Origin of the sequence: Thalassospira profundimaris (assembly GCF_003326755.1) — a bacterium.
GTDB classification, from domain to species: domain Bacteria; phylum Pseudomonadota; class Alphaproteobacteria; order Rhodospirillales; family Thalassospiraceae; genus Thalassospira; species Thalassospira profundimaris_B.
In genome coordinates, this window is the sequence record NZ_JPWH01000003.1 from 1 (window position 1) to 230,686 (window position 230,686).

The window sequence follows — 230,686 nt, forward strand, 5'->3', positions numbered from 1 at the left end:
GCACGGGAGAGTAGGGCACCGCCGGGCCTTCTAAACACAGTCAAAAACATATTCCCTGATCACATGATACTACAAAACGCCGTACTCACTTGAGTGCGGCGTTTTTGCGTCTGGGCCCCAGATCCGTTTCTCGGCGATCGTCAGCTTGAAGCGCCAAACAGGCGCTGCAAAAATCCTTTTTTACGACGTTTTGTTGGCAATTTTGGGCGCCAGTTACCGTGATGAAATTCGGGTGTTTTGTCCTGGTATGATGTCCAGACATCGGCACCCATTATGCGGGATAGTTCGGCGATGATCGCTTCTGTCCGCTGGCGGACTTCCCGCAATTTAGAGAGGCAATCCTGCTTGGGAACACGAAAACAGATTTCATCTTCCGGATCGATATTTTCGTCAAAAACGTCGTCCGTTTCTCGAAAATAGAAGAATTGATCGTCAGCTGCGATCTGCAAACGCCATCCCTGATCCATATCTTCAAATATCAGCCCGGGTTCCTTGTGAGTTTCAAGGGCATCAAAAAACGGTATCATTTCTCCAAAGCTGTCCCACCAGGGGGCACTTGCCGCTGGTCCCTGATCTGAACGCCAGAGCCAAAGGCGTAGCCAGAAATAGTGGCTAATATCATTAAATGGCAGTCCATGCTCCGAAGCTAAATCAATAATATTGCGGTAATATGCCACCATTTCCGGCTCGTGATTTTGCAATTCCGAACTCAGGATCACCGGGGCGACAAGATGCTCAAACTTCGGTTGTGTTAAAGGTAGACTTAGGGCCGGATTGTCAAATTGTGACGAATCATCAGGATCACCGATATATATGTCGGGATTTAAAACAAAACAGATATCCGGATTAAGTGCCTCTACATCTTCGGCACGTTTCATCCAGGTGAGATGTGTATTTTCCATTAGTATCAATCACCATATAACTGAGAAGCCCAAAGCATGAGAGTGAAAATGCCAAATGCACTTTGGTCTTCAGACGGTTATTTTAAAAGGATGATGCTACTGGAAATAGAGTCTCTCCTCAATAGCCGGAACCGAGGATTCCATGACTTGCGAAAGATGTGTTCGCTTGTCGAGAAGAGACTCTGGCAGGTCAGGACAGTTCCTGGTGGGCGTCATAGGCCGCGAGAACCGTTGCCATTTGTGCGCTATGCCCGGCGATGAAGGCATCGCCATAGACGGTTTCATCGGGATATTCCGTGATCAGTGTGATCGGCACATCGTGGCGGTCATCGATGGAAACCCAGCAGGGGAAACCATTGATCATGCGAAAGCCATGTTCGCCCGCGTGGGTTTCGTACAGTTTGATCTGTTTGGCGTTAAATTCCAGAAGGCCTGGCACATCAGCAAGGCGTTTTGTCACCAGATCAATCAGCATTTCGGCGCGTTCTGTGGCACTCTCGTGATGGCGCAGGATCAGGAAGAAGCCCTTGGGCAGGGTCCACATGGCAAAGCCACGCGGCACATAGCCCGATAGCGGACGTGTCCATTCATGGGCGGGATAACCATGTAAGTTGATATGTAGTTCCGCACCGCTGATTTCCTGAGCACGGACGCGGATTTCCTTTTCCAGAAGGTTCGCGCCCTTGCGGTATTCGAGGTCATCGCCCAGTGCGGTATAACGGGCGGCATGGTGCATATGACGCGGGTTATCCTGGATCAGGCGTTGATGCAGGGCATATCCATCCGGGTTTTCCAGCGGTGAGATGGTGAAATGGCTGTTTTCACGGCTATTTAACGTTTGTGCGGCGCGCAGGGCACCGACCACGCCACTGGTTTCATTGGGATGCTGGCCGCCGCTGATCATAACCGCTTTATCGGACCCGGCATGGTAGCGCGCAAGGATCTGTCGCCCGGCACGGGACTGGGCACTAAATTCCTCGCCACTGATCGTGCCAAGTTCGCCAATGACCTGTTCCGGGTTAATGGCGGATTGGGCCTGATCAAGTTGTTGGTCTGGCGTGCTGATAACCGCGAGGTCAAAATCGCGCAAGGTGACACGTACCGAGGGCGCACCGTCGGCCTTGATGATTTCCGGCACGATCTGCCCTGGCTGCAAACCACGATCGCCCAAGGGACGACCGGATTTCTTCTGGAAAAATTCCAGCAGCGAGAAATAGAAATCCTCGTGCAGGGCTTCGCGCAGGCTAAGAACTTCGTCGCCAATGCCCAGGGGCTGATCGGAAACCGGCAGGGTCACACGGATATTGAGTTCATTGAAATAGGGTTCGCTATCGCCCCAGTCGTGATCGGCAATGGCATCAATGGTGGTGTGAAAGGCGGCCTCGTATTCGGTTTCCAGGCGGCCATCGGCCAGGATATTGCCCTGTGCATCACGCACCCGTAACCAGCCGGTGGGCGAGACCAGGGTTTCACCGATGCAGTCCTGATGGACCCGGTTGGGGGCGAAAATGTCGTGGATTGTTTGTGCGCCTGTACTGTGTGTGACTGTCAGACGGTAGGTGAAATCGGTTTCACTGCCAGGAACAAAGGAGATTTCGGCATCACCGCACAGTGCTGCGACGGGATAGGTTTCCAGGCGAAACCGGTTTTCGGTGCACACTTCATGACGCGGATAGGCGATTTCAACGGCCGTCGCATCGGACAGGTCAATTTCTTCGAGAACCGCATGGACAAGGGGTTTATAGGCGCTGCGCAGATGTGCGGTAATCCCGTGGATTGCCAGAATGCGTTCACCGGCACGGCGTGTTGCCTCGTCCTCAAACAGCCATGCTTCGATCGTCGCACCGCGATGGGCATCGTTGTTATAATGCTCGATCAACTGGTCAAGGCTGCGGGGGAAGCTTTGTTTGAAAATTTCACTCATTGGGAGGTCTTTCCGGTTGGATCAAGGCTGTCGCGCAACCAGTCGCCCAGCAGGTTCAGGCCCAGCACGGTCAGCATGATGGCAAGGCCGGGGAAAACACTGACCCACCAAGCATTTTGCAAATAGGTGCGGCCATCGGCCAGCATGCCGCCCCAGCTTGGGATCAGCGGATTAACCCCAAGGCCAAGGAAGGTCAGGCTGCTTTCGAGCAGGATGTTGGTGGCAACATTCAGGGTCATCAGCACGATGACCGGGCCAATCAGATTGGGCAGCAGATGGGAAAACAGAATGCGAATATCGGCAACGCCAATGGCGCGGGCAGACTGGATAAATTCACGGTCGCGCAGCGACAGAACCAGACCACGCACCAGGCGGGCATATTGCACCCATTGCGAGACAATCAGCAAAATGATGGTGTTGGTAATGCCGCCACCGACAATGGCAATAAAGGTGATGGCAAGCAAAATAAAGGGCAGGGCAAGCTGCACATCGGCAAAGCGCATGACCAGAATATCCCAGAAACCACGGTAATAACCGGCAACCAGGCCCATTACCACACCAATGGCAACCGCACCGGCGACCGAGATAAGGCCAACCTGGAGCGAGATTTTGCCGCCAATAATGACGCGCGCCAACACGTCACGTCCTAACGGATCGGTGCCAAAAATATGGGAAGCCTTGACAAAAGGCGGGGTCAGGCGGGCCATCAGGTCGATTTTTTCACCGCCATCGGGAAACAGGAAGCCGGAAAACAGAACGGCAAGGCACATGCCGCCCGCCAGAAGAATGCCGAGAACAAATTCAAGCTGGCGGAAACGGGCAAATTTTTTGCCGCGACGGGCCGGTTTTGCCGGAATTTCAGATGTTGCCGTGGGTGTTGGGGCGGACATGGCTTACTCCGTGCGGATACGCGGATCGATCAGCCCATAGGCAATATCGACCAGAAGGTTGATGCCGACAATCAGCAACGAAAGAACGGTAATTACGGCCTGCAAAACCGGGTAATCGCGACCGCCTACCGCATCAAAGGCCAGCGTGCCAAGGCCGGGCCAGTTAAACACCCGCTCGATCACCACAATCCCGCCCAGAAGGGCGCCAAATTGCAGGCCGAAATAGGTAATGAGCGGAATGGCACAATTGCGCAGGGCATGTTTGTAAAGAACAACATTTTCGCTAAGTCCCTTGGCACGGGCGACCATAATGTATTGCGATTGCAGCGTTTCGAGCATCGCAGTACGCACCAGGCGCACATTGGTCGCCGTCAGGATAATGCCCATTGTCGCGGCGGGCATGATGAAACTGGCAAAATTATCCATGCCGCTGGGCGGTAGCAGGCGAAAGGTGATGGAAAGCAACAGCACCAGCATGGTGGCGAGCCAGAAATTCGGAAAAGACAGCCCGACAAGCGAGAGGATACGAATAATCTGATCGGCCCATTTCCCCTTGGCGACAGCAGCCTTGATGCCGAGCGGAATGGACAGGATGATCGAGACGATCATGGAGGCAAAAGCAAGCGACAGGGTGGCAGGCAGCGCCTGGGCCAGCAAACCGGAAACCGGGGTTCCGCCCAGGAAACTGCGGCCAAAATCAAGGGTGAACATGCCTTTGATGAATTGGAAATACTGGACAAGAAAAGGCTGATTAAGACCCAGCGCCTCGCGGATGCGTTCAAGGTCGGCTTCGGTCACACTGCCGGCCCCCTGGGTGAGCATCAGGGCAGGGTCGCCGGTCAGGCGAATGGCGAAGGATACGGTAATGGTGACAACAAACACCACAAAGACCGCCTGCAAAAAACGTTTGATCAGAAATCCGGCCAAAATCTTGTCCCTTACTTCAAAAAAGGCTGTGTTGCCCGCCCGAAACCGGATGTGAACAATCGGTGCCGGGCGGGCAAAGGATGGGTTTTTTAGTCGACTGAAACCTCGTTCAGGCGCAGGCGGCTGTCAGGTGCGGGGGTAAAGTTTTTCACCCGCTTGGAAATACCAAAGATGGCATTGAGGTTATAAAGCGGCATTTCCAGTGCGCGGTCAGCTGCATAATTGGCGATATTGCGCAGGATTTCCTCACGCTTGGCGCGATCGGTAATGGCGCGCTGGCTTTCCAGCATTTCATCCATTTTCGGGTCGCTGTCATACGGGTTCCATTTCTCGCCAGTGTGATACATGAAATAGGCCGTATTATCGAAATCAAGCGTCCAGCCGCCCCAGGATTGCTGGAACATCGCCCCGGTTTTGCCCTTCGGGATGATGTCATTGAGCAACACGTTGGTTTCATAGGGTTTGATCGTGGCGTTAATGCCGACAATCTGAAGATAGCTGGCAACCGCCTGCACCACTTCGTTAAAGGTCGCATCATTGCCACGAATGTCGATCTGGACCGGTGCACCCGGCTGGACACCGGCTTCTTTCAGCAGTTCCTTGGCCTTGGCCGGGTCATAGGGCAGGGGCTTCATTGACGGGTCATAGCCAAAGGACAATTTGCCCTGGAAGCTTGCAATCGGGGAGGCTTCGCCGCCAAGGATCGAGTCAATGATGGCTTGACGATCAACACCGTAAATCAGCGCCTTGCGGACTTTTACATCCTTGGTGATGCCGTTTTTGGTATTGAAACGTAGCGCATAGACCGTCGGGCTGGGCGAGGTCACAACATCAAGATTGGGATCGCCTTTGATGGTCGGGATCATGCCAATCGGAATGGTCGGCGGAATGACCAGATCAACACGGCCTGCCTGAAGTTCGGCAACGGCGGTTGAGGGCTCGGAAATAAAACGGTAGTTCAGGTGGTCAAGCTTGGCCTTGTCGCCCCAGAAACCATCGAATTTTTCAAGCTTGATGCCGACCTTGGGTTCGTAGGAAACGAACTTGAACGGACCGGTGCCAACCGGATGGGTATTGAAATAGTCTTCCCCATGTTCCGCAATATATTTGGGCGGCACAATCATGGCACCATAACCGGCCAGCTTGGTCAACAAAACGGGATCAGGCTGCTTGAGGTGAAAATCAACCGTGTTGTCGTCGATCACTTCAACATGGTCGATGGAGGCGTAGTTGGACTTTTGCGGGCCCTTGGAGCCTTCGGGGCCCATCAGGCGGTCAAAGGTGAATTTGACCGCTTCGGCGTTAAACGGTTCGCCATCATGGAATTTGACCCCTTCGCGCAGCTTGAAACGAATGCGTTTGCCATCATCGAGTGTTTCCCACGATGTTGCCAGACCGGGAACCAGTTTGGTGTCCGGTCCGCGATAGGTCAGGCCATCATAAATATTGGTGGCAACCGATGCCCAGTTGACTAGAAAGGTATCAACCGGGTCCCAACTGCCGGGGTCTTGCGGCGAAGAAATTGTCATTGTACCAGCAGCCCAGGCTGGCGAAGCCATAAACGCACCCCCGGCCACGGCCAGCGCCATGATGGCGGTACGCAATCCCTGTTTTTTGATCATTTCTTTTCTCCAATAGTGGTGACAAGGCACCGAAGAAGGCACTTAACGACTTCTTTTACGCGACGTTTTCCATCCCCTCGGCCACGATATGGCCCGGTGCGATTTCCCGATGTGTCAGAATGGCCGGTTCGTCGCCCACACGGCGGATCGGACTGGGAATTTCACCTTCCAGAACAGCCCGTTCACGAATGCGCGTCGGATCGGCAACGGGCACTGCGCTTAGCAGACGTTGGGTATAGGGATGGGTCGGGGTTTCAAGAACCTGGCGACGACTGCCAAGTTCCGCCAATTGCCCCAGATAGAGCACAGCGACACGGTGGCTCATTTTCTCAACCACGGCCATGTCGTGACTGATGAACAGATAGGCCAGCCCCTGTTCTTCCTGCAATTCCATGAACAGATTGATGATCTGTGCCTGAATGGACACATCAAGGGCGGATAATGCCTCGTCGGCGATGATCATTTTCGGGTTGGAGGCAAGGGCGCGCGCAATGCAAATACGCTGGCGCTGCCCGCCGGAAAATTCATGTGGATACCGATCGCGGTGTGCCGATGTCAAACCAACCCGTTCAAGCAACTGATCAACCCGTTTGGTAATGTCCTTCTCGCTGGCAATCAGGCGATGGGTGTGGATCGGTTCGGCAATTGAAAAGCCGATCTTTTTACGTGGATCAAGGGATGCAAACGGATCCTGGAAAATATACTGGATTTCCTGGCGCAGGCGTTGGCGTTCCTGCTTGCTCATCGCGGCAAAGGTTTTGCCATCAAAGGTGATTTCGCCGCTGGTGGCTTCCTGCAATTGCTGAATGGTACGCCCGATGGTCGATTTGCCGGAGCCGGACTCACCCACCAGCGCCAGGGTTTCGCCGCGATAAATATCGAAACTGACCTGTTCGACGGCATGGACGCGATGCGTTACACCGCCCAGCAAGCCTTTTTTGATGTCAAACCGGGTGACAAGGTCGCGGACCGAGAGGATCGGGGCGCTATCGTAACGCGCGGTTTTCTGAATTTGCTCGGTGCCGATCAAACGCGGTGTGCCGTTTTCCATGACGGTGACGGGCATGCGTTTGGGGTAATCCTCGCCCTCCATTTCGCCCAGGCGCGGGACAGCGCCCAAAAGGGTTTGGGTATAGGGATGTTGCGGATGGGCAAAAATTTCTTTAACGGGGCCTTCTTCCACCTTTTTGCCCTGCCACATCACCACAACATCATCGGCAACCTCGGCAACAACGCCCATGTCATGGGTGATGAAAATAACCGCCATGCCCAGTTCTTTTTGCAGGTCGCGAATGATGGTCAGGATTTGCGCCTGAATGGTGACATCAAGGGCCGTGGTCGGTTCATCGGCAATCAACAGCTTGGGTCGGCAGGCCAGTGCCATTGCAATCATCACGCGCTGGCGCATCCCGCCTGAAAGCTGATGGGGATAACGTTTCACCAGTTCTGCGGAATCGGGCAGGCGGACCATATCAAGCAGGCGCTGTGCCTCGGTAAGGGCAGCGGATTTGCTCATGCCTGCATGCAGCATCAGCGATTCTGCAATCTGGTTGCCCACGGTGAAAACCGGGTTCAGCGATGTCATCGGTTCCTGAAAGATCATCGCGATTTCGTTGCCGCGAATGGCGCGCATTTCTTTCTGGCTGGCAGAAAGCAGGTCGATTTGACCATTCTGCCCGTTAAAAAGAACACGCCCACCGCCATAGGTGGCCCCGTTCATTTCAGCCAGACGCATGATCGACATGGATGTTACGGATTTTCCGGAACCGGATTCACCAACAATCGCCAGGGTTCGCCCGGCCTTAACCGTAAAGCTCAGGTCTTCGACCACGCGATTGTCGCCAAATTGGACGGTCAGGTCTTCAACCGACAGCGTTGATGCCAAACGTGTATCCGCCACGCATTTATCCCCACTCAAGACGCGCAGGCCAACAGGCTGTGCGCAATGGTGCCGAATGACTTCATCAGGGAGTATCACGAGGCTATAGAGATTATGATTCGCAATTGGCGCATATCCCGCTTAACCGCGGCACGATGCTGTGATTGTGATTTTATGCACCTTGGATCCCGTCGGTGATGGTCAACGTCCCTGATGATGTTTTCGACAATTTGTATACTTTCTACACACGTCACCATTTATTCGGTAAATTGTCAATAAAATGTTATTTTATGACACATTTTCAATTTTTGTAACAGTGTTTGATATTGCTCATCAATTCAGGGCTGTGGCCGGAAGGTCGCCAAAGCCAAATAAAAATCCGGGATGCCTATTTTCGGAATGGGACTCCGAAATTCTCAGCCAGTTTGTACTGGGCTTGTTGATGCTGGGTCATTTTCTGGCGGGAACGGAAAAAGCAGACCCGATAACGGATCTGCTTTCGCGCGGTATAAGCTTTGCAGTGGAAATATCAGGCGGCCTGATCGGTTTCCGCATCTTCCCGTTTTACCGATTTGTGTGTTTCCTCGTTGATGCCAAGTTTCCAGTAGCTGGAAATGTACATTTCGCGTTTATCGATGGCGCGTTCATTGCGGAAATGGTGGCGGAGTTTCTGCATGGCCGTAAATTCGCATGCCGCCCAGACAGAAGGTTTGCCGTCTGGCCAGTCCAGCGCGGTCACAACATTGGGCAGGGCAGCACTGTTGGTGCCGGGATGCGGATTAACAACCCAGTGAATGGTAACATGTTCGGGCTTGGCAAGATGTTGAATGTCGGCTTCGCTGAGAACTTCAATCACGGCATAGCCCCGCGCATCGGCGGGCAATTGTTCAAGATTGACCGATATGGCGGGCAGGGCCGTCATGTCACCAACGATCAGAACCCAATCGGCAGTGTTATCGACCAGTTTTTTAGGGCCGGGGCCACCAATGGCGATTTTATCACCGGGCTTGCATTCCGTGGCCCAGCGCGAGGCGGGTCCGCCATCTTCGTGCAGGACAAAATCGATATCAATTTCGTCTTCCCGTTGGGCGCGGACGGTATAGGTTCGCAGCATCGGTTTTTCCTGGTCGGGATTGTCAAACATCAGTTTGACATAGGCGCTGGCCTGGTCTTTGGGGAAGGTATTCATGCCGTCACCACCCAGGGTAATGCGCAGCATATTCGGGGTAACATTGGCTTTTCGGATCACTTCAAATTGCCGGGGAGCTGGTTTTGGCATGGTGATCTCCTTTCAGTGCAAATGGGGAATATGGCGCCGGAGCGGTTTATTCCGCGAGATTGGCGCTCATGATATTGGCAAGTCGGTTGAAATCGGTGATTTCATCGGGGGAAAGCCCGGCTGCCATGCGTGAAGCGGCGATTTCTTCGACCTCTTTGATCCGCTTTATCATTTGATATCCTTTCGGCGTCAGACGCAGGATATTGCTGCGTTTGTCGTCGGGGTGCGGATGTTTTTCGATCAGGTTTTCAGCCAGCAAATCCTTGAGAAGACGGGCAAGCTGGCCTTTGTCGTGTTTGGTGCGGGTTGATAATGCCAAAGGCGTGCAGTCAGGAACGGCATTGATGCCCTTAAGCGTTCGGATATGCGAAATGGCAAGGGGGATGTCCGCCTGCTGATAGGCCTGGCGCAATGCCCGTTTATAGGCATGAAGCAGGGTATGCAGGGTTTCGCCAATCGTCATATCGGGCATCGTCAGCTCCGTTTGTCATGTGACGTAATCATCAGCCCAGGTGGCGTCAATGCCCCCGGAATGGATGGAAAGGGGCATCAGGAAATGATGCCGACCTGCCAGGCGCGGTTGCGAATGGCACTGATACAGCCCGAAATCAGGGCAAAGCCCGCTGCGCTATACATCAAAAGGGCAAGGCTGAATTCGGTGCTGTGTGCAATCAGGATGGCGGCGAGTGCCGCGCCGCTTGATTGTCCCAAAAGCCGGGCGGTTGATTGCAGGCCACTGGCCCCGCCACTGCGTTCACGCGGGGCGCTGGTGAGCATGATGCGGTTATTGGGTGTTTGAAACAGGGCAAAACCGGCCCCGGCCAGCATCAGGGCAAGAATGATGGTATAATTGCCCGCCTCGCTGGGCAGCCAAACCGTGGCGGCAAGGCCGGTGGCGAAAATGACCATGCCGATGGTGGTAAGCGGGGCCGCCGAATATTTGTCGGCCAGGCGACCGGCAATTGGCGCGGTCAGGGCTGTCGCCACCGGCCAGGGCGTCATCAGGATACCGGTTTTGACGGCATCATAACCAATGACGTCATGGAAGAAAAATGGCAGCGAGACAAAGGCGATAAACTGAGCGCAAAACCCGCAGATCGAGGCAATGATGGAGCCGGTAAAAACCGGACTGCGCAACAGATCAATCGGCAATAATGGCATGTCGCGGTAAAGTTGACGGCGGACAAGGGCAATTCCGGCAGTCAGGGCAATAATGAACTGACCGATAATCAGTGCCATGTTGTGACTGGTGCCAATGCTGCCCAATGCGGAGATCAAAAAGCCCAGGGCAAGTGCGTTTAATACGGCACTACCGAAATCGAATTTGGCACCGTTGAGTTTGTTGTAGGGCAGAGTGAAATAACCCATGACAAAAGCAAGGATTGAAATCGGCACATTGATTAAAAACAGCCAGTGCCAGCTTGAAACCGCCAGAATGGCCGATGCGATGGAAGGCCCGGCAGCCGCAGAGATCGCGACGACCATTGCCACCATGCTGATACCGCGTCCCAGCAGCCTGACAGGCATAATGTGACGAACCAGGGCACCATTGATGCTCATCATGGCGGCACCGCCCAGTCCCTGAACCAGGCGGGCAAATGTCAGGATTTCGATGGTGGGAGAATAGGCACATAAAATCGACGCCCCGCAAAACAGCACCAGCCCGGCGAGATTGATTTTGCGAAAGCCGATTTTTTCGCCCAGGGCAGCCAGGGGCAGCAGGGCAATTACGACGGCAAGCTGATAGGCCGTCACGACCCAAATGGCGTGCGCGGCACTGACATGCTGGTCGTGCGCGATGGTCGGCAGGGCAACATTGATAATCGAGCCATCCAGCACCGCCATCATAATGGCGAGCGAGACGGTCAGAAAAGCAAGGCCACGTTGGGGCTGAGGTAAGCCATCCTCGTGAATGACCGGTGATTTTGACATGCAGAACTCTTCCTGAAACCGCGCATGGGGAGGGATGCAGCCCATGACGGTCGGGGTGAAAGCAGTAAATTGAAAGATCAGGCCTGTCTTGAAAGGCAGGCAATATGCCAGAATGCGACATTGCGTGCTGGCAGGTTTGAGGGAATATTCATTGATAAAGTCAACTAATAGAAAATATAGTTGATAAAGTCAATGATAATAATTCTTATCTGTGAAAAACTTCAAAATATGATTATTATCAATGCGTTACGGGTTAATTTTAAGCTCTTGAGCCACAAAAAACGACCCCCGCCCTTAAATCAAGGACGGGGGTGAAGATGCTTGGGCCGATTTTGCTAAGGTCTTAGTTCACGAAATCGAACTTATCGACATCAAATAATCCCCGGTCCGTCATCTTGAGATGCGGGATCACCGGCAGGGCCAAAAAGGCCACCTGCAGGAAAGGTTCGGGCAATTTGCAGTCCAGGTCCTTTGCCGCAGCACGCAAATGTTCCAGATCTTCGGAAATGGTCTCGAACGGTTTTTCGCTCATGAGGCCGGCGACGGGCAGGGGCAAATCGGCGGTAATTTTGCCGCCATTGGCAACGGCAAAACCGCCCCCCATTTCGATCAGCCGGTTAACCGCCAGGGCCATGTCGGCATCATTGGCACCCACCACTGTAATGTTATGGCTGTCATGCCCGACCGATGATGCAATGGCCCCCCGCTTAAGGCCAAAACCGGTGACAAAGCTGCGGCCGATATTGCCGTTTTTGCCGTGCCGTTCAATCACGGCCACCTTGATCACGTCGGCCTCAAGGTCGGGCACCAGCCCGTTGGCCGAAACTTCAAGGGTGGCTTCCTCGCGAAAGGTCAGGATCAGGCCGGGTTTAACACCGATCACGGGTGTCTGGTTCTGGCCCGGTTTGGGCGCGCAAACAAAGGCATCGGCCGAAACCGGCTTTGCCTTCATGGATGTTAAACCAACCGCCGGAACCTGTTCACGCGCCTCAAACAGGGCTGGCGTCACAAGTCTGCCCCCGGCGATCACGTCGCTGACCTGGCAGTCTTCCAGATTATCGAGCAAAGCAATATCCGCCCGCCAGCCCGGACCAATCAACCCGCGATCCTTAAGGCCAAAAATACGTGCTGCCGAATGGGATGCCGCCCGGTAAACATGATGCAGCGGCCGTCCCTTGGCAATCAGGCGGCGGATCAACGCATCCAGGTGGCCTTCCTCGCCAATATCCAGCGGGTTACGGTCATCGGTACACAGGGCAACAAAGCTTGAGGTGTTTTCATCCAGAATTTCGGCAAGGGCTTCCAGATCCTTGGAAACAGACCCTTCACGGATCAAAATCGCCATGCCTTTTGCCAGCTTTTCACGGGCTTCTTCGGCCGATGTGGCCTCGTGATCGGTGCGAATACCTGCCGCCATATAGCCATTTAACGGCAAGCCGCGCACCAGCGGCGCATGACCATCCATATGACCATCCTGAAACGCCAGCAGCTTTGCCATAATGCCGGGATCAAGGTTCAGCACGCCGGGATAATTCATCACCTCGGCCAGGCCAACCACCTTGGGGTGATCGCGAAATGGCAGTAAATCATCGATCTCAAGCTGCGCACCTGATGTTTCAAACGGCGTTGCAGGCACGCAGGATGACAGGTTGACGCGAATATCCATAATGGCGCGTTCGGCACTATCCAGGAAATAGCGAATACCGGCAGCCCCCAGTACATTGGCAATTTCATGCGGGTCACACAAAACCGTGGTCACACCATGCGGCAAAACACAGCGGTCAAATTCCAGCGGGGTGACAAGCGAACTTTCGATATGAAGATGCGTATCAATAAAGCCGGGTACGGCAAAGCGACCGGTGCCGTCAATTTCAACATCGCCTTTATAATCGGCATGGGTGCCGACAATGCGATCACCTACAATGGCAATATCGGTTGTGATGATGGCACCGGTAATAACATCGAGCAGGCCAACATTACGAATGACCATATCCGCCGGGACTTTGCCCTGTCCGGCTTGAATACATTTTGAAAGTCGGGAATGGTCCATCGCGTTATCCTTTGTTCCTGTTTGCGGCACATGCTGCATGCTTTCAGGAATAAACGATCTGGTGGCCCCGGGCACTAGTTAATCTGTTTTTCGCATCTCTGCCGTGCAGGGTGGCTGCTATTGGCCATTTCCCGGCATGGCGGATGAGTTCGGGTTAATCCGCCTGCACGCGATAAATATCGTAATATATCAGCTTGCTGTCGCCAAAATCGCTGTGCCGGGGAATATAGGGCGATGGGGGCGAATGATGGACCTGTTCCCACAGCATTTCAGATGTCAGCTTTTGCATCAGGTCGGCAAAGGCCGTGTCATAAAGGTCGGTTCGGTGGGTAAAGGTAATGATGCCGCCCGGTTTGACGAGGCGAACAAGTTCGCGCATCAGACCTTCGATATGTCGAACATAGGTTAGCGCGCCAATACATTGTGCCGCGGCAAAGCTGTTGTCGTCAAAATCCAGTTGCTGGTTCATGTTCTGGATTTTCAGAAGGGTGTAACAGTCCTTGGCTTTGGCCTGTTTCAGGGATTCTGGCGAAATATCAATGCCGGTTATGTGGCGATACCCCTGTTTGGCAAGTTCCAGCCCGGTTAAACCGGTGCCACATCCGGCATCCAGGATCGGGCTGTCTTTGGCAATATTCTGTTGCGCCATGATGGTGGCGGCTTTTGTCGGGGCTTCATAGCCCATATCCAGCAGGTCTTTTTCGTAGGACGTCGCCCATTTGTCATAATAGGCTGCCAGTTCTTCGGGGCTGGCATCGGTCATGCTGGCAAGGTCGGATGCTGTATCGGAAATATCTTTCTGGCTGGTGGCGCCATTACTGGCATCTACCATGTTTTCACCTCTCTGATTTTGCGGCTTTATTTTTCTGAAGTCACGCCAAGTAAGGCACAGACGACGGCCAATTGCAAGTTAGGACCGGGAAGCTCGATGGCACGGGTTGCACCTCTTGTTGAACAGGGTGGTCAAAATTCGCCTGCGTGCTTTGATTGTTATCTGGAATGACACCAAAGTTTTATCAAACCGTCACAGACAAAAATTAGAATGCGGGCATCGCCTGTTTTGCTCTGGGTTTGACAGGCAGCTCTCTCTTACGGGTTTCTTCCCGGATTTCAGATTGTTATTTTGAGGATTAACGACATGACCAGCCCAACCGGCATTTCCCGCCGTTCGCTGCTTGGTATTCTTGCGGGCGCGCCTTTCCTCCCGTTGCTTGAAACATCGGCCCTGTCCATGCTGGGCAGCACCCCGGCCTTTGCCGCAACGGCCAAAAATCGTGTCAAGTCGATTGAATTTGTGGGTATGGCTGCCCCCGCAACCGACGCCGAACGGGCCACCACCACGGTTAATTCCGGCCTTGTCGCAACCTATGAAAATGGTGCAACACAGGCTTTCAAACTGGGGTATAAACCGCTTTTCATTACGGGTGACGAAGTTCCCGATGGCAAGGGCGGCAAGGTTGTTGCCGGTGGCTATCGCGACATCAACAACAACCCGATCATTGATGAATCCTCGCCCGACAAACGCCAGTTCTTCTCGGACTGCCCGGATGGCTACAGCCTGATCAAAGTTGATGGCGCCAAGGTTCCGGGTGTGAAGGGCAACACGGTTTTCGCCGTGGTTCAGTTTGAATATACCTCGCGCGCCTATGATGGCACCGACATGTATGGCAAGCTGCCATCCCCGATTGCCGTTCTGACCTTTGACCAGGACCCGAAAAGCGGCGAGCTGAGCCTGGTTCAGTATCATCCGGTTGATACCAGCAAGGTACATGGCCTCTGGATCACATGTGCCGCCAGCCTGTCCCCCTGGAATACGCATCTGTCATCGGAAGAATACGAACCCGATGCCACCAAGGCAGCCACCTCGGAAGAATTCCAGACCTACAGCAAAACCCTGTATGGCGATCCGAAAAAGGCCAATCCCTATCATTACGGCCACATGCCCGAAGTGATCGTAAATGCCGATGGCACCGGCGAAATCAAAAAGCATTATTGCCTGGGCCGTATTTCGCACGAACTGGTGCAGGTCATGCCGGATCAGCGCACGACCCTCATGGGTGACGATGCCACCAATGGCGGCCTGTTCATGTTCATCGCCGACAAACCGGCGGACCTTTCCTCGGGTAAACTTTATGTTGCCAAGGTCATGCAGCGCGAAGGTGTTGACCTGGACAAGGGCGGTTCGTTTGACCTGAAATGGGTCCTTCTGGGACATGCCACCAGCGACGAAATCAAGGCGCTGGCCGATAAACTGACAGCCGATGACATTATTGATGTTGTCCATGAAGACCCGAAAGATGACAGCTTCACCGCCATTCGTTTCAGCGGCAAGGAACAGTGGGTGCGCGTTAAACCGGGCATGGAAAAGGCCGCAGCCTATCTTGAAACCCACCGTTATGCCCCGCTGGTGGGCGGTACGCTGGCCTTCACCAAAATGGAAGGCACCACGGTCAATGCCAAGGACAAAATCGGTTATTCCGCCATGTCCTATATCTATAAATCCATGAGCGACGGTAAAAACCCGATCAAGGTTGACCAGATCAAGGCCGGTGCCGTTTACGCATGGCCGATGACCGGCGGCCAGACCGATACCGACGGCAATGCGATTGATAGTGACTGGGTCCCGGTCACGATGGCCGCCGTGCCGGAACTGATTGGCCGTGACCTTGAAACCCCGGATGAAATCGGCAACACCGCTGATGTCAACCTGATTGCCAACCCGGATAACATCAAGTTCTCCGAAAAAATGCGGACCCTGTTTGTCGGTGAAGACAGCGGCAACCACGTCAATAACTTCCTGTGGGCCTATAATGTCGATACCAAAAAGCTGGACCGCATCCTTTCCTGCCCGGCTGGTGCCGAATCAACCGGCCTGCATGCTGTCGATGACATGAACGGCTTTGCCTACATCATGAGCAACTTCCAGCATCCGGGCGACTGGGAAAAAGGCCTGCACGACAAGGTCAAAGCCGAACTCGAACCCCTGATTGACGCCAACTACCGCGACCGCTTTGCCGGTGGTGTTGGGTACATCCACGGGATTCCTGTCGAAGGCTGATTAGTCTTTATTGCAGTGCACCTTTCAAAGGGGCAGGCTCTTGGGCTTGCCCTTTTTTTAGAGTGATCATTTCATGTGGCAGGGCAATTTACAGGGTTGTTAAATTCGCAGCGACTTCCTTCGCGCGATCTTTTATTCTTTCCGGATTATGGCATTTACGATCCGACAACTTCAGTATTTCGTTGCGGTGGCCGAGCAGGGGACGGTTTCCGGCGCGGCGCATATTCTGTCGATTTCGCAATCGGCTGTTACCGAAGCGATCAAGGAACTGGAAATTGATCTGGGGGTTTCCCTGTTCGAGCGGCATTCCCGTGGCCTGAATATCACCCATCAGGGGCATCAGTTTTTGCGGCATGCAACGGCCATTCTGGCCGATGTTTCGGATGCCAGGCGCGCGTTTGAGGGCAATCAGAAAACGCTGAAAGGGGAGTTGCATCTGGGTGTGACCTCGCTGGTGGCGGGTTATGTGCTGTCCGATATTCTCGCCCGGTATCGTCGGGCGTATCCGGCCGTGACTGTTTCGGCGATCGAGGATAATGGCGATTACCTGGAACATCTTCTGATCGGCGGCGAGATTGATGTGGCGGTGATGGTGATCTCTAACCTGCGCGATCGCATGGCCCTGCAATCGGAAATTCTTGAAGTGTCGCCCTATCGCCTGTGGTTGCCGATGGGGCATCGGCTGGCGACCGCGCAAAGCATCAGTTTGACCGATGTCACATCCGAGCCATTGATCATGCTGACAGTCGATGAGATTGAAGAGGCGACGGGCAAATTGCTGGGGGCTTTGGGCGCACGGCTGGATGTGGCGTTTCGCACCCGCTCGGTCGAGGCGGTGCGCAGCCTGGTGGCAACCGGGGCCGGGGTGGCGTTGCTGCCCGATCTGGTTTATCGCCCCTGGTCGCTGGAAGGCGACCGGATTGAATCGCGCGATGTATCGGGCACGCTGCCAGTGGTGCAGGTTGGTGTTGTCTGGCGCAAGGGTTTGAAACTCAGCCAGGCGGCGCGCGATTTTATCGGGGTTGCACAGGCCCATCGTGCAATGCGGCAACGGTAAATTTTTGTCATTATTATATTGATAATATTGGATTTTATATAGGTATCGGTAAATCCGATACCGTGTTTCTGATAAATGAAATTGTGAAACCGGGGATAAGGCGTACCCTCCTTGTACGGAAAAAGTGATCAGCAAGATCGCATTCCATTAACAGGGAGACTAATCATGAAATCGCTTTTGCAATGCTGCACAGCGGTAACGCTTGTGCTGTCGATGGCCGGTCAGGCCGGTGCTGCCGAAATGATTGAAAAACTGGGAGAAGGTGAAGGGCAGGTCAATATTGTCGCCTGGCCGGGCTATATCGAACGCGGCGATACCGACAAGGCCTATGACTGGGTGACGGATTTTGAAAAATCCACCGGCTGTAAGGTTAACGTCAAAACCGCAAACACCTCCGATGAGATGGTTGCCCTGATGAATGAGGGCGGGTTTGACCTTGTCACCGCGTCTGGCGATGCGTCTTTGCGCATGATTGCCGGGAAACGGGTGCAACCCATCAATACGGCCCTTATTCCAAGCTGGAGCACGGTGGATAAACGCCTTCAGGATGCTGCCTGGTATACGGTTGACGGTGTGCATTATGGCGTTCCCTACCAGTGGGGGCCAAATGTGCTGCTTTATAACACCAAGGATTTCAAGGAACCGCCCACCAGTTGGGATGTTGTTTTTAATGAAATGACGATGGCCGATGGCAAATCCAACAAGGGCCGTATCCAGGCCTATGACGGTGCCATTCATATTGCCGATGCCGCCAATTACCTGATGGCGCACAAACCTGAACTGGGCATTAAAGACCCCTATGAGCTTAATGAAGAGCAGTATCAGGCGGCACTGGATTTGTTGCGCGGGCAGCGCAAGCTGGTATCGCGCTACTGGCATGATGCAATGGTCCAGATTGATGACTTTAAAAACGAAGGCATGGTCGCATCTGATTCCTGGCCGTTTCAGGTGAACCTGTTAAAGGCCGATGGTGTGCCGGTGGCATCGACAATCCCCAAGGAAGGGGCAACCGGCTGGGCCGATACCACCATGATGCAGGCTGATGCTGCTCACCCGAATTGTGCCTATATGTGGATGGAGCATTCGATCCAGCCCAAAGTGCAGGGCGATGTGGCGGCCTGGTTTGGCTCCAACCCGGCGGTGCCTGCTGCGTGTAAGGGGAATGAACTGCTGGGTGATGAAGGCTGTAAAACCAACGGCTTTGATGATTTTGACCGCATTAAATTCTGGCGCACCCCGGTTTCCAAATGCGCAAGCCAGGATCAGTGCGTGCCCTATTATCGTTGGGTTTCGGATTATATCGCCGTGATTGGCGGGCGTTAAACCCGCCAGCATTTATCAAGACCAAAATTTACCCTCATCAACAGGGTCCTTCCCTGCCTTCGCCCTTGTCCGGGGGCAGGGCGGACCCGGTGACTGGATTTCCCATGCCATCTGCTGTCCTTTTCTCGAAAATCTCGCGTCATTTCGGTGCGGTGCGTGCGATCGATGATCTCGATCTGGAAATTGCACCGGGCGAGTTTTTTGCCATGTTGGGCCCCTCTGGGTCCGGCAAAACCACCTGTTTGCGCCTTATTGCCGGTTTTGAACAGCCGACATCGGGGCATCTTGAAATTTTTGGCGAAACGATGGAAGGCGTTCCGCCCTATCGCCGTAACGTGAATACGGTTTTTCAGGATTACGCCCTGTTTCCCCATATGAATATTGCGGAAAATGTTGCTTATGGCCTGATGATCCGGGGGGTGGGCAAGGCCGAAAGGTTGCGTGCCGCCGGGGAGGCACTGGAAATGGTGCAATTGCCGGGCTATGGCGCACGCCGCCCCGGTCAGCTTTCCGGCGGGCAGCGGCAACGTGTGGCTCTGGCCCGTGCATTGGTCAACAAGCCCAAGGTGTTGTTGCTCGACGAACCCCTGGGGGCGCTGGACCTTAAATTGCGTGAACAGATGCAGGAAGAACTCAAGGTTCTGCAACGCACATTGGACATTACCTTTGTTTTCGTCACACATGACCAGGGTGAGGCCCTGTCGATGGCGGATCGCGTGGCGGTTTTTTCCGACGGTAAAATCATGCAGGTGGGAACGCCCCAGGATATTTATCAAAAACCCCGATCGCGTTTTGTCGCCGATTTTGTCGGATCGTCAAATGTTTTGCCGCCAGACTTTGTTGAAACCCTGACCGGCCTTTCCCTATGGGCCAGTTTGCGGCCCGAGGCCATCACGATCACCGATCAGGGCGGATACGAGGCCCAGGCGATTTCGCAAAGTTACCTTGGCGGATCAACCCGCCTTGGCCTGTCATTAAATGGCTTGCGCCTGAATGCGGTTGTCCCGGCAGGCAAACCTGTGCCCGAAAGTGGGGAAACGGTCCGGATTGACTGGGACCGCAATGCCCTTCATTTGATGGAGGCGTCGTAATGGTGGCCTCTTCATCCTCTGTACCCGATGGTGCCGCGATGTCGGGCGGAAGTCCCGCAGAAAGACCCGCCATTCTGCCGGGACGCGGTGGGTTCTTTGGCGCATTTTCCGACCGGGTTTGGCGCAGCCAGGGGTTTTTGCTGCTTTTGCTTCTGGCACCGCCGGTTTTATGGCTGGGGATCATTTATCTGGGATCGCTTTTTGCCCTGTTATTGCAAAGTTTCTTCTCGATTGACGAGTTCACAGGGCTGATTCAGTACCATTTCACGCTTAGTACCTATGGCGAACTGTTCCGCCCGACCAACCTTGATATTATCGTGCGCACCGTTCTGATGGCATCCAGCGTTACGCTGGCATCCGCCATTCTGGCGTTTCCCGTGGCCTATTTTGCTGCCCGTTATGCACGCGGCAAATGGAAGGCGCTGTTTTATATCGGGGTCATGCTGCCGCTGTGGTCCAGCTATCTGGTCAAGGTTTATGCCTGGAAACTGATTTTGGCCAAGGAAGGCATCCTGACCTGGCTGTTTGCCAAACTGCATCTGACATGGTTGCTGGATGGCTGGTTGTCGCTGCCGATCATTGGGGGCTATTCCCTCTCGGTCAGTTATACCGGCACTTTTCTGGTGTTTTTATATGTCTGGCTGCCTTTCATGATCCTGCCTATTCAGGCCGCGCTTGAACGTGTGCCAGGCAGCTATCTGGAGGCCTCATCCGACTTGGGCGCACAGCCGTGGCAGACGTTCCGTCATATTCTGTTTCCCTTGGCACTGCCCGGTATTGCGGCAGGGTCGATCTTTACCTTTTCGCTCACACTGGGTGACTACATCATTCCGCAAATTGTGGGTTCTTCGCGCCTGTTTATCGGTCAGGCGGTTTATACCCAGCAGGGGACGGCGGGGAACATTCCACTCGCCGCGGCCTTTGCCGTCGTGCCGATTATCATCATGGGCTTTTATCTGTGGATGGCCAAACGCATGGGGGCTTTCAATGCGCTCTGATCGAAACACGCGGGCACCTGTCAGCCTGAAAATTGCGGCAGCCGGTGGTTTGTTGTTCATGCACCTGCCCATCCTGCTGATCTTTGCCTACGCCTTCACGACCGAGGAAAAAAGCTATCAGTGGCCGTTACCGGGATTAACCCTGAAATGGTTCGCTGTCACCTGGAACCGGCCGGATGTCTGGCAGGCATTGGGGCTGTCGGTTCGGGTGGCGATTGTTTCCACCCTGATTGCCGTAGTGCTGGGCACCTTATGTGCCGGTGCCATTTCCCGCTCCAAATTTTTCGGGCGCGAAACAATTTCCCTGCTGGTGATCCTGCCCATTGCCTTGCCCGGCATTATTACCGGTATTGCGCTGCGTTCGGCGTTTAACCTTGCTGATATTCCCTATTCCTTCTGGACCATTGTTTTGGGGCACGCGACCTTTTGTGTGGTGGTGGTTTACAACAATGCGGTCGCCCGGTTTCGGCGTACATCGGGTTCACTGGTCGAGGCCTCGATGGATTTGGGCGCGGATGCGTTTCAGACCTTTCGCCATGTGATCCTGCCCAATATTGCAACCGCGCTTCTGGCGGGCGGCATGCTGGCCTTTGCCCTTTCATTTGACGAGGTGATCGTCACAACCTTCACCGCCGGGCAACAATCAACCTTGCCGATCTGGATGCTGGAAGAACTGGTGCGCCCCCACCAACGCCCCGTGACCAATGTGGTTGCGCTGGTGGTGGTGATGGTCACGGTTCTGCCCATTCTTGGGGCCTATTACCTGACGCGGGATGGCGATCAGATCGCCGGTCATGGCAAATAATTTTAAAAGACGGAGAATAATCATGGATACTCAAATGCTGATCGGTGGCGCGTTTGAAAACGGCACCGAAACCGAGGAAAACGTCATCAACCCCAAAACCGGCGAAACCATCCTGCTGTTGCCCGAGGCATCAATAGACCAGATCGAACGCGCGGTTGCCGCCGCCGAGAAAGCCTTTCAAAGCTGGTCGCGCACAACACCCGGTGAACGATCGGCCTGCCTTCTGAAAATCGCCGACCGGATCGAGGCCGAGGCCGACGAATTTGCCGCCCTGGAGGCGCTGAATTGCGGCAAGCCGATCAATGCCGTGAAAAACGATGAAATTCCGGCAATTGTCGATTGTTACCGGTTTTTCGCCGGGGCGGTTCGCTGCATGCCGGGATCGGCGGCGGGCGAATATATGGCCGGTCATACATCCATGATCCGGCGGGATCCGATCGGGATTGTAGGCTCCATCGCGCCGTGGAATTACCCGCTGATGATGATGGCCTGGAAACTGGCTCCGGCATTGGGTGGCGGCAATACGGTTGTGTTCAAACCATCCGAACAAACGCCGCTAACCGCCCTGAAAATGGCGAAAATTCTGGCTGATGTGCTGCCAGAAGGGGTGGTGAATGTGGTGCTGGGGCGCGGGGCAACCGTTGGCAACAGCCTGATCAATCATCCAAAAATCGACATGGTATCGATCACCGGCGATGTCGCGACCGGCAAGAAGGTTTTGCAGGCGGCGGCAAAGTCCGTCAAGCGCACGCATCTGGAACTTGGCGGCAAGGCCCCGGTGGTTGTGTTTGATGATGCCGATATTGATGCGGTTGTTGAAGGGTTGCGCGCCTTTGGTTTTTATAATGCCGGGCAGGATTGCACGGCAGCCTGCCGCATTTATGCCGGACCCAAAATTTATGACAAGCTGGTGGCGGATCTGGCATCGAGTGTATCGACCATCAAATATGGCCTGGCTGATGACGGGCAAAATGAAATTGGCCCGTTGATTTCCGCCCGCCAGCGCGACCGGGTTTCAAGTTTTGTCGCCCGTGCGGCGGAGCAAAAACACATCGAAATCGCAACCGGCGGCAAGCCCAAGGATGGCAATGGCTTCTTTTATCAGCCCACCGTGATTGCCGGGGCCTTGCAAAGTGACGAAATCGTCCGGCGCGAGGTATTTGGCCCGGTGGTATCGGTCACACGTTTTTCCGATGTGGACGAAGCCGTCACCTGGGCCAATGATTCCGATTATGGGCTGGCATCTTCAATCTGGACCCGCGATATATCACGCGCCATGCAAACGGCGGCACGGTTGCGCTATGGCTGCACATGGATCAATACGCATTTCATGCTGGTTAATGAAATGCCGCATGGCGGCCTCAAACAGTCGGGTTATGGCAAGGACATGTCGCTTTATGCGCTGGAGGATTATACCGCCGTGCGCCATGTCATGATCGCACACGGTTAAATTCGGCGTTGCGCCAACTTATATCGGGTTGCCTTCCGGTTTGTCATCCAGGCCGTTGGCAACCCGATTTATGTCGAAGTTGAAAAGCCCGAGGCCAGACACGCGCTTAACAAATATCCCCCGGTGGGGGCTTCCCAATCCACCATTTCACCAAGGCAATAGGTGTCGGGGCGTTTGAGAAGCTGGAAATTTTCATCAAGCTCGTCCCACGCCACACCGCCAGCGGTGCTAATGGCTTCATCGAGTGGGCGGGGGCGGGTAATGGGAAGGGGCAGGGCCTTGATGCTTTGCGCTAGTTTGGCCGGGTCATTCAGGACCTCGCGCGGGGTGACTTCAAATATCAATGCCGTTTTGGTGGCATCCAGGCCCAGTGTTTTACGCAAATGATTACCCAGCGAATTTTTACCGCGCGGTTTGGCAAGACGGGTGGTGACGTCGCCCAAGTCGCGGTCCGGCGTCAAATCCAGCATGAGTGTCGCGCTGCCGGTTTGTTGCCATTGATCGCGCAGGGTGGCAGAAATGGCGTAAACGGCACTGCCTTCGATCCCGATTTTTGAAATAACAAACTCGCCGCGAATGGTTTGATCGCCTGCCGAAAGTGTCACCGCCTTAACCGGCTGGCCCGCGCATTTATCAATCAAATGCTGGGTCCAGTTTACAACAAAGCCGCAATTGGCCGGTTTGAACGGGTTGCATTTAATACCCGCCGCCTGAAGGATTTGCATCCATTTGCCATCCGACCCCAGGCGCTTCCAGCTTCCCCCGCCAAGGGCCAGAATGGTGATGTCAGCTTTGGCCTGTAGGGTGCCGTTGGGGGTGGTGAACAGGGCATTTCCTGCCTCATCCCACCCGGTCCAATAATGTCGGTAATGGATTTGACATCCCAAATCATCAAGCCGCCTGAGCCAGGCACGCAAAAGCGGGCTGGCCTTCATTACCGTCGGGAAAACCCGGCCCGACGAGCCGATAAAGGTTTCCACTCCCAATTTGGCGCACCATTGGCGAATTTCGTTGGGTCCGAAAGCACGCAGATGTGGTTCCAGCCTTGCGCGTGAAGCACCATAGCGTGACAGGAACGTTTCCAGATCCTCGTTATGGGTAATATTCAGCCCGGATTTCCCCGCCATCAGAAATTTGCGCCCCGCACTGGGCATGGCCTCGTAAATTGTCACGTCATATCCGGCCCCGGCCAGCCTTTCGGCCGCCATCAGCCCGGCGGGGCCTGCACCAATAATCATGGCACTTTGGGCCGGTGTATCCGGTGTATGGGCGTTACCGGAGGCGAGGGGACGGGGCATAAAGATGGCCTTTATCAGTGAGCAGGGAGGAGCTTGCCTTAAAGAGCACCGGTTATGACTGTTTCGCCCCATTTTGGCAATCCAATGCAATGACGTTACCCGCATCATGACGGGAAATGGCTGCCGGGTGATCGCGTCAAGGTGGGTGGAATGCGTTAAATTCTTGCGGAATCGTGCCAAACATTGGCAATTTTGTGCCAAGTCGTATAACAAAATTCCAGTGCCCTTGGGCAAATCGAATTGGGGCGATATTCGGCCCGGGCCGCTTCCGGCGGGGATTGACGGTTATGCAGGCCCATAAATCAAAAGACGTTATGTGGAGGAAAAAGATGTTCTCATCGCAGATCCGGCGTGTTGCCCGTGGGGCAATGGCGATTGCGGCGGTTGCCACCCTGTCAACGGCGGTGGCGGGTGTTGCCAGTGCTGCTGAAAAAATCAACATTGCAACCCTGGCCTTTGTGTCAAGCGCGCCGCTGTTTATTGCCAAGGAAAAGGGCTATTTCGCCGATGAAGGGCTGGATGCGGAACTGACCTTTTTCCGCGCGGCACAGCCGGTATCGGTTGCCATTGCATCGGGCGATGCCGATTTTGGGGTGACGGCCTTTACCGGTGGCTTTTTTAACCTGGCAGCCAAAGGTGCGCTTAAGGTCATTGGCGCGCAACTGCATGAAGAACCGGGATATGACGGGTCGGCCATTCTGGTGTCAAACAAGGCCTATGATGCCGGTTTAACCAAGGTCGAACAATTGGGCGGGCACAGTTTTGCCCTAAGCCAGGTGGGTTCAAGCTTTCATTACATGATTGGCAATGTCGCCGAAAAGGCAGGCTTTGATCTTGCCAGCATGGATTTAAAACCACTGCAGGCGGTGCCCAACATGATTGGCGCGCTTAAAACCGGGCAGGTGGACAGCATGATCATTGTGCCCCACATTGCCAAGCCGCTGGCCAATGCAGGGGCCGCCCATATCATTGGCTGGGTCAAGGATTATGTGCCCTATCAGGTGGGCGGGCTGTTTACCTCCACCCGCAATGTTGAACAACGCCGCGATGTGGTCGAACATTTCGTCAAGGCCTATCAAAAAGGTGTTGCCGATTATCGCGCGGCCCTGCTGGCGACCGATGAAAATGGCAAACTGGTCAAGTCTGATAGCACCGACGAGATCCTGAAAATCGTGCATAAATATGTTTATGCCGACGACCCGGAAGAAAAGGCATTTCCCAAAATTCGCAATGGCGCGATGTTTATTACCAAGGATGCCCGCCTTGATGTGGCCGATGTGAAAAAGCAGGTCAAATGGTATCAGGATCACGGCTATGTCTCCAAAGATGCCGACCCCGATACCTTCATTGATACCAGCTTTATCCCGCCGCTTGATGCAAAATAAGTGCTGCCGATCTTTGTTTGGAACCGGCCTGTGTTTGCGGGCCGGTTCATTTGTTTTTCCATATTCATTTCATTGACAAGAGGGCCGGTTATGCGGCTGGAAATTTCCGGGGTCAGCCATCGTTATGATCAGATGGAGGCCCTGCGCGATATTGATCTGACCATCGAACCGGGCGAGATTGTCGCCCTGATCGGGCCATCGGGCTGTGGTAAATCAACCCTGCTTAGCATTATAGGCGGCATGTTACAGCCTAGCGAAGGGCAGGTAAGTGCCAGTGGTGCCGTTCCCGAAGGATGCCTGAACCCGTTAACATATGTGTTTCAGGATTTCGCGCTGCTGCCCTGGCGCACGGTTGCAGGCAATATCAGCCTGGTTTTGGAAGATCATAAATTAAGCAAGGTAGAACGGGCGGCACGTATTGACGAAGTCCTGGCGCAAACCGGCCTGTCGGATTTTCGCAATGCCTATCCCAAGCAGCTTTCGGGCGGCATGAAACAGCGTGTTGGCATTGCCCGTGCGCTTGCGGTGCGCCCGGCTGTTTTGCTGATGGACGAACCATTGTCCGCCCTGGATGCGCAAACCCGTATTTTGCTGCTGGATGAGTTTTCGGCCCTGTTTGCTCGCACCGGCATGACGGCGGTGTATGTGACGCATAATTTAAACGAGGCCGTTCGTCTGGCGCACCGGGTGGTGGCACTGCGCCGCCGCCCCGGCACGATCAAGGAAATTCACACCATTGATGTGCCGATTGACCAGCGCCATGAAGGTGATCCGCAGATTGCCGCGCACGAGGCCGCGTTGTGGGAACTCATTCGCGATGAAGCCATTGCCGCAGACAAGGAGCTTGAACATGTCGGATGATCGCACAGCTGTAAAAAATCCTGTTCGGTTGCGAGCGATTGGGTTTAACCCGCGTGCCAACCCGTATGCTGCCTGGGGCAGTTTTATTGTATTGGTCATTCTTTGGCAAATCGGCTCCTCAACCGGGTTTATCAGCGAGCTTGCCATGCCAAGCCCTGTTGCGGTGGGCAAGGCCCTTTGGCAATTGATCGTTTCGGGCGAATTGTGGGTGCATCTGGCGGCATCGGCACAGCGTTTGGCGGTTGGCTGGGTGTTGGGGACAGTGGCGGGCCTGACAGTCGGGTTTTTAATTGGCATGTTTTCCTGGGCGCGGTCGCCCGGCGTGGCACTGGTTTCGGCCCTTTTTCCCATTCCCAAAATCGCGCTTTTGCCGCTTTTCATCATCTGGTTTGGCATTGGCGAGCCGTCAAAATTTGCCACCATTGGCTTTGGTGTGTTTTTCCCCACGGTGATCAATACCTTTAGCGGTGTGGACAATGTGGCGCGCAATTTGATCCGGATGGGGCAAAGTTTTGATCTGTCCACCTGGTCGATTGTGCGCAAAATCATCTTGCCTGGTGCCTTGCCCACCATCCTGTCGGGTTTTCGTATTTCATCCTCTATCGCCATTATTTTGCTGGTCGCGGCTGAAATGATCGGCGCGCAATACGGCATCGGCGCTTTGATTCTGTCGGCAGGCAACCTGTATCAAACCGATCAGCTTATTGCCGGGGTGGTTGTTCTTTCGCTTTTGGGGCTGTCGGTTTCGTGGCTTTTGGGGCGGTTGGACAAATGGTTGCTATCCTGGCGGTAATCGCGGGGTTGTTTGAAAATGTTTTAAAAAAGGGGCTAAATGCGGCCCTTTTTTTGTGGGGAAAGAATGGAACATTACCCGTTTTGTGGGCGTTGCCGACCCGTTAGCAATAACAAAAAGGCAGATTATCATGCACAATAATCAATGGATCCTTGTTGCCGATGGCGGGCAGGCAAATGTTCTTGCCGTTACAAAGGATGCCGAAGGCTGTCATCTTGAGATTGTCCATGAAATGTCGGCGGATAATCGCCCCAGCCACGAAATCGCCAGTGACAAACCGGGGCGCGGATTTGCCAATCCTGGCGGGAATCAGCAACGCCACGCCATGCCGCCATCAACCGATCCTCACCGCCATGCCCAGGATGAATTTGTGGCCGATGTGGTGAATTGGCTGACAGATAAACGCAATCATAACCGTTTTGAAAATCTGGTGGTGATTGCGCCACCCCGCATCATGGGTGAAATGCGCAACAAAATGCCCAAGCCCCTGGCCGAGACGGTTGAGGGTGAAATAACCAAGGATCTGACCAATATACCTGTTCAGGAATTGCCCCGGCATTTAAGTGGAACAGCCGGGTGGTTGTGATCGGTATGGCGTTATACGCGATTTGCAAACAGCAAGTTCAAATTGCCTAACGGTACAAGGCACGATAACGGGCGGGGGACATCCCCGCCTTTTTTGCGAAAAAGCGCGAAAAATACCCGGCATCCTGATAACCCAGTTCATCGGCGATTTGCTGAATATTGATGTCGGTATAGATCAGCGTGCGCTTCGCCTCCAGCAACAGGCGATTGTGCAGGACCTCGATGGCAGTTTGTCCGACAATATCCTTGCAAATCCGGTTGAGCTGCGTGGTGGTAACACCGATGTCGCGGGCGTAATGCTCCAGCGATAAATGCTGGCGGTACCGGGTTTCAATCAGGTTCTGAAACTTGCGAAATTTCGCGTTTTTCTGCTCCTGGCGCGACAGGCGGCCGTCGCGATGCAATTCGCCATGTCGCCCGGCTTCGAGCAGCAGTAAACCAATAATATTGCGCAATGCAAATAAACGGCCAACGGAATGACCATAATATTCCTGAACCAGTTGGTGGACCAGAAAATCGGTTGCGCTCTGGTCTGTCAGGTGTTGGGCCATCAGCATGGTTTTGTCATTGGGTGCCCCAGGAGGGGGATTATCCTGTTTTTCGGGCAACAAGCAAAGTGGTGTATCAAGGCAACTGTTTAGCCGTGGCACCATTGCCAGAATCTCGCGCACATGGTCATCGGTCAGGGAAATAACCCAGCCATCAATATCCTCGCTAAAATGAAATCCATGCACCGTTCCCGGCGGCACGGTTAACAATGTTTGCGGGCCGATGGTGAATTGCCGGTCATCAAATTCGATCCCGGCCTGCCCGCGCGTGATGAACAGCAACTGAAACAGATTGGCATGACGGTGCGGCTGGATGTGCATGTCATGCAGGCGCGAGCGGGACGGGATTGATTCCAGATGAAAAAATTCCGGTTCCTGTTCGACATTGCCGTTCATGGCGATGTTTTCGCCATACAGCCGATAAACCGGAATTGTTTCGCGCGTCGCAATCATCATTTTATCTGCTTTGCGTTTTTTACCCGCCTAAAAGGGTGGGGACCAGCAATGTCAGGGCCGGGATAAAGACAATCAGGGCAATGCGCACAATTTCGGCGGTGAAAAATGGCATCACTCCTTTGAAAGTCTGGCTCATGGGCACACCCTCGGCAAGGGCATTGATGATAAATACATTCAGGCCGACAGGTGGGGTGATCAAACCCAGTTCCACAACAATCAGCGACAAAATCCCAAACCAGATTTTAAGATCCTCTGCCCCCATGCCATAGGCGGCGGTGGCGGCAGTTGCAAAATCGCCGCCATTGATATTGACCAGGGCCGGCCAGAAAAACGGGATCACCACGACAATCATGGAAAGGCTTTCCATGAAACAGCCCAGAACAACCAGGGCCAACAACATCAAAACCATCACCAGCCAGGGGTCCAGGCCGCTATTGGCCGCCGCATTTGCCATAAAGGCTGGCAGCCCGGCCCGGCTGAAAAAGCCTTTCAGGACTTCTGCGCCCAGCAGGATGAAAAATATCATCGAACTGGTTACGGATGTATCGCGAAGCGCCTGTTTGATGCCGCGCAGATCAAGCCCTTCTTTCCCGCGCCAGTGCATGACCAGCCCATAGGCCAAAATGGCAAACACACCCACACCTGCCGCCGGGGTCGGCGTAAACAGGCCCGCGCCCAAACCAAGGATAATGGCCCCGAAAATCGCCATGACCGGAATCAGGCGTAGCAGGGCCTGTTTGCGCTCTGCCGGGGCCATTGGTTCGGGCAGGGGGGCCAGGTCGGGTTTCAGGCGCACCTGAATGGCAATCACCAGCATGAAAAAGGCCACTGCGATCAGGCCGGGAATAATAGCTGCCTGAAACATCTGAATGATCGATGCTTCGACCGTGACCGCATAAATTACAAGGGCCACCGATGGCGGGATCAGAATGCCAAGTGTACCACCCGCCGCCAGCGTGCCAGTGGCAAGGCGCGGCGCATAATTCAGGCGGCGCAATTCCGGCAGGGCAACACGCCCCATTGTCGATGCGGTGGCAAGGGAGGAGCCGCAAACCGCCCCAAACCCGGCGCAGGCCCCAATGGCTGCCATGGCAACACCCCCGCGAAAACGGCCCAGAATGGCATTCACTCCCTGAAACAGATCGCGCGACAAATTGGCCTGGCTGGCAAGGTAGCCCATCAGCACAAATAACGGCACCACCGACAATTCATAATTGGAAACAATGCCCCACAGCAGCGATTTGAATTGCTGTAAATAGGGTTCAAAACGCAAAAACGGGAAAAAGATGCTCAGCACAAAATTCCCGCCAATGCCGACGCCGACCATCGCCAGGCCCACCGGAATACGCAGGGCGAGCAGGAAAAACAAAACACCCAGCCCGCCAATACCAATCAATTCGCGCTCAGACATGGGCGTTTCTTTCAAAAATCTGGGTCATGCACACAAGCGCCCACAGGAACATTGCAATAATGCCCGGCACATAAAACGGCCAAAGCTGCCAGCCCAGAATGGCCGACATGGCATTGTCGTCATAAACCTCAAGCAAGCCTCGGATCATCATGTATCCCAGAAACAGGGCAAGTGCGGCCATCAGGGTGGCTGAAACAACATCCACCGCCCGGCCAAACCAGGCGGGAAACAGTTTCATGAATACATCAACGGCAACATGGCCATAACGGGTCTGGCAATAGGGAAACATCATCAAGGCCGCCGAACTGACAACCAGACTGACAAAATCCTCGTATCCCGGAATGGCCGGAAAACTCGTGCCAAACAGACGGGCAATTTTATCAATGGCAAAACCACCAACATTGACAATGGTGACAATGGTAATCAGCAGTGCCAGAATACCGCCCAAGACGGCCAGGATTGATGCAGCTTGAAAAAGCAGGCGTTTCATCGGCAGGGGCAACCTTGCAGAAGGAAAACGGGACCATTTAGGATACTGTTATGAATGGCCCCTTTTGTTTCTTATTCGTCAGTATGTTTCAGAACCGCGGCCTTGGCTTCCTCAACCAGTGTATCGGCATTGTCGATGCCTTCGGCCTTGGCTTCCTGAACCCAACGGTCAATGACACCGGCTGATGCGTCATCAAATGTCTTTTTCTGTTCCGGCGTCAGTTCAATGATCTGGCCCTTGCCATCGCGAATAAGCTGTTTTCCGGCCTCTTCCACCTTATTCCAGACCTCACCGGCATGGGCGTAAAAATCACGACCGGTATTTTCATCAAGGATTTTTTTCAAATCATCGGGCAGGCTTTCATAGCGGTCCCTGTTCATCGCCAGCAGGAAAACGCTGGTGCCAAAACGGGAATTTTTGCCTTCGCCTTCAACGGCATAGGAAACAAGTTCATTGAGTTTCAGGGGGCCGACAACTTCAAACGGCACCATTCCGCCATCGACAACACCCAGCGACATGGCCTGCGTAAGGGCGGGGACAGGCATACCCACAGGTTCAGCCCCCCAGCTTTCAATCACCCAGCTTCCGGTGCGGGTGGGGGTGCGCAGCTTCAGGCCCTTTACATCGGCGACGGTGTGGACTTCTTTTTTTGTTGTAAAAATGGCCTGGCCGGTATGCACATGCACCAGCAGCGGATGAATGTCTTTCAGGTCCGGGGCCAGTTCGTCCATCATGTCATAAATGGCAAGATTGGTTGTCCTTGCATCGCCCAGATGCACGCCTGGCAGCTCGAATACTTCGGTATGCGGGAAAACGCCTGGCGTATAGCCCGGCAGCGTCCATACAATATCGGCAAGGCCATCACGCACCTGGCGATAAAGCTCCGGCGGGTTTCCACCCATCGACATGGAGGGGAAAATTTCAAATTTGATCCGCCCGCCAGATTCCTTTTCGATCTTTTGCGTCCAGGGTTCCAGCAGATCCTTCTGGATCGGGGCCTTGGGGCCCAAAAAATGATGAATGGTTAGCGTGACTTCCTGTGCCTGCGCCCCGAACGAGGCCAGGCTGGCAATGGCAGCCCCCGCAAACAGCTTTGTAAGGTAATTCATGTTTCCTCCTGATGTCTCCACAAGGCCTGTTGTGCCAGGCTCCGGGTGCATGTCCGTTCATGAAAAATGACGAACATTTATTATTGGTGAGTGCCCAGTGACGGTCTTTATATCCCCAGTTTCGCGGATTGTAGTTTGATTGGAACGGTTATGTATAATGATATTGAGGCTGTTATACATAACCAGATGTTTATGCGTTATTGGGTGTTCGTGGCGAGATACCGTGTCGTTTCCTCGCGGATGACATTGATCAGCATTTCCACCGGCGGTGAGGACGGGGCATCAACCCGGGTCGTCAATCCAACTGGACCGAATGTGTCGCTGGTATCAAAGGGCAGTTCGACGAGCACACCCTCCGCCAGATCGGTCGCAATAACCCCGTTTGAAATAATCCAGACTGCATCACTTTCGCGGGTAAAAGCCCGCCCGAAGGTTGTCGAGACGGTTTCAATGCGATCAGGCAGGGCCCCAATGCCATTGGCAATCAGCAAACGGTCCACGGCAGGCCGTATGATGGCTGTGGGGGTTGGCACCAGCACGGTGTAATCGCGAATTTTTGTTAAATCGGGGCTTTTATCATGCAGCAAAGGATGCCCGGGCCGCACAACCAGTGAAATCTGTTCGGAATAAAGATGCAGAAAGGACAGGCCCGACATTTGATCCGGCTCTGCCAGGCGTCCAATCACCAGATCGAGTTCGCCCACCCGCAATTGCCCCAGCAAAATGGTGTTAAGCCCGGTAATTACGCGAATAGTGGTCGTATTGCCGAGCGTTTTGAAGCGTTTCAGGGCTGCGGGCACAATGGTGGCCGCAACGGTGGGCAGCACGCCAATTGTAATGGTCAATCCGCCCTGGGCGCGTACCTGGCTGATACTGTCCACCCCCTGGCGCAACGCCGTCACACTGGCCCCGGCATAGCGCAAAAAAACCTTGCCATAATCCGTTAAGGCAACACCGCGCTTGGAACGGTCAAACAGGCGGGCATCCAAATGTTCTTCGAGTTCACGCAGGGTTTTTGAAACGGCGGGCTGGGTGATGGCCAATGTATCGGCGGCCTTGACCACACTTCGCTGGCGCGCAACCTCCAGAAAGCAGGTCAGGTGACGGAATTTGATGCGATGATCCAGCATGAAGCGCCCCGTTTTTGCTGCTGATGATCGAAACATAATTAAATAGTTATGCAAAAAGCGCAAATACTCATTTTACATAACCAAAACTCTTTGGGCATGATGCTGCTATCATTTCAGGGTGGACACATATGACATTAAAAGTTGCCAAGCTGAACGGAATACACCTGCATTACGCCGATCATGGCAAACAGGACGGGCCGGTTGTGGTTTTTTCAAACTCGCTGGGGACGGACCTGCGCATATGGGACGACGTGGTTGCGCATCTGTCGTCCGATTATCGCCTGATCACCTATGACAAGCGCGGGCATGGTTTGTCCGGGATTGGTGATCAGCCCTACAGTATTGAACTTCATACGCGCGACCTGCTGGCATTGCTGGATCATTTGCAAATTGACCGGGCCGTGATTTGTGGCCTTTCGGTTGGCGGGATGATTGCCCAGCACATTGCCGCGATGGCGCCGGACCGCATATCGGGCCTGGTTTTATGTGATACCGCGCCCAAAATTGGCGACGCGGCGGCCTGGAATAGCCGCATTGATGCCATCGAAAAGGGCGGCATGGAGGCCATTGGCGATGCCGTTATAGCGCGCTGGCTGACCGATGATTACCGCGCCACACAAACGGCCATGACGGCGCTTTATCATACGATGCTGGTGCGCTGCCCGGTTGCGGGCTATGGCGGCACCTGTGCTGCCATTCGCGATGCGGATTTGACGGAAAATACCGCCAAAATCGACCTGCCGGTCATGTGTGTCGCAGGGTCTGTTGATTTATCCACCCCGCCCGAACTGGTTGGCAAAATGGCGGCGCTTGTCCCCAATGCCGGTTTCACCGTGATCGAGAATGTCGGCCATCTTCCGCCGGTCGAAACCCCGGACCAACTGGCCGGGATCATTGATACATTTATCAGGGAGAACGGCCTTGGCTGAAAACCGGTTTGAACAGGGGATGAAAACCCGACGGTCCGTGCTGGGCGACCCCCATGTGGATCGGGCCTCGGCCAACATTACGGAACTTGATGATTTTTTTCAGCAATACATCACCGAAAATGTCTGGGGCGCATTATGGACCAACCCGGCCTTATCACGGCGGGAACGTTCGATCATTACCATCGCGCTGATGGCCGCCCTGGGCCACGAAGAAGAACTGGCAATGCACTTGCGGGCAACCGTCAATACCGGTGCCAGCCGGGATGACATTCGCGAAGCCCTGATGCACGTTGCGATATATGCGGGTATCCCGGCAGGAAATACCGCCTTTCGCATTGCCAAGCAGGTTTTTGCCGAGTTGGATAATCAAAAGCCGGATCAGGGAGAAACACAATCATGAGCGGGTTTAAACCGCGTGACTGGAGCAGCCACGCCCCTTATATCGCACCCGATTACAAATCCACCATCCTGCGCGGGCCAACCAAACCGCTGATGTCCCTTTCAGGCGGCATATCCGAAGCCAGCGGCCCGGTTTTTGCCCGTGCCGCCGTTCGTGATCTGGACTGGGATTTAACCCGCAATGGCCGCGTGAATGGCGAACCGATTGGCGAACGCATTGTTGTGCATGGCAAGGTGATGGACGGGGATGGCCGCCCCGTTCCCCATACCCTGATCGAGGTATGGCAGGCCAATGCCGCCGGGCGGTATGTCCATAAGGTGGACCAGCACGATGCGCCGCTGGATCCGAATTTTCGTGGTTCCGGCCGCTGCATGAGTGACGAGAACGGCAATTATGTTTTCTATACCATCAAACCGGGTGCTTATCCGTGGGGTAACCATTTTAATGCCTGGCGGCCCAACCATATCCATTTGTCCCTGTTCGGGCCGGGTTTTGCCACCCGCCTGGTGACACAAATGTATTTTCCCGGCGATCCGCTGCTGGCGCTCGACCCGATATTTCTGGGCACACCTGACGAAGCCGCGCGCAACCGGCTGATTTCAAAATTCTCGATCGACAAAACCGAGGAAGGCTTTGCCCTTGGTTATCAGTTTGACATCGTCCTGCGCGGACGTCTTGCCACCCCGATGGAGGATTAAGCCATGACATATGGAGAAACCCCGTCGCAAACGGTTGGGCCTTATTTCGCCTATGGCCTGACGCCGGGGCAATATGGCTATGATTTTAGTGATATTGCCAACCACATTGTGGCCGGGCCGGATGCCAAAGGTGAACATATTCGCATTATCGGCCAGGTTCTGGACGGCGAGGGTATGCCGGTTTCCGATGCCATGATCGAAATCTGGCAGGCGGATCATGAAGGTGTCTACCGCACCGAACCGGTCAGCATTGAAAATGCCGGTTTTCGGGGGCTGGGGCGTTGTGGCACCGGAACGGATGCGCAAAATCGCTTTGTTTTTGAAACCATCAAGCCCGGATGTGTTGTTGACGCGACGGCACCTTTCATCAATGTCACGGTGTTTATGCGCGGGATGCTGGTGCATGCCTTTACCCGGCTGTATTTCGACGATGAAGCGGCGGCAAATGCCCGGTGCCCGGTTTTGCAGTCCGTCCCGGCGGATCGCCGCGATACCCTGATTGCCAAACGCGCAGACACGGCAACCGGGCCGGAATATTGCTTTGACATTCATATGCAGGGCAACCGCGAAACCGTGTTTTTCGACGTTTAACGCCTTTTTTGGTTGGGGGTAGTTACGCATCTCAGGATGGCTGCCCCAAGGATTTCTTTTGACCCGGGAGAGTGTTTCTGTGGTTGCTCAATTCATGTCTTTGAAAGACGCTATTGCGACCTGTGTTCAGGATGGGGATACGGTCGCAATGGAAGGTTTCACCCATCTGATCCCCCATGCTGCCGGGCACGAGATCATTCGCCAGAAAAAACGCGATCTAACGCTGATTCGTATGACGCCGGATATGATTTACGACCAGTTGATTGGCGCCGGATGCGCCAAAAAACTGGTGTTTTCATGGGGCGGTAATCCGGGCGTTGGCTCGCTGCATCGCTTGCGTGATGCCATTGAAAATAGCTGGCCCCGCGCGCTGGAAATTGAAGAGCACAGCCATGCGGCAATGGCAAATGCCTATGATGCCGGGGCGGCGGGCCTGCCCTGTGCCGTGTTCAAGGGCTATCGCGGGGCCGAACTGCCGCGCGTCAACCCCAACATCAAATTCATCGAATGCCCCTTTACCGGCGAACGTCTGGCTGCCGTGCCCGCCATTCGCCCTGATGTGGCAGTGGTGCATGCGCAAAAGGCCAACCGTAAGGGCGATATCCTGTTTGAAGGCATTGTTGGCGTACAAAAGGAAGCCGTTTTGGCCGCCCGCAAATCGATCATCACGGTCGAGGAAATTGTCGATGATTTTAACGATGTGCCGTTTAACGCGGTGATGCTGCCCAACTGGGCGGTCACGGCGGTGGTGCATGTGCCAGGTGGGGCGCATCCATCCTATGCCCAAGGCTATTACAAACGCGATAACGCCTTTTACAAGGCCTGGGATAATATCGCCAAAGACCGCGACAGTTTTAACAACTGGCTGGATCAGCATGTGTTTAACGGTGGACCCAAAGATTTTGAAGCCCCCCTGAAGGCACAACACAGCAAGGCGGAGGCATGATCATGACGGATTATAATTCGACAGAAATGATGACGGTCACGGCTGCACGCGCCCTTAAAAATGATGATGTCTGTTTTGTTGGGATCGGCATGCCATCGGCGGCGTGTAACCTGGCGCGCCTGACACACGCGCCAGACATCACCCTGATTTACGAAAGCGGCACCATCGGCACCAAGCCCGATGTGCTGCCCCTGTCGATTGGCGATGGGGAATTATGCGAAACGGCGATGAATACTGTGCCGGTCACGGAAATGTTCCGCTATTGGCTACAGGGGGGCAAAATATCGGTGGGTTTCTTGGGGGCAGCCCAGCTTGATAAATTTGGTAATATCAACACCACCGTGATTGGTGATTACGATAACCCCAAGGTGCGCCTGCCTGGTGGCGGCGGAGCACCGGAAATTGCCACCAGTTGCGGCGAGATTTTTCTGGTCATGAAGCAAAGCAAACGTGGCTTTGTTGAAAAAATCGACTTTGTTACCTCGCTTGGCTATGGCAAGGGCGGCGATGATCGGGCAAGCTATGGTGTCACCACCAAGGGGCCATCGCGCCTGATAACCGATTTGTGCATTATGGAACCGCATCCCGCCGACAGGCATTTCATCGTGACATCCATTCATCCCGGTGTCAGCCGCGACGATATTATCGCCGCGACCGGCTGGCAGGTTGAATTTGCCGACAAGGTTGCTGAAACGCCTGTACCGTCGGCCCATGAATTGCAGGTTCTGCGCGATTTGCATGCCCGCACCAACGCCGCACATGAGGGCCAGTAAAGAATGACCGACGCCTATATCTGCGATTATATCCGCACCCCGATTGGCCGTTTTGGCGGGGTATTATCCTCCGTCCGGGCAGATGATCTGGCCGCTATTCCGTTACGTGCGCTGGTTGATCGCAATCCGAATGTCGATTTTGCCGCGATTAATGACGTGATCATGGGCTGTGCCAACCAGGCGGGCGAGGATAACCGCAATGTGGCCCGCATGGCAGTTTTGCTGGCAGGCCTGCCCGAAAATGTAACCGGTACAACGGTGAACCGCCTGTGCGGGTCGGGCATGGATGCCATTATTATGGCGGCCCGTGCGATTAAGGCGGGTGAGGCCGATTTAATGGTCGCGGGCGGTGTTGAAAGCATGTCGCGCGCCCCCTTTGTCATGCCCAAGGCGACCTCGGCCTTTTCGCGCAATGCCGAAATTTACGATACAACCATTGGCTGGCGTTTTGTAAATCCGGTGATGAAAAAGCAATATGGCATCGATTCAATGCCCGAAACCGGCGAAAACGTGGCCGAGGATTTCAGTATTTCCCGTGCCGACCAGGATGCCTTTGCCGTGCGTTCACAGGACAAGGCCATTGCCGCACAGGAAAATGGCACCTTGGCCGAGGAAATTGTGCCTGTGACCATTCCCCAGCGCAAAGGCGATGATATTATCGTATCGCAGGACGAACATCCGCGCCCCGGGACAACGGAGGAAAAACTTGGCAAATTGCCAACCCCGTTTCGGGAAGGTGGAACGGTTACGGCGGGTAATGCCTCGGGGGTCAATGACGGGGCGGCTGCCCTGATTGTGGCATCGGCGGCGGCGGTTAAAAAATATGGCCTAACGCCGATTGCCCGCATTGTTGGCGGGGCAACGGCAGGGGTGCCGCCGCGTATTATGGGCTTTGGCCCGGCACCGGCAACGCGCAACCTGATGGCGCGGTTTGACCTGTCGCTGGACCAGTTTGATGTCATTGAACTGAACGAGGCATTTGCATCGCAAGGCTTGGCAACATTGCGCGACCTTGGCATTGCCGATGACGATGCCCGTGTGAACCCCAATGGCGGGGCCATTGCCCTGGGGCATCCTTTGGGAATGTCGGGCGCACGCATTACCGGCACCGCCGCACGGCAGTTAAAACGATCCGGCGGCAAATATGCCCTGGCAACCATGTGCATTGGTGTGGGGCAGGGCATCGCCATTGCCCTTGAAGCGGTGTAACGGGATCATTGCCCGCAAAGCCGGGATAAGCGTTATGGTGGCGATTCATAACGGATCGCCATCCTTTTTTCTGAATGGGGATAAGCATGAGCCTGTCACCCTTTGATTCCGCCCTGTATGGCGACCTTTTCGCCGATGCGGAAATTGCGGCCTATTTTAGTGATGATGCCGTGATTGCCTCAATGGTGCTGTTTGAAACGGCACTGGCGGCGGCACAGGCACGGGCGGGCCTTGTTCCACAGGTGGCGGCAGATAAAATTACCGCCGCCTGCCGTGATTTTACCCCGGATCCGGCATCACTGGCAGCGTCCACTGCAAATACGGGGGTGCCGGTGCCGGGCCTGGTCAAGGCGATCAAGGCGCATGTGGGCGGGGATGCCGCGCGTTATGTGCATTTTGGAGCCACCAGCCAGGATGTGGTTGATACGGCCCTGGTTTTGCGTATGCGCGATGTGGTGGCGACCTTGCGCCATCGCATGCGCAAAATTATTAAGTCATTGATGAACCTTGCCGATGATCACCGCGCAACCGTGATGGCGGGGCGAACCCGCAGCCAACAGGCGGTTCCGACAACCTTTGGCCTTAAGGTTGCCGGTTGGCTCATGCCGCTGGTGCGTCTGGATCATCAATTGGCCGTCAGTGCACGGCAATTTTTGCGTCTGTCCTTTGGCGGGGCGGCGGGAACACTGGCATCAATCGGGCCTGCGGGGCAGGAGGTTGAGCAAGCCCTGGCCGACGAATTGGGGCTGGAAATTGCCGAACTGCCCTGGCATAGCCAGCGCGATATGGTCGTTGATCTGGCCTCGAAATTAACGTCGTTAACTTGTGCCTTTGGCAAAATCGGCCAGGATCTGGTTTTGTTATCGCAGTCCGAAATTGCCGAGGTAACATTGGCCAATGGCGGCGGGTCATCGACCATGCCGCACAAGGCAAACCCGGTTGCTGCGGAAATGTTGGTCACACTGGCACGCTTTGGCGCAACGCAAATGTCGCATTTGCATCATGCGCAAATCCACGAACATGAACGCAGTGGCATCGCCTGGTTGCAGGAATGGCTGGCATTGCCCGAAATCGTTATGGCCTGTGGCAAGGCCACGGCGTTGATGCTGTCATTGCTGGGGCATCTGCAGGTCAATACTGCAAAAATGCGCGAAAATATCGACATTTCGCGCGGTGCTATGTTGGCGGAGGCCGCAACATTTGCCCTGGCCGATCATATGGACCGCGATATGGCCGACAAGCTGGTTAAACAGGCGGTTGCGACCTCGTTGGCGCAAGGCACCCATTTGTTTGATGAATTGCCGAAATTGACCGATGCAGGTGTTGATTGGCGAAAGGTGCGCGACCCGGCCAATTATCTTGGCCTGAATGATGTCTATATTGACCGCGTATTGGGGGCGGCACATCGGATCCTGACAGAAGGGTAAACCGATTGCAGGCACCGCCCCTTATTATTATCGTTCGGTTTCGGTATCATTCACCATTTTGGGCGGCGTCAAAAAAATCAACCTCAAGCCGTGTGGCCGCGGCAAAATAGCGCTGGCATTCCGCGCGTGCGGTATCGTCCAGTGTGGGGCCGATATGATCAAGCTGCGCGTTCAGATAGGCCACCACGCTGGCAAAATAATCACCGGTATGAAGGTCAATCCATTCGGAAAACCAGAAATCAAGCGGCGGATTATCGGGTACGGTTTTTGCGACCCGGTCCGCCCAGCCAAGATAACTGCCTTCAGCCACCGCTAGCACCGCAACCATATTGGCATAGCTGTTGCTGGTTAGCGCCTCGCTCATCAGGTTTTTAAATCCTCTGGTTGCATCCCAGTCGGGTGTGCCGAAACGCTGGTTATTGCGCACGCCAAGGGCGGTGAAACACCGTTCAAAATAGGTGTTTTCCTTGCCTGTCACCAGGGCCAGAAACTGGCAACCGGGAATACGGTCCGCCAGGGTCGGCGCATGGGCGACCGCACCGGCCAATAGCGCGACAAAACGGTCCAGAAACCGATGGTCCTGCACCAGATAGCGGCGCAAATTTTCTGTTGGAACGGCACCTTGTCCCCACGCATCGGTAAAGGGATGATGGGTTGCGCGGTGCCAGTCATCGGCAACGCTTGCGATCAGCCATTTTGAAAAACCCTGACCGGGATTTTCCTGTTGCCATTCCGGCCAGTCTTTGGCCGTTCCCATCTTTTTGGAATCAGTCATAAACCCGTCTCCAGCTTCGATATGATAGCAGAGCTAGCATGGAGGTGCTTATACTGCAACAAAGTTGCAATCATTACGGTGTTAACCCTGACTGAGATACGCGCAAGAGTTCATTTAACAGAGAAATATGCGCAAATTACATTTGTAAAACATAATTTAATGATATATGGTTTGTGAAATTCTGTATTGGAGGTCGAAATGACAAATATTGGTCGTCTGGATCGTGCGGCACGGTTCATTGCCGGTCTTGTTTTTCTGGTTCTGCCCTTTGTGCTTGCGGGCGAGGGTGGCGTCATGGCGGCGATGGGGGGCTACGCCTGGCTGTCGTTCCTGGTGGGTGCTGTCATGCTGGCGACAGCCGTTTTCCGGTTTTGCCCGGCATACTGGCTGTTTGGTATTCGTACCTGCCAGATTGGCAATCAGGGCGGGCGTGCCGAGGCAAAGAAATGACGGACCTGCAGGAAATTTTGTCCTTCACGCAGGCGGGGCCAGCCCCCCTTGTGAAGGCGTTTTTTGATCCGGACACATTTACCATCAGTTATGTTGTGCGCGACCCGAATTCCTCTGCCTGTGCCATCCTCGACAGCGTGCTGGATTATGATCCGGCGGCAGGCCGCATTAACTATGCCTCGGCAGATGCCATCATTGCCTATATCCGGGCGGAAGGCCTGAATGTGGAATGGGTACTGGAAACCCATATTCATGCCGATCATCTTTCCGCTGCCCCCTACCTGAAACAGGAACTGGGCGGGACAATGGCGATAGGGGCAAATATCACGATCGTGCAGGACCATTTCGGCAAGGTTTTTAATGCCGGAACCGAATTTTCCCGCACCGGTTGCCAGTTTGACCGGCTGTTTAATGACGGCGATCAATTTGAAATTGGCAGTTTGCATGTGTGTGCCCTGCATACGCCGGGTCATACGCCGGCCTGCATGTCCTATCTGATCGGGGATGCCGTTTTTGTCGGGGATACCCTGTTTATGCCCGATTACGGGTCGGCACGCTGCGATTTCCCCGGCGGGGATGCACATGCGCTTTATCATTCGGTTCGGCGGTTGCTGTCCTTGCCCGGTGAAACCCGCATGTTCATGTGTCACGATTACAAGGCACCTGGGCGTGATGATTATCGCTGGGAAACAACCGTTGCCGAAGAACGGGCACACAACGTGCATCTCAAGGACGGTGTTGGCGAGCATGAATTTGTTACAATGCGCCACGCTCGGGATTCAAAACTGGGTATGCCGCGTCTTATTTTGCCATCAATCCAGGTAAATATGCGCGGCGGGGAGTTGCCACCGGCCGAAGATAATGGCATCCGTTATCTCAAGGTGCCGCTGAACATGTTTTAAACATGTCCGGCCATCGAGATAACAAAACGGAAGTGCCATAATGAAACGTCTTAGCGATGAATTGACCGTCTCCCCCCAGGTTCCGCTGGAGGCCATTCCCGCCATTGCCGATGCCGGTTTTAAAACCATCATTTGCAACCGCCCCGATCAGGAAGACCCGGGCCAGCCGTCCTTTGACGATATTCGTGCCAAAGCTGAAGAACATGGGCTGCAAGCCGTGTTCATGCCTGTCGTTAGCGGCAATGTCCAGGACGCCGATGCTGATGCGTTTGCTGATACCCTTGCCAAGGCGGCCAAGCCTGTTTTTGCCTATTGTCGTACAGGTACGCGCTGCACCATTTTGTGGTCGCTTGCCAATGCCGGTAAATTGCCGACTGACGACATTGTCAATGCAGCCGCCACTGCCGGTTATGACATGTCCGGCCTTGTGCCGCGCATTGAAGCACGCCGTTAAGCTAAAACCGGCTTGCTCGATGTTTCGGCAGGCCGGTTTTCAGTTCGCGGGGGCTTTGGGTCGACAATTTTGTGATCAGGTTGTCGCCCGTCGATGATGGCCGCAGGCGCAAGGGGGATGGGCAGGTCAAAGACCATCATAAAGGAATAACAATTGCGCCCGCTTTCCCGTTTTTTCCCCATTCTGGATTGGGGACGGCGTTATAATCGCCAGCTTGCCGCCAATGATTTTGTCGCCGCCGTGATCGTTTCGATCATGCTTGTCCCGCAAAGTCTGGCTTATGCCATGTTGGCGGGTTTGCCGCCCGAGGTTGGCTTATATGCCAGTATTTTGCCGCTGGTTGCCTATGCTGTTTTTGGCACCTCGGCAACACTGGCGGTGGGGCCGGTTGCCCTGATATCGTTAATGACGGCATCCATTATCGGGGCTGCACATTTGCCTTCCGGCATAAGCCCGGTTTTGGCTGCCATGACTCTGGCCGTTATTTCCGGTATTATTTTGCTGGCGATGGGGCTGTTCCGGCTGGGTTTTATCGCCAATTTTTTAAGTCATCCGGTTATTTCCGGTTTTGTCAGTGCGTCTGGCGTTTTAATTGCGGTTGGTCAGGTGCGGCATTTGCTTGGCGTGCCCAAAACCGAAGGCAATCTGGCGGAAATTCTGGCGGCTTTGCTGTCCCATCTTCCCGATATCAATATTCCCACCGTCATTTTGGGTTTTGGCTGCCTGGGATTCCTGTTTTGGGTGCGTCGGGGGCTGCCAGCCATTCTACATCGTGTGGGGCTGGTTGGCATGTGGGCCACCTTCATTGTCCGGGCCGGGCCGGTTTTGGCGGTGATTATCACAACATTGGCAAGCTGGTATTTTGACCTGGCATCGCACGGGGTTAAAATTGTCGGCACAATCCCGCAGGGGTTTCCGGCCTTTGCCATGCCGTCCTTTAACCTGCAATTATGGCATCAACTGGCATTGCCCGCCTTGCTGATCAGTGTGATCGGTTTTGTCGAAACCGTTTCTGTCGCCCAGACACTGGCGGCAAAACGACGGCAGCGTATTCGCCCCGATCAGGAACTGATTGCGCTCGGCATGGCCAATCTGGGGGCGGGGTTTGCGGGTGGTTTGCCGGTCACGGGTGGTTTTGCCCGTTCGATGGTTAATTTTGATGCCGGGGCGCAAACCCCGGCGGCGGGTTTAATGACCGCAATTGGTATTGCGGCTGCAACCCTGTTTTTAACTCCGGTTTTGTATTATTTGCCCCAGGCGACATTGGCGGCCACCATCATTGTTGCGGTTTTAACCCTGGTGGATGTTACAGCCATCATCCATATTTTTCGCTATTCCCGTGCCGATTTTGCCGCGATGATGGTCACAATCGCTCTGACCCTGTTCTGGGGGATCGAACCGGGCATTGTCAGTGGTGTGGTGGTGTCCCTGATGCTGTATTTGCATCGTACCAGTCGCCCGCATATTGCTGTTGTGGGGCAAGTGCCCGGCACGGAACATTTTCGCAATGTCCTGCGCCATGATGTGGCGACAGGCACATCGGTTCTTACCGTGCGTCCCGATGAAAGCCTGTATTTTGCCAATTGCCGCTATCTGGAGGACCGCATTTATGCCCTGATTGCCGAAAATCCGGCCTTGCAGCATGTTGTGTTAATGTGTTCGGCAATCAATGAAATTGATTCAAGCGGCCTTGAAAGCCTGCATGAAATTAATGCCCGTTTGCGCGATTCCGGGGTGAGCTTTAATCTGTCAGAGGTCAAAGGCCCGGTGATGGATCGCCTTGATCCCAGTGGTTTTGTCACTGAATTGACCGGACGGGTTTTTCTGTCGCAATATGATGCGCTGGCAACCCTTGATCCATCGGCACTTACGCCGTGCCGGATTGCATAAATTGCACTGGGCAATTTGGGGATTTCGGGGAAAATATGCTGTTTCCCGGCCAGCAGAGTAACTCTGGTACCGCCCGCATATCCCGAAGGCTTTATCTATATGATTGACCCTGTCTTGCGTCTGGCAACGGATGCCGATCTTGCTGCTTTGGTACGTATTGAAAAAACCTGTTTTGATCAGGACCGCATGACGCGCCGCACCATGCGGCATTTCATGACCAGTACGACCGCCCGGTTTTGGGTCGCAGTGTGTGACGATGCCGTTATTGGCTATGTGGTGGTCATTCATCGCAGCAACACCGCCTTGGCGCGCCTTTATAGCATGGCGGTGGAACCGGCCTTTCAGCGGGCCGGTATCGGGCAAATGTTGCTGCGCCGGGCCGAGGAAACCACGCTGGACTTTGGTGCCCCCATATTGCGCCTGGAGGTCCATCCGCAAAATGGGGCGGCCATTTCGCTATATCGTAAAAACGGCTATCAGGAATTCGCCCTCTATCCCGATTATTACCCCGATCACAGCCCGGCTTTGCGCATGGAAAAGGTTTTGGTGCCGCAATCCCTCCGTCGTCCGTCACCGTTGCATTTTTATCATCAAACCCTGCCTTTTACCTGTGGTCCGGCATCTCTGATGATGGCGATGAATGCCTTGAACCCCGCCATTGAAATGGACCGCAGCAGCGAAATTGCCCTTTGGCGCGAGGCAACCACCATTTTCATGACATCCGGTCATGGTGGCTGTGGGCCATTGGGACTGGCACTGGCGGCACACAGGCGGGGGTTTAAGGCCGAAGTTCTTGTCTCGCGCGAGGGACCGTTATTTGTCGATACCGTGCGCAAGGACCAAAACCGCAAGGTGGTTGAACTGGTGCATTACGATTTTGCCGATCAGGCAGCCGAAGCAGGCATTCCCGTAACAGCCGGGGCCTTTGGCATTGATGACATCGAACGTCACACGCGCGATGGGCAAATGGCGCTGGTTTTGATCAGCCAGTATCGCATTTATGGCGATAAAATTCCGCATTGGGTGGTGGTTTCGGGCTTTGATGACCGGTTTGTTTACGTGACCGACCCCGATATTGGCGAGGATGACGAGCCCTATAACGGCAGCGATTGTGTTTCCGTGCCCATCCTGCGCCACGAATTTGATTTGATGGCACGTTATGGCCGATCAAAGCTTCAGGCAGCGGTCTTTATCGCCAAAGCATAAATAAAAGCCGGTCTTTCCAATCAAACAGAGCGACCGGCTTTTTTGCGTCAAATTGCCCAGGGTTGTGCGATCTGGCTTAATAAATGGGCGATGATGCGGCGATATAAATCCATGCCGATCACGGCATCTTCCACACCGCCATCAATGCTGGGATTGTCATTTACCTCAATCACCATTGGGCCATAGGGCGTTTCCTTGACATCAACACCATAAAGCCCATTGCCCATCAGGCGCGCAGCAGCAAGAGCGGTTTCAACAATGTTGGCAGGCGCGCTTTCCACCGGCACGGTTTCAAAGCCGCCTTCTTCGTAATTTTTGCCGTCATCTTCATGTTTGACGATCTGCCAGTGCCCCGGTGCCATAAAATAGCGGCTGGCATAAAGCGGTTCACCCCCGAGCACGCCAATCCGCCAGTCAAAGGTGGTTTCGACATATTCCTGGATCACCAGCAATTCCGAATTTTTAAACATCTCGCCGGCCACCTGTTGCAAATGTTCGGGCGACGTAACTTTGCGCACCCCGCGCGAAAAGCATCCATCAGGCACCTTTAATACGCTGGGGAAATTGAACTGTTTGCCAATTTCCTCGATCCGGCGTTTGTCAAAAATCGCGCTGCGCGGCGCCGGGATATGATGGGTGCGCAGCAATTCCGCCAGGTAAACCTTGTTCGTACAGCGCAAAATGGAGTCCGGGTCGTCAATCACCGGGATGCCCTCCTTGCGCGCCCGTTTGGCAAAACGATAGGTGTGATGGTCCAGTGCGGTTGTTTCGCGGATCAGAAGGGCATCAAATTCCGACAGGTGATGAAAATCCTTTGCGGTAATCAGTTCGGCCCGTGCGCCAAGGTCGCTTGCCGCCTGTACAAAACACGCCAGTCCGTCACTGTCGGAAGGCGGCAATGTTTCGTTCGGATCATACAGAATGGCGACAAGCGCGGTGGGCGCCCGCCCGTTTGAAGGTTTGCGCACCCGCCCGCGCAAATAGGCCTTAAGGGCGACTTCAAAGGCGGGCATTTCGCTGGTATCTAAATGTTGCAGCGAGGGTGCCTCGATCTCGCGCAGCAGTTTTTTGTCACCATTGTTTAAATGCAGCCGCAGGATCGGGCAGCGGAACTGGTCAAAGGCGCGCTGGGCCAGGTCGCGAAACCGTTTATCGGTGGTGCGGCCAAAATACACATCAATATGGTCGGGCCGCTCGCCGCCGGGCTTGGCAAGGGCGTCGGCAATCATCGGGCCAATTTGCGCGCGCGCGGTTTTTTGCAGGCGCTTCCAGTTCAGATCCAGCAGCACATCGGCTTCGGGGATCACCCTTTCGCTGCGGGCTGCGGCCAGAAGGCTGCAATAATAGCCGCGCGACAGATATTCATAGGAATGGCACAAATTGATAACGCGGCGATTGCGAATACCGTGGTTAAGGGCCAGGTAATCGCGCACTTTCATCACGCGCGCCCCGGCCACGGTAAAGGGCAGGTCACGCAAATTATCCACCAGAATAAGGGGTGCCCCGGTTGACATGGCCGGAGAAAGCTGGCTTGGCGCGTCAAACAGGTGGCGTTCCATGCGTTTGCCATCGGCACCATCTTCGTAATAGCCGGGCAGGGCGGCAATATCGATATATCCATGCCGCTCGTAAATAACCCGGGCAGACGGGTTGTCATCGCGGACCTCCAGGCGCATTTTGTCGCATCCTGCCTCAATCGCGACGCTTTCCAGCCCCGCCAGCAACTGGGTGCCAAGCCCTTTGCCGCGCCAGTTGTTGTCAATAGCCAGTGAATAAATGCGTGCCGTGCTGCTGCCCGCGCGCAGCAATAGCATGCCATAGCCGACAATGCCCGCTTCGCCCGCATCGGCCACAAGAACCCGTGCGGTGGGCTGGCGTAAAAACCGCAAAAAAGTCTCGCGTTTCATCCGGTCGGATGTAAAAACCGCGGCTTCAATGGCGCAAAGGCCATCAATATCGGCTTTTCGCGCAGTGCGAACAACGATGGGCGTGATTTGGGAATGTGGCATGGACGTAACCTTTGCGGCCGATACAGTAGCGGTTTGTTTTGCGGGGAAAGTCGCAAAATTTTTATTGTTTGATAGTGCCGTTCATTTGCGTGAAGGTCACGTATAATAATGCCAAAATAACGGTCATGTGGTTGCCATTTTTTGATGGCACGCATGGTAAATTGGCATTGAAACGCCGCATTCTAACAATGTCTCGTGAAACATTTGATCGCGGGCTGCGTATAATATTCCGAAAGACAATTTCGGACACAGGCACAAAAGGGACTTGGGTGTTTCCACATAAGGTTTATCCGCCATCCGGGGGATTGAAAAAACGGTTGATGATGTTGTCGGTCTGTCTCGGGGCGTCGATGGTCTCAGCCTGTTCATTTACCGATAAATTGCCCTTCGCCAATGGCGAAAGTTCCGATGCGCCCCAGGATGTTGCCCGGGCCATACCCTATTCGGTGACGTTTCAGGGCCTGGACCCGCAGGAAGAACGCCTTTTGGCCGCTCTTCGCGAAAATAGCACGACCATTCGCCTTAAAGACCGGCCAACGCCAACCAGGGCCGGGTTGGAACGCCGTGCTGATGACGATGTGGAACGGTTTGTCCGGGTTTTGCGGTCTTTTGGCTTTTATGATGCTGTTGTGAATTATGATATTCGCGATGCTGACACACCGCCTGCCAATGGCGAAAGTGAAATTGCGTCTGACGATATTGAAAAAATCGATGACGCAGACGCGCCGGAAAGTGACGGTGATAACGCCGAGCCTGCGGCACAAAAAGAAACAGCAGATTCCAAAGAGGCGGATGCGCCCCGCCCGGTTATTTTGCAGTACCGGATTGATGTCGGAACACCCTATCTTTTATCCGATGCCGAGTTAAAGATCGTTCATCCCGATGGCACATCCGAAACCCGTTCGATGACGGATGCCGAACTGAAAACCGCCAATTTGTCGATCGGGATGCGTGCCGAGGCAGAACCCATCATTCTGGCCGAACAAAGTGTGCTTGATGTGTTTCGCAACGAGGGTTATCCGCTGGCAAAGGCCGGGCAAAAGCGGGTTATGGCCGATACGGCGGAAAAAACCATTCGCGTTACCTATGAAGTCACGCCGGGAAAAAAGGCGACCTTTGGCAAAATCACTGTGGACGGGGCCACAGAAGTCGATGCCGATTTCATTCGCGGCTATCACGTCTGGGATTCAGGCGATGTCTATTCGCCGGAAAAAGTCAGCGAAACGCGGCGCGACCTTGCGCAATCCAATCTTTTTAATTCCGTGATCGTCAAGCCTGTTGGTCCGGTTGGGGAAAATGGTGAAATTCCCATCGAAATACGTGTTCAGGAAAGCGATCATCGCACCATTGGTGGCGGGCTGGATTATTCAACGGCCGATGGACCCGGTGCCAATGCCTTTTGGGAACATCGCAACCTGTTTGGCAAGGGCGAAAAGCTGCGCCTGAAGCTCGAAGGTTCCGGGTTGAAACAGGGCGCATCGGCCAGTTTTCGCAAGCCGCAATTCCTGCGTCGCAAACAGGCCCTGGTTGCCGACGGCGAGGCCACCAGTTACACCACCGATGCCTATGATGGTAATTTGGCAAATGCCTTTACCGGCATTGAACGCCGGTTCTGGAAACACTGGTCGGCGACCTATGGCGTTACAGTTGAATATTCTGATCTGACCGGGCCGGATTCCCCGAACGAGGAGTTTTATCTTGGCGGTTTGCGCGGTATTTTGCGCCACGACAATACCGATAATCCGCTTGACCCGACAGAAGGCGACCGGCTGGAACTCACGGTATCGCCTTATGTCAGTCTTGCCGGGGCGAATACCCAGTTTACCTCGGTCTCGCTTGATGGCTCGCAATATTATGCCTTTGACAAAAAGGGGCACTATATTCTCGCAGGGCGGGGCCGTATTGGCAGTATTTTTGGCGATGAACGTTCTTCACTGCCGTCAAACAAACGGTTTTATTCCGGCGGTGGTGGTTCGGTGCGCGGTTATGAATATCAAACCGTGGGGCCGCTTAATAAAGACGGTGACCCGGTCGGCGGGCGGTCGGTGCTTGAAGCAGGGCTGGAATTTCGCGCGCGTGTTACCGACAGCATTGGCCTGGTGCCCTTTGTCGAGGGGGGCAATGTTTATGAAACCGTCACGCCCAAGGATTTCGACCTGATGTGGGCGACAGGGCTTGGTTTGCGTTATTACACCGCCATTGGCCCGGTCCGGTTTGATTTTGCCGTGCCCTTGGATAAACGCGATAATATTGATGACGACTACCAGATCTATCTTAGCCTGGGTCAGGCATTTTAATGGCTGAAACACACAAGACCGATAAAACAGCCCAACAGGCCAAAACCCCGCGCAAAAGGGGTGTCCTGGGTTGGCTTAAGCGTGCAGTGCTGGGGTTTGTGGCCCTGCTTGTTATGCTGGTGCTGCTGGTTTTCATCGCCGGGACGGGCCCGGTATTGCGCTCTCTAACACCCTGGATCAATCGCACGGTTTCCGATGCGATCAATGGCCAGTTTGCCCTTGGAAGGGTGGAGGGCAGTTTGTGGAACAGCCTGTCGGTGTCATCGCTTAACCTGGATATGCCCGATACCGGGTTGAAGGTTGACGGCGACGATCTGATACTGGCCTGGTCGCCATTGGCGCTGCTGGGGGCAAAAGTCGAAATTGAGCGCGTTGGTGCATCGGCACTGAACATAACCTTGCCGAACGCATCATCCTCCAGCCCGGATGATCAAACCGAGGAGAGTGGCGGTTTTACCCTGCCGGTATCATTCGCGCTTGAAACCCTTGATGTACCCAAAATTCATATTACCCATCCGGCGGATGGGCGGGTTTTTTCCTATCAGCTTTCCGGTTACGCCCGTGCCAGCCAAAACCTTTCGGCGGTTTTGGCGCTGAACCTGCAACCGCTGGATGGCGGGGCGGATTATATTCGCGCTGATCTTGATTTTGATGCCGAAGGCCAGAAGCTTAAGGCTGATATTGAAGGCCACCTGGACCGCAAGGGCCTTGGCATGGCCCTGGCAGGTCTGACCGAAACCGAAGCCCCGGACGTCACCCTGTCGTTAAAGGGCAGTGGCCCTGCCAATGACTGGACAGGCGATTTGCAATTTACCGCAACCAGCCTTGCCTGTGTTAATGGTACCGTCAAGGTGCAAATGGGCGATGAAAAACATATTGGCTTTGGTCTCGATGTGGTGGCGCAAAGCCTGGGCGATTTGGCAAATTCTTTGCCGCCTGCCTTGCGCGGTGATGTCGCCCTTAAAACCGATGGTGTTTTCGATGGCAAAAACAGCCTGCTTGATATTGCATCCCTGAATGTCAGCAAGGACCGGCTTCTAACGGCTAGTGGAACGGCCAAAATCAATTTTGCCGATAACAGCCTTGATGCCAACCTGTCATCGGATATTGACGGGACGGCAAGTGCGCTTCTGGATAACGCCGTGCGGTGGCAGAAACTCAACCTGAATGCCCGTGCAAAGGGCGATTTGGCATTGCCCGCAATTGATGCGGATATTTCCGCATCCGGCATTGAAACACCCGTCTCGACAATTGGTACATTGACTGCAACGGCCAATCTGGTTCCCGATGGCGATGATTTTGCCCTGAAAGCCGATCTTCATACCCTTGGGCATGAATTCAGGGATGCTGCTTTGGGGGAAATGGCCGGGAAGAAACAGGATATTTCGCTAACCGCAGATGCGACCGGTGATTTTAGCGAAATTACGGTCAAAGACCTGAACCTGCAAACCCCTAAAATCAACGCCCGGGCCACAGCCGTGCTTGACGATACGGGGGCCGTGAAGGATGCCAGTCTGACCGCGGATGTTTCTGATCTGTCGGCATTTGCCGCCATTTCCGGCATGGATTTAACCGGCCAGGGACGTGTCGATATTTCCGGTCTTCGCTGGAATATCACCCAGGGCGGGCAGGCCAAAGTCAATATCACCACCCAACAGGCGGGTTTTGGCATTGCCGAACTGGACCATGTGGTGGGCGACAGTCCGGTCATAAAGGCCAATCTGGCCATTAGCCCGGTACTGGATCTCGCGGTGGATGTAAACACGATCCAGGCGGCAAATATTGCGGGGGCGGGTAAGGTTAATATCACCGATGATTTTAATACATTGTTGGTCACGGCAGATCTGGGGCTTAAGGCCGGGATTATCCCGCCCTCAATCCCGGTATCGTTAAAGGGCAAGGATGTAAAGCTGACCGTTGCCCTGAACGGGCCAATGGCGGCGCCTGAAGGCAAAATCACCCTTGCAGCACCTATTGTTGAAACGTCGGATCAGGTGTTTTCGGACGTCAAACTGGCGACCAATATGGTTTGGCAACCCGTCAAGGGCGATGGCGGCAAAATCTTGCAATTGCGCAATCGCGGCGGATTTTCGTGGCAGAATGCGCCTTATAAAATCAATGCCGATCTTGCCTTGCCGTCCGATGGATTGACGGTTTCAAACATTGCCCTGACCGGAGATCATATCGATTTGGCCGGTCATCTTGCCATGCCGGGCTATGCCGTCCCGTTAAAGGGTGACATTGCGTTGAATAAACTTGATGCGGTGATGACACAGGCCTTTGGCGTGCCGCTTGCCAATGGCCGGATCACGGCTGATGTCACTCTGTCGCCCAAAAATGCTGCGCAGCATATTGCGCTTGAGGCGCGGGCAAAAGGCTTGCGTATGGTCGGTCCCGACGGCATTGAAACCGCCCGGCTGGAAGATGTGCGCCTTGAGGGCCGCATTGATAATGCTTTCACCGATCCCGACCTTAATCTGACCCTGGAAGGGCGCGATATTGGCAGCAATGCCGGGCGCGTTGAAACCCTGAAGGCGACATTGGCAGGTGTTTTGAAGAAACTGGATGTCGATGTAAAAGCCCGGGCAATGGTACAAAACCGTATTCCGGTAAAACTCGATACCCGGGCGGAAATTGCCATCGCCAATGATATTGCGCTCACGGCCAGCAAGCTTGATGCCGATGTGGGTACACAGCATATATCCCTGCGTGCGCCGCTGGAATTTCGTCGTAGTGCGAATGGCCGTATGGCGTCCAATGCCGATATTGCAATTGGCAATGGCGCGCTTGGGGCAAAGCTTGATCTGGTGCCGGGGAAACGTTTTGTTGCCACAGTGGATGTTGCAGATATTGCCCTGGGGCCCTGGGGGGCGATGTTTGACATTTCCGGGCTGGATGGCAAGCTGACCTTAAAGGCCACTGCCGAAGAAACCCCCAAAAAACCGGCGACAGCCCGCATCGACGGGACAATCAGCAATATCAGCGTTGCCGCCGCGTCGCAGTTACCGCCGCTGACATTGGAATTAAAGGCCGATTTGCAGGATGGCAATGTGAATGCCGATCTTGAAATGGGTCGTCCTGATTTGAAGGTCCTAACCGCCAGGGGAACAGTGCCGGTTGATGTGTCGTTTCTGAAATCCCGGTTTGCCGCACGCGAGAATGAACCGATTTCAGCACAGGCCAAAATTGATGGCGATATCGGGCAATTTTGGCCTTATGTCCCGTTGCCGGACCATTCGCTCTCGGGCAATTTGAAACTTGATGCCAGTGTGGATGGAACGCTTGCCACGCCGCTTTGGCAGGGGACCGTTGCCTTGCGTGATGGCCGCTATGAACATTTGCAATATGGCACTCTGGTTCAGGACATTGTGCTGGATGGTGACTTTAATAACGATGGTTTTCAGTTAACCCGGCTGACCGCCGATGATGGCGGGCAGGGCTCGCTGACTGGCAAGGCCGATGTCAAACTGGGTGCCGGGGTGGATTACACGGCAAATATTAAAATGCGCAATATGGCCGTCACCCGCATGGATGAATTGCGGGTTTGGACTGATGTCGATGTGGATGTCACCGGTGATGAAAAAAAGGCCGACATTGAAAGCACGGTCACATTACGGCGTGGTGAAGTGGATTTAAGCGTGGCGCTGCCCGCATCGGTCCCCGAACTGAATGTGCAAAATCTGGCAAAAACCCAGGATGGCGAAAAGAAAAAAGACGCCAAAAAGAATTCGGGCGGTTTTGTTGCCACTTTGAATGCCAAGGTGGACGTGCCGGGACGTCTGTTTGTGCGGGGCAAGGGCCTGGATTCCGAATGGGGCGGGCACCTTGATATTACCGGCCGCGCGGATAACCCCAAAATTGTCGGCGAATTGCGGGCCTTGCGCGGGCAACTGGATTTGATTGGCAAAACCTTTGTCATCAAGGATTCCAAAATTACGTTTTCCGGCGCACAACCGCCCGATCCGCTTTTGAATATTGTCGGTGTCTATACAACCGATGATCTGACCGTGACGGCCTCTTTGTCCGGTCCGGCAACCGACCCGAAACTCAGCCTGACTTCCCAGCCAGCCCTGCCACAGGACGAAATTTTGTCGCAGGTCCTGTTTGGTAAATCGCAAGGCAGCCTCAGCGCGGTCGAGGCCGTTCAGCTTGCCAATGCCGCCGCGCAACTCTCGGGCAGTGGGGGCGGTCTTGATGTGATTGGCACCATCCGCAACTTTATCGGCGCGGATGTTCTTAGTGTGGATGGCGGTGAAAACGGGCCGACGGTCAAGGCGGGTAAATATCTGACCGATGATATTTATGTCGGTACCAAACAGGGCACCACACCGGGATCCAGCGGCGTCGAGGTGGAAATAGAACTCACCCCGCATATCAAAATTACCAGTGAAACCAGCGAAATCGACAGCAAGGCGGGTATTCAGTTTAAACTGGATTATTAAGCGGCCGTGCCAGACACAAAAAAGGCCCCGGTACCGATAGCTGGTAACGGGGCCTTTGCTTTTTTCGGGTGGCAGCTTTTACAGGGTAATCCCGTCAATTGGCACCAGGGCACCGCGTGCGCCAATCACGCAGGCGGCAACCTTTTGTGCAATGGCAATAGACCCTTCAATATCAAGGCCCTGCTGGCGGGCGGCAAGGTAGCTGCCGTTAAAGGAATCACCCGCCGATGTGGTGTCGATAACGCGATCAACCTTGGGCGGGTTCACTGTGCCGGTTTCGCCACTTTGCGTCAGATAGGTTGATGGCAGCGCCCCGTTTTTGACAATCACTTCACCCGCACCGGCATCAAGCCAGCGTTTGGCACAGTCGATCGGGCTGGCATCACCAAAAAGGGTGGCTTCATCGTCAAATGTCGGCATCAGAATATCGCTAACGGATGCCATATGGGCATAGGCGGCCTTGGCTGTTTCGCTGTCAGGCCACAGGCGCGGGCGGTGGTTGCTGTCAAAACAGATGCGCGCGCCGTTATTGCGCAGGATTGATAAAACCGCAAACAGCTTTTCCCGGTCTTCCTGGCTTAGAATGGCAAGCGAAATGCCGGAAAGATAAACCATGCTGTAATCCGCAAGGTTGGCCGCCAGTGTTTGATCATAACCGTCTTTTAACAGTTGCCGTGCAGCAGCATTTTGCCGCCAGTAACTAAAGCTGCGTTCGCCGCTGGCATCCGTCTGGATGGCATACAGGCCGGGCAGGGCACCCTCAATTTGTCGCACAAGGCTGGCATCCAGGCCGTCCTGTTTCCAGGCATCCATCATGGCGATGCTATAGGGGTCGTTCCCCAGGGCCGTGACATAGGAAATGGGCGCATTCACCTGGCTGGTGTTAGAGGCCAGCATGGATTTGCCCTGATTTTTAATCAGTCTGGTTGTCCGGGCCATGTAAACGGCAGCATTCAGGGTGTCCCCGGCATAAGACAGTTTCGCCGGGCCAAAAACGGATGCCACCCCATCGCCATCATGGGCAGTTGAGGCCGAAATCTCGATCATACATTCACCAATGAAGGCGGTTCTGGTCATGGCAGCAATCCTGTTTGCGGTTTATGCCCGGTATCAAAGCCGGTTTTCATTTTGTCGGTGCGCAACTTGCCGTGAAGTTCGCAATCCGTCAATCGCCGATCGGCAAAGGTCCGTTTGCGGGCAGAAGTGTGATCAGGGACGAACGGATGCGCCGCAGTTTTTCCTTGCTGCGCGCAGGGTTGCGCCGGGCGACCGCTGTTGCCAGCACATCTATCGTTGCCATAAAGACATGGCGGGTGGCCGTTGGCTTGTAAATATCGGGGCTTTCGGGCAGGGTCAGGCCAATGACAATATCGCTTTCGGCAGCAAGCGGGCTTTCGGGTTTGGTCAGCGAAATGACTTTGGCGCCATATTGCCGGGCAATGGCGGCACTATGTATCAGCTCTGCCGGGCGGCCGCTGGTGGATATGGCAACAATGACATCATTTTCGCCCAGTGTGGAGGCCAGCATACGCTGCAAATAACCGTCATTTTGCGATTGCGCCGGGATACCCAAACGGAAAAAACGGTTGGCCGCATCAAATGCGACCGTGCTGGACCCGCCACCAACCCCAAAAAAGGCAATCTGGTGGGCATTTGCCAGAATATCGGCAGCTTCATCGATTTTGGCATCCGAAAGCTGCTCGCGCAGCAGACGAAGGCTGTCAATAATCGTGCCGATCACATGACTGCCAAGAACATCCGGATCGGTAATATGGTCGTCAATGGGTTCCAGGGTCAGGTATTGCATGCTGACAGCAAGATTTTGCGCCAGCTTCATTTTGAAATCGCGAAATCCCTCGCATCCCAGACTGCGGCAAAACCGGATCACTGTGGGTTCGCTCACCCCGATATTGTTTGCCAGTTCGGATAAGGCGATGGATGTAACTTCTTCCAGATGTTCAACAACATAATCGGCAACCTTTTGTTCGCGCGCGGGCAGGGTTCCCGGCGGGCGGTGAAGCTGGCTGATGATGTCGGTTGCATTTTGCATCTGAAAGGTCCTGTTTCCAAGGTAACAGGGTGCCCGCCAAGGCACCCCGTTGATAGCTATCATTATTCAGGTTTGTAGGCGATAGCTTCGATTTCGATTTTGGCATCCACCATCAGCTTGGCCTGTACGGTTGAACGGGCCGGGCGTTCGCCGGGGAAAAATTCGGCGTAAACCCGGTTAAAGGTCCAGAAATCGCGGGTATCGTCCAGCCATACCGTCATTTTGAACACATCATCAAGCGTGCAACCGGCCAGGGCCAACGCCGTCTTGACATTTTCCATCGTGCGTTTGGTCTGGCTTTCAATGCCGCCATATTCAATTTCGCCATTTTCCTTCATCGCAACCTGGCCGGAAATATAAACAAAGTCACCGGCACGTACCGCAGGTGAAAAGGGCAGTTTCTGACCACCAGCACCGCTGCGTTCATTCCCGAAATGTTTGATCGACATGGAAATCTCCTTGATTTGGCTGAATGTTCTTCACGTAAAAAGTAGCTTAACTACTTATATCGTCGCTTATCTTGGATAATTTTGCGTATTTGAGCCAAAAAAGCCACAAAAATATGTAGACAAGCTACAAAAATGTGATCAATGTGTAGAAAAAATACAAACATTCAATCAGTGGAGAGAATAAATGGGTTTGCAGCGCGTCGAGGCATCGGCCCGCACACTCAGTAACGGTTTGAACTGGCTTGTCGAACGGGTCATCGCCGTTTTGATGCTGGCACTGGTGCTGGATGTCTGGCTGGGGGTGGTGGATCGCTATCTTGTTCACTGGCAATTAAACTGGCCCGCTATTTAATGATCTGGGCGGCATTGCTGGCGGTATCGGCGGGCATTGCAAGGCGCGAACATATCGGCATTGGCCTGGTTGTTCTCAATTTCCCCATGCGTTTGCAGCGATGTGTTCTTTTTTTGGTCGATGTCATTGCGCTGGCCGCCTTCATTTATCTCGCCTTTTACGGGTTTGATTTTGCCCTGGGCGGCATGAAACGCCATGCCATGATTTTTGGCATGACCCTGGCGCTGCCTTATGCCGCCGTGCCGGTTTCGGCCCTGTTGGCGGCCATTCAGCTTTTGCTGGTCGCGCTGCGTGACCAGGGGCGCTACATCCCGGTTGATCTGACGGAGGGCGCGGAATGATCGTCGCCATTATCTTTGTTGTTCTGATGGTTTTGGGCATGCCGATCGGTTTTGCCCTGGGCGTTGCCGGTGTTGTCGGCCTTTATGATATGGGCGGCGGCATGTTTCTGGTGCAGGGGCCCAGCAAGGTTTTTAACGGGCTTAATGTCTTTCCGTTTCTGGCGATGCCGTTTTTCATTCTCGCAGGCGAAATCATGAACCATATCGGCATTACCAGCCGTCTGGTGAAATTTGCCCAATCACTTGTCGGGCATTTCCGCGGCGGGCTTGCACATACCAATATGCTGGCAAGCGTGTTTTTTGCCGGGCTGACCGGGGCGGCCACCGCCGATGCCGCCGCCTTTGGCAAAACGCTGGTTCCGGCGATGGTGGAACGGGGTTATCGCCGTGATTATGCCTGTGCGGTAACAGCGGCGGGGTCCATTATCGGGCCGACCATTCCGCCCTCGGGGCTGATGGTGGTGTATGGGTCGCTGATGGGGGTTTCCATTGGCGGCCTGTTTGCCGCGGGTATTTTGCCAGGCCTTATGATTTGCCTGATCTGTATGACGGTGATTGCCGTTTCCGCCCGTCGCAAAAACCTGCCCAAGGAAGAACGCCGCGCCAGCCTGCTTGAAATCTGGAAAATCTTTAAATCCTCGATCTCTGCCCTGATCATGCCGCTGATCATTCTGGGTGGCATTCTGGGCGGTATTGTCACCCCGACGGAGGCAGCATCGGTTGCCGTGGCCTATGCGCTGTTCATTGGCGTGTTCGTCTACCGGGCGCTGACGGTCAAGGACTTCATTAATATGCTGATCCGTACCGCCCGGGTCACGGGGGTGATTTTCATCATCATCGCCTTTGCCTCCATTCTGGGCTGGTGGCTTAGTTTCAATCGCATTCCGCAGGAAATCGCCAGTGCCGTTCTTGGGGTTTCCAGTAATCCCTACTGGGTGATCCTTATGATCATCGGCCTGTTGATGGCGATTGGTATGGTCATGGATATCAACGCCATTCTGATCATTCTGGCCCCGGTTCTGGTGCCGTTGACCCTGCAAATCGGGATGGATCCGATCCATGCCGGCATCATCTTTGTGCTGGCACTGAACATCTCGCTTATGACGCCACCGGTCGGGGCCTGTCTGTTTGTGCTGGCATCCGTGACGGGGGAAAAACTCGAAAAAATCGCAGTGCAGCTTTGGCCGTTTCTGATCGCTGAAATCGGGGTGCTGCTGCTGTTTGCCTTCTGGTCCGATCTGGCGCTGGTTGTGCCGCATATGCTTGGCTTCCGTTAGGCATCGGTCCTTGCCAGAACGACTTTTTATCCGTCCTTGCCCGGGGCGGATCACCCTGGGGACCGGGTGTTTGGGGCGCAAAATAAACCCAATCAGGAGAGGTATTATGAAAACACTAAAACGTTTCGGGGCCCTGGTGGCCGCGACTGCGATGCTGGCCGGTACGGTTGGCACCGCCCATGCCGAAGCCAAAATTTTGAAATTCGCCCATGACAATAAACTGGACCCGTTTGAAAATCCGGCCCAGGCCTGCACGGCAGTTTTTGCCAATATTGTCGAGGCTGATACCAACGGGGCGATCAAGGTGGAGGTTTACCCGTCCAATCAGCTTGGCTCGGCTGCCGAACATGTGCAAATGGTGCGCGATGGCCTGATTCAGGCAACTTTGACGTCAACCGGGGCCATAGCATCCTATTATCCGCGGATCGATGTTTTGAACCTGCCATTCGCCTTTGACAGCAATGCCGCAACTTACGACGTCTATGATGGTCCGTTTGGTGTTGCCCTGGCAAAGGATATCGAGGCAACGCTGGGGGATGTCGAAGTTCTGGGTTTCCCCGATACCGGCGGGTTCTTTGCCGTGACCAATTCGCAGCATCCGATCAAAAATCTGGCGGATTTCAAAGGCGTGCGTATTCGCACCATGTCGCTGCCCTCGCATCAGAAAATCATGCAGGCATTGGGGGCCGAAGCCTATCCGATGGCCTGGGGCGAAGTTTATGCCGGTTTGCAAACTGGCGTAATTGACGGGCAGATGAACCCGGTTCCGACTGTAACCTTCGCCAAATTCAATGAAGTGCAGAAATATCTGACCCTGACCAATCACCTGTTTTCGCCCTACACCTTCATGCTGTCAAAAGCTTTCTGGGATGATCTGACACCCGATCAACAGCGCATTGTTCGTTATGCCGCCCAGTCCTGCGTTGTTGCCAGCCGGGGTGTGTCCCGCGTGATCGAGGCATCGGATCGTGGCCTCAAAGGTCTGATGGGCAAAATGGAAATCGATGCGCTGACGCCCGAAGAACGCGAACAGTTCAAGGAAGTGACCCAACCGGTCATGGAAAAACACGTTCAGGAAACGCTGGGCGACAAGGGTGTTGAACTGCTGAACCTGTTCAAAGCCGAAGTTCAGAAAGCCAACGAAAAACAGTATCTGACGGAATAAGTTTTCCGTCAGGCAGGGAGGGGGCTGTCTCCCGGCTTCCTCCCGCCACCCCTTATTCTGTTGATAATTTGTCACATTTTTATTGACCAATTTACCCAATACAAAGATCAAGAAGGACACGGGTATGCGGATTTTTTGCGCCTCCATCGCAACCGAAACCAATACATTTTCCCCACTTCGCACCGACATGGCCGATTTTCGTGAAAGTTTTTATGCCGCCCCTGGCGAACATCCTGAAACACCCACCCTGTGCAGTGCCGTTTTCACAATTGCCCGCGCCCGCGCGAAGGCAGAGGGCTGGGAACTGGTTGAGGGAACGGCCACCTGGGCCGAACCGGGCGGGCTTGTAAACCGTGATACCTATGAAACCCTGCGTGACGAAGTGCTGGCGCAATTACGTGCCGCCATGCCTGTCGATGGCGTGGTGCTGGGGTTGCACGGGGCAATGGTGGCGCAGGATTATCCTGATTGCGAAGGTGATTTGCTGCAATCGGTGCGCGATATTGTCGGCCCCGATGTGGTGATCGGCGCCAGTTTTGACCCGCACAGTCATTTAAGTGCCAAGCGGTTTGATGCGGTTGATATTCTGGTCGCCTTCAAGGAATTTCCCCATACCGATTTTGTCACGGCAGGGGCCTCAACCGTTGATCTGGTGTTGCGTACCCTGCGCGGCGAGATTGCGCCGGTCAAGGCGGCCTTTGACTGCAAAATGATCGAGGTCCTGCCGACATCGCGTGAACCGATGCGCTCCTTTGTTGATCGCATCAATGCGATGGAAGGGCGAAACGGTATTTTGTCGATTTCCGTTATTCACGGTTTCATGGCCGGGGACGTGCCGGACCTGGGGGCGAAGGTGATTGTCATTACGGATAATGACAAGGAACTGGCAACGCGCCTGTCGCGTGACCTGGGTATGGAACTTTTTGGTTTTCGCGGCACCACGCGGCCTGATTTTATTACGCCCGAACAGGTGCTTGAAAAACTTTCTTGTTCATCAAGTTTTCCGGTCGTGATCGCCGATGTTTGGGATAATCCGGGTGGCGGGGTTCCGGGTGATTCCACCCTATTGCTGCGCAAGGTGATGGAAGCCGGGCTAAGGGATTATGCCTTTGGCACAATCTGGGACCCGATGGCGGTGCGCATCTGCTTTTCAGCGGGTGAAGGCGGGCAGTTGCCCTTGCGTTTTGGCGGTAAAACATCCTCAACCGGGGGTGCTCCGGTCGATGCGATGGTGACGGTTAAAAAATTGCGCCGCAATTCCTGGCAAAGTTTTGGTGACAGCATCGTGCCGTTGGGGGATTGTGCCTTGATCGAGCTGCCGGATGGCGGCGAGGTCATTTTAAACACCAATCGGGCACAAAGTTTCGATCCGGATCTTTTTGCCAATATGGGCGTTGATCTCACAGCGAAAAAATATCTGTTTATCAAATCCACCAATCACTTTTACGATGCCTTTGCCAAAATCGCTGGCGAGATCATTTACGTCAATGTTCACGGACCTTATCCGTCCGATCCGAAAACCAACGGTTATAAACATCTGACCCGTGACATCTGGCCTATTGTTGATGATCCGTTTACTGCCGCATCATGATGAATCGAGCATAGAATGACCGAATTTGCCGAGCTTGAAACGCCCTGTGCCATCGTTGACCTGGATTGTGTCGAGCGTAATTTGCGCAATTACCAGGAATATTGCGACGAACACGGGATTGCGCTGCGCCCGCACATCAAGACCCACAAAATCCCCGATTTTGCCCTGCAGCAAATTGCCGTGGGGGCCAAGGGGATAACCTGCCAGAAAATCGGCGAGGCAGAGGTGATGGCCGATGCGGGTATCGATGATATCCTGATCACCTATAATATTATGGGCGAACGTAAACTGGAACGGTTGCGGACCCTTGCAAACCGGGTCAATCTGCTGCGTGTTGTGGCCGACAATGAATTTGTGGTGCGCGGCCTTTCGGCGGCCTTTGCGGATAACGCCAAACCGCTGGAAGTTCTGGTTGAATGCGATACCGGGGCCGGGCGCTGTGGGGTGCAAACCCCTGAGGACGCGGTAAAGCTGGCGGCATTGATCCATGATTTGCCCGGCCTGAAATTTATGGGGCTGATGACCTATCCGGTAGCGGGCGGTACCGCACAGGTCGAAGAATTTTTCCGGGAGGCGATGGCGGCCTGTGAAAAGGCGGGGCTGGAATGCCCGGTGCGCAGTTCGGGGGGAACGCCCGATATGTGGCAGGCCCATCTGGCCCCGGTGGTGACCGAATATCGCATTGGCACCTATATTTATAACGATAAATCACTGATGGAACGGGGTGTTTGCCAGGAAGAAGACTGTGCCTTGCATGTTCTAACGCAAGTCGTCTCCCTCCCGGCACCGGGACGGGCCATTATTGATGCGGGATCAAAGGCCCTGACATCGGATTTGCTGGGGCTTGAGGGTTACGGATATGTCGTTGGTCATCCCGAAGTTTCCGTTAAGGGATTAAGCGAAGAACACGGCATTCTCAGCTTTGATGCGGCAACGCAACCCTTTGAAATTGGCCAGCGTATTCGCATCATTCCCAACCATGTCTGTGTGGTGAGCAACATGTTTGATTATGTGCAGCTTTGCCGGAATGATATTTTTGAAAATCCGGCCTTTGTTGCCGCACGCGGCAAGGTTCTGTAACCGGTTTTATCTGTTTATCTGTTAATATGATAAAGGCGGCTTTCGGCTATTCCGGTGCTGCCTTTGTCATTTCCGGTCAGTCATCATTATTGGGTAAATAGCCGATAAAACCGGTAATGCGCCATTTGCCGTCAGCGCCTTTTTGGCAGTAATAATGCGTTTTCCAGAGCAGGCGGTCTTCGCTGCCATCGGTCTTTCTGATGCTGCCGTTAAAATGCTTGCGCGCCAGCGCCCGGTCGCCACTGATTTCGATATGCTCCAGCTTGGTGGCGGCAAAAACCGCGTCAAATACCGGTTCGGCATAGTCGGTGTTCTGGCTGGCGCGTGCCTGTGACAGCCACGTATCGCGATAGGCCGCCAGGTCGGGAAATGCCAGTGTCCAGTCATCCGGGTTAGCCGAAGTATGGGCATCAATGCCGTAAAAGCCATTGGCGGCAAAATCATTTTCCACCAATGACCAGTCCGCCAGGACAAAGGCCGTAATATCGCGCGGGACAAGCATGTCCCAAATCGCATTGCGGTCGGCATCCTTGGTCGGGAAGGGGCAGGTTTGATTGCTGGTCATATTGGGTCCCTGTTTTGACAGTGGCACATTTTTGCAGCGGCCTACTGTGGCATTTTTGGCTGTCAAATGACAGAAATAGTCTCAAAAAATACGTAGTTTTACGTATGCAAGACAAAAATTTTAAGCTTAAAACAAATGGGCTGTTGCAACAGTCCGCAAATTGAGGATCAATAGAAAGGCAACAAAGAACAAATCAAAATAAACCATTTATAGTCAGGCTTCAGGGAGACATTTAAAATGTCACTAAAAGGCAAAAAGGCTGCATTGCTGGGGGCGGCAGCCGTGATGATGGGTAGCTCTATTGCAACATTTGCGGCACAGGCGGCCGAACCGGTCAAGATTGGTATGATCACAACGCTGTCCACCGGGGCGGGGTATTTGGGCGATGACATGCGCAAGGGGTTTGAACTGGCGATTGCCGAACAGGATGGCAAGCTGGGGGGATCGGACATCAATCTGATCGTCGAGGATGACGGTTTGAAACCCGAAAGTGCCCGTCAGATTGCCACCCGCATGATCGAAAGCGAACATGTTGATCTGATGACGGGGATCATTTTCTCGAATGTGGCGATGGCGGTGGTGCCCAAGGTCGTGCGCGATGGCATGATCTACATTTCCACCAATGCCGGCCCCAGCCTGCTGGCCGGGGCGAAATGTGACCCGAACTATTTTAATGCGGCCTATCAGAACGATAATATCCACGAGGCAATGGGCCAGTATGTACAGGACCAGGGCTTTAAAAAGGTTTATCTGCTGGCCCCGAATTACCCGGCTGGCAAGGATGCACTGGCCGGTTTCAAGCGATATTACAAGGGCGATATCGTTGATGAGGTTTATACCAAGCTGGGCCAGACCGACTATGCCGCCGAAATTGCATCCTTGCGCGCGGCAAAGCCCGATGCGGTGTTTTTCTTTTATCCCGGCGGCATGGGGATCAACTTTATCAAGCAATATGCCCAGGCCGGTTTGAAAGACGACATCCCCCTGTTTGGCCCGGCCTTTTCCGCCGATGAACATCTGGTTGATGCGGTAGGCGAGGCTGCGGTGGGAATGAAAAACACCTCGCACTGGTCGCACGATATGAATAACGACGCCTCGAAAAAGTTTGTGGCGGATTATGTTGCCAAATACGGTGCCAAACCCAGCCTGTATTCGGTACAGGGCTATGATGCCGCCAATCTGATTGGCAGTGCCATTGCCGCCGTTGGCGGGGATATGTCCAAAAAGGATGATTTCCGTGCCGCCCTGAAAAAGGCCGATTTTACCTCGGTCCGGGGCAATTTCAAATTTGGCAACAATAACCATCCGATCCAGGATTTTTACGTCCGCGAAGTCGTGGCGGATCCGGATGGCGGCTTTACCAACAAACTGGTTGGCAAGGTCTTCTCCAACCATGTCGATGCCTACGCATCCGAGTGCAAAATGTAATTTTGCCCTGCGCAATATGTTGAATGGCCGGTTTCGTACCGGCCATTCGGTTTTGGCACCGGAAAATGAACATGCTTTTATTCCTCGAGCAGCTTTTGAACGGGCTGCAATTTGGCGTCACCCTGCTTTTGATGGCATCGGGGCTGACCCTTATTTTCGGCATCATGAACCTGATCAATCTCGCGCATGGGTCCTTGTTCATGGTGGGGGCTTATGTTGGGGCAACAGCCATTGCACATGGATCGGGGTTTTTTCTGGGTCTGCTGGCGGGTATTGCGGCGGCGGCCTTAACCGGCATGGCAATGGAATTGCTGATCATGCGTCGCCTGTATCGCCGCGACCACCTGGACCAGGTCTTGGCGACATTCGGGCTGATTTTGTTTTTCAATGAAATGGTCAGCATCATCTGGGGCCGTCAGCCCGTTGCCATGAACACCCCTGACTTCCTGTCTGGCACGGTGGAGTTTATTCCCGGTGCGCCTTATCCGGCCTTTCGCCTTGCCGTCATTGTGACCGGTATTGTTGTCACCGGGCTTTTGTATTTTCTGGTGATGAAAACCCGTATTGGCATGTGGATCCGTGCGGGGGCCTCAAACCGGGAAATGATTGGCGCACTTGGCGTCAATATTTCGCTGCTTTATACGGTGTTGTTTGGTTTTGGCGCGGCCCTTGCCGGTTTGGCCGGGGTGATGGCGGCACCGTTTAGTGCCGTGCAGTCCGGCATGGGTGAAAACATCCTTATTCTGACATTTGTGGTCATTGTTATTGGCGGTATCGGCTCTATTCGCGGTGCGGTGGCCGGGGCATTGTTAATTGGCCTGACCGACACATTGGGCCGGGTTTACATCCCCGATTTGATGCGCCTTTGGTTGCCGCCTTCGGTGGCCGATGGGACCGGGGCGTCGCTGGCATCAATGCTGATTTATATCTTGATGGCCGTTGTTCTGGCCTTCCGGCCGCGGGGGTTGTTCCAGACACATGGTTAAGAATTTTTCACGCAAAAGCTGGGCAACACTGGCGATTTTCGGGCTGCTGGCCCTGGTGCCCCCCATTGCGCATGCCTTTGACAATGCCTTTTTGATCACGATGTTCAATCGCGCCCTGATTTACGCCATCGCAGCCGTTGGGCTGGACCTGATTATCGGGTTTGGTGGCATGGTCAGTTTTGGTCATGCGGCATTTTTTGGCATTGGCGCCTATACAGCGGGTATTTTGGGGACTCATGCCTTTGATGGCAGTGATTTTATGTTCGGCTGGACGGGCAGTAACGCTGCCCTGGTGGTCTGGCCGCTTGCCATGCTGGTGGCGGCCTTTTTCGGGGCGATTATTGGCCTGATCAGCCTGCGTACATCGGGTGTTTATTTCATCATGATCACCCTGGCCTTTGCGCAGTTGTTCTATTTCTTTTTCGTCTCGCTGTCGCAATATGGCGGGGAAGACGGCCTGTCATTGTGGGACCGCAATACGCTTCCTGGTCTTGATCTCTATGATCGCAACACATTCTATTATCTGTGTTTCGCCATTTTGCTGGCGGTGTGGTTTTTCCTGTCCCGTCTGGTGGCGTCGCGCTTTGGGCGTGTCATTATCGGTTGCAAGCAAAATGAACGGCGGATGCGCGCACTGGGCTATGATCCGCTGCTTTACAAGCTGGTGGCATTTTGCATTTCTGCCGCCATTGGCGGCCTCGCGGGTGCGCTGATTGCCAATCATTCCGAATTTGTCAGTCCCGGCCTTTTGCACTGGTCGCGGTCTGGCGAATTGATGGTAATTGTAATCCTGGGCGGTATGGGAACCCTCATCGGACCGGTTTACGGGGCGCTGGCCCTGTTTCTGCTGGAGGAAAGCCTGGTATCCTTTACCGAACACTGGCAGGTGATTTTGGGGCCGATCCTGATTTTGGTTGTTGTTTTTTTCCGGGGCGGCATTGTCGGTTTCCTGACCGGCAATGGCAAGGCATCCGTAAAATCCGGGGACGATCATGGTTGAACAACGCACCATCGGCCCGGTATTTGCGGCCAAAAACCTGTTTAAAAGTTATGGGGGCCTGCGGGCGACCGACAATTTGTCGCTGCAATTGGAAACGGGTAAAATCCATGCCCTGATCGGCCCCAACGGGGCAGGTAAAACCACGGCCCTGTCGCAATTATCGGGCGAATTGCAACCTGATGAAGGCCAGGTCTGGTTTTGCGGGCAGGACATTACCCGTTATTCCATGCCAAAACGGGCGCGGATGGGGGTGGCGCGGTCGTTTCAGATCACCGCGATTTTTGATGACTTTACCGTTGCGGAAAATGTCGCTGTTGCCGTGCAATCCCGTGCCGGGCACCATTTTTCATTTTGGCGGGCGGTTGGCCGGGATAAAGGCATCAATCACCGCACCAATGAATTGTTGGATCTGGTCGGTTTGGCGGCCTTTGCCCGCCGACGTGCGGCCGATTTGGCCCACGGGCAGAAACGCCAGCTTGAAATCGCAATGGCCCTGGCGCTTGAGCCAAAGGTTTTGTTGTTAGACGAGCCAATGGCGGGCATGGGCCCGACCGAAAGCACCCAATTGGCCGAATTGCTGGAACGACTTAAACAGGATTTCGCCATTCTGCTGGTTGAGCACGACATGAATATCGTTTTTCGCCTGGCCGATATTATTTCGGTTTTGGTGAACGGGGCGGTCATTGCCTCGGGCACGGTGGAGGACATCCGTGAAAATGAAGATGTGCAAAAAGCCTATCTGGCGGAGGGATACTGATGCTGGAATTGCAAAATGTCGAAACCAGTTATGGCAGCAGCCAGGTTTTGTTTGGCGTGAATTTGCAAATCAATGAAGGCGAGATCGTAAGCCTTTTGGGTCGGAATGGGATGGGAAAAACCACCACGGTTCGATCCATTATGGGGTTAACCCCGGCAAAGGCGGGCGCCATCCTGTTTAAGGGCAATGATATTTCACGTCAAAAATCCTTTCGCATTGCACGCGCCGGGATTGGCCTTGTGCCCGAAGGACGGCAGATTTTTCCCAACCTGTCGGTCCGTGAAAATCTGGTGGCAACAGCACGTGGAAAGGGTTGGGACCTGGGGCAGATTTACGACCTGTTTCCGCGTCTGGCTGAACGTCAGAACAATATGGGCAATCAGCTTTCGGGGGGTGAACAGCAAATGCTGGCGATTGGTCGGGCGCTGTTGACCAATCCGGACTTGCTTATTTTTGATGAAGCAAGCGAGGGGCTGGCCCCTGTGATCCGGACCGATATTTGGGCCAGCATTCGCAAATTGCGCGATATGCGACAAACCGTTCTGATCATTGACGGCAACCTCGATGCGCTGATGGCGGTGTGTGACCGGCATTATGTGTTGGAAAAGGGACGTATTGTCTGGAATGGTTCTTCGGAAGAATTTGCAAATGCGCCGGAAATAAAGAAAAATCATTTGGGTATTTGACACATTTGATAATGGCCTTAGCAGAACGGGGAAGCGCATATGGGATGGGGTGGTTTTACAGCGGCAGAGGTGGAATGGCAGTATAATCCGCGCGAAACCGTGCCGGATTTTGCCGATCATTTTTCCCGATTTGCGGCAGAATCGGAAAAAACCCGCGCGGATTTGCATCACCTTGCCGATATACGATTTGGCCCCGGTCCCAAAGAAACGATGGATGTTTTTCCTGCGGCTGACCCAAAATCACCGATCCATGTTTTTTTTCATGGGGGTTACTGGCGCAGCCAGGACAAGCGCGATTATGCCTTTATTGCGCGTGACATGGTGGCGGATGGTTTTACGGTTGTTTTGGCCAATTATGATTTGTGCCCCGATGTTAGCGTGGCCGAGATTACGCAACAGGCAATCCGCTGCATTGCCTATATTTACGACCATATCGATGACTTTAATGGCGATCGTAACCGGTTAAGCATTTCCGGCCATTCTGCGGGCGGGCAGATTGTCGCCCGGCTGGCCGCCCATGACTGGCACGGCGAAATTGGTGATGAGAGCCCGTTTAATGCCGTTATTCCGGTTTCTGGCGTGTTTGATCTGGCACCGTTGCGCTTTACCACAATAAATAATGATATTCACCTGACCGAAGAAAGTGCGGCGGATAATTCCCCCATGCTTGATGCCGTGCCGGTGGGGTCAAACATGATGTTGGTGGTTGGCGCGCTCGAAACGCCGGAATTTTTGCGCCAAAGCCAGGCTTATGCTGCCTATTGCAGCAAAAACGGATCGAATGTTCCTGTCCATCAGGCATGGGGAGCGAACCATTTTACCGTTCTGGACGAGCTTTATGTCCATAGTGGTGCGCTTTATGGCAAGCTAAGGCGGATGATCAGTCAAATGGCGTGAAAAACGGCACGATACAGGTGTTGCGAACGGGTAAAACAGTGGTTTGCGACGGTGACGATACCCTGTCAGTGTGATAGGGTTATGGTGCGTTACCAATTGAATAATCACAAATTTTACAGGCAGGCCCCATGCGTTTCGTCACCGCCGAAGATATTGACCGTTCTGTTCCCCCGCGCGACATGGTTGAAGCCCTGCGCACCTGGTTTGCCAAGGGCTGTGAAACGCCGTTGCGCAGTCATTTCAACATGGAACGGACAAATGAGGATGATGCCACCCTGCTGGTAATGCCATCCTGGGAAAAGGATGGTGCGGCGGGGGTAAAGGTGGCTGCCGTTGTGCCGGGGAATGCGCAGCGGAATCTTCCGGCGGTATCGGGGATTTATATTTTGCTTGATGGTGTCACGGGGCAACCCAAGGCCGTGCTGGATGGCACGCGCCTGACAACGCGCCGCACCGCGGCCGCATCGGCCCTGGCGGCGGATTATCTTGCCCGCCGGGATGCAAGCCATCTGGTGATGGTGGGGACGGGCGCAATGGCGCCGAATTTGATTGCTGCCCATGCGGCCGTGCGCCCGATTAAAAAAGTCACCCTCTGGAACCGCCGCCCGGAAAAGGCGGTCACGCTGGCAAATGAAATTGAACTTTTGGGGTTCGAGGCCAGCGGGACGGATGATCTGGAGGCCGCCTGCGGCACTGCCGATATTATTTCCTGTGCCACGCTAAGTACCGAACCGCTGGTGCGCGGCGCCTGGCTGCCCGAGGGCGTGCATGTTGATTTGGTCGGGGCGTTCAAACCCACCATGCGCGAAACCGATGATGCGGTCATGCAAAAATGCCGTCTCTATGTTGACAGCTTTGATGGGGCCTCCGCCGAAGGTGGGGATGTTGTACAGGCAATTGCGTCTGGTGCGATTGGCAAGGACGATATTAATGGCGATCTGTTTGATTTGACACGCGGGAAAGTCAAAGGCCGCCAGTCGGATGATGAATGCACTGTGTTCAAATCTGTCGGTCATGCGCTGGAAGATTTTGCCGCCGCCGTGAGTGTTGTCGAGGCCCTCGATAAATGATCAGTCGCAGTCTTTTCGGTCCGGATATGCTGATCAGCTATCGTGGCGATGTTCAGCCTGAATGGATCGATTTTAACGGCCATGTCAATGTCGGCTATTACATCGTGGCGTTTAATCTGGGGTCGCTTGCATTTCTTGATGCTGTCGGGTTGGGCAGGACATATCCGGCCCGGCGCGGCGGTACGACCTTTGCGCTTGAAATGCACGCAACCTATGACCGGGAGATCCATCTGGGTGACAGGTTTGAATTGCATACGCGGGTGCTTGATTGTGATGCCAAACGCATTCACATGTATCATGAAATGCGCCACGCGGATGAAGGCTGGCTTTCGGCCACCAACGAAATCATCACCATGCACATCAATATGGAAACCCGGCGTTCGGCCCCGTTTCCCGACGATATTTTTCAAACCTTGGACGGCATTCGCAAAGCGCAGGAAAATTTACCCGTGCCATCTGGCGTGGGGCGCACGATTGGCATCCGGCGCGGGTAGAATATGTCTTATGCTGCGGGTTGATGTTCTTCTGCCGGGACATAAAGATTACAGGCTTCGCGATCCTCATCAATATAGACCTGGCGTTCAAAGACCATGCCCAGGCTTTCCAGCAGGCGAATGGAGCGTTCATTCTCTGGCAGGGTAAAGCCGACAACCCGTTTCAGACCCAAATCCTGATAGGCATGGCTCAATGTCGCCCGGGCGGCCTCGCGGGCAAAACCCTTGCCCTGCCATTCGCGCAAAAAGGCAAAACCAATGTCAGGGTCGGGCAGGCTTTGGCGCTGGACAAGGCCGCATAGACCAATTGTTTCGCCAGTTTTGGCAAGGTCGACCATATAAAGGCCAAAGCCGGAGCGTTCATAGGCGCTAATCAGTTTTTCGTTTATGTAGACGGCTGCAGCGGCCAGATCCCCGATGTTACGGTCGCCGATATACTGGATCCAGTCTGGCTGATTAAGCAGTTCCAGAACAAAGGCTGCGTCATCATGTGTTGCTTCTCGCAGGATCAGCCGGGATGTTTTGAGGGGCAGCATGTCAGGCCATTCTTTTTGCGTAAAAAACATATAATAATTACCCGTTAAGCTGGTAACATATTGCCAATTTGTCAAAATGTATTTGACCCATAGCAACGGAGAAAAATATGACAATTCGCGCGATAAAGCTGAGTTTTGAAGGGGCTATGGGGGCATCGCTTTCCGCGCGACTGGACTTGCCGGCCGGGCCTGTTCTGGCCTATGCCCTGTTTGCGCATTGTTTTACCTGCACCAAGGATCTGACGGCGACCCGCAAAATTTCCCAGGCGCTCAATGTGCAGGGTGTTGCTGTTTTACGGTTTGATTTTACCGGGCTTGGCGGTTCGGGTGGTGATTTTGGATCTACCAGCTTTACATCGAACCTGGAGGATTTACGCCGGGCGGCGCAATATCTGCGCGACGAGTTTGAAGCCCCGAAATTGCTGATCGGTCATTCGCTGGGTGGGGCGGCGATGCTTGCCGTTGCCAAAGATATCCCCGAGGCCCAGGCTGTTGCCACCATTGCAGCTCCGGCAGATGTGGCGCATGTAACGGAAAACTTTGCCGCCAAGCTCGACGAAATTCGGATGGCCGGTCAGGCAGAGGTCTCGCTTGATGGTCGCCCTTTTACCATTAAAAAACAGTTTCTTGATGACCTTGCCGCGCATGACATCGAAAAGTCCGTTTCCCGGCTTCACAAGGCGTTGCTGGTGCTGCATGGCCCGTTGGACCAAACCGTCGGGATTGACAATGCAACGCGCATTTTTACCGCCGCCAAACATCCCAAAAGTTTTGTTTCGCTTGATAAAGCGGATCATCTTTTACGTGCCAGAGATGATGCGGCCTATGTTGCGGGTGTGATAGCGGCCTGGGCGCGACCCTATATTGGACATACAGATACGGCAAAATCCTTGGTGCCGGTCGCAGGAGACGGCCCCGACGGTGTGATGGCGCGTGAAACCGGGCTGGGAAAATTTCAGACCATGCTGGTTGCCGGGCGTCATCGCTTTATGGCTGATGAACCAGAGGCCGTGGGCGGACTGGATAGTGGTCCATCCCCCTATGATTTTTTGGCATCCGCCTTGGGGGCCTGCACATCCATGACGATCCGCATGTATGCCGATCGCAAGAAAATTCTGCTTGATGGCATTTCCGTGCAGGTGTCACACCAGAAAATACATGCCGATGATTGCATTGACTGTAGCGAAAACGCGCGGGGAAGTGGGGCCAAAATTGACCGTTTTGAACGTGTCATTACCCTGCATGGAGATTTTGATGATGGCGTGCGACAGCGTTTGATCGAGATTGCCAATAAATGCCCGGTTCATCAGACCCTGGAAGGACATTCCGTGATTGTGACACGGGACGCACGCGATAACCGTAACGGATAAAAAGGCAGAATGCCAGACGGGGAGAATCCTCCTTTTCTGGCATTCCGCGAGGTCAAATCAGTCTTTGGCGGCGGTAACGATGAATTCCACCTTGTAATCGGGGGTTGCCAGCTTGGCTTCGCCACAGGCGCGGGCCGGTGTATGGCCCTGCGGGACCCAGGCATCCCACACGGCATTCATTTCGGCAAAATCATTCATGTCAGCCAGCCAGATAATGGTTTGCAGGATTTTTTCCTTGCTGGACCCGCATTCGGCCAGCAGGGCATCAACCTGTTCAAGGCATTTTTTGGTCTGGTCGGTGACGGATGCACCGGCTTCGCCGACCTGGCCTGCCAGGTAAACCGTGTTGCCATGCACAACGGCCTGGCTCATGCGGTGGCCGGTATGAAAACGTTCAATGCTCATAATATACTCCGTTTATAAGATTATAAGATCATAAGATTTAAGGGGCGGTTCAGGACCGCGACGTTATTGCGCACCAGTCAGTCATAAACAGCGCCAGGACTTCGGTCACTTGCATGAGCGACGAAATCGACACCCGTTCATCAATGCCATGAATGCGTTCTGCCTTTGGCCCGTAACATGTGGCAGGGATATTGCCATAGATCTGGAAAAAACGGGCATCGGTTGTTGCGGTTGAGGCGTAATTTTTTATCGTATTTCCGGTGACTTCCCGGTGCAGGCGGCCAATGGTTTGCATCATGGGGTGGTTTTCATCCATCACGCATCCCTCGGCCTGAAAACCGCGCCAGGTGATGTCAAAGGTGGCACCCTTGCACGCCGGATGATTGTCACGGGCCGATTGCGCAATGTCCTCGATGATTGTGTGAATTTTTGCCAGGTCCATAAAGGGATAAAAGCCAATGCGAATATCGGCCTGGCAAACGGGTGGCACGGTGGATGCCCATTCCCCGCCCGATATTTTGCCCAGATTGAAATTGACCGGATGGTGGTGCGCTCCATAGGCCGCGTGCCGGTGGTCCGGCTGGTTCCAAATCTCTTCAACTTCCTTCAGGGTGTCAAAAAAGCCATAGGCGGCCTCGATCGCATTGCTGCCTGCCGATGTATCGAGCACATGGGCGGGGCTGCCGGTAACGGTTAGCTGAAACCACATCACACCCAATTGCGCGGTCATCAGGGTTTGATTAAACGGTTCGGGGATGATGGCGCAATCGGCACGGTACCCTGCATGCAGGCAGGCCAGGGCACCGTTACCGGTGCATTCTTCCTCGACCACGGATTGGAATATGATTGGTGCGGCAGGCATAAGGTTGGCATCACAGAGGGCCTCGAAGGCATGGCAACTGGCAATAAGCCCTGCTTTCATATCGCCTGCACCCCGGCCATAGAACCAATCGCTGATGACATGCGGGGTAAAAGGTGGTTGTTGCCACAGTTCCGCCGGGCCGGTTGGGACAACATCAATATGCCCGTTCAAAATCAGGCTTTTGCCGGTCTGTTTTTGCGGCTGATACAGGCCAACAATATTTTCGCGGCCATCATAGCTTTCAATCACGGGCGGTGAAAAGCCGGGTTTGTCGCGCAGTTTCTCAACATCAATCGCAACCTTTTCAACGTTTAGCCCCATCGACTGATATTTTTGTGCCATCCATTGCTGCGCACTGTGTTCGCTGCCCAGCAGGCTTGGATGGGCGACCAGTTCGCCAAGGTCGCTCAAAATCTGATCGCGCCGGGCATGGACGGCTTGGCGCAGTTTTGAACGGGTTTTGTCGGTTGCTGTCATGAATCCGGCTCTATCGTTTTTGCGGCAAGGCCGGGCCGAGTGGGGGAGAGGGCTTCTTGTGTGATGCCCAGTTTTTTCATATGCCCGGGTACATCTTCACCGCAAATCATGCAGGCGGCGAATTCGCCCATTGCCGGGGCGGTTTGAATGCCATAACCGCCTTGTCCGGCCAGCCAGTAAAAGCCGGTCTGTGCCGGATCAAAGCCCGATACCGGGTCACCATCGGCAAAGAAACTGCGCAACCCGGCCCAGCTTTCACCGGGTCGGCCGACATTCAGACTGGTCATGGTCACAAGCCGGTCAATGGTAATCGCCACATCGAGTTCTTCGGGCTGGATGTCTTGCGGGGTGGTTGGTGTGGCATCGGCGGGGGAGACCAGCAATCGCCCGGCATCGGGTTTGAAATACAGGCCTTCGTCGATGGTGGCGGTCATGGGCCATTTTTCGGCATTGATGCCAGCGGGAAGGTCCACCATCACTGCCGTGCGGCGTTTGGGGGTAATGCCAAGTGGGGCGACATTTGCCGTGCTGGCAATTTCATCAACCCAGGCGCCGGCAGCATTGATAACGACCGGGGCTGTGAATTGATCGTTGCGGTAAGTGGTGATGACCCAGTTATCGCCGGTTTTTTCCATTTTGTCGACATGGGCGCGGGTGACAATATCGCCATTCATCTTTTTGAACTGGCGGATAAAGCCCCAATGCAGGGCATGAACATCAATATCCATTGCCGCGGGTTCCAGCGCGCCGCCAATAAACTGCCGGGTATCAATAATCGGGATCAACGCGCCGATTTGATCCGGTGTCAGCGCCTGAACATCCGCACCATTGGCGCGACCTTCGGTTAGAAGTTCGTCCAGTTTTGTTTCTTCGCCAGGCATTGCCACAATCAGCATGCCACGCGGGGTGAGAATGGGATGGTCGGTAAAACCGTCAGGCGGGGCCAGGAAAAAGGACCGGCTGGCCGTGGACATTTTACGAATGATTTTCGGGCCGTAAGTTTCGCTATAAAGCGCGGCCGAGCGACCGGTGCTGTGATAGCCCGGCTGGTCCTCGCGTTCCAGCACGATGACTTTTTTGCCCTTCTGCGCCAGAAAATATGCTGCAGACATTCCGGCAATTCCACCGCCGATGATGATGATGTCGGCTGAAGTCATGATCGTGCCTCCGCAAAGCTTCCAAGGAACTGAACAAGGTTGTCACCCAGGGTCGGGCTGACATATCCACCTTCCTGAACTATCACGGTGGGCAGGCCGATCAAGCTGATTTTACGGGCGATTTTGCCAAATCCGGAGGTGGAGACATTCAGCCCGCCAAATGGATCATCGCCAGACGCATCCAGGCCGCAGGCGACCACAAGGGCACCGGGGGCATATGTGCCAATCAGTGTGAGTGCATCATCCAGCGCGGCCAGAAACGCATGATCACCATTGCCAAGGGCCAGGGGGAAATTGCGGTTATATCCTGTGCCGCGGCCCGTTCCGCGTTCATGGGCGTGGCCCCAGTAAAACGGATAAAAACCGGTCGGATCGGCATGGATGGACAGGGTGAATACGTCGTCACGGTCATAAAAAATGTGTTGCGTGCCATTGCCATGATGCAGGTCGATATCCAGGATCGCGACACGGTCAAACCGTTCGCGCAATTGCGTCGCGGCAATGGCCGAATTATTGAGATAACAAAACCCGCCCGCAATATCGCGGCTGGCATGATGGCCGGGCGGACGGCACAGAGCATAAGTAAAATCGGCGTTTCCATCGCGCACATCGCAGGCAGCGGCAACGGCGCAATTGGCGCTGGCCCGGGCGGATTGCCATGTTGCGGCCGATATGGGGCAGGATGTATCGCCGAGGTGAAAGCCCGCTTTGCCTGCCGCCGTGGCGGGATAGGTGCCGGTGCGATCAAACGGGTGAATGTGCGGAATGACCATTTCGGCCCCGCCGCTGGCGCGCCATTCGTCATGAATGGTTTCCAAAAACAGCAAATATTCGGGCGAATGGACCTTTGCCAGCGGGGCAAGGCCAAAATCACCAGGGTTTTGGGGCGTGATTGACAGTTTATCCAGGGCTGACTTCAGGATTTCGGCCCGTTCCGGTACTTCGGGAATCGGTTTGCGCTCACCGCCAACCAGAAAGGTTTGACCGTGATGCAATATTTGATCGGGTGAAAAATAGGCCTGCATCATTTGCCGCTCTTTCCTTGGTCGTTTGGTGGTGGCGCTCGGGGTGGAATAAAACAAGGGAGCCAGGCTAAAACCCGACTTTGTCATATCCCTTGAGGCCCAGCATCTCGCGGGCTTCGTCCGGTGTGGCGATGTCAAGGTTCAGGCCGGTTAAAATGTCGCGAACTTTTTTAACCTGTTGGGCATTGCTGCGCGCCAGTTCGCCCTTGCGGATATAAAGGTTGTCCTCCAAACCAACCCGCACATGCCCGCCCATACCCGCCGACATGGCGGCAAAGGGCATTTGTGCCCGGCCGACACCCAAAACGGAAAAACGGTATTGATCGCCAAAAAGCCGGTCTGCGGTGGCCTTCATGTGCATCAGGTTTTCCGGGTCGGCGCCGATGCCGCCCAAAACACCCAGTACGAATTGTAGAAAGACCGGGCCTTTGACCAGCCCGCGATCAATGAAATGGGCCAGGGTATAAAGATGGCCGACATCATAACATTCAAATTCAAAGCGGGTGCCATTGGCTTCGCCCAGTTGCGACAGGATTGTTTCTATATCTGAAAACGTATTTCTAAATATGAAATCCCGGCTGCTTTCGAGGAAGTCCGGCTCCCAGTCATGCTGCCATTCGGTTTTGCGCTTTAATGCCGGAAACAGGCCAAAATTCATGCTGCCAAGGTTAAGCGACGCCATTTCCGGCGATGTGGTTTGCGCTGCACGGATGCGATCATCGACCGTCATGGTCATGCCGCCGCCGGTCGAAATATTGACCACCGCATCGGTCGCCGCGCGGATTTTGGGTAAAAATTGCCTGAAAAGTTCCGGGTCCGGGGCGGGAAAACCGGTTTTGGGGTCGCGGGCATGAAGGTGCAAAATGGCGGCCCCTTCATGGGCGGCGGCAATGGCCTGTTCGGCAATTTCATCGGGTGTGATGGGCAAATACGGGCTCATGGACGGGGTATGAACCGAACCGGTAATGGCACAGGTGATAATGACTTTATGGGCCATATCAAATTGCTCCCGCCTGTTTGAGTTCACTTTCAAGCTGGGTCAGGGCATTGCGCAACGGATCCAGAATATCGCCAAGCTGATCGGGCGTGATGGTCAGGGGCGGGCAGACCATGATGTGATCGCCACGATAGCCACCGCGTGTACGCCGCCAGTAAATGATCAGCCCCTTGTCATAGGCAATATCGACCAGCCTTGCTGCAGCCATATGTTGGGGCGCAATGGGTTCCATCGTGTTGCGATTGGCGACCAGCTCCAGGGCCAGCAACAGGCCCTTGCCACGCACATCGCCGATGAAGGGGAATGACGCCATCAGTTTGGTCAGTTCTGCCTTCAGGGCCATGCCCGATGACGCGGCATTTTCCAAAAGCCCGTCCTGTTCAATCACGTCAAGCACGGCATTGCCCGCCGCACAGGCAATCGGATTGCCCGCATAGGTGTAGCCATGAATAAAGCCGCCATGATCCAGCACGGGGCTGACGATCCGGTCCGGGGCAATCATGGCACCCAGCGGGGCGTAACCGGCGGCCAGTCCTTTTGATACGGCCAGAATATCGGGCACGATGTTCCAGTGTTCGGCAGCAAAATATGTGCCGGTGCGTCCGGCCCCTGTCATGACCTCGTCATAGATCAACAACACGCCATATTGGTCGCATATGTCGCGAATGCGCTGGTAATAGCTGTCAGGGGCAACAAGGGCGCCGGTGGCAGCCCCACCAACGGGTTCCATGATAAAGGCCAGCACGGTTTCCGGCCCCTGACGCAGGATTTCGGCCTCCAGCATGTTTGCATATTTAAGGCCGCGGTCATGATTGCTCAGGTCATCGCGGTCGAGATAGCAGGTAGGGGCCGGGATTTTGGGTTGATCGACCATCATCGGCGCAAAGGGGGCGTGCATGGGCGTATAGCCGGTGATCGCCAGTGCGCCAAGCGTTGAGCCATGATAGCTGGGAAAGCGTGAAATGACCTTGCTGCGCTGGGCCTGTCCGATGGCAAGTGTATATTGACGTGCCAGTTTCAGACAGCTTTCAACGGCCTCTGACCCGCCGGAAACAAAAAACACGCGTTCCAGATCGCCCGGCGCACGTTCCGCGAGGCGCCAGGCCAAAGTTTCGGCAGCATCATTTTCAAAATGCAGGCGATAGGCAAAGGTCGCCCGTTCCATTTGCGCCTGCATGGCGGCAAGAACACGCGGGTCACTATGGCCGATATTGCTGACCATTGCACCGCTGGACGCATCGATGTAACGCTGGCCGTTCACATCCCACATATACACGCCTTTGGCATGGTCGATCACCGGGCGGCGCGACCGGCTTTGATAGAATAGTCTGGATTCCCGGTTATGCCCGGTTTTTGTGATTTCATGGGTCATTTCGTGGGGCTTTCTAAAACCGGTCAGTCGTGATGACCGGGTAACAACACACAGTTACGTGCAGGAATGTGCATGAAAATATCGGCACCCTCGCCAAAGGGATGCTGGTCAATCGGGTTGATGACCTGCCAGTCCTGGCCTTCGGCAGTGATGAAATAGCGGGCCATTTGCCCCAGGTAATCCACGGTTTTGATGCGACCGGGGATGCTGGTGCTATCGTTTGAGGTTGGGTTTTGATTGGTGGAGACCATAATTTTTTCCGCGCGAATGACAGCACGGATATTTTGCTGGCGGTTGACCCGTTCGATTTGGTGGATGGTGGTCTTAAGGGTGGTGCCGCCCTCAAGTTGTACCGGTGCTGTTTCACCTGAGGGCTCGGCCAATGTCCCGGCAAAGATGTTGGAATGGCCCAGAAAATCGGCAACGAAGGCCGATGACGGGTTGTTGTAAACGTCTTCCGGTTGGCCTTCCTGTTCAACAATGCCGTCTTTCATCACCACCAGTTTGTCTGACATTGCCAGGGCTTCGGACTGGTCATGGGTGACAAAAATGGTGGCAACGCCCAATTCGCGTTGAATGCGTTTCAGCTCGACACGCATTTCTTCGCGCAGGTTCGCATCAAGGGCTGACAGGGGCTCATCAAGCAGCAATACATCGGGTTCGATAACGATTGCGCGGGCCAGGGCAATGCGCTGTTGCTGCCCGCCGGAAAGCTGGTTGGGGTAGCGGTCCGCTACATGGGGCAACTGCACCAGATCAAGGGCGGATTTAACCTTTTGCGCAATGTCGGCCTTGTTGACATTGCGGTATTTCAAACCAAAGGCGATATTGTCAAAAATGGTTTTGTGCGGAAAAAGCGCATAATTTTGAAAAACCAGCCCCAGATTGCGTTTATGGATGGGCAGGTCATTGACCCGCCGGTCCCGGATCACAAGGTCACCTTCGGTAATGTCGGTCAGACCCGCAATCATGCGCAGGGTGGTGGTCTTGCCACATCCCGATGGCCCCAAAAACGTGACAAAGCTGTTTTCAGGAACGGTCAGGTCCATTTTTTTAACGGCGGTAAATTCGCCATATCGTTTTACGACATTGCGCAATTCAACGGCATGCTGGCGTTCGGCCATGTTTTCAAACCTTTGTCATTGGTTTTCAAACAACCCGGCCCACCTTGGGGAGATATTGGCAAAGCCGGGTTGTCTGGCGGGGCGGGTTTAATAACCGCGCTGTACCCGCGAGAATTTTTTGGACCACTCGGCCTCGTTCTTGTTCCAGTAAGCCGGATCAAAGAAGCTAAGCCCATCAAGGGTGCCGCTGGGGTCAAATGCCGGAAGGGTCGGAATGATTTTGCCCAGTTCCACCTTTTTCGGGTCCAGTGCAGGCGGGTAGAACTGCCCTTCGGCCACGGCAATGGCGACTTCGGGTTCGAGCATGAAATTGAGCAGTTCTTCACAGGCCGCCATCGGGCTTCCTTTCAGAACAAAAATACATTCCTGCCAGCCCAGGCCGCCTTTGGGATCATAATAGCCAATGTCATGCCCCTGATCCTGAAGGGCGCGAATACGGCCCGACCAGCCTTCGGTGACGTAAATTTCCTCTTCGGCCAGCAGGCTCATCAGCTCCGCCCCGGAGGTCCAGTATTTCAGGACAAGGTCACGGTTTTTACGGATCATGTCCCATACCGCTTCCATATCGCCAATGTTATTGGGATCCTGGTCTGATTGCAGGGCGCCATACCAGATGCGGGTTTTCCATTCCGCCCAGCCGCCGATTTTGCCTTTATAGGCGTCATCAATCATCAGCTTGGCCCCTTTGGCCCGGGCTTCGTCATCGCTGATATGTTTGCGATTATAGGCAATGCCGGTGGTGCCATAATCGTAGGGCACAGCCGAAAGTTTACCGTCCGAGATTTTGCGAAGCGGTTCGATCAGACTGGTAATCACCGTTTTAAGATTGGGGATATTGGCTTCGTTGAGTTCGGAGCTAAGACCCAAACCATGATAGCGGGCGTAATCGAACACGCCGGAAAGATGGGCGAGGTTAAATTCACCCGGCTGGCTGGATTTAACCCGCGCCAGATATTCGTCGGCCCCGCCAAAGGTGCCCGAAACCACCTTGATGCCGGTTTTTTTGGTATAGGGTTCAAAGGCGTATTTTTCAAAGGCTTCGGAAACCACACCCCCCCAGCCGTCAAAACGGACCTGTTCCGGGGTTGCCGCCTTGGCCGATTTGACCAGCATGCCCATTGGTCCGCCGATGATACCCGCCGCGGCCCCGGCAGCACCGAGAACGGTTAAAAAGGTACGACGGTTAATATCGCCATTTTTATAACGGCTTAGCAGGCGTTCATAACGTTTTGTATCATCCATTGGTTAAGCCTCCTGATAAAGGTTTGATATTTTTGGTTTTGTCTTTTTGTTGTGTTGTGTGACGGGTGTACCCGTTTTGTTATTTTGCTTTGCTGGCCTTGATGCGGGCGGCGGAAACGCGCCGGGCAATGGCGGTGGCAACAAGGGGCATTGCCACGGTAAAAATCACCATGACAGCGCCAAGGGCATTGATTTCCGGGCTGATGGAATTGCGCAGCATGGCGAAAATTTGCGTGGGGACGGTTTCAACACCACCCGGTTTCCAGAAAAGGGTGCCGGTAATGTCGTCAAACGAAATGGTGAAGGAAAACAGCATCCCGGCCATCACCGCAGGCAGCATCAGCGGCAGGGTGATTTCAAAAAAGGTCTGGATTGGCGTGGCCCCCAGGCTCATGGCGGCTTCTTCGACATCGCGGCGAATGGAAACCAGCCGTGCCTGCACCACCAGCAGCACAAAGGGCAGGGTGAAAACCACATGGCCCATTAACAGCAGGCCAAAACTTTTGGGCAGGGCTAAAAATTGCAGGAACAGCAACAGGGCAACAGCCAGAACCACTTCGGGGATCAGAATCGGGGCGATTAACAGGCTGGAAATGGCCTTTTTGCCGGGGAAATCGTAACGCACCATTGCAACGGCGGCCATTGTGCCAATGGTGGTGGAAATCGCACTGGTCAGGATGCCCAGGAGCAATGAGGTTTTAAACGCCCTGACAATGGCATCGTTGTGCAACAGGGAGTCAAACCAGCGCAGGGAGAAGCCCTCGATCGGGAAACTGCCAAACTGGTTGGCATTGAAGGCCAACAAAATAACCACGGCAACGGGGGCAAACAAAAACAGATAAACCAGAATGGTTGCGATGCGGATCAGGGACCAGCCATTTGTCATGATGAATCCCCCTTACCGGAAACTTTTGGCGATTTGATCCACGCCAAGATAGCGGGTGTAAATTACGACCAGTGCCCCCAGCAGAACCAGAAGAACCAGTGACAGGGCGGAGCCCAGCGGCCAGTTCAATTGTGTGATGATGGCTTCAAAGACCAGATTGGCAAACATCGCATCACGCGGGCCGCCGAGGATAAGTGGTGTGATGTAGGTGCCAGATGCCAGCACGAAACACAGAAGCGACCCCGCCGCCAGACCGGGAAAGGAAAGGGGCAATGTAACCTCGCGGAAGGCCTGAAAACCGTTGCACCCCAGGCTTTCGGCGGCCTCGGTCAGGTTTTTGTCAATGCCTTCGAGGCTGACATAGACATTCAAAATCATGAAAGGCAGCAGATAATGCACCAGGCCGAGGATAACCGTTGTCTGGTTATAGAGCATATTCAGCGGGCTATCGATGATGCCAACCCACAGTAAAAGGCCATTTATCGCACCCGATGTACCGAGAATATTGATCCAGGACATGGTGCGGATGATGTAGCTGATCCAGAACGGTAACATCAGCATGATCAGCAGGAATGTTTTTGACCGCATTTTGGTATTGGCGACAAAATAAGCCGGAATATAGCCGACGACGGCACAAATGATGGTGGTGAAAAAGGCGATTTTCAGGGTTTGCAGCAGGATGTCGCGATAAAACCGGTCGGACAGGACTTCCTGCCAGTTATCCAGGTAAAACCCGACCTGGTCGGCGCCGGTTGCCGTGCGCAGCCAGAAGGAATAAACCACGATAAACATCATCGGTATGATCAGCAAAAATCCGATCGTCACCAGTGATGGCGAAAGCAGTATCCACGGGGCGTGTTTTTGCGCCCTTGCGACACCAGCGGCCATGTGGGCCTCCCGTTTATGCGGCATAAAGGAATATTGTTTTGTTGGCTTTTTATGCCGGGCAATCTGTTTTGCCGGTTTCCATACTGACGTTATTCCACCTTAAGCTTGCCTATAGCGCAAATAGATAAGTAGAATATAACTCATAGCGGATAGCTATGAGGGGGCTATGGAAGATATTTCCAAGCGCAGATTTGACTGGAATTTGCTGCATACTTTCACAGTGATTGTCGAGGAACGGTCCATTACCGGGGCGGCAAACAGGTTATTGTTGCGCCAGCCCAGCGTTAGTAATGCCCTGAAACGTCTGGAAGACCAGATTGGCGCGCGCCTGATCGACCGTGAACGCGGCCGGTTTGAGGTGACGGAACAGGGCTTGGCGCTTTATCACGAATGCCGCGAAATTTGTGGGGCGATCGGGCGATTGTCCGATGTCATGCAAGATAGTGGCAGCCAGTTGACGGGGCATTTGCATTTATGGATGGCAAGCCATGTGGTGTTTCCGCCGCTTGATGATGCTTTGTTTGAATTTAACCGCCAGCATCCGCATGTAACCTATGAAATTAACGTGGCGACATCTTCCCATGTTGTAAGCCAGGTTTTGTCACAACAGGCCAGTTTCGGCATTTGCCTGGTGAATGAACAACATCCACGGCTGGACTATCGCAGGCTTTATCGCGAGCATTTCGGGTTTTTCTGCGGGCCGACGCATCATCTTTTTGGTCGCCAGGATGTAACGTTGGCCGATTTGCGCCATGAAGCCTTTGTGTCGTTTTCAACCGACCAGTTGTCGGATGCCCTGGCCCCGGTCGCGGTTTTGCGCGCACGCGAAGGTATGAAGGGAAAGGTGATTGCCACCAGCCCGCATCTGGAGGAAGTCCGTCGGTTGATCAATGCCGGGCTTGGCATTGGGCCGCTGCCCATTCATGTGGTGAAAAGTGCGCTGGATCGGGGAGTATTGTGGCAATTACCGCCTTACGAGGCACCACCTGCCATTGATATTTATCTTGTGACCAATCCGCGCATGTCACTGGGGCGGGCGGAACGCTTTTTTATTGATAATCTGACGTCACGCCTTGCGGCGGCACCGGATGGCTATTTTATTTATTCGTAATCGATTGCGTCTTGTGTGAAACAGGGCATTGCGCGAGCATATTGGTAACACTTAAACCAAGACCGGAATGACGATGAAGTTTGTTTATTTTGCCTGGGTCAAGGACCGTATTGGCAAGGCCGAAGAAACGCTGGAGTTGCCAGCTGATATTCGCACTGTTGCTGACCTGCTGGCATGGATGCCCTCGCAGGGGGAAAACTATGCCGCCGCACTGAATGACCCTGCCTTGGTGCGTGTGGCGCTGGATCAGGAATTTGCCCACCTGGATGACGTGATTGGCGAAGCGCGCGAAATTGCTCTGTTTCCACCTGTTACCGGCGGGTAATTAACGTTTTGCTACAACGCAGGAAAAAGGCGGCCCGGATAAAAAGCAGGCCGCCTTTGTGAAAATTTATATGCCAGCGGGGTTAATCACCACTGGAGGCGGTTTGGGTGAGGCTGGCGAAGAATTCGCGGCGGCCCAATGTACCGGAAATGCGGTTTTCGCGGGTCAGGATCACCGGGTTTTGTGTGATTTCGCGAATTTCGATCAGATGTTTTAGCAGGATGGTATCCTCGGCAACAAAAATAACCGCGTTATTGGCCGGGCCATGCGTATCGGGCAGGGTACCATCATAGGAAACCAGCTTCAGTTGCTGATGGTCCGCGTTATGTGCCGATTGGACCACGCCATTTTCAATAACCAGTCTGATTTCTTCATCGTCGATGGCAAATTCACCGGATCCATTGCGCATGTCGGTTGTGGCGCGCTGCATAATTGCCCGGGCCCGCAAGATATTGACCGGGTTCATATGGGCGACAAAATCGGCAACATAATCATTAGCCGGGCGCAGGGCGATATCTTCTGGTGTGCCATGTTGCACCACATAACCGCCTTCCATGATGGCAATGGAATTGCCCAGTTTCATCGCTTCATCCAGGTCGTGACTGACAAACAGGATGGTTTTGTTCAGCTTTTCCTGCAAATCGAGCAGTTCGTCCTGCAGGCGGTTGCGAATAAGTGGATCAAGGGCTGAAAACGGTTCGTCCATGAGAAGAATGGGGGCGTCGGTGGCAAAGGCACGGGCGAGGCCAACGCGCTGCTGCATACCACCCGAAAGCTCGTGGGCGTATTTTGAGGCCCATTCATCCAGCCCGACCAACGCCAGTTTTTCATGCACGATTTCGTTGCGCTGTTTGGCATTCATCCCGCGCAGCTCCAGTCCGAAGCCGACATTTTCGGCAACGGTGCGCCAGGGCAGCAGGGCGAATTGCTGGAATACCATTGCCACATGTTCCCGGCGCAGGGTGCGCAGGGCCTGGGCGTCGCAACTTGTGACATCCGTCATCTGTTTTCCGTCGCCATGACGGACCCGCAATGAACCGCGCGAGACGGTATTAAGGCCGTTTACACAGCGCAACAGCGATGACTTGCCGGAGCCCGAAAGCCCCATTAGGACGCATATTTCGCCCTGGGCAACGTTAAAGTTAACACCCGCAACACCCAGGATATTGTTGGTGGCCTCCTGGATTTGCGAACGGTTTTTGCCCTGGTCAAGCAGGGTCAGGGCCTCTTGCTGGCGATCGCCAAAAATAACGTCAACATTGTCGAATTCGATGGCATTGGTCATGTTATTGCCCCTTATTGTTGTCGCGGCGGCAAATCCGGTCCAGGACGATGGCCAGAATGACGATGGCAAGCCCGGCTTCAAAGCCCTGGGCGATATTGACGGTGTTAAGGGCGCGTACCACCGGTTTACCCAGGCCATCCGCCCCGACAAGGGCCGAAATCACCACCATCGACAGCGACAGCATGATGCACTGGGTCAAGCCTGCCATGATGGAAGGCATGGCGGAGGGCAGTTCGACCTTGAATAAAAGCTGTCGCGGGGTGCTGCCAAAGCTTTTGCCCGCCTCGATCAGGGCTTTGGGGGTCGAGGCGATGCCAAGCTGGGTGAGGCGAACCGGGGCGGCGATGGAAAAGATGACGGTTGAAATCAGACCTGGCACGACCCCCAGACCAAACAGGATCAGGGTCGGGATCAGATAGACAAATGTCGGGATGGTCTGCATCAGGTCCAGTATCGGGCGCAGGGCATGATACAGCCACGGGCGATGGGCCGATGCGACGCCAAGCGGAACACCGATCAGCATACAGATCAGGGTGGCGTAAAACACCATTGCCAGTGTTTCCATCGTGGCTTCCCAATAGCCAAGATTGACGATCAGCAGCAGCGAAAGAACCGTGAAGGTCGCCAGTTTCCAGGATTTATGCAGCCAGATCGCCAAACCGGCGAAGAATGCAATAATGACGAGCGGATGTAACCACACCAGTGCATCAACGGTATGATCGATGACGAAACCCAGCGCATCCGAGATGGCATAAAAAACAAAGTCGGCATGAGCATTCAGGGCGTCCATCAGGGATGCGATCCAGCTCCCCAGCGGAATCTTGATTTCCGTGAGCCATTCCATGAGATAAATTCCAGCAATATGAATGAATGTGTATGTGTGCGCGTTCTTCCAAGACCTTGAACGGCTGTGTCCAGCTTTTGACCCCGGTGGCGCGTATCGTGCGGATTGCCTTTGTCACGGGCAAAGAAGAATGCGTGAAGTCCGTGTGCCTGGCATAGGCATTGGCATTGTCAGGTTCCGTTGCCTTTGGCACTTTCCCTGCCCACGGAAAACCGGGGCAGGGTGTGTTGTCATCGCATGATAGTGACGCTTAGAAGCCGAACTTTTCTTTGACGGCGGCCTTGGCATCCCCGCCATCAACCGTGGTGACACCATCCAGCCAGGCATAAACCGCATCGGGATTTGCCTTGATCCAGTCGGTGGCGGCTTTTTGTGGCTGTTCGTTTTTATTGAGGATGGAATCCATGATCTGGTTTTCCATATCCAGGGTGAATTTCAGATTGTCGATGAATTTCCCGGCATTCGGACAATCCTGGAGATACCCCTTGCGCACATTGGTATAAACCGTAGCACCGCCGTAATTGGGGCCAAAAACATCGTCACCGCCAGAGAGATATTTCATGTCGTATTTGGCATTCATCGGGTGCGGTTCCCAGCCCAGAAAGACGATGAATTTATCGCGTGAGGTTTTGCGTTTTACCTGGGCCAACATGCCCTGTTCGGAGGATTCGACCAGTTCAAAATCCCCAAGGCCGAACTGGTTTTTGTCGATCATCTCCTGAATCAGGCGGTTGCCATCATTACCCGGTTCAATACCGTAAATTTTGCCATCAAGCTGGTCCTTGAATTTGGCAATGTCCTGAAAGCTTTTAAGGCCCGCATCATAAGCAGCCTTGCTCACGGCGAGGGTGTATTTTGCACCTTCGAGATTGGCCTTGAGTTTTTCAACCGAACCATCATCCAGATAGGGTTTGATGTCGGCGGACATGGTGGGCATCCAGTTGCCAAGAAAGACATCAACATCACCGTTTTTCAGGCTGGTATAGGTGACAGGCACGGAAAGAAGCTCGGTATCTGTTTTATAGCCCAGCGCATCAAGCAGCACCGAGGCAGTGGCGGTGGTGGATGTTATGTCCGTCCAGCCGACATCGGAAAAGGTAACGGTTTTACAGGCGTCGGATACGGCCGCCTGCGCGGCAGTTGACGCCAGCAGTGCGGCACCGGCAAGCATGGTGCTGCACACAAGGCGGGTAATGGATTTACGACAAGTCATGTTTCTGGTTCTCCCTTGTATGGACCTTGCGGATACTGTTGCCACATGCGGCAACAGAGTCTCGGTTCCGGAAGCCAGACGAACATCAACGGTCTGTGCGCCAATACTCGTCCAGAACTGCAATAAATGCGGTATTGCAGGCCGGAATTAATTCAAACAGGCAAGCCAGATAGCCGAAAGCACGCAGAATTCTGCGCTTTGAGAATGGGTAACGGCCTCACCTGTTTTTATTGATTGAATGTTCAATTAAAATACATCATATTCTTTACAGGTCAATTGCCAAGCGGAAAAAACCGTTTTGCTGTTTTTTTATCGCTTCTGATTGCAAGTTTTGGATACCGGAATGCCCAAGGTTGGAATGCAGCCTGTCCGCCGCAGGCAACTTATTGATGCGACGATTGCGACCATTCACCAGTTTGGTTTTGCTGATGCCACCATCAGCCGGATTGCCGGCAAGGCGGGAATGTCGTCTGGCATCATTTCGCACTATTTCGGCGGTAAAAATGCCCTGCTGGAGGCAACGATGTTGTTTCTGATGCAGGAATTGCGCGCGGATTTTCTGGCGCGGGTATCGCAGTGCCAAACGCCGATGGAGCGTTTGGAAGCGATTGTGAATACCAATTTCAACGAGGAACAGTTTACCCCGCAGGTAACGGTGGCGTGGCTGTCCTTTTGGGCGCAAGTGCCGTTTTCGGATGCTTTGCGGCGGTTAAATACCGTTTATTTTCGCAGGCTTGCGTCCAATTTGCGCCATGAATTGCGCGCACTGACCAGCGACCGCAAGGCCGACGAAATTGCCGAGGTTATTGCCGCCATGATTGACGGCATATGGGTGCGTTCAGGGCTTTCTTCCCGGCAGGTCAATGTCGCGGCGGCCCGTAAAATGGTGCTTGATACCATCCGACTTCGCCTTGATGCGGCGGCAGCGTAATTGAATTGACGACATTTTGAGCGCCCCGGTTTGTGCGGCGCCAACAGGAGTTTTGACATGAGCCTTTATCAGATCAGCAATTTTATCGATGGCAAGTTGCAAAAGGGTAGCGGTGCGGAAATGGTAACGCTCAACCCGGCGACCAACAAGGTTTTGGCATCGGGCAACGAAAGCACGGCTTCTGATGTGGATGCGGCGGTCAAGGCAGCGCGCAAGGGCCTTGCACTTTGGAAGGCAACACCCGCGGCGGAGCGGGCGCGCGTGCTGTTTCGCGCCGCGCAGATTTTGCGTGAGCGCAATGACGAACTGGCCCTGCTTGAAACCCGTGATACCGGCCGCGCCATTCAGGAAACTGAAATCGTAGACGTGGTTTCAGCCGTGGAATGCCTGGAATATTTCGCCGGTGTGGCAGGCAACATTTCGGGGGAGCATATCGACCTTGCCGGTAATTTTGCCTATACCCGCCGTGAACCGGTGGGTGTGTGTGCCGCCATTGGTGCCTGGAATTACCCGATCCAGATTGCAAGCTGGAAGGCGGCACCGGCGCTCGCCTGTGGCAATGCGGTTGTTTACAAACCATCCGAAGTGACCCCGCTTTCGGCGATTGCCGTGGCCCAGGCCCTGCAGGAAGCAGGCTTGCCAGATGGTGTTTATAATGTGGTGCAGGGTGCACGCGAATGCGGGGCGTCGCTTGTAGAACATCCGGGGGTGGATAAAGTTTCGCTAACCGGTTCCGCCGAAACGGGGGCAAAGGTGGCATCGGTCGCGGCAGGTGGTATGAAAGCCGTGACAATGGAACTGGGCGGCAAATCGCCAATGATCGTGTTTGAAGATGCCGATCTGGAGAATGCCGTTTCAGGTGCGCAGATGGCGAATTTTTATTCGTCGGGGCAGATTTGCTCTAACGGGACGCGGGTTTTTGTTCATGAATCGGTGAAAGACGCGTTTTTGGCCAAGCTGGTTGAACGTAGCAAAGACCTGGTTTTGGGCGACCCGGAAAAGCCTGAAACCCAGGTTGGCCCGATTGTGACCAAAGCACAGTTTGACAAGGTCATGTCCTATATCGAGCTTGGCAAAAAAGAAGGGGCGACGGTTGTTCTTGGCGGTCATGCTGTAACCGAAGGGATGCCGGAGGGAGGATTGTTTGTTGCACCCACCGTTTTTGCCGATTGCAGCGATGATATGACCATTGTGCGTGAGGAAATTTTTGGCCCGGTGATGTCGGTTCTGACCTTTAAAACCGAAGAAGAGGCCATTCGCCGGGCCAATGCCACGGAATATGGCCTGGCGGCGGGTGTCTTTACCCGTGATCTTTCGCGCGGGCATCGTGTTGTTGCAGAGCTTGAGGCCGGAACCTGCTGGATTAATACCTATAATATCACACCGATCGAAATGCCGTTTGGCGGGGTGAAGAAATCGGGTGTTGGGCGGGAAAACAGCCGGGCCGCCATCGAGCATTATACCCGGGTGAAATCGGTTTATGTCGAAACTGGTGATGTACCCCCGCCATATTGAGCGCAATTTGCACCATTTTCGTCTTTATCAGATAAAAGCTTCTGAGGTTAAAAAATGAAACCATCAGCCAGCGATACCTATGATTACGTGATTGTCGGTTCCGGGTCTGCCGGGGCTGTTCTGGCCAATCGTTTGACAGAAGACCGCAATGTGAGCGTCCTGGTGATTGAGGCCGGGCCGGTGGACCATTTATGGGACTGGCGCATTCATATGCCGACAGCCCTGTCCTATCCCATGCAGTCGGAGCGTTATAACTGGGCCTATTGGACGACACCGCAAAAGAATTTGAATAATCGCCGCATGGAAACCCCGCGTGGGCGGGTGTATGGCGGGTCCAGTTCAATTAACGGCATGGCCTATGTGCGCGGCCATGCACTGGATTATAATCGCTGGGCCAGCGACCCGGGGCTGGCGCATTGGGATTACGCGCATTGTTTGCCTTATTTCCGCCGGGCCAATACCCGGAATGAAGACCGGGCGGGAGATAATTATCACGGTGGAGACGGGCCGTTGCATGTCACCACTGGCGCGTGCAAAAATCCGCTTTATAAAGCCTGGATCAAGGCGGGTGAACAGGCCGGTTATCCGGTAACGCCGGACCAGAATGGCTATTGCCAGGAAGGTGTCGGGACGATGGATATGACGGTTTATAAAGGCCGTCGCTGGTCCACCAGCCGGGCCTATTTGCGCCCTGCCATGAAACGGCCCAACCTGACGGTACATGACAAGGCCCTTGCCCTGCGTATTCTGTTTGATGGCAAACGCGCAATTGGCCTGGAATACCAGCATAAGGGCGGGATCCTGCAGGCAATGGTGGACCGCGAGGTGATTGTCTCGGGCGGGTCGATCAATTCGCCAAAATTGTTGATGCTATCCGGTATTGGTCCGGCAGCCCATTTGCGAGAACACGACATCCCGGTGGTTCAGGACCTGCCCGGGGTGGGCGAGAATTTGCAGGATCATCTTGAACTGTATGTTCAGCAGGAATGCACCCAGCCGGTCAGCCTGCATCGTGTGCTGAACCCGTGGGGCAAATTCAAAGTCGGTTTGGAATGGTATCTGTTTAAAACCGGTCTTGGCGCCACCAACCATTTTGAAGCCGGTGGCTTTATTCGGTCGCGCGCCGGGGTGCAGCATCCTGACATTCAGTATCATTTTCTGCCGGCTGCCATTAACTATAATGGTTCGGGCGCGGCGGAAAATGACGGTTTTCAGGCGCATGTCGGGCCAATGCGTTCCAAATCGCGCGGGACGGTGCGGTTGGCATCGGCCAACCCGGCCGATCGCCCGATTGTAGACCCCAATTATATGAGCCACCCGGAAGACTGGGAAGAAATGCGGGCATCGGTACGCCTGACCCGCGAAATTTTCGCCCAGGATGCGTTTAAGGATTTGCGTGGCGGTGAAATTGCGCCGGGCAAGGATGTGCAAAGCGATGCCGAAATTGATGCCTGGGTCGCCCAACATACCGAAAGTGCCTATCATCCCTCCTGTTCGTGCAAGATGGGAAGTGACGATATGTCGGTTGTGGATGGTGAAACCCGTGTGCATGGTATCGAGGGGTTGCGCGTTGTTGACAGTTCGATCATGCCGACCATTGCGTCGGGCAATTTGAACGCCCCCACCGTTATGATTGGGGAAAAGGCGGCTGATATTATTCGCGGGCAGGCTTTGCCGCCGTCAGATGCGCCGTTCTGGGTCCATCCCGAATGGGAAACGCGCCAGCGATAAGCTGTTTTTACAACGCCTTATAGGGCCGGAAGCCTGAAACGGGCTTTCGGCCTTTTTATTTTGCGTGGATTGCCGGTTTCAAAGGCCACATTGCGTTTTCTGCCATTTGCCGCAATGATGAAGCATATTTTATGCAATTGGAAAGCCGGAGGAGAACCATGCAGGAAATCAGTCTGTTGAATTCGGTTGTCGGTCCGGTGATGCGGGGGCCGTCCAGTTCGCATTGTGCGGCACCTTACATGATGGGCCGTCTTGTGCGGGCCTTATCCACGTCGCAAGGCGAGGTGATTGAACAGGCCGACATCCGGTTTAACCCGCGCGGATCGTTTGCACCGGTTTACAAGGCGCAAAGCACGGATGAAAATTTTGCTGCCGGGCTTGCCGGTTTGGACCTGATCGACCCGGACTTTCGTGCTGTATTGGGCCGCGTTTCTGCCGGGCAGGGTTTTGCCTTTTCCGTTACGGTTACAGAACTTGAGCGTAATAACCACCCCAACCGCGTTGATATGGCCCTGTCGGTACGTGAAAAGGATGGGTGCTTGCGCACGGATATATATCAGGGCGCGTCGATTGGGGGCGGTATGTTTTATATCGACCGCATGAATGGCGAGGATGTGTATCTGACCGGCAAAACGGCAGTCATCTTTGTCTATGCCCGTGATGGGAAAAGTATCGAGGCTGACCTGAGGCGGATTGCGGCGATGGATAACCGTTTGCTGGGATGGGAACGCGCCTGCATTGGTAATGTTGTCGATCAACCATTGAACCGGTTCGAGGTGGCGTTGCAGTCTGTTCCAAGCCCGAACGTTCTTGCGAAAATAGAGGCATTGCCGGGGGTTTCGCGGGTGATGGTTGCCGATGCGGCACAATATCCGGTTTGTGCAACGGAGGACCTGTTTTCAACAACGGAGGGTGTTCTGGACCGGGTACCCGCCCATAACGGATCACTGGCACAAACGGCCCTGAGCCTGGAAGCACACAGATTGGGCCTGTCATGCGAGGCGACACGCCAATTGTTTATCGAACGTGCCGAACTGATGTTGCGGGTTGTTGAAGAGGGGTTCAATGCCCGCGAGGAAGAGAGCGTGATGCGCTTTTTAACCTTGCGGGCCCGAAAAGTACGGGATGCCAACCTGCCTGCTGGAGTGGGCGGGGCGGTGTTGCAGGATGCCATTGCCGGGGCCCTTGCCGCAATGGAGCGGGATTCCAACCGCGGACTGGTGGTGGCCGCGCCGACGGCGGGCAGTGCCGGTGTTGTGCCCGGTACGCTTTATGCGCTGGTGCGACATGGTATTGACCTGCAAGGTGCGGCCGATGCCTTGCAGGTCATGGCCCTGATTGGTGCCGTTTTTGCCGCACGGGGAACATTTGCGGCTGAATGCGGCGGGTGTTCGGTGGAAACCGGTGCATCGGCGGCAATGGCGGCGGCAGGGGTTGTGCAGGCCTTTGGCGGCACTGCGGCGCAGTGTTTTGATGCGGCCAGCATGTGCCTGATGAATACATTGGGGCTGGTTTGTGACCCGGTTGGCGGGGATGTTGAAATTCCCTGTCACGCCCGCAATGTGGCGGGGGTTTCACATGCCTATTCATCGGCAATGGCGGTGATGGCCGGTTTTGATGCGGTTTTGGGCTTTGATGAACTGGTGGATCAAACCGTGAAGATTGGTAATATGATGCACCCGGACTTGCGATGTACCGCGCGCGGCGGTTGCGCTGCGACCAAGACAGCTCACAGATTGGTGGAGCAGGTCACGACGGGTCTTTCCTGAAGCTCAGCCTGTCATCAAAAAAATGATTTGTTTTCTTGGCCTTCAGGCGGAAATCCCGCACACTTGAGGTCGTTCCACAATATCGAGGTTATACGTGTTTACGCCGAATTTTCTGACTGCCAATGACAAGTCGGGTGCGTATCCTGAATCATATTATGCTGCGTCGGCCAATGCTGTTGCGGGTTTTGAAACGCTTGCAGAAAATGCGACCTGCGATGTCGTTGTGATCGGTGGTGGTTTTACCGGCCTGTCTTCGGCATTGCATTTGGCGGAACGCGGTTATGATGTGATCCTGCTGGAAGCACACCGGGTGGGATGGGGCGCATCGGGGCGTAATGGCGGGCAGGTGGGCTCTGGTCAGCGGCGCGAACAGGATGAACTGGAAGAGATGCTTGGCCTGGAAGATGCCCGCAAATTGTGGGACATTGCCGAGCAATCCAAAGATATCGTCAAGTCGCTGATTTCACGACATAATATAGATTGTGACTGGAAGCCGGGCATTTTGCATGCCGATCATCGTCAACGGTTTGTCAAAGGCACGCATGAATATGTCGATAAGCTGCGCGATGAGTATGGCTATGATCAGCTTCGATCTGTCGGGCGCGATGAAATTCGCGACATGGTGGGGTCGGAATTCTATCATGGCGGATCGCTTGATATGGGGGCGGGGCATTTACATCCGCTGAATTTTGCCCTGGGCCTGGCGGATGCGGCGCGCAAGGCCGGTGTGCGCATTTATGAAAATGCCCAAGTTACCCGCTATGAAACGGGTGAAAAGGTTACGGTGTCGGTCAAGGGCGGTAAAACGGTTACTGGTGATATGCTGGTGCTGGGCTGCAATGGCTATCTGGATGCGCTTGACGACCGGGTGGCGCGCCGGGTTATGCCGATCAACAATTTTATTATTGCAACGGAGCCGCTGGGCGATGATCTGGCGCGGGAATTGATCCGCGATGATGTCGCGGTGGCCGATTCAAAGTTCGTAATTAACTATTATCGGCTAAGTGCCGATAAAAGAATGCTTTTTGGCGGTGGCGAGACCTATAGCTATCATTTCCCCAAAGACATCAAAAGTTTCGTTCAGCCTTATATGCTGGAAGTGTATCCGCAATTGCGCGATGTAAAAATAGACTATGGCTGGGGCGGAACACTTGCCATTACCATGAACCGGATGCCGTATTTTCGCCGGGTTGAACCAAAGGTGTTTTCAGCCAGCGGGTATTCCGGTCATGGTGTGGCAATGGCAACGCTGGCCGGGCAGATTATGGCCGATGCGGTATCGGGGACGATGGAACGGTTTGATGTGATGGCGAATATTCCCGTTCCACGTTTTCCGGGCGGGAAAAGCCTGCGTTATCCGCTGCTGGTGCTGGCGATGACCTGGTATTCATTGCGTGATCGTCTTTGATTACCAGCCGGTGAGGCGGTTACGGGGTGTTTTATCCCTGGGCCATTTTTTCAGGTTGCCCGGTCGCGACGTTGCCGGACGTGATATCGCGTGCGCCGCGCGCCAACAGGTGTGATTTTGCCTTGTTCCAGTTGGACGGGTTGATCGCCAGGGTTGCCGCATCACTGAATGCCACGTCATATCCGCGGTTGAGTGCAGCGTTGATTGTACTGTTAACGCAATAATTTCCGTCCAGACCCACAATTGTCAGTTTGCCGACCTTTTGCTGGGCCAGAGCCTTTTCCAGTTCCGGTTCGCGAAAGGCATCGGCACAGGATTTGACAATATCGTGGTCAATGTCGCCATCAAGCCGGGTGTCAATATCCAGCCCTTTGGATTTTGGTCCTCCGCGACCCTCGTTAAACAGCTTTACCAGCAGGTTCATGTACCAGCCTGAAAAAGTCTGTCGCACTGAAATAACCGGGTGGCCATTTTGATTGGCAAGCGTTACCAGATCGTTGATGGCCGAGATGGTCTTTGCAACAAGGTCAGGGTTATAGGCATTTTTACCCGTTGCCCTGGTAAAATCTTCCTGAAGGTCAATAATCAGAAGGGCGCTGTTGGGGCGTTCCTTCAGGTCGATTTTTTGCCCCGTCGTGCTTTCAAGATGGCGGCGATACCCGTAGATGGTGTAGCCGATAGTTCCGACGATCAACAGGATGAAAAGAAGCACGGCTGGCCACATGGTATTTCTCCGCCCTGGTCGGGTTAATTTGAAGGACCGCAGCGTTGAGATTACCGTGCAGCTTGCTTTTCGGCAATTATCATATGTTATTCTTTAGATTGGGTAAAATTTCCTTTTGAAGTTTTTTGGCAGAAATGAAAAGACCAATGCCCCTGCCAAGAAACAGTCCGCTGAATAACCCGGCCAGCACGGCCTGGGCGAGTTCAATACCAGGGTCACTTGCCAATTCGGGTTGTGTGGCATCAATCACGCCAAATATGTACTGGGTCAGGAAAATCATCAGGATCAGGACCAGGCTGGCCCAGCTTCCCGGCATGTGAATACGGGCGGGCGGGCCCGGTTCGACACTGATAGATGTGTGAGAGGCCAGCAGTACACCGCCAAGCCCGCCAACGCCCAGCGCGGTAAGCCATAAAAAATCGATCGTGCCGGGCATCGCAAAATGGGTGCTATGAGACTGCAGCGAGATCGCAAACATGATGACCGGCATGATCAGTGGTCCATAGAGCGAGGTCGTGCGGGGTTGACTGGCCTTTAAGCCACGATACAGCAGAAAGGCGAGCAGGAACCAGACCCAGGTTGGGGTGCCTGCGATGATGGAAAATAGTGTCATCGTGAAATTGCCCTTAACTTGATGTGCAAAGGAAAGAGCGGCTATATTTGCGCCTGCTTTACGATCAACAAGGGATTTTGCGTGAAAAGAGCGGGAGCTTTCGCGAGTGGAACCGAGGTACAGTTCGCGCTTCGTCGATGGCGCGAGCTTGTAAAATCGCCGACTTTTCTGGCAATTGTCGGGGCGGTATCGGTTATTTGGACGGTGAATGACATTTCCATTCACACAGCCCTGTCAGAAATGGTTTTGCTGTTTTTGATGCGGCTGCTGTTTGCCGGTGTCAGTGCAGGTGTCGCTTCCCTTGGTATCCTGGTTTGGGTCAGGATACTGCGCTCGCGATTTTCGACGATAGTGCGTTACGTGCTGGCAGGGGCTTTATCGTCGCCTTTTGTTTTTATATCGCTTGCCGGATTAACGGTACTGATTGATCAAAAATTGCCCGGTGCTGACGCGCTGGTGAGCTTGTTTGTCAGTGTCGTTGTGACGGTTACAGTGATTGCCGCAATTATCGGTATTGTTAATCGCCGGGCACGGGATATGGCGCCGCAGTCAAATCCTGGTAACACTGTTGTTACGGCACCAGAGGCGGATTTGCCTGATCTGGTGCGCCGTTTGCCCGCCGAACTTGGACGGGAGATTATCCGCCTTTCAGCCAGCGATCATTATGTCGAGGTTTATACACGATTGGGACATGCGCTGGTTTTGTTGCGTTTTTCCGATGCGCTGAAGGAACTGGGTGCGGCGGACGGGGTGCAAATTCACCGTTCGCACTGGGTTGCCTGTTCGGCCATTCACCGGCTTGTTTCAAAGGGGCGAAATCTGTTTGTTGAAATGGATGATGGCACAATCCTGCCGGTAAGCCGTTCGCGCTTTGCAACGATCCGCAACGCGGGCTTTTACGAGGAGCGGGTTTCGTAACGGTGTTTTGGGGCAATATCAGTCAGGCTGCCATTTTGATACCGGATCGTATCTTTCGCCCTTTGACAGAATAACGCCGTTATGTGCGGCAATGCCGAGCTCAAGGCTTTGGGCGATGCGCAAGGCCCGTTCCATAAAATGATTTGCGGCCGCCGGTGGGCAAAGTTCCGATAATGTCTCGGCAAACAGGGCCAGCCAGCGATCAAAATGATGCCGGTCAATCGGCAGGGGCATATGTTTTTGCATCGGACGCCCATAATAGGCCCCGCTTGCCAGTGCGACCGATGACCAAAACTGGCACATGTTATTCAGGTGATGATCCCAGTCCTCGATTCTACGCTCGAAAATGGGCCCCAAAACGGCGTCAGTCCGCACTTTGGCATAAAAGCCATGCACGACATCATGGATCATCTGAGGCGTGATGCCGGTTTCGTCCATGATTTTTTGTGTTGCCCGTTCGCGGCGTTCCTGATGCGACAGGCCGTCATCGTCGGTGTGGGTGTTGGTCATTTACGCGCTTCTGTTTTTGACAAGGTCTAAATCTCGGTCCGTTTATAAATCCCAACATGTATTTAAAACATGACATATGTCACTTTTTGTCGCAAAGGCAGGCGGACTTTTTTTACAGAAACGCATCCTGAAACCCATAGGCCGCATAGGCCAGCCAGCGATATTGGCGGCGTAATCCCGGTAACGGGATTTTTTGGGGCGGAATGCTCATGACGGGTCCAATATCGCTTTGGCTGATTTTGCCGGTCATCAGGTCTGCCAGCATTTCGCCGGCATAGCTGGCAAGGGCAACACCGTTGCCGTGATAACCAAGCGATGCCCATAACCTTTGATACCCGTCAACCCGGCCGACAAATGGACGGCGCGATTGAGATAAACAAACAAGGCCATTCCAGTGATGGGTAATGTCCACCTTTTGCCAGGCGGGAAACATGCTGTGGAACTCTTTTACCAGGGCTTTGCGGGCCTTGATTTGACCTTCGGGCGAGGCACTTAACCCGCCACGTCCGCCAAACATGAAACGTCCGTCGGGAAGTTTGCGAAAATAATGCAGCAAAATGCGCGTGTCGTAGGCCATCATATCGCTCTGCCAGCCCTGTTCGGCCAGTTCGCCATCGGTTAACGGGCGTGTTACCAATATGCCGGAAATTACCGGCAATAACCGGCCTGCCAGCCATTGTGGCATGTTTTCAGCACTATATCCGTTTGTTGCGATAATGGCCTGTTGCGCGGTTATTTTGCACTGTGGATGATGTAGGGTAACCCCGGTTGCATCTTCGGTAATGGCGCCGATTTCGGCCTGTTCAAAAATCTGAACACCTGCCGCGAGGCAGGCTTTATGCAGTGCGGCAATATATTTATAGGGATGCAGGCCAAATCCGGCTTTGACATGCAAGCCACCGGCGACGCCGTAGACACGCAGGCCCATGTCAGTTAGCGATTCTTTGTTGTGAAACGTCGTTTCAATGCCTGCAAAATATTTAAGTTCCCGGGCTTCTTCATGCAGGTCTTTTATGCGGGATTCTTTATGGGCCAATACCATTTCGCCCACTGAATGGCGATCAACATCCGCCCCCCATGCGTCAATGCGTTGTGCGGCGAGGTCAATAGCCGCCATTTGGTGGCGGGCAAACTGGCGGCTTGCGTCTTCGCCAAACCGTTTTGCCAGCGCATGAAATGACAGCATTGATCCGCCAAGGCAGCAGAACCCGCCATTGCGCCCCGATGCACCCCATCCCGGGCGTCCGGCATCCAGTACCACAACCGACCGACCGGCCTGGGCCAGTTTGAGGGCGGCTGAAAGGCCGGTATATCCGGCACCGATAACCGCTATTTCCGCTGTGATGTTGCCGCCGTCGGGCAGGGTTTGACAAGCGGGTAGAGGGCCAACACTTTCGGCCCAAAAGCTTTTGGGCAGGGCAGGGGCATGATAAGCGTCGGGTTCGTACAAACGTTTCAGGGAACGGGATGTATGTGTGTGGGGCATGTGCTGGTCTTGGTTGGCGGTGGATGACGTTGCGCATTATGTGGTGGTAACGGTGATAGCGATAGTGCCAAAAGAAACGCCCGGCACAATCTGAACCGTGCCGGGCGTATCGCAAAGCGGAGAATGGGGTGAATGAAACTTACATCATGCCAATTTTTTTGGCAGTGGCATCAAAGGCCGCACGGGCGCGTTTGACAAGTTCGTCCACTTCATCATGCGAAATGACCAAAGGCGGCGACAGAACCATACGGTCCCCGCAGGCGCGCATGATCACACCATTTTCAACACAGAAATCACGGCAAATCGTGCCCACGGTTCCCGGTTTCTCAAAACCCTTGCGGGTCTTTTTATCGGCAACCAGGGGCATGCCGGCGATCAGGCCGACACTTTCAACCGCGCCAACCAGCGGGTGATCTTCCAGTGTTGCCAGCTTTTTGCGGAAATAGGGGCCAATGTCATCGCGGACCCGTTCGATCAGTTTTTCCTCGCGAAGGATGCGGATATTTTCCAGCGCCACAGCTGCCGATGCCGGATGGCCGGAATAGGTAAAGCCGTGGGTGAATTCACCACATTCATTGATCAGAACATCTGCCACACGGTCGCCAACCATGACGGCGGAAATCGGCAGATAACCCGATGACATGCCTTTTGCCATTGGCATCAGGTCCGGTTTGATGTCGAATGTGTCGGAGCCGAACCAGTTGCCAGTGCGGCCAAAACCACAAATGACTTCATCGGCCACCAGCAGAATGTCGTATTCGTTACAAATACGCTGAATTTCCGGCCAGTAGGTTGATGGTGGAATGATCACACCACCGGCCCCCTGGATTGGCTCTCCGATAAAGGCGCCAACTTTGTCCGGGCCAAGTTCCTTTATCTTTTCTTCCAATTGGCGGGCAACAAGCAGGCCGAATTCCTCGGGGCTGTGATCACCGCCTTCGCCATACCAGTAAGGCTGGTCAATATGCACGACATTGGGCAGCATCGGCCCTCCCTGCGCGTGCATCCCGGCCATGCCCCCAAGCGAGGCACCGGCCACGGTTGAGCCGTGATAGGCATTTTTGCGGCTGATGATATAGTTTTTGTCGGCCTTGCCTTTCAGGTTCCAGTATTGGCGCACCATGCGAACAACCGTGTCGTTGGCTTCGGACCCGGAATTGGCATAAAAAACATGGTTCATATGGACTGGCGTAATTTCGGCCAGTACCTTTGAAAGTTCGATAACCGGTTCGTGGGCACACTGGAAAAAGTTGTTGTAGTAGGGCAGTTGCAGCATTTGCTTGTAGGCGACTTCTGCAAGTTCCCGGCGTCCATAGCCGACATTGACACACCACAGCCCGGCCATCCCGTCAAGGTACCTTTTGCCTTCGCTGTCTTCGATGAAGACACCGGACGCCCCGGTGATAACACGGGTGCCGCGTTTGTTCAGGTCTGCGGTATCGGTAAAGGGGTGAATATGATGTTGCTGATCAAGGTTTTGCCAAAAGGTGGTTTTTTCAAGCTGATTCATGACGGCTCCTGACGGTGTAACAGGTCACTGTTGTCCGAAATGTTGAACGTTTGATAAGAGTGTTCGTTTTTTTGAACACCAATGCAAGAAATAATTTTTGCCGGACTTGCAACGTATCGAGGGCCGATTTGGGCCAGTATTTTTTGAATGAATGCGCTGCGGGCTGTTTTGAAAGGGTAAAAGTGATATAAAGTCAAATTATGAATTGAACGATATATTGAACGACATAGTGATCCGGGGCTTGACCGTTTTGATGCGGCGCGGCACGATGAGGGCACTTTGATACAAAATGAACAGCCGTGCAGGGAGTATTTGACGATGAACAAATCGTTCGTCGAAGATGGTAGGGTCGAAGCCCAACGTTTTTTTGAAGCCAATCCCGATATTGAACTGGTTGAGCTATTGCTCCCGGATATCAATGGTGTTTTTCGCGGCAAACGCGTTACGAAAAACAAGTTTCTTAAAAGCTATGCCGAGGGCATTAACATGCCCGGTTCGGTTTGCCTCGTCGATATTACCGGGGACAACCCGGAAGGTACCGGTCTTCTTTGGTCCAGCGGGGACCGGGATAATGTTGCCAAACCCATTCCGGGCACACTCCACCGGGTTCCTTACGGGGAACAGGCGCTCGCCCAGGTGATGGTGTCGCTCTATGATCTTGACGGCAACCCGTTTTTTGCCGATCCGCGCAATGTTTTGCAGGGTGTTGTGGATCGTTTGGCGGCCGATGGCTATTTTCCGACCGTGGCGCTGGAACTGGAATTTTATCTGGCCGATCAGAATGAAACCGGGCGGCCGATTCCTCCTGCTCCGCTTGATGGCAGCTATGCTTCGGATGGTATTCAGGTTTACGGGCTTCAGGAAATCGAGAATTTTGACCGCGTTCTGCATGAAGCGGTCAGTGAATTGAACCGGCAGGGTATTCCAGCCGATACAATTGTGGCCGAAGCCGGACCGGGGCAGTTTGAAATCAATCTGGGGCATGTCAATGATCCGATGCTGGCCGCAGACCATGCCATGCAGTTAAAGCGGGTTGTGAAGGGCATTGCCTGGGACCATAAGGTGACAGCAACCTTTATGGCGAAACCCTATTCGGACCAGGCGGGGAATGGCCTGCATATCCATGTCAGCCTGCGGGATGCGGAGGGCAATAACGTTTTCAGCCCGAAAGAGGATGAAGAGGTTTCCGACCTTCTGAAAAACGCGATTGGCGGTTTGCAGGCATCGATGTTTGAAAGCATGGCGATTTTTGCCCCCAATCCGAATTCCTATCGCCGGTTCCAGAACAAGGCCTATGCGCCGATGTCGCCGAACTGGGGGCTGAATAATCGCACGGTCGCCTTGCGTGTTCCGGCGGGCAATGCCAATGCCGCACGGGTGGAACACCGTGTCTCCGGGGCGGATGCCAACCCTTATCTCGTATTGGCGTGTGTTTTGGCCGGTGTGCATCACGGGCTTAAAAACAGGCTGGACCCCGGCGAACCTGTTGAAGGCAACGGATATGAGCAACATAACGGTCGCATTGTGCCGCGCAGCATGATTTCGGCACTGGATCATTTTACCAATGGAGAAATTGTTCGCAAATATTTGGGCGAACAGTTTGTCGAGGTTTTTGATGTGTGCCGACGCGCCGAATATGACGAGTTTTTTGCCGAGGTGACGCCGCTTGAACATCGCTGGTACCTGGATGCTGTTTGACGCCATCCAGGCCCGGCGCCAGGAAAAATAAAATGAGCCAAAAGGTTGGAGACCGTCTGAAAGCCATTCGGAACATGTATGGTTTGTCACAACGTGAACTTGCCCGGCGGGCCGGGGTGACAAACAGTACCATTTCCACCATCGAGCAAAACCGGGTCAGCCCGTCGGTTGATTCGCTGGCCAAGGTTTTGCAGGGCATTCCGATATCGATGATCGATTTTTTCACCATCGATATCGAGAATGGCGAAGAGATATTTTTTAAAGGCGAGGATCTCGTTGAACTTTCAGACGGCACTATGTCGATGCGGCTGGTGGGGGCAACCCGGAAAGACCGCCAGCTTCGCGTGCTGCATGAAATTTACCCGGTTGGCGGTGACACCGGCAGCAAGTTGATCGTGCAAAAAGGCGAGGAGGCCGGTGTTGTCGTTCGTGGCAAGCTGGAAGTTATTGTCGGTGAGCGCGCGCAGGTTTTAAGTGCCGGTGATGCCTATTATTTCAATGCTGAAATCCCGCATCGTTTTCGCAATGCCGGCGATGTCGAATGTGAAGTGGTAAGCGCGGCAACGCCGCCGTCATACTGAATTCATAATTTTGCGCAAGCAGGATAGGGCACATTGATGACCCGGACCTGCCAAAGGAGTATCCCATGACGACTGCTCTGAATTTTGACGCCCTGAAATCGCAGGCCAGCAGCCTTGATTTTCGCAATAAGGCATTTATCAATGGTGCCTATGTCGATGCGCTTTCAGGCAAAACCTTTGATTGCATCAGCCCGCGCGATGGATCGGTCCTGACCAAAATTGCCGAATGCGACAGTGCGGATGTTGATCGTGCGGTTGTGGCAGCCCGCACCGTTTTTGAAAAGGGAAGCTGGTCGGAAGCATCGCCGGGTACACGCAAGGCGGTGATGATGAAATTCGCCGATCTGATGGAAAAACACGCCGCCGAACTGGCCCTGCTGGAAAGCCTGGATATGGGCAAACCCATCACGCTTGCCGTGCGGGATGACATTCCTTTGTCCTACAAGTGCATTCGCTGGTATGCGGAAGCGATTGACAAGGTTTATGACGAAATCTCGCCGTCTGATCCGCGTTCTATCGGGATGATCACGCGCGAGCCACTAGGTGTTGTTGCCGCCGTGGTGCCCTGGAACTTCCCGTTGATGATGGCGGTCTGGAAGCTGGGACCGGCATTGGCAATGGGCAATTCCATTATTCTGAAACCGGCCGAGCAATCATCCCTGACGGCATTGCGGGTGGCGGAACTGGCTGTTGAGGCAGGCATCCCCGAAGGTGTGTTGAATGTTGTGCCGGGTTTTGGCCCGACGGCGGGCAAAGCGTTGGGTCTGCATGAAGATGTTGATTGTGTAACCTTTACCGGGTCGGGTGAAGTGGGCAAGCTGTTCCTGCAATATTCGGGGCAGTCTAATATGAAGCGCGTCTGGCTGGAATGCGGCGGTAAAAGCCCGAATATTGTGCTGGCGGACTGCCCGGACCTTGACGCGGCAGCCGAAGCCGCCGCCGGGGGTATTTTTTATAACCAGGGCGAGGTTTGCACGGCGGGGTCGCGCCTGATTGTGGAAGAGACGATCAAGGACGAATTCATCGAAAAGGTGATTGCCGCAGGCAAAGCCATGCAGCCGGGCGACCCGCTGGACCCCAAAAGTGAAATGGGTGCCATTGTTGATGAAACCCAGATGAACCGTGTTTTGGGTTACATCGAAAAAGGTCAGTCTGAGGGGGCGGCTGTTTCCCTTGGTGGTAATCGTGTTCGCACCGAAACGGGGGGGTATTATGTTGAGCCGACCGTATTTGATGGTGTGACCAATGCCATGACCATTGCGCGTGAAGAAATTTTTGGCCCGGTCCTGTCGGTGATTTCTGTTGCCGATTGGCAAGAAGCGGTTAAAACCGCGAATGACACGCCCTATGGGTTGGCAGCAGCCGTTTGGACGCGCGATATTAACAAGGCGCATCTGGCGGCCCGTAAATTGCGCGCCGGTCTGGTGTGGGTCAATTGCTGGGATGGCGGGTCGATCACCATGCCATTTGGCGGATATAAACAGTCTGGCACCGGCCGTGACCGGTCGCTGCACGCACTGGATAAATATTGTGAAATCAAGTCGACCTGGATTGCACTGGGCGACGCCTGAGATATGAAAGGGCGGGATTGAAATGAGCAGCAGTACCGGCGTTATTGATACCAAAGGCGGCGATAACGCCTTTACCGCGAAATCCGTGCATCAGAATACCAGTGAACCGATGTATTCCGGTGCGTTGTCCTTTATGCGTCGCCGTTACAGCCGGGATCTGGACGGGATTGATGTGGCGGTTACGGGGGTGCCCTATGACCTTGCAACATCTTCGCGCCCGGGCACGCGCCTGGGCCCGCAGGGGGTGCGTCGTGCCTCGGCCCATCTGGCATGGGCGCCACACTTCCCGTCTGGCCGCGATATTTTTGGTGAATTGGCGGTTATTGACTATGGCGATATGGTGATTGATCCCGGTCATCCGGAAAAACTGCCCGAGATGATCGAAGATCATGCCCGGACGATTGTGCAGTCCGGCGCAAAGATGCTGACGATTGGCGGCGATCATTTCGTCACCTATCCAATTCTGAAGGCGCATGCCGAGAAATATGGCGAAGGCATTTCCCTGATCCAGTTTGATGCCCATTCCGACACCTGGGAAGATGACGGCGAGCGTATCGATCATGGCACCATGTTCTGGCATGCGGCCCAGAAGGGTATCGTGGATCCGTCGAAATCCATTCAGGTGGGTATTAGGACCCATAATGACTCGACGCATGGCTTTAACATTTTGTACGGGCCGGATGTACAATCCATGTCGGTTGCCGAAATTGTCACCCGCATCAAGGAAGTGGTTGGCGACCGCCCGGCTTATATCACCTTCGATATTGATGGGCTTGACCCGTGTTACGCGCCAGGAACCGGCACGCCGGTGCTGGGGGGCTTGACGACGCATCAGGCGGTGTCAATCCTGCGCGGGCTTGAAGGCATCAATCTGATTGGCAGTGATGTGGTCGAGGTCTCTCCGCCCTTTGATGTGTCGGATATTACATCGCTGGCGGGCGCGACAATGGCGTGGGAAATGCTTAATCTTCACGCGGCCAATAAGAAATAATTGTCAAACTTTCGGGCGATGCGTTTCAAAACGACCGGTATCCGGGTAGGATGCCGGTCGTTTTATTTTACGCGAACACAGGATGTTGACATGGAATCTGTATCGATCTCGCTTTTGACGATTTGTGGTATCGAGGAACTGCCCGATCATGCTGAACGCAAAGTGACGCATATCCTGTCTATCCTGGATCCGGAAAGGCCAGACCCCGAAACGTTTGGGGCATATACGCCGCATGAACGGACTGTTTTGCGCTTTCACGACATTATCGAGGATCGTCCGGGGATGGAAATGCCGCGTCGGGACCATGTTGAAAAGGTTCTGGCCTTTGGCGAAGAATTGGCAAAATCCTGTGATTTGCGTGAAGACGGACATTTGCTGGTACATTGTCATATGGGGGTTTCGCGCTCTACTGCGTCGATGGTGATGTTAATGGCGCAGGCCCAGCCGGAAGTTTCCGAAGATGACCTGTTCAAGCGCCTGGCAGTCATTCGCCCGCAAGCCTGGCCGAACTCGGTAATGATTGCCTATGCCGACGAATTGCTGGGCCGTGACGGGCGTTTTACCGAGGCGCTGCGCCGTCATTACGGTCGCCAGATTGAACGTGATCCGTATTTTGTAACCTGGATGACCGAACTGGGGCGGGCGCGCGAAGTGGATATGGCGGTTTCATCGTAAAGGAATGCCGTATTTGCCCTGTTAATACCGCGATTGGCTTTTTGTTTGCGGCAGGGATTGAATCGATTAAAAGAGGGCAGTCCCACACCGGAAACGTACAGGTCGGTAATACCGGCGAAACAAGCGGAGAACGTATATGACGGCAAAAGCAGTTTGCCTTGGCGAGTTGTTGATTGATTTTGTGCCAACGGTGACAGGGACAGGTCTTGCAGATGCGCCGGCCTTTGCCAAGGCCGCCGGAGGTGCGCCGGGCAATGTGGCGGTTGGTTTGCAACGGCTGGGCATTGAAACCGGGTTCATTGGCAAACTGGGCGATGATGCCTTTGGGCACTTTTTGGTGGATACTCTGAAAGCCGATGATGTGGACACGTCGGGCATTGTTTTGACCAAGGAAGCCCTGACAGGCTTGGCGTTTGTGTCCTTGCGCGCAGATGGTGAACGTGAATTTTCATTTTATCGTTCTCCGTCGGCCGACATGCTTTTGTCGGTGCCGGATCTTGATGTGGATATGCTCAAAGGATGCGAGCTGTTTCATTACGGCACTCTTTGCATGATTGACGATGATCCGCGTGAGGCGACTCTACGTGCTATCGAGATCGCGCGCGAGGGTGGGGCGATGATTTCATGCGATCCCAATCTGCGTTTGCCGTTATGGCCCTCGGCCGATCGCGCCCGCGAGATTTTGCGCCTTGCCATTTCAAAGGCTGATATTGTCAAAATCTCTGATGACGAAGTTACCTTTTTGACGGGCGAAGAAGATCATCAAGCGGGTTTGAAACAGCTTTGGTGTGATCACTGGAAGTTGTGTATCGTCACGATGGGGTCAAAAGGCAGCCGTTATTACACCCGCGACTGGAATGGCTTTGCCGAACCGTTTAGTGTGACGTCGGTGGATGCCACCGGTGCCGGTGACGGTTTTACGGCCGGGTTTTTATCCCGCCTGCTCAAAAATGCCGATTTGCTGTCTTCGGCGGAACAGGTGGGGGCTGCCTGTCGTTTTGCAAATGCGGTGGGGGCCCTGACGGCAACCAAACGCGGGGCAATTAACGCCTTGCCAACAGAAACAGAGGTCCTGGTCTTTATGGCTGAGGCCTGATCAGGGCAACCGCAAAAAAGAGACTTGCGGGCGATGATTTCATACGATTGCCCGAAACTTTATACAGACTGTCCCACACAGTTTTCCGCTGGCCGAAAAAAGCCTAATGACCTGTAATCCGAGGATAAAATGGCGACAGAACGTTTGAACGAATGTTGGGAAAACCTGAAGCGGATTGGCGCGGAAGTTTCCAGCGAACTGAAACTGCGGGATGCCTTTGCACAAGATCCGGCGCGGTTTTCGCGGTATCACACTGCTCTGGATGACCTGTTTGTCGATTATTCCAAAAACCTGATTACCGACGATGTTTTAAACGGCCTTCTTGAATTGGCAAAAGAGGCTGGCGTGGCAGACTGGCGTGACCGCATGTTTGCCGGAGAACGCATCAACATTACCGAACATCGTGCCGTTCTTCACATTGCCTTGCGCAATATTGACGGGGATCCGATCAAGGTGGATGGCGAAGATGTGATGCCTGCCGTCAAGGACGTGTTGGCGCGTATGAAGGACTTTGCCGCGCGTGTTCATAGCGGCGAATGGACAGGCCATACCGGCAAGAAAATTACCGATGTCGTCAATATTGGTATTGGTGGCTCCGATCTGGGGCCGGTGATGGTTAATGAGGCCCTGCGTCCGTATCACATTGATGGCATTAAATGCCATTTTGTATCGAACGTGGATGGGGCACATATTGTTGATACCCTCAAGGGCCTGGATGCGGAAACGACGCTGTTTGTCATTGCATCGAAAACCTTTACCACCGACGAAACCCTGACCAACGCCTATTCCGCACGCAGCTGGCTTTTGGATGCGCTGGGTGATGAAGCGGCGGTGGCAAAACATTTTGTCGCTGTGTCAACCGCGCTGGACAAGGTGGCGGAATTTGGTATCGATACCGCCAATGCCTTTGGTTTTTGGGATTGGGTCGGTGGCCGTTACAGCCTGTGGTCGGCTATTGGCCTGCCGATTATTCTTGCGGTGGGCTATGACCGGTTTGAGGAATTGCTGCGCGGTGGTGCGGCAATGGACCGGCATTTCAAAACAGCACCTTTGGCCGAAAATATTCCGGTTATTCTGGGGCTGATCGGGGTTTGGTATCGCAATATTCTGGGTGCTTCCAGCGTTGCTATTTTGCCCTATGACCAGCATTTGTCGCGTTTGCCGGCTTATCTGCAGCAGGCGGATATGGAAAGTAACGGTAAATCGACGACGCGCGATGGCAAGCCGGTACAAACATCAACCGGCCCGGTTATTTGGGGCGAGCCAGGTACGAACGGGCAGCATGCCTTTTACCAGTTGATCCATCAGGGCACGGAACTGATCCCGGTGGATTTCATGGTTGCGGCCAAACCGTTGCATGATTTGCAAAACCATCACGACAAGCTGGTTGCCAACTGTTTTGCCCAGGCCGAAGCCCTGATGGTAGGGAAAACCGAGGCTGAAGTACGCCATGAGCTTGAAGCACAGGGTATGGCGGCAGATGAGATTGATGTTCTGGCACCGCATAAGGTTTTTGCCGGGAATAAACCCAGCACCATGATCCTCTATCGCCAGCTTGATCCGTTCACGCTGGGCCGTTTGATTGCCATGTATGAACATAAAATCTTTGTTCAGGGCGTGATCTGGAACGTTAATTCCTATGACCAGTGGGGGGTGGAACTGGGCAAGCAATTGGCCAAGGAATTGCTGCCGATGGTGCAGGGCAGTGAAAGCGCAGAAAAGCGCGATGCCTCTACCGCTGGTCTGATTGCGGAATTGCGCAGTCTTCAGTCCTGACAGGATCTTTGTGATTTCTGCTGATTTGTGCGGGCAGCGTCATTGGGCGCTGCCCTGTTATTTTTGGATCGACATGGGGTTCAGGCAATTGTGCTGCAATCACGTATCATGCGGCCCTGTGCATGATTGCATCCAAACCCGATTCAGGACATGAATTTCACCAAGTCTCTGCTTGTGATCGGCGGAAGGTTGGGGCAGGTCAATCAGTTTTAGTTTTGATTCCCAATCTCAAGGTTTAGCATATTTAGCCCAAGGGTTGTGAACATTGCGAAGATAATTCGCAAAATCTATTTCCTCTTTGGTATCAAGCGGGCTATCGATATCGCGAGGGAAAACGACCATCATTTCATCATCAATTTTCGAAAAAAAATCATATGCTGGCGGTAAAATATTACTTTCGTACGGATATTCTCCAACCACAGTACCCAAACTTCTAAAAACGTCTTTCGAAAAGCTAATAGCTATAAGCAAAGCATCTCCAACTTCTGCTTGAGCAAGATAATTTCTCATTCTATTCAAATCTTTTAGTAATTCATTTTCTACATACTCAAGAGCACCAATGCAGCTTCGCAAATAGTCACTGGATGCAGGATTTAACAGTACGCGATGAAGGTCTTGCGGCAATGGCTTTCCCGTACGCAAATGATCCGAAATAATATCTTTTACATTCAAAACCTTACTTCTGTATTCCTGAATGAGGAATTCAACCAATTCAAATGCTTCAATTGTCCTTTTCATAGATCACACTCTCCTATTTTCCCGGCATTTCTGATTGACCTTAATGGCTCCACTGGCGTCCGATCATTCCAATAGGTATGATAATATTCCTTTATTTGATCCGGAGAAACAGCGCCCGCCTTTGTGCCAGGCAACCAGACTTGCTCTCCTCCACCAGGTAACACTTCGCCCGGACTGTTTTTACTCGATTGTGGTCCAATTTTCCCCACCAAAGCATGATCAGGAGGTGGCACTTCGGCGACAACATAAGCGCCAGCGGCATTCCAGTCTTGTCGCACAGCGTTCTCCCGACGCCATTCTGCTTCAGAGTTTGACGGTCGGGACCTGCTCCAAAACCCGCCTGTTTGATTCTCCTCTTTGCCTATCACCCGATAAAGCTCGTTAATCTGATCTTCGGAAGGTATATTTTTATCCTTTCCCAATGGTTTAATGACTGGCTTCTCGGCAAAGGAGCTCAGAATATTTTTCTTAAAAAAATCCGGGCTTGTTATGGCTACCTTGCGAATGGAATCCGGTAAGTCGGGATCCGACAGCAATTCGTCATACCACTTTGATATTCTCGCATGACTTGCTTTCCGGAACGCCTGAAACTCGGCGTTATCCGGCACAGTAGAGCCTTTTGGCTCCGGCAAAGACGGGCTCCAGCTTGGTCGGTCCATTGTCTTTTGCCAGTGCCGGTAAGGGCCATAATTGATAACCATGTCAGTTACGCGTCGAATAGTAACTGAGTGCCCCGGCAGGACGGAAAATGCTCTCGTGGCATACCCTGAGGTCGCCTTTAAAATCCGTTTCTTGATCGCCTGCGCGGCTGCTTCAAAGTTATGGCTTGCCATGCCACGGACTTTTTCGATGGTTTCAAGCACGTCTTCGACAAAGCCCGGGGTGAGGTTCTTCAGCAGCGAAACCTTTTGCGCGGTCAGGTTCAGAAACTCGTCAAATTTTTGCGAGACAAACCCAACCTGGTCCACCACGTCGTCGGCGAGCTTGGTGACAAAGCGATAGCCATTGACCCGCATCCCGGTGCGGTGCAGCGCCTTGTTGATATAGACCAGCACCCGCCCGATTTCCGAGACGTTCTTCCAGATGATTTTGATTACGCCTTTCGCCAGCGAGCCCAGCGAGGGGACAAGGCCAATCAGGCAGGCAAAAACGCCAACCCAAACGCCGATTTCATCGTAGCGCTTGTCCCGGATAAGCAGTTTGCTATTGGCGATCAGGTCACGCAGATCCGCCACTTGATCGACCACCGGCACGGCGGTGACGATGGCATTGGTAATGATCTGGCTGGTCGACATGTTTTCATTGAAGTCGCCCTGAAGGGTTCCCCAGGTCCACTCGGCACCCGAGGCGATACTGGAGGCCACACTCTCTGCTGCCCGTTCCAGCCAGTTGCGTTCATCTTCAACCGGGGCGGGTTCTTCAAACGGTACCGGTTCGGTCGGATCATCAAAGAAAAAGACCTCTACCTCGCCGTCATAATCGCCAAGATCGACATGGATATATCGATGTTTGGAGAGTTCGCTGACGGTTAACACACCTTCGGCAATGACCTCGCCCCCCGGCTCCCCGCCATTGGGTTTTTGCACCACATAAAGGGTGTCGGTAACGGCCTGCTCGTCGGGATATTCATAACGCAAATGAATCCAGTTGCCGTCATGGCAATGCCGGCAACCATCCGCTACGTCCCGACCGCCTTCGGAGGAGGCGAGTTCCTGGGCTTTCTGATATTCGCTTGTAATCTGGTTCATGTCATTCGTACCTGTCAGGCTATTTCCAGACGACGTAAAAACTCGGTCTTCAACGACGCAAAAAGCCTGTCAGGCGGTTGTCCGGCAAACAGGTCGGCAAGGACTGACTGCAAGGGATCATCCAGAAAGAAAGGGGTAAATACTAGAGCACAAATCATGTGGGCGGCCTGTTGCGTTTCAGAAACAAGGCCATGTTTTTCCCACGCCTCCCGACATTGCCCGACAAAAGCGTTTGCATTTTCGTCCGGTACAAAGGCAGAGAATTGTTCACGTATCTGATCCGGACCGGGAGGCTTTTCAGCCAAACCTTGCTCCAGCACCGGTAAAAGCTGTTTCAGTGCGGCATTGGTCATCAGAATGCCGGGCAGTTGGCTGACCTGAAAGGTCTCCTCAAACTTCTGTACCCTGAGCACCGGGCTATGTTCGCTCTGATAAAGGCAGGATTCAGCCAAAGGCTGCACCCGGGCATCCTGCAGGAAGCAGGTGCCGAAAAAGGCGGACATGGTGGCGATTTTGGCAATCTCATTGCGATGGACAAAGCCCTTGTCGCGACAGTTTTTTGCCACCGTCTCGATCATCTCAACGACAGGACCAATGCTTGCAATCCCGAGCCGTTTAAAATGCAGTGGTGCAATGCCAAACAGTTTTTCGCCAAACTCGTGGGCGAACCGGTCCTGCTGCTGCCGTCCCAGTCCGGCCCGTTTTTCGGCAGTCAGAATGAAGGGCGCTTTTTCGACGTCACAATCAATCCGGGAGGAAATTTTAAACAGGCTACCACCAACCGGCGCATAAATGGCCCGGATCGGCACCTGATCACGCGGATGCAGCAACCCGGCAACATCTTCGCGTTCATGACGGATCAGCGAAAATAGATTGACGGTCTCGCGCGGTTCCCAAAATCGCAGATAATACCATTGTTCCCGCTCGTCACGGACACGGGTATATTTACGAAAGTGGCAATGAATGTCGTCAAGGGTGGCGCGTGACCGAATATAAATCGCCGGTTCGCGATGCCAGAGATGGCGGGTTGTCGCCTGTTCATGGGCATCGGGATCGTGGGTAAACAGGATCCGGGTAAAGTCGGTATCGGGGGCAAGCTCGATCAGATAGGGGGGCCACATCGGCAAGTTCGATGGCGGCCTTGCCCTTGAACATGCAGCGCCACGGCATGTCGCAGTTTTCTATCTCGCTAAACCCGCCGGTCAGTTTGGCGGCATCCATCACCGCATAGGTTTTAAGCGGCGGGACATTTTCGGCATTTCCATAGAAGGCAATTTCCACATCGTTCGGCGTGATATCGCCAAAGAGCGGTTCAAACAGGGCATCCGGCACAGTTTTGCGAGGATGCACGCCAAATTGAGCATCAAGCGGTGCAATCCCGGTGATCTCTTCGATTTCCAGCCAGTTTTGTGGTTCCGGTTCGGTACTTGCGGCACTGACGAGGGAGCCAAGTTCGACCCGGTGCAGGTCATGAACCTGGCGGGCAAGGTGCAGGGCCTGTTTTTCCCGGGCATGGCGCACCATCCATTCGGTGGCGGGCATCACATCTTCCGCCCATAACAAACGCAGCGGTCTTTCGGCATCCCCGGCATTTGTTTCGGAGACATACGCACGCAATACGGTTTCATAGGCTTCACGATCTTCTGCCCAAACAGCCACCACACCGCTTAAAGTTTCGCGCACAGTTGCCGTCTCTGCCATAAAGCCGACATCGGTTTCATGGTCGTTGCCAAGATCACGCGCAAAGTGACAATGCCCCAGCCAGGGCTCAAACTTTGCTTCCCTCATATCAAATGCACCATCAGGTGATTTCCTTGCACAGCCCTTCGTCAAACGCGATTTTTGGTCGCACGCTAAACCATGCCCAAAAACGTTGAGCAGCGTCTGCCGGAAATTTCACCAAAACGATCATTTTGCCAAAACGAAGTAAGTATTTGTTTTTAAAAAATAATGTTGAGAAATGGCAGTCAGGGGAAAATAGCCTTTCGGGCGGATTTCCGCCCGGCCAGGCGGAAATCCGCCCGAGAGACCAAAATGCCCGGCAGAATCGCGTGCGTGGCGTCGTTGGTTGTGAACCGGACTTTGCGGGCGGAGCGGCCGTTGCTGTTGCTGTGCTTATTTTGGATAATCTGCCCCAGTCATACAGGCCGGACCGGGGAAATATCGGGGCGCGGGTTACTATTGTTGCAGCGCGTCGAGCATTGCATGGGCCGCAGCTTCACCACTTTGAAAGGCGGCTTCGATGCGTGCGCCCAGACACCAGTCACCCGCCGCAATGATACGGCCATCGGCCGAGGCAAGGTGACTTTGCCCAAGCGGACTCGTCGTGCGGGCAAAGCGCCAGCGATGTGCCTGACTGAAAACCGGAACCGGCAGTTTGATACCAGCTTGTGCAAAGACTGTTTTTGTGATTGCCGTTATATATTTGGCGACATTTTCAGGCTTTTCTTCCAAATGGTCGCGGGACCAACAGGGCGATGCGTGAATGGTCCAGCATTCATACGGGGCAGGGGATGATATTGCTTCAGTAACCGGATTGCGACCAATCCAGGAGATGGCAGGGTCGGGTTTGGAAAACACATCAAAGGGGGCGGAACTAGGGCTGTCAAATGCAAGCATAACAGCCCAGCACGGAGCCATTTTAACGTCGTTTATAATGTCAAACCGGGGTGAGAGAGGCATAAGGAGTTCGGCACTTTGAGGTGCCGGGACAGTAACGATCACACCGTCAAACTCACCATGTGATATCCGGTTTTTATGGTCCTGGTCGGATGCGAAGCTGTAAAGCTGGTAACGGTTGTGATCAGTCGGGGTTATTCGGGCAATTCGTATATTGCGCTGAATATCGAAGCCGGAATTTAACGGGCTGACAAGTTTGTTCATCGCCGGATGCCCGCGATACCATGTTTCTGCCGGATCGTTGGCTATGGCCTGTTTGGCGGGTTGGGCGCACCATTGTTGTGCGATCCACTTTTCTGCTGTGCCATAATTAATAGCGTTTTCAAGATATTGAATAAAACCGGGGTGGCGGGCAGTGGCATATTGGGCGCCATGATTGAAAATGCCGAAATCTGTCCTGCGGGCGGCCAGGCGACCGCCAAGGCCACGGCTTTTTTCAAACACCTGCACCTTGTGCCCGGCCTGATGAAGAATGTGGGCGGCATTCAGGCCGGTAATTCCGGCACCGATAATGGCGATATCAAAGCCTGGCATGGCGGGGTTCATCCTGCTGAGTTTACACTGGTTATGGTACGCAAATTGCGACCAGACAGAGCATTTAAGTCAGCCTGATATTTATAAAAGCGTCATTCCATCGTCATAATAGCGTTACGTCATGCCTGCATGTTGTCGCATTTGACATGTGTAACAATGGGGACAAATCAATGCGGCGTTCGATTATGATGGCTGGGGTTGCCATTTCCGGTTTGCTTACGGCCTGTGCAGGCAACGGAACTTCAATGGATAACGGCATCAGCCTGCGAAGTGCAAATCAGGGACCCCATCGTTTGAGCATTGCGCCTCTGGGAGAATATCGCACCCATTTATTTGATGAAGGCGGGGCAGAAATTGTCGCCTATGACGTCGCGAGCAAGCGGGTTTTTGCGGTCAATGGGGGCGATAAGGGAATTGATATTCTTGATATTTCCGATCCGATGAATGTTTCAAAGGTTTCAACCATTGCCCTTTCAAAATGGGGCAAGGCCGCGAACAGTGTTGCCGTTCATAACGGGCTTGTCGCCGCTGCGGTTGAAAATACCGACAAGCAGGCCCCAGGGCAGGCGGTATTTTTTGACATCGATGGTAACTTCAAGGCTGCTGTGAAGGTCGGTGCATTGCCTGATATGATCAAATTCACCCATGATGGCAAACATGTGTTGGTTGCCAATGAAGGTGAGCCGAATGATGCCTTTGACAATGACCCGGAAGGCAGCGTTGAGGTTATTTCCGTCCCGGGTGATGTGACGAAAATAACCCAGGCGGATGTGCGTTTCGCCCGGTTTGATGGCCTGAATAACAAAAAATTGCCTGCGGGAATGCGCACGGCCAACCCGGGAACCTCCAGCGTGGCACAGGATATTGAGCCGGAATATATCGCGATCAGTGCGGATGACCGGAAGGCCTATGTTACCTTGCAGGAAAACAACGCCATTGCGATTGTTGATATTGCATCGGCTAGCGTCAGCGATGTTGTCGGGCTGGGTTTCAAGGATCATATGGTCAATGCCATTGATGCCAGTAACAAAGACGGGGCCATCACTATCAAACCCTGGCCGGTATTTGGCATGTATATGCCCGACACCATCGCCGGGATCGAGATTGAGGGCAAAAATTATTACATTATCGCCAATGAGGGCGATTCCCGCGACTATAAGGGCTATAGCGAAGAGGCCCGTATTGCTGACCTGAAGTTGGATCCGACGGCTTTTCCGAATGCCCGGGAATTGCAAAAGAAGGAAAATCTTGGCCGTTTGAAGGTGACAACAGCACAGGGTGACACCGATGGCGACGGTGATTTTGATCAGTTGTTCAGCTTTGGCGGGCGGTCATTTGCCGTGCTGGATGATCAGGCCGACATGATCTTTGACAGTGGGGATCAATTTGAGCAGTACCTTTCGGCCTATCTGCCGAAGAACTTTAATTCAAACAACGATGAAAATGGCAGTTTTGATGACCGGTCTGATGACAAGGGGCCGGAGCCGGAAGGGGCGGCTGCGGGCTATGTGAACGGGGTGCCATATGCCTTTATCGGGCTGGAACGCCAGGGGGGATTTATGGTCTATGACCTGACTAATCCGGCCAATCCGCAATTTGTGACTTATCATACAGATCGCAATTTTGAGGGTGATCCCAAGCAGGATACGGCAGGCGATTTGGCGCCCGAAGGGATGTTGTTTATTGATGCAAAACATAGTCCGACGGGAAATGCGATGCTTGTGGTCGCATCTGAAGTTTCCGGCAGCACCAGGCTTTATGATTTGAAGTAACAGCGACCATCGTCAATTGGTTTTGGCGATGCTAGTGGCCGGCAAAAAAGACAAGGGGCGGATCAGACGGGGTTTGATCCGCCCCTTGTCGTATCGCGTCATTTCACGTCATTTTCCCGGATGTAACGGTTTTGGTATGTATTGCGTATGCAGAATGCTTCAATTTGTTACAAAAACCGATTACACTCCGCCGCGATTAGTACAAAGCCATTGATTTTGCAGGAGACACAGGCTGAATTCCCGTCGTGAACCCCATATTCTGGTTGTTGATGATGATCAGGAAATCCAGAAACTGCTAAAAAAGTTTCTGATGCAGCATGGCTATCGCATGACAACGGTTTCCGATGGAACCGAAATGCGCAAGGCCCTGCGTGACTGGAATATCGATTTGTTGATCCTTGATATCATGTTGCCTGGCGAGGATGGCTTTGCTTTGTGCCGGGATGTGCGCCGGACATCCAAAATTCCGATCATCATGTTGACTGCTGTAGGCGAGGATACCGATCGTATTTTGGGATTGGAGCTTGGCGCGGATGATTATTTGACCAAGCCGTTTAATCCGCGTGAGTTGCTGGCACGCATCCGTGCGATTTTTCGCCGTGCCGAAACCGGTAGCGGCACTGAATTGACCGAGAATAGTGCTGAAAAGGTCAGGTTTGGAAGCTGGGTGCTTAACCTGGGATCGCGGGAATTGCGTGATGCCGATGATGTGGTCGTACATCTTTCAACCGGCGAGTTCTCGCTGCTGCGCGCGCTGGTAAAGCATAATAAACGGCCTTTATCACGCGATCAGCTTGTTGACATTGTCCGTGGGCAAAGTTCCATTCCGTTTGACCGCAGTATTGATATTCAAATCAGCCGTCTGCGGCGCAAGATCGAAAAAGATGCCAAAAATCCCAAATTGATCAAGACGGTGCGTGGAATAGGATATCAGTTTTGTGCTGATGTCGTGACTGCCTGATTAAAAGCAGGACAGATGCAAGTGGCAACGGTAAAACCCCGCTGGTACAAGCCCCGTACGCTCGGGGGGCGCATATTTGTTATCATGATGATTGGCGGGGTTATTATTGCTGCCCTTGCCAGTATGGCATCACTTTATATTATTGACCGGTCTGAACGGATCAGCCGTGCCTATACGCTGGGATTTACCATTCGTGAACTGGTTCTGATTGCTGAAAACCCCGAACTGCGGGGGAATGCCCGGAATGTCGGGGCGCTTGATGGCCTGCAGGTGGAAATTCTGCCAGCCCAGGAAGTCGAAAGCCTGTTGCTGTTTTCCCGCCCGGCGCAGCATATTGCCATGCCGGTTCGTCTGGGAGATGCCGGATGGCCGACTTCGGTCAAGGTTCATTTTCTGCATGGTCGCCTGAGTGCCGAACAGCGCGATGTGATAGAGCAGGCCAAAAGCCCCAGCCTGTTTTTTGCCCAGCTTTCCCGCGAGATTGCCCGCCTTGGCCTTCGGGCGCAGGTGGAATTGACCCTGCCGTCCGGACGTCGGATGATGTTGTCTCACGCCCGGCTTTGGAGCGATTATGCGTCGCCATCCGTGGTCTTTATCATGTTTGTGGTGGGCGTAGTTGCCGTTTTGGTCGTGTTTGCCGCCTTGGCCGATTTGTTGGCCGGGCCTTTTAAAAATCTGGCAATGGCCATTCGTAAAAATGGTGACGAGGTAGAAGGCGACCCCGTCGTAGAACGCGGACCGGTTGAAGCGCGTTCGATGGCGGAGGCCTATAATGCGCTGCGGTTTCGTATTGCCCGAATGCTTGAAGATCGTACGCGGATGCTGGCGGCGATTTCACATGATTTGCGTACCCCGAGTACCCGATTGCGGTTGCGTGCCGAATTTATCGACAATGACGAATTGCGTGAAACGGTTCTGCGTGATCTTGACGAAATGGATGAATTGTTAAGTGATGCGCTGGATTTTCTCGGGGACTGGATTCACAAGGAAGAGGAACGCACCGTAGACTTTACATCCGTGCTTGAAGCGATTTGTGATGATTACGCCGATCTTGGGCGTCCGGTTATATTCGAGGGGCCAAAGCCGCTTGTTTTCAATGTGGTGAATACGATATTTGGCGGCAAAAACGTAGAGGCTCACGCGTTTCGTGACAAACGCAGCATTCGCTTGACTTGCCGCGCGGGTACTTTGCGGCGTGCCTTTACAAATTTGATCAATAATGCGCTGAAATATGGTCATCGTGCTTATATCAGCCTGGATGCCACTGCAGACGAAGTGATTGTGCAGGTGCGCGATGACGGTCCCGGAATTGCGGAATCCGAACAGGAAAAGGTATTTTTGCCTTTTTATCGTGTTGAAGGTTCACGCGCACGGACTACCGGCGGCAGCGGATTGGGATTATCAATCGTCAAAACAGTCATCGATGCCCATGAGGGAACGATTACGCTGACAAATTTGCCAAAGCAGGGATTGGCTGTTGAAGTGCGCCTGCCACGAAAAGTGTAAAATTTCCAGCTTTGACTGTTCTTTTTTGTTTTCCGGCATTTCCATCTAGGGAAAATACCTGATGCCAATTTTTACGGGTGTGGATTTCTATGCCTTTGTATGATTTTCCCTTTTTTTAATAAATCCAGAAATTTAAGTGCAAAGTCTGCATTCCAGAGTGGCGCTAAACGCTATAGTTGTGTGCGTCAATATGCTATATGGCTCGGCTTTTGGTGACGTTGACAATTTATTACGCTGGATGGGGACTGGCCTGCTTATGCTGTCGAATTTGAAGATCAGGACGCGGCTGATCATAATCGTTTTTGGAGCCGTTTTGGCGTCTTGTATTATTGGTGCATTTGCGTTGGAAAACCTGCGCGAAAATCTTCTCGAAGATCGCAAGACCAATACACGAAACCTCGTAAATAGCAGTATCAGTTTGCTGCAATATTACTATGATTTGGAAAAATCCGGTAAATTCAGCAAGGAGGATGCGCAAAATCTTGCTAAAAAAGCAGTAAGTTCATTGCGCTATGATGGCTCGAATTACTTCTGGGTTTTTACCGCCAAGGAACAAATCATGCTTGTGCATGGTGTTGTACCAAAGCTTGTCGGCCAGAATATGAGCGATTCAAAGGATACGTCAGGCAAGCTTTATTACAGGGATTTCGACAAGGTCATCAACGAGCATGGTGAAGGTTTTGTCGGATATCATTTTTATTTGCCAAATAGCAAAGAAACCGGTCCAAAACTTGCGTTTGTAAAGAATTTTGAACCCTGGGGCTGGGTTGTTGGCACCGGCATTTATATCAATGACATTGACAGCATTTTTTATAGCAGCCTTGTGTTTCAGGGCGGTATCGCACTGGTCGCGATTGGACTGGTTATCCTGTTGTCGATGTTCATTAGCAAGGGCATTACCGGACCTTTGTCGCGTATTATTGAAAACATGAATTCGGTTGCCAAGGGTGATTTTGATATTGAAGTTCAATATACAGATCAGCAAAGTGAAATTGGCGATCTGGCACGGACAATGGAAACATTCAGAGATCGTAGTTTGGAAGTAGCGCATATGCGCGAAAAACAGGTCGAAAACGAGAAACGGGCCGAAGAATCCAAACGTGAAGCTCTTAAACAGATGGCAAATGATTTTGAGCAATCTGTCGGCCAGATTTTGTCAGAGGTACTCGCCCTGTCACGTGAAGTACAGAGCGGTCTTAAAACGATTTCCGAATCTGCCAAAAATGCGGGTAAAGGTCTGAAGGTTGTTTCTTCTGTCTCTCATAACGCCACCCGGAATGTGGATACTGTTGCAGCGGCAGCAGAAGAGTTGACAGCTTCGATTGCCGAGATCAGCAGTCAGGTAACGCAGTCCTCGGGTATTGCGGGGAGTGCGGTTGATGCCTCCGAAAGCACGCATAAGAAAATTGAACTATTGGCCAATGCGGCGTCGGAAATTGGCGAAGTGGTTGCTCTGATTACGGATATTGCCAATCAGACCAATTTGCTGGCTCTTAACGCGACCATCGAGGCTGCACGTGCCGGGGATGCAGGCAAGGGTTTTGCGGTTGTAGCGAACGAAGTTAAAAACCTGGCAACGCAAACTGCCCGCGCGACCGATAATATTCGTCGTCAGGTCGAGGATATCCAGGCCGCTACGAGCAGTTCGGTTGATGCGATTGGTGATATTGCCGGGACAATCCGTGAGCTTGATGCCGCGACGGGCCGTATCGCTGCTGCTGTCGAGGAGCAGGGGGCAGCGACCCAGGAAATCGCCCGTAATGTTGACGAAGCTGCACGCGGTGTTGCCCGTGTGAATGCCGATATTGATGCTGCTGCCGAGGGTGCGTTGATTGATGGTCAGCGTTCTGACAAAGGGAATGAGCTTGCGGCGAGCCTGTCTGCCAAGGCACAGCAACTTAATGTGGCTGTGAGCGAGTTTTTGACCAAGGTGCGATCAAGCTGATCGTGATTTCTGGTGAAAAAGAAAAGCCACCCGCAAGAAATTTCTCTCGGGTGGCTTTTTATTTGAGATCAATGCCATTAAAAAAGTAATGGCGGATGGCCCCCAGAACCATCCGCCATTCAGATCAGATCCGCAGTTCCGATTTGGGATCAAACAGACTGATCTGATTCATATCCGCAGAGAATGTCATCATTTCTCCGGGATTGGTCGCCCGGTCAGGACGGACACGGGCGACGATTTCCTTGCCGCCAAGATTGATGACGGTCATGGTGTCGGCCCCGGTGGGTTCGATCACTTCGACCTTGGCATCAAAATTGACATACTGGCTGTCTGGCTGGTCTGACCCGGTACGCTTGTGGGTCAGGGCTTCGGGACGAATGCCAAACACAACATCCTTGCCAATCCAGGAACGATAGCTTTCCGGGCTATTGTTCTGTAACGGCAACACAACGTTTTGCCCGTTATTCTCGAATGTAACGGCGATGCGGCCATTATCCTCGATCAGGCGGGCATCGATGAAATTCATCGATGGCGAACCAATGAAACCGGCAACAAACATGTTGTTGGGGTTTTCATAAATGCGCTGCGGGGTATCAAACTGCTGCAAAATGCCACCCTTCATCACGGCAATGCGCGAGGCCAGGGTCATGGCTTCGATCTGGTCGTGGGTCACATATACGATTGTGGCCCCCAAACGGTGATGCAGCTTTTTAATTTCGGTCCGCATATCGACGCGCAATTTGGCATCCAGGTTTGACAGCGGTTCGTCAAACAGGAAGATGTCCGGATTCCGCACAAGGGCACGGCCCATTGCCACACGCTGGCGCTGACCACCCGAAAGCTGGGATGGTTTGCGGTCCAGCAGGTTTTCGATTTGCAAAAGGCGGGCAACATCATCGACGGCTTTGTCACGTTCGGATGACGCGACACCACGAATTTCGAGGCCAAAGGTGATGTTTTTGCGCACCGTCATATTGGGATAAAGCGCGTAGGACTGAAACACCATTGCGATGTTGCGGTCCTTGGGGTGCACGTTATTGATAACGCGGTCCCCGATGCGGATTTCACCGTCAGACGAGGTTTCAAGACCCGCGATCAGATTAAGCAGGGTGGATTTGCCGCAACCTGACGGGCCGACCAGCACGAGAAACTCGCCGTCTTCAATCGCCAGATTGATTTCTTTGAGAACCTCGACGGACCCGAACGTCTTGCGGACTTTATCAAGGGTAAGTGATGCCATTTCTTTATCCCTTCACCGAACCGGCAGTCAGGCCACGGACGAAATACTTGCCTGCAAGAATGTAAACGAGCAGGGTCGGAAGCCCGGTAAGCAGGGCTGAGGCCATATCGACGTTGTATTGTTTAACGCCGGTCGTGGTGTTGACGATATTGTTGAGGGCGACAGTCATGGGGGCGCTGTCACCGGAACTAAAGGATGCGCCGAACAGGAAGTCGTTCCAGATCTGGGTGAACTGCCAGATGACGGAAACAACAATGATCGGTCCTGAGATCGGCAGAATGATCCGCCAGAAAATTGTAAAGAACCCGGCGCCATCGATGGTGGCCGCCTTTACCAGTTCGTCCGGGATGGAAACGTAATAGTTCCGGAAAAACAGGGTGGTAAAGCACAGGCCATACACAACGTGAACCAGCACCAGACCGGTGGTCGAGTTGGCGATGCCCAAGCGGCCCAACGTTTGCGACATTGGCAGCAAAACAACCTGAAACGGTACAAAGCAGCCAAACAGCAACATGGCAAAAATGATGTTGGCACCGCGAAAGCGGAACTTGGTCAGGGCGTAACCGTTCAGTGCGCCCAGCATGGTCGAGATCAGAACCGCCGGAATGGCCATTTTGACCGAGTTCCAGAAGAAGGTTTTGATGCCCGAGCATTCAACACCGACACAGGCCTGGTTCCAGGCATAGTCCCACGCATCAAAGGTAACGACACGGGGCAGGGAGATGAGCGAGCCTTCGCGGATTTCGGTCAGGGATTTCAGCGAGGTCGTGATCATCACGAACAGCGGAAACAGGTAATAAACCGAAAACAGGATCAGAACGAGATACAGCAAACCGCGCAGCAGGGTATGCTTCATGCCCGAATTCTGGCCGTAAGTTTGGATATCAGCCATTTTTCTTGCCTCCGCGCAGTTCGGAATACAGATACGGCACAATGATCGCCATAACGGTGGCAAGCATCATCATGGCACTGGCGGCACTGATGCCCAGCTGGTTGCGCTGGAAGGCCATTGTGTACATGAAGGTCGCCGGAAGATCCGATGAATAGCCCGGTCCACCGCCCGTAAGGGCAATGACAAGGTCAAAGCTTTTGACCGCCAGGTGGGCCAAAACGACAATCGCGCTTAGGAAGACTGGCCGGATCGACGGGATGATGATGCCGAAATAGATGCGCGGCAGGCTGGCGCCATCCATATAGGCGGCGCGGATAATATCCTGGTCCACACCACGCAGTGCGGCAAGAAACATCGCCATGACAAAGCCTGATGCCTGCCACACGGCGGCGATCACGACCGTATAAATTGCAAAGTCGGAATTCACCAGCCAGTCAAATTTGAAGCTGGCCCAGCCCAGGTCGTGCATCATTTTTTCAAGACCAAGACCGGGATTGAGAATCCATTTCCAGACGGTGCCCGTTACAATGAAGGACAGCGCCATCGGATAAAGAAATATCGTACGTAAAACGCCCTCCGCCCGGATGCGCTGATCAAGCAAAACTGCCAGCAGACACCCGAGGAATAGACAGATAACGATAAAAAGACCGCCGAAAATCAGCAGGTTTTCGATGGCAACATGCCAGCGTTCCATTTGCCACAGGCGTTCATATTGCCGCAGCCCGGCCCAGTCATAGACCGGCATCATGCGCGATTTGGAAAACGCCATCCAGGCGGTCCAAAGGATGAAGCCGTAGACGAAAAACAGGGACGCAGCAAAGGATGGTGCCACAACGATCTTGGACAGATTGCGTTGCAGGCCAGCCATCAGGTTGCTTTCGGTGCTTGAAGAAGCCCCCATGCCCTTTGCCTCAGAATAATTAAAAGATAAGGGAAGTTGGCCCCGGAACGGGGTTCCGGGGCCAGTGCGATGTTATTGCCCTAAGGGCAATTCTGGATTGACTGACGGATCAGTCTTTTGCCAGTTCAACAGCTTCAACCAGACGGTTGACGGCTTCGTCAGACGACATGTCAGAGTTGAAATGCGCTGTTACGACGTCCACAATCGCACCGGACAGATGACCCGGAAGGGCCATGCCATGTGCCATAGACGGCAGGAAACCACCGGTTTTCTGGTCGGCTTCCATGTCGGCAGCCGACTTTTTTGCACATTCGTCAAAATCATCAAGCGAAACGCCGGTGCGCGCCGGGATGGAACCCTTCAACAGGTTGAAGGTCTTCTGGAACTTTTTGCCCATGATCAGCTCGGCCAGGAGTTTCTGACCTTCGATTTTGTCTTCGCCGCTGACTTTGAACATGGCAAAGCTGTCGGTGTTAAACAGGAAGCCATTGCCGTTATCAGCCGGGGTGGCAGAGCAGAGGAAATCTTTGCCCGGCACTTTACCCGCAGCGAGGAATTCGCCTTTTGCCCAGTCGCCCATGATCTGCATGGCGGCTTTGCCATTCATGACCATTGCGGTTGCCAGGTTCCAGTCACGACCAGGGAAGTCGGGATCAACGTAGCCACGGATGGTGCGCATTTCGTCGAACACTTTTTTCATGGTGTCGGATTTCAGCGCATCTTCGTCAAGGTCAACCAGGGCTTTCTGATAAAATTCCGGTCCGCCCATACCCAGGACAACGGTTTCAAAAATCGTTGCGTCCTGCCACGGCTGACCACCATGTGCCAGCGGCGTAATGCCCGCTGCTTTCAGCTTTTCAGCCAGTTCGTTGAATTCTTTCCAGGTTTTCGGGCCTTCCTTGGCACCGACCTTGGCAAGCAGTTCCGGGTTCGACCAGATCCAGTTCACACGGTGAATATTCACCGGAACAGCGACATAGTCGCCGTCATATTTCATAATGTCCTGGATGCGCTTGGGAATGACGGCATCCCAGTCTTCCTTTTTGGCGACATCGTCTAGGTTGGCCAGTGCACCCTGTTCAGCCCATTCCTGAATGGCCGGGCCTTTGAGCTGAACGGCACTGGGAGCATCGCCCGACAGAACGCGCGAGCGCAGAACGGTCATGGCCGCATCGCCAGCACCACCGGCAACCGGGCTGTCTTCCCATTTGCCACCATGCTCTTCAAAGTCCTTTTTCAGGGCAGCGACGGCTTTTGCCTCGCCGCCTGACGTCCACCAATGCAGGACTTCGGCAGTCGGCTGTGCGTGTGCAAGCGTTGCCGAAGCAAGGGCGGCAATGCCAACACCGGCAGCAAGAATGGATTTGCTAAGTTTCATTTCGGGTTTCCTCCCTGGTTTTAAACCAATTGCAGCGACACCATGCTGCGAGAGGGCCCGTATTGCATCCACAAAACTGTAACAGGTCGTTTCCACACCTAGTGTTTGAAACATATTGTTACAATAAAGGCATTATTGATTCGATTTAACCGCAATTCGAGATTTCTGATTAGAGCCTTTTAGAGCATTGCAGTTTATCCTATGCGGAATAAATCGGAGAAATATGGTTTTCTTCTTTGTCTTGTTGGCAAAAATGTAAAAGAGTTCAAGGTGTTTCGCCCGGACCGTGCCGGATCATCATATTGCAGATGATGATCCGGCACGGCGCGCCAGGCTGATTTATTCTTTTGCCAGATCCAGCGCCTGAACGAGTTTATCAACGGCCTCCTGCGATGACATTTCCGAATTGAAGTGCGATGTGACGGTATCGACAATAGCGCCGGTTAAATTGCCGGGCAGGGCCATATCAACACCGACAGAAGGCAAAAAGCCGTCCGAAGTCTGGGAGGCCTGCATGTCTTTTTCGGATTGCAGGGCGCACATATCGAATTTGTCCATTGGTACCCCCATGCGTGCCGGGATCGATCCTTTGAGCAGGTTAAAGGTTTCCTGGAATTTCTGACCGAGGATCAGGCTGGCGAGGAGGTTTTGCCCCTCGGTTTTGTCGGCACCATCGACCTTGAACATGGCAAAGCTGTCTGTATTAAACAGATAACCATGATTGGACGGGGTCGCATGACACAGAAAGTCTTTTCCCGGTACTTTGCCTGCCGCCAGAAATTCACCTTTTGCCCAGTCGCCCATGATCTGCATGGCGGCCTTGCCATTCATGACCATTGCGGTTGCAAGGTTCCAGTCGCGTCCGGCAAAGTCCTCATCGACAAAACCGCGCAAAATGCGCATTTCATCGAATACCCTTTTCATGGTGTCGGATTTTAACGCATCATTATCAAGGTCGATAAGCGCCTTTTGATAAAAGTCGGTGCCGCCGATGCCCAGCACGACATTTTCAAACAAGATGGTTTCCTGCCAGGGCTGGCCGCCCAGTGCGAGGGGCACAATGCCCTGTGCCTTGAGTTTTTCGGCCAGTTTGTTGAAGTCTTCCCAGGTTGAGGGAACCTGGGAGGCCCCCACCTTTGCCAGCACTTCCGGATTGGCCCAGATCATGTCGGTGCGGTGAATATTGACCGGGACGGCAACATAGTGCCCATTATATTTCATGAGGGTGGCAAGGCGTTTGGGCAGAATATCGTCCCATTTTTCCTTTTTGGCGACGCCGTCAAGATTGGCAAGCGCACCTTGTTCGGCCCATTCCATGATTGCCGGGCTTTTTAATTGCACGGCAGTTGGGGCATCGCCTGCCAATACCCGGGAACGCAGCACCGTCATGGCAGCGGAACCGCCACCGCCTGCAACCGGACTGTCAATCCATTTGCCGCCATGCGCCTCGAAGTCCTTTTTCAGGGCAGCGGCGGCCTTGGCTTCACCACCCGACGTCCAGTAATGCAGAACTTCGACGGTTGGTTCGGCCTGCGCGAGGGCGGGCATAAGGGCCAGCAGGGCAGAAGCAAAAAGGGCAACTCTTTTTGCGTTGAATCGATGGGGTTTTGTTTTAAGCGCGTACATTTTTCCTCCCGGTCTTTATTTGTTAATGGCAGGACCATGCGCCGGGTAGGCGGCTTTTGCATCCGCTATGATGTAACAGATTATTTCCAGTCGCGGTTTTGACATAAACTGTTACAAAAAATGTTAGCGCTAACATCGAATGAAACGATATGCGTCGGCGACATCAGTATTATCAGGCACGGGGCCCGAAATCATGATGGCTTTATGATGCAGGCGTTGCGGAGCGGTGTTCCCGGAGCCGACGGATACGAATATTGTTACGCGACAAGAAAAATAGGGCGTGGACTAGCCAATTTGACGTTTGAACGATATTGTTCCGGTTGCGATGCGGAAACTGTTCAGGGTGGAAATATAGTGATTTTTCTGTTGTTTATGGACTGAAAGGTAAATTTTTACGAAATTGAACCCATTCAATTATGACGATTTGGAACAGATGATATGCAAACTTGGTGGATTGAGAAACTCGATCAGTTTAGGCATATTGCAATGCAGAAGAACGGAGCAGGGCGCATCCGGTAACACGAAGTCACCGTGATTGAGCGCCCATCAGTTTGAAACACAGGAGGTTCAACATGTTCTTGTCCAGTATTATTGTTGCTGTTCGTCGTTGGGCCTATGCACGGTCAGTCGCGAACGAACTTTATGATCTCGACGCCCGTGACTTGGATGATGTCGGGATTTCCCGCTGGCAGATCAAAGATGTTGCACGTAAAGCAGCGCGCGACGCGATCGCCTGATTAAGCGGACAAATATCGACAGCGTCTAAATTGTAGGCTGCTGTATGCAGAAGCCGGGGCATATCGACCCGGCTTTTTGTATGTCTGAAATCCGAACATTCAACACGATACGGACCTGCCGGTTTTCTGACCGTGCAGGTTTTTTGTGCGGATGGTTTTGCGGATCCTGATTGCTCTCTTGATATAATTGTATTTAAATCGGCGTGCCTGTTTGATCCTGGATGGACAAATGAGAACAGCGTGTTGTTCCCTGTTCCGATTCGATATGGTGCACAAAAAGCAGGGCGTCTAAACATAGTTCCAGCATCCGAACGATAATTGTTTGCAATAATTTTATTGAGACTGATTTTTACTTGATCCTTTATTTTGAGATATTTTAAGAAAATTGGCTAAATTATTGATAGTGGTAATCAATAACGCTGTTTTTTCTTGAAAAAGGCCATTGCGATTACCACAATGCCGTCATGCCATCTGGAGGAGACATACCATGAAAGGTGATCGGCAGATCATTGGTTATCTTAATCGCATCCTTACAAATCAGTTGACTGCGATTAATCAGTACTTTTTGCACGCCCGCATGCTCAAGAACTGGGGCGTTGTGGAAATGGGTGAATATGAATACAAACTTTCCATCAAGGAAATGAAACGGGCCGATGATTTGATCGAGCGCATTTTGTTTCTTGATGGTCTGCCCAATCTGCAAAATCTTAACAAACTGCTGATCGGCGAGAATGTCACCGAGATTGTCGATTGTGACATGAAATACGAGCTTGCGGCCCTTCCATTGCTGCGTGAAGCCATTTCGGCGTGCGAGAAGGCGGAAGACTTCGTTACGCGTGATTTGCTTGTTTCTTTCCTGGAAGACCAGGAAGAACATGTAGACTGGCTTGAGACCGAGCAATGGCAGCTCGATAATGTCGGTATTCAGAATTATATCCAGAGCCGTTCCGGCGACGGCGATTAATCAGATAAGGAGCGAGCGCCATGAAAGGCAGCCAGAACGTTATTGATATCCTGAACCGTCAGTTGACCGCAGAACTTTCGGCAGCAGACCAGTACAATACCCATGCCGAAATGTATCTGGATTGGGGATTGCATGCGCTTTATGAGCGTATGCACCATGAAAAAGATGAAGAGCTTGATCACGCCAAGCGTTTGATTGAACGTATTCTGTTCCTGGAAGGCGTGCCTGATACGGCGTCGCGCACCCCGATCAAGGTTGGGCAGACGGTTCCCGAGATGATGAAAAATGATCTGGAACATGAATATATGGTCATTAAATATCTGAAAGAGGCCATCAAGCTTTGTGAATCGGAATCCGATTATCAGACCCGTAACATGTTGACCGATTTGCTCGATGACAGCGAAGAGGACCATGCACACTGGCTGGAACAGCAGATCCGCCTGATCGATATGATGGGCCTGCCGAACTATATTCAGTTCCGCGCAGTTGGTGAACCGAGCCCGCACGGGTAAGGCGTTCGCGTCAGTTGCTGATATAAGCGATTTTCAAAGGGCTGCCGTTTGTTTTCGGTGGCCCTTTTATTTTGTTTGGGGTGTTGTGCTGATCCATAAATTTGGCACTGCGGCGGCATGCGACGCAGTGGGGAGCCTGATAACAGAGCAGCAAAAATGAAGCGCAAGTTTCTCAATTTTCCATTTCTTTGATTGAAGCCTTGACCTTCCAGTTGCTGGAAACTTTATGCTGTCTTAATAATGAGATGTGCGAGGTACGCGCGATGACAGCGATGACAGATTCCGACCGGCAAAAGACTGGCCATGATCGCGATCTTAATTTTGAGGTCGGTGGCATGACATGCGCCTCCTGTGCCGGACGAGTGGAAAAGGCCTTAAAGAAACTTGATGGAATCGAAGAGGTTGACGTTAACCTTGCGATGAATTCGGCCCATGTCCGATTGGCAGAAAATGCCGCCTCGGATGCCGAGGATGTGGCAAGTGCCGTGCGCAAGGCAGGGTACGAGGTGACAGAAGAACAACTGTCTTATGATATTGACGGTATGACCTGTGCCAGTTGTTCGGGCCGGGTAGAAAAAGCCCTGTCAAAGTTGCCCGGTGTTGTTTCTGTAACTGTCAACCTTGCCCTGGAACGCGCCGATTTGTCGGTTTTGCCGGGAACCGTCGCAGACCGGCAGGTGCTTCAGGCGGTTGAAAAGGCGGGCTACCATGCGGTGTCACGCAACAACGGGCAAAGCCGGTCTGATTCAGTTGACAAAAGAGGTAAGGATTACGCGATCTGGTGGCTGGTGGCATCTGCCATTTTGGCCGCCCCTCTGGTCGGGCAAATGATCTGGATGTATCTGGGGGTTGAGTTTCGGCTGCCAGCCTGGGTCGAGCTGGCGTTGGCAACGCCGGTACAATTTATTATTGGCTGGCGGTTTTATCGCGGTGCCTGGGCCGCGTTGCGCAATTACGCCGCCAATATGGATGTGCTGGTGGCTCTGGGTACGTCGGCGGCCTATTTCCTGAGCCTTTATAATATGTTGCAGCCTGGTTCTGCCAGTGAAGGTCATCTTTATTTTGAAGCGTCAGCCGTTATTATCACGCTGATTCTGGGTGGCAAGATCATGGAGGAGCGGGCAAAACGTGGCGCTTCTGCCGCCATTCGTGAATTGATGGCATTGCGCCCGCGCAAAGCCCGCCGTCTGGACCCGCAAAGCGGTGAAGAGACAGAAGTTTCCGTCGATGACTTGCGGGTTGATGATATTGTGCGGGTTCGTCCTGGCGAGAAGCTGCCAATTGATGGTGTTGTGACGTCGGGCGAAAGCGAGATTGATGAATCGCTGATTACCGGGGAAACCCGGCCTGTGTTGCGCAAACCCGATGACGAGGTTGTGGGTGGGGCCGTCAATGGTACCGGGCGGTTGGACATTCGCGCAAATGCCGTTGGTGAAGACACGACATTGTCGCGCATTATTCGCCTGGTAGAACAGGCACAGACCGGCAAAGCCCCGGTCCAGCAGATGGTGGACAAGGTTGCCGCCGTTTTTGTGCCTGTGATTATCGTGATTGCACTGGTGACATTTGCAGGCTGGATGATTGCCGGGTTTGGCCTTGAAACCGCAATTGTTTCGGCCGTTTCCGTCCTGGTGATTGCCTGCCCGTGTGCCTTGGGCCTGGCAACACCGACGGCGCTGGTGGCAGGGACGGGGGCTGCGGCCCGTTCGGGTATTCTTATTCGCAATTTCGAGGCCCTTGAACAGGCGCATAATGTTGATGCCGTAATTTTCGATAAAACCGGTACCCTGACAGAAGGTGTACCAACCGTTACCGATATTGTCGTTTCGGGTGATGATTGCGATGAAAAGGAATTCCTGCGTTTGGTTGCTTCCGTGCAGGCTGCTAGCGAACATCCGTTGGCACAGGCGGTTGTTGCTGCCGCGGCGGAACGTGACCTGAAATTGGCCGATGTTGCCAATTTCAAGGGCACGACCGGTGCCGGTGTGGGCGGCACGGTCGAGGGTCATGCCATTTTGATCGGTACCGAGAGCCTGTTACAGGATCATGATATTGCCTTGCCCGAAAACAGTGTTGCCGAAGGTGTGAAGCAGGTTGAACAAACGGGCAGTACGGTTGTCCTGGTGGCTATTGATGGCCGGTTTGCCGGGTATTTGGCGCTGGAAGACAAAATAAGGCAAAGTGCCATTGCGGCGGTTTCTGATCTGAAATCGCGCGGCATTGACAGCATTATGCTGTCGGGCGATGCCGAAGATGTCGCGGCCCATGTTGCCAAACAGATTGGCATGGAAAGCTGGCGTGGCCGTATTCGCCCGCAAGACAAGGCCCGCGAGGTTGAAAAACTGCGCAAGGAAGGCCGCCATGTGGCAATGGTCGGGGATGGCATCAATGATGCCCCGGCATTGGCGGCGGCAGATGTTGGTATTGCAATGGGGGGTGGCACCGATGTGGCGATGGAAACAGCCGGTATTACCTTGATGCGCTCGGACCCCGCCCTGGTGGCCGGTGCCATTGATATTTCCATCGTCACACGCCGCAAGATTACACAGAACCTGTTCTGGGCGTTTGGTTATAATGTGATTGGGGTGCCATTAGCGGCCTTTGGCATCCTGAGCCCCGCGATTGCCGGTGCGGCAATGGCACTCAGTTCCGTTTCTGTTGTGACAAATTCGCTGACACTGCGGCGCTGGAAAATCCGCAAGGAGGACGCCGAAAAATGAATATATCCGAAGCAGCACAACAATGCGGTTTGCCAGCCAAAACCATTCGATATTACGAGGATATTGGTCTGGTGCTGCCTGGACGACAGGCAAATGGTTATCGCGATTATTCAGATCAGGACCTTCATAAATTGCGGTTTTTGCAGCGTTCGCGCGGGTTGGGTTTTTCGATTGATGATTGCCGGTTGTTGTTATCCCTTTATGAGGATCGCAACCGGGCATCGGCGGATGTGCGGCAAATTGCCAAGGCCCATCTGGAAGATATTGACCGCAAAATTGCGGAGTTGAAAAGCCTTCAGACGACGTTGCGCCAATTGGTCCATCAATGTCATGGCGATGACCGCCCTGATTGCCCGATTATCGAGGATCTGGCCGGGACGGTTGCCTGATCCGGGAAAGTGATGTTTTCCCGAATTCCGGCAACGGCCGGGTTTAGCCAATAGAGAGAGTAAAAATCAGTGAATAACAAACTGTATTTCGGCGTGATCGCGCTGGGTGTGGTGGTGCTTGGCTTTGCCGGATACCAGTATTTCAAGCCTGACGAGATAAACGGCGGTAATGTGCGGATTGACGCAAATGACCTGCATCTGGTGGCTGCGGGCAAGAAAATCTATGATGCCAATTGTGCTTCCTGTCATGGTGCCAGATTGCAAGGCGAAGCAAACTGGCAACAGCGCGATGCGGATGGTTTGTTACCGGCACCGCCCCATGATGCAACCGGCCATACCTGGCACCATCCTGATGAAATGCTGTTTGCCCTGACCAAATATGGACCGGAAAAAATGGTGGGAGATGGCTATAAGAGCGCCATGCCCGCCTTTGACGGTATATTAAGTGATCAGGAAATTGCTGCTTCGCTGTCCTATATCAAAAGTCGTTGGCCAGACGAGGTGCGTGTGCGCAATGACAAAATAAATGAAGCCGCCCGCGCCGACGGTTAGGGCAGCAGAAAGGGTTAATCGTGTGCCTGATATGCGGAAACCCGTGTATCAGGTTGCGTGATTTTGCGGCAGACAGATTTTGACCGATGTTCCCTTGCCAGGGCTGCTTTCGATGATAAATCGGCCACCGTGAAGTTCGGTCAGCATTTTTGCCAAAGGCAGCCCAAGGCCGGTTCCCGCACTTTCCTTTATGCCTTCCGGATGAAGTTGGGAAAAGCGTGTCAGGGCACGGGGGATATCCTGTGGTGCCATACCGACACCATTATCCGTAACGGTAAATATGGCCTCGTCATGCGATAATTGCAGCGCAAGACTGATTGTCCCGCCATCGGGCGTGAATTTTCCCGCATTGGTTAGAATATTGATCAGAATCTGCTTTAGTTTCATTCGGTCACAGAGAATGATGACGTCATGATCCGGTAAATCAACCGCTAGATGATGGGCGCGTCGGTTATAGTCTTCTTTGATGATTTTGACCGCTTCGCAGGCGATGGCGACAATATTGACAGGTGCCGACTTCAGCGTCATGGCGCCGTCAGCCAGTTTGGCGGAATCAAGGACATCATTGACAAGGGATAATAAATGAAGTCCGGCTTCATGAATATCGTGTCCGCATTCCCGATAGGCAGTGTCAATATCGCCCAGAACACCTTCGGCGATCAGTTCGGCATTGCCGATAATTGCATTTAAAGGGGTACGTAATTCGTGGCCCATATTGGCCAGGAAATCTGTTTTGGTGGCGTTGGCATCGTTGCGTTCCTGATTATGACTGATCAGATCCTGCGCGGCGATACGATGCCCGGCATTTTCGATCAAGGTCAGCAAGGCGGCGGGGATGGTTTCGTTATTATCGGCCCATTCCAGTGCCGTTACCGTCATATGACAGGCAACGGGATCGCCAGCGTCATTTAACACTGCGATATCGCCAGACCAGAAACGACCTGTCGTGAATATTTCGTCAAGGTCGCGCAGGATGCCGGGGTGAAGGAACGATGCCTGGCGATGATCAAGGGCATGTCGATCCAGCCTGATCAATCTGGCAAGAGCCGAATTGGCGCGCAGGATTTTGCCATCCCGCGAACAAATCGCGGCACCATAGGGCAGGGCCTCGATCAGTGCGGTAATTGGCGCAGGAATCGGACTCTTATGCGTCATATCAGGCTTGCCGGAATGCACGCCTTAACCCCCAAAACAAAATGGTCGCGGATCAAAACCGGTCCGCTTGAAATCCATCAAGTGAAATGTCCGGGGTTCTCTCCGACATCACATCGGCAATCGCCCTGGCGGAACCGCAACTCATGGTCCAGCCCAGAGTGCCGTGCCCCGTATTAAGGAAAAGATTATCATATCTGCTGGGTCCCAGAACAGGTGCAGAATCGGGTGTTACGGGGCGAAGGCCACTCCAATAATCAATTTGGTTGCGATTTCCACAATACGGAAACAGATCAAAGGCTTTGTCGGCAATTAATTGCTGGCGGCGTGGCGACATGCGCAGGGAGTACCCGTCCAGTTCGGCGGTGCCAGCGGCGCGCAGGCGATTGCCCAGCCGGGAATAGACCATTTTGACACTGTCGTCGATCAGGCTGACGGTTGGTGCGCCATCCTCGAACCCGGTTGTGTCGATGGTAATCGAATATCCCTTGCAGGGATAAATCGGCAGTTTTATGCCAATAGGATTGGTGAGGAACGGGCTGTAACTGCCTAGACATACAAGATATTTATCACCGCGAACCGGGCCGTTACTTGTGCGGACGTGATCGATTTTTGTCCCGGTTCTTTCCAACCCGTCAATAGTTGTCTCATATAAAAATGTTGCCCCCATTTCCCGGCAGCGGTCCGCCAGGGCAAGGGTGAATTTTTGCGCATCTCCGCTTTCATCATCGGGTGAAAAACTGCCGCCAATGATCGGTTTGCGTGAATGTTTCAGGGCAGGTTCAATCGCAAGGCATTCATGTGCATTTACAATCCGTCGATCAAGGCCAAATTCCTGCATGATACTGGCCGTTTTTGCGACCTTTTCCATTTCGGTTTCTTCGTGGCAAATATGCAGGATGCCTTTGCTTAGGCTGTCATATTCAAGGCCAAGCTGTGTGCGAAGTTCCTTGATGCAGGAACGGCTGTAAATTGCCAGTCTAAGCGATTTTTCGATGTTCTGACGGGTGCGGTCCGGGGCGCAATTGCGCAGGAAACGCAGCGCCCAGGCGAAAAGCTTACGATCAAAGCGCAACCGAAATAAAAGCGGGGCATCCTCCTGGCCCAGCCATTTCAGGCTTTGCCACGGGGTTTGCGGGGTCGCCCAGGGCAGGGCATGGCAGGCCGAAATTTGCCCGCCATTGGCAAAACTGGTTTCCTGTGCCGCTTTTGGCTGACGGTCGATCACTGTAACCTGATGACCATTTTGCAAAAGATAATAGGCCGAGGTCGTGCCAACGACACCCGCGCCTAAAACAACAACCTTCATGCCGGAATTGCCTTGTCTGCTTGGATTTGTTTGGCAGAATCATCTGCGCGGGGCACTATACGCATTGCGAAAACAAATAGCTACCGGCGGGAACCCGTAACAGCCCTGCTTTAACAAGCATGCTGTAAGACTGCGGTTTTTGCGGTGCGATCAGGATTTGCGCCAGACGTAAGGGAGGTCCGATGCAAGAGATTTTAACCGTCGCCCAGATGTATGAGGCAGACCGGCGGACAATTGAAAGTGGCGTTAGAGGCGAGATCCTGATGGAAAATGCCGGGCAGGCCGTTAGTGACGAGATTGTCAAAAGATTTTCCCCCCGGGCGGTGTCGGTTTTATGTGGACCGGGAAATAACGGCGGTGATGGTTTTGTGATTGCCCGTCTGTTGCGAGATCAGGGATGGAATGTGCGTGTCGGCCTGTTGGGTGATGTAGAAAAGCTTGCCGGTGATGCCCGAATTCACGCGGAAAAATGGAGTGGTATTGTCGAACGGTTATCACCTGCAATGCTTGTAGGTGCTGATTTGGTGGTTGATTGTATTTTTGGTGCGGGCCTGTCGCGCGATATAGAGGGCGATCTTGCGGTATTGGTCACGGCAATCAATGAATGCCCGGCTGCTGTCGTCGCGGTTGATATGCCCAGCGGGACTGACGGCACGACGGGGCAAATACGTGGTGTTGCTGTCGATGCCGATTTCACCGTCAGTTTCTGTCGGCCCAAACCGGGGCATTATTTGTTGCCGGGCAAGGATTTGTGCGGGCAGTGCATTATCAGGGACATTGGCATTTCGGCAGATATTGTGGGGTCTTTGGCGCCTGATATTTTTATTAATACACCGGAAATTTGGGAATCATACATTCCGTGGCCGGCCAATAGCGGGCATAAATATCAACGCGGCCATGTTTTAGCAGTGGGCGGTACGCATGCCACAGGTGCCGTGCGTCTGGCCGCAAGGGCCGCACGGCGGGCCGGGGCGGGCTTGTTAACCGTTCTGGCAGAACCGGCGGCATTGTCGCTTTACGCCCAGGATGCGCCGGGCGTGATGGTTGCGCCGATGGCAAAGTTTGAAGAATTGATGCAAGACCCGCGGCACAATGCCGTATTGATTGGCCCCGGGGCAGGCGTGGGGGACGAGACCCGCAAGCGCGTGATTCATGCCCTTCATGCCGCACGGGCCTGTGTGTTGGATGCCGACGCCCTGACCAGTTTTGCCGATGATCCCAGTACCCTGTTTTTTGCCGTGCAGGGGGCTACCGTGATGACGCCGCACGAGGGTGAATTTGCCCGCCTGTTTGATAATCTGGCAGGCGATAAACTTTCACGCGCACGGGCGGCTGCGAAACGAAGCGGATCGGTTGTTATATTAAAGGGTACCGATAGCATTGTTGCCGCGCCGGATGGCCGGGCAGTGATAAATGATGTTTTTGCCCCGTGGCTTGCTACGGCCGGAAGTGGCGACGTTCTTGCCGGTCTGGTGACAGGGTTGCTGGCCCAGGGGATGCCCGCCTTTGAGGCGGCGGCAATGGCTGTATGGCTGCATGCGCAGGCCGGACAGGCGTTTGGACCGGGCCTGATTGCCGAGGATATTCCCGATGCGTTGCCAGGATTGTTGGCGCGCCTGTGGCAGCGCAAGGCGCATGGTGTCGTGATGTAGAACACTTACCAACATGATCCAGACCTGCACGGGCTTGGTGCTGCTGGTCAATGTTGTTTTAATGCCTATGTCTATGGTTATGCCCGTGCCAGAAAGAGACCACCTTATTGGCACTTGCTGCCTTTGTGATTTCACCTTTGGTGTCAATGCTTGGCGTTCATTGGATGAAAAAGCATGATGGGATTGTGAATGAGCCAGACATTTATTGACCGTACTTTCGATAACATTCGCCAGTTGTGGCGTGACATCCGCGGTACTTCGGTGGTGCGCAGTCTGGGGTTTGACGATGAGGCGGCGCAAAAGGACCGCTGGCGTCAGCAGATCGCCGATTGCCTGGCACATCGTGGTGGTGCCGTTTCGGCCCGGGGCCGTGCGGCAGAGCTCGGACATGACTTTTTGCGTCTTGATGAGGCGGGCCGGATCGAATTTTTGCATTTGCTGGTCAACGAGTTTGATGTGGACCGGGCCAAACTGGGGGCTGTGATCAGGGATTGGCAACAGGCCGATGATCTGGCGGAGCGCACGATGCTGGAAAGCCGGATGCGGACGGATCTGGTGCCGCCCTACCGGAAATTATTGCAGGAATTCACCGCTCTGCCGCAGGGTGTCAAATTTCTTGTCGATTTACGAGCCGACTTGCTGCGCTGGCGCAAGGATGCGCCGGGGCTCGTCCTGCTGGAGCAGGACTTGAAAACACTTTTGTCGGGCTGGTTTGATATCGGCTTTCTTGAACTCCACCAGATTACCTGGAATTCTCCGGCTGCTCTTTTGGAAAAACTGATCGCTTATGAGGCGGTGCATCAAATTCGCAGTTGGGATGATTTAAAAAGCCGCTTGGCCAATGACCGGCGCTGTTTTGCATTTTTTCATCCCGGTATGCCTGAGGAGCCGCTGATTTTTGTCGAAGTTGCCCTGGTTTCCGGCATTGCCGAAAATGTTGATGTGCTGATTGATCGAGACCTGGATGATCAGATCGCAGATCCAACACGCGCTGATACGGCGATTTTCTATTCGATCTCCAATGCCCAGTCCGGGTTGGCGGGCATCAGTTTTGGCGATTTCCTGATTAAGCGCGTGGTGGCGGAACTCAAACGTGATCTGCCGAACCTGCAGCAATTTGCCACCCTGTCACCGATACCGGGCTTCCGTCGCTGGTTAACCGCTGCCATTGATCAGGTTGATGCGATGACGGCGGCAGATGTGGTCGATCATGAGAATGCGGAAACGCCAGAAGCAGGTGCGATGGGCACTGCTGTTATGGTGAAGACAGAGCCGCAACAGCAACTGCCCCAGCATCTGGTTGAGGATATATCCCTGTGTCGTCCGCTCGTCGCCAGTGAAAAGAGTGATGGTGCCAAGCAGGCCGATAAGGTGCAACAGATTCCGGCAGATAGCCGCCCGGCATTGTTGCGCCTGGTGGCGCATTACCTGTTGAACGAGCGTCGCCCGGGGCGGAACACGGCACTGGACCCGGTTGCGCATTTTCATCTGAGCAATGGTGCCCGCGTCGAACGGCTGAATCTGGATGCCAACAGTTCGTCTGCCGGGCAGGCGCAATCCTTTGGATTAATGGTGAATTATCTTTATCAGTCGGGTGAAATCGAGAAAAACCATGAAAATTATGTCGGGGGTGGCAAAATTGCCGCATCAGGCACAGTTCGTCGACTTGCGGGGTAATTCAAGGTGCTAAGGCCTTTTTATCACCGTAAAATTCAACTATTTTCGTTGCTTTGTGCTTAACTTATCAGGCGACGCTTGCATGAGTGGATTGAAGTTTGTATTAAGGCGCACCCACACCGGTTTTTCCGGTGCGGGAGGTATGCTTTTGTGCGGGCGTGGCGGAATTGGTAGACGCGCTGGATTTAGGTTCCAGTGGAGAGATCCGTGGGGGTTCGAGTCCCTTCGCCCGTACCATTGCAGATCAGAAAACAAAAAAGCTATTCGTTAAGTCATATTGACTTCTGACGTCCGGACGGCGTCGCGTAACGGACATTATTCGAACCTAAGCAAAAGAGTTATCTATGCAGGTTACAGAAACCAAAAATGAAGGCCTGGCGCGCGAATACAAGGTCGTTGTGCCGGCCGCCACGATCGAAGAACAGGTTAACGCCAAGCTCGAAGAAATCAAAGACCAGGTTCGTCTTCCGGGTTTCCGCCCTGGCAAAATCCCGACCAAACTTCTGCGCCAGCGTTATGGCAAGTCTGTTATGGGCGAAGTTCTTGAAGCTGCTGTAAATGACAGCACCAGCAAGATCCTGTCCGATAATGAACTGCGCCCGGCCGTTCAGCCGAAAATCGAAGTCACTGCCTTTGATGAAGGCAAGGATCTGGAATATGATATTTCGGTTGAAATCATTCCGGCGATCGAGCCGATGGATTTTTCGAAGCTGAACCTGACGCGTGAAGTTGTCGAACTTGACGACAGCAAAGTCACCGAAACCCTTGATCGCATTGCCGCTGCACAGGGCACCACCGAGCCCCTGAAGCGCAAGCGCAAGGCGAAATCCGGTGACGTTCTGGTTATCGATTTCCTGGGTAAAGTCGGCGGTGAACCGTTTGAAGGCGGCAAAGCCGAAGATTACGAACTTGAACTGGGTTCGGGAACCTTCATTGCCGGTTTTGAAGACCAGTTGATTGGCGCCAATGCCGGTGACGAAACCGTTGTCAAAGTTACCTTCCCGGAAAATTACGGTTCTGACGAACTGGCAGGAAAAGATGCCGAGTTCGACGTAACGGTTAAGGAAATCAAGGAAAAGAAACCCGCTGAAATTGACGATGAACTCGCCAAGAAGCTGGGTCAGGAAAGCCTTGAATCCCTGAAAGAAGCCATCCGCAAGGATTATGGCCGCGAATACGAATCGGTTGCCCGTCAGAAAATGAAGCGCGATCTGCTTGATCAGCTGGCTGACAATCATGATTTCGATCTTCCGGCTTCCCTGGTTGAAAATGAGCTGACCGGCATTGTCGAGCAGATCAAACAGGCCCGTGAAGCGGGCCAGGAAGATGACGAAACCAAGGGCAAGTCTGAAGAAGAACTGACCGAAGAATTCCGCGAAATTGCGGAACGTCGCGTTCTGCTGGGTCTGTTGCTGGCCGAAGTTGGCCGTAACAACAATATTCAGATCACCCAGGAAGACATCAATAAGGTTCTTGTTGCCGAAGCCCAGAAATATCCGGGCCAGGAGCAGGCTGTTATTGAATTCTATAAAAATAATCCGCAGGCCTTGCAGGCGCTTCAGGGCCCTGTATATGAAGACAAGGTGGTGGATTACATCGTCGAGCTGGCGAAGGTTGAAGAAAAAACCGTTACGGTTGAAGAACTTCTGAAACCTGAGGAAGAAGACGACGCGCCGAAGAAAGAAGCCAAGAAAAAGGCACCGGCCAAAAAAGCCGCGGCTAAAAAGCCGGCTGCCAAGAAAAAGGCTGCTGACGAAAGCGCAGAATAATCCGCCCGATAGCGGACCAAGTTGCAGCAAGGAGATTGCGGTTGATGATTGAAGAGCAGATGAACTCGCTTGTACCGATGGTGGTTGAACAGACCAGCCGCGGGGAACGGGCCTATGACATCTTTTCCCGCCTGCTCAAAGAGCGGATCGTGTTCATCAATGGCCAGGTCCATGACGGCATGTCGTCTTTGATTTGCGCCCAGCTACTGCATCTCGAATCGGAAAATCCGGACAAGGATATTTCGCTCTACATCAACTCGCCGGGCGGGGTGGTCACATCCGGTTTGGCGATTTATGATACCATGCAATACATCCGTTGCGATGTGTCGACCGTATGTATGGGGCAGGCTGCCTCGATGGGCTCTCTGCTTTTGATGGCTGGTGCAAAAGGCAAGCGTTATAGCCTGCCCAATGCGCGGATCATGATCCATCAGCCGTCTGGCGGTTTCCAGGGGCAGGCGTCGGATATCGAAATCCATGCCCGTGAAATTCTGGCTCTGCGCCATCGTCTGAACGAGATTTATGTCCATCATACCGGACGCGATCTGAAAACCATCGAAGATGCGATGGAACGCGATAACTTTTTGACACCGGATCAAGCCAAGGAATTTGGCCTGATTGACGAGGTTGTCAGTTCGCGTCCCAAGCCTGAAGGTGACAAAAAAGACTAACGTCACCTTCACGATGAAACAGAAAACGCCCCGGTTTTATGGCCGGGGCGTTTTTTATGGCTTGCGTGGTTTCGCCCGAAAGTCCTAGACATGTAGATGACAGGACGGTGAAACCCGATTGGAAGGAACATCCGGGGCCGGATGAACGTTTTATGAATGGAGTGGGCTTCACTTTTGGTTCCTCCGTCCTATATCAAAGACAAGGCCGCAAGCCGGAAAGCGGCGATTAATCGTTGAGATCGGTGTGCTTTCCCGGCTAACATGGCGACAACAGATAACGTCAAACATCATTGGGGTTTGTATGAGCAAATCGAATAGCGGAGACTCCAAGAACACTTTGTATTGCTCTTTCTGTGGAAAGAGCCAGCACGAGGTGCGCAAGCTCATCGCCGGGCCGACTGTCTTCATCTGCGATGAGTGTGTCGAACTGTGCATGGACATCATCCGCGAAGAGCACAAAACCCATCTTGTAAAATCCGCTGATGGGGTGCCTTCTCCGCAGGAGATTTGCAAGGTTCTCGATGATTACGTCATCGGTCAGGGCCATGCAAAGAAGGTGCTGTCTGTAGCAGTGCATAACCACTACAAGCGCCTGAATCACGCCAGCAAGAACGAAGACATCGAACTGGCAAAATCGAACATCATGCTGGTCGGCCCGACCGGCTGTGGCAAAACGCTGCTTGCGCAGACGCTTGCCCGTATTCTTGATGTTCCCTTTACAATGGCAGATGCCACCACACTGACCGAAGCCGGTTATGTGGGGGAAGATGTCGAAAACATCATTCTCAAGCTGTTGCAGGCCGCTGACTACAATGTCGAGCGAGCACAGCGTGGTATTGTTTACATCGACGAAGTCGATAAAATTTCGCGTAAATCCGACAATCCGTCGATCACACGTGATGTGTCGGGTGAGGGTGTGCAGCAGGCCTTGCTGAAAATCATGGAAGGCACGGTTGCATCTGTTCCGCCGCAAGGGGGACGTAAACATCCGCAGCAGGAATTCCTGCAAGTCGATACAACCAACATTCTGTTTATTGTTGGTGGTGCATTTGCGGGCCTGGATAAGGTGATTGCCCAGCGTGGCAAAGGGGCTGGTATCGGCTTTGGTGCCGATGTCCGCAGCCCGGATGAACGCCGCACGGGCGAGGTTCTGCGATCTGTGGAACCCGAGGACCTGTTGAAGTTTGGCCTGATTCCGGAATTCATCGGTCGTTTGCCGGTTCTGGCAACGCTTGAAGACCTGGATGAGGACGCTTTGGTCAAGATTTTGACCGAACCGAAAAATGCGCTCAGCAAGCAGTATCAGCGCCTGTTCGATATGGAAGATGTCAAGCTGACCTTCCAGGATGATGCGTTGATTGCGATTGCCCGCAAGGCGATCGAGCGTAAAACCGGTGCCCGTGGCCTGCGGTCAATCATGGAAGGCATTTTGCTTGATACCATGTTTGATCTGCCGTCGATGGACAGTGTTGAAGAAATTGTCATCAACCGCGACGTTGTTGAAGGCAAGGCCAAGCCGCTTCTAATTCATTCGGAACGTCGCAACGACGTTGAAAACAGTGCCTGATTGTAATTGCCGCGCGGGCAGTATTGCAGCGCGGCAATTACAGCTTATCTATTGAGTATGTTCGCGTTGCTTTTGGGGCCTATTGCAGGACCACAGCAACGTTTTGGCTCAGAATAGGGAATAGAACACATGGTCGAATTGGCACATGCTGATATCTACCCGGTCTTGCCGTTACGCGACATTGTCGTGTTTCCGCATATGATCGTTCCGTTGTTTGTCGGCCGTGAAAAATCGGTCCGCGCACTTGAAGATGTGATGCGCGAAGACAAACAGATCCTTCTTGTCACCCAGAAAGATGCCGGTCTGGATGATCCATCGGTAGATGATCTCTATCGTGTCGGGACAGTTGCGTCCGTGCTGCAACTGCTGAAATTGCCCGATGGCACCGTCAAGGTGTTGGTCGAAGGGGGCAAGCGTGCAGAGATTTCCGGGTTTGTTGATAATCCTGAATTTTTCCAGGCTTATGGCACCGTTCACGATGATGATGACGAGGACGAAAGCGAGCTTGAGGCATTATCACGCTCTGTCGTCACCCAGTTTGAACAATATATCAAGCTGAACAAAAAGATTCCGCCCGAGGTTCTGGTTTCGGTCAATCAGATCGAGGAACCGGCCAAGCTGGCTGATACGGTTGCGTCTCACCTTGCGCTCAAGATTTCGGAAAAGCAGGAACTGCTTGAAACCGGGTCTGTTGCGGCGCGTCTGGAACGCATTTTCGGTTTTATGGAATCGGAAATTGGCGTTTTGCAGGTGGAAAAGAAAATCCGCAATCGTGTGAAACGCCAGATGGAGAAAACCCAGCGTGAATATTATCTGAACGAGCAACTCAAGGCCATTCAGAAGGAACTTGGCGAAGGCGAAGACGGCAAGGATGAAGCCTCCGAGCTTGAAGAAAAGCTCAATAAGGCGAAAATGCCGAAGGAAGCCAAGGAAAAGGCCCAGGCCGAGCTCAAGAAGCTGCGCAATATGAGCCCGATGTCCGCCGAGGCAACGGTGGTGCGCAACTATCTTGACTGGATGGTGTCCATTCCCTGGAACAAGCGCAGCAAGATTTCCCATGACCTGAAAAAGGCCAAGAAGGTTCTGGACAAGGAACATTATGGGCTGGAGCAGGTAAAGGAACACATTCTTGAATATCTCGCCGTTCAGGCGCGTATCAAGAAAGTCAAAGGTCCGATCCTGTGTCTTGTTGGTCCGCCGGGCGTTGGTAAAACTTCGCTGGGTAAATCAATGGCCAATGCGACCGGCCGTAACTTCATCCGTATGTCGCTGGGCGGGGTGCGCGATGAATCGGAAATTCGCGGGCACCGTCGGACTTATATCGGTTCAATGCCGGGCAAGATCATTCAGGGGATGAAGAAGGCAAAAACTTCCAATCCGCTGTTCCTGCTTGATGAAATTGAAAAGATGGGGTCCGACTTCCGCGGTGATCCGGCCTCGGCTCTGCTTGAGGTGCTGGACCCGGAGCAGAACTCGACCTTCAATGACCATTATCTTGAAGTCGATTATGATCTGTCGGATGTGATGTTTGTGACGACGGCCAACAGCCTGCGCATGCAGCAGCCGTTGCTTGACCGTATGGAGATTATCCGGATTTCGGGTTACACCGAAGATGAAAAGGTTGAAATCGCAAAGCGCCATCTGATCCCCAAACAGATTGAAGCCAATGGTTTGAAAAAAGCCGAATGGAGCATTTCTGACGATGCTCTTCGCGATCTGATACGTTATTACACGCGCGAAGCGGGTGTGCGTAACCTTGAACGTGAACTTGCCCGTCTGGCGCGTAAGGCGACCAAGCGTATTTTGATCGAAGGGTTGAAAACCGTTCGCGTTACCCCGCGGACGCTGGCGAAATATGCCGGGATTCGCAAATACCGCTTTGGTGAAACCGAAGGCGAAGACCAGGTTGGTGTGGTAACGGGCCTTGCCTATACGGAATTTGGCGGTGATCTGTTGCAGATCGAAGCCGTTACCGTGCCGGGCAAAGGCAATATGAAGACCACTGGTAAACTTGGCGATGTGATGACGGAATCGATCCAGGCGGCAACGTCGTTTGTTCGGTCGCGGGCAGCACTTTTCGGGATTAAACCGAACTTGTTCCAGCAGCGTGACATTCACGTTCACGTTCCGGAAGGGGCAACGCCGAAGGATGGCCCGTCGGCCGGTGTTGGTATGGTGACATCGGTTGTGTCGATTCTGACCAATAACCCGGTGCGTAAAGACGTTGCCATGACCGGTGAAGTTACCTTGCGGGGGCGTGTTCTCGCCATTGGCGGTTTGAAGGAAAAACTGCTTGCCGCAATGCGGGGCGGCGTCAAAACGGTTCTTATTCCCAAGGAGAATGAAAAGGACCTGGAAGACATTCCCGATAACGTCAAACGGAATATGCGAATCATTCCGGTATCGCATGTTGACGAAGTTCTGGAGCACGCTTTGGTCAATCCGCTTGTGCCGATTGAATGGGACGAGGACGCGGAAAATGTTTCGGTGAAGCCGAAAGACGGTGAAGAATCGGAAATCGGTGGTGTGACAACTCACTGATCGAGCGCAGAATCTTGGGCTTTTTGACAGGGGCGGCATGGCTGCCCCTGTTTTTTTGTGGATAACTTTTGCCGGAATCGGTCAAGACCAAAAGGCCAGAGGCTGTAAAGGCGAAAAAACGACAAAAAAACCGCAAAAACGGCGGAAAACTGCGTCTCTCCGATTGACGGCATGTAAGCGACCTGCTTACATTGCGCCTGTAACAGGTTTGGGGCAAACCAAATTTCCTTATAACTCCGAACGTCCAATAAGGGGGCCAGGAAGTGAATAAAAACGATCTCGTTGGAAGTGTCGCCGCGAAAGCTGATCTGTCTAAAGCAGACGCTGCCAAAGCCGTTGATGCTGTATTCGATTCCATTACCGATTCTTTGAAATCCGGCGACGAAGTTCGTCTGGTTGGTTTCGGTACATTTGCCGTTGCTGCGCGTGCAGCTTCCAAAGGTCGCAATCCGCGTACCGGCGAAGAAATCGATATTCCGGCTTCTAAGCAGCCGAAATTCAAGGCTGGTAAAGGCCTTAAGGATGCCGTCAACTAAGGTTGACCATCTTTTTTAAAAAAAATGCCGGTGACAGCGTCACCGGCATTGCATTTTAAAAAAAGCATGCTATGTTCCGCTCGCTTCCGCAAAACGGGGCACACAAAAAGGGTGATTAGCTCAGCTGGTTAGAGCATCTCGTTTACACCGAGAGGGTCGGGAGTTCGAATCTCTCATCACCCACCATGAAAAAGGCGTCCTTACCGGGCGCCTTTTTCTTTTGTGCGAACAACAGGTTATCGCGTGCTCCTCCGTATACTGTCTGCGGAGGTTTTTTCCAATCCGTGTCACAACGCTTTGATGTTTCGGCTGGCGATTGCGGGGCGGGTCTGCAATCATCATAGCCTCTGTATCCACGTTTTGAGGCCGGATCCGGTAATGTTTCGATCTGTTCCAAGAGCAATTTTTTCTGCGATGTGTCGTTTTCGCGGGGGGGCATATTTAAAGCGCCCGTACGCGCGATTAAAGGCTACTGGCGTGCTTCTGGTTTTAACTGTGGCGCTGTCAGGCTGTTACCTTCCAGAAAGCTTCACGGCGGACTTAACGCTGGCGCGAAACGGGGATTATCACTTTATCTATAAAGGGCAGTTGCGGCAGGCAGCTCTGGCCAAAGATCTTCTCGATGGTACGGTGACGCCAGAAGAAGAGAAAAAACGTGCCGTGCAGATTTTGAACGATCTGGAACGCGACCCGGCCTTTGGCCCATCCAGTTATGCCGGGCGTGGGGTTTTTAATGTCAGTTATGATCGCAAAGGCAATATTCTGACCGAGAAAACATTTAACTTTGTGCGACGAAACTCGCGAATCCTGCAAATGCTGTATCACGAGGGCAGTCGAACTGTTGAAATCCGTGGTGCGTCCGTGCCGGTGCAATATATGGATACACTCCAGGCGATGGGATATGTGCCCAACGGGAAAATTACGGTTAAGACCACCGTCCATGTTCGACGCGACAATGCAACCGAACGTAATACGGTTGATGATAAAACGACTCTCGTCTGGAAAATTCAGAAACTGGGTGAACCTGCGTTAATATTGATTCTGGGTTAGAGTCGCAGTTTGCAACCAACGATTCTCGACCGATTAGCCGTCTGTCAAATCTTTGTGAATATGGGGCAGGGTGCCCGATGCTGGGGGATGGCATTGAAAAACCCTGCCGGATGGCTCTGGCAGGGTTTTTCGGATAATCGGCGAAAGTATCAACGGGTCAATAGACCATTTCGTCTTCGCCGCCACCTTCGGAAATAACGATTTGGCCCTGGGCTGCCAGTTCTTTGGCAAGCTGAACGATCATCATCTGGCATTCTTCGACGTCGGCAAGGCGAACAGGGCCAAGGGCATCCATATCTTCGCGCATCATCTTGCCAGCACGTTCCGACATGTTTTTGAAGAAAAGTTCGCGCATCGCATCGGTCGAACCTTTGAGAGCAAGGGCGAGTTTGTCCTTTTCAACCTGGCGCAGCAGCGACTGAACACCGTTATTGTCAAGACGGGCAAGATCCTCGAAGGTGAACATCAAGGCCTTGATCTTTTCGGCAGAGTCGCGGTTGCGTTCTTCAAGGGCTGTCAGGAAACGGTCCTGGCTCTGCCGGTCAAGGCTGTTGAAAATATCGGCCATCAGTTCGTGGTTATCCCCGCGCGACCCGCGCGCAAGGTTTGACATGAACTCGGTGCGTAGTGTTTTTTCGATATTATCCAGGACCTCTTTTTGAACCGCCTCCATGCGCAACATACGCATGATGACTTCCATCGAGAAGTTTTCAGGCAGAAGCGACAGAACTGCCGCAGAGTGCGTTGATTTCAGCTTTGAAAGCACAACGCCAACTGTCTGGGGATATTCATTTTTCAAATAGTTTGCCAGAACAGCTTCGTTCACGTTGTTAAGCTTGTCCCACATGGTACGACCGGCCGGACCACGGATTTCTTCCATGATATTGTTCACGCGGTCTTCGGGCAGTACCTTGGTCAACAGGCGTTCGGTGGTATCGAACGAACCAACAAGCGAACCGGTTGACGAAAGCTGATCGGCAAATTCGACAAAAAGGCGCTCGACGATGTTGGAACTGATGGTTCCAAGACTGGACATCGTCTGCGAGATTTCCTTGATTTCTTCATCATCCATCAATGCAAACATCTTGGAGGCATGCTCTTCCCCAAGTGCCAGCATCAGGATGGCCGCTTTTTCCTGTCCAGAAAGCGACCGGTATTCTTCTTTAACGCGCCCCACGTAAAGCCCACTCCGTCAGCAATTCCAGATCCGTTGCATGATAACGCATTCTCGTGAAGGATGCGTTACGAACAGTCAATAAATCTATAAGGCTTAAGTCCCTACATGAAAAGACCTGTCGCACCATGCCGGGCCAGACAATTTCAAATCAGGGCCAAAACGGCTTGAAAATTGCAGCATGATTTCCGTTTGGGGTGATCTGATTGAGCTCAAATCACGACCCGGTTGAAAACGATGCTATCAGCTTGACTTAGCAAGGGGGCTGGTCTAACAAGAGCACGCCGATGGATGGCTGTTTTGGGGGCGTAGCTCAGTTGGTTAGAGCGCCGGCCTGTCACGCCGGAGGCCGCGGGTTCAAGTCCCGTCGCTCCCGCCATTACAGCCATCGACTGCATTCTTTCTTGGGCGCTGCGTCTTTCCTGCCCGTGCTCCTTTTGCTGCTTTGCAACAATGTGGAACGCGTTCGCGACGTTCGGCCGACCTGAAATTGACCGCAGAAGGCAAAAAAATTAGATAAGTTCCAGGCTCGGTGGGGTGGAAACACGTCTCCGGGGCTGGTACTTGTGTGGTGCATACGTTAAGGTGCGCCCTTATGGGCTAGGTGGGGACCTGGTCGGGTTCTGGTTAGACCTGTTCTTGAGAGGTCAGAGAGATGCAAGAGCTTCTTTCGGAATATCTTCCGATCCTGATTTTCATCGGGATTGCCGTCGGTCTTTCGGCGGTTATCATCATCGCTTCGCTGGTTCTGGCCAAGCAGGCCCCGGATGCTGAAAAGCTGTCTGCATATGAATGCGGTTTTTCGCCATTCGAAGATGCACGCATCAAATTTGATGTTCGCTTCTACCTGGTCGCAATCTTGTTCATCATCTTCGATCTGGAAGTTGCCTTCCTGTTTCCCTGGGCAGTGACCCTTGGTGACATCGGAACGTTCGGTTTCCTGTCGATGGTAATTTTCCTGGCAGTGCTGACAATCGGCTTTGTCTATGAATGGAAGAAGGGAGCTCTGGAATGGGAGTGAGCACCAATACAGGCGCCCCTTTGGCCCCTGGTAAAGACCAGGACCAGTTGCTTAAGGGCGTGTTTGACGAGATGAATGACAAGGGCTTTGTTCTTGCCAGCCTTGACAAACTTGCCACCTGGGCAAATACGGGCTCGATGTGGCCGATGACCTTTGGTCTGGCCTGCTGTGCGGTTGAAATGATGCACGCCGCAGCCGCCCGTTACGACATGGACCGCTATGGCGTTGTTTTCCGTCCCAGCCCGCGTCAGTCGGACGTGATGATTGTTGCCGGGACGCTGACCAACAAGATGGCGCCGGCCCTTCGCAAGGTTTACGACCAGATGGCCGAGCCGCGCTGGGTTATCTCAATGGGCTCGTGTGCCAATGGCGGCGGGTATTATCACTATTCCTATTCGGTGGTGCGCGGTTGTGACCGTGTTGTTCCGGTCGATATTTATGTCCCCGGTTGCCCGCCGACAGCCGAGGCGCTGATTTACGGTATTCTGCAATTGCAGAAAAAAATCCGCCGTACCGGTGTCCTGTCACGCTGATCCGAGAGTAGGGGGCTAGCATGAGCGAATTGCTCAGCGATAATAGCGCAGCACTGCAAGATCTTCGCGATCTTGTTACGGCACATTTTGGTGCCGATGTTATTGAAACGGTTTATCGCTATGGCGAATTGACCGTTGTTGTCAAACGCGAGTCCATTGTCAGCGTTCTGACGTTCCTGCGTGACGATGCAGGATGCCTTTTCAAACAGTTGATCGACATTTGTGGCGTGGATTACCCGGAGCGCGCTGAACGTTTCGAGGTTGTGTATCACCTGCTGTCGCTCAAACATAACCTGCGTATTCGCGTCAAGGTAACAACGGACGAGGAAACACCGGTTCCCACGGCTGTTGGCGTCTATAGTGCCGCAGACTGGTTTGAGCGTGAAACCTGGGACATGTATGGTGTGTTCTTTGCCGATCACCCCGATCCCCGCCGTATTCTGACTGACTATGGTTTTGAAGGCCATCCGTTGCGCAAAGACTTTCCGCTGACGGGATATGTCGAAGTTCGTTATGACGACGAACTCAAGCGCGTGGTTTATGAGCCGGTTAAACTGGTTCAGGATTTCCGTAATTTTGATTTCGAGAGCCCCTGGGAAGGAATGCAGAATATTCTTCCGGGTGACGAAAAGGCGGAGGGCAACGCCTGATGTCCGAACAGAAAATTAAAAATATGACCCTGAACTTCGGCCCGCAGCATCCTGCGGCGCACGGGGTTTTGCGGCTTGTTCTTGAAATGGACGGCGAAGTTGTCGAACGTGCCGATCCGCATATTGGTCTTTTGCATCGCGGGACCGAGAAGCTGATCGAGTATAAAACTTACGTTCAGGCAACCCCGTATTTTGATCGTCTCGACTATGTCGCGCCGATGAATCAGGAGCATGCCTTCTGTCTGGCAATTGAAAAGCTGATGGGGGTCGAAGTCCCCAAACGTGCACAGTACATTCGTGTTCTGTACGCGGAAATTGGGCGTATTCTCAACCACATCCTCAACCTGACGACCTTTGCGCTGGACGTTGGCGCGATGACGCCACTGCTCTGGGGCTTTGAGGAACGCGAAAAGCTCATGGAATTTTATGAGCGCGCCTGTGGTGCCCGTCTTCACGCCAACTATTTCCGCCCCGGCGGGGTTGCTGCCGATTTGCCGGCAGGGTTGCTTGAAGATATTTCGGCCTGGATTGACCAGTTCCCGAACTTCCTGAAGGACTTTGACCGTGTTCTGACCGGCAACCGTATTTTCAAACAGCGTGCTGTGGGAATCGGAACCGTATCGGCAGAAGAGGCTTTCGACTGGGGCTTTACGGGGCCGAATATTCGGGCGTCGGGGATCGCGTGGGATTTGCGCAAGGCGCAGCCTTACGACTCGTACGAAGATTTTGACTTTGATGTTCCCGTTGGCAAATATGGCGATGTGTATGACCGCTATCTGGTTCGTTTTGAAGAAATGAACCAGTCGCTGCGTATCATGCGCCAGGTCATCGATAAAATGCCCGACGGCCCGGTCATTGTGCAGAATAACAAGGTGGCTCCGCCGGCGCGTGCCGATATGAAGCGGTCGATGGAAGCCCTTATTCATCACTTCAAGCTGTTTACCGAAGGTTTCCACGTCCCGGCAGGCGAATGTTATGCCGCTGTGGAAGCCCCCAAGGGTGAGTTTGGTGTTTTCCTGGTGTCGGATGGCTCGAACCGTCCGTATCGCTGCAAGATTCGCGCACCGGGATTTGCTCACCTGCAAGGCATGGATTTCATGTCGAAGGGTCATATGTTGGCAGACGTTGTTGCCAATATCGGTTCGCTTGACATTGTTTTCGGTGAGATTGACCGATGAGCCATTTAAGAAGACCAGCTCCGCGCGAGCTTCAGCCGACCAGTTTTGCTTTTACGCCTGAAAATCTGGAGAAAGCGAAAAAGATTATCGCGAAATATCCGGAAGGCCGCCAGCAAAGTGCAACCATGCCGCTTCTGGATCTGGCGCAGCGCCAGACCGAGGGCAATTGGGTGCCGACCGTCGCCATGGACTATATTGCCGACATGCTCGAAATGCCGGCCATTCGGGTGTATGAAGTTGCGACCTTCTATACCATGTATAATCTGGCACCTGTGGGGCAGAACTTTATTCAGGTTTGCACCACAACCCCGTGCTGGCTGCGTGGTTCGTCGGATATTGTCAAAACCTGCAAGGAAGAACTGGGCATCGGTATTGGTGAAACCACCGAAGATGGCAAGTTCACCCTGATCGAGGTTGAATGCCTTGGAGCGTGTGTCAACGCCCCCATGATGCAGATTAACGACGATTATTACGAAGATCTGACCAGCGACAGCACGAAGAATATTATCGACATGCTCAAGCGTGGTGAAACACCGAAAGCCGGACCGCAGAGCGGTCGGCGCGGGTGCGAGCCAATTGATGGTCCCAAGGTTCTGAAAGCATTCTGTGGCTGTGCTGCCGCCGATCAGCCTGCTGAACCCAAAGACGGGGAGGCCTGATATGCTGCAAGACAAGGATCGTATTTTTACCAACCTTTACGGTTTTCAGGATTTTGGTCTGAAAGCCGCACAGGCGCGTGGTAACTGGGACGGTACCAAGGGACTGATCGAAAAAGGTCAGGACTGGATCATTGAGGAAATGAAGGCATCTGGGATGCGTGGCCGTGGTGGCGCTGGTTTCCCAACCGGCCTGAAATGGTCCTTTATGCCCAAGGAATCGGATGGCCGCCCGCATTATCTCGTGGTGAATGCTGACGAAGGTGAGCCGGGTACCTGCAAGGACCGCGAGATCATGCGTAATGATCCGCATACCCTGATTGAAGGGTGCCTGCTGGCCAGTTTTGCGATGCGTGCGCATGCGGCCTATATTTACATTCGTGGTGAATTCTATCACGAGGCATCGAACCTTCAGCGTGCAATTGACGAAGCTTATGACGCAGGCCTGATTGGCAAAAATGCCTGCGGGTCTGGCTGGGATTTTGATCTTTATCTGCATCTTGGGGCTGGCGCCTATATTTGTGGTGAAGAAACCGCGCTGATTGAAAGCCTTGAAGGCAAAAAAGGCCAGCCGCGCCTGAAACCGCCATTCCCGGCCAATGCCGGTTTGTATGGCTGCCCGACGACCGTGAACAACGTTGAATCGATTGCGGCTGTTCCGGAAATTCTGCGTCGCGGAGGGGCATGGTTTTCAAGCTTTGGCCGGGAAAAAAACCACGGGACCAAGCTGTTTGCCATTTCCGGCCATGTCGAGAAACCCTGCACCGTCGAAGAAGCCATGAGCATTCCGCTGCGTGAGCTGATCGAGCGTCATTGTGGTGGCGTCCGGGGTGGCTGGGATAATCTGCTTGCCGTTATTCCGGGGGGTTCGTCGGTACCGGTGCTGACCAAGGAAGTGTGTGATGATGTCCTGATGGACTTTGATGCGCTTCGCGAGGTCGGATCGGGCCTTGGGACTGCGGCGGTTATCGTGATGGACAAGTCGACCGACATTGTTTACGCGATTGCCCGCCTTTCCGAGTTCTACAAACATGAAAGCTGTGGTCAGTGCACCCCTTGCCGTGAGGGTACGGGCTGGATGATGCGCATGATGCAGCGCATGGTGCGCGGCGAGGCCACACTTGATGAAATCGACCTTTTGTGGGACGTGACCAAACAGGTCGAAGGCCACACCATTTGTGCGCTTGGTGACGCTGCCGCATGGCCGATCCAGGGTTTGATCCGTAATTTCCGTCCCGAAATGGAACGCCGGATCAAGGAATATCGCGCACGGATCGCGGCCTGAGAGAGGCCTGTTGAGAGGGATTGAGACATGCCGAAACTGACAGTTGACGGTATCGAAGTCGAAGTAGAAGCCGGAGCGACAGTTCTTCAGGCCTGTGAGGAAGCGGGTAAGGAAATTCCCCGTTTCTGTTATCACGAGCGTCTGTCGATTGCCGGTAACTGCCGCATGTGCCTGGTGGAGATGGAGCGTGCGCCGAAGCCGGTTGCCTCCTGCGCCATGCCGGCTGCTGATGGAATGGTCATCAAAACGGATTCCGACCTTGTGAAAAAGGCACGCAATGGCGTGATGGAATTCCTGCTGATCAACCATCCGCTGGATTGCCCGATTTGTGACCAGGGCGGTGAATGTGACCTTCAGGACCAGGCAATGGCCTATGGTTTTGACGCGTCGCGTTATGCCGAGAAAAAGCGTGCGGTGAAGGACAAGGAACTGGGCCCGATCGTGAAAACGATCATGACCCGTTGCATCCATTGCACCCGTTGCGTTCGTTTCTCGGAGGAAGTGGCCGGTGTTGGCACGATGGGCGCGGTTTATCGCGGTGAAGACACCGAGGTCGGACCCTATATTGAAGCCAGCATTAATTCCGAAATGTCGGGCAATTTGGTGGATTTGTGCCCGGTGGGCGCACTGACATCCAAGCCCTATGCCTTTACCGCGCGTCCGTGGGAATTGAAGAAAACCGATAGCGTCGATGTGATGGATGCTGTTGGCTCGAATATCCGTGTTGATGCCCGCGGGTCTGAGGTTCTGCGCGTTTTGCCGCGTCTGAACGAAGACATCAATGAAGAATGGATTTCGGACAAAACCCGTTATGCCATTGATGGCCTGAAACGTCAGCGTCTTGATCGTCCGTATGTTCGGGTAAATGGCAAGCTTGCCCCGGCAAGCTGGGACGAAGCCTTTGCCGCGATCAAGGAAAAGGTTTCGGGGCTTGATGGCAAGAAGATTGCCGCGATTGCCGGTGATACCGTTGATTGTGAATCCATGACTGCGCTGAAGGACCTGATGGGCAAGCTTGGATCGGCTAATATTGATTGCCGTCAGGACGGTGCAAAAATCGGTGGACCGCGTTCTTCGTATATTTTCAACACCACCATCGCTGGTATCGAAGAAGCGGATGCCTGCCTGGTTGTTGGGGCAAATGTTCGTGCAGAAGCGCCAATCATTAATTCCCGGTTGCGTAAACGCTGGCGCATGACCGCTGGTGATTTCCGCTTGGGCGTCATCGGTGAAAACTGGGATCCGACCTTCAAGCATGACTATCTTGGTGCCGGTCCGGAAACGCTTTCTGATATTCTGGAAGGCAAAAACGACTTTGCCAAGGTTTTGGAATCCGCTGCCAAACCGATGATCATTGTTGGTATGGGCGCGCTTAACCGCGAAGATGGTGAAGCTGTTCTCGCAACCGCGCGTGAGATTGCCGACAAATATGGTCTGGTTTCGGGCGAGTGGAACGGCTTTAACGTTCTGCATACTGCAGCAGCCCGCGTTGGCGGCCTCGACCTTGGTTTTGTGCCGGGCGAGGGTGGTTTGGCAACCAATGACATTCTTGATGGTGCGGCAAAGGGCGATGTTGAAGTTGTTTATCTGCTCGGTGCAGATGAGCTCGACATGGCCAAGCTGAAAAATGCCTTTGTGATTTATCAGGGCTGCCTTGGTGATGCCGGTGCACAGGTTGCAGATGTGATTCTGCCCGGTGCGGCCTACACCGAAAAGAACGGCACCTATGTTAACACGGAAGGCCGCGTTCAGTATGGCTGGCGCGCTGTATTCCCGGTTGGGGATGCCCGTGAAGACTGGAAGATCATCCGCGCGCTTTCGGCTGGCCTTGGCCTGACCCTGCCTTATGACAACATTGATTCGGTTCGTGCCCGCATGGTTGAAATCAACGATGTGTTTGGCTCCATTAATGTAACGCGTAAAGCGGCATGGGCCGAATTTGGCAAAGCTGGTGTGATGAAGTCGGAAGGTTTTGCTTCGCCGGTTCGCAATTTTTACATGACTGACCCGATCAGCCGGGCATCAGTGACAATGGCAAAATGTACAGAAGCCTTTGTCAAGGATGCGGCTGCCGGAAAGGTTGCCTGAGTTCGGGAAACAGGCGGCGGGGAACCGTCGCCTTCTCTCGCTAGGGGATGTCCTGCTTTGGGACTAAACGCAAAAGATACGGTTTGACCGATGGAACTTCTTTGGGACGGATATATTCAGCCAGGAATTTGGATCGTCGCTAAAATCCTGGCGATCGTGCTTCCCTTGCTGATTGCTGTTGCCTATCTCACCTATGCCGAGCGCAAGGTGATTGGCGCCATGCAAATGCGCAAAGGCCCGAACGTCGTTGGGCCTTTCGGCCTGTTGCAGCCGCTGGCAGACGGCCTGAAGCTGTTTTTGAAGGAAACGGTCATTCCGACCAGCGCCAACAAGGTGGTCTTTCTGATCGCGCCGATGTTGACCTTCATTCTCGCGCTTGTGGCCTGGGCCGTTATCCCGTTTGGCGAAGGACTGGTAATTTCCAACCTTAATGTTGGTATTCTTTATCTGTTCGCCATTTCGTCGCTGGGTGTTTACGGCATTGTGATGGCTGGCTGGTCGTCCAACTCCAAATACGCTTTTCTTGGTGCGTTGCGTTCCGCAGCACAGATGGTGTCTTACGAAATTTCGATCGGCCTGATCATTATTTCGGTTTTGCTGACCACCGGGTCGCTGAACCTTTCAGACATTGTTCTTGCGCAGTCGGGCGGTATCTGGAACTGGAACTTTATTTACCATCTGCCGATGTTCGTGATCTTCATCGTCTCGATCCTCGCAGAAACGAACCGCGCGCCATTTGACCTTCCCGAAGCGGAAGCCGAGCTTGTGTCGGGGTATAACGTCGATTATTCGGCAATGACCTTCGCGCTGTTCTTCCTTGGTGAATATGCCAACATGATTTTGATGAGCGGCCTTTGCGCGACCCTGTTCCTGGGTGGCTGGCAGGCACCGTTGCCGTTCCTGGATTTCATTCCCGGTCCGCTGTGGTTCATCTTCAAGATCTGCATGGTTCTGTTCATTTTCCTCTGGGTACGTGCCACTTTCCCGCGTTACCGCTATGACCAGCTGATGCGTTTGGGCTGGAAGGTTTTCCTTCCGCTGTCATTCGCCTGGGTCATGCTGGTTGCCACGTTCCTGGTTGTTTTTGACAAAGTCCCGGCCTGATCGCCGCGCATCGGAAAGAGAGAGGTAAACGATGTCATTTATAGATCGGACGGCCCGGAGTTTCCTGCTGGTGGAACTGCTTTCCGGTTTGGCGCTGACCTTCAAATACATGTTCAAGCCGAAGGTCACGCTGAATTATCCGTATGAAAAAGGTCCGCTCAGCCCGCGTTTCCGTGGCGAACATGCCTTGCGCCGTTACCCGAACGGGGAAGAGCGTTGCATCGCCTGCAAGTTGTGCGAAGCCATCTGCCCGGCGCAGGCGATTACCATCGAGGTGGAACCGCGTCTTGACGGCTCGCGCCGGACAACGCGTTACGATATTGATATGACGAAGTGCATTTATTGCGGTTTCTGCGAGGAAGCCTGCCCGGTGGATGCCATCGTCGAAGGTCCGAACTTCGAGTTCGCAACCGAAAACCGCGAGGAGCTTCTTTATGATAAAGACAAGCTTCTTGAAAATGGCGAGCGTTGGGAAGCCGAGCTTGCTGCACGATTGGAGGCAGACGCACCTTATCGGTAAGTGTCGCGTCTGATCGTTTGGATAAAGTTCATGGATCGCCTTCCGCCAGTGCGGGGGCGTTTCGCCAAGGGGGTACCTTATGGTCGTACAGGCTTTGGCTTTCTATCTGTTTGCCATTATCGCAGTTATTTCTGCCGCAATGGTGGTAACTGTGCGCAACCCGGTTCATTCGGTGTTGTTTCTTATTTTGACGTTTTTCAACGCCGCAGGGCTTTTTGTCCTGCTTGGTGCTGAATTTCTCGCCATGCTTCTGGTCGTCGTTTATGTCGGCGCGATCGCGGTTTTGTTTATGTTTGTCGTCATGATGCTCGACATCAATTTTGTCGAGATGCGTGAAGGCTTTCTGAGCTATCTGCCGATCGGTGTTCTGGTTGCGGCGGTATTGTTTGTCGAGCTGGCCTTTGTTGGTGGCGGTTGGGTTATGACCGATGCCAAGATGGCGGCAATTGCCCAGCCGGTTCCGGCTGATATGAACAATATCAATGCACTGGGCATGCTTCTTTATACCGACTATGCCTATATCTTCCAGGCAGCCGGTCTGGTGTTGCTGACCGCCATGATTGGTGCAATCGTCCTGACCCTGCGCCATCGTAAAGGTGTACGTCGCCAGAATATTTCCCAGCAGGTCCAGCGCCAGCGCGCCGAGACCCTTGAAATCAAAAAAGTACCGGTCGGTAGGGGGATCTGATGGAAATCGGACTTGCTCATTACCTGACTGTCGCCGCCATCCTGTTTACCCTCGGGATTTTCGGTATCTTCATGAACCGGAAAAACGTCATCATCATCATGATGTCGATCGAACTGATGCTGCTGGCAGTCAACATCAATTTTGTCGCCTTTTCGTCCTTTCTGGGCGATCTGGTTGGCCAGGTTTTCACCATTTTCGTGCTGACTGTCGCGGCTGCTGAGGCGGCGATCGGCCTTGCGATCCTGGTGGTTTATTTCCGTAATCGCGGCACCATCGCGGTTGAAGACATCAACATGATGAAGGGGTAAGGCACAGATATGTATGCTCTGATTGTTTTTCTGCCCCTTATTGCCGCGATTATTGCCGGTCTGATTACCCTGTTTGGGGCGATGAAGACCGCCAATGCACCGGCAGCACATCATCACGATGATCATCATCACGGGGTTTCTGCCAGCGACCGTCTTTCACAGCTTGTTACGGTTGCCGGGGTGGTGGTGGCCGCCGCGATCTCCGTTGCGGCCTTTATCGACGTCGCTCTTAACGGCAACCCGATCACGATTGATCTGTTTACCTGGATCAGCTCGGGCGATTTCACCGCTGACTGGTCGCTGCGTTTTGATACGCTGACCTGCGTGATGCTGATTGTGGTGACGGGCGTTTCGTCGATGGTGCATATCTATTCCATCGGCTATATGTCGCATGATCCCGATAAGCCCCGTTTCATGGCTTATCTGTCGCTGTTTACCTTTGCGATGTTGATGCTTGTTACGGCCGACAACCTGATCCAGCTTTTCTTTGGCTGGGAAGGGGTGGGGCTCGCATCCTATCTTCTGATCGGTTTCTGGTATTCCAAACCGTCGGCATCTTCTGCCGCGATGAAGGCCTTTATTGTCAACCGCGTGGGTGACTTTGGCTTCGCGCTGGGTATCTTTGCGGTTTATGTGCTGTTTGGTACCGTCCAGTTCGATACCATTTTCGCCAATGCCGAAGAAATCTCTGGCTCGACCCTGGTTTTCCTCGGGCATGATTTTTCAGCGTTGAATATCGCAACATTCCTTTTGTTCATCGGTGCGATGGGGAAATCGGCCCAGTTGGGGCTGCATACCTGGCTGCCCGATGCGATGGAAGGCCCGACGCCGGTTTCCGCGCTTATTCACGCGGCAACGATGGTGACGGCGGGTGTGTTCATGGTCGCGCGCCTGTCGCCGATCTTTGAATATGCCGAAACTACGCTGGCGATTGTCACGGTTGTTGGTGCGACCACGGCTTTCTTCGCCGCGACCATCGGTTGTGTGCAGAACGACATCAAGCGCGTTATTGCCTATTCAACCTGTTCGCAGCTTGGTTACATGTTCTTTGCCTGTGGTGTTTCTGCCTATAGTGCGGGCGTGTTCCATCTGATGACACACGGTTTTTTCAAGGCATTGCTGTTCCTGAGTGCCGGTTCCGTGATCCATGCCATGTCCGATGAACAGGATATGCGCAAGATGGGCGGTATCTGGAAAATGGTTCCGCTGACCTTTGGTGTCATGATCATTGGTACGCTTGCCATTACCGGTGTTCCGGGCTTTGCGGGTTACTATTCCAAAGACATGATCATTGAAAGCGCATTTGCAGCACATACCAGTGTTGGCCTTTATGCCTTCTGGATGGGTGTGATCGCAGCCTTTATGACGTCGTTCTATAGCTGGCGTCTGATTTTCATGACCTTCTTTGGCGCACCGCGCGCAGATGAACGCACGATGGCGCATGTTCATGAAAGCCCGGCTGTCATGACGGTTCCGTTGCTGATCCTGGCCGTTGGTGCCGTGTTTGCCGGCTGGTTTGCCGTGAACTGGTTTGGTGGCAATTACGAAGAAATGCTGTCCTTCTGGAATGGCGCGATCTTTGTGGCTGAAAACCACCAGGCGCTTGAACATTCGCACCATGTTCCGGGCTGGGTCAAAATGGCACCGTTTGTTGCCATGATGCTTGGTTTGGCACTGGCCGTGCTGATGTATCGTCTGGTTCCGTCGCTGCCGCGCACACTGGCAAATACCTTCAATGGTATTTACCGCTTCCTGCTCAATAAATGGTATTTCGACGAGCTGTATGACGCGATTTTCGTGAAGCCGGCATTTGCGCTGGGTCGCGGGTTCTGGAAAGCCGGTGATGGCGCGCTGATTGACGGTGTTGGTCCGGATGGTGTGGCTGCGGCTTGCCGTAACATTGCGCGGCGGATCAGCACCCTTCAGAGCGGCTTTGTTTATCACTATGCGTTTGCCATGCTGATCGGCATTGCAGCCTTGGTGTCTTACACAATCTGGAAGATGGGTTAACGGGCGATGAGTGATTGGCCAATTCTTTCGATCATCACTTTTTTACCGCTATTGGGAGCGTTTTTTATCCTCCTTATTCCCGGTGAAGAAGCGAATGTCGCCCGCAATTCGCGCTGGGTCGCGCTGTGGACGTCTGGTTTTACCTTCCTGGCATCACTGATGCTATGGATCAACTTTGACACAACAACTGCCGACTTCCAGTTCGTCGAAAAGACGGAATGGATGCCGGGCCTGAATGTGTCTTACCACATGGGTGTGGATGGCATTTCGATGCTGTTCGTCATTCTTGCGACCTTCCTGACCCCGATCTGCATTCTTTCCGCCTGGGAAGCTGTTCAGAAACGGGTCAAGGAATACATGATCGCCTTCTTGGTGCTTGAAACCATGATGGTTGGCATGTTCAGCTCGCTTGATGCCATGCTGTTTTACATCTTCTTTGAAGGTGTGCTGATCCCGATGTTCATCATCATCGGTGTCTGGGGCGGGCCGCGCCGCGTATATGCAGCTTTCAAGCTGTTCCTCTATACGCTTCTGGGCTCGGTTTTGATGCTGGTCGCGCTGATGGCAATGTATTTCGATGCCGGCACCAGCGATATTCCGACCCTGATGACGCATACCTTCAGCTATCAGGCCCAGCTTTGGATGTGGCTTGCCTTCTTTGCGTCCTTTGCGGTGAAGGTGCCGATGTGGCCCGTCCACACCTGGCTGCCCGATGCCCACGTGGAAGCACCGACGGCTGGTTCGGTTATTCTGGCTGGCGTTTTGCTGAAAATGGGTGGCTATGGTTTCCTGCGGTTTTCACTGCCGATGCTGCCATTGGCATCCGAAACCTTTGCGCCGCTGATCTTTACGCTGTCGATCATTGCGATCATTTATACCTCGCTGGTGGCCTTGGCCCAGGAAGACATGAAAAAGCTGATTGCTTATTCATCTGTCGCTCATATGGGGATCGTGACGGTCGGTGCGTTCACCTTTAACCAGCATGGCCTGGAAGGTTCGATCTTCCAGATGCTGAGCCACGGTGTGGTTTCCGGTGCGTTGTTCCTGTGTGTTGGTGTGGTTTATGACCGTATGCACACCCGTGAGATTGATGCTTATGGTGGACTTGTCCATCGTATGCCGGGTTACGCGGTGACGTTCATGTTCTTTACGATGGCATCTGTCGGCCTGCCGGGCACGGGTGGTTTCGTGGGCGAAATCATGACGTTGCTGGGGGCTTTTGAAGCCAATACCTGGGTCGCGTTCTTTGCATCGACCGGTCTGATCCTGGGCGCGGCCTATGCACTGTATCTCTATCGCCGGATCGTTTTCGGGGCCCTGACCAAGGAAAACCTTAAAAACATCCTCGATATGAGCCCGCGTGAATGGGCATTGTTCCTTCCGCTTGTTGTGGTGGTTCTGTGGATGGGTGTCTATCCGAGTTCCTTCCTCGACATCATGCACGCATCGGTTCTGCATTTGGTCAACCAAGTTGAAACGGCACAGGCCGCTGCGGCAAATGCCGCGCAGCTTGCGGCGAATTAAGGGGAATGAACATGGGAGATTCTATGCTCAACCTCGGGGCGGCATTGCCCGAAATCTTTATGGCGGTAGCTTCGCTTGCGTTGCTGATGCTCGGTGTTTTTACGGGTAAGGACCGTTCGTTCCGGACGGTCTCCTGGGCGGCTGTCGGTGCCATGATCGTTGCTCTGGTCCTTGTGATCACGGGCGAGGGTGGTGCTGCATTTTCCGGGCAGTTCCTGGCGGACCCATTCGCACGTTTCTGCAAGGTTCTGATCCTGATCGGTTCGGCTGTGGGCGTCGTGATGACCATGAAGTTCGCCGAACGTGAACGCATGGCACGTTTCGAGTTCCCGATCCTCCTTATGCTGGCAACGCTTGGCATGATGGCGATGGTTTCGGCATCCGATATGCTTTCGCTTTATGTTGGTCTCGAACTTCAGAGCCTTGCATTATATGTCGTCGCTGCCATCCGTCGTGATACCGTTCGTGCAACGGAATCGGGCCTGAAATATTTCGTTCTGGGCTCGATCGCCTCGGGCATGCTGCTGTATGGCATGTCGATGGTTTACGGCTTTACCGGTTCCACCAGCTTTGCCGTGATTGGCGATGCGGTCAGCAATGGCGAGTTGTCGGTTGGTACCCTGGTGGGTCTGGCATTCATTTTTGCCGGTCTGTGCTTTAAGGTCTCGGCAGCACCGTTCCATATGTGGACACCAGACGTTTACGAAGGTGCGCCGACCCCGGTAACGGCATTTTTTGCCGTTGCGCCGAAAATTGCCGGTCTGGCGCTTTTCGTTCGTGTTGCTCTGGGGCCGTTTGCCGGTGTAGTTGGTGACTGGCAGCAGATCATTGTTCTGATTTCGATCCTGTCGATGGCCTGGGGTTCGTTTGCTGCCCTGCGCCAGAACAATATCAAACGTCTGATGGCCTATTCCTCGATTGGTCACGTTGGTTTTGCCCTGGTCGGCCTTGCTGCCGGTACCGAAGCCGGTGTTCAGGCTATTCTGGTATATCTTGGCATTTACCTCGTTATGAATCTTGGCACCTTTGCCGTGATTCTGTCGATGCGTCGCCATGACCGGATGGTCGAAGAAATTGCCGATCTGTCGGGCCTGTCACGGACCAAACCGTTGATGGCTGCTGTTATGGCGCTGCTGATGTTCTCGATGGCTGGTATTCCGCCACTCGCCGGGTTCTTTGGTAAGTTCTATGTTTTCAAGGCAGCGGTTGATTCCGGTCTGGTGACGCTGGCTGTTATCGGTCTCGTGACCTCGGTTGTCAGTGCCTATTATTATCTGCGCGTTATCAAGGTCATGTATTTTGACGAACCGGTAGAAGGCTTTGATCGCAATGGTACCGAACTGAATGTCATCATGGCGCTTGCCACGATCATTATTCTGGTTTTCGCGTTCTTCCCGAACCCGTTGACCGATACTGCCGCTGCCGCTGCATCGGCGCTGTTTGGAAATTGATATGGCAAAACCTGTCGTGCGTCTTCCCGATGGATATGTTCTGCATTTCCACGAAGTGATCGACAGTACAAATGACGAGGCGAAACGCCTTGGTGATAAGGGCGCCCCTGGTGGCGCCCTTGTTTTGGCTGCACGGCAGAATGCAGGGCGCGGACGTCGCGGGCGTGAATGGCAATCGCCGGTCGGGAATCTTTTTTCGTCTTTATTGCTGCGGCCTGATTGCCCGCTTCAGGAATCAGCACGTTTTACATTTATTGCCGCACTGGCAATGGCAGAAGCGATTGATATTGTCACGGAAGGGCGGGGGAGACCCGCCTGTAAATGGCCCAACGACTTGATGGTGGATGGACGCAAATTGTGCGGCATTTTGCTTGAAAGTGCGTCAAATTACGGTCGCGATACGGATTATCTGGTTATTGGTACCGGCGTGAATGTTGCATTTCATCCCGATGATGCTGAACGCCCGTCTACCTCGCTAGCCGAGTTGGGCGCACCCGTCAGGATCGAAGATCTGGTTGCCGCTTATATCTCACGGTTTGATGTGTTTTATTCCATTTGGTTACAAACGGGTTTTAAAGCTGTGCGGGATGCCTGGCTTGAGCGTGCCTATGGCTTTGGCCAGCCTCTTGTCGCGCGATTGAGCGAGAAAACATTAAGCGGAACTTTTGTCGGGCTTGATGAAGGTGGTTCGCTGATTTTAAAAGATGATACGGGTGCTGATCATATTATCGGTGCCGGAGAAGTATTTTTCAAAAGCTGAGAATTCAGGTCATTGGGTGTTATTTAAAGTATTTGTCTGCTGTTGGATTTCTATTTGTCCCCGCATTGTGACAGATCGCGATGTGATTTGAAGTTTGGTCACGGCGAGGGGGCAAATAATCCAGCCTGACGATTAACGTAAAAGCTTTACCTGATAGGTCGTATGTGTTTTTTCGTTGGTCACGATTAATGGCTTGATCGCAAATGAGAGGTTTCGTGGATTTGTTTTTGCCAAAGGACGAGTTGCTGTTTGTCCCGCTGGGTGGTTCCGGCGAGATCGGGATGAACCTTAATCTTTATGGCTATAATGACCGCTGGCTGATGATCGATATGGGGGTTTCCTTTGGTGAGGAAGGGCTTCCAGGTGTCGATGTTGTCATGCCTGATCCTTCTTTTATCGAGGACCGCAAGGACAAGCTTCTGGGGCTGGTGCTAACCCACGCTCACGAGGATCATTTGGGGGCGATTCCCTATTTGTGGCCGCGACTGAAATGCCCGATTTATGCAACTCCCTTTGCGGCGGAATTTTTGCGCGCCAAATTGACCGAGACCGATTTTGCCGATCAGGTTCCGATTCATGAAATCGAATTGGGGGCACGCTTTAAACTTGGTGATTTTGATATTGAAATGATCACCATGACCCATTCAATCCTGGAACCAAATGCCCTGGCCATCAGAACGCCAAAGGGGCTGGTTGTGCATACCGGGGACTGGAAGTTCGATCATGATCCGCAAATCGGCACCGAACCGGATGTCGCCAAACTCGAAGCCTTGGGTGACGAGGGCGTAAATGCGCTGATTTGTGATTCAACAAATGTTTTTTCACATGGGGAAACCGGATCGGAAGGCGAGGTTGCGCGCAATCTGATTGATTTGTTCGCCAAGATTCCCACGGGCCGGATTGCCGTTGCCTGCTTCGCCACCAATGTTGCGCGTATTCAGTCCATTATTGAAGCGGCACATGAAACGGGTCGCTGTGTCGCCCTGGCTGGGCGGTCGATGCGCCGTGTTACCGAAGCGGCCAAGAAGGTGGGATATCTTACGGGATATCCCAATCTGTTGTCTGATGAAGATGCGATGGAAGTGCCCAAGGATCAGGTGTTGCTGATTTGTACGGGCTCGCAGGGCGAACCGCGGGCGGCGATGGCCCGCATCGCACGGGGTGACCATCCGACCATTGAGCTTGATGCCGGTGATACGGTGGTATTTTCCGCCCGGGAAATTCCGGGCAATGAAAAATCGATCGGTTTTATTCAAAACACGCTGATCAAACGTGGCATCAATGTCATTACGGCGCGTGACGAGCCAATTCACGTGTCCGGCCATCCCGGGCGGGCGGATCTGGCGCGTATGTATCAGCTTACACGGCCGAAAATTCTGGTGCCCGTGCACGGAGAACCACGCCATTTGCGCGAGCAGGCAAGCCTTGGGCGGGAATGCCAGGTGCCGGAAACGGTTATTCCCCATGATGGTACGGTTATTCGTCTGTCGCCGGGTGCTGCCAGTGTGATTGAAGAAGTTGATACCGGTATTTTGTGCCTGGATGGCGGTCGTCTGATCAAGCGGGATTCCAATACCATTCGCAACCGTAACCGGATTATGTGGAATGGCGTCATGTTTGTGACGGTTGTTCTTAACCAGTTTGGTGAAATGGTTGGCGATCCGATGATCACGGCCCCCAGTTTGTTTGACGAAGAAAATGACGATATTCAGCTTGATCGTTTTGCCGCCGAAATTGGCAATCGGATCGATCAGTTGGATGATGACGAGGTTCTGGATGATTCCGCCGTTATTTTGGCCATTCGTCAGGCGGTCCGTCGTCCCATTCGTCAGAAACAGGGTAAGCGCCCGTTGATTGAAGTGCATTTGATGCGGGTGACAGAGGAATAGAGCAGGGATATTCCGCGATATTGTCTGTGGTAAAATTCCCTTCGGGAAATGCGTGAAACAGGAGCATGCCATGATCGGTCGCTTAAACCATGTTGCGATTGCCGTTCCGGATCTGGATGAAGGAATTCGACTGTATCGTGATGTTTTGGGGGCGAGGGTTTCCGAACCGCAGGATGAACCCGATCATGGTGTGCGGGTGGTGTTTGTCGAATTGCCAAACACCAAGATAGAGCTTCTTTACCCGCTTGGTGAAAATTCTCCGATCCGCTCTTTTTTGGAAAAGAACAGTTCAGGGGGGATTCACCATGTCTGCTACGAGGTCGAAGACATTCTTGCCGCGCGTGATCGTCTGACAGGCGAGGGGGCACGTATTTTGGGCGATGGTGAACCTAAAATTGGTGCGCATGGTAAACCCGTACTATTTTTGCATCCGAAGGATTTTACAGGTACGCTGGTCGAGCTTGAGCAGGTTTGAGAAGAAAACCCTTTTGGGGTGGTCTGCGGTATTTTCGGGTTAAGGCCGCCCCCGAACGTATTGGGTTAAGGCAGGAACTGTCATGACGTTGTTTTCGGGTTTTGTAACCTATCTGATCATTTGGTGGCTGGTATTGTTTACCGTGCTTCCGGTGGGCGTAAAGCAGCAGGAAGTGGTTGAAAAAGGCCATGATAGCGGCGCGCCGCAAAATCCGCATATGTGGAAGAAAATCCTGGCAACATCCCTTATTTCAGGAATTTTGTGGGCAATTGCCTATTTCGTGATTACCAGCGGGTTGATTGATATTCGTCCTGCGGCTGACGCGTTCAAATAAGTCTGGCCTGTCATTTGCTGCTATGCAGCATTTTTTGGTGCATACAAACGTAAAAAAAAAGCAAGATCCTAGGATCTTGCTTTAGAGCTATTTTATAGCTGTTTTCCCGTTATCTTTATTGCTTCCTCCTAGACCTGGGCTCATTGGCACAGGTATTTATAATGATGTCGCGCCTGCTTTTTTTTGTGCTTCTTGGCAACAAAGCCTCCCGCATTTTATGAGCGGCAGCGGTCATCATTCCATCACGATCTTGCGTCGTTTCAGGACGCTTAAAAAGCCATATAATTCACGATTATGCAAGATGTTTTGACGAAACTTCACAAATCGATGTAACGTTGTGTAACAAAATTACGTTAACTCAAATGGTTAGAAGGTGTTTTTACCATGCTGCTATTTGCTCCGTGCGTCACGGAAAATTGGCGATTTAAAGTGCTTGTAGCGATTTTTGTCGTAATTACAGTGCTTTCCAAGCCAAGCTTTGCTGCGGATTCCGCAACAAAAGAATCGGATGCTGCAAAGACGGCAACGGTGACGATCTCCCGTTCGGCCTGTGACGCGATTGTGGCCTATCAGCCAGATGCCGGTGTTGATTATCAGCCCGGTGTTGATGTGAATGGCAAACCGGTTACTCCGGCCGAAGGGCCCAATGCGACATCACCGCAAATCAAGGTGCCCGATGTCATCACGTTTCCGGTTACGCTGGATTTCTTTGAATTTGCAGGTATTTCCCAACCGACAGGCATTAGTGGAAAAGGCACGTTAGGCGAGATCACCTATAAAAACGGGCAGGTTTATTTTAATGATCAACTTATCGGGAATGCTGCGCAAAATGCTGACCTGATTGCTGCCTGCAAGAGGGCGGGGTATAAATAGTACTGTTCGTTAAAAGGCGTGCCGTGCCCCTTGCGTATCCCGTGATGTGAGTGGCGGTGTTCGGCGCGGATTTCGTCAGATAACAAGTTCCGGCTTGCCTTTCCGCCTGTGCTGTCGCATGTTCCCGGACTAGATTTTTGGTCGTTGTGACCTTTTCAGACTGCTGTATTACGAGGCATCAATGCGTCTTTCCCAGTTCTTTCTGCCCACCCTTAAAGAAACCCCGTCAGAAGCCCAGATCGTTTCTCATCGGTTGATGCTGCGCGCCGGGATGGTGCGGCAATTGTCGGCCGGCATTTATTCCTGGTTGCCGCTGGGCTATCGCGTTCTGAAAAAGATCGAACAGATCGTGCGTGAAGAACAGGATGCCATCGGCTGCAACGAACTTCTGATGCCGACCATTCAGCCTGCAGAGCTTTGGCAGGAAAGCGGCCGTTATGAAGATTACGGCCTGGAAATGCTGCGTATTACCGACCGGCATGATCGCAACATCCTGTTTGGGCCGACCAATGAAGAAGTCATTACCGACATTTTCCGCAAGGAAGTGAAATCCTACAAGCAGGTTCCGCAACTGCTGTATCATATCCAGTGGAAATTCCGTGATGAAATTCGCCCGCGTTTTGGTGTGATGCGTGGCCGTGAATTCCTGATGAAGGATGCCTATTCCTTCGATATCGATTATGAAAGTTCGCGCCATTCCTATAATAAAATGTTCCTGGCCTATTGCCGGACATTTTCGCGTCTGGGTGTGAAGGCTATTCCGATGGTGGCCGATACCGGCCCGATTGGCGGCGATCTCAGCCACGAATTCATTATTCTGGCGGAAACCGGCGAGAGCGAAGTTTTCTGCGATAAAACATGGCTGGACAAGGATCTGACAGGGAAGGGCGTTGATCTCAACGATCGCACCAATCTGGAAGGCTGGGTTCAGACCACGCTGGCAGATTACGCGGCAACCGATGAAAAACACGAAGCAGAAAACTGCCCGGTTTCCGGTGACGACCTGATCGCGACGCGTGGTATTGAAGTGGGCCATATCTTCCACTTCGGCACCAAATATTCCGAACCGATGGGGGCAACCGTTTTGGGCCCGGATGGCAAGGATGTGCCTGTGATGATGGGGTCCTACGGCATTGGTGTGTCGCGTTTGGTTGGCGCGTTGATCGAGGCGTCGCATGACGAAAACGGTATTGTGTGGCCAGAAGAAGTCGCCCCGTTCCGGGTTGGTTTGATCAATTTGCGCACCGGTGACGATGCCTGTGATGCGGCGTGCGAAGATATTTATGGCAAACTGAAAAATGCCAAAATTGACGTGCTGTATGATGATCGTGACATGCGCGCTGGTGGCAAATTTGCTGACATGGACCTGATTGGTCTGCCCTGGCAGATTGTGGTCGGGCCCAAAGGTTTGGCAAATGGGGTTGTGGAACTGAAGAACCGCAAAACAGGCGAACGTTCGGAAGTAACCCTTGAAGCCGCGTTAAACCAGATTGGCGCATGACAAAAGCTTGGCAGGGCGGTTTTGGCCGCCCTGTTGAATTTGATCTGACCACGGGTTTCATCTGAAGCCCCTCTCCACAAGGATTTGGTGCCTATGTTCAGTCCGTTCGAGCGTATGGTGGCGTTTCGCTATCTGCGCCCCCGTCGGCAGGAAGGCTTTGTTTCGGTCATCGCGATTTTTTCCCTGTTGGGTATCATGCTTGGCGTTGCGACGCTGATCATCGTGATGTCGGTCATGAACGGTTTTCGTGCCGAATTGCTCTCGCGTATTCTTGGACTGAACGGGCATATATCGGTATATGCGCAAGGGCCGGATGGCCTTCCCGATTATGCCGAAATTGAAAAGAAAATCCGGGAAACCGGTAATGTCATGCTGGTTGATCCGATTGTTGAAGGCCAGGTGATGGCCTCAAAAGAGGGCCGTGCCACCGGTGCCATTGTGCGCGGCATGACGCCCGAGGATATTGCCAAGCGCAAGACGCTGGCCGATAACATCGTTTTTGGCAGCCTGAAGGATTTTAAAGGCGACGATTCCATTATCATGGGTGCGCGCCTTGCCATGAAACTTGGCATCGGCGTTGGTGATACGGTTAATCTGATTTCGCCCAAGGGCAAGGTGACAGCCTTTGGCTCTGTCCCGCGCATGCGCTCCTATCATGTTGTCGCACTGTTTGACATTGGCATGTATGAATATGATTCCGGTTTTATTTTTATGCCCTTGGCTGCCGCCCAAACCTATTTTCAGATGCCAGACAAAATCTCGAATTTCGAGGTGGTATTAAAGGATCCGTCGCGCCTGTCTGGTACGATGAATGACCTTTTGCAAAATTTGCAGGGTGAAAGACTGCGCCTTGTGAATTGGCAACAATCGAATGCCAACTTCTTTAATGCCTTGCAGGTTGAACGGAACGTTATGTTCCTGATCCTGACGCTGATTATTCTGGTGGCGGCCTTTAACATCATTTCCGGCATGGTGATGCTGGTTAAGGATAAAGGCCGGGATATCGCGATTTTGCGCACAATGGGCGCGACCCGGGGATCTATCCTGCGGATTTTCTTTTTGGCCGGGGCGTCTATCGGTGTGCTGGGAACCCTGAGTGGACTGGTCCTGGGGGTTGTCTTTTGTGAAAATATCGAAAGCATCCGTCAGTTTATCCAGAGCCTGACCGGTGCGGACCTGTTTAACGCCGAAATATACTTCCTGTCGCAATTGCCTGCTGATCTGGATGTCAATGAAGTGGTCATGGTGTGCGTGATGTCGCTGACTTTGTCCTTCCTGGCGACGATTTACCCTGCCTGGCGGGCGTCACGCCTCGACCCGGTGGAGGCGCTGCGTTATGAGTGATCTTCAGAAAAAATCAGCCGCCCAGCGTCAGGTGAAACCGATGCTGAAACTTGAAAAAGTGGTCCGTTCCTTTGCGCAAGGGGCGGAACGTCTTGATGTTCTGAAATCGGTTGATCTGACCATCAATGAAGGTGAAATCGTTGCGCTGGTCGGGCCGTCGGGGGCTGGTAAATCAACTCTGTTGCAGATTGCCGGTCTATTGGAACGGCCCGATAGCGGGTCTGTGTCGATTGGTGGCAAGCGCAGCACGGATTTGTCGGATCTGGCCCGCACACAAATGCGTCGGGACCATATTGGTTTTGTCTATCAGTACCATCATTTGTTGCCGGAATTTTCCGCGATAGAGAATGTGGTTATTCCGCAAATGATTGCGGGCCTTAATCGTAAAGATGCTGAAACGCGCGCGATGGAATTGCTGCAATGCCTGGGTATTGAAGCCCGCGCACAGCATCGTCCCGCAAGACTTTCGGGCGGGGAGCAACAGCGTGTTGCCATTGCCCGTGCGCTTGCCAATGTGCCTGATGTTTTGTTTGCCGATGAGCCAACCGGCAATCTGGATCCGCAAACGGCGGAAAACGTTTTTACGATGCTTGTATCGCTGGTGCGTCAAACCGGGCTGGCCTCGCTGATTGCTACGCATAACCCTGAACTGGCCCGACAGATGGACCGGATCATTACCCTGCGCGATGGTCATCTTGTCGAGCTGGATCCGGAAACGCTTTCATAATCTGTTTGCGGTTTTTATAATTATCTGGCTGGTGGGCGCCCTTGCGGCGCCCGTGGCTTTTTTGCTTTTGTTTTTGTGTCGAGGTCGCTGGCAATGGAAAACGGTTTTATCCACCTGCGTGTTCATACGAACTATTCACTTGCCGAAGGTGCCATAACGACCAAGGATTTGGTGAAACTGTGTGCGGCGGACCAGCAGCCCGCTGCCGCCATGACCGACACCAACAACATGTTTGGCGCGTTGGACTTTGCCGGTGCGGCCAGTGGTTCCGGGGTGCAACCGATTTTGGGTGTGCAGGTCGGCATCGAACGTTTTGGGACCGAGGTCGTGCTGGGCAAGGCCGGGCGAGAACCAGACCCGGATGAACTGGTTTTACTGGCACAGAGCAAAACCGGTTACTTCAATTTGCTGAAAATTGTCTCGCGCGCTCATATGACAACAGAGGCGGGCAGTACGCCCAAGGCCCTTTTGGAACATTTGGCCGAACATTGTGAAGATGTTATTTGCCTGACGGGCGGGCCATCCGGGCCGCTTGCCCGTCTGTTGCGCGAGGAGCAGAAGGCCAAGGCCGACGACTGCCTGTTGCGCCTGAAAGACATTTTTGGCGATCGGTTATATATCGAACTGCAACGGCACGGATTGCCATCCGAAGAGGCGATAGAACCCGTCCTGATTGATATGGCCTACGAGCATGACGTGCCGCTTGTGGCAACGAATGACTGTTACTTTCCCCACGCCGATATGTACGAAGCCCATGATGTGTTCATTTGCATCGGTCAGGGGGCGGTTGTAGGCCAGGAAGATCGCTGGCGTTTGACGCCGGATCATCGCTTTAAAACGGCTGCAGAGATGCGCGAGCTGTTTGCCGATTTGCCCGAGGCCTGCGACAATACCGTGATTATCGCCCAGCGTTGCGCCTGGCACGTGGAAAAAATTGATCCGATTCTGCCGCCATTTGACTGTGGTGAAGGCCGTACCGAGGTCGACGAATTGCGCCATCGTTCCTTTGATGGTTTGCAGGCCCGGCTTGAAAAATATGTCTATAGCCCGGATATGTCCGAGGAAGACAAAAAGAAAATTGCCGAACCCTATAATGCGCGCCTGGAATATGAACTGGGTATTATCGTGCAGATGGGCTTTCCCGGTTACTTCCTGATCGTTGCCGATTTTATCCAGTGGGCCAAGGAACATGATATTCCGGTGGGGCCGGGCCGTGGGTCCGGGGCCGGGTCGCTTGTCGCTTATGCTCTGCTGATTACGGATCTTGATCCGCTGCGGTTTTCGTTGCTGTTTGAACGTTTCCTTAATCCGGAACGTGTCTCGATGCCCGACTTTGACGTCGATTTCTGTCAGGACCGGCGCGGCGAGGTCATTGAATATGTGCAGCACAAATATGGCTATGACCGCGTTGCCCAGATTATTACTTTCGGTAAATTGCAGGCAAAGGCAGCGGTGCGCGATGTCGGTCGTGTCCTTGGTATTCCTTACGGATATGTCGATAAAATCTGTAAAATGATTCCCGGCGACCCTGCCAAGCCAATCCCGCTAAAAGAAGCTATAGACATGGAACCGGACCTGCGCCGCATTGCGCGCGAGGACCCGGATATTGACCGTTTGCTGACAATTGCCATGCAGATTGAGGGGCTGTATCGCAATTCATCTACCCACGCGGCCGGTGTGGTGATTGGCGACCGTGACCTGGATGAACTGGTTCCGCTGTATCGTGATCCGCGTTCGGATATGCCCGTCACCCAGTTTAACATGAAGTTTGTTGAAAATGCCGGGCTGGTCAAATTTGACTTTTTGGGCCTTAAAACCCTGACCGTAATTATCGAGGCGGTCAATTTGATGCGCCTGCGCGATGATGTGCCAAAGGATTTTGACATTAGCGCCATTCCCCTGGATGACCGGCAGTCTTTCAAGCTGTTATCGGCGGCCGAAACGGTTGGGGTGTTCCAGCTTGAATCCCAGGGTATGCAGGATGTGTTGCGCGGCCTGAAGCCCGATACCCTGGAAGATATTATCGCTGTGGTGGCGCTGTATCGCCCCGGTCCGATGGATAATATTCCCTATTATATTGCGCGTAAGCACGGGCGAGAAGAGCCTGATTACATGCACCCGATGCTCAAGCCGATCCTCGAAGAAACCTATGGCATCATGATCTATCAGGAACAGGTCATGCAGCTTGCCCAGATTATGGCGGGTTATTCGCTTGGCGGCGCAGACCTTTTGCGCCGTGCAATGGGTAAAAAAATTGCCGAGGAAATGGAAAAGCAGCGTTCGCTGTTTGTGGACGGCGCGGAAAAGAACAATGTCGATCGCCAGCAGGCTTCCGACATTTTTGACCAGGTTGCCAAATTTGCCTCTTACGGCTTTAACAAGTCGCATGCGGCAGCCTATGCCCTTGTTGCCTATCAAACGGCTTATCTGAAGGCGAATTACCCGGTCGAATTTATGGCCGCGTTAATGACGCTGGATATGCACAACACCGACAAGCTGGCGATTTTCAAACAGGAAGTCGAACGCCTGAAAATTGAAATTCTGCCGCCCTGCGTTAATAAGTCCGGCGTGGCCTTTACTGTCGAAAATCATGGCGGGGTCCGCAAAATTCGCTATGCACTGGCGGCTGTACGAAATGTGGGTGACGCGGCGATGGAAAGCCTTGTGAATGCCCGCGAACAGCAGGGCGAGTTCAAGGATTTGACGGATTTTGCATCACGTATTGACAGCCGGGCGTTGAATAAACGTCTGTTGGAAAATCTGGTGCGGGCAGGGGCACTTGATTGTCTGCACGATAACCGCCGCGTCATGTTTGAAAATGTCGATAAAATCCTGGCCGTATCCCAGCGTGAAATGCAGGCGCGCAATAATGATCAGATCAGCATGTTTGGCGATGACAGTGGCTTTGGCAAAGATACCATTCGTCTGCCCGATGGCCGCGACTGGGTACCAATGGAAAAACTGACCGAGGAATTTTCGGCGATTGGTTTTTATCTGTCCGCCCATCCCCTGGATACCTTTGGCAAAAGTCTTCAGCGTATTGGCGTTGCCCCTTATGCCGAACTTGAAGCGCGTATGCGGGCGCAGAATAAAGGGTCGATCAAGCTTGCCGGAACACTGATCAATGCCCGCGAGATGATCTCAAAAAAGAATGGCAGCAAATTTGCCTTTGTTATGCTTTCGGATGCCACGGGCAGTTATGAGGTGGCTTTTTGGGCGGAAGCCTGGGCGGCTTATAAGGAAATTATCAATTCGGGGCGTCCGATGCTGTTGCTGGTGTCAGCTGAAATCCGCGATGGTCAGTTGCGCATTCAGGGGCAAAGGGTCGAGGACCTGGAGCAGGCCGTTGCCGGTGCGGCGGAAGGTATTCGCATTCGTCTGACCCGCCCGGAACCGGTTGCCGAAATTCGCGAATTGCTGGAAAAAGCGGGGCGGGGTCGTGGCCTGGTCAATATTTCATCGGTTTGTTCCGATGGGCGCATTGCGGAAGTCGAACTGGCTGACCATTTCAAGGTTGGTCCATCCTTGATCGGTGCTGTTGGTGCGATTCCCGGTGTGGAATTTGCCGAAGAAATCTGATCGGGCCTATATTGCTGTTTTTGTGGCCTCAAACGTGTAGTTAAGGCTTGCAATCTGCGGGGGGCGGCGCTAAAACCCGCCTCGAACATCACACGTGGGAGCGTGGCGATCCCTTTGCGGGCGTCCATCCGGTGTTTTGCCAGGTGGCAAAATTCCTTCCCACGGAGGTATTAACCGGAAAACGGTAGGAAATTTATTATGGCATTGCCAACCTTTACCATGCGTCAGCTGATGGAAGCTGGCGTTCACTTTGGTCACCATACCCGTCGCTGGAACCCGAAGATGAAACCGTTCATCTTTGGTGCGCGTAACGACATTCACATTCTGAATCTGCAGGAAACCGTTCCGATGCTGCATCGCGCGATGCAGGCCGTTCGCGACGTGACCGCTGCTGGTGGCCGTGTTCTTTTTGTTGGTACCAAGCGTCAGGCTTCGCCGGTTATCGCCGAAGCAGCAAAGCGTTGCGGTCAGTATTATGTGAACCATCGTTGGCTCGGCGGCATGCTGACCAACTGGAACACTGTTTCGGGTTCGATCAAACGCCTGAAAGAACAGGACGAAATCCTGAGCTCCGGTGCTGAAGGTCTGACCAAGAAAGAAGTTTTGAACCTGACCCGTTCGCGCGACAAACTGGAACGTGCGCTGGGTGGTATCAAGGACATGGGTGGCCTGCCCGATATCATCATCGTGGTTGACACCAATAAAGAATCTCTCGCGATCCATGAAGCACGCAATCTGAACATTCCGGTTGTTGCTGTTCTGGACTCGAATTCGGACCCGCAGGACGTTCAGTATCCGATTCCGGGTAATGATGATGCGATCCGCGCTATTCAGCTGTATTGCGATCTGTTTGTTGGTGCCGTTCTTGACGGTATCCAGGCCGAAATGACGGCTTCCGGTGCGGATCTCGGTGAATCCGAAGAGCTCCCGGCACAGGAAGCTGCTGCTACCGAAGCTGCCGATCAGGCTGCTTCCGCTTAAATTTCATTTTATACCTCGGGAAGCGGCGGCTATCATGCCGCCGTTTCTTTAGGTGTTATCCACTTGATCGCGTAATAGGGGCTTTAAAAATGGCTATTACCGCTGCTCTCGTGAAAGAGCTTCGCGAAACCACCGGCGCTGGCATGATGGACTGCAAAAAGGCGCTTTCCGAAACTGATGGCAACCTTGAAGCAGCTGTTGACTGGCTGCGTACCAAGGGCCTTGCTGCTGCTGCCAAGAAAGCGGGTCGCGTTGCTGCTGAAGGTCTGGTTGGTGTTTCTGTCAATGGTACTGCTGGTGCCGTTATCGAGCTGAACGCCGAAACCGACTTCGTTTCGCGTAACGAAGATTTCCAGAAATTCGTATCCCAGGTTGCTGCGCTGGGTATCGTTGCCAATGGCGACATCGAAGCCCTGAAGGCAACAGCATTCCCGGGTACTTCGCGTAACGTCGAAGAGCAGGTTACCCACATGATCGCCACCATTGGCGAAAACATGAACCTGCGCCGCGTTGCGTCGATTTCGGTCGAAAAAGGCGTTGTTGCTTCCTACGTTCACGCTTCCATCGCACCGGACCTTGGTAAGATCGGTGTTCTGGTAGCGCTCGAATCCGAAGCTGACACCGCTGTTCTTGAAGGCCTTGGCAAGCAGATTGCCATGCACATTGCTGCAACCAACCCGGCATCGGCCACTATCGATGATCTGGATCCGGAACTGGTTGAACGTGAAAAAGCTGTTCTGACCGACCAGGCCAAAGAATCCGGCCGTCCGGACGAAATCATCGCCAAAATGATCGAAGGTCGTATCCGTAAATATTACGAACAGGTCGTTCTGCTTGAGCAGACCTTCGTGATCGACGGTGAAAACCAGGTCAAGAAAGTGATCGAAAATGCAGCTAAAGAAGCTGGTAAGCCGATTGCCCTTAAGGGTTTCATCCGCTTTGAGCTCGGCGACGGGATCGAAAAGGAAGAAAAAGACTTTGCTGCTGAAGTTGCCGAGCAACTGAAGAAGTAAGATATCTGATCGAGTTGATGCGTCAGGTGTCAATTCGTGTATGATCCAGACCGGCGGGGTCCTCAGAGTGATAACACCCTGTTGCTCGCCGGTCTTTTTATATCTGAAATATGCTACCTGCTTGATTGGTGGCCCAAATTCGCATTGAGAGGCATCCGGATATGGCAGAAAACGGCCCGTTGAAGTTTCGTCGTGTGCTGTTGAAATTGTCTGGCGAGGGACTGCTGGGCAAACAGCAATATGGTCTTGACCCGGATACGGTTGATCGTATCGCCAGCGAGATCAAGGCGGTTCATGACATGGGCGCGGAAGTTTGCATGGTCATTGGCGGCGGTAATATTTTCCGTGGCGTCAAGGGGGCTTCGCAGGGGATGGAGCGCGCAACAGCCGATTATATGGGAATGCTTGCGACTATCATGAATGCCCTGGCTGTGCAGAATGCCCTGGAACGTCATGGCGTACAGACCCGGGTGCAGTCGGCAATTCCAATGTCCTCGGTTTGTGAGCCATATATCCGCCGACGTGCCGTCCGGCATATGGAAAAGGGGCGTGTTGTTATTTTTGCCGCCGGTACGGGCAACCCGTTTTTTACCACCGATACTGCTGCTGCCTTGCGTGCGGTTGAAATGGGATGTGATGCCCTGTTAAAGGGAACGCAGGTTGATGGTGTTTATACGGCTGATCCCAAGACAGACCCCAATGCGGTTCGTTACGATGAACTGACATATATGGATGTACTTGCGAAAGATTTGCGTGTTATGGATGCTTCCGCTATTTCTTTGGCGCGCGAAAATGATATTCCGGTAATTGTGTTTTCTTTGCATAATCCGGGTGCTTTTGCCGACGTTGTTTGTGCAAAGGGTACGTTTACGATTATTTCGAATGGAGACTGAAGGTGTCTGACGTTGCTGGCCTAAAAAAGGACCTCACCCGCCGTATGGAAGGGGCGCTTGAAGTATTGCACAAGGAATTCACCGGTTTGCGGACCGGGCGTGCCAGTGCAAGCCTTCTTGATCCTGTTATGGTTGAAGCCTATGGCGCAATGACACCGCTGAATCAGGTTGGTTCGGTCAGTGTTCCTGAATCCCGTATGCTTTCGGTCCAGGTTTGGGATAAATCGATGGTCAAAGCCGTTGAAAAGGCCATTCGCAATGCGGGTCTGGGGCTTAATCCGGCGGCTGATGGCACGCTTATTCGTGTGCCGATTCCGGCCCTGAACGAAGAACGCCGTACTGAACTGGGCAAGGTTGCAGGCAAATATGCCGAGCAGGCCCGTATTTCAGTGCGTAACGTCCGTCGCGATGGCATGGACCAGCTCAAGAAATGGGAAAAAGACAGCGAAATTTCTGAAGACATTCTTCGTTCAGAAGAAAAGGAAATTCAGAAGCTGACAGATAAGGTCATCGGCGAGATTGACGAAGCTCTCGCCCATAAAGAACAGGAAATCATGCAAGTCTGACCATGACTGTTCTGGCATCTAATCTTAAGCCTTCGGGCAGCCAACTTTTGCCGCGTCACGTTGCCATCATTATGGATGGCAACGGGCGTTGGGCGACTGCGCGTGGCAAACCCCGCACTTTCGGCCACCGTGCCGGGGTGGAGGCGGTGCGTCGCACGGTGGAGGCGGCTGCCGATATCGGAATCGAATTTCTCACTCTTTACGGATTTTCTACCGAAAACTGGAAACGGCCAGAGGGAGAAGTCAGCGATTTGATGGGCTTGCTTCGGCTGTTTATCAAACGCGAACTTTCCGTGCTTGATAAAAACGGGGTGTGTATCCGGGTGATCGGAGATCGTTCGCGTTTTGCCGATGACATCCAGGCATTGCTGAAAAATGCCGAAAAGCGGACGGCAAATAACCGCCGGCTGAAGCTGACCATTGCACTGAGTTACGGTTCGCGTGCTGAAATTGCCGATGCCATGCGTTCTATTGCGTCGCGTATTGAACAGGGTGAACTTTCTGCATCCGACGTGACCGAAGACCTGATCGAAGAAAGCCTTTCAACGGTTGGGATGCCGGATCCGGACCTGCTTATTCGCACCAGCGGCGAACAGCGCATCAGCAATTTCCTGTTATGGCAATGTGCCTATACCGAATTCGTCTTTGACGAGGTGTTATGGCCTGATTTTGATCGGAAACATCTGGAACAGGCAATTGAGAATTTTGCCGGACGGGAGCGGCGGTTTGGCGCAGTCCTCTGATGTTACCAATGCGGTTAAATCCGGCCTTGGTCTGCGTATTTTATCCGCCCTGGTGATGGCGCCGGTAGCGATCGCTGCTGTCTGGTTTGGTTCGCCGTGGTTTGGTCTTCTCATCTTTGTTTTCAGCATTGCGATGCTGTGGGAATGGATGCGGATGTGTGCGCCGGTTCGTGCCATTCCGTTAACAGCTATTTCCGGCTCGGCTCTTGCGCTATCGATGTATCTTCAATCGGTATCACCGACGGTGACGGGCTTATTGCCGGTCCTTGTTGCCGCAGCGATCACGACACTTGCAAGCGGGCGTGAACGTGTGTTGGTGTTGACCGGGACTATTTTTGTTCCTGCTGCCGCCCTGGCCGTACAGTGGATGCGGGCTTGGCACCCGGATGGTCTGTTGCTGATTATGTGGCTGTTTTTGACGGTTTGGGCCACGGACACTGGGGCATATGCCTTTGGGCGTGCGATTGGCGGACCAAAGCTTGCGCCGCGTTTCAGCCCCAAGAAAACCTGGGCCGGGCTGGTTGGCGGCATGATTTGTGCAGGACTGATTGGAGGATTGATTGTCTCTTTTAGTGGTGGCACTGCCATCGTGGCAATTACGCTGACCAGTGCCGCACTGGCGATTGTCGCGCAAATGGGGGATCTTGCAGAATCTGCCCTTAAACGTCGTTTTGGTGTAAAAGACAGCAGCAACCTGATTCCCGGGCATGGTGGCTTTCTGGACCGGGCCGATGGCATGTTATCGGTTTTACCTGTTGCGTTTGTGATTGTTTATTTTTTTGGTTTAACCCTGCACTGATATATGCAGGCGTTTTGCCGGTTTTAAAGATTGGTGCCGGATGTCGGTGACGAAATCTGTTTGCATTATGGGTGTTACCGGTTCGATCGGTAAAAGTACCGTTGATGTCGTACGTGCCCATCCTGACCGTTATCGTGTCGATACGGTAACAGCCCATCGCAATGTTGCCGAACTTGCCCGAATGGCCATAGAGCTTGATGCGCGGTTTGCGGTCATTGCCGATCCGGCTTTTTTCGATGATCTGAAGTCTGCATTGTCTGGCACGGATATTGACGCCGGGGCAGGGGAAAATGCCCTGATCGAGGCGGCAGAACGACCGTGCGATATTGTCATTGCCGGTATTGTTGGCGCTGCCGGTTTGCGCGCCACCCTGGCAGCGATTCGGCGGGGTGCGATCATTGGTCTGGCCAACAAGGAAACGCTGGTGTGCGCGGGCGAGTTGATGATGGCCGAGGTGCGCAAATTTGGCGCGACGATTATCCCGGTCGATTCAGAGCATAGTGCGATCTTTCAGGTTCTGGACCGTGATGCGACGGACAAGGTCGAGCGCATTTTGCTGACGGCTTCGGGCGGGCCGTTCCGCACCTGGTCGATGGCTGATATGGCAAGTGTCAGTCGTGAACAGGCTTTGGCGCATCCGAACTGGAGCATGGGGGCGAAAATCTCGATCGATTCTGCGACCATGATGAATAAGGGGCTGGAACTGATCGAGGCGGCCCGCCTTTTTCCGGTGCCCGAACCGCAGATTGAAATTCTGGTGCATCCGCAATCCGTGATTCACAGCATGGTTGAATATGTAGATGGTTCGGTCCTTGCCCAGATGGGAACGCCGGACATGCGCACACCTATTGCCTATGCTCTTGGATGGCCCGACAGGCTGGAATTGAGGTTGCCACGGCTTGATTTCGCATCGATTGGCCAGTTTAGTTTCGAGGCCCCCGATACCGGGCGTTTCCCTGCTATCCGTTTGGCGCGCGAAGCCTTGCGAAGCGGGGGTTCCCTGCCTATTGTTCTTAACGCTGCGAACGAGGTTGCTGTTGCGGCCTTTTTGGCGGGGCGTATTGGTTTTCTGGACATTGCGAAATCTGTGGAACACATTATGGCCGCCCATGCAGATGAAAAGCTGCTGGATATCGACCATGTGTTTGTGATTGATGATATAGCCCGCCGCAGCGCCGAAGACCTGATTTCTCAAACGGCCCGTTAAGGCCCGTCTGTACCAAGGAAAACTGCTAGATGGTTACTGTTCTTGCGTTTCTTTTTGTTTTGTCTGTTCTGGTTTTTGTACACGAATTCGGACATTACTGGGTCGCAATCAAGGCGGGCGTGAAGGTCGAGTCTTTTTCCATCGGTTTTGGCCCCGAAATTGTCGGCTGGAACGACAAAAGTGGAACGCGCTGGAAGATCAGTGCCTTGCCGCTTGGCGGTTATGTCAAGATGTATGGCGACATGAACCCCGCCAGTGCCGGTATGCGCGATGACCTGGATGCGGAAGAAAGCAAATATGCGTTTCACCACAAGGGTCTTTTGGCGCGTGCCGCGATTGTTTTTGCCGGCCCTTTGGCGAATTTCATATTCGCGATTGTCATTTTCACGGTGCTGTTTGCCTTTGTTGGTCAGCAACGTGCCTTGCCGGTCGTTGGTGAAGTCACACCCGACAGTGCCGCTGCCGCTGCCGGATTGCAGCCAAATGACCAGATTGTCGCTGTTGATGGAAAGCAGATCGAGTGGTTTGACGAACTTTATGTTCTGATTCATGAAAAGCCGGGTCAACAGGTGGATCTGACCGTTAAACGGGGTGACAACACCCTGGATATTCAGGCAACGCCGCAGGCTATTACCAAAGGTGAAGGACCCAATTCCGAGACATTTGGTCGTCTTGGTATCTCTGCGGGCAAAGTTGTTTCCCATCGCGACGGAATTTTTGATGCAATCGGGCATGGCGTTAACACAACTTTCGGAATTGTCACGCAAACATTCAGCGCGATTGGCGAAATGATTGCTGGTACGCGTGACAGTTCGGAACTTGGCGGGCCGATCCGGATTGCGCAGATGTCTGGTCAGGTGGCAGAAAGCGGCATTGCACCGCTGCTGTCCTTTATGGGGTATCTGTCCGTCAGTCTGGGGTTGATTAATCTTCTGCCGGTTCCGCTTCTTGATGGCGGACATCTGGTTTTTTACCTGATCGAAGCGTTGCGCGGTAAACCCATGAGTGCGAAAGCGCAAGAATATGGTTTCCGTCTGGGCGCGGGTTTGGTATTCAGCTTAATCATTTTTGCAACATGGAATGATCTGTCGCATCTGGGCGTCTGGAATTTCTTCAAGGGCCTTGCCGGCGGATGACTGCATATATCAGGGGGTTGGTTTTGCTGCGAAAAATGCGAACTGCTGCGATGATGGTAGCCCTTGCGGGTGCCACGGCTCCGGTATTCCTGCCGGTGGATGCTCAGGCTCAGAACTATCCCACCATCCAGCAGATCCGCGTGGAAGGGAATAACCGTATCGAAACCGGTACGGTGGATGCGTATCTCAAGGTCCGTGCGGGCGATGAATATGACCCGCAAAAGATCAACGACTCGCTTAAGGCTTTGTTTGCAACGGATCTGTTTGCTGACGTTTCCATTTCCTACAACGATGGTACGATGGTGGTGAAGGTGGTGGAAAATCCCATCATCAACCGGATCGCCTTCGAGGGAAACAAACGTCTTAAAGACGATGCGTTGACCTCTGAAGTGCAGTTGAAACCGCGCGTGGTTTATACGCGGACAAAGGTTCAGGCCGACGTTCAGCGCATTCTTGATCTGTATCGTCGTTCCGGGCGTTTTGCTGCCACTGTAACCCCCAAGGTTATTCAGCGTGACCAGAATCGCGTTGATCTTGTTTTTGAAATCAACGAGGGCGAAGCAACAGGTGTTCGTCGCATCAACTTCGTTGGCAACAAGGCCTTTGATGATGACGAACTGCAGGGCGTTATCCGGACCACGACCAGCGCATGGTGGAAGATTCTCACCTCGGATGACAATTATGACCCGGACCGTGTGACATTTGACCGCGAATTGTTGCGCCGGTTCTATTTGTCAGCCGGTTATGCCGATTTCCAGGTGCTGTCGTCTGTTGCCGAACTGACACCGGATCGTTCTGACTTTTTTATCACCTACACTGTTAGCGAAGGCGAACGGTATAAGTTTGGTGACATCAAAATCAACTCCGAGATTGACAAGCTTGATGTCAATGAATTGAAACCGTTGATCAAGGTTGAGCCGGGCGACTGGTATAATTCGGATGTTGTCGAAGACATGATCAAATCACTGACGGATTATGTCGGTGATCGCGGTTATGCTTTCGTTGACATCAAACCTGAAATCAAACGGGATCGTGAAAATAATACGATCAATGTGACTTTCAATATTACAAAAGGTCCGAAAGTTTACGTCGAACGTATTGATATTGTTGGCAATGTCCGAACGCTTGATGAAGTCATTCGTCGCGAGGTTCGTTTCGTGGAAGGCGACGCCTTTAGTACGTCGAAACTGAACCGGTCGCGCCAGCGTATCGAAAATCTGAACTTCTTTAAAACGGTAGACGTCAAAACCCTGCCAGGCAGCGAGCCGGACAAATCGGTTGTCGAAATCGATGTTGATGAAAAATCGACAGGTGAATTTTCGATTGGTGCCGGTTACGGTACGGACCAGGGGCCTTTTGGTCAGGCGGGCATTCGGGAACGCAACCTGTTGGGACGCGGTCAGGATTTGCGCTTGGGCTTCACCGTTGGTGGTAGAAGCCGCCAGGTTGATCTGTCCTTTACCGAGCCTTATTTCCTGAACAGGGATGTCAGTGCCGGTTTCGACGTTTTCCGTCGCGAGGATGATAATCAGGACGAAAGCTCGTATGATGAAAAACAGACCGGTTTTGGTCTGCGTGCCGGGTATAACTTTACCGAGCATCTGAGCCAGCAGGTCCGTTATGGCCTTGAGTTTGATGAATATTCCGATGTGAAATCCGATGCGTCGCGGTTGCTGCGTGATGAAGATAGCAGTTTTAGTGAATCTACCATTGGTCAAACCCTGACTTATGATCAGCGTGATAGCAGTGTGTCACCGAAAGATGGTTATTTCGCTCAGCTTTCCAATGATTTGGCCGGTTTTGGTGGTTCGGAACGCTATCTTAAATCACGTGTTTCTGCTGGTTATTACTTCCCGCTTGATCGTCAGAAAGAATGGATTCTGAGCACCAAGGGGTCTTCGGGCTATATCTTCGGGATTGGCGAGGATACGCGTATTTCCCAGCGTTTCCTGCTTGGTGGTTCCAGCTTGCGCGGTTTTTCGGCCGGGGGTGTCGGTCCGCGCGATAAGGCAAGTGATGACGCTGTCGGGGGTAAATTTTACTATGCCGGTACAGTTCAGCTTGATTTCCCGCTGGGGCTGCCGTCAGAATTTGCACTTAAGGGGCGTGTCTTCTCGGATTTCGGTTCGTCTTGGGGGGTTGATGGCGATCGTCCCGGCGAAATTTATGACACGGGATCACTGCGCGGGTCTGTTGGTATTGGGGTAGGCTGGGAGTCACCGTTTGGCCCGATTGGTGTTGACCTGTCGCAGGCTGTTCTCAAAGAAGATTATGACAAAGAGGAAGTGTTCCGACTGAATTTCGGAACCAGATTCTGATGTATATGATGAAAACTGCCCAAAGATTTCTTCTGATTGCCCTGATGGTAACGGGCTTGGGTGTGCAGGCGCATGCCCAGTCCGCTGCTGCCCCCAAGGATACGACGGCGGTTGTCATGATCGTCGATTTTGAAGGCATCATGCGTGAAGCCTCTGCCATGCAGGATATGCGTAAGCAGGTTGAGAAACGCCGTGATTCCTACCAGGCCGAAATTGAAAAGCGTCAACAGGCCCTTCGGGATGAAGATCAGAAACTTGCTCAACAGCGCACTTTGTTGAGTGCGGATGTTCTTCAGCAGAAACGTGCCGAATTTCAAAAGAAAGTGGCTGAGTTTCAGAAATTTGCCCAGGGCCGGAACAAGGTTCTGGATGAAGCGGTGAATGAAGCGCGGATCAAGTTTCAAAAGAAGCTGATTGAAATTATTGCCGACGTTGCGGAAGAACGCAAAGCAACGCTGGTTCTGCACAAAAGCCAGGTTATCCTTCATGCCAATGCAATGGATGCGACCAAAGAGGTTTTTGACAAAATCAATGCGGCCATTCCCTCGCTGACGGTCGAATTTAAGGAAGCTCCCTGATGGCAGATACGCGTTTTTTTAAACGCAAAGGGCCATTCGATGCGGCGGAGATTGCGAGAATCTCCGGTGCAACGCTTGTACAAACGACCGGCGCAAGCCGGTCTTTTGTCGATGTGGCACCTTTGCAGGTTGCAGATGAAACCTGCCTGAGTTTTTTTGACAATCGCAAATATATTGATGCCTTTGTCTCGAGCAAGGCCGGTGCGTGTATTGCCCGCCCGGAATTTGCGGATCGTGCTCCGGAAGGCATGATCGTCTTTACCAGCGACGATCCCTATCGTGCTTATGCCAAGGCGGCGACGGCGTTTTATCCGGCTGAAGCGGCAACGGGTGAAATTTCCCAGGCTGCCCACATTCACCCCAGCGCACGCCTTGGCAACAATGTGCAGATTGATCCGGGGGCCGTGATCGAGGAAAATGCGGAAATCGGCGATGGCAGTCGCATTTCGGCCAATGCTGTAATTGGCCGCGGTGTTGTTATTGGCCAGGGATGTTATATTGGTCCGGGTGCAGCCCTGACACATACGCTGATTGGCAATTTGTGCATCATTCATTCTGGCGTGCGCATTGGTCAGGATGGTTTTGGCTTTGCAATGGGCGCACAAGGGCATCTGAAAGTCCCTCAATTGGGACGGGTTATCATTGGCAACGACGTTGAAATTGGTGCCAATGCCACGATTGACCGGGGTGCCGGGCCCGACACCGTGATTGGCAATGGTTGTCGTATCGACAACCTGGTGCAAATCGGCCATAACGTGGAAATGGGCATGGGGTGTGTCATTGTTGCACAGGTTGGCATTTCCGGATCGACGAAACTTGGACATTTTGTCGTTGTTGGGGGGCAGGCTGGCATTACCGGACATCTGACACTGGGTGATGGCGCCAAAGTTGCGGCACAGGCCGGTGTCATGAAAGACATGAAACCGGGCGATGTTGTTGGTGGCAGCCCGGCTGTTCCCATGATGGAATATCACAAGCAGACCGTTGCGCTTTCGCGACTGATACGAAAAAAGAAATAAGGGCACTGTTTATGACCGAACTGGCAAATGTTGATATCCAGCGTATTCTGGAGATGATCCCGCATCGTTATCCGTTTCTGTTGATCGACAAGGTCATTGATATTGCGGCAGATGAATCGGCCGTCGGGATTAAAAATGTAACGATGAATGAACCGCAATTTGCCGGTCATTTTCCGCAGCAGCCGATTATGCCCGGTGTTTTGATTATTGAATCAATGGCGCAGACGGCGGCCATTCTGGTGGTTCATACGCTGGGTGCTGATTCCGAAGGCAAGCTGGTTTATTTCATGAGCATTGATAGTGCGCGTTTCCGCAAACCGGTTGTTCCGGGCGATGTGATGCACATTCACGTGCGGAAAAAACAAAGCAGGGGGCCGGTCTGGAAATTTGAAAGTGAAGTTCTTGTTGACGGCGCGGTTGTTGCCGAAGCAACGATTGCTGCGATGATCCGGGATAATTGATAATGGCAAACGTGCATCCGACAGCAATTGTCGAAGACGGTGCGCAGCTCGGTCAGGATGTCGAAATCGGCCCCTATAGCATGGTGGGCGCTTCGGTGGTTCTGGGGGACGGGGTAAAACTGCATTCGCACGTGGTGATCGCTGGAAATACCACGCTGGGCGATGAAAGTGTTGTTTTCCCTTTTGCCTCGATCGGTCATGCGCCGCAGGATCTTAAATTCAAGGGCGAGGCCTCGCGACTGGTGGTGGGCAAACGTGCCAAAATTCGCGAAGGTGTCACCATGAATCCCGGTACCGAAGGCGGCGGCATGCTGACATCGGTGGGGGACGATTGCCTGGTGATGGCAGGTGCCCATATTGGCCATGATTGTATGGTGGGCAATCATTGTATCCTGGTCAATAATGCAACCTTGGCGGGACATGTCCATGTCGATGATTTTGCCATTGTTGGTGGATTGTCGGCGGTGCACCAGTTCGTTCGTATTGGCCGACATGCCATGATTGGCGGGATGACGGGCGTTGAAAGCGACGTTATTCCCTATGGGTCGGTTATTGGCAATCGCGCCTATTTGTCAGGGTTGAATATTGTGGGCCTCAAACGCCGTGGTTTTGATCGTGAAACGATTCATTCCCTGCGCAAGGCATATCGTCTTGTTTTTGCCCACGAGGGTACGCTGGCGGAACGCGTTGAGGAAGTCGCCAAGGACTTTGCCGATGTGGGCCCGGTTATGGAAATCATCAATTTTCTGAAAGCAGAGAGCACACGCTCTGTCTGCACACCGAAATATGACAGTTCCGCAGGGTAAAATTGGCCTGATCGCAGGTGGTGGTGATCTTCCCGCCCGCCTTGTCGGTGCCGCAAAGGCATCGGGGCGGGCGGTGTTCGTTGTTGCGCTTGAGGGCCATTGCGAGGCTCCCGATGCCCTGGGCGCGCCTTATGAGGTCATTCGGCTGGGGGCGGCAGGAAAAATCCTGTCACGGTTAAAAGCCGAAGGCTGTGTCGATGTTGTTTTGGCGGGCAAGGTAAAACGTCCGTCATTTGCTTCCATTCGCCCGGATTTGCGGGGTGCCAGATTGCTGGCGAAAATCGGTTTTAAATCACTGGGTGACGATGGCTTGCTGCGAATTATCGGACAGGAGCTGGAACGCGATGGTTTTCGCCTTGTGGGCGCACATGAAATTATGGCTGACCTGATTGCGCCCGAGGGAACCCTGGGGGCTGTTTTACCCAGCGAGCAGGCATTGAGTGACGCGCGGCGCGGGCTGGAAATTGCCAAAGTTCTGGGCCGGGTTGATGTGGGGCAGGGATGTATTGTCCAGCAGGGGCTGGTGTTGGCGGTTGAGGCCATTGAAGGAACAGACGAAATGATTCGCCGCTCCGCCGGTTATGCCCGCCCCGGAGCAGGCGGCGTGTTGGTAAAAACCAGCAAGCCACAGCAGGACAAGCGGCTGGACTTGCCGGCGATTGGTATCACGACTATCGAGCAGGCTCATGCTGCCGGATTGGCAGGGATTGCGCTACAGGCCGGGGGAACCATGATTATTGACCGGGCAGCCGTGATTGAAAAAGCAAACCAGTTAGGACTTTTTTTGATTGGTCTGCCAGAAACGGGCAGCACGACTCATGAGTGATCTTATCGAAAATACGAAAGAAAATTCGGCATTGTCAGACACGCGACCCTTGAAAATCATGCTGGTCGCCGGAGAAGCATCGGGAGATCAGCTTGGTGGGCGTTTAATGGCGGCCATAAAGCGCCAATATGACGATGTCAGTTTTATCGGTGTTGGTGGTCCCCGCATGATCGGCGAGGGCATGCAAAGCCTGTTTTCGATGAACGAAATGTCGGTGATGGGGCTGGCAGAAGTCATTCCGCACATCCCGCGTCTTTTACGTCGCATTCGGGAAACGGCTGAACTGGCGATTGCCGAACGCCCTGACATTGTCGTTACGATTGATGCACCCGATTTCAGTTTTCGTGTCGGCAAGAAGCTCGTTCATTCCGGTATTCCGCTGGTTCATTATGTTGCGCCGTCGGTTTGGGCCTGGCGTCCTGGCCGCGCCCGTAAAATTGCAAAGTTTCTCGATCATCTTTTGGCGCTTTTGCCGTTTGAACCCTCGTATTTCGAGCGTGAGGGCCTGCCCACCACGTTTATTGGCCATTCTGCCGTTGAAGAACGCCACGGTGGAGATGCAGTGCGTTTTCGCAATCAACATGGCCTTCGCGATCAAACCCGGGTGATAGCGGTTTTGCCGGGCAGTCGACATTCAGAGGTGGGACGCCTGTTGCCTGTCTTTCGTGATGTTGTTGTGCGCCTGGCACAGGATGATCCCGAATTTTGCTTTGTTATTCCGACGGTCAGCAAGGTCGAGGATATTGTCCGTCAGACCGTTGCAGAATGGCCGGTAAAGACCATTGTGGTTGCAACCGATCAGGAGCGCCGGGACGCCTTTAGCTGTGCTCACGTGGCCTTGGCAGCATCAGGAACCGTATCGCTGGAGCTGGGAATTGTCGGAGTACCCCATGTTATCGGATATCGTGTCAGTGCGACGAGCGCCTGGCTTGCACGGAAACTTTTAAAAATCGATACTGTGACGATTATTAATCTCGTTCTGGGGCGTAAGCTGATACCGGAATATTTGCAGGAAGAGTGCACAGCCGAGGGGCTGTATGCTGCGATGAAACGCCTTGTTGAGCCGGGAGAGGCGCGTGATGCACAGCTTGCCGGTTTTGATGAAGCCACGACATTGCTGGGATTTGGGCAAACGCCACCCAGCGACAAAGCTGCGGATGTTGTTTTAAGGCTTGCGCTTAAGGGTAAATAAACCAGATTTACATGACGTTCTAAGAAGTTGGCAGAAGTTACAGGCCTGTGGGTTTTCCAAATGACTGACGTTCTGTAAGTTTTGAGCTTTCAAAAAATTGAATGGGAGTTTTTTTATGCGCTATTTGCATACGATGGTACGTGTCAAAGATATTGACGCTTCAATGAATTTTTATTGCGACCTGCTGGGGATGGAAGAAACCCGTCGTATCGAAAGTGAAAAGGGGCGCTTTACCCTGATTTATCTTGCGCCGCCTCAGGATGTTCCGAATGCCAAAGCGCATAAAGCACCTGAACTGGAACTGACGTATAACTGGGATCCGGAAGAATATACCGGGGGGCGCAACTTTGGCCATCTTGCTTACGAAGTTGATGACATTTACGCACTTTGCCAGAAATTGATGGATGCCGGTGTTGCCATTAACCGCCCACCACGTGATGGTCACATGGCTTTTGTACGTTCGCCGGATGGTATTTCCATCGAGTTCTTGCAAAAGGGCGAATCCCTTGCGCCAGCAGAACCCTGGGCCAGCATGGAAAATACCGGTAGCTGGTAATTTCCTTTTGTTCTGCAGTTTTGCCTGTTGAAGATAATTTATGGAAAAATCCCCGTTTTGGTGCGGGGATTTTTTTCGTCTGTATGACAGAACGTAAAAAACTCCCTGCCGTGAAGCAGGGAGTTTCTGTGATGTGCGTTTAGACTAGAAATCGATGCTGGCCCGGATTAACGGGCATCGACTTCCTTGAATTCGCGCTCGACTTCGCCAGTAAAAAGCTGACGGGGACGACCGATTTTCTGCGAAGGATCTTCGATCATTTCCTTCCACTGGGCAATCCAGCCAACTGTACGGGCAACAGCGAACAGCACGGTGAACATGCTTTCGGGAATGCCCATCGCCTTGAAAATGATGCCCGAATAGAAATCGACATTCGGGTACAGTTTCTTTTCAACGAAATAATCGTCTTCGCGTGCAATACGTTCCAGTTCCTGCGCAACGTCAAGCAGCGGGTCCTGAACATTGAGTTCCTTAAGAACTTCATGGCAGGTTGCCTGCATCACCTTGGCGCGCGGGTCGTAGTTTTTGTAAACCCGGTGCCCAAAGCCCATCAGACGGAACGGATCGTTTTTGTCTTTGGCTTTGTTCACGAATTCAGGGATGTTTTTCACATCGCCGATCTGGTTGAGCATTTTCAGAACGGCTTCGTTTGCGCCGCCATGTGCCGGACCCCAAAGCGAGGCAATACCAGCCGCAATACAGGCAAACGGATTTGCGCCCGAAGAACCGGCCAGACGAACGGTCGAGGTCGAAGCATTCTGTTCATGGTCGGCATGAAGGATCAGGATACGGTCCATTGCTTTTGCCAGGACCGGATTGACTTCATATTTTTCGCACGGAACGCCAAACATCATAGACAGGAAGTTTTCTGCATATGACAGATTGTTGTTCGGATACTGGAACGGCTGACCGATGGAATATTTGTAGGCCATCGCCGCGATGGTCGGCATTTTTGCAATCAGGCGATAGGCTGAAATCAGGCGCTGGTTCGGATCACTGATGTCGGTGCTGTCATGATAGAAAGCCGACATGGCACCAACTGAGCCACACATGATCGCCATCGGGTGGGCGTCACGACGGAAACCGTTATAGAAGTTGCGCATCTGTTCATGCACCATTGTGTGCATGGTGATGTCACCACGGAATTTGTCGCGTTCTGCCTTGTTGGGCAGGTCGCCGTAAAGCAGCAGATAGCAAACTTCAAGGAAGTCAGCTTTTTCAGCCAGATCGTCGATTGCATAACCGCGATGACGCAGGATACCCTTGTCACCATCAATATATGTAATCGTCGATTCACAGCTACCAGTCGAGGTAAAGCCGGGGTCATAGGTAAAGTAACCGGTATCAGCATAAAGTTTGCGGATATCGATGACCGACGGTCCAATATTTCCCTCAAGAACCGGAAGCTCGTACGACTTGCCATTGGAATTGTCGGTTAGCGTCACGGTATGGGAAGTCTTGGAATTCTGAGCCATGACTTTTTTTCCTTCCCTGTTAACGAACATGGTTTTCGATTGGGTGCAGCATAATGCCGCAGCGCACAAAGCGCAAACAGACTAAAGTTTTCCCGATATTTTTTTGGTGCTGTTATACCGCGTCAAATTTTTTAATACGGTTCAGCGTTTCGGGTTTGCCGAGCACATGCATTACTTCAAAAATGCCCGGTGAAGAATTGGAGCCTGTTAAAACAGCGCGCAAAGGCTGAGCGACTTTGCCCAGTTTCAGGTCTTTGCTTTCTGCTAACTGTTTGACAACAGTCTCGATGGCTTCTTCGTGCCAGGTATCAAGACCAGCCAGTTCATTTGCCAGTGCGGCAAACAGTCCGGCAGGGGCACCGTCTATCAATGCCTGTGCCTTGTCATTGAAAGATAGGACGCCATTTGACACATAGAAAGTGGCAGATTGTGCCAATTCGGTAAGGGTCTTTGCTCTTTCTTTAAGCCCTGACATGCCCTTGATCAAGGTTTGTTTTTGCACTGCATCTAAATCGCGAACGCCGATTTCAGCCGCAATGGCAGGTGCAATAAGATCCGCAAGGCGCGTATCATCAGCCTGACGTATATAAATTCCGTTCAGGTTGGTCAGTTTGGCAAAGTCAAAACGTGACGCGCCTTTGCCAACATCGGCAATGTCAAACCATTCAATCGCCTGCTCGGTAGAGATGACCTCGTCATCGCCATGCCCCCAGCCCAGACGCAACAGATAGTTGTTAATGGCTTCCGGTAGGAAACCCATTTCGTCACGATAGGCTTCAACGCCAAGCGCGCCATGACGCTTGGACAGCTTCGCGCCGTCCGGTCCGTGAATAAGCGGAATATGGGCGAAGGTGGGAACATCCCAGCCCATCGCATCATATAACGCCTTTTGGCGAAATGCGTTGGTCAAGTGATCATCACCGCGAATGACGTGGGTAATGCCCATGTCATGGTCATCGACCACGACAGAGAGCATATAGGTTGGTGTGCCATCAGCACGCAGGATGATATAGTCGTCAAGTTGGTCGTTCGCCACCCTTACTTCACCCTGAACCTGATCATGAATGACAGAATCACCTTCAAGCGGTGCCTTAAGGCGTACGACGGGTTTAATGCCTTCTGGCGCTTCACGCGCATCGCGGTCACGCCAGCGGCCATCATACTTCATCGGACGGCCTTCTGCGCGGGCCTTTTCGCGCATTTCAGCCAGTTCCTCGGGCGAACAATAACAGAAATATGCTTTGCCGGCTTCAACCAGGCTATGAGCAACCTCGGCATGACGGTCACGGCGGGCGAACTGCATGACGGGTTCTTCGTCAGCGTTCAGGCCCAGCCAGTTCAAACCGGCAAAAATTGCCTGGACGGCCTCGGGGGTCGAACGTTCGCGGTCGGTATCTTCGATGCGCAGCAGAAATTTGCCACCGGTATGCTTGGCATAAAGCCAGTTATAAAGGGCGGTACGTGCACCACCAATATGCAGGAACCCTGTCGGAGACGGGGCAAAACGGGTAACAACCGTCATTCGCTTTATCCATTTTTTCTGGATGTTGTCGCTTGTCGTTAAGACATTTGGCGTGCAGGCTATATCATATTCGGAATGCTGTTGCACCACAGTGGATGATAGATAAAAGCCCGAGGCACATTATACCATTCAACATTCGTCGCATAAAATGGCGACAAATTAATTTTTTTCAAGGTCTTAACGCTGTTTATGAGTATATCGCTACAGCGTTGGCAGAGGACCGTGAAAAATGGATTTTGTCATGTGCCATGTTCCTTGGGTTGGGTCAGGCGGTATATTTTTCGCTTAAGGCGCAACCTTCGGATGTTTTATTGGCTGTTGCGTTATTGATCACGCTGGTCGGTATGTGGGTGAGTCGTCACCATGTCATCCCGTTTTTTTGTTGTTTGATGCTGTTTTTTGCGCTGGCAGGTGGCGGAATTGTCCAGGTGCATTTGTACATTCTGCAAGGGCCGGTTCTTAAGAAGACGCTTTATACCGACAATTTGCAGGGCAAAATACTGTCACTGGAACCGAGAAACGGACGCACCCGTTTGATGGTTGCGCCGGATGGCATCGCAGGATTGTCTCGCGATCAATGGCCGCAAAAGGTCAGACTGTCGCTTTCGGGCGATATAGAGGCGCGTCCCGGAGATTATTTTGCGGGAAAAGCCAAGATTTTTCCGCTTAGTGTACCTGAAACGCCTGGTGACCCGGATTTTGCCAGAAACCTTTATTTTGACGGGATTGGGGCAACCGGATTTGCATTGGGCCGCAGTTACCGGATTGATCGTGATCTGACGGCTGAAACCGGGTTCTTTGAAAGAATAGAAAAAATCCGCCTGGCGATTATGGAGTGGATCAATAACGGCCTTGAACCGGCCAGAGCCGGGCTGGCCAATGCCATTCTGGTGGGGGAACGGGGTGGTGTTGCGCCCGCACTGGCAGAGGATTTGCGCAAATCCGGTTTGGCCCATTTGCTGGCAATATCCGGACTTCATATGGGGCTGCTTTGTGGCGTGGTGTTTTTTACGGTTCGTTTCGGGCTGGCATTGTTTCCCTCGGTCGCCCTGAGATATCCGATCAAAAAATGGGCGGCGATCGCCGGTTTTATCGTAGGTGCTTTTTACCTGCTGCTGTCTGGTGCAACGGTGCCAACCCAGCGGGCATTCGTGATGACGGCAATCGTTCTGTTTGCCGTGCTGGTGGATCGGCGCGCCATTTCTTTGCGACTGGTGGCGATTGCTGCCGTCATTGTCATGGTTTTGCGTCCCGACGCGATTTTAGGGGCCAGCTTTCAGCTTTCATTTGCCGCCGTCACAGCACTTGTCGCTTTTTACCAGGGCAAAGGGGGACGACTGGTTTCACCTCAGCGTGATCTGCCCATATGGCAGCGTATTGGGCGGTATCTGTTTGCGTTGTTTATTACCGGCATCATGGTGACGGCGGTAACGGCCCCGATCATCGGGTTTCATTTCGGGCGCATTTCTCTGCTGGGAGTCGTGTCAAATCTGGTTGCGATTCCCCTTATGGCGTTCTGGATTATGCCCGGCATTGTTGCGGTTCTGGTTTTATTGCCCTTGGGACTAGAAGGAATCGCCCTTGGTTTTCTTGCTCCGGGCCTGGATGTTTTGATCGCGCTTGCTCATCTTGTTGGTCGTCAGGATTGGGGGGTGTGGCATATTGCGCAGCCGTCTGCCTTGGCCGTTATTTTGAGCCTGTTGACACTACTATGGCTGGTGATTTGGCGACAGCGTGTGTTGTGGGTGTTTGCTATCGTTCCTGCTGTGGGGGCCGGAATTGCTTCTTTAAGTGCCCAATCGCCTGATCTGTTGGTGGGAGGGGACCAAAAAGACTGGGCATTTTATCGCAATCAGGATGATGATTTGGTGTTTAATGACCGGGTCAGCGGCTTTCACCGTGACATTTGGAATGCCCGTTTCGGAACCGGTTTTGTACCGGAAAAACGGGAGGAAATGTATTGTGTACAGCAAAGATGCTGGTTTAAGAAAAATGGAAAGTCTATTGTTATATCTGATAAAATAGATGATCCATTCTATCTTTGTCGCCATGCGGACGTGATTGTCGTCCTGAAACAGGATTTTCCCGTTTCAGCATGTCGCGGAGTGAAGAGAATGCCGCTGATTATTGACGACGATGTGTTGTGGTGGCAGGGCGGTGTTACGGTTTTTTTAGGCGATCAACAGGTCGCTTCACGCTATGTAACCGTAAGGCAGACCAGCGGCAACTGGCCCTGGATCATCATTGGTGGCCGCTGATCTGAAGGGATGTTTTGCTTAATATTGCCGCAGCAGACCAATCAGTCGACCCTGGATTTGCACGCGCTCCGGTGGCAGGGCGCGTGTTTCATAGCGGGAATTGGCAGGCTCCAGCAAGACCTGGCCCAAACCACGTTTAATGCGTTTGAGGGTTGCCTCGCTATCATCAACAAGGGCAACAACGATGGTGCCGTCATTGGCATGTTCACATCGTTGAATCAGGACCGTATCACCATCCAGAATACCGGCCTCAATCATGGAGTCCCCGGATACCTCAAGAGCGTAATGCTCCCCGGTGCCCAAAAGGGCTGCCGGAACCTGAACCTGGGTACTTTGATCGCGCAGGGCTTCAATCGGGGTACCGGCGGCGATCCGGCCATACAGGGGCAGGGAAACGCTTTCCTGAATTTCGGAAAAGGCCGAGGGCACCGTTGCAGGACGATGGGTCGTTTTCCTGGCAGATGAAATGGGGGTAACGTGCGCCGTACTGGGCATTACTGCAGCATCATCATCGTTATTGTCGGGCAGGCGCAGAACTTCAAGCGCGCGTGCCCGATGCGCAAGACGGCGAATGAAACCGCGTTCCTCAAGCCCGGTGATTAACCGGTGAATGCCTGATTTGGATTTCAGGTTCAACGCTTCCTTCATTTCATCGAACGAAGGTGAAATACCGTGATCGCGAAGGTGATTGTCGATATAGACTAGCAATTCGTATTGCTTGCGCGTCAGCATGGCATTTTCCCAAACCCAAATAAGAACAAATCGAATACACTAATGTTCTACTTTGGTTCTGATCGGTGGTCAAGCATCTTGCGCGCAATAAGCACACTTAAACCGTGTTCTTACAAAGATCAGTCGGCCGTAAACGTGCCGGATTTGCCTCCTTCCTTGTAAATGACGCGGATATTGGTCAATTGCATGGTTTTATCGACGGCTTTGCACATGTCAAATACGGTCAGTGCGGTAACGGAGACGGCGGTTAATGCCTCCATCTCAACGCCGGTGCGGCCAGAGGTTTTGCAGGTCGCGGTGATGTCAACAGCAGGTTCCTCTTCGGCCAGGGTCAGTGTGACGGAAACCGAATCAAGTGGCAGGGGGTGGCATAACGGGATCAGATCGGCAGTGCGTTTTGCACCCATAATACCGGCAAGTTGCGAAATTGCGAGAACGTCACCTTTTTTATGGCCGCGACTTGCGATCAGTTTTGCGGTGTCAGAATGCATCATAACCCGGCCTTTGGCCGTGGCGGTGCGTGCCGTGACCGATTTTGTTGAAACGTCAACCATCACGGCGTTGCCGCCATCGTCAAAATGGGTCAGTTTTTGGGGCATTGGCGTATTCCGGTTCTCATACAGTCACGGACGGATTTTGATTTCAGGCTGCTTTGGTCAGCAGCGCCCGCGTGGCTGCCTCGACATCATCCTGCCGCATCAGGCTCTCCCCGATCAGGAAGCATTTTGCACCCACTTTACCCATGCGGGCCAGATCATCAGGCGTGAAAATACCGCTTTCGGAAACCAGCAAACGCTCGCCGTCAACCATCTCTGCCAACTGTTCAGTGGTGGTGAGGGATACATCCAAGGTCTTTAGATTACGGTTGTTTATGCCAATAAGTTTGGATTTCAGTTTAAGTGCCCGTTCGAGTTCTGGTGCATTATGAACTTCAACCAGTACATCCATTCCCAATTCATGGGCCTGAGATTCAAGCTCTGCAGCCAAGCTGTCTTCAAGCGCAGCCATAATCAGCAAAATACAATCAGCACCCAGGGCGCGGGCCTCGGTGATCTGGTAAGGATCAACCATAAAATCCTTGCGCAATACCGGTAAGTCAACCGCCGCACGGGCCGCAACCAGATAGGAATCATCCCCCTGGAAATAGGGAATATCGGTCAGGACTGACAGGCAGCTTGCACCTCCCGCCTGATAAGCCCGGGCCAGGGCAGGCGGGTTAAAGTCGGCACGGATCAGACCTTTGGATGGCGATGCCTTTTTAATCTCGGCAATCAGGCCATAGCGACCTTGGGCAACGGATGCTTCAAGCGCGGCGATAAAACCGCGCGGGGCCGATTGTTCTGCTGCTTCTGCCTGAAGCTCTGCCAGTGATTTGCGCGCTTTGCAGGCTGCAATATGGTCATGCTTGTCGTTACAGATCTTTTCAAGTACGTCGCTCATGCGGCATTCCCTTCGTTCGATATTGCTACCAACTGTTCCAGTGTTTTGGCCGCACTGCCATTGTCGATGACGGTTTCGCACCGCGCGATACCGTCGGCAATGTCTTTGGCAATCCCGGTAACAACCAGGGCTGCTGCCGCATTAAGCAGAACAATATCGCGATAGGCGTTTTTCTTCCCTGCCAGCAATTCCCGGATCGCCGTGGCGTTGGTTTGTGCATCGCCGCCTTTTAGTTCCTCAAGCGTTGACAGGGAAATGCCGTAGTCCTGAGGATTGATTTCAAATGTGGCAACTTTTCCGTCCTTGACCTCGGCAACGAAGGTGGGGCCGGTGACAGAAATTTCATCAAGGCCGCTATCGCCATGAACAACCCACGCATGGTGGGAACCAAGGCGGTTTAAGACATGGGCGATTGGTTCAACCCATTCTTTGCCGAAGACGCCAATAACCTGCTGTCTGGTTCTTGCCGGGTTTGCCAACGGGCCAAGCAGATTGAAAATGGTCCGCGTGCCCATTTCAACGCGGGTCGGCATAACGTGGCGCACTGCGGAATGGTGACGCTGCGCCATCATGAAGCATAAATTAATCTGTTTTAGCGATTTTTCCAGCAGCGATATATCGGCATCGATATTAACGCCAAGTGTTGCCAGCACGTCTGCCGAACCGGACTTTGACGAGGCGGCACGGTTGCCGTGTTTGGCGACTTTAGCGCCGCAGGCAGCGGCAACAATGGCGGCTGCTGTCGAAATATTATAGGTGCCGCTGCCATCGCCGCCCGTGCCGCATGTGTCAACGGCATCGGGGCTGGCCGTAACGCCGGTTGCCTTTGCCCGCATCACACGGGCCGCCCCGGTGATTTCTTCGATTGTTTCACCGCGCAGGCGCAGCGCCATCAAAAAGGCCCCCATTTGCGAGGGGGTCGCCTGGCCGGACATCAAAACGTCAAAGGCCTGTTCGGCTTCTTGCTCGCTCAGGGTTGCGCCAGTGGCGACTTTGGCCAGTGTCGGCTTGAGATCATGTTCCGTGGACATGGAATGTTCCCCTTGTTTTGGCTCCGGACACTTCAGGCGGCGGAGAAATCGATGAAATTTTTTAAAAGATCGTGTCCATGTTCCGATGCGATGCTTTCGGGATGAAACTGAACACCATGTATTTCATGCGTGTGATGACGCAGCCCCATGATCAGACCGTCATTGCTGTGCGCGGTGATGTCGAGGCAATCGGGCAGGGTTGCACGATCGACGACCAGGGAATGGTAACGTGTTGCCGTGATCGGGTTTGGCAGGTCCTTGAACACACTTTTGCCTTCATGGTGCATGACGTCGGTTTTGCCGTGCATGCAGTGCGGCGCGCGGACAACATTGCCGCCAAATGCAGCCCCAATTGCCTGATGCCCCAGGCAAACCCCAAGAAGTTTTACCTGTCCGGCGGCCGCCTTGATCAGATCAACACAAATACCGGCCTGGTCCGGGTCACAGGGGCCAGGTGAAATAACGATTCCTTCCGGCTTCATTGCCAACGCATCGTGAACGCTGATTTCGTCATTGCGGACAACTTTGACCTCGAGTCCCAGTTCACGTAAAAAATGCCACAAATTAAATGTGAAGCTGTCATAATTATCGATGAGCAGATACATCGCTGTCCTGAAGCCTTCCGTGTTTTAGACTGCGCGAGAATAAACGGCCTTGTGGCTACGTCAAGCGGTAGCGGTCGTGTTTTTCAGGCTTTAACAGGCTGCTAACCAGAGACCGGCTAAGAATGTGCGGCCAGAGACGATCTGGAAGCCGGTTTGCCTGTTATGAGGCAGGTCGGATTTGCGTTTTTATGGGCATCAAGACCCGAATTTCATGGATTGGAGAGACGGCGTGGCACGGCGCTCAACACCGGCAAAAAAGAAAAAAACCGCACCACGCGGTAAAACGAAGACAGGAAAAAAACCGCCCAAAAAGCCGGGAGGCTTCAAGCGGCTGATGCTTGGTGCCGCGATGGTGGCGGGCGCTGTTTCGGCGATAATTGCAGCGGCGAGTATGCTTGAGCTTGATCGCGCTGCGCACAAGGCGGTTAATGATCTGGCAAAAAGTAGTCCCGCGCCTGATACTTCTGACCGTACGGATCAGCCAAAACAGTCGGATATGGACTTTTCCAAAGGGTATGACGCGCCAAACCGCCCAGGTTATATGGTTGAACGTGTTCCGGAAGGCGAAAATCCGCAGAATGATACGGAAACGATACCAGAGCCAAGGGTTAATCCGGCGCCAAAAGTTGCGCCTTTACCGTCACCAGAGAAAGGTTTTGGTGCAGGAACGGAATTAGCCTGGCAAAAATTTGCAACGCATGTGCCTGATACCGGTAATGCGCCTGTTATTGCCATTATTATTGATGATGCCGGTATTGATAAACCACGAACCGAGCGTGCGGCAGAGCTGCCAGCGCCGATTACGCTTTCATTCCTGCCATATGCCACGCATTTGCCAGAACAGGTGGCAACGGCGCGCAAACGTGGTCACGAGATTATGTTGCATATGCCGATGGAACCGACTTCAAGGGTTGTTGATCCCGGCCCACATGCGCTTTTGACCAGCTATGACAAGGTTGCCATTTTAAATGAAATGAGCTGGATGCTGGATCGCTTTACCGGCTATGTGGGTGTCAACAACCATATGGGTAGCAAGTTTACCGCTGATCCCGAACGAATGGCGGTCGTCATGCAGGTGATGAAGGCCAGGGGACTTATGTTTCTGGACTCGCGGACCAGTGCAAAATCGGTCGGATATCAGGAAGCCCAAAAATTTGATGTTCCAGCCATCGAGCGTGACGTGTTTCTGGATGATGCGGATGATGCGGCAAAAATCAGCCAGATGCTGGACCGGGTGGAAAGTGTTGCCAGCAAGCGCGGCTATGCCGTTGCCATCGGTCATCCGCGTGATTTGACGCTGGAAGCCCTGAATAAATGGATCCCCAAAATGCAGGCGGCCGGTTTTGTCTTTGTACCGGCAACCGATATTATTCGCCGAAACGGGGTGAAGGTAACAGGTTGACCCTGCTGACTGGTCAGATGATGCGACCAAAAACAGCGGATGCCCGATTATTCAGGCATCCGCTGTTTTTTCAGGCGTGACGGCAGGGCCGTTTTTATCTCAGGCGAAACGGTGTGCTTCGCGGCAGGCGGCCATCAGGGCACCGGCCTTGTTGCGGCACTCCTGGTGTTCCATTTCGGGCTTGCTATCAACAACAATGCCAGCCCCCGCCTGAATATGAATTGTTTCATCCTTGATCACGGCAGTACGCAGCGCAATGCAGGTATCCATCGAGCCGTCTGCCGAAATATAACCGATACAACCGGCATAAATGCCGCGGCGAACGGGTTCAAGCTCGTCAATGATTTCCATCGCACGGACTTTGGGCGCACCCGAGACGGTACCTGCAGGAAAACCAGCCTTTAGCGCATCCATCGCATCATATTGCGGGTCTATCTGGCCGACGACATTTGAGACGATGTGCATGACATGCGAATAATATTCGATGGTTTCACGGTCGGTCACGCGAACAGTGCCCGGTTGCGAAACCCGGCCTACGTCATTACGGCCCAGATCCAGCAGCATCAGGTGTTCCGAGCGTTCTTTCGGGTCATCCAGCAGGTCCCGGGCCAGAAATTTGTCTTCTTCCGAATTTTTGCCGCGTTTGCGGGTGCCGGCAATCGGACGAATGGTAACTTCGCCATCGCGCAGACGTACCAGAATTTCCGGGCTGGCGCCAACGACCTGAAAACCGCCAATATCAAGATAGAACATAAAGGGCGAGGGATTAATGCGCCGTAACGCCCGGTAAAAGGCAAAAGGCGGCAGGCGATAAGGAAGTGAATAGCGTTGTGACAGCACAACCTGAAAAATATCGCCAGCACGAATATATTCTTTCGCCCGTTCGACCATCTCGCGATAGCCCGCTTCGTCAACGCTGACGTCGGGTTCAGGCAAATCCTGGGGGACGGTGCGTGAACGCCGGTCAATAAACAGGTTGCGCTGGAAATGCTGCACCACGTCATTGAGGCGGGCACAGGCGAGGTCATAGGCTGCCTGTGCATCAATCCCGGTTTCGGGGCGGACAGGGGTGACAACCGTTACCGTATCGGCAATGGTATCAAAGCTGGCCGTGACAGTCGGACGGATGAAAATGCCATCGGGCACGTTCAGGTTGTCCGGGTTTTCATCGGGCAGTTTTTCCATCAGGCGGACAGTATCATAACCCATATAGCCGACCAGTCCGGCGCTCATGGGCGGGAGATGGTCGGGCAGGTCAATGTGGCTTTCGGCGATCAGGGCTTTTAGCGCATCCAGCGGTTTTTGATCCTGCACGGAAAAATCATCAGCGTCGGCCATGACACGACGATTGATTTCCGCCCGGTCACCAAAGCAGCGCCAGATCAGGTCCGGTTTAAAACCGATAAAGGAATAACGACCACGACTGGCACCTCCTTCAACCGATTCGAGAAGATAGGTGTTGGGCAGGCCCTCCGCCAATTTCAGGAACGCGGAAACCGGCGTATCAAGGTCAGCCGTTAGCGAGGTGTAGACGACCTGGGCAATGTCTGCCTGGTGGTTGCGGGCGAATGTTTCAAAATCCGGTTTGATATCCATAGCGGCCATCCGATCAAAACCAAATAAAATGCGTCGGGAACTAAAAAAGGGCGACCCGCTGCCGGATCGCCCTGATTGGTCTGGCTGACCTAGTTGGCAGCATTCTGTGCGTAAAGACCGTTAATCACGGAATTATTGACGCTGACAGAAATGTTGTCCCGCAGGTAATCAAGATATTGCGAAACAATGTCCTGCTTCAGGCTGTCCTGCAACTCGGTAACAATGGGGTCGTCCTTGCCAAGGTCAGTATTTGCCGCTTTGATGTTGTCAAGAACAACCACGGCCACACCATTGGCACCGCTCACCGATTTTGCCTTGCCCTTTTCCAGGTCGAACAGGGCGCCGGCAATGGCGGGGCTGGCATCGGCGGAAAGACCGCGACCATCGCGGGTTGTCTCACCGGTTTCATCAATGCTGTTGTCCAGCTCGGCGGCGATGGTGTCCAGTTTTGCGCTGCCGTCATTGATACGAGCGGCAAGGGCATCGGCCTTGTCGGATAAACGACGCTGTTTTTCCTCGACCTTCCAGGCGGCGACGACATCATCGCGGACATCTTTGAACGGCTTGACGGCTGACGGTGTTACCTTGGTGACGCTCACGACGTAGCGGTCGCCATTCTGGGTTTCTTCCAGGAAGCTTTCGTCGCCTTCATTAAGTTCATAGATTTTGGCGTTGATTTCCTGACTGTCGGGAATACCGTGGCCCAGATCCTGTCCTTTTTTGATGTCGGTCAGGTTGTAAAGCTGCGCATGAACTTTTTCTGCGGCATCCTTCAGGCTGGTACCGGCACCCAGTTCATCATCAAGCTGGGCGGCAATATCAAAAATCTGGTCTTCCGCCTTTTGACGTTTGACACCATTTTCGACCTGTTCACGCACTTCATCCAAGCTTTGTTCATGGGCCGGGGTGATGGAGGTGACGCGCAGAATATGCCAGCCAAGTGCTGTTTCAACCGGTTTGGAATACCCACCTTCGGGCAGGCTGAACACGGTGTCACGCAACGCAGGCAGCATGTTCTCCTTGGTGAATTCCCCCAGTTTGACAACCGATTCCTTCATACCCGCCTGTTCGGTGGCAACCTTCATGAAGTCTTCACCGCCCTGAAGCGCCTTGTAGGCTTCAGTGGCGCTTTCCTTCTCGTTCGGTGCGAACAGGATTTGTTCGACAGCTCTTTTTTCCGGCGTCTGGAATTCGGCAATGCGCTGATTGTAGGCATCCAGCACTTCCTGGTCCGTAACAGTCATGTTTTTGGCAATACCGTCAACTGTCAGCAGGGCGAGGGTTGCATTGCGGGTTTCCGGTGCCGTGAACTGGTTGCCGTGGTCGTCATAGTATTTTTTCAAAACATCATCGGACGGGGCTTCAATCGGATCAATGTCATCGTTGTCCAGCGTAACGAACCGGCCACTGCGATCTTCATTACGGTACGCAGCAATGGCTTTGACCATCGGTGCAGGCGGGGTGCTGGCAGCCTCAAGGCTGGTGACAACCTGCTGGCTCATCAGGTCGCTGCGCATACCTTCAATAAATTCGGCTTCGCTGTAACCGTTTTGATACAGGATCTGCTCGAATTGTTTGCGATCAAATTGGCCGGTGGTCTGGCTTTGAAAATTCTTGTTGTTGAAAATGCTGCTGCGAACTTTGTCGTCGCTAATACCAATACCGATATCCTGGGCATTTTCTTCAAGCAGTTTCTGCGACACAAGACCCTGAACCGTATTGTTCAAAAGTCCCATCTGGATCGCCTGCTGCTGATCAAAGCTGGGCCCGAAAACCCGACGCATTTTGTCGATATTGCGTTTGAATGCACGGTCCAGTTCGACAGGCGTGATAGACTGGCTGCCGACTTCGGCGACTTCGCGGGAATTGCCAAGGTTCAATATCGAGGCATTCAGACCCCATATGACAAAGCTGATCGCGATAATGCCAAAAAGAATTTTGGCAAAGATGGATTGTGAAAATGTGCGAATGCCAGAAAGCATATTCCGTAGCCTAACAATTCGTTGCGTCGCACCGGCGCATGTTGGCCGGCAACTTTTTGCCAAAACGGTGCCGGTAATCGGTCAAAACCGTGCGGATCGGAGGCGCATCTTAATGGGAGGAGGATAGGGCGGCAACACCCGATTGCATAAGCCGTTTGAAATGCTGTGGCAAGAGGGGGAAAGCAGGCTTTTCCCGCAGGCGCAGGCATGTTAAAACGCGCGTCGGAAACGTCGTCATAAATGATCATTCATGATGAAGGGATTGCCATTGCAATTTCTGTTTTGCCAAACGGCATACGCATCAACATATAAAGTCGAGGAAGGTTTCAATGTCTGATCGTCGCCCCCTGATTGCCGGTAACTGGAAAATGAACTGTTTGCGTGACGACGGACTGGCGCTTGCCAGCGGCCTTGCCAGCAAACTGTCGGGTGCAAGCGAGCGGCCAGAGTGCGACATTCTGCTTTGCCCGCCAGCAACCCTGTTGGCGGATGTTGTGGGTGTGCTGGGGCATTGTGACATTCATGCTGGCGGGCAGGATTGCCATTTTGACAAAAGCGGTGCGCATACCGGCGATATTGCAGCCTCTATGCTGGCGGATATTGGGGCCAGTCACGTCATTTTGGGGCATTCCGAACGTCGTGCCGACCACGGTGAAAGTTCCACGATCATTCGTCAGAAAACAATTGCGGCCCATAATGCCGGTTTGACGGCTGTGGTCTGTGTAGGGGAAACCGAACAGGAACGTGATCTGGGTGCTGCCATTGCCGTTGTTTGTGGCCAGATGGATGTTTCCCTGCCCGAAGACGCAACAGCGGAAAATACCGTAATTGCTTATGAACCTGTCTGGGCGATTGGCACAGGGCGCACCGCAGCCGTTGCCGATGTCGAGGAAATGCACGCTGCCATTCGTCGCAAATTAAAGGAACGTTTTGCTGATGGTGACGCGTTTCGCATTCTTTATGGCGGTTCGGTAAAGCCGTCCAATGCGGCGGAACTTCTGGCGGTCGAAAATGTGGACGGGGCGCTTGTTGGTGGTGCCAGCCTGAAGGTTGAGGATTTTTGGGGTATTGTTTCCGCCTGTAAATAAGCGTGCGGTTTTCCAAACTTGCGGGAGCGATACCTTATTTATAGGTATGACCGGAATAAGGTTGTCGCTCCGGCGTGCTCAATGTGATTATGTTTTTTCAGAATAAATGTCGGATTGCACATGGCAGTCTTGCATTTTCACGCATGATCGGCGAAGATGTGTTCCCGGCGCGAGGAATTTTTCTTGCTTCAGGCCGGGAATTCTCCCGAAAAACAGATCGTAATGTGTAACCTGCCTTAGGCGGGGTGACTGTTATTTTATCTGGTTGGCGATTTTGTGGTTTGGCGCGTGCCAAATACAGACTAGCCAACCGTTTCAAAACGCGTTAAACACGCATCAAATTTTGCCCGGTCAGGCAGCAAACAGACTGCCGCCGGATTTACAAGTCAAGAGTTTTGAGGCCATGCAGACTGTCATTCTGGTAATCCACCTGCTTCTTGCGATCGGCTTGATTGCCGTAATTCTGGTTCAGCGCAGTGAAGGCGGCGGACTTGGTATTGGCGGCGGCAATAGCGGTGGCGGTAATTTCGGTGTTATGAGTTCGCGGAGTGCCGCAAACCTTCTGACCCGCACAACGGCAATTCTGGCTGCGGCCTTTATGATTACAAGCCTTGCTCTGGCGTTGTTGAGCAATCATCGTGCTGCGCCGACATCCATTCTGGATCAGGCTCCTGCGCCTGCGGCCACGTCTGATGTTGATAAAACGGCACCTTCTCCGGCGCCGCAACAAGATAGCGGTCCGGCAGCGCCGACACGTTAATAGCTAAATACCGATATCAGAGGCGGCAAAATTGCCGCCTCAATTTTTGAATTGTTTGCTCCCCGGTTTGCAAGTTGCACAACCGTGGCTTTGTGCTTTGAGATGAGGCATGGATATGACCCGTTATATTTTCATTACTGGTGGCGTGGTTTCTTCGTTGGGCAAGGGGCTGGCTTCTGCTGCATTGGGTGCCTCGCTTCAGGCGCGGGGTTTTACCGTTCGTTTGCGCAAGCTTGATCCCTATATCAACGTCGATCCAGGCACCATGAGCCCGTATCAGCATGGTGAAGTCTATGTCACCGAAGATGGGGCTGAAACCGACCTTGATCTTGGTCACTATGAACGTTTTACCGGCGTTTCATCGCGTCGTTCGGACAATGTGACCACCGGACGTATTTATTCGTCGGTGATCGCGCGTGAACGCCGTGGTGATTATCTCGGGGGCACGGTTCAGGTCATTCCGCACATCACCGATGCCATCAAGGAATTCGTTCAGAGCGACGCGACCGAAGATTTTGTTCTTGTCGAAATTGGCGGCACAGTTGGCGACATCGAAAGTCTTCCATTCCTCGAAGCCATCCGCCAGATGGGCAATGAACTGGGCGATGGTCGCACGATGTTCCTGCATCTGACCCTGGTGCCCTATATCCCGTCGGCCGGGGAGTTGAAAACCAAACCGACCCAGCATTCGGTGAAGGAACTGCAATCGCTTGGTATTCAGCCGGATGTGCTGCTGTGCCGTTGTGATCGCGAAATTCCGGTCAATGAACGCCGCAAGATTGCGCGCTTCTGTAATGTCCGTGAAGCATCGGTTATTCCGGCCTATGACGTCGACAATATCTATCAGGTGCCGATCAGCTATCATAAGTACGGCCTTGATAACGAAGTTCTGCACCATTTTGGTTTGCAGGCCCAGGAGCCGGATTTGGGGCGCTGGGAAAATATTTGCGATATCGTTCGGAACCCGGAAGGCGAGGTGACAATCGGTATTGTTGGTAAATATATTCAGTTGCCCGATGCTTATAAGTCTTTGACCGAGGCCCTGACACATGGTGGTATTGCCAATAAGGTGCGCGTCAGGATCGAATGGATTGCATCTGACGATCTGGAAAAAGACGAAAATGTCAGCGAACGTTTAAGCAAGTTGGACGCCATTATGGTGCCCGGCGGCTTTGGTGAACGGGGTGCGGAAGGCAAAATCGCAGCCGCGCGCTACGCCCGTGAGAACAAAGTGCCGTATTTCGGTATTTGTTTTGGTATGCAGATGGCTGTTCTGGAAGCTGCCCGTAATCTGGCAGGTATCACCAATGCGTCGTCATCGGAATTTGGCCCGACGGAAGTGCCGCTTGTCGGCCTGATGACGGAATGGGCTAAGGATGGCGGCCGGGTCGAGCGCCGTAGCGGTGAAGATGACCTGGGTGGGACCATGCGTCTTGGTAATTACGAATGCAAGCTGGTTGCCGGTACCCGTGCCCGTGATATTTATGGCGCGGAAACAGTGCTGGAGCGTCATCGTCATCGTTACGAAGTCAATATCAACTTCCTGGAGCAGCTTGAATCCAACGGACTGAAATTCTCTGGTCTGTCACCGGATGGCCGTTTGCCGGAAATTGTGGAATATCCCGATCATCCGTGGTTCATTGGTGTCCAGTTCCATCCGGAACTCCGGTCACGTCCGCTGGACCCGCATCCGCTGTTCGTGTCCTATATCAAGGCTGCCAAAGAACGTAGCCGTTTGGTCTAAGACTGTTTAAACGTCCGGGGATGTTGAAATGACCACGATTAAAACCGTCAAAGTAGGTGATATCGAATTTGCAAATAACAGGCCTTTTGCCTTGCTGGCTGGGCCCTGCGCCATTGAAAGCCGCCAGCATGCGTTGGAAATGGCAACGGCACTTAAAGAACTGACAGCGAAAATGGACATCGGGCTTGTATATAAAAGCTCGTTTGACAAGGCGAACCGCACCAGCAATAAATCCAAGCGTGGCGTGGGGTTAAGTGAAGGAATTGACATTCTGGGTGAAGTCAAGGATGTCACCGGTTTGCCGGTCGTGACCGATATTCACCTGCCAGACCAGTGTGAAGCCGTTGCGCAGGTTGCCGATATTTTGCAAATCCCGGCCTTTCTGTGTCGGCAGACCGATCTTTTGGTCGCGGCCGCTGCCACGGGCAAGGCGATCAATGTCAAAAAGGGGCAGTTCCTGGCACCTTGGGACATGGCGAATGTTGCCAACAAGATCGCCGAAGCCGGTAATGAAAACATCATGCTGTGTGATCGGGGAACCAGTTTTGGTTATAACACGCTGGTAACGGATTTCCGCGGGCTTCCCACGATGGCCAAACAAGGCTATCCGATTGTGTTTGACGCGACCCATTCGGTTCAGCAGCCGGGCGGGCAGGGCGGTACAACAGGCGGACAGCGCGAATTTGCGCCGGTTTTGGCGCGCGCTGCTGTTTCTGTTGGTGTTGCGGCATTGTTCATTGAAACCCACGACAATCCCGACGCCGCCATTAGCGATGGACCCAATCAAATTCCCCTTGGCAAGCTTCCTGAAGTGCTTTCGGTACTGAAGGAATTCGATGCCGTTGCGAAGGCCAATCCGGTTCGTCTGGATATGTTCGACGCTTAATATACCTTATATAAGGTGCCGCCATATTTGTGGCGGCATTTCTTTTATGCTGTAACCGATGCGGCCCTGGATGGGGTCGTTCAACATGTCAGTAAGGAGAGTTGTTTCGTCATGACCGCTATTATTGATATTCGCGGGCGCGAAATTCTGGACAGCCGGGGCAACCCGACCGTTGAAGTTGATGTAACCCTGGAAAGTGGCGCCTTTGGTCGGGCTGCCGTTCCGTCAGGTGCATCGACGGGCGCACACGAAGCTGTCGAACTGCGTGATAAAGAAGACCGTTATCTGGGCAAGGGTGTTACCAAGGCTGTTTCTGCCGTTAACGGCGAGATTTTTGAAGCCCTGGCCGGTGTTGATGCCGAAGAGCAGATTGAAATTGACCAGGCGATGATTGAGCTGGACGGGACGGAAAACAAAAGCCGTCTGGGGGCAAATGCCATTCTTGGTGTTTCGCTTGCTGTTGCCAAGGCTGCAGCCCAGGAAGCCGGTCTGCCGCTATATCGCTATATCGGTGGTTCTTATGCCCGTTCCCTTCCGGTGCCGATGATGAACATCATCAATGGTGGCGAGCATGCTGATAACGCGATTGATGTTCAGGAATTCATGATTGTTCCTGTCTCGGCGGAATCGGGTACCGATGCCATCCGCATGGGTGCTGAAATTTTCCATAATCTGAAAAAATCGCTGGCGGCCGATGGTCTGAGCACCTCTGTCGGGGATGAAGGTGGGTTCGCACCGAACATTGCATCGACCGAAGATGCGATCAGCTATGTTATGAAGTCAATCGAGGCGGCCGGTTATCGCCCGGGCGATGATGTGATGCTGGCACTTGATGCCGCATCGACCGAATTCTACAAGGACGGTAAATACGTTCTGGCTGGCGAAGGTAAAACCTTCGATTCAGAAGGCATGGTCAAATACTGGGCAGAACTTGCTGCCAAATATCCGATTTTCTCGATCGAGGACGGGATGTCCGAAGATGATTGGGAAGGCTGGGCCGCGTTAACCCGCGAGATTGGCGATAAAATCCAGCTCGTTGGCGATGATTTGTTCGTGACCAATCCGAAGCGTTTGGCAGATGGTATTTCGCAGGGTGTTGCCAACTCGATCCTGGTTAAGGTGAACCAGATCGGTACGCTCAGCGAAACCCTGGAAGCGGTTGAAATGGCGCATCGTGCCGGTTATACCGCCGTTATGTCGCACCGTTCGGGTGAAACCGAAGATTCGACAATTGCCGATCTTGCAGTTGCCACCAATTGTGGCCAGATCAAAACCGGTTCGCTGTCGCGGTCGGACCGTTTGGCAAAATATAACCAGTTGATCCGCATTGAGGAACAGCTTGGTTTGGCCGCCCGTTATCCGGGCCGTGCGATCCTGAAAAAATAAAATCCGTTTCCTGATCGAAACAGATATAAAGGTCACCTGTTGCGGGTGGCCTTTTTTTTATTTACGACTTGTTAACTGATCGTAAATGCGGCAACGAAAAATGCCTGTTTTAAAACTCTTTTTACCTTGTTGTGGTGAAATCGATGACAGTTTTATTCTCCGGCTCCGTAACCATATAAATTTACGACGAAATAACGTACGTTGTTTTATCGTTTCGGTATGGAAACATTTTGCCGAATGAAGAATTTGTTCATTCACTAGGGCTCATTTTGACATGTCGTCATCTGCACCGGTTGTTCGTCGGTTTCGGCAGGCCATCGCGCCGGTTTTTGCCTTTACGGTGATGGTGTATTTCATCTTCCACAGCGTGGAAGGGGACCGTGGGCTTTTGGCTTATTGGTCCATGCAGGACCGGGTGACAGAGATTGTCAAACTGCGAGACGATATTCGTGCCCGTCGCGAGCTTTTGGAGCAGCGTGTAAAAGCATTACGCCCCGGAAGCCTCGATCCGGATCTTCTGGATGAACGGGCGCGCACAATGCTGGATATGGCCAACCCCGATGACATCATTATTTTTCATCATAATGGCTATGATCACCCGTAAGGTCGGTTATTTGGAGGGGCGATGTTTTGTCGGCCCCGGATATTTGGCTGGCGTGAATTCGATATAAATATGGCCCCGAACCGGGTGCCGAGGCCATATTATGTGTAAAATCCGATAGTGTTGGAAGCTTTGCCCTTGTTCAGGCCGTGGCGTTGGTGGCGATATTGATGATTTTCAACTGAGTGAATTCTTTTAGCCCCTCTATGCCTGACTCGCACCCAAAGCCTGATTGCTTTGCGCCCCCATAAGGGGTGTCATATGGTATATCCAAATGTTTGTTAACCCAGACAGTGCCGGATTGAATGCGCAGGGCAATATCCAAACCCCGATCAACATTCTTTGTCCAGATTGTACCGCCGAGCCCGAAATCGCTATTATTGACGCGTTCGATGACGTCTTCGATCGTGTCATAGGCTAGCACGGGGATCACCGGCCCAAACTGTTCTTCCCGAACAAGCGGAGCGTCATCTGCAATATCCCGAATAATGGTTGGCTTGATGAAATAGCCATCCTGCGGCAATGCTTCTCCGCCTGCAACAACAGTACCCTGTTCGCGGGCGGTCTTGATGAAACCCAGTACCTTTTCGTATTGTTGTTTGTTTTGCACCGGACCGATTTCGGTGCCGTCAAGGAGCCCGTCATTGACCACGGCTTGTTGTGCCAATTGTCCTAATTCGTCGCAAATCTCGTCATAGATTGCCCGTGGCGCATAAATGCGCTTTGCTGCAAGACATATTTGCCCGGAATTTAACATCCCCGCCGTAAAAACCTTGTGCGCGACGTCTTTTATGTCGACATCGTCAAGAATGATTGCGGCATCGTTTCCGCCAAGCTCAAGCGTGAGCCTCTTTACCGTATCGGCGGCACTTGCCATCACGTGCTTGCCGGTTGCGCTGGAGCCGGTAAATGTCACTTTTGCGATGTCCGGGTGTGCGGTGATTTTCCCGCCCAGATCATTGGCGTCTATAATGACGTTAAGCACCCCAGGAGGAAGGATATCACATGCGATTTCGCCAAGAAGAGCCGTGGTTAGCGGTGTCGTCGGGGCAGGCTTTACCACCATTGTGTTACCGGTAATCAGTCCTGGTGCAATTTTGATCAGCAATAGTGCGACCGGAAAATTCCAGGGCGTGATTGCACCAACGACACCCAATGGTGTGCGTTGTTCCAAAACGCGGCCATCCGCCGTGTCGCGCCGGGTCTGGACGGGGAGGTCAATATCAGCGAAATGACGCAGCGCTCCGATGGCGTATGAAACCTCTCCGGCTGCATGAGGAAGCGGTTTACCTTGCTCGCGCGTTAGAAGGGTTGCGAATTCGCTGTGGCGTGCTTCGATAGCCTCGGCAAGCTTAAGAAGATAGGTGCGGCGTTGGGGGTGGCTTAAGGCCGCCCAGGCCGGAAAAGCCCGCTTGGCTGCGACAACGGCTTCTTCTAGCTGTTTTTCGCTGGCGCGCGCGCAGGTTTCAAAAACCTGTCCTGTTGCAGGATTGATGACATCAAGAGAGGACGCTCCATCCACGAGTTTGCCATCTATCAAAAGGTGGTATGGCATATTATATTTCTCCATGAATTAGAGGATGTTTTGGCGACGAAATGGAAGGCCACACTTCGTGCACTTTCATCCTTTTGCCTGGACCATCCTCTATGGACGTATCCCTTCAGGACGACGTCGCAGAAACCGGATGGATAGCTGTGTCGGGGGAATAACTATTGAGCGAGTGATCCACGAGGCTTGGTCGGTACGACGTTGTTAAGGTCAACGTTGCTTTGCCTTTGCCGCTTTATGAAGCTTCCTTGCCTCGGCAACCAGTTCAACCGCATCGGGTCCCCACATCATCCTTAGAAAATAGCTTTCAATCGGGCGTGTCTGGAGCAACCAGATCAATGGAAGAAGTAATACCCTGGCCGCCAGGACCACCTTTTCCTTGCGCGGCGTAAGGCCGCTATTTTTGCGCGTTTTGCCTGAAACGGCAGCCATCGCAAACAATTTGAACAGACCTTCCTGGAAGAAAAGCTGAAACTTCACCTTTTTTTGCGAGGGATGGTCGTTTTTGTCAATTGAGTCTTTCCAAAGCTGATGGAAGTTCTGCCCTGTTGATGGAATGATCGCCAGTGTCTTGGTAACGCCGAAAAGATCATCATATTTCTTATAGAGCTCTTTGAGTTCTGCCATTGATTTGGGCAATTCGTTTTCGTCATGCGGAAACAGCCTACAATATTCGCCGACTTCCGCAATGTAACGATCACGAAGATCGTCTGGCAGTCTGCGTGGAAGCCAAAAACCGCGAAAACCGAGGCGTTCATATACCCAAAGCATTGTGTGCATTTCAGTCAATGCCGCCCACATCGATTCCCGCGGTGAGTTCGCCCGATATCCGCCGAGTTCGGGTGTACCAACATCGATTACATCTCCCTCGACCTTCTCATGAACGCGGATCAGATGTTGTGCGACACGCGTGGCAGTATCCCTGTTTCCGAGCCACATCGGCGCATGGATGCCGGAGTTTCTTTGGCCGCGATCAAAGACGTCGAACAACGTCAATTCACCGCGATGGGCTTTTTTTGAAATCGGGTCCCAATCTCGGACGCCTGCGACAACCGGTTTGTAGGTCAATTGCAAAATAAACTGTGCGGGAGATTGAAAGACGATAACGGCAGGATGAAGAAGCACATCCCATGCGACGGAACCCGGGCCAAAAACGCCTCGATCCGTTGGATCCTCTTTGGTGGCAACGGTTGGTACGCCGTGGCGCCGCCATCGTTTTGCCGTTCCGAGCAGGCGGTCGCGGCTGACAAGAACATCGGGGCTGGCCACGCGAAGATGATTATTGGACGTCATATTTTCCTCCTTTATTCCCGAGCGGGAATATAATTAAGCTCCTAGTTTAGAATTTTGTCAATATGGTCTGTGCATCACGCTTTCGTGCCGGCAATGCCGCAGTTGCGAACTTGCCAAGTAGGAACTGTAAAGGCCATTATGGGCCGCGAAGATGATCATTCATGCAGCCAATGATAAAAGAGAAGGAGAGGGGAAAATGGGAACGAGCGTTGCGCGACGCCCGGGCAAGCGCGCAGGACTGGACGTGGCGCAGATCATTGCGGCGGCAAGAACGCTTCCCTGGGGGGAGATTTCAATGCAATCGCTTGCCGATATTCTGAAGGTGGACCGGAAGGCGTTGCATTATCATGTGAAGGATCGCCAATCGCTTCTTGAACTATTGGCTCATGATTCCTTTTCCCGACGATTATCTCAAACCAGGGTTTCGGAAGCGGCCGATTGGAAAGAGGCTTGCAGGATCTACACTCGCGATCTGGCTGACAGTGCCGTCGAGCTTGCAGAATTGGTGGATTATCTTTGGTTTGGCGATTTGATAAATGATTTGACGCTAAAGCCTGTCGAAATTTTATTTAAACAATTGAATGTTGCCGGTTTCACCGACGAAGAGGCGATCCGTCTCACGACGGTGCTGGGTACACTGTGTCTGGGGCATGCGCGCGATTTGGCACAAGCGCGAAAAGAGGTCGCAAGGACCCGTAAAAACCTTCTCATATCTGTACTTGGAACCCAGAAAAATCAGAATTTTCCCAATCTCGAGAGAATATCATCGCTTAACGTTGATACTTACAATTCCGAACAATTGACTTTTGGTGTTGAATTAATTTTGGAGGGGGCGGAGCGCATGCTTGCAAGTCGCCAAAGCCAGGGGGAAATTCGGTGACGGCTTCCGAGGCTGGAGCGTATGGAAGATCGTGGGACACCACAAAGACCATCGTTATAAGTTGATATCGCGATAAATGCCGGATCAGTTTGCTTTTCGGCATTTGCGAAGGGCAGAACGCATTCATCAAAATTGTTTTCATAAAATCACAGCATTTGTGACATTTGGGAAAGAGCTGTTTTTAAAGGACTGCGCCAACTGACTGATTATTAACAAAATATCATTTAAGCCAGCAAAATTCATATTAACCTAATAATGGTTTATTTGTGATTGTGCATTGCAAAACAAGGTGTTACGGGTCGCAAGATTGCTTGCTTATGTCAGTTGTTTTGGGTAGTTATTTCGGTGGTCCAATACCGAATTAAGCTGCTTTTCAAAGAAGCTTAAGCGAGCCATCCACCGGGAGGAATCATGGCGACCACAAAACGCAAACGTGCCACGACGCGCGCCGACAATCAGGCGAGCAGTGAAGATCTCCTTAAATATTATCGCGACATGCTTCTGATCCGGCGATTTGAAGAAAAGGCCGGCCAGCTTTATGGCATGGGGCTGATCGGTGGCTTTTGTCACCTTTATATCGGTCAGGAAGCTGTTGTTGTTGGTATGCAGGCGGCAACATCGGGCGATGACGGTGTGATCACCAGTTATCGTGATCATGGGCACATGCTGGCCTGCGGTATGGATTCCGCTGGCGTCATGGCGGAACTTACCGGACGTGAGGGGGGCTACTCTCACGGCAAGGGTGGCTCCATGCACATGTTCTCGAAGGAAAAGAATTTTTATGGCGGTCATGGTATCGTCGGCGGGCAGGTTCCGCTGGGTACCGGTATTGCCTTTAACTACAAGTATCGCGGTGAAGACAAAGTCTGTCTGACCTATCTGGGTGACGGTGCCGTCAACCAGGGGCAGGTTTATGAGTCTTTCAACATGGCCGCCCTTTGGAAATTGCCGGTTGTTTATTGCATTGAAAACAACCAGTACGCAATGGGTACGTCGACCCAGCGTCACTCGGCCAGCCCGGATTTGTATCAGCGTGGTGAAGCCTATGGCATTCCTGGCGAGCAAGTGGATGGTATGGACGTTTTGGCTGTCAAGGAAGCCGGGGAACGCGCCATCAAGCATTGTCGCGAAGGCAACGGCCCGTTCATTCTTGAGCTGAAAACCTATCGTTATCGCGGGCATTCCATGTCTGACCCGGCGAAATACCGGACGAAAGACGAACTGGACAAGATGCGCAAGGAACATGACCCGATCGACATGGTCAAGAAGCTGCTGATCGATGGCAATATCCTTGATGAAGATGGTCTCAAAGACATCGATAAAGAAGTCAAGGCAGAGATCGCCAAAGCAGCGGAATTTGCACAAAACAGTCCCGAACCGGACCGGTCCGAACTGTTTACCGATATTTTGATCGAAGTCTGAACCTGACTTTGCAAAATCCGTTTTTGACCAGAAATTTTCCCGCAAAGAGGGGGAACCATGCCGATTGAAGTTTTGATGCCTGCATTGTCGCCGACAATGACCGAAGGCACCCTTGCCAAATGGAACGTCAAAGAGGGCGATACCGTCCAGTCTGGCGACGTTCTTGCCGAAATTGAAACCGATAAGGCGACAATGGAAGTTGAAGCCGTCGATGAAGGCACCATTGGCAAGCTGATTGTTGATGCTGGAACCGAAAATGTCGCGGTGAATGCTGTCATTGCCTATATCCTTGAAGAGGGCGAAGACGCATCCGCACTCGATAACGTCAATCCTGGTGAGGCGAAGGCCGCCCCCAAGCCTGATGATGCCGAAGAAAACGAAGAATCCTCTTCTGAAAGCTCTGCTTCCTCGTCTGCATCTGCTGCACCGGTTCAGGCATCCGGTGCAATTGAACGTGCCGAGAACGAACCGCGCGCCATGAGTGTCATGAACGAAACGCGCGACGAAAAGACCTATAGCAAATTCAAAACCCAGACCGTTCGTGAAGCCCTGCGTGATGCCATGGCCGAAGAAATGCGGACAGACGAAAATGTTTTTGTCATGGGTGAAGAAGTTGCGCAGTACCAAGGGGCCTATAAGGTTACCCAGGGCCTTCTGGACGAATTTGGTGACAAGCGTGTCGTTGACACCCCGATCACTGAATATGGCTTTACCGGTCTTGGTACTGGCGCGGCCTTCATGGGCCTGCGTCCGGTCGTTGAATTCATGACCTTCAACTTTGCCATGCAGGCCATTGACCACATCATCAACTCTGCCGCCAAGACGCTGTATATGTCCGGTGGTCAGCTTGGTTGCCCGATTGTGTTCCGTGGTCCGAACGGCGCTGCTGCGCGCGTGGGTGCCCAGCACTCCCAGTGCTATGCGTCCTGGTATGCCCATTGCCCGGGGCTTAAGGTGATTGCACCTTATTCGGCGGCTGATGCAAAAGGCCTGCTGAAAGCCGCCATCCGCGATCCGAACCCGGTTGTCTTCCTTGAAAACGAAATCCTGTACGGCCAGAGCTTTGAAGTGCCGGACGATGACGATTTCGTCCTGCCGATTGGCCAGGCCAAGATCGAACGCGAAGGTACCGATGTGACCATCGTCGCTTTCTCGATCATGGTGGGTAAGGCCCTTAAGGCGGCTGAGAAGCTGGCAGAAGAAGGCATCTCTGCAGAAGTTATCAACCTTCGGACCATTCGTCCGCTTGATGTTAATACGATCGTGCGTTCGGTGATGAAAACCAACCGCATCGTCACCTGTGAAGAGGGCTGGCACTTTGCCGGTATCGGTGCCGAAATTGCATCGGTTATCATGGAACATGCGTTTGATTATCTGGATGCACCTGTTGCCCGTGTAACCGGCGAAGATGTGCCGATGCCTTATGCGGCCAATCTTGAAGTCCTGGCATTGCCGCAGGACCAGCATATCGTCGATGCGGCCAAGGCCGTTTGCTATCGTTAAACAGAAACGGACAGGGTGTGGCGCAGTAAAGCTGCTGCCGCCCCCGTTACCGGGAGATTGCATCAATGCCAGTTAAAATTCTGATGCCGGCGCTTTCGCCGACGATGACAGAAGGCACCTTGGCAAAATGGCTTGTCAAGGAAGGGGACACGGTTGAGTCCGGTGATGTCCTTGCCGAAATCGAGACCGACAAGGCGACGATGGAAGTCGAAGCCGTTGATGAAGGTAAAATTGGTAAAATCCTCGTGTCGGAAGGCACCGAGGGTGTTGCCGTGAATGCCGTTATCGCACTGCTTTTGGAAGAAGACGAAGATGAATCGGCCCTGGAAGGCGCTGATACATCTGGTCCCGATGTTGGTGGCGATGCCGAAGAAACGGCACCGAAAGAAGAAAAAACCGAGAGCAAGGATGTTGCGCCGGCAGCTTCCAGCGCACCTGCCTCTGGCAAAGATGGCGAGCGCATCAAGGCTAGCCCTCTTGCCCGTCGTATCGCGTCGCAGGAAGGTTTGGAGCTTTCGGGTGTTGATGGTTCCGGTCCGCGGGGGCGTATCGTCAAGCGTGATATCGAAGCAGCCCTGAGCAGCAAATCCGCTGCCAAGGCTGAGTCCAAGGCAGACGCGCCTGCCGCCAAAGCTGAGGCACCTGCGCCCAAGGCACCGGCTGCTTCTGGCTGGAACCCGGATTTGACCGGGCTGCCGGAATACGAGGAAATTCCGAATACGACGATGCGCAAGGTGATTGCCCGCCGTCTGACGGAATCCAAACAGCAGGTTCCGCATTTCTATCTGACCATCGATTGCGAAATCGACAATCTTCTTTCCGTTCGCAAGCAGCTGAATGAAAAAGCGGGCGAGGGAGTCAAGATTTCGGTCAATGACATGATCATCCGTGCCTCCTCGATCGCGCTCAAACGCGTTCCGGCCGCAAATGCCGTCTGGACCGATGCTGCTATTTTGCAGTGCAAGCAGCAGGACATTTCTGTTGCTGTTGCCATTGATGGTGGCCTGATCACGCCGGTTATTCGCAATGCCGGTGGCAAGGGCCTGGCCGAAATCTCGACCGAGATGAAGGCACTGGCTGCCAAGGCACGTGACGGTAAGTTGCAGCCGCAGGAATTCCAGGGGGGGACTTTCTCGGTTTCCAACCTGGGTATGTTTGGCATCAAGGACTTTGCCGCCATCATTAACCCGCCGCAGGGTTGTATCCTCGCGGTTGGTGCTGGCGAACAGCGGCCGGTCGTCAAGGATGGCGCCCTTGCCATTGCAACCGTCATGAGCTGCACTCTTTCGGTTGACCACCGTGTGGTTGATGGTGCCGTTGGTGCCGAATTCATGGCCGAATTCAAGAAACTGATCGAAGATCCGTTAAGCATGCTGCTTTAAGGATAGGTTGGGCGGGGGCTTTAAAAAGTCCCCGCAAGCTTTTGAATTAAATATCTGTCTGCGAGATCAGCCAGATTAAGGAGATGCAAAATGGCGGATAATAATTTCGACGTTATTGTGATTGGCGCGGGGCCTGGTGGTTATGTCACCGCCATCCGTGCTGCCCAGCTTGGCTTGAAAACGGCTGTTGTCGAGCGCGAACATCTGGGGGGTATTTGCTTGAACTGGGGCTGTATTCCCACCAAGGCGCTGTTGCGGTCGGCCGAAGTCTATCGCAACATGATGCACGCCAAAAACTATGGTCTGTCGTGCGAAAAACCTTCCTTTGATTTTGATGCCGTTATTCAGCGTTCGCGCGGGGTTTCAAAGCAGCTTGCTGGCGGCGTTGGCCATCTTTTGAAAAAGAACAAAGTGACCGTCATTAACGGCGAAGCCAAGTTCGATGGCCCCAAAAAGATCAATGTTGAAGGCAAGGACAAAGGCACTTACACGGCCAAGCATTACATCATTGCAACCGGTGCGCGGGCGCGTGCTTTACCGGGACTTGAAGCAGACGGCAAAGTCGTCTGGGACTATAAAAAGGCGATGACGCCCGACAAAATGCCCAAAAGCCTGGTTGTTGTTGGCTCTGGTGCAATCGGTATTGAATTTGCGAGCTTCTATCACACGATCGGGGCTGACGTGACTGTGGTGGAAATCATGCCGCAGATCATGCCGGTGGAAGACAAGGAAGTGGCCGCGCTGGCGCAAAAGATGATGACCAAGGACGGGATGAAAATCCTGACAGAAGCCAAGGTCGCAAATCTCAAGCGCAACGCGGACAATGTGGTTGTCACGGTTGAAACCAAAGATGGCAAGAAACAGGAACTCACGGTTGACCGTGTCATTTCTGCTGTTGGCGTTATCGGGAATACCGAAAATCTCGGCCTTGATACCACCAAGGTCAAGGTTGAGCGCAATGTGATTGGCACGGACGAGTTTTCCCGCACGGCTGAACCGGGCATTTATGCCATTGGTGACGTTGCCGGCCCGCCGATGCTGGCGCATAAGGCCGAGCATGAAGGCGTGGTTTGTGTTGAAAAAATTGCCGGCGTCAAAGGTGTTCATCCGATTGATCCGCGCAAGATTCCGGGCTGCACCTATTGTCATCCGCAGGTTGCCAGTGTCGGCCTGACCGAGGCAAAAGCCAAGGAAGCCGGGTATGACATCAAGGTTGGCAAATTCCCCTTCATCGGAAATGGCAAGGCGGTTGCGCTGGGCGAGGCGGAAGGCTTGGTCAAAACCGTATTTGATGCCAAGACTGGCGAATTGCTGGGTGCGCACATGGTAGGTGCGGAAGTGACCGAACTGATCCAGGGATTTGTTGTGGCGATGGGCCTTGAAACGACCGAGGAAGACCTGATGCATACTGTCTTCCCGCATCCGACCCTTTCGGAAATGATGCATGAGTCGGTTCTTGATGCCTATGGTCGTGCAATTCATTTCTAAGCTACTATATTGCCAATACGGCAGATTTCTGTGACGATCTGTCGTATCGGCTATGTCGAATGTCAGTTTGACAATTTGGCGGGAGGGCGGCACATTGCCGCCCGTTCCACCCTTCGGAGGTTTAAATGTCCACGACGCGCAACGAGGTACGAGCTCTTCGTCACCCTGAAAAGCAAAAGAACCCGGATCGTCCTTCTGGCCGCAAGCCGGAATGGATTCGCGTTAAGGCACCGACTTCGAAGGGCTATCAGGAAACACGCGATCTGGCGCGTGGCCTGAAGCTGCATACGGTTTGCGAAGAGGCTGCCTGTCCGAATATTGGCGAATGCTGGCAGAAAAAGCACGCCTCTTTCATGATCATGGGCGATACCTGCACTCGTGCCTGTGCGTTTTGCAATGTCAAAACAGGTATGCCCAACGCGCTTGACCCGTTCGAGCCGGAAAACTTGGCAATGGCGGTCGCTGACATGGATCTTAAGCATGTCGTGATTACGTCTGTTGACCGGGATGATCTTGCCGATGGTGGGGCAACCCATTTTGCGCGTGTGATCGAGGCGATCCGTCATAAATCCCCGGAAACCACCATCGAAATTTTGACGCCTGATTTTCGCGATAAACCCGGTGCGGTCGAGATCGTCGCCAAGGCCCGTCCGGACGTATTTAATCACAATCTGGAAACTGTGCCGCGGCTGTACCCGTCCATTCGTCCGGGGGCGCGGTTTTATCAGTCACTGCGTATCCTTGATCGTGTTAAGCAAATTGACCCGACGATCTTTACCAAATCCGGTCTGATGGTTGGTCTTGGCGAGCAGCGACATGAATTGAGCCAGGTTATGGATGACCTGCGTGTTGCCGATGTTGATTTCCTGACGATTGGTCAGTATTTGCAGCCCACCCTGAAACATGCGCCGGTTGATCGTTTTGTAACACCCGACGAGTTCAAGGAATACGCGTCAATGGCGCGTGCCAAAGGCTTTTTGATGGTGGCATCGACACCTTTAACGCGGTCCAGCTATCATGCGGATCGTGATTTTGCCGAAATGCGTGCCGCTCGTGAAAAGAAGCTGGCAGCTACGTCGAAGCCAAGTGCCGCGGAATAATCAAACCGTTCTTATCGTTTTCATGTTGAAATACTCGTAGGAGTTTCCTTTGCCGACGCATGCGGAGCGCAGAAAGCTGCCCTATACGCCGGAACAGTTATTCGATCTCGTTGCTGATATCGATTCCTATTCGGAGTTTTTGCCCTGGTGTGCTGCTTCACGGGTGCGTAAACGTGACGGTAATGAATTGCATGCCGATCTGGTGATCGGTTTTAAAATGTTTCGCGAGAAATACACATCGAAGGTGACGCTGGACCGGCCCAAGCGGATTGATGTTGAATATCTTCAGGGGCCGTTCAAATATCTCAATAATCACTGGGAATTTGAACCGTCTGAAGATGGCGGAACATTGCTGGATTTTTATGTGGATTTTGAATTCAAATCCGCGATCTTGCAAAAAATGATCGGTATGGTTTTTAACGAAGCCGTCAAACTCATGGTCGGTTCTTTTGAAAATCGCGCCCGCCAGATTTATGGTGACAATGGTATTGCGTCGTCCCGCATTTCGTAAATTGCGGCTTGCATGGCCGAACATCACAGGCAAAACCTGAAATTACACGGGCAGGGTGTGATCTGTACCGTGTGTTTCCAACATTTCCCGGATAAGATCAAATGCAGTCAGGATCGTTTGCCGCCTTACGGCGTGACGATCGCCTTTAAAGATGCGGTATTGGTGACGGGTAGGGCGGTCGGATGCCGCGCAACCGAAATGAACCAGACCGACAGGTTTTTTGTCACTGCCGCCACCTGGTCCTGCGATACCAGTAACCGCAATGGTCAATGTGGCAAGCGGACTGTGGCGTAAAGCACCTTCGGCCATCGCACGGGCAACGGGTTCTGATACCGCGCCAAATTCTGCCAACATGCTGCCAGGAACACCCAGAATGGCCATTTTGGCCTCGTTTGAATAGGTAATAAATCCGCCGTCGACAACGCTTGAACTGCCATCAACAGCCGTGAGGCACCCGCCGATCAGTCCGCCGGTGCAGCTTTCGGCGGTCGCGATTTTTTCGCCGTAACGTCTGCACAGATTAATGATGGCACCCGCCGCTTCGAGTATTTCCGGATCGGGGGTCATTTCAATAAACCTTCTGCGAAATAAAAAATACCTGTCAGCAATATCATGCCAAAGGCGCCGGCAAAAATATCATCCAGCATGATGCCAAATCCACCGCCCACTCGGCGGTCAACCCAGCGAATGGGCCAGGGTTTTAAAATATCGAAAAACCGGAAAACGATAAAAGCCAGTAGCATCCAGACAATATCCATCGGGCCGAAGGTCAGGGGTAATGGCAGCAGGCACATCCATTGCCCCGCGACTTCATCGATCACAATTTCACCCGCATCGTGAATGCCGATCATTTTGCTATAGGAATCGGCAACAAAGACACCATAAATAAAGATGATGGCCGTTGCGATCAGAAGCCCGGTATTGCCGCTTGTGGCTACAAGTAGCCAGCCAAAGGGCAGAGCGGCGAAGGAACCCGCCGTTCCGGGGGCCTTGGGAAACTTGCCACTGTAAAACCAGGTGGCCGAGGTGGTAATAATAACTTGGTTTAGACGCATAACACTTTCGCATATGGCTAACGGATATGACTATTTGACTTATATAGCCAATTGGCAGAGAGGCGAGGCTTTTTAGGATTAAAGAAGTGTTAACGTGCTTGCCACGCTGCTTTCTAGCAGGTAGCGTGACTTTATTGGTTTTTGGGATAAACGTCAGCATCAATCGGGGGGTTCCGGCTTTGGTGCTGAAAATTAGACGTAATAAATAAGGGTGAAGCCGGGCAGATGTCATTGGTGGGACATTTCAAGCTTATAATTGAAAAATGGTTTCCGGACAGGGAAATTCTCGTTCGTTCCAATGATTCTGTCACACAGGTGCGGCTGGGACGTCGTCGTCAACTGGTTGTCGGGGCTTTTGGCGCGTTGACAATTGTCTGGACGGTTTGCGCAACGGGTGTGGGTTACTATTTCAGTCATCGGCTTTCAATGCGCGAGGAACAGCTTTTTCGCAGCGAAATGGCCTATAGTGAGTTGGTCAACAGGGTTGCCGAAAGTCAGAAAAAGTTTAGCGAAATTACCTCTCAAATGGAGGATACGCACCATAATCTTTTGAATATGGCTGAAAAAAATCTGAAGTTGCAGGAGCGGGTACAGGATTTTAGCCTGAAACTGGCGGACAGTGAAAAGGAAAAAGGCCGGATATCGGCGCTGCGCTCTTCGATGGACAATCAGATGAATGCGCTTGGCCAGCAGATAGACGGTTTGACCAATCGTAATATTGCGTTGCGCGATGAACTTGAAACCGTGGAAACGGTCATGACGCGTGTCATGCGCGAACGTGACCAGGCTATCACGCGCTCGAAAATCCTTCAGGGCGAATTGGCCCAGGCACACCAACGCATAACCGATCTGCATACCGTACAAAAACAGGCCCTGGAACGGGTGGCCGCGCATGCGGGCTCATCCATTGCCGATTTGAAATCGGTTTTGAAAATGACAGGGGTTCCCATCAAGGAACTCACTGGTGATGCCATGACGGGTGATGTCAAACGCGTGCTTGATGCCGGTGTGGGCGGGCCATTTATTCAGTTTGAACCGGAAACACCGGAAGACGAGCTGTTTATGAATGCGGCATTGGCGGTTGGTAATCGCATGGACCAGCTTGCCAGTTTGCAGAAGGTGATCAATCGTTTGCCCTTGGGGGAGCCGACGGAGAATTATTACGTTTCCAGTAATTTTGGTAAACGTAAGGATCCTTTTAACGGAAAATGGTCTTTTCATTCGGGAGTCGATCTGGCTGCTCCCATGAAAACGCCGATTTATTCTACCGCACCTGGTGTGGTGGTGCATGCTGGCTGGACAGGTGGTTATGGCAAAATGGTCGAAATTGATCATGGTAATGGCCTGAAAACCCGTTATGGCCATCTGATGAAGGTCCTCGTCAAGAAGGGCCAAAAAGTGAAGTACCAAGAGGTTGTAGCATTGATGGGGAGCACAGGCCGCAGCACAGGAAGTCATGTTCATTATGAAGTCCTGCTCCACGGCAAACAGATCGATCCCATCAAATTCATAAAGGCGGGACAATATGTTTTCAAAATCAAGCAAGACACAAACGAGCACAAATAGCACACATGCCTCTTCGTCCTCTGCGAAGGCAGGAGGGCTTTCGGTCATCAGTTCAGACCTTCGGATATCAGGTGATCTGGTTTCGGAATCCGATGTTCAGGTTGACGGGTTTGTCGACGGGGATATTCGGACACGTAACCTGACCATTGGTCAGCACGGGGAAGTGCGCGGTGAAATCATTGCGGACAGGGTACGGGTTTGTGGCAAAATAACCGGTCAGATCAGAGCCAAAGACGTATCTTTGGCGGACTCAGCCAAAATGATTGGCGATATTTTGCACGAGACTCTGTCTATTGAACCGGGCGCACATCTTGAAGGGCACTGCCGCAGGATTGAAAATGTCGAAGAGAATGGTCTGACGGTCATTCAGGCTGGCAAGATTGTCGCTTCAAACGTGAAAAAAGAAGTCTAGAAGTTTACAGCCAGCTTGTCCTGACACGTCATGGTGCGCCGTCACTGTCAGGTCTTGCGAAAAACTCCTGCTGCTCTGCCATTTTGCAGGCACCGTCGAAGCACGCCGATATTTTCGGTATTGGCGTGGTGGATGAAGCACGGTTTTTGCTATGAGTGATTTCGAGGCGTGGATCGGGAACTGCCATCTCCGTGAAACCGGGGACGGCGGTGAATATCGTTGTCAGGCAGCGGTCTGGGCACGGGATTATGGCGACTTTCATGCGATATTCTCGGCGCATATCGAGCATCTTGGCTATTCAATCCTGTGGCTTGAGAAGATTCTTCCGGCTCCGCAATATCTCTCGCGCCATGCCGGGCAGCATCGCCTTGTTGGCACGCTGGCACGGGCGGTTCACCACGGCCATCGTGTTGAAGTTGGACCGATGCAGGACATCGCAGCCAGCGACGCGGCTCCGGAGCCGGAAAGTTATCTTGCAATCGGGGAGCACAGGTTTGACCCACTTCCCGATCAGACGGGCATTCCGCTTCGTGATCGGGAATGGATTGCGTCGGAACTAAAACAACGTCTGTTTGGTCAGCCGGAAGACGGTCCAACGATAGGCACCTATCTTCTCGTTGATGCCGGCTTGCGCAAGAGCATATCCAAAGTATTCGATCTTGAGCCCGAGATTGTGGATGTGCCTGTCCAGTGCCTGTTTAAAGGCGAGGCAGCCAATGACCTCAAAGAGGTTGCACCCTATCTTCTCGATATGACATTGCCCAAGGGCGCATGGGACAATCGCGACCTTGTGCCAGGGTTCCACCGTGACCTCTTTGCGAAGCACTGGGGACATAACAGCGGCATATTCATTCGGACAACCGCATTTATGGAGGAGGCCTGGAATCATTTTCGCAAGTTCACCAAGGTTGCGATGGAAGAGGACGGAAGGAGTGTGTTCTTTCTGTTTTATGATCCACGCGTTTTGCCGGGATATTTGCGCAATATCCATGAGAATGCGGGCAAGGTAAGGTGTTTTTGCACAAGTGATGCGGGAGAAGGATACAGCTTCCTGATCGAGAGCGGAGAGGACTCCGTTTTCGAAGCATTGCCGGATATGACAAGGCTTTCAGGTATCAAGCGTCCGCGATTTTCCCTGTCATATTCAGACTTTCAACCGCAGGCGGAGGCGGAGAAACGCAAACGCGCATTGCGGATTGCCGAGCGGTTAAAGCAGGATTTCGCGTAGGAGCTTTCAGGGCAAAGCCCGGAGGATACCGCCGCCTATGTTTTGAAAATCACCGATCGCTTCATCGGATACGGATTTACCAAACAGGAATATATTCATCTTTTTGCAGCATGGTCGGTTTTCTTTGGCGAGGGCTTCGAGGAAAAAGATCCGGAAAAGATATTGCTGGAAATTTGCTGCTCAGACCTTTCCGAAGACCAGAAATTCAGTCGTTTTAAAGCCAGATTTGAGCAATTTACCTACACGCAACCAGAGGCCGGATAATGCTTCAGCCAAAAGATGTTTCCGCGCGTTCCCAGAAAAGTGCCTATGCCGAGACAGGTGATATGTCGTCGGTTTGCATGCTGTGTGTCGGGCCCGTACGGCTTGAAGCCAGTTATGATGACGCATGGCAGACCCCGATCGCGGGGTCATGGGGTCATTCGTGCGGATCGAGGATGGAGATGGCGTGCTTCTTCCCGGAACGCCGGGCGGCCCTGCCACATTAGGGCTGGTCAATTTTGGCGTTGAGGACGGGCAGGAGGCAGTGCCGTCGGTGCGCCCGGAACTGGGGACCTTCACGCATCCCCGGGCGAAAAAAGGACCTGTCAGGGTTGCTTTGGTCCCTGATTCATCGGCAGCAAGTGAAGTTGATGCGCTTGCTAAACAGATTATTTCCCTGGTGGATGCTTTCAAATCAGAGATGGAAACCGCGCTGCTTCCCTGGATGACGGCGTGGAACCGTCAGGGCCTTCTCTCCATCCCAGCGGCTTATCGGACCGGCAAGATGAAGGGGTTCAATGCCTGGTGGGAAGGAGAGGTCGGCTTCTGGGCGTCGGTCGGGGACTGGATCTCATCCGCGTTCGATGCGGCGGCCCAAGCCCTGCTATACACCGCCAGTGAATTTTGGGACTGGTATGTCGATCTACCCTGGTACGACAGGCTCAATCCTCTTGGCGCCTATGCCCGTCAGGCTCTCGAAGCTCTTTTTGAAAATGCAAAAGATCTCTGGGAACAACGCGACCAAATCATGGCCCTGGTAAAAGGGTTTGCAACCGGTTCGATTGACGCGATCGAAAAGAGCCTTGAGGCGCTGGTTGATATTCCCGGCGAAATAGGCGAACTGGCGCGATTGCTGGTCGATAAAAGTGCCGAATGGACCGGCGGTTTGATCGAGATGATCCGGGAAACGGATGTTGTCGAAAAACTGGCGGCCGCAACCTTTGCCATCATCATGATGATGATGCCGCCCAATCTCTGGGCGGAGGCGATTGGGGCGGTCGAGGGCTTGCTGCCCGAAGTCCTGATCGCCGCCGTTTTTGCCATTATCGCCGCCTGCACCGACGGCGCGGGTGCCTCGTTTTGTGGCGCTGTCTAGCAATCATATTGCGGCTCGGGAATTGTCAGCGCGCATCCGATCCTCTCGCTGAGCTGGAAGGCCAGATCGTTCAGCGCATCCTTGCCGTCAGACGAAGCAAGACCTATTTCCCGGTGACACTCATCCGACATGCCGTGCGGACGATAGCTGAGCGCCAGTCCAGCGCCGCCCGGCCCCTTGGCAGGCAGCACCTTGGTAAGCGTGAGACCCGTGATATGCGCGACAGGCACGATATAAAGCTGGCTTGTGGAGGCGATCATGGCCCTGTCATCGGCGGAAAACCCGATCTGGCCCAGAAAATTGTCCTGGTCGATCGGCGGCAGACGAAGGTAGTCCTGCGCCAAGCTTACCGGTGCGATCGACCACAGCTCGTAAAGCGTTTTCGCTGTACCAAAGCCAGCAATATTGGCGAAGGGCGAGAAGCTTTTGAGCCATGCCCGCTCCTCCTCGCTCATTGGACGGCGATAGCCGGGCTTTATTCGGACCAAGCATGCCGTCTTGAGTCTGCCGTCACGCTCATGAGCCGCATTCTCTGTTGGCCAGTGCTGGAGCCAGGCCGGCCAGACCATTGCCGAGATAAAGGCCGGTCCGGCCCGCCACTCGGCCGTGTAGGTATTGGCAGACTTTATGATCGGAGCAGGACCGAGAAGGTTTGCAAGCTGGCGGAAAGCATGCTCGATATTGGCAATCGGATCATCCTTGACCCAGATTTCCCCCGAAAACGACAGCGGCACCTGATCACGGAGAGAAAACGCGCCGGGTTCCGGCGAAAGCGGATAGATCAGTCCGTCAAGGCCGAGCGGGCACGGCACAATCGGGCTCTGCTCCCAATCGAAACCCGCATGACGGGAAAGCCCGAAACGGGCGATGATGTCTTCCGTGCGCATTCGCCAAGGCAGGCCGATATTATCGAGCACGTTCTGAAGGGCGTTTTCACCGCCGGGGGTCCAGGGCAGTTCAAGCATTGTGGCTTTACCTGGGGTGAGAAGTCGTTTTTCGGTGGCACTGATAGATCGACGCGATATCTTGCGGATCAGGGACTGGAATAGCATGAGGATATATTTGCCGCAGAACCAGAATATTGCGGCAGGAAGCCCAGCCGCACAGCAACACGATTTTATCACATTCGACTTTCTTTTCAAATACGCGGCGTGTACAAATCAAAACCTCTCCCGCAGGCGGGACAGGGCTGTGCGCTAGTGCCCGGACGCGGTAAGGTCTGCAGGTAGGCCCTTCCGTTGATACCGCCATCTGGCGCGCCCTTTCGCCGGTTGGGCCGGCAGAAACGGAAACTGAATACGGCTTACGCGATGCTGAACACCCGAACCCGAGACTTGCTCAAGGACCTCCGCGGCTGGTCGGTCGACGATGACGATCATGAATTTCTGTTTAACCGGGAAGACTGGCAGTTCGAAGCGGCAGACCTGACCTTTCCGGAGTTGGTTCTGGATAGGTCATTCCATTTCTTCGGTCTGTCCGAGGACGATCTGCCGGTGGACGTTGCGCAGCGCCGACCGGTCGCGAACTGGTATGCGGAGCGTGATGGCTATATCGCGCTCGGTATCAGGCTCATAGCTTTCGTGCTGAACGATAGTCCGTGCCTTTCAGTCAGCCTGTCGCACGGTGAAAGCCGGATCTCACACGTCTATTTCTACAAGCGTGCACCGATGCATGTTTCACCATTGCTGACCCACGAACCAGTTCGTTTCACAAGCTACCTGTACATCCCCGAGAGTGTCGACCGCCAGACATTCTCCTGCTCGGATCCTGCGCACTCGGAATTGACCAGACCTGAAACGCTCGTCACCAGCTTTGCGTGGTCCGATCAGATACAGACTTATCAACAGACTGCCACACCCGATGCTCTCGTCATAGCAGCAACGCCACAACGCCTGGCGGATCTCGGCGCATTCCTGATCGATTTCGGCAGAGATGAAACCGCATTGACAGAATTTGCCATGGAGTCCGCGCTTGATGGGGCTGGCGGGATTTTGCACGGTAGCGTCGAGCAGAAATTCTGGTTGCCGGGCGGCCTGGACTTTCCTGAACGGTGTCTCGACGATCTGTCGCTGCCGAAGCGATAGCAACGGATTTGACCGTTTCTTTTTGAAGAGGAACATGACAATGCTTGGTCCATCTTCACCGCTGCATCAGTCCTTTAGCCATTGGGCGATGCGTTTCGCGGCTGTCCGCTTGCGGCCTACGCGCATGTAGTGGAAATAAAAATTCCTCCGCTCGTCCGGTTTAAGCAATCCGGACGCCCTGTTTGCCAGCGGACCTATCCGATGATGATTTGCGGGCCAGAACGAGCCCCGTTTACGTTTGGATAAGGCTTTGTCCTCGCTGGCGATGAAGGTGCGCAGAAGATCCGCATCCTTATCGGTCATTGTCTGCTCCCATTCCCGTTTTGCCACGGCTCATCTCGGCGGCGGTTGAGGCTTGGACAGAGATGTCGACCAATGTTTGAAACCGGCTCTCGCACATTGAGTTTTCCAATAGCTTACGTGAGAGGGAAGTGTAAAGTGCCATCTAGGTGTTTGGTCCCGGTATTTGATGGCGCAAGTTTTAACGCCAGCGACGATGCAGACAAAACCCTGTTTGCCCGCGTTTGCAAACGGCTTAGGGACCCGGAACCCGGTGACTGTTACGGGTTTTTTCCGGCTCTTGCTATGGGCGGTGCCCCGAAACTGGAAAACCTGAAACGCACCGATGCTCTGTCGCATTTCAGTTTTCTTGCCCAGCTCCATCCCTTCACCCTGGTGGATTACCTTTCCCGTCCGATCAAGACCGTGCGCCAGATCGGCTGATTGCTTGAGACTGGCTGTCTTGTGCTATTCCAAAAATGTCGCACCGGAATTTTCCGGTGCGTTGCTTGTAACGTTTTGCAGGCAAGTTCCTAATGGATCACAAATTGTTCGTGGGGGTGACGTGACTTTCTTACGCCGTTTTGGATGCCGTCGTCAGCGGGAGTAATTCATCCAGTCCCTTGAGAGTAACATCCGGCTGGTGTGACAGGTGGTCTACGGGCAGGGTGGCACGATTGATCCAAGCTGTTTTGAAACCAAAATGTCCGGCACCTGCAATATCCCAGCCGTTTGACGACTGAAATGAAATGTCGCCCGCTTCGAGTTCGAGTTTCTCAGTTGCCAACTGGTAGACGCTGGGATGGGGTTTATAAGTGCGTATGTCATCTACACACAAAATTTCATCGAATAGCGATAAAATGCCCGATGATTTCGCCGCTGATATCAGCATATGCCGTGCCCCGTTTGACAGGATTGCCAGTTTGTGGCCGTTGTCTTTAAGGGTTTGAAGGGTTCGCGTAACTTCAGGAAAGGCATCAAGGGAAAGATAGGTTTCCATCAGGCGTGAGCGCAAGACCGGATCATTTTTACCAATTGCCGTCATTGCATAATCCAACGCGTCGCCGGTGACATTCCAGAAATCTGTGAAATCTCCCATCAGGCTGCGTAGCCATGTATATTCG

Annotated in this window: 205 protein-coding genes, 3 tRNA genes and 1 pseudogene (1 of these 209 cut by a window edge); 138 read left to right on the plus strand and 71 right to left on the minus strand. The window is 53.2% G+C overall.

Features of this window, described 5'->3' with window-relative positions; genetic code table 11:
• Positions 1-140: 140 nt before the first annotated feature.
• From TH25_RS04585 to TH25_RS04635, 11 genes are all read right to left on the minus strand, one after another.
• Positions 141-902, minus strand: coding sequence for a hypothetical protein (locus tag TH25_RS04585; protein WP_114087264.1), 762 nt, complete (start codon positions 900-902; stop codon positions 141-143).
• Between the two features lie 190 nt (positions 903-1,092).
• A complete protein-coding gene (locus TH25_RS04590; protein WP_114087265.1) occupies positions 1,093-2,826 on the minus strand; it encodes a M14 family metallopeptidase in 1,734 nt (577 codons plus the stop codon).
• Positions 2,823-3,716 carry an ABC transporter permease gene (locus TH25_RS04595; RefSeq protein ID WP_114087266.1) on the minus strand — a complete coding sequence of 298 codons (894 nt, stop codon included), beginning with the start codon at positions 3,714-3,716 and terminating at the stop codon, positions 2,823-2,825. Before TH25_RS04595 ends, TH25_RS04590 begins: the two co-directional genes overlap by 4 nt.
• A 3-nt stretch (positions 3,717-3,719) precedes the next feature.
• A complete protein-coding gene (locus TH25_RS04600) occupies positions 3,720-4,643 on the minus strand; it encodes an ABC transporter permease (protein WP_114087267.1) in 924 nt (307 codons plus the stop codon).
• Positions 4,644-4,732: 89 nt separating this feature from the next.
• Positions 4,733-6,265 (minus strand): ABC transporter substrate-binding protein, encoded by a 1,533-nt coding sequence (locus TH25_RS04605; RefSeq protein ID WP_114087268.1) that lies wholly within the window; start codon positions 6,263-6,265, stop codon positions 4,733-4,735.
• Between the two features lie 55 nt (positions 6,266-6,320).
• Positions 6,321-8,165, minus strand: coding sequence for an ABC transporter ATP-binding protein (locus tag TH25_RS04610; protein WP_114087269.1), 1,845 nt, complete (start codon positions 8,163-8,165; stop codon positions 6,321-6,323).
• Between the two features lie 508 nt (positions 8,166-8,673).
• On the minus strand, positions 8,674-9,423 hold the full coding sequence (locus TH25_RS04615) for a siderophore-interacting protein (RefSeq protein ID WP_114087270.1): 750 nt from the start codon (positions 9,421-9,423) through the stop codon (positions 8,674-8,676).
• Between the two features lie 46 nt (positions 9,424-9,469).
• Positions 9,470-9,895 (minus strand): MarR family winged helix-turn-helix transcriptional regulator, encoded by a 426-nt coding sequence (locus TH25_RS04620; protein ID WP_114087271.1) that lies wholly within the window; start codon positions 9,893-9,895, stop codon positions 9,470-9,472.
• Between the two features lie 77 nt (positions 9,896-9,972).
• The gene (locus TH25_RS04625) at positions 9,973-11,355 is read right to left on the minus strand and encodes an MFS transporter (RefSeq protein ID WP_114087272.1); all 1,383 of its coding nucleotides are present in this window, start codon (positions 11,353-11,355) and stop codon (positions 9,973-9,975) included.
• A gap of 343 nt (positions 11,356-11,698) precedes the next feature.
• Positions 11,699-13,405 (minus strand): adenine deaminase, encoded by a 1,707-nt coding sequence (gene ade, locus TH25_RS04630; protein WP_114087273.1) that lies wholly within the window; start codon positions 13,403-13,405, stop codon positions 11,699-11,701.
• 154 nt (positions 13,406-13,559) lie between these two features.
• Positions 13,560-14,237, minus strand: coding sequence for a class I SAM-dependent DNA methyltransferase (locus TH25_RS04635; protein ID WP_114087274.1), 678 nt, complete (start codon positions 14,235-14,237; stop codon positions 13,560-13,562).
• A gap of 306 nt (positions 14,238-14,543) precedes the next feature.
• Here TH25_RS04635 and TH25_RS04640 point away from each other — a divergent pair, with 306 nt between their 5' ends.
• From TH25_RS04640 to TH25_RS04670, 7 genes are all read left to right on the plus strand, one after another.
• Complete coding sequence (locus TH25_RS04640; protein WP_114087275.1) at positions 14,544-16,463, plus strand: PhoX family protein; 1,920 nt, start codon at positions 14,544-14,546, stop codon at positions 16,461-16,463.
• Between the two features lie 148 nt (positions 16,464-16,611).
• Positions 16,612-17,520 carry a LysR substrate-binding domain-containing protein gene (locus TH25_RS04645; RefSeq protein WP_114087276.1) on the plus strand — a complete coding sequence of 303 codons (909 nt, stop codon included), beginning with the start codon at positions 16,612-16,614 and terminating at the stop codon, positions 17,518-17,520.
• A gap of 165 nt (positions 17,521-17,685) precedes the next feature.
• Entirely contained in the window at positions 17,686-18,843 is a 1,158-nt protein-coding gene (locus TH25_RS04650; RefSeq protein WP_114087277.1) for an ABC transporter substrate-binding protein, read from the plus strand.
• Between the two features lie 104 nt (positions 18,844-18,947).
• On the plus strand, positions 18,948-19,934 hold the full coding sequence (locus tag TH25_RS04655; RefSeq protein ID WP_114087278.1) for an ABC transporter ATP-binding protein: 987 nt from the start codon (positions 18,948-18,950) through the stop codon (positions 19,932-19,934).
• Positions 19,934-20,932, plus strand: coding sequence for an ABC transporter permease (locus TH25_RS04660; protein WP_258549035.1), 999 nt, complete (start codon positions 19,934-19,936; stop codon positions 20,930-20,932). The genes TH25_RS04655 and TH25_RS04660 overlap by 1 nt, the downstream gene beginning before the upstream one ends.
• Positions 20,922-21,737 carry an ABC transporter permease gene (locus tag TH25_RS04665; RefSeq protein WP_114087279.1) on the plus strand — a complete coding sequence of 272 codons (816 nt, stop codon included), beginning with the start codon at positions 20,922-20,924 and terminating at the stop codon, positions 21,735-21,737. The genes TH25_RS04660 and TH25_RS04665 overlap by 11 nt, the downstream gene beginning before the upstream one ends.
• Before the next feature lie 22 nt (positions 21,738-21,759).
• On the plus strand, positions 21,760-23,187 hold the full coding sequence (locus TH25_RS04670; RefSeq protein WP_114087280.1) for a gamma-aminobutyraldehyde dehydrogenase: 1,428 nt from the start codon (positions 21,760-21,762) through the stop codon (positions 23,185-23,187).
• Between the two features lie 68 nt (positions 23,188-23,255).
• On the opposite strand, the gene TH25_RS04675 is transcribed toward TH25_RS04670, so the two are convergent.
• Complete coding sequence (locus TH25_RS04675; protein ID WP_114087281.1) at positions 23,256-24,485, minus strand: TIGR03862 family flavoprotein; 1,230 nt, start codon at positions 24,483-24,485, stop codon at positions 23,256-23,258.
• A gap of 329 nt (positions 24,486-24,814) precedes the next feature.
• Between TH25_RS04675 and TH25_RS04680 the strand changes: the two genes are divergently transcribed.
• The 4 genes and pseudogenes from TH25_RS04680 (at position 24,815) to TH25_RS04695 (ending at position 28,110) form a co-directional block, all read left to right on the plus strand.
• On the plus strand, positions 24,815-25,870 hold the full coding sequence (locus TH25_RS04680) for an ABC transporter substrate-binding protein (RefSeq protein WP_220151342.1): 1,056 nt from the start codon (positions 24,815-24,817) through the stop codon (positions 25,868-25,870).
• Between the two features lie 132 nt (positions 25,871-26,002).
• Positions 26,003-26,371, plus strand: a pseudogene (locus TH25_RS25675) (ABC transporter ATP-binding protein); the annotation flags it as partial.
• A gap of 349 nt (positions 26,372-26,720) precedes the next feature.
• Positions 26,721-27,524, plus strand: a complete 804-nt coding sequence (locus TH25_RS04690) for an ABC transporter permease (RefSeq protein WP_114087283.1) — start codon at positions 26,721-26,723, stop codon at positions 27,522-27,524.
• A gap of 130 nt (positions 27,525-27,654) precedes the next feature.
• Positions 27,655-28,110, plus strand: coding sequence for a host attachment protein (locus tag TH25_RS04695; RefSeq protein ID WP_114087284.1), 456 nt, complete (start codon positions 27,655-27,657; stop codon positions 28,108-28,110).
• A 46-nt stretch (positions 28,111-28,156) separates the two neighbouring features.
• Here the strand turns inward: TH25_RS04695 and TH25_RS04700 are convergent, their stop codons facing one another.
• The 5 genes from TH25_RS04700 to pcaQ all read right to left on the minus strand — a co-directional run bounded on the left by TH25_RS04700 (position 28,157) and on the right by pcaQ (position 33,253).
• Entirely contained in the window at positions 28,157-29,113 is a 957-nt protein-coding gene (locus TH25_RS04700) for a helix-turn-helix domain-containing protein (RefSeq protein WP_114087285.1), read from the minus strand.
• 19 nt (positions 29,114-29,132) lie between these two features.
• On the minus strand, positions 29,133-30,524 hold the full coding sequence (locus tag TH25_RS04705) for a TRAP transporter large permease (RefSeq protein ID WP_114087286.1): 1,392 nt from the start codon (positions 30,522-30,524) through the stop codon (positions 29,133-29,135).
• Positions 30,517-31,014, minus strand: a complete 498-nt coding sequence (locus TH25_RS04710; protein ID WP_114087287.1) for a TRAP transporter small permease — start codon at positions 31,012-31,014, stop codon at positions 30,517-30,519. Before TH25_RS04710 ends, TH25_RS04705 begins: the two co-directional genes overlap by 8 nt.
• Before the next feature lie 71 nt (positions 31,015-31,085).
• Positions 31,086-32,123, minus strand: a complete 1,038-nt coding sequence (locus TH25_RS04715; protein WP_114087288.1) for a TRAP transporter substrate-binding protein — start codon at positions 32,121-32,123, stop codon at positions 31,086-31,088.
• A gap of 197 nt (positions 32,124-32,320) precedes the next feature.
• Complete coding sequence (gene pcaQ / locus TH25_RS04720) at positions 32,321-33,253, minus strand: pca operon transcription factor PcaQ (RefSeq protein ID WP_114087289.1); 933 nt, start codon at positions 33,251-33,253, stop codon at positions 32,321-32,323.
• Between the two features lie 128 nt (positions 33,254-33,381).
• Here pcaQ and pcaD point away from each other — a divergent pair, with 128 nt between their 5' ends.
• The 8 genes from pcaD to TH25_RS04760 all read left to right on the plus strand — a co-directional run bounded on the left by pcaD (position 33,382) and on the right by TH25_RS04760 (position 40,226).
• Positions 33,382-34,182, plus strand: coding sequence for a 3-oxoadipate enol-lactonase (gene pcaD, locus TH25_RS04725; RefSeq protein ID WP_114087290.1), 801 nt, complete (start codon positions 33,382-33,384; stop codon positions 34,180-34,182).
• A complete protein-coding gene (pcaC, locus tag TH25_RS04730) occupies positions 34,175-34,582 on the plus strand; it encodes a 4-carboxymuconolactone decarboxylase (protein ID WP_220151343.1) in 408 nt (135 codons plus the stop codon). The genes pcaD and pcaC overlap by 8 nt, the downstream gene beginning before the upstream one ends.
• Positions 34,579-35,280: a protocatechuate 3,4-dioxygenase subunit beta gene (gene pcaH, locus TH25_RS04735; RefSeq protein WP_114087292.1), complete on the plus strand. Its 702-nt coding sequence runs from the start codon at positions 34,579-34,581 to the stop codon at positions 35,278-35,280. The genes pcaC and pcaH overlap by 4 nt, the downstream gene beginning before the upstream one ends.
• Before the next feature lie 3 nt (positions 35,281-35,283).
• Positions 35,284-35,871 (plus strand): protocatechuate 3,4-dioxygenase subunit alpha, encoded by a 588-nt coding sequence (pcaG, locus tag TH25_RS04740; protein ID WP_114087293.1) that lies wholly within the window; start codon positions 35,284-35,286, stop codon positions 35,869-35,871.
• Between the two features lie 94 nt (positions 35,872-35,965).
• Positions 35,966-36,817 (plus strand): CoA transferase subunit A, encoded by an 852-nt coding sequence (locus TH25_RS04745; RefSeq protein WP_181847416.1) that lies wholly within the window; start codon positions 35,966-35,968, stop codon positions 36,815-36,817.
• Positions 36,818-36,819: 2 nt separating this feature from the next.
• Positions 36,820-37,590, plus strand: a complete 771-nt coding sequence (locus TH25_RS04750; protein WP_114087523.1) for a CoA-transferase subunit beta — start codon at positions 36,820-36,822, stop codon at positions 37,588-37,590.
• Positions 37,591-37,593: 3 nt separating this feature from the next.
• On the plus strand, positions 37,594-38,799 hold the full coding sequence (gene pcaF / locus TH25_RS04755) for a 3-oxoadipyl-CoA thiolase (RefSeq protein ID WP_114087295.1): 1,206 nt from the start codon (positions 37,594-37,596) through the stop codon (positions 38,797-38,799).
• An 86-nt stretch (positions 38,800-38,885) separates the two neighbouring features.
• Complete coding sequence (locus TH25_RS04760; protein ID WP_114087296.1) at positions 38,886-40,226, plus strand: 3-carboxy-cis,cis-muconate cycloisomerase; 1,341 nt, start codon at positions 38,886-38,888, stop codon at positions 40,224-40,226.
• A 46-nt stretch (positions 40,227-40,272) separates the two neighbouring features.
• Here TH25_RS04760 and TH25_RS04765 read toward each other — a convergent pair whose 3' ends face one another.
• Positions 40,273-41,001 (minus strand): TenA family protein, encoded by a 729-nt coding sequence (locus TH25_RS04765; RefSeq protein ID WP_114087297.1) that lies wholly within the window; start codon positions 40,999-41,001, stop codon positions 40,273-40,275.
• 198 nt (positions 41,002-41,199) lie between these two features.
• Between TH25_RS04765 and TH25_RS04770 the strand changes: the two genes are divergently transcribed.
• From TH25_RS04770 to TH25_RS04790, 5 genes are all read left to right on the plus strand, one after another.
• Positions 41,200-41,451 (plus strand): YgaP family membrane protein, encoded by a 252-nt coding sequence (locus tag TH25_RS04770; protein ID WP_114087298.1) that lies wholly within the window; start codon positions 41,200-41,202, stop codon positions 41,449-41,451.
• Positions 41,448-42,353 (plus strand): MBL fold metallo-hydrolase, encoded by a 906-nt coding sequence (locus TH25_RS04775; RefSeq protein WP_114087299.1) that lies wholly within the window; start codon positions 41,448-41,450, stop codon positions 42,351-42,353. Before TH25_RS04770 ends, TH25_RS04775 begins: the two co-directional genes overlap by 4 nt.
• A gap of 40 nt (positions 42,354-42,393) precedes the next feature.
• Entirely contained in the window at positions 42,394-42,807 is a 414-nt protein-coding gene (locus TH25_RS04780; RefSeq protein WP_114087300.1) for a protein tyrosine phosphatase family protein, read from the plus strand.
• Between the two features lie 153 nt (positions 42,808-42,960).
• The gene (locus TH25_RS04785) at positions 42,961-44,697 is read left to right on the plus strand and encodes a SulP family inorganic anion transporter (RefSeq protein WP_114087301.1); all 1,737 of its coding nucleotides are present in this window, start codon (positions 42,961-42,963) and stop codon (positions 44,695-44,697) included.
• Positions 44,698-44,796: 99 nt separating this feature from the next.
• Positions 44,797-45,903, plus strand: a complete 1,107-nt coding sequence (locus TH25_RS04790) for a GNAT family N-acetyltransferase/peptidase C39 family protein (RefSeq protein ID WP_114087302.1) — start codon at positions 44,797-44,799, stop codon at positions 45,901-45,903.
• 47 nt (positions 45,904-45,950) lie between these two features.
• On the opposite strand, the gene TH25_RS04795 is transcribed toward TH25_RS04790, so the two are convergent.
• Positions 45,951-47,912, minus strand: a complete 1,962-nt coding sequence (locus tag TH25_RS04795) for a GNAT family N-acetyltransferase (RefSeq protein WP_114087303.1) — start codon at positions 47,910-47,912, stop codon at positions 45,951-45,953.
• A gap of 350 nt (positions 47,913-48,262) precedes the next feature.
• Between TH25_RS04795 and TH25_RS04800 the strand changes: the two genes are divergently transcribed.
• Entirely contained in the window at positions 48,263-50,209 is a 1,947-nt protein-coding gene (locus TH25_RS04800; protein WP_114087524.1) for an autotransporter assembly complex protein TamA, read from the plus strand.
• Positions 50,209-54,651, plus strand: coding sequence for a translocation/assembly module TamB domain-containing protein (locus TH25_RS04805; RefSeq protein WP_114087304.1), 4,443 nt, complete (start codon positions 50,209-50,211; stop codon positions 54,649-54,651). Before TH25_RS04800 ends, TH25_RS04805 begins: the two co-directional genes overlap by 1 nt.
• A 78-nt stretch (positions 54,652-54,729) precedes the next feature.
• Here the strand turns inward: TH25_RS04805 and TH25_RS04810 are convergent, their stop codons facing one another.
• The 3 genes from TH25_RS04810 to TH25_RS04820 form a co-directional block, all read right to left on the minus strand.
• On the minus strand, positions 54,730-55,728 hold the full coding sequence (locus tag TH25_RS04810; RefSeq protein WP_114087305.1) for a sugar kinase: 999 nt from the start codon (positions 55,726-55,728) through the stop codon (positions 54,730-54,732).
• An 88-nt stretch (positions 55,729-55,816) separates the two neighbouring features.
• Positions 55,817-56,701: a MurR/RpiR family transcriptional regulator gene (locus tag TH25_RS04815; RefSeq protein ID WP_114087306.1), complete on the minus strand. Its 885-nt coding sequence runs from the start codon at positions 56,699-56,701 to the stop codon at positions 55,817-55,819.
• 62 nt (positions 56,702-56,763) lie between these two features.
• The gene (locus TH25_RS04820) at positions 56,764-57,150 is read right to left on the minus strand and encodes a RidA family protein (protein ID WP_114087307.1); all 387 of its coding nucleotides are present in this window, start codon (positions 57,148-57,150) and stop codon (positions 56,764-56,766) included.
• A 184-nt stretch (positions 57,151-57,334) separates the two neighbouring features.
• Between TH25_RS04820 and TH25_RS25380 the strand changes: the two genes are divergently transcribed.
• The 6 genes from TH25_RS25380 (at position 57,335) to TH25_RS04845 (ending at position 62,956) form a co-directional block, all read left to right on the plus strand.
• Positions 57,335-57,502 carry a hypothetical protein gene (locus TH25_RS25380; RefSeq protein ID WP_258549036.1) on the plus strand — a complete coding sequence of 56 codons (168 nt, stop codon included), beginning with the start codon at positions 57,335-57,337 and terminating at the stop codon, positions 57,500-57,502.
• Entirely contained in the window at positions 57,502-57,843 is a 342-nt protein-coding gene (locus TH25_RS04825) for a TRAP transporter small permease (RefSeq protein ID WP_258549037.1), read from the plus strand. The genes TH25_RS25380 and TH25_RS04825 overlap by 1 nt, the downstream gene beginning before the upstream one ends.
• Positions 57,840-59,120, plus strand: coding sequence for a TRAP transporter large permease (locus TH25_RS04830; RefSeq protein ID WP_073954666.1), 1,281 nt, complete (start codon positions 57,840-57,842; stop codon positions 59,118-59,120). The genes TH25_RS04825 and TH25_RS04830 overlap by 4 nt, the downstream gene beginning before the upstream one ends.
• Positions 59,121-59,226: 106 nt before the next feature.
• Complete coding sequence (locus tag TH25_RS04835; RefSeq protein ID WP_114087308.1) at positions 59,227-60,285, plus strand: TRAP transporter substrate-binding protein; 1,059 nt, start codon at positions 59,227-59,229, stop codon at positions 60,283-60,285.
• A gap of 124 nt (positions 60,286-60,409) precedes the next feature.
• Positions 60,410-61,876: a M81 family metallopeptidase gene (locus tag TH25_RS04840; RefSeq protein WP_114087309.1), complete on the plus strand. Its 1,467-nt coding sequence runs from the start codon at positions 60,410-60,412 to the stop codon at positions 61,874-61,876.
• A 15-nt stretch (positions 61,877-61,891) separates the two neighbouring features.
• On the plus strand, positions 61,892-62,956 hold the full coding sequence (locus TH25_RS04845) for a D-TA family PLP-dependent enzyme (RefSeq protein WP_114087310.1): 1,065 nt from the start codon (positions 61,892-61,894) through the stop codon (positions 62,954-62,956).
• 76 nt (positions 62,957-63,032) lie between these two features.
• On the opposite strand, the gene TH25_RS04850 is transcribed toward TH25_RS04845, so the two are convergent.
• The gene (locus TH25_RS04850) at positions 63,033-63,521 is read right to left on the minus strand and encodes a hypothetical protein (RefSeq protein ID WP_114087311.1); all 489 of its coding nucleotides are present in this window, start codon (positions 63,519-63,521) and stop codon (positions 63,033-63,035) included.
• A gap of 237 nt (positions 63,522-63,758) precedes the next feature.
• Here TH25_RS04850 and TH25_RS04855 point away from each other — a divergent pair, with 237 nt between their 5' ends.
• From TH25_RS04855 to TH25_RS04890, 8 genes are all read left to right on the plus strand, one after another.
• Positions 63,759-64,949 (plus strand): ABC transporter substrate-binding protein, encoded by a 1,191-nt coding sequence (locus TH25_RS04855; RefSeq protein ID WP_220151344.1) that lies wholly within the window; start codon positions 63,759-63,761, stop codon positions 64,947-64,949.
• Between the two features lie 71 nt (positions 64,950-65,020).
• Positions 65,021-65,935, plus strand: coding sequence for a branched-chain amino acid ABC transporter permease (locus TH25_RS04860; RefSeq protein WP_181847419.1), 915 nt, complete (start codon positions 65,021-65,023; stop codon positions 65,933-65,935).
• Positions 65,928-66,935, plus strand: coding sequence for a branched-chain amino acid ABC transporter permease (locus TH25_RS04865; protein WP_114087313.1), 1,008 nt, complete (start codon positions 65,928-65,930; stop codon positions 66,933-66,935). Before TH25_RS04860 ends, TH25_RS04865 begins: the two co-directional genes overlap by 8 nt.
• On the plus strand, positions 66,928-67,692 hold the full coding sequence (locus TH25_RS04870) for an ABC transporter ATP-binding protein (protein WP_114087314.1): 765 nt from the start codon (positions 66,928-66,930) through the stop codon (positions 67,690-67,692). Before TH25_RS04865 ends, TH25_RS04870 begins: the two co-directional genes overlap by 8 nt.
• Positions 67,692-68,378, plus strand: coding sequence for an ABC transporter ATP-binding protein (locus TH25_RS04875; RefSeq protein WP_114087315.1), 687 nt, complete (start codon positions 67,692-67,694; stop codon positions 68,376-68,378). The genes TH25_RS04870 and TH25_RS04875 overlap by 1 nt, the downstream gene beginning before the upstream one ends.
• 39 nt (positions 68,379-68,417) lie before the next feature.
• Complete coding sequence (locus TH25_RS04880) at positions 68,418-69,275, plus strand: alpha/beta hydrolase (RefSeq protein WP_114087316.1); 858 nt, start codon at positions 68,418-68,420, stop codon at positions 69,273-69,275.
• A 128-nt stretch (positions 69,276-69,403) separates the two neighbouring features.
• The gene (lhpI, locus tag TH25_RS04885) at positions 69,404-70,345 is read left to right on the plus strand and encodes a bifunctional Delta(1)-pyrroline-2-carboxylate/Delta(1)-piperideine-2-carboxylate reductase (RefSeq protein ID WP_114087317.1); all 942 of its coding nucleotides are present in this window, start codon (positions 69,404-69,406) and stop codon (positions 70,343-70,345) included.
• Complete coding sequence (locus TH25_RS04890) at positions 70,342-70,839, plus strand: thioesterase family protein (protein ID WP_114087318.1); 498 nt, start codon at positions 70,342-70,344, stop codon at positions 70,837-70,839. The genes lhpI and TH25_RS04890 overlap by 4 nt, the downstream gene beginning before the upstream one ends.
• An 8-nt stretch (positions 70,840-70,847) precedes the next feature.
• On the opposite strand, the gene TH25_RS04895 is transcribed toward TH25_RS04890, so the two are convergent.
• A complete protein-coding gene (locus tag TH25_RS04895; RefSeq protein WP_114087526.1) occupies positions 70,848-71,375 on the minus strand; it encodes a GNAT family N-acetyltransferase in 528 nt (175 codons plus the stop codon).
• Positions 71,376-71,482: 107 nt separating this feature from the next.
• Here TH25_RS04895 and TH25_RS04900 point away from each other — a divergent pair, with 107 nt between their 5' ends.
• Entirely contained in the window at positions 71,483-72,745 is a 1,263-nt protein-coding gene (locus TH25_RS04900; protein WP_114087319.1) for a bifunctional alpha/beta hydrolase/OsmC family protein, read from the plus strand.
• Positions 72,746-72,802: 57 nt separating this feature from the next.
• Here the strand turns inward: TH25_RS04900 and TH25_RS04905 are convergent, their stop codons facing one another.
• The 10 genes from TH25_RS04905 to TH25_RS04950 all read right to left on the minus strand — a co-directional run bounded on the left by TH25_RS04905 (position 72,803) and on the right by TH25_RS04950 (position 83,180).
• Complete coding sequence (locus TH25_RS04905) at positions 72,803-73,150, minus strand: RidA family protein (RefSeq protein ID WP_114087320.1); 348 nt, start codon at positions 73,148-73,150, stop codon at positions 72,803-72,805.
• Between the two features lie 49 nt (positions 73,151-73,199).
• The gene (locus TH25_RS04910; RefSeq protein ID WP_114087321.1) at positions 73,200-74,489 is read right to left on the minus strand and encodes a M20 family metallopeptidase; all 1,290 of its coding nucleotides are present in this window, start codon (positions 74,487-74,489) and stop codon (positions 73,200-73,202) included.
• On the minus strand, positions 74,486-75,646 hold the full coding sequence (locus tag TH25_RS04915) for an NAD(P)/FAD-dependent oxidoreductase (RefSeq protein ID WP_114087322.1): 1,161 nt from the start codon (positions 75,644-75,646) through the stop codon (positions 74,486-74,488). The genes TH25_RS04910 and TH25_RS04915 overlap by 4 nt, the downstream gene beginning before the upstream one ends.
• Positions 75,643-76,674 carry a histone deacetylase family protein gene (locus tag TH25_RS04920; protein WP_220151345.1) on the minus strand — a complete coding sequence of 344 codons (1,032 nt, stop codon included), beginning with the start codon at positions 76,672-76,674 and terminating at the stop codon, positions 75,643-75,645. The genes TH25_RS04915 and TH25_RS04920 overlap by 4 nt, the downstream gene beginning before the upstream one ends.
• Before the next feature lie 64 nt (positions 76,675-76,738).
• The gene (gene kce, locus TH25_RS04925) at positions 76,739-77,668 is read right to left on the minus strand and encodes a 3,5-dioxohexanoate:acetyl-CoA acetone transferase (protein ID WP_114087323.1); all 930 of its coding nucleotides are present in this window, start codon (positions 77,666-77,668) and stop codon (positions 76,739-76,741) included.
• 1 nt (position 77,669) lies between these two features.
• Entirely contained in the window at positions 77,670-79,040 is a 1,371-nt protein-coding gene (locus TH25_RS04930; RefSeq protein WP_114087324.1) for an aminotransferase family protein, read from the minus strand.
• 23 nt (positions 79,041-79,063) lie between these two features.
• A complete protein-coding gene (locus TH25_RS04935) occupies positions 79,064-80,164 on the minus strand; it encodes an ABC transporter ATP-binding protein (protein ID WP_114087325.1) in 1,101 nt (366 codons plus the stop codon).
• 87 nt (positions 80,165-80,251) lie between these two features.
• Positions 80,252-81,406 carry an extracellular solute-binding protein gene (locus TH25_RS04940; protein WP_114087326.1) on the minus strand — a complete coding sequence of 385 codons (1,155 nt, stop codon included), beginning with the start codon at positions 81,404-81,406 and terminating at the stop codon, positions 80,252-80,254.
• Positions 81,407-81,485: 79 nt separating this feature from the next.
• The gene (locus TH25_RS04945) at positions 81,486-82,292 is read right to left on the minus strand and encodes an ABC transporter permease (RefSeq protein ID WP_114087327.1); all 807 of its coding nucleotides are present in this window, start codon (positions 82,290-82,292) and stop codon (positions 81,486-81,488) included.
• 12 nt (positions 82,293-82,304) lie between these two features.
• Positions 82,305-83,180: an ABC transporter permease gene (locus TH25_RS04950; RefSeq protein ID WP_114087328.1), complete on the minus strand. Its 876-nt coding sequence runs from the start codon at positions 83,178-83,180 to the stop codon at positions 82,305-82,307.
• Between the two features lie 166 nt (positions 83,181-83,346).
• Between TH25_RS04950 and TH25_RS04955 the strand changes: the two genes are divergently transcribed.
• Both TH25_RS04955 and moaD read left to right on the plus strand, forming a co-directional pair.
• Entirely contained in the window at positions 83,347-84,291 is a 945-nt protein-coding gene (locus TH25_RS04955; protein WP_114087329.1) for a LysR family transcriptional regulator, read from the plus strand.
• Between the two features lie 73 nt (positions 84,292-84,364).
• Complete coding sequence (moaD, locus tag TH25_RS04960) at positions 84,365-84,616, plus strand: molybdopterin converting factor subunit 1 (protein WP_114087330.1); 252 nt, start codon at positions 84,365-84,367, stop codon at positions 84,614-84,616.
• A gap of 82 nt (positions 84,617-84,698) precedes the next feature.
• Here moaD and choV read toward each other — a convergent pair whose 3' ends face one another.
• The 3 genes from choV to TH25_RS04975 all read right to left on the minus strand — a co-directional run bounded on the left by choV (position 84,699) and on the right by TH25_RS04975 (position 87,958).
• Positions 84,699-85,901, minus strand: a complete 1,203-nt coding sequence (gene choV / locus TH25_RS04965; RefSeq protein WP_114087331.1) for a choline ABC transporter ATP-binding protein — start codon at positions 85,899-85,901, stop codon at positions 84,699-84,701.
• Position 85,902: 1 nt separating this feature from the next.
• A complete protein-coding gene (gene choW, locus TH25_RS04970; protein ID WP_114087332.1) occupies positions 85,903-86,745 on the minus strand; it encodes a choline ABC transporter permease subunit in 843 nt (280 codons plus the stop codon).
• Positions 86,746-86,995: 250 nt separating this feature from the next.
• Complete coding sequence (locus tag TH25_RS04975) at positions 86,996-87,958, minus strand: choline ABC transporter substrate-binding protein (protein WP_114087333.1); 963 nt, start codon at positions 87,956-87,958, stop codon at positions 86,996-86,998.
• 343 nt (positions 87,959-88,301) lie between these two features.
• Between TH25_RS04975 and betI the strand changes: the two genes are divergently transcribed.
• From betI to TH25_RS05000, 5 genes are all read left to right on the plus strand, one after another.
• Positions 88,302-88,889, plus strand: a complete 588-nt coding sequence (gene betI / locus TH25_RS04980; protein ID WP_114087334.1) for a choline-binding transcriptional repressor BetI — start codon at positions 88,302-88,304, stop codon at positions 88,887-88,889.
• 57 nt (positions 88,890-88,946) lie between these two features.
• Positions 88,947-90,404, plus strand: coding sequence for a betaine-aldehyde dehydrogenase (gene betB, locus TH25_RS04985; RefSeq protein ID WP_114087335.1), 1,458 nt, complete (start codon positions 88,947-88,949; stop codon positions 90,402-90,404).
• A gap of 54 nt (positions 90,405-90,458) precedes the next feature.
• Positions 90,459-92,135, plus strand: coding sequence for a choline dehydrogenase (gene betA / locus TH25_RS04990; protein WP_114087336.1), 1,677 nt, complete (start codon positions 90,459-90,461; stop codon positions 92,133-92,135).
• Positions 92,136-92,293: 158 nt separating this feature from the next.
• Complete coding sequence (locus TH25_RS04995; protein ID WP_114087337.1) at positions 92,294-93,904, plus strand: L-serine ammonia-lyase, iron-sulfur-dependent, subunit alpha; 1,611 nt, start codon at positions 92,294-92,296, stop codon at positions 93,902-93,904.
• 94 nt (positions 93,905-93,998) lie between these two features.
• On the plus strand, positions 93,999-95,312 hold the full coding sequence (locus TH25_RS05000) for an NAD(P)/FAD-dependent oxidoreductase (RefSeq protein ID WP_114087338.1): 1,314 nt from the start codon (positions 93,999-94,001) through the stop codon (positions 95,310-95,312).
• 31 nt (positions 95,313-95,343) lie between these two features.
• Here the strand turns inward: TH25_RS05000 and TH25_RS05005 are convergent, their stop codons facing one another.
• Both TH25_RS05005 and TH25_RS05010 read right to left on the minus strand, forming a co-directional pair.
• On the minus strand, positions 95,344-96,036 hold the full coding sequence (locus tag TH25_RS05005; RefSeq protein WP_114087339.1) for a cysteine hydrolase family protein: 693 nt from the start codon (positions 96,034-96,036) through the stop codon (positions 95,344-95,346).
• 79 nt (positions 96,037-96,115) lie between these two features.
• Positions 96,116-96,649 carry a DUF6622 family protein gene (locus TH25_RS05010; protein WP_114087340.1) on the minus strand — a complete coding sequence of 178 codons (534 nt, stop codon included), beginning with the start codon at positions 96,647-96,649 and terminating at the stop codon, positions 96,116-96,118.
• An 81-nt stretch (positions 96,650-96,730) separates the two neighbouring features.
• On the opposite strand from TH25_RS05010, the gene TH25_RS05015 reads away from it, so the two are divergent.
• A complete protein-coding gene (locus TH25_RS05015; RefSeq protein WP_181847421.1) occupies positions 96,731-97,567 on the plus strand; it encodes a LytTR family DNA-binding domain-containing protein in 837 nt (278 codons plus the stop codon).
• Between the two features lie 18 nt (positions 97,568-97,585).
• Here TH25_RS05015 and TH25_RS05020 read toward each other — a convergent pair whose 3' ends face one another.
• The 3 genes from TH25_RS05020 to TH25_RS05030 form a co-directional block, all read right to left on the minus strand.
• Positions 97,586-98,077 carry a group III truncated hemoglobin gene (locus TH25_RS05020; protein ID WP_114087342.1) on the minus strand — a complete coding sequence of 164 codons (492 nt, stop codon included), beginning with the start codon at positions 98,075-98,077 and terminating at the stop codon, positions 97,586-97,588.
• Between the two features lie 112 nt (positions 98,078-98,189).
• Positions 98,190-99,563 (minus strand): NAD(P)/FAD-dependent oxidoreductase, encoded by a 1,374-nt coding sequence (locus TH25_RS05025; RefSeq protein ID WP_114087343.1) that lies wholly within the window; start codon positions 99,561-99,563, stop codon positions 98,190-98,192.
• Positions 99,564-99,702: 139 nt separating this feature from the next.
• Complete coding sequence (locus TH25_RS05030; protein WP_114087344.1) at positions 99,703-101,073, minus strand: aspartate aminotransferase family protein; 1,371 nt, start codon at positions 101,071-101,073, stop codon at positions 99,703-99,705.
• A 318-nt stretch (positions 101,074-101,391) separates the two neighbouring features.
• Here TH25_RS05030 and TH25_RS05035 point away from each other — a divergent pair, with 318 nt between their 5' ends.
• The 7 genes from TH25_RS05035 to pgi all read left to right on the plus strand — a co-directional run bounded on the left by TH25_RS05035 (position 101,392) and on the right by pgi (position 109,461).
• A complete protein-coding gene (locus TH25_RS05035) occupies positions 101,392-102,771 on the plus strand; it encodes a glutamine synthetase family protein (protein ID WP_114087345.1) in 1,380 nt (459 codons plus the stop codon).
• A 32-nt stretch (positions 102,772-102,803) separates the two neighbouring features.
• Positions 102,804-103,352 carry a cupin domain-containing protein gene (locus TH25_RS05040; protein WP_114087346.1) on the plus strand — a complete coding sequence of 183 codons (549 nt, stop codon included), beginning with the start codon at positions 102,804-102,806 and terminating at the stop codon, positions 103,350-103,352.
• A gap of 65 nt (positions 103,353-103,417) precedes the next feature.
• Positions 103,418-104,923, plus strand: coding sequence for an aldehyde dehydrogenase (locus TH25_RS05045; protein WP_114087347.1), 1,506 nt, complete (start codon positions 103,418-103,420; stop codon positions 104,921-104,923).
• Positions 104,924-104,945: 22 nt separating this feature from the next.
• A complete protein-coding gene (gene speB, locus TH25_RS05050) occupies positions 104,946-105,914 on the plus strand; it encodes an agmatinase (protein ID WP_114087348.1) in 969 nt (322 codons plus the stop codon).
• Positions 105,915-106,004: 90 nt separating this feature from the next.
• Positions 106,005-106,589, plus strand: coding sequence for a tyrosine phosphatase family protein (locus TH25_RS05055; protein WP_114087349.1), 585 nt, complete (start codon positions 106,005-106,007; stop codon positions 106,587-106,589).
• Between the two features lie 136 nt (positions 106,590-106,725).
• The gene (locus tag TH25_RS05060; protein WP_114087350.1) at positions 106,726-107,685 is read left to right on the plus strand and encodes a PfkB family carbohydrate kinase; all 960 of its coding nucleotides are present in this window, start codon (positions 106,726-106,728) and stop codon (positions 107,683-107,685) included.
• Positions 107,686-107,814: 129 nt separating this feature from the next.
• A complete protein-coding gene (gene pgi / locus TH25_RS05065) occupies positions 107,815-109,461 on the plus strand; it encodes a glucose-6-phosphate isomerase (RefSeq protein WP_114087351.1) in 1,647 nt (548 codons plus the stop codon).
• Positions 109,462-109,689: 228 nt separating this feature from the next.
• On the opposite strand, the gene TH25_RS05070 is transcribed toward pgi, so the two are convergent.
• The 5 genes from TH25_RS05070 to TH25_RS05090 all read right to left on the minus strand — a co-directional run bounded on the left by TH25_RS05070 (position 109,690) and on the right by TH25_RS05090 (position 115,160).
• Positions 109,690-110,199 (minus strand): hypothetical protein, encoded by a 510-nt coding sequence (locus tag TH25_RS05070; protein WP_114087352.1) that lies wholly within the window; start codon positions 110,197-110,199, stop codon positions 109,690-109,692.
• The gene (locus TH25_RS05075) at positions 110,196-111,947 is read right to left on the minus strand and encodes a hypothetical protein (protein ID WP_114087353.1); all 1,752 of its coding nucleotides are present in this window, start codon (positions 111,945-111,947) and stop codon (positions 110,196-110,198) included. Before TH25_RS05075 ends, TH25_RS05070 begins: the two co-directional genes overlap by 4 nt.
• A 14-nt stretch (positions 111,948-111,961) precedes the next feature.
• Positions 111,962-113,068, minus strand: a complete 1,107-nt coding sequence (locus TH25_RS05080) for a DUF4123 domain-containing protein (protein WP_114087354.1) — start codon at positions 113,066-113,068, stop codon at positions 111,962-111,964.
• Positions 112,986-113,735, minus strand: coding sequence for a hypothetical protein (locus tag TH25_RS05085; protein WP_114087355.1), 750 nt, complete (start codon positions 113,733-113,735; stop codon positions 112,986-112,988). The genes TH25_RS05080 and TH25_RS05085 overlap by 83 nt, the downstream gene beginning before the upstream one ends.
• Before the next feature lie 390 nt (positions 113,736-114,125).
• Complete coding sequence (locus TH25_RS05090) at positions 114,126-115,160, minus strand: NAD(P)/FAD-dependent oxidoreductase (protein WP_114087356.1); 1,035 nt, start codon at positions 115,158-115,160, stop codon at positions 114,126-114,128.
• 170 nt (positions 115,161-115,330) lie between these two features.
• On the opposite strand from TH25_RS05090, the gene TH25_RS05095 reads away from it, so the two are divergent.
• The 4 genes from TH25_RS05095 (at position 115,331) to TH25_RS05110 (ending at position 121,344) form a co-directional block, all read left to right on the plus strand.
• The gene (locus TH25_RS05095; RefSeq protein WP_181847423.1) at positions 115,331-116,932 is read left to right on the plus strand and encodes a choice-of-anchor I family protein; all 1,602 of its coding nucleotides are present in this window, start codon (positions 115,331-115,333) and stop codon (positions 116,930-116,932) included.
• 232 nt (positions 116,933-117,164) lie between these two features.
• Entirely contained in the window at positions 117,165-117,893 is a 729-nt protein-coding gene (locus TH25_RS05100; protein WP_114087357.1) for a response regulator, read from the plus strand.
• A 21-nt stretch (positions 117,894-117,914) separates the two neighbouring features.
• Positions 117,915-119,399 carry an ATP-binding protein gene (locus tag TH25_RS05105; protein WP_258549038.1) on the plus strand — a complete coding sequence of 495 codons (1,485 nt, stop codon included), beginning with the start codon at positions 117,915-117,917 and terminating at the stop codon, positions 119,397-119,399.
• 313 nt (positions 119,400-119,712) lie between these two features.
• The gene (locus TH25_RS05110; protein ID WP_258549039.1) at positions 119,713-121,344 is read left to right on the plus strand and encodes a methyl-accepting chemotaxis protein; all 1,632 of its coding nucleotides are present in this window, start codon (positions 119,713-119,715) and stop codon (positions 121,342-121,344) included.
• 124 nt (positions 121,345-121,468) lie between these two features.
• On the opposite strand, the gene TH25_RS05115 is transcribed toward TH25_RS05110, so the two are convergent.
• The 5 genes from TH25_RS05115 to TH25_RS05135 form a co-directional block, all read right to left on the minus strand.
• Complete coding sequence (locus TH25_RS05115) at positions 121,469-122,584, minus strand: ABC transporter ATP-binding protein (protein ID WP_114087359.1); 1,116 nt, start codon at positions 122,582-122,584, stop codon at positions 121,469-121,471.
• A 4-nt stretch (positions 122,585-122,588) separates the two neighbouring features.
• Positions 122,589-123,476, minus strand: a complete 888-nt coding sequence (locus TH25_RS05120) for a carbohydrate ABC transporter permease (protein WP_114087360.1) — start codon at positions 123,474-123,476, stop codon at positions 122,589-122,591.
• Positions 123,469-124,377: a carbohydrate ABC transporter permease gene (locus TH25_RS05125; RefSeq protein WP_114087361.1), complete on the minus strand. Its 909-nt coding sequence runs from the start codon at positions 124,375-124,377 to the stop codon at positions 123,469-123,471. Before TH25_RS05125 ends, TH25_RS05120 begins: the two co-directional genes overlap by 8 nt.
• Positions 124,378-124,486: 109 nt before the next feature.
• Positions 124,487-125,755 (minus strand): ABC transporter substrate-binding protein, encoded by a 1,269-nt coding sequence (locus tag TH25_RS05130; protein ID WP_114087362.1) that lies wholly within the window; start codon positions 125,753-125,755, stop codon positions 124,487-124,489.
• Between the two features lie 339 nt (positions 125,756-126,094).
• Entirely contained in the window at positions 126,095-127,381 is a 1,287-nt protein-coding gene (locus TH25_RS05135) for an ABC transporter substrate-binding protein (protein ID WP_114087363.1), read from the minus strand.
• Between the two features lie 572 nt (positions 127,382-127,953).
• On the opposite strand from TH25_RS05135, the gene TH25_RS05140 reads away from it, so the two are divergent.
• The 6 genes from TH25_RS05140 (at position 127,954) to TH25_RS05165 (ending at position 133,255) form a co-directional block, all read left to right on the plus strand.
• A complete protein-coding gene (locus TH25_RS05140; RefSeq protein ID WP_073954604.1) occupies positions 127,954-128,118 on the plus strand; it encodes a DUF1127 domain-containing protein in 165 nt (54 codons plus the stop codon).
• 487 nt (positions 128,119-128,605) lie between these two features.
• A complete protein-coding gene (gene bfr / locus TH25_RS05145; RefSeq protein ID WP_114087364.1) occupies positions 128,606-129,082 on the plus strand; it encodes a bacterioferritin in 477 nt (158 codons plus the stop codon).
• Between the two features lie 20 nt (positions 129,083-129,102).
• Complete coding sequence (gene bfr, locus TH25_RS05150; RefSeq protein WP_114087365.1) at positions 129,103-129,594, plus strand: bacterioferritin; 492 nt, start codon at positions 129,103-129,105, stop codon at positions 129,592-129,594.
• A 263-nt stretch (positions 129,595-129,857) separates the two neighbouring features.
• On the plus strand, positions 129,858-132,314 hold the full coding sequence (locus TH25_RS05155) for a heavy metal translocating P-type ATPase (protein WP_309471282.1): 2,457 nt from the start codon (positions 129,858-129,860) through the stop codon (positions 132,312-132,314).
• Positions 132,311-132,703: a Cu(I)-responsive transcriptional regulator gene (gene cueR / locus TH25_RS05160; protein ID WP_114087367.1), complete on the plus strand. Its 393-nt coding sequence runs from the start codon at positions 132,311-132,313 to the stop codon at positions 132,701-132,703. Before TH25_RS05155 ends, cueR begins: the two co-directional genes overlap by 4 nt.
• Before the next feature lie 69 nt (positions 132,704-132,772).
• On the plus strand, positions 132,773-133,255 hold the full coding sequence (locus tag TH25_RS05165) for a c-type cytochrome (protein WP_258549040.1): 483 nt from the start codon (positions 132,773-132,775) through the stop codon (positions 133,253-133,255).
• A 48-nt stretch (positions 133,256-133,303) separates the two neighbouring features.
• On the opposite strand, the gene TH25_RS05170 is transcribed toward TH25_RS05165, so the two are convergent.
• Positions 133,304-134,410 carry a PAS domain-containing sensor histidine kinase gene (locus TH25_RS05170; RefSeq protein ID WP_114087368.1) on the minus strand — a complete coding sequence of 369 codons (1,107 nt, stop codon included), beginning with the start codon at positions 134,408-134,410 and terminating at the stop codon, positions 133,304-133,306.
• A gap of 52 nt (positions 134,411-134,462) precedes the next feature.
• Entirely contained in the window at positions 134,463-135,716 is a 1,254-nt protein-coding gene (locus TH25_RS05175; protein ID WP_114087369.1) for a D-amino acid dehydrogenase, read from the minus strand.
• Positions 135,717-135,898: 182 nt separating this feature from the next.
• Between TH25_RS05175 and TH25_RS05180 the strand changes: the two genes are divergently transcribed.
• From TH25_RS05180 to TH25_RS05230, 10 genes are all read left to right on the plus strand, one after another.
• Entirely contained in the window at positions 135,899-137,368 is a 1,470-nt protein-coding gene (locus tag TH25_RS05180; RefSeq protein ID WP_114087370.1) for an NAD(P)H-hydrate dehydratase, read from the plus strand.
• Between the two features lie 189 nt (positions 137,369-137,557).
• Positions 137,558-139,045 (plus strand): malonyl-CoA decarboxylase, encoded by a 1,488-nt coding sequence (locus TH25_RS05185; RefSeq protein WP_114087371.1) that lies wholly within the window; start codon positions 137,558-137,560, stop codon positions 139,043-139,045.
• Between the two features lie 152 nt (positions 139,046-139,197).
• Positions 139,198-139,282 (plus strand) — tRNA-Leu (locus TH25_RS05190).
• A 107-nt stretch (positions 139,283-139,389) separates the two neighbouring features.
• Positions 139,390-140,814, plus strand: coding sequence for a trigger factor (gene tig / locus TH25_RS05195; protein ID WP_114087372.1), 1,425 nt, complete (start codon positions 139,390-139,392; stop codon positions 140,812-140,814).
• 44 nt (positions 140,815-140,858) lie between these two features.
• Positions 140,859-141,485, plus strand: coding sequence for an ATP-dependent Clp endopeptidase proteolytic subunit ClpP (gene clpP / locus TH25_RS05200; RefSeq protein ID WP_114087373.1), 627 nt, complete (start codon positions 140,859-140,861; stop codon positions 141,483-141,485).
• A 301-nt stretch (positions 141,486-141,786) separates the two neighbouring features.
• The gene (gene clpX / locus TH25_RS05205; protein WP_114087374.1) at positions 141,787-143,052 is read left to right on the plus strand and encodes an ATP-dependent Clp protease ATP-binding subunit ClpX; all 1,266 of its coding nucleotides are present in this window, start codon (positions 141,787-141,789) and stop codon (positions 143,050-143,052) included.
• A gap of 129 nt (positions 143,053-143,181) precedes the next feature.
• Entirely contained in the window at positions 143,182-145,593 is a 2,412-nt protein-coding gene (lon, locus tag TH25_RS05210; RefSeq protein WP_114087375.1) for an endopeptidase La, read from the plus strand.
• Between the two features lie 263 nt (positions 145,594-145,856).
• Entirely contained in the window at positions 145,857-146,129 is a 273-nt protein-coding gene (locus TH25_RS05220) for an HU family DNA-binding protein (protein ID WP_008891813.1), read from the plus strand.
• A 109-nt stretch (positions 146,130-146,238) separates the two neighbouring features.
• Positions 146,239-146,315 (plus strand) — tRNA-Val (locus tag TH25_RS05225).
• A 291-nt stretch (positions 146,316-146,606) separates the two neighbouring features.
• Positions 146,607-147,179, plus strand: coding sequence for a hypothetical protein (locus tag TH25_RS05230; RefSeq protein ID WP_114087377.1), 573 nt, complete (start codon positions 146,607-146,609; stop codon positions 147,177-147,179).
• A 157-nt stretch (positions 147,180-147,336) separates the two neighbouring features.
• On the opposite strand, the gene fliG is transcribed toward TH25_RS05230, so the two are convergent.
• On the minus strand, positions 147,337-148,356 hold the full coding sequence (fliG, locus tag TH25_RS05235) for a flagellar motor switch protein FliG (protein WP_073954590.1): 1,020 nt from the start codon (positions 148,354-148,356) through the stop codon (positions 147,337-147,339).
• Positions 148,357-148,655: 299 nt separating this feature from the next.
• On the opposite strand from fliG, the gene TH25_RS05240 reads away from it, so the two are divergent.
• From TH25_RS05240 to TH25_RS05435, 40 genes are all read left to right on the plus strand, one after another.
• A tRNA-Asp gene (locus TH25_RS05240) sits at positions 148,656-148,732 on the plus strand.
• A gap of 276 nt (positions 148,733-149,008) precedes the next feature.
• On the plus strand, positions 149,009-149,374 hold the full coding sequence (locus tag TH25_RS05245) for an NADH-quinone oxidoreductase subunit A (protein ID WP_073954589.1): 366 nt from the start codon (positions 149,009-149,011) through the stop codon (positions 149,372-149,374).
• On the plus strand, positions 149,365-149,907 hold the full coding sequence (locus TH25_RS05250) for a NuoB/complex I 20 kDa subunit family protein (RefSeq protein ID WP_114087378.1): 543 nt from the start codon (positions 149,365-149,367) through the stop codon (positions 149,905-149,907). Before TH25_RS05245 ends, TH25_RS05250 begins: the two co-directional genes overlap by 10 nt.
• A 20-nt stretch (positions 149,908-149,927) precedes the next feature.
• The gene (locus TH25_RS05255) at positions 149,928-150,557 is read left to right on the plus strand and encodes an NADH-quinone oxidoreductase subunit C (protein ID WP_114087379.1); all 630 of its coding nucleotides are present in this window, start codon (positions 149,928-149,930) and stop codon (positions 150,555-150,557) included.
• A complete protein-coding gene (locus TH25_RS05260) occupies positions 150,557-151,735 on the plus strand; it encodes an NADH-quinone oxidoreductase subunit D (protein ID WP_114087380.1) in 1,179 nt (392 codons plus the stop codon). The genes TH25_RS05255 and TH25_RS05260 overlap by 1 nt, the downstream gene beginning before the upstream one ends.
• The gene (gene nuoE / locus TH25_RS05265) at positions 151,732-152,394 is read left to right on the plus strand and encodes an NADH-quinone oxidoreductase subunit NuoE (RefSeq protein WP_114087381.1); all 663 of its coding nucleotides are present in this window, start codon (positions 151,732-151,734) and stop codon (positions 152,392-152,394) included. Before TH25_RS05260 ends, nuoE begins: the two co-directional genes overlap by 4 nt.
• Position 152,395: 1 nt before the next feature.
• The gene (nuoF, locus tag TH25_RS05270; protein ID WP_114087382.1) at positions 152,396-153,676 is read left to right on the plus strand and encodes an NADH-quinone oxidoreductase subunit NuoF; all 1,281 of its coding nucleotides are present in this window, start codon (positions 152,396-152,398) and stop codon (positions 153,674-153,676) included.
• Between the two features lie 27 nt (positions 153,677-153,703).
• On the plus strand, positions 153,704-155,764 hold the full coding sequence (gene nuoG, locus TH25_RS05275) for an NADH-quinone oxidoreductase subunit NuoG (RefSeq protein ID WP_114087383.1): 2,061 nt from the start codon (positions 153,704-153,706) through the stop codon (positions 155,762-155,764).
• 90 nt (positions 155,765-155,854) lie between these two features.
• Entirely contained in the window at positions 155,855-156,868 is a 1,014-nt protein-coding gene (nuoH, locus tag TH25_RS05280) for an NADH-quinone oxidoreductase subunit NuoH (protein WP_114087384.1), read from the plus strand.
• A gap of 31 nt (positions 156,869-156,899) precedes the next feature.
• Positions 156,900-157,388 carry an NADH-quinone oxidoreductase subunit NuoI gene (gene nuoI / locus TH25_RS05285; RefSeq protein ID WP_114087385.1) on the plus strand — a complete coding sequence of 163 codons (489 nt, stop codon included), beginning with the start codon at positions 156,900-156,902 and terminating at the stop codon, positions 157,386-157,388.
• 79 nt (positions 157,389-157,467) lie between these two features.
• Positions 157,468-158,076 carry an NADH-quinone oxidoreductase subunit J gene (locus TH25_RS05290; protein WP_114087386.1) on the plus strand — a complete coding sequence of 203 codons (609 nt, stop codon included), beginning with the start codon at positions 157,468-157,470 and terminating at the stop codon, positions 158,074-158,076.
• A complete protein-coding gene (nuoK, locus tag TH25_RS05295) occupies positions 158,076-158,384 on the plus strand; it encodes an NADH-quinone oxidoreductase subunit NuoK (protein ID WP_022732390.1) in 309 nt (102 codons plus the stop codon). The genes TH25_RS05290 and nuoK overlap by 1 nt, the downstream gene beginning before the upstream one ends.
• Positions 158,385-158,393: 9 nt before the next feature.
• Entirely contained in the window at positions 158,394-160,394 is a 2,001-nt protein-coding gene (gene nuoL / locus TH25_RS05300; protein ID WP_114087387.1) for an NADH-quinone oxidoreductase subunit L, read from the plus strand.
• A 6-nt stretch (positions 160,395-160,400) separates the two neighbouring features.
• Positions 160,401-161,918: an NADH-quinone oxidoreductase subunit M gene (locus TH25_RS05305; RefSeq protein ID WP_114087388.1), complete on the plus strand. Its 1,518-nt coding sequence runs from the start codon at positions 160,401-160,403 to the stop codon at positions 161,916-161,918.
• Between the two features lie 11 nt (positions 161,919-161,929).
• Positions 161,930-163,369 (plus strand): NADH-quinone oxidoreductase subunit NuoN, encoded by a 1,440-nt coding sequence (gene nuoN / locus TH25_RS05310; protein WP_404969411.1) that lies wholly within the window; start codon positions 161,930-161,932, stop codon positions 163,367-163,369.
• Position 163,370: 1 nt separating this feature from the next.
• Positions 163,371-164,129: a biotin--[acetyl-CoA-carboxylase] ligase gene (locus TH25_RS05315; protein ID WP_114087390.1), complete on the plus strand. Its 759-nt coding sequence runs from the start codon at positions 163,371-163,373 to the stop codon at positions 164,127-164,129.
• Positions 164,130-164,344: 215 nt separating this feature from the next.
• Positions 164,345-166,018: a ribonuclease J gene (locus TH25_RS05320; RefSeq protein WP_181847426.1), complete on the plus strand. Its 1,674-nt coding sequence runs from the start codon at positions 164,345-164,347 to the stop codon at positions 166,016-166,018.
• Positions 166,019-166,088: 70 nt separating this feature from the next.
• Positions 166,089-166,493: a methylmalonyl-CoA epimerase gene (mce, locus tag TH25_RS05325; protein ID WP_114087391.1), complete on the plus strand. Its 405-nt coding sequence runs from the start codon at positions 166,089-166,091 to the stop codon at positions 166,491-166,493.
• A gap of 82 nt (positions 166,494-166,575) precedes the next feature.
• The gene (locus tag TH25_RS05330) at positions 166,576-166,827 is read left to right on the plus strand and encodes a DUF1467 family protein (protein ID WP_073954574.1); all 252 of its coding nucleotides are present in this window, start codon (positions 166,576-166,578) and stop codon (positions 166,825-166,827) included.
• Between the two features lie 429 nt (positions 166,828-167,256).
• Entirely contained in the window at positions 167,257-167,700 is a 444-nt protein-coding gene (locus TH25_RS05335; RefSeq protein WP_147252988.1) for a hypothetical protein, read from the plus strand.
• Between the two features lie 181 nt (positions 167,701-167,881).
• A complete protein-coding gene (gene proS, locus TH25_RS05340) occupies positions 167,882-169,201 on the plus strand; it encodes a proline--tRNA ligase (protein ID WP_114087393.1) in 1,320 nt (439 codons plus the stop codon).
• Between the two features lie 93 nt (positions 169,202-169,294).
• Positions 169,295-170,545: a lipoprotein-releasing ABC transporter permease subunit gene (locus TH25_RS05345; protein WP_114087394.1), complete on the plus strand. Its 1,251-nt coding sequence runs from the start codon at positions 169,295-169,297 to the stop codon at positions 170,543-170,545.
• The gene (locus tag TH25_RS05350) at positions 170,538-171,272 is read left to right on the plus strand and encodes an ABC transporter ATP-binding protein (RefSeq protein WP_114087395.1); all 735 of its coding nucleotides are present in this window, start codon (positions 170,538-170,540) and stop codon (positions 171,270-171,272) included. Before TH25_RS05345 ends, TH25_RS05350 begins: the two co-directional genes overlap by 8 nt.
• A 93-nt stretch (positions 171,273-171,365) precedes the next feature.
• Entirely contained in the window at positions 171,366-174,851 is a 3,486-nt protein-coding gene (gene dnaE / locus TH25_RS05355) for a DNA polymerase III subunit alpha (protein WP_114087396.1), read from the plus strand.
• A gap of 198 nt (positions 174,852-175,049) precedes the next feature.
• Complete coding sequence (gene rpsB, locus TH25_RS05360; protein ID WP_114087397.1) at positions 175,050-175,832, plus strand: 30S ribosomal protein S2; 783 nt, start codon at positions 175,050-175,052, stop codon at positions 175,830-175,832.
• Positions 175,833-175,921: 89 nt separating this feature from the next.
• On the plus strand, positions 175,922-176,845 hold the full coding sequence (tsf, locus tag TH25_RS05365; RefSeq protein WP_114087398.1) for a translation elongation factor Ts: 924 nt from the start codon (positions 175,922-175,924) through the stop codon (positions 176,843-176,845).
• A 161-nt stretch (positions 176,846-177,006) separates the two neighbouring features.
• On the plus strand, positions 177,007-177,738 hold the full coding sequence (gene pyrH, locus TH25_RS05370; protein WP_114087399.1) for a UMP kinase: 732 nt from the start codon (positions 177,007-177,009) through the stop codon (positions 177,736-177,738).
• A 2-nt stretch (positions 177,739-177,740) separates the two neighbouring features.
• Positions 177,741-178,304 carry a ribosome recycling factor gene (frr, locus tag TH25_RS05375; RefSeq protein WP_114087400.1) on the plus strand — a complete coding sequence of 188 codons (564 nt, stop codon included), beginning with the start codon at positions 177,741-177,743 and terminating at the stop codon, positions 178,302-178,304.
• Positions 178,305-178,306: 2 nt separating this feature from the next.
• Positions 178,307-179,047 carry an isoprenyl transferase gene (locus TH25_RS05380; RefSeq protein ID WP_114087401.1) on the plus strand — a complete coding sequence of 247 codons (741 nt, stop codon included), beginning with the start codon at positions 178,307-178,309 and terminating at the stop codon, positions 179,045-179,047.
• Positions 179,031-179,846, plus strand: a complete 816-nt coding sequence (locus TH25_RS05385; protein WP_258549041.1) for a phosphatidate cytidylyltransferase — start codon at positions 179,031-179,033, stop codon at positions 179,844-179,846. The genes TH25_RS05380 and TH25_RS05385 overlap by 17 nt, the downstream gene beginning before the upstream one ends.
• A gap of 40 nt (positions 179,847-179,886) precedes the next feature.
• Complete coding sequence (locus tag TH25_RS05390; RefSeq protein WP_114087402.1) at positions 179,887-181,053, plus strand: 1-deoxy-D-xylulose-5-phosphate reductoisomerase; 1,167 nt, start codon at positions 179,887-179,889, stop codon at positions 181,051-181,053.
• Between the two features lie 29 nt (positions 181,054-181,082).
• On the plus strand, positions 181,083-182,189 hold the full coding sequence (gene rseP / locus TH25_RS05395; RefSeq protein WP_114087403.1) for an RIP metalloprotease RseP: 1,107 nt from the start codon (positions 181,083-181,085) through the stop codon (positions 182,187-182,189).
• A 50-nt stretch (positions 182,190-182,239) separates the two neighbouring features.
• Positions 182,240-184,507 carry an outer membrane protein assembly factor BamA gene (gene bamA, locus TH25_RS05400; protein WP_258549042.1) on the plus strand — a complete coding sequence of 756 codons (2,268 nt, stop codon included), beginning with the start codon at positions 182,240-182,242 and terminating at the stop codon, positions 184,505-184,507.
• Positions 184,507-185,085, plus strand: coding sequence for an OmpH/Skp family outer membrane protein (locus tag TH25_RS05405; protein WP_114087404.1), 579 nt, complete (start codon positions 184,507-184,509; stop codon positions 185,083-185,085). The genes bamA and TH25_RS05405 overlap by 1 nt, the downstream gene beginning before the upstream one ends.
• On the plus strand, positions 185,085-186,104 hold the full coding sequence (gene lpxD / locus TH25_RS05410; RefSeq protein WP_114087405.1) for a UDP-3-O-(3-hydroxymyristoyl)glucosamine N-acyltransferase: 1,020 nt from the start codon (positions 185,085-185,087) through the stop codon (positions 186,102-186,104). Before TH25_RS05405 ends, lpxD begins: the two co-directional genes overlap by 1 nt.
• An 11-nt stretch (positions 186,105-186,115) precedes the next feature.
• Complete coding sequence (fabZ, locus tag TH25_RS05415) at positions 186,116-186,565, plus strand: 3-hydroxyacyl-ACP dehydratase FabZ (protein ID WP_114087406.1); 450 nt, start codon at positions 186,116-186,118, stop codon at positions 186,563-186,565.
• Positions 186,566-186,567: 2 nt separating this feature from the next.
• Entirely contained in the window at positions 186,568-187,371 is an 804-nt protein-coding gene (lpxA, locus tag TH25_RS05420) for an acyl-ACP--UDP-N-acetylglucosamine O-acyltransferase (RefSeq protein ID WP_114087407.1), read from the plus strand.
• Positions 187,352-188,197, plus strand: coding sequence for an LpxI family protein (locus TH25_RS05425; RefSeq protein ID WP_114087408.1), 846 nt, complete (start codon positions 187,352-187,354; stop codon positions 188,195-188,197). Before lpxA ends, TH25_RS05425 begins: the two co-directional genes overlap by 20 nt.
• Positions 188,190-189,389 (plus strand): lipid-A-disaccharide synthase, encoded by a 1,200-nt coding sequence (gene lpxB / locus TH25_RS05430; RefSeq protein WP_114087409.1) that lies wholly within the window; start codon positions 188,190-188,192, stop codon positions 189,387-189,389. The genes TH25_RS05425 and lpxB overlap by 8 nt, the downstream gene beginning before the upstream one ends.
• Positions 189,390-189,504: 115 nt before the next feature.
• Complete coding sequence (locus TH25_RS05435) at positions 189,505-189,945, plus strand: VOC family protein (RefSeq protein WP_114087410.1); 441 nt, start codon at positions 189,505-189,507, stop codon at positions 189,943-189,945.
• 167 nt (positions 189,946-190,112) lie between these two features.
• On the opposite strand, the gene TH25_RS05440 is transcribed toward TH25_RS05435, so the two are convergent.
• Together TH25_RS05440 and gltX are read right to left on the minus strand one after the other, a co-directional pair.
• Entirely contained in the window at positions 190,113-191,420 is a 1,308-nt protein-coding gene (locus TH25_RS05440; protein ID WP_114087411.1) for a citrate synthase, read from the minus strand.
• A gap of 112 nt (positions 191,421-191,532) precedes the next feature.
• Positions 191,533-192,942 carry a glutamate--tRNA ligase gene (gene gltX / locus TH25_RS05445; protein WP_114087412.1) on the minus strand — a complete coding sequence of 470 codons (1,410 nt, stop codon included), beginning with the start codon at positions 192,940-192,942 and terminating at the stop codon, positions 191,533-191,535.
• Positions 192,943-193,190: 248 nt separating this feature from the next.
• Here gltX and TH25_RS05450 point away from each other — a divergent pair, with 248 nt between their 5' ends.
• Positions 193,191-195,200, plus strand: coding sequence for a ComEC/Rec2 family competence protein (locus TH25_RS05450; RefSeq protein WP_114087413.1), 2,010 nt, complete (start codon positions 193,191-193,193; stop codon positions 195,198-195,200).
• An 18-nt stretch (positions 195,201-195,218) separates the two neighbouring features.
• Here TH25_RS05450 and lexA read toward each other — a convergent pair whose 3' ends face one another.
• The 5 genes from lexA to TH25_RS05475 form a co-directional block, all read right to left on the minus strand.
• On the minus strand, positions 195,219-195,932 hold the full coding sequence (gene lexA, locus TH25_RS05455) for a transcriptional repressor LexA (RefSeq protein WP_114087414.1): 714 nt from the start codon (positions 195,930-195,932) through the stop codon (positions 195,219-195,221).
• A 119-nt stretch (positions 195,933-196,051) separates the two neighbouring features.
• The gene (moaC, locus tag TH25_RS05460; RefSeq protein WP_114087415.1) at positions 196,052-196,531 is read right to left on the minus strand and encodes a cyclic pyranopterin monophosphate synthase MoaC; all 480 of its coding nucleotides are present in this window, start codon (positions 196,529-196,531) and stop codon (positions 196,052-196,054) included.
• A 43-nt stretch (positions 196,532-196,574) separates the two neighbouring features.
• Positions 196,575-197,372, minus strand: a complete 798-nt coding sequence (trpC, locus tag TH25_RS05465) for an indole-3-glycerol phosphate synthase TrpC (protein ID WP_114087416.1) — start codon at positions 197,370-197,372, stop codon at positions 196,575-196,577.
• Entirely contained in the window at positions 197,369-198,403 is a 1,035-nt protein-coding gene (gene trpD / locus TH25_RS05470; protein WP_114087417.1) for an anthranilate phosphoribosyltransferase, read from the minus strand. The genes trpC and trpD overlap by 4 nt, the downstream gene beginning before the upstream one ends.
• Before the next feature lie 32 nt (positions 198,404-198,435).
• Positions 198,436-199,008, minus strand: coding sequence for an anthranilate synthase component II (locus tag TH25_RS05475; protein WP_114087418.1), 573 nt, complete (start codon positions 199,006-199,008; stop codon positions 198,436-198,438).
• 229 nt (positions 199,009-199,237) lie between these two features.
• Here TH25_RS05475 and TH25_RS05480 point away from each other — a divergent pair, with 229 nt between their 5' ends.
• Positions 199,238-200,410 (plus strand): divergent polysaccharide deacetylase family protein, encoded by a 1,173-nt coding sequence (locus tag TH25_RS05480; RefSeq protein WP_114087419.1) that lies wholly within the window; start codon positions 199,238-199,240, stop codon positions 200,408-200,410.
• 99 nt (positions 200,411-200,509) lie between these two features.
• Here TH25_RS05480 and trpE read toward each other — a convergent pair whose 3' ends face one another.
• Together trpE and TH25_RS05490 are read right to left on the minus strand one after the other, a co-directional pair.
• Positions 200,510-202,006 (minus strand): anthranilate synthase component I, encoded by a 1,497-nt coding sequence (gene trpE, locus TH25_RS05485; protein ID WP_114087420.1) that lies wholly within the window; start codon positions 202,004-202,006, stop codon positions 200,510-200,512.
• 89 nt (positions 202,007-202,095) lie between these two features.
• Entirely contained in the window at positions 202,096-203,988 is a 1,893-nt protein-coding gene (locus TH25_RS05490) for a SurA N-terminal domain-containing protein (RefSeq protein WP_114087421.1), read from the minus strand.
• A 329-nt stretch (positions 203,989-204,317) separates the two neighbouring features.
• On the opposite strand from TH25_RS05490, the gene tpiA reads away from it, so the two are divergent.
• The 6 genes from tpiA (at position 204,318) to TH25_RS05520 (ending at position 210,456) form a co-directional block, all read left to right on the plus strand.
• Positions 204,318-205,076: a triose-phosphate isomerase gene (gene tpiA / locus TH25_RS05495; protein ID WP_114087422.1), complete on the plus strand. Its 759-nt coding sequence runs from the start codon at positions 204,318-204,320 to the stop codon at positions 205,074-205,076.
• A gap of 265 nt (positions 205,077-205,341) precedes the next feature.
• Positions 205,342-205,836, plus strand: a complete 495-nt coding sequence (gene secG, locus TH25_RS05500) for a preprotein translocase subunit SecG (protein WP_404969412.1) — start codon at positions 205,342-205,344, stop codon at positions 205,834-205,836.
• Positions 205,837-205,951: 115 nt separating this feature from the next.
• Positions 205,952-207,580 (plus strand): CTP synthase, encoded by a 1,629-nt coding sequence (locus TH25_RS05505; RefSeq protein ID WP_114087424.1) that lies wholly within the window; start codon positions 205,952-205,954, stop codon positions 207,578-207,580.
• A gap of 28 nt (positions 207,581-207,608) precedes the next feature.
• Complete coding sequence (gene kdsA, locus TH25_RS05510) at positions 207,609-208,466, plus strand: 3-deoxy-8-phosphooctulonate synthase (RefSeq protein ID WP_114087425.1); 858 nt, start codon at positions 207,609-207,611, stop codon at positions 208,464-208,466.
• Positions 208,467-208,577: 111 nt separating this feature from the next.
• Positions 208,578-209,852: a phosphopyruvate hydratase gene (gene eno, locus TH25_RS05515; protein WP_114087426.1), complete on the plus strand. Its 1,275-nt coding sequence runs from the start codon at positions 208,578-208,580 to the stop codon at positions 209,850-209,852.
• Positions 209,853-210,126: 274 nt separating this feature from the next.
• The gene (locus TH25_RS05520) at positions 210,127-210,456 is read left to right on the plus strand and encodes an FtsB family cell division protein (protein WP_258549044.1); all 330 of its coding nucleotides are present in this window, start codon (positions 210,127-210,129) and stop codon (positions 210,454-210,456) included.
• A gap of 139 nt (positions 210,457-210,595) precedes the next feature.
• On the opposite strand, the gene TH25_RS05525 is transcribed toward TH25_RS05520, so the two are convergent.
• Positions 210,596-212,008, minus strand: a complete 1,413-nt coding sequence (locus tag TH25_RS05525; RefSeq protein WP_220151346.1) for an aldehyde dehydrogenase family protein — start codon at positions 212,006-212,008, stop codon at positions 210,596-210,598.
• Between the two features lie 204 nt (positions 212,009-212,212).
• Positions 212,213-213,295: an oxygenase MpaB family protein gene (locus TH25_RS05530; RefSeq protein WP_114087428.1), complete on the minus strand. Its 1,083-nt coding sequence runs from the start codon at positions 213,293-213,295 to the stop codon at positions 212,213-212,215.
• A 151-nt stretch (positions 213,296-213,446) separates the two neighbouring features.
• Between TH25_RS05530 and TH25_RS05535 the strand changes: the two genes are divergently transcribed.
• From TH25_RS05535 to TH25_RS05565, 7 genes are all read left to right on the plus strand, one after another.
• A complete protein-coding gene (locus TH25_RS05535; RefSeq protein WP_258549045.1) occupies positions 213,447-214,175 on the plus strand; it encodes a TetR/AcrR family transcriptional regulator C-terminal domain-containing protein in 729 nt (242 codons plus the stop codon).
• Between the two features lie 411 nt (positions 214,176-214,586).
• Positions 214,587-215,597 carry a pyruvate dehydrogenase (acetyl-transferring) E1 component subunit alpha gene (gene pdhA / locus TH25_RS05540; protein WP_114087429.1) on the plus strand — a complete coding sequence of 337 codons (1,011 nt, stop codon included), beginning with the start codon at positions 214,587-214,589 and terminating at the stop codon, positions 215,595-215,597.
• A 57-nt stretch (positions 215,598-215,654) separates the two neighbouring features.
• Positions 215,655-217,100 carry a pyruvate dehydrogenase complex E1 component subunit beta gene (locus tag TH25_RS05545; RefSeq protein ID WP_114087430.1) on the plus strand — a complete coding sequence of 482 codons (1,446 nt, stop codon included), beginning with the start codon at positions 215,655-215,657 and terminating at the stop codon, positions 217,098-217,100.
• Between the two features lie 65 nt (positions 217,101-217,165).
• Positions 217,166-218,482, plus strand: coding sequence for a pyruvate dehydrogenase complex dihydrolipoamide acetyltransferase (locus TH25_RS05550; protein WP_114087431.1), 1,317 nt, complete (start codon positions 217,166-217,168; stop codon positions 218,480-218,482).
• Positions 218,483-218,572: 90 nt separating this feature from the next.
• On the plus strand, positions 218,573-219,970 hold the full coding sequence (gene lpdA, locus TH25_RS05555) for a dihydrolipoyl dehydrogenase (protein ID WP_114087432.1): 1,398 nt from the start codon (positions 218,573-218,575) through the stop codon (positions 219,968-219,970).
• 125 nt (positions 219,971-220,095) lie between these two features.
• Positions 220,096-221,070 (plus strand): lipoyl synthase, encoded by a 975-nt coding sequence (lipA, locus tag TH25_RS05560; protein ID WP_114087433.1) that lies wholly within the window; start codon positions 220,096-220,098, stop codon positions 221,068-221,070.
• 49 nt (positions 221,071-221,119) lie between these two features.
• Positions 221,120-221,581: a type II toxin-antitoxin system RatA family toxin gene (locus TH25_RS05565; RefSeq protein ID WP_114087434.1), complete on the plus strand. Its 462-nt coding sequence runs from the start codon at positions 221,120-221,122 to the stop codon at positions 221,579-221,581.
• Between the two features lie 42 nt (positions 221,582-221,623).
• Here the strand turns inward: TH25_RS05565 and TH25_RS05570 are convergent, their stop codons facing one another.
• A complete protein-coding gene (locus TH25_RS05570) occupies positions 221,624-222,148 on the minus strand; it encodes a CinA family protein (RefSeq protein WP_114087435.1) in 525 nt (174 codons plus the stop codon).
• Positions 222,145-222,636: a phosphatidylglycerophosphatase A family protein gene (locus TH25_RS05575; RefSeq protein WP_181847428.1), complete on the minus strand. Its 492-nt coding sequence runs from the start codon at positions 222,634-222,636 to the stop codon at positions 222,145-222,147. The genes TH25_RS05570 and TH25_RS05575 overlap by 4 nt, the downstream gene beginning before the upstream one ends.
• Before the next feature lie 225 nt (positions 222,637-222,861).
• Here TH25_RS05575 and TH25_RS05580 point away from each other — a divergent pair, with 225 nt between their 5' ends.
• The 5 genes from TH25_RS05580 (at position 222,862) to TH25_RS05600 (ending at position 227,199) form a co-directional block, all read left to right on the plus strand.
• Entirely contained in the window at positions 222,862-224,202 is a 1,341-nt protein-coding gene (locus tag TH25_RS05580; protein ID WP_114087436.1) for a M23 family metallopeptidase, read from the plus strand.
• Positions 224,162-224,614 (plus strand): bactofilin family protein, encoded by a 453-nt coding sequence (locus TH25_RS05585; protein ID WP_114087437.1) that lies wholly within the window; start codon positions 224,162-224,164, stop codon positions 224,612-224,614. The genes TH25_RS05580 and TH25_RS05585 overlap by 41 nt, the downstream gene beginning before the upstream one ends.
• A 151-nt stretch (positions 224,615-224,765) precedes the next feature.
• Complete coding sequence (locus tag TH25_RS05590; protein WP_114087438.1) at positions 224,766-225,842, plus strand: DUF4123 domain-containing protein; 1,077 nt, start codon at positions 224,766-224,768, stop codon at positions 225,840-225,842.
• 42 nt (positions 225,843-225,884) lie between these two features.
• Entirely contained in the window at positions 225,885-226,106 is a 222-nt protein-coding gene (locus TH25_RS05595) for a hypothetical protein (protein ID WP_114087439.1), read from the plus strand.
• 124 nt (positions 226,107-226,230) lie between these two features.
• Positions 226,231-227,199, plus strand: a complete 969-nt coding sequence (locus TH25_RS05600; protein ID WP_114087440.1) for a hypothetical protein — start codon at positions 226,231-226,233, stop codon at positions 227,197-227,199.
• Here the strand turns inward: TH25_RS05600 and TH25_RS05605 are convergent.
• Positions 227,196-228,164 carry a hypothetical protein gene (locus TH25_RS05605; RefSeq protein WP_114087441.1) on the minus strand — a complete coding sequence of 323 codons (969 nt, stop codon included), beginning with the start codon at positions 228,162-228,164 and terminating at the stop codon, positions 227,196-227,198. The genes TH25_RS05600 and TH25_RS05605 overlap by 4 nt on opposite strands.
• Before the next feature lie 345 nt (positions 228,165-228,509).
• Between TH25_RS05605 and TH25_RS05610 the strand changes: the two genes are divergently transcribed.
• Entirely contained in the window at positions 228,510-229,283 is a 774-nt protein-coding gene (locus tag TH25_RS05610; RefSeq protein ID WP_114087442.1) for a hypothetical protein, read from the plus strand.
• Between the two features lie 66 nt (positions 229,284-229,349).
• On the opposite strand, the gene TH25_RS05615 is transcribed toward TH25_RS05610, so the two are convergent.
• Positions 229,350-229,586, minus strand: a complete 237-nt coding sequence (locus TH25_RS05615) for a hypothetical protein (RefSeq protein ID WP_114087443.1) — start codon at positions 229,584-229,586, stop codon at positions 229,350-229,352.
• A 135-nt stretch (positions 229,587-229,721) separates the two neighbouring features.
• On the opposite strand from TH25_RS05615, the gene TH25_RS05620 reads away from it, so the two are divergent.
• On the plus strand, positions 229,722-230,006 hold the full coding sequence (locus TH25_RS05620; protein ID WP_181847430.1) for a T6SS immunity protein Tdi1 domain-containing protein: 285 nt from the start codon (positions 229,722-229,724) through the stop codon (positions 230,004-230,006).
• A gap of 130 nt (positions 230,007-230,136) precedes the next feature.
• On the opposite strand, the gene TH25_RS05625 is transcribed toward TH25_RS05620, so the two are convergent.
• Positions 230,137-230,686, minus strand: partial view of a haloacid dehalogenase type II gene (locus TH25_RS05625; RefSeq protein ID WP_114087445.1) — the 3' portion only. 149 nt of this gene lie beyond the right edge of the window; the window shows 550 of its 699 coding nt (coding positions 150-699); the start codon falls outside the window, past its right edge; the stop codon is at positions 230,137-230,139.

What these genes read in the sequence shown, in the direction of transcription:
- TH25_RS04585 (WP_114087264.1), bottom strand. Translation starts at nt 902, where the DNA reads ATGGAAAATACACATCTCACCTGGATGAAACGTGCCGAAGATGTAGAG.
- TH25_RS04590 (WP_114087265.1), bottom strand. Translation starts at nt 2,826, where the DNA reads ATGAGTGAAATTTTCAAACAAAGCTTCCCCCGCAGCCTTGACCAGTTG.
- TH25_RS04595 (WP_114087266.1), bottom strand. Translation starts at nt 3,716, where the DNA reads ATGTCCGCCCCAACACCCACGGCAACATCTGAAATTCCGGCAAAACCG.
- TH25_RS04605 (WP_114087268.1), bottom strand. Translation starts at nt 6,265, where the DNA reads ATGATCAAAAAACAGGGATTGCGTACCGCCATCATGGCGCTGGCCGTG.
- TH25_RS04615 (WP_114087270.1), bottom strand. Translation starts at nt 9,423, where the DNA reads ATGCCAAAACCAGCTCCCCGGCAATTTGAAGTGATCCGAAAAGCCAAT.
- TH25_RS04620 (WP_114087271.1), bottom strand. Translation starts at nt 9,895, where the DNA reads ATGCCCGATATGACGATTGGCGAAACCCTGCATACCCTGCTTCATGCC.
- TH25_RS04625 (WP_114087272.1), bottom strand. Translation starts at nt 11,355, where the DNA reads ATGTCAAAATCACCGGTCATTCACGAGGATGGCTTACCTCAGCCCCAA.
- ade (WP_114087273.1), bottom strand. Translation starts at nt 13,405, where the DNA reads ATGGACCATTCCCGACTTTCAAAATGTATTCAAGCCGGACAGGGCAAA.
- TH25_RS04635 (WP_114087274.1), bottom strand. Translation starts at nt 14,237, where the DNA reads ATGGTAGATGCCAGTAATGGCGCCACCAGCCAGAAAGATATTTCCGAT.
- TH25_RS04640 (WP_114087275.1), top strand. Translation starts at nt 14,544, where the DNA reads ATGACCAGCCCAACCGGCATTTCCCGCCGTTCGCTGCTTGGTATTCTT.
- TH25_RS04645 (WP_114087276.1), top strand. Translation starts at nt 16,612, where the DNA reads ATGGCATTTACGATCCGACAACTTCAGTATTTCGTTGCGGTGGCCGAG.
- TH25_RS04650 (WP_114087277.1), top strand. Translation starts at nt 17,686, where the DNA reads ATGAAATCGCTTTTGCAATGCTGCACAGCGGTAACGCTTGTGCTGTCG.
- TH25_RS04655 (WP_114087278.1), top strand. Translation starts at nt 18,948, where the DNA reads ATGCCATCTGCTGTCCTTTTCTCGAAAATCTCGCGTCATTTCGGTGCG.
- TH25_RS04660 (WP_258549035.1), top strand. Translation starts at nt 19,934, where the DNA reads ATGGTGGCCTCTTCATCCTCTGTACCCGATGGTGCCGCGATGTCGGGC.
- TH25_RS04665 (WP_114087279.1), top strand. Translation starts at nt 20,922, where the DNA reads ATGCGCTCTGATCGAAACACGCGGGCACCTGTCAGCCTGAAAATTGCG.
- TH25_RS04670 (WP_114087280.1), top strand. Translation starts at nt 21,760, where the DNA reads ATGGATACTCAAATGCTGATCGGTGGCGCGTTTGAAAACGGCACCGAA.
- TH25_RS04675 (WP_114087281.1), bottom strand. Translation starts at nt 24,485, where the DNA reads ATGCCCCGTCCCCTCGCCTCCGGTAACGCCCATACACCGGATACACCG.
- TH25_RS04680 (WP_220151342.1), top strand. Translation starts at nt 24,815, where the DNA reads ATGTTCTCATCGCAGATCCGGCGTGTTGCCCGTGGGGCAATGGCGATT.
- TH25_RS04690 (WP_114087283.1), top strand. Translation starts at nt 26,721, where the DNA reads ATGTCGGATGATCGCACAGCTGTAAAAAATCCTGTTCGGTTGCGAGCG.
- TH25_RS04695 (WP_114087284.1), top strand. Translation starts at nt 27,655, where the DNA reads ATGCACAATAATCAATGGATCCTTGTTGCCGATGGCGGGCAGGCAAAT.
- TH25_RS04700 (WP_114087285.1), bottom strand. Translation starts at nt 29,113, where the DNA reads ATGATGATTGCGACGCGCGAAACAATTCCGGTTTATCGGCTGTATGGC.
- TH25_RS04705 (WP_114087286.1), bottom strand. Translation starts at nt 30,524, where the DNA reads ATGTCTGAGCGCGAATTGATTGGTATTGGCGGGCTGGGTGTTTTGTTT.
- TH25_RS04710 (WP_114087287.1), bottom strand. Translation starts at nt 31,014, where the DNA reads ATGAAACGCCTGCTTTTTCAAGCTGCATCAATCCTGGCCGTCTTGGGC.
- TH25_RS04715 (WP_114087288.1), bottom strand. Translation starts at nt 32,123, where the DNA reads ATGAATTACCTTACAAAGCTGTTTGCGGGGGCTGCCATTGCCAGCCTG.
- pcaQ (WP_114087289.1), bottom strand. Translation starts at nt 33,253, where the DNA reads ATGCTGGATCATCGCATCAAATTCCGTCACCTGACCTGCTTTCTGGAG.
- pcaD (WP_114087290.1), top strand. Translation starts at nt 33,382, where the DNA reads ATGACATTAAAAGTTGCCAAGCTGAACGGAATACACCTGCATTACGCC.
- pcaH (WP_114087292.1), top strand. Translation starts at nt 34,579, where the DNA reads ATGAGCGGGTTTAAACCGCGTGACTGGAGCAGCCACGCCCCTTATATC.
- pcaG (WP_114087293.1), top strand. Translation starts at nt 35,284, where the DNA reads ATGACATATGGAGAAACCCCGTCGCAAACGGTTGGGCCTTATTTCGCC.
- TH25_RS04745 (WP_181847416.1), top strand. Translation starts at nt 35,966, where the DNA reads ATGTCTTTGAAAGACGCTATTGCGACCTGTGTTCAGGATGGGGATACG.
- TH25_RS04750 (WP_114087523.1), top strand. Translation starts at nt 36,820, where the DNA reads ATGACGGATTATAATTCGACAGAAATGATGACGGTCACGGCTGCACGC.
- pcaF (WP_114087295.1), top strand. Translation starts at nt 37,594, where the DNA reads ATGACCGACGCCTATATCTGCGATTATATCCGCACCCCGATTGGCCGT.
- TH25_RS04760 (WP_114087296.1), top strand. Translation starts at nt 38,886, where the DNA reads ATGAGCCTGTCACCCTTTGATTCCGCCCTGTATGGCGACCTTTTCGCC.
- TH25_RS04765 (WP_114087297.1), bottom strand. Translation starts at nt 41,001, where the DNA reads ATGACTGATTCCAAAAAGATGGGAACGGCCAAAGACTGGCCGGAATGG.
- TH25_RS04770 (WP_114087298.1), top strand. Translation starts at nt 41,200, where the DNA reads ATGACAAATATTGGTCGTCTGGATCGTGCGGCACGGTTCATTGCCGGT.
- TH25_RS04775 (WP_114087299.1), top strand. Translation starts at nt 41,448, where the DNA reads ATGACGGACCTGCAGGAAATTTTGTCCTTCACGCAGGCGGGGCCAGCC.
- TH25_RS04780 (WP_114087300.1), top strand. Translation starts at nt 42,394, where the DNA reads ATGAAACGTCTTAGCGATGAATTGACCGTCTCCCCCCAGGTTCCGCTG.
- TH25_RS04790 (WP_114087302.1), top strand. Translation starts at nt 44,797, where the DNA reads ATGATTGACCCTGTCTTGCGTCTGGCAACGGATGCCGATCTTGCTGCT.
- TH25_RS04795 (WP_114087303.1), bottom strand. Translation starts at nt 47,912, where the DNA reads ATGCCACATTCCCAAATCACGCCCATCGTTGTTCGCACTGCGCGAAAA.
- TH25_RS04800 (WP_114087524.1), top strand. Translation starts at nt 48,263, where the DNA reads ATGGTCTCAGCCTGTTCATTTACCGATAAATTGCCCTTCGCCAATGGC.
- TH25_RS04805 (WP_114087304.1), top strand. Translation starts at nt 50,209, where the DNA reads ATGGCTGAAACACACAAGACCGATAAAACAGCCCAACAGGCCAAAACC.
- TH25_RS04810 (WP_114087305.1), bottom strand. Translation starts at nt 55,728, where the DNA reads ATGACCAGAACCGCCTTCATTGGTGAATGTATGATCGAGATTTCGGCC.
- TH25_RS04815 (WP_114087306.1), bottom strand. Translation starts at nt 56,701, where the DNA reads ATGCAAAATGCAACCGACATCATCAGCCAGCTTCACCGCCCGCCGGGA.
- TH25_RS04820 (WP_114087307.1), bottom strand. Translation starts at nt 57,150, where the DNA reads ATGTCGATCAAACATTTCGGGAATGAACGCAGCGGTGCTGGTGGTCAG.
- TH25_RS25380 (WP_258549036.1), top strand. Translation starts at nt 57,335, where the DNA reads ATGGGTTTGCAGCGCGTCGAGGCATCGGCCCGCACACTCAGTAACGGT.
- TH25_RS04825 (WP_258549037.1), top strand. Translation starts at nt 57,502, where the DNA reads ATGATCTGGGCGGCATTGCTGGCGGTATCGGCGGGCATTGCAAGGCGC.
- TH25_RS04830 (WP_073954666.1), top strand. Translation starts at nt 57,840, where the DNA reads ATGATCGTCGCCATTATCTTTGTTGTTCTGATGGTTTTGGGCATGCCG.
- TH25_RS04835 (WP_114087308.1), top strand. Translation starts at nt 59,227, where the DNA reads ATGAAAACACTAAAACGTTTCGGGGCCCTGGTGGCCGCGACTGCGATG.
- TH25_RS04840 (WP_114087309.1), top strand. Translation starts at nt 60,410, where the DNA reads ATGCGGATTTTTTGCGCCTCCATCGCAACCGAAACCAATACATTTTCC.
- TH25_RS04845 (WP_114087310.1), top strand. Translation starts at nt 61,892, where the DNA reads ATGACCGAATTTGCCGAGCTTGAAACGCCCTGTGCCATCGTTGACCTG.
- TH25_RS04850 (WP_114087311.1), bottom strand. Translation starts at nt 63,521, where the DNA reads ATGACCAGCAATCAAACCTGCCCCTTCCCGACCAAGGATGCCGACCGC.
- TH25_RS04855 (WP_220151344.1), top strand. Translation starts at nt 63,759, where the DNA reads ATGTCACTAAAAGGCAAAAAGGCTGCATTGCTGGGGGCGGCAGCCGTG.
- TH25_RS04860 (WP_181847419.1), top strand. Translation starts at nt 65,021, where the DNA reads ATGCTTTTATTCCTCGAGCAGCTTTTGAACGGGCTGCAATTTGGCGTC.
- TH25_RS04865 (WP_114087313.1), top strand. Translation starts at nt 65,928, where the DNA reads ATGGTTAAGAATTTTTCACGCAAAAGCTGGGCAACACTGGCGATTTTC.
- TH25_RS04870 (WP_114087314.1), top strand. Translation starts at nt 66,928, where the DNA reads ATGGTTGAACAACGCACCATCGGCCCGGTATTTGCGGCCAAAAACCTG.
- TH25_RS04875 (WP_114087315.1), top strand. Translation starts at nt 67,692, where the DNA reads ATGCTGGAATTGCAAAATGTCGAAACCAGTTATGGCAGCAGCCAGGTT.
- TH25_RS04880 (WP_114087316.1), top strand. Translation starts at nt 68,418, where the DNA reads ATGGGATGGGGTGGTTTTACAGCGGCAGAGGTGGAATGGCAGTATAAT.
- lhpI (WP_114087317.1), top strand. Translation starts at nt 69,404, where the DNA reads ATGCGTTTCGTCACCGCCGAAGATATTGACCGTTCTGTTCCCCCGCGC.
- TH25_RS04890 (WP_114087318.1), top strand. Translation starts at nt 70,342, where the DNA reads ATGATCAGTCGCAGTCTTTTCGGTCCGGATATGCTGATCAGCTATCGT.
- TH25_RS04895 (WP_114087526.1), bottom strand. Translation starts at nt 71,375, where the DNA reads ATGCTGCCCCTCAAAACATCCCGGCTGATCCTGCGAGAAGCAACACAT.
- TH25_RS04900 (WP_114087319.1), top strand. Translation starts at nt 71,483, where the DNA reads ATGACAATTCGCGCGATAAAGCTGAGTTTTGAAGGGGCTATGGGGGCA.
- TH25_RS04905 (WP_114087320.1), bottom strand. Translation starts at nt 73,150, where the DNA reads ATGAGCATTGAACGTTTTCATACCGGCCACCGCATGAGCCAGGCCGTT.
- TH25_RS04910 (WP_114087321.1), bottom strand. Translation starts at nt 74,489, where the DNA reads ATGACAGCAACCGACAAAACCCGTTCAAAACTGCGCCAAGCCGTCCAT.
- TH25_RS04915 (WP_114087322.1), bottom strand. Translation starts at nt 75,646, where the DNA reads ATGACTTCAGCCGACATCATCATCATCGGCGGTGGAATTGCCGGAATG.
- TH25_RS04920 (WP_220151345.1), bottom strand. Translation starts at nt 76,674, where the DNA reads ATGATGCAGGCCTATTTTTCACCCGATCAAATATTGCATCACGGTCAA.
- kce (WP_114087323.1), bottom strand. Translation starts at nt 77,668, where the DNA reads ATGGCCCATAAAGTCATTATCACCTGTGCCATTACCGGTTCGGTTCAT.
- TH25_RS04930 (WP_114087324.1), bottom strand. Translation starts at nt 79,040, where the DNA reads ATGACCCATGAAATCACAAAAACCGGGCATAACCGGGAATCCAGACTA.
- TH25_RS04935 (WP_114087325.1), bottom strand. Translation starts at nt 80,164, where the DNA reads ATGGCCGAACGCCAGCATGCCGTTGAATTGCGCAATGTCGTAAAACGA.
- TH25_RS04940 (WP_114087326.1), bottom strand. Translation starts at nt 81,406, where the DNA reads ATGGATGATACAAAACGTTATGAACGCCTGCTAAGCCGTTATAAAAAT.
- TH25_RS04945 (WP_114087327.1), bottom strand. Translation starts at nt 82,292, where the DNA reads ATGACAAATGGCTGGTCCCTGATCCGCATCGCAACCATTCTGGTTTAT.
- TH25_RS04950 (WP_114087328.1), bottom strand. Translation starts at nt 83,180, where the DNA reads ATGGCCGCTGGTGTCGCAAGGGCGCAAAAACACGCCCCGTGGATACTG.
- TH25_RS04955 (WP_114087329.1), top strand. Translation starts at nt 83,347, where the DNA reads ATGGAAGATATTTCCAAGCGCAGATTTGACTGGAATTTGCTGCATACT.
- moaD (WP_114087330.1), top strand. Translation starts at nt 84,365, where the DNA reads ATGAAGTTTGTTTATTTTGCCTGGGTCAAGGACCGTATTGGCAAGGCC.
- choV (WP_114087331.1), bottom strand. Translation starts at nt 85,901, where the DNA reads ATGACCAATGCCATCGAATTCGACAATGTTGACGTTATTTTTGGCGAT.
- choW (WP_114087332.1), bottom strand. Translation starts at nt 86,745, where the DNA reads ATGGAATGGCTCACGGAAATCAAGATTCCGCTGGGGAGCTGGATCGCA.
- TH25_RS04975 (WP_114087333.1), bottom strand. Translation starts at nt 87,958, where the DNA reads ATGACTTGTCGTAAATCCATTACCCGCCTTGTGTGCAGCACCATGCTT.
- betI (WP_114087334.1), top strand. Translation starts at nt 88,302, where the DNA reads ATGCCCAAGGTTGGAATGCAGCCTGTCCGCCGCAGGCAACTTATTGAT.
- betB (WP_114087335.1), top strand. Translation starts at nt 88,947, where the DNA reads ATGAGCCTTTATCAGATCAGCAATTTTATCGATGGCAAGTTGCAAAAG.
- betA (WP_114087336.1), top strand. Translation starts at nt 90,459, where the DNA reads ATGAAACCATCAGCCAGCGATACCTATGATTACGTGATTGTCGGTTCC.
- TH25_RS04995 (WP_114087337.1), top strand. Translation starts at nt 92,294, where the DNA reads ATGCAGGAAATCAGTCTGTTGAATTCGGTTGTCGGTCCGGTGATGCGG.
- TH25_RS05005 (WP_114087339.1), bottom strand. Translation starts at nt 96,036, where the DNA reads ATGTGGCCAGCCGTGCTTCTTTTCATCCTGTTGATCGTCGGAACTATC.
- TH25_RS05010 (WP_114087340.1), bottom strand. Translation starts at nt 96,649, where the DNA reads ATGACACTATTTTCCATCATCGCAGGCACCCCAACCTGGGTCTGGTTC.
- TH25_RS05020 (WP_114087342.1), bottom strand. Translation starts at nt 98,077, where the DNA reads ATGACCAACACCCACACCGACGATGACGGCCTGTCGCATCAGGAACGC.
- TH25_RS05025 (WP_114087343.1), bottom strand. Translation starts at nt 99,563, where the DNA reads ATGCCCCACACACATACATCCCGTTCCCTGAAACGTTTGTACGAACCC.
- TH25_RS05030 (WP_114087344.1), bottom strand. Translation starts at nt 101,073, where the DNA reads ATGAATCAGCTTGAAAAAACCACCTTTTGGCAAAACCTTGATCAGCAA.
- TH25_RS05035 (WP_114087345.1), top strand. Translation starts at nt 101,392, where the DNA reads ATGAACAAATCGTTCGTCGAAGATGGTAGGGTCGAAGCCCAACGTTTT.
- TH25_RS05040 (WP_114087346.1), top strand. Translation starts at nt 102,804, where the DNA reads ATGAGCCAAAAGGTTGGAGACCGTCTGAAAGCCATTCGGAACATGTAT.
- TH25_RS05045 (WP_114087347.1), top strand. Translation starts at nt 103,418, where the DNA reads ATGACGACTGCTCTGAATTTTGACGCCCTGAAATCGCAGGCCAGCAGC.
- speB (WP_114087348.1), top strand. Translation starts at nt 104,946, where the DNA reads ATGAGCAGCAGTACCGGCGTTATTGATACCAAAGGCGGCGATAACGCC.
- TH25_RS05055 (WP_114087349.1), top strand. Translation starts at nt 106,005, where the DNA reads ATGGAATCTGTATCGATCTCGCTTTTGACGATTTGTGGTATCGAGGAA.
- TH25_RS05060 (WP_114087350.1), top strand. Translation starts at nt 106,726, where the DNA reads ATGACGGCAAAAGCAGTTTGCCTTGGCGAGTTGTTGATTGATTTTGTG.
- pgi (WP_114087351.1), top strand. Translation starts at nt 107,815, where the DNA reads ATGGCGACAGAACGTTTGAACGAATGTTGGGAAAACCTGAAGCGGATT.
- TH25_RS05070 (WP_114087352.1), bottom strand. Translation starts at nt 110,199, where the DNA reads ATGAAAAGGACAATTGAAGCATTTGAATTGGTTGAATTCCTCATTCAG.
- TH25_RS05075 (WP_114087353.1), bottom strand. Translation starts at nt 111,947, where the DNA reads ATGAACCAGATTACAAGCGAATATCAGAAAGCCCAGGAACTCGCCTCC.
- TH25_RS05080 (WP_114087354.1), bottom strand. Translation starts at nt 113,068, where the DNA reads ATGTGGCCCCCCTATCTGATCGAGCTTGCCCCCGATACCGACTTTACC.
- TH25_RS05085 (WP_114087355.1), bottom strand. Translation starts at nt 113,735, where the DNA reads ATGAGGGAAGCAAAGTTTGAGCCCTGGCTGGGGCATTGTCACTTTGCG.
- TH25_RS05090 (WP_114087356.1), bottom strand. Translation starts at nt 115,160, where the DNA reads ATGCCAGGCTTTGATATCGCCATTATCGGTGCCGGAATTACCGGCCTG.
- TH25_RS05095 (WP_181847423.1), top strand. Translation starts at nt 115,331, where the DNA reads ATGCGGCGTTCGATTATGATGGCTGGGGTTGCCATTTCCGGTTTGCTT.
- TH25_RS05115 (WP_114087359.1), bottom strand. Translation starts at nt 122,584, where the DNA reads ATGGCATCACTTACCCTTGATAAAGTCCGCAAGACGTTCGGGTCCGTC.
- TH25_RS05120 (WP_114087360.1), bottom strand. Translation starts at nt 123,476, where the DNA reads ATGGCTGATATCCAAACTTACGGCCAGAATTCGGGCATGAAGCATACC.
- TH25_RS05125 (WP_114087361.1), bottom strand. Translation starts at nt 124,377, where the DNA reads ATGGGGGCTTCTTCAAGCACCGAAAGCAACCTGATGGCTGGCCTGCAA.
- TH25_RS05130 (WP_114087362.1), bottom strand. Translation starts at nt 125,755, where the DNA reads ATGAAACTTAGCAAATCCATTCTTGCTGCCGGTGTTGGCATTGCCGCC.
- TH25_RS05135 (WP_114087363.1), bottom strand. Translation starts at nt 127,381, where the DNA reads ATGTACGCGCTTAAAACAAAACCCCATCGATTCAACGCAAAAAGAGTT.
- TH25_RS05140 (WP_073954604.1), top strand. Translation starts at nt 127,954, where the DNA reads ATGTTCTTGTCCAGTATTATTGTTGCTGTTCGTCGTTGGGCCTATGCA.
- bfr (WP_114087364.1), top strand. Translation starts at nt 128,606, where the DNA reads ATGAAAGGTGATCGGCAGATCATTGGTTATCTTAATCGCATCCTTACA.
- bfr (WP_114087365.1), top strand. Translation starts at nt 129,103, where the DNA reads ATGAAAGGCAGCCAGAACGTTATTGATATCCTGAACCGTCAGTTGACC.
- TH25_RS05155 (WP_309471282.1), top strand. Translation starts at nt 129,858, where the DNA reads ATGACAGCGATGACAGATTCCGACCGGCAAAAGACTGGCCATGATCGC.
- cueR (WP_114087367.1), top strand. Translation starts at nt 132,311, where the DNA reads ATGAATATATCCGAAGCAGCACAACAATGCGGTTTGCCAGCCAAAACC.
- TH25_RS05170 (WP_114087368.1), bottom strand. Translation starts at nt 134,410, where the DNA reads ATGACGCATAAGAGTCCGATTCCTGCGCCAATTACCGCACTGATCGAG.
- TH25_RS05175 (WP_114087369.1), bottom strand. Translation starts at nt 135,716, where the DNA reads ATGAAGGTTGTTGTTTTAGGCGCGGGTGTCGTTGGCACGACCTCGGCC.
- TH25_RS05180 (WP_114087370.1), top strand. Translation starts at nt 135,899, where the DNA reads ATGCAAGAGATTTTAACCGTCGCCCAGATGTATGAGGCAGACCGGCGG.
- TH25_RS05185 (WP_114087371.1), top strand. Translation starts at nt 137,558, where the DNA reads ATGAGCCAGACATTTATTGACCGTACTTTCGATAACATTCGCCAGTTG.
- tig (WP_114087372.1), top strand. Translation starts at nt 139,390, where the DNA reads ATGCAGGTTACAGAAACCAAAAATGAAGGCCTGGCGCGCGAATACAAG.
- clpP (WP_114087373.1), top strand. Translation starts at nt 140,859, where the DNA reads ATGATTGAAGAGCAGATGAACTCGCTTGTACCGATGGTGGTTGAACAG.
- clpX (WP_114087374.1), top strand. Translation starts at nt 141,787, where the DNA reads ATGAGCAAATCGAATAGCGGAGACTCCAAGAACACTTTGTATTGCTCT.
- lon (WP_114087375.1), top strand. Translation starts at nt 143,182, where the DNA reads ATGGTCGAATTGGCACATGCTGATATCTACCCGGTCTTGCCGTTACGC.
- TH25_RS05245 (WP_073954589.1), top strand. Translation starts at nt 149,009, where the DNA reads ATGCAAGAGCTTCTTTCGGAATATCTTCCGATCCTGATTTTCATCGGG.
- TH25_RS05250 (WP_114087378.1), top strand. Translation starts at nt 149,365, where the DNA reads ATGGGAGTGAGCACCAATACAGGCGCCCCTTTGGCCCCTGGTAAAGAC.
- TH25_RS05255 (WP_114087379.1), top strand. Translation starts at nt 149,928, where the DNA reads ATGAGCGAATTGCTCAGCGATAATAGCGCAGCACTGCAAGATCTTCGC.
- TH25_RS05260 (WP_114087380.1), top strand. Translation starts at nt 150,557, where the DNA reads ATGTCCGAACAGAAAATTAAAAATATGACCCTGAACTTCGGCCCGCAG.
- nuoE (WP_114087381.1), top strand. Translation starts at nt 151,732, where the DNA reads ATGAGCCATTTAAGAAGACCAGCTCCGCGCGAGCTTCAGCCGACCAGT.
- nuoF (WP_114087382.1), top strand. Translation starts at nt 152,396, where the DNA reads ATGCTGCAAGACAAGGATCGTATTTTTACCAACCTTTACGGTTTTCAG.
- nuoG (WP_114087383.1), top strand. Translation starts at nt 153,704, where the DNA reads ATGCCGAAACTGACAGTTGACGGTATCGAAGTCGAAGTAGAAGCCGGA.
- nuoH (WP_114087384.1), top strand. Translation starts at nt 155,855, where the DNA reads ATGGAACTTCTTTGGGACGGATATATTCAGCCAGGAATTTGGATCGTC.
- nuoI (WP_114087385.1), top strand. Translation starts at nt 156,900, where the DNA reads ATGTCATTTATAGATCGGACGGCCCGGAGTTTCCTGCTGGTGGAACTG.
- TH25_RS05290 (WP_114087386.1), top strand. Translation starts at nt 157,468, where the DNA reads ATGGTCGTACAGGCTTTGGCTTTCTATCTGTTTGCCATTATCGCAGTT.
- nuoK (WP_022732390.1), top strand. Translation starts at nt 158,076, where the DNA reads ATGGAAATCGGACTTGCTCATTACCTGACTGTCGCCGCCATCCTGTTT.
- nuoL (WP_114087387.1), top strand. Translation starts at nt 158,394, where the DNA reads ATGTATGCTCTGATTGTTTTTCTGCCCCTTATTGCCGCGATTATTGCC.
- TH25_RS05305 (WP_114087388.1), top strand. Translation starts at nt 160,401, where the DNA reads ATGAGTGATTGGCCAATTCTTTCGATCATCACTTTTTTACCGCTATTG.
- nuoN (WP_404969411.1), top strand. Translation starts at nt 161,930, where the DNA reads ATGGGAGATTCTATGCTCAACCTCGGGGCGGCATTGCCCGAAATCTTT.
- TH25_RS05315 (WP_114087390.1), top strand. Translation starts at nt 163,371, where the DNA reads ATGGCAAAACCTGTCGTGCGTCTTCCCGATGGATATGTTCTGCATTTC.
- mce (WP_114087391.1), top strand. Translation starts at nt 166,089, where the DNA reads ATGATCGGTCGCTTAAACCATGTTGCGATTGCCGTTCCGGATCTGGAT.
- TH25_RS05330 (WP_073954574.1), top strand. Translation starts at nt 166,576, where the DNA reads ATGACGTTGTTTTCGGGTTTTGTAACCTATCTGATCATTTGGTGGCTG.
- proS (WP_114087393.1), top strand. Translation starts at nt 167,882, where the DNA reads ATGCGTCTTTCCCAGTTCTTTCTGCCCACCCTTAAAGAAACCCCGTCA.
- TH25_RS05345 (WP_114087394.1), top strand. Translation starts at nt 169,295, where the DNA reads ATGTTCAGTCCGTTCGAGCGTATGGTGGCGTTTCGCTATCTGCGCCCC.
- TH25_RS05350 (WP_114087395.1), top strand. Translation starts at nt 170,538, where the DNA reads ATGAGTGATCTTCAGAAAAAATCAGCCGCCCAGCGTCAGGTGAAACCG.
- dnaE (WP_114087396.1), top strand. Translation starts at nt 171,366, where the DNA reads ATGGAAAACGGTTTTATCCACCTGCGTGTTCATACGAACTATTCACTT.
- rpsB (WP_114087397.1), top strand. Translation starts at nt 175,050, where the DNA reads ATGGCATTGCCAACCTTTACCATGCGTCAGCTGATGGAAGCTGGCGTT.
- tsf (WP_114087398.1), top strand. Translation starts at nt 175,922, where the DNA reads ATGGCTATTACCGCTGCTCTCGTGAAAGAGCTTCGCGAAACCACCGGC.
- pyrH (WP_114087399.1), top strand. Translation starts at nt 177,007, where the DNA reads ATGGCAGAAAACGGCCCGTTGAAGTTTCGTCGTGTGCTGTTGAAATTG.
- TH25_RS05380 (WP_114087401.1), top strand. Translation starts at nt 178,307, where the DNA reads ATGACTGTTCTGGCATCTAATCTTAAGCCTTCGGGCAGCCAACTTTTG.
- TH25_RS05390 (WP_114087402.1), top strand. Translation starts at nt 179,887, where the DNA reads ATGTCGGTGACGAAATCTGTTTGCATTATGGGTGTTACCGGTTCGATC.
- rseP (WP_114087403.1), top strand. Translation starts at nt 181,083, where the DNA reads ATGGTTACTGTTCTTGCGTTTCTTTTTGTTTTGTCTGTTCTGGTTTTT.
- bamA (WP_258549042.1), top strand. Translation starts at nt 182,240, where the DNA reads ATGATGGTAGCCCTTGCGGGTGCCACGGCTCCGGTATTCCTGCCGGTG.
- TH25_RS05405 (WP_114087404.1), top strand. Translation starts at nt 184,507, where the DNA reads ATGTATATGATGAAAACTGCCCAAAGATTTCTTCTGATTGCCCTGATG.
- lpxD (WP_114087405.1), top strand. Translation starts at nt 185,085, where the DNA reads ATGGCAGATACGCGTTTTTTTAAACGCAAAGGGCCATTCGATGCGGCG.
- fabZ (WP_114087406.1), top strand. Translation starts at nt 186,116, where the DNA reads ATGACCGAACTGGCAAATGTTGATATCCAGCGTATTCTGGAGATGATC.
- lpxA (WP_114087407.1), top strand. Translation starts at nt 186,568, where the DNA reads ATGGCAAACGTGCATCCGACAGCAATTGTCGAAGACGGTGCGCAGCTC.
- TH25_RS05425 (WP_114087408.1), top strand. Translation starts at nt 187,352, where the DNA reads ATGACAGTTCCGCAGGGTAAAATTGGCCTGATCGCAGGTGGTGGTGAT.
- lpxB (WP_114087409.1), top strand. Translation starts at nt 188,190, where the DNA reads ATGAGTGATCTTATCGAAAATACGAAAGAAAATTCGGCATTGTCAGAC.
- TH25_RS05435 (WP_114087410.1), top strand. Translation starts at nt 189,505, where the DNA reads ATGCGCTATTTGCATACGATGGTACGTGTCAAAGATATTGACGCTTCA.
- TH25_RS05440 (WP_114087411.1), bottom strand. Translation starts at nt 191,420, where the DNA reads ATGGCTCAGAATTCCAAGACTTCCCATACCGTGACGCTAACCGACAAT.
- gltX (WP_114087412.1), bottom strand. Translation starts at nt 192,942, where the DNA reads ATGACGGTTGTTACCCGTTTTGCCCCGTCTCCGACAGGGTTCCTGCAT.
- TH25_RS05450 (WP_114087413.1), top strand. Translation starts at nt 193,191, where the DNA reads ATGTTCCTTGGGTTGGGTCAGGCGGTATATTTTTCGCTTAAGGCGCAA.
- lexA (WP_114087414.1), bottom strand. Translation starts at nt 195,932, where the DNA reads ATGCTGACGCGCAAGCAATACGAATTGCTAGTCTATATCGACAATCAC.
- moaC (WP_114087415.1), bottom strand. Translation starts at nt 196,531, where the DNA reads ATGCCCCAAAAACTGACCCATTTTGACGATGGCGGCAACGCCGTGATG.
- trpC (WP_114087416.1), bottom strand. Translation starts at nt 197,372, where the DNA reads ATGAGCGACGTACTTGAAAAGATCTGTAACGACAAGCATGACCATATT.
- trpD (WP_114087417.1), bottom strand. Translation starts at nt 198,403, where the DNA reads ATGTCCACGGAACATGATCTCAAGCCGACACTGGCCAAAGTCGCCACT.
- TH25_RS05475 (WP_114087418.1), bottom strand. Translation starts at nt 199,008, where the DNA reads ATGTATCTGCTCATCGATAATTATGACAGCTTCACATTTAATTTGTGG.
- trpE (WP_114087420.1), bottom strand. Translation starts at nt 202,006, where the DNA reads ATGGATATCAAACCGGATTTTGAAACATTCGCCCGCAACCACCAGGCA.
- TH25_RS05490 (WP_114087421.1), bottom strand. Translation starts at nt 203,988, where the DNA reads ATGCTTTCTGGCATTCGCACATTTTCACAATCCATCTTTGCCAAAATT.
- tpiA (WP_114087422.1), top strand. Translation starts at nt 204,318, where the DNA reads ATGTCTGATCGTCGCCCCCTGATTGCCGGTAACTGGAAAATGAACTGT.
- TH25_RS05505 (WP_114087424.1), top strand. Translation starts at nt 205,952, where the DNA reads ATGACCCGTTATATTTTCATTACTGGTGGCGTGGTTTCTTCGTTGGGC.
- kdsA (WP_114087425.1), top strand. Translation starts at nt 207,609, where the DNA reads ATGACCACGATTAAAACCGTCAAAGTAGGTGATATCGAATTTGCAAAT.
- eno (WP_114087426.1), top strand. Translation starts at nt 208,578, where the DNA reads ATGACCGCTATTATTGATATTCGCGGGCGCGAAATTCTGGACAGCCGG.
- TH25_RS05520 (WP_258549044.1), top strand. Translation starts at nt 210,127, where the DNA reads ATGTCGTCATCTGCACCGGTTGTTCGTCGGTTTCGGCAGGCCATCGCG.
- TH25_RS05525 (WP_220151346.1), bottom strand. Translation starts at nt 212,008, where the DNA reads ATGCCATACCACCTTTTGATAGATGGCAAACTCGTGGATGGAGCGTCC.
- TH25_RS05530 (WP_114087428.1), bottom strand. Translation starts at nt 213,295, where the DNA reads ATGACGTCCAATAATCATCTTCGCGTGGCCAGCCCCGATGTTCTTGTC.
- TH25_RS05535 (WP_258549045.1), top strand. Translation starts at nt 213,447, where the DNA reads ATGATCATTCATGCAGCCAATGATAAAAGAGAAGGAGAGGGGAAAATG.
- pdhA (WP_114087429.1), top strand. Translation starts at nt 214,587, where the DNA reads ATGGCGACCACAAAACGCAAACGTGCCACGACGCGCGCCGACAATCAG.
- TH25_RS05545 (WP_114087430.1), top strand. Translation starts at nt 215,655, where the DNA reads ATGCCGATTGAAGTTTTGATGCCTGCATTGTCGCCGACAATGACCGAA.
- TH25_RS05550 (WP_114087431.1), top strand. Translation starts at nt 217,166, where the DNA reads ATGCCAGTTAAAATTCTGATGCCGGCGCTTTCGCCGACGATGACAGAA.
- lpdA (WP_114087432.1), top strand. Translation starts at nt 218,573, where the DNA reads ATGGCGGATAATAATTTCGACGTTATTGTGATTGGCGCGGGGCCTGGT.
- lipA (WP_114087433.1), top strand. Translation starts at nt 220,096, where the DNA reads ATGTCCACGACGCGCAACGAGGTACGAGCTCTTCGTCACCCTGAAAAG.
- TH25_RS05570 (WP_114087435.1), bottom strand. Translation starts at nt 222,148, where the DNA reads ATGACCCCCGATCCGGAAATACTCGAAGCGGCGGGTGCCATCATTAAT.
- TH25_RS05575 (WP_181847428.1), bottom strand. Translation starts at nt 222,636, where the DNA reads ATGCGTCTAAACCAAGTTATTATTACCACCTCGGCCACCTGGTTTTAC.
- TH25_RS05580 (WP_114087436.1), top strand. Translation starts at nt 222,862, where the DNA reads ATGTCATTGGTGGGACATTTCAAGCTTATAATTGAAAAATGGTTTCCG.
- TH25_RS05585 (WP_114087437.1), top strand. Translation starts at nt 224,162, where the DNA reads ATGTTTTCAAAATCAAGCAAGACACAAACGAGCACAAATAGCACACAT.
- TH25_RS05590 (WP_114087438.1), top strand. Translation starts at nt 224,766, where the DNA reads ATGAGTGATTTCGAGGCGTGGATCGGGAACTGCCATCTCCGTGAAACC.
- TH25_RS05600 (WP_114087440.1), top strand. Translation starts at nt 226,231, where the DNA reads ATGGCAGACCCCGATCGCGGGGTCATGGGGTCATTCGTGCGGATCGAG.
- TH25_RS05605 (WP_114087441.1), bottom strand. Translation starts at nt 228,164, where the DNA reads ATGCTTGAACTGCCCTGGACCCCCGGCGGTGAAAACGCCCTTCAGAAC.
- TH25_RS05610 (WP_114087442.1), top strand. Translation starts at nt 228,510, where the DNA reads ATGCTGAACACCCGAACCCGAGACTTGCTCAAGGACCTCCGCGGCTGG.
- TH25_RS05615 (WP_114087443.1), bottom strand. Translation starts at nt 229,586, where the DNA reads ATGACCGATAAGGATGCGGATCTTCTGCGCACCTTCATCGCCAGCGAG.